Origin of the sequence: Streptomyces sp. AC1-42W, from assembly GCF_003248355.1 — a bacterium.
Lineage (GTDB): Bacteria > Actinomycetota > Actinomycetes > Streptomycetales > Streptomycetaceae > Streptomyces.
The window spans coordinates 3,598,725-3,829,410 of the sequence record NZ_QKWY01000001.1 but is presented as its reverse complement, the minus strand read 5'-3'; the positions used below and the strand labels follow the sequence as shown (position 1 = coordinate 3,829,410).

The following is a 230,686-nucleotide window of genomic DNA, read 5'->3' as shown; positions in this document are numbered from 1 at the left end:
ACCCTGCCGAGATCAGCCGGGCCGAGGCGGACCCCAAGCACCGGATGGCGCTGGTGTTCCGCTGGTACCTGGGCAGTTCGAGCCGCTGGGCGATCGAGGGCGAGACGTCGCGGCGGGCGGACTACCAGATCTGGTGCGGGCCCGCGATGGGCTCGTTCAACCGGTGGGTGGCCGGTACTCCGCTCGCCGATCCCGCGCGCCGGGACGTCGTGACGATCGCCCTCAGCCTCCTGGAGGGCGCGGCCGTGCTGACTCGCGCCCATCAACTGCGCGCCCACGGCGTGCCGTTGCCGCCGGAGGCGTTCACCTATGTGCCCGGTGGGCCGGCGTGAGCGGCCCGGACGTCCGCCGGCGGACCTTCGAAGGAGAGACCGTGCCCGCCTCCTCCCCGCTCAACCGCCATCCCGTCGCCGTGGTCGGGGTGGGCGCGCTGGTGCCCGGCGCGTCGGACGCGGCCGGATACTGGCGGATCGTGTCCGGCGGCCGGGACCTGATCACCGAGGTGCCCGCATCCCGCTGGCGGGTGGAGGACCACTACGACCCGGACCCGGCGGCCCCCGACAGGACGTATGCCCGCCGGGGCGCCTTCCTGCCGGAGGTCGACTTCGATCCGATGGCGTACGGGGTGCCGCCCACCGCCCTGTCCTCGACGGACAGCGCGCAACTGCTCGCCCTGATGGTCGCCGACCAGGTGCTGGCGGACGCGGGGGGCCGGGCGCGCACGGCTGCCGACCGTACGGGGGTGGTGCTCGGGGCGGCGGCCCTGGAGCTGCTTCCGCACATGTACGGGCGCACGCACCGCCCCGTGTGGCTCGCCGCGCTCCGCGAGAGCGGGCTGACGGAGGAGGCGGCGCAGGCGGTGTGCGACCGGATCTCGGACCGTTTCGAGCCCTGGCGGGAGTCGTCGTTCCCCGGTCTGCTGGGCAATGTGGTCGCGGGCCGGATCGCCAACCGGTTCGATCTGCACGGCATCAACCACACCACCGACGCGGCGTGTGCCAGTTCGCTGGCCGCCCTGTCCACGGCGGCCGGGGAGCTGGCGCTCGGCCGGGCGGACCTGGTGATCAGCGGGGGCGTGGACACGGGCAACGACATCGGCATGTTCCTCTGCTTCTCCAAGACGCCCGCGCTGTCCCCGAGCGGGGACTGCCGGCCGTTCTCCGCCGACGCGGACGGCACGATGCTGGGCGAGGCCGTCGTCATGTACGCGTTGAAGCGGCTGGCCGACGCGGAGCGGGACGGCGACCGCGTCCACGCGGTGATCCGGGGCATCGGCAGCTCGTCGGACGGCCGCGGCGGCGCGATCTACGCCCCGATGCCGGCGGGTCAGGCGCGGGCGCTGCGCCGCGCGTACGAGGACGCGGGGTACGGGCCGGAGACCGTGGAGCTGGTCGAGGCGCACGGCACCGGGACGAAGGCCGGCGACACGGCCGAACTGGCGTCCCTGAGCGAGGTGTTCGGGGCTTCGGGCCGGGGCGACGGGCAGTGGTGCGCGGTCGGTTCGGTCAAGTCGCAGATCGGTCACACCAAGTGCGCCGCCGGTGCGGCGGGGCTCCTGAAGGCGGTCATGGCGCTGCGCCACCAGGTGCTGCCGCCGACCGTGAAGGTGGTGCGCCCCAACCCGGCGGCCGCGCTGCCGGACGGCCCGTTCTATGTGAACACCGAGACGCGCCCCTGGGTGCGGCCGCCCGGCCATCCGCGCCGGGCTTCGGTGTCGAGCTTCGGGTTCGGCGGCAGCAACTTCCACGTCACGCTGGAGGAGTACGTGCCCTCCGGCGCCGGCGGCCGGCCGGCCCCGCGCCATCGCGCGGTCCCGAGCGAACTCGTCCTGTTCGGTGGCGAGTCCCCCGCCTCCCTCGTGCCGCCGCCGGCGGACGGGAGCCGTTCGCTCGCCGCCCTGGCCCGCGAGAGTCAGCTGTCCTTCTCCCCCACCGACCCGGTGCGCCTGGCGATCGTCGCCACCGGCGTGCAGGATCTGCGGGAGAAGTTCGACCGGGCGCTGGCCATGATCGAGCGGCGTCCGGACGCCGCGTTCACCGCCCCGTCCGGGGTGCGGTACGCCTGCGGGGAGCCGGAGACCGGCCGCGTCGCCTTCCTGTTTCCCGGCCAGGGCGCGCAGTACGTCGGCATGGGCGCCGGTGCCGCGATGCTGTCGCCCGCCGCGCAGGCCGTGTGGGACCGGCTGGGCGGCGCCTCCTCCGAGGGCCGGGCACTGCACCGGGTGGTGTTCCCGCCGCCGGCCTTCACGGATGGGGAACGCGCGGCCCGGCGGGCGCTGCTGGACGCCACCGAGTGGGCGCAGCCCGCGCTCGCGGTGCAGTCGCTGGCCCTGCTGGCGGTGGTGCGGGAGCTGGGGCTGCGCCCGGACTGCGTGGCCGGGCACAGTTTCGGTGAGCTGGTGGCGCTGCACTGCGCGGGTGCGCTGGACGCCGGGGCGCTGGTGGATCTGGCGCGGCGGCGCGGCGAGCTGATGCGGGACGTGCCGGGTGCGCCGGGCGCGATGCTGGCGGTGGCGGCGGACCGGGACCGAGTGGCGGCGGTGCTGGCCGCCGGGGCGTACGGGGACGTCTGGCCCGCCAACCACAACGCGCCCCGGCAGGTGGTGCTTTCCGGTACGGCGGAGGCGGTGGCGCGAGCGGAGCGGGCGTTCGCGGACGAAGGGGTGGACACCAGGCGGCTGGCCGCGTCGACCGCCTTCCACAGCCCCCTCGTCGCCCCGGCCACCGAGCCGTTCGCGGCCCATCTGCGCACGGTGGCGCTGTCGGCGCCCGGCATCGACGTGTACGGCAACGCCGACGCGGCCCCGTACCCCTCGGACGTCGAGGAGGTACGCGGCCGGATCGCCGGCCATCTCGCCTCGCCGGTCCTCTTCCAGGAGCAGATCGAGGCCATGTACGCGGCCGGGGTGCGGACGTTCATCGAGATCGGCGCGGGCAACACGCTGACGGCGCTGACCGGCCGCATTCTCGGCGGCCGCCCGCACACAGCGGTGTCCCTGGACGGGCCCCGTACCGGGGTGGACGGCCTGCACGCGGCGCTCGGCGAACTCGCCGTACACGGTGTCCCCCTGGACCTCGGCGCTCTCTGGGCGCCCTACGAGTCGCCCGAAACCCCAGCGAAGGAGCGCGAGCCCCGAATGACGGTGAAGATCAGCGGAGGCAACGACCGCGGACATCTGCCCCCGCCCCGCACCGAGGCCGCCGCCCCGCCCGGTGAACCGGTACTCCGGCCGTCGCCCCCGTACGTACCCGAGCCCGAACCCAAGGCGGACCCGATGTCCTCGTATGCGCTGCCCCCGCAAGCCGTTCGTCCCGCAGGCGCTCCCCCGCCCGGCGGTGATCTTTACGCGGCCGTTGATCAGGTGCACCGGCAGACGGCGGAGACCCACGCGGCCTGCCAGCAGATGCTGGTGGACAGCCATCTGGCGTTCCTCCGGATGACCGAGACCAGCATGGCCGCGCTGCTCGGCGGGGAGGCGGTCGCCGCCCCGGCCGCCCCGGCGCCGCTGCCGGTCCCCCGCCCCGCGCCGCCGGTGCACGCGGCGGAGGTGAGCGCGGTGGAGGTGGACGTGCCCAGGCCCGCCCCGGCCCCGGAACCCGTGGCTGCGCCTGTGACACCGGCGCCCGTCGCGACCGCCGTGCCCGCGCCGGCTGCCCCGCCCGCAGCCGATGCGGCGCCCGTGTCCCTGTCGGCGGCGGAGCTGAAGGCACTGCTCCTGTCGGTGGTGGCCCGGCTGACCGGCTATCCGGCCGAAATGATCGACATGGACATGGAGTTGGAGGCCGATCTGGGGGTCGACTCGATCAAGCGGGTCGAGATCCTGTCAGCCGTACGGCGTGAGGTGGGCGACGTGGCGACGGGCGACGTCGGACGTCTGGGGCGGCTGCGCACGCTGCGCGAGATCGTCGACACGATGGCGGCCGGCGCCGGGCCGGCGGAGGCGCCGGGGCCGTCCGCCGGGGACTCGGGCGTGCCGGAGGGTGCCGGGTTTCCCGGACCGGACGCGAGCCCTCGCGAGGAGGACGTGACGCTGACGCGGCTGGTGCCCGTTGCGGTGGAGTCGCCGGCGTCCGGGCCGGCCACGGCAGGACTCCTGGACGGGCCCGTCGTGGTGACCGGCGACGGGCCGCGCGGGGCCGGGTTGTCCGCCCGGGTGGCCCGCAGGCTCGCGGAGCACGGCGTGGACGCCACCGCGTCGGCCGATGTGCCGTCCGGGGCGCGGGCCGTCGTCCATCTCGGCGCCCTCACCGCCGGCGACGGGCCGGACGGGGCGCGGGAGGTCCTGTTGTCGGCGCTGCGCGCGGCGCGCACGGTGGCGGCGCGGGCGTCCGAGGGCGAGGCCCTGTTCGTGGCCGTGCAGGACACCGGGGGCGACTTCGGCCTCGGGGGCCGGGCGCCGGACCGTGCCTGGCTGGGTGGGGTCGCCGGGCTGGTGCGTACGGCGGCCAAGGAGTGGCCGGACGGCTCGTGCCGGGTCATCGACTGCGAATGGGGCGGCCGGGACGACGCGGCGGTCGCCGACGCGGTCGTACGTGAACTCCTCGAAGGCGGGGCCGACCGCGAGGCCGGTCTGCGGGCCGATGGTTCGCGCGTCGTCCCGCGTCTGGAGCCCCGCCCCCTGGCGGCCTCCGGCGACGGCAGGATCACCTCCGCTTCGGTGATCGTGGCCACGGGCGGGGCGCGTGGGGTGACCGCCGCCGCGCTGCTGGACCTGGCAAGGGCCCACCGTCCCCGGATCGTGCTCGTGGGCAGGACCGATCCGGCCGTCGAGCCCGCGGGGCTCGGCGCGGCGCTCGACGAGCCGTCGCTCACCCGGCTGCTCGCCGAACGCGCCGGGGCGGCCGGTACGGACGCCTCGCCGGTGCGGATCGCGGCGCGGGCCCGGGAGATCCTGGCCGCCCGCGAGGTGCGGGCGACGCTGGCGGCCCTGGAGGCGGCCGGTTCCCCGGTCCGCTACGTCCGGGTGGACGCCCGCGACGGCGACGCCCTCGCCGACGCCCTGCGCGATGTGCGCGAGGCATGGGGTCCGGTGACCGGCATCGTGCACGGCGCCGGGGTCCTCGCGGACCGGCGGATCGCCGACAAGAGCGACGAGCAGGCCGCGTCGGTGCTGTCCACGAAGGTGGACGGGCTGCGGGCGCTGCTGGCGGCCACGGCGGACGACCCCCTGGACACGATCATCCTGTTCTCGTCGGTGGCCGCCGTGTTCGGCAATCCGGGCCAGTGCGACTACGCCATGGCCAACGAGGTGCTGCATCAGGTGGCGTCGGCCGAGCAGGCCCGCCGCCCCGACTGCCTCGTCCGGTGCGTGGCTTGGGGACCCTGGCAGGGCGGGATGGTCACGCCGTCCCTCGCCGCGCACTTCGACCGGGCCGGGGTCGCGCTGATCCCGCTCGCCCGGGGCGCCGCCGCCTTCACGGCCGAGCTGGCGGGCCCGGCCGGGGAGCCGCGGGTCATCGTGGTGGCCGGAGAGGACCCGGCGGCGATGGCGCCGGACGCCGGGCCGGTCAGGGCGCAGGTTCCGGTTCGCTCCGGCACGCTGCCGCAATTGGTGGACCACGCGCCCGCCGATGTGCCGGTGCTGCCGGTGGCCCTGGCCCTGAACTGGCTGGCCGGGGCGGGTGCGGCGTGGCTGCCGGCGGCCGGTCCGCTCGTCGTGCGGGAGCTGCGCGTGTACCGGACGTGTGCCCTGCCGGAGCTGGCGGGGGCGGGCCATCTGCTGACGGTGCTCGCCGGGCGGGGGGCGCCCGGCTCGCCCTCGGGCCTGGACGCCGAACTGCGGGGCGAGGACGGTACGGCGTACTACAGGGCGGTGCTGGAGGCCGGGGACGGCATGGCGGCTCCGGACGTCTGGGAGACGCCCGAGGCCCTGAAACCGCTCGGCACGGCCGACCCGTACGAGGGCACGGCGCTGTTCCACGGTCCTCGGTTCCAGGTCCTGCGCACGGTCAGCGGTGTCTCGGAGCACGGTGCCGAGGCGGTCGTCGCGGGGCTGCGCGCGCTGGACTGGCCCGGTGACCGGTGGGCGCTCGACGCGGCCGCCGCGGACGGTGCTCTTCAACTCGCCCTGCTCTGGGCGCAGGAGGTGCTGGGGGCACGGACGCTGCCGATGGCGGTCGCCGAGTGCCGGGTGCACCTGCGCGGCCTGGTGGACGGTGAGGTGCGGTGCGTGGTGCGCGGGCGGAAGGCACATGACACGGGGGCGCGCTGCGACGCGGCGCTGATCGATCCGGACGGGCGGGTGCTGCTGGAGCTGATCGGTGTGGAGCTGGTCCGCCGCCCGTCCTGACGCCACCACCCGCTTCTGATTCCGGCCGCCCCCGCTTCCCTCCGCCTGAGTGAGTGCCCGTATGGATTTCGAACCGATCGCCGTCGTCGGCCGGGGCTGTGTGCTGCCCGGTGCGCTGGACCCGGACACGTTCTGGGCGAACATCGCGGCAGGGCGTACCAGTCTGTCGCCCGCCCCGGCGGGGCGTTGGCGGGTGCCGCGCCGCTGGGTCATGGGCTCGGTGGACGACCGCGCCGACCGCACCTGGACCGACGTCGCCGGTTACGTAGAAGGGTTCGAGTCCGTCTTCGACCCGAGCGGTTTCGCGGTCGGCCCGGAGGAAATCGGCGGCCTGGACCCGCTGTTCCACTGGGTGCTGTACGGGGCGCGTCAGGCGCTCGCCGAGGCGGGCCGCTCCGGTCCGCTGCGGCGCGGGGGGCTGGTGCTGGGGAACCTGTCGTATCCGACGCAGACCGGGGCCGCCTTCGCCGAGTACGTATGGCTGTCGCGGCAGCGGCCGGGGCTCCGTGACGCGCTGCTGCGCGGCGGGCGCCGGACGCGCCCCGACGCCCGCAACCGCTTCTCCTCCGGGCTGCCGGCGGTGCTCGCGGCGCGGGCGCTGGGGCTCGGTGCGGGGGCCTGGTCGCTGGACGCGGCCTGTGCGTCCTCGCTGTACGCGGTGAAGCTGGCGTGCGACCGGCTGCACGACGGCACGGCGGATGTGATGGTGGCCGGTGCGGTCAGCCGGCCCGATCCCCTCTATCTGCACGTGGGGTTCTGCGCGTTGTCCGCGACCAGCCGTACGGGGTGCTCCCGCCCGCTGCGGCAGGACGCGGACGGGCTGGTGCACGGCGAGGGCGCCGGGTTCGTCGCGCTGATGCGGCTGGCGGACGCCAGGGCCGCCGGTGTCCCGGTTTTCGGTGTGATCCGGGGTGCGGGGCTCTCCAACGACGGGCGCGGCGCCGGGCTGGTCAGCCCGTCCGAGGAGGGCCAGGTGCGGGCCATGCGCCTGGCGTACGAAGGGGCGGGGGTCGCGCCCGAGTCGGTGGGGCTGGTCGAGTGCCATGCGACGGGGACACCGGTGGGTGACGCCGTGGAGGCGCGGGCCATGGCCGCGGTCTTCGGGGCCGGTGGCGATGTGCCGATCGGCTCGGTGAAGGCCAATGTGGGGCATCTGCTGGCCTCGGCGGGTATGACCGGGCTGCTCAAGGTGCTCGGCGCGCTCGGTGCCGGCGTGCGTCCGGCGACGCCGGGGGCGGGGCGGCCGCTGGAGCTGCTGTCGGGTACGCCGTTGCGGATGCTGACGGAGCCGGAGGAGTGGACGGGGGCGCGGCGGGCGGCGGTGAGCGCGTTCGGCTTCGGCGGGACCAATGCCCATCTGATCGTGGACCATCCCGACCTGCCGGTCCGGGCCGGTGCGCCCCGGCCGGCGGTGCCCAGGCCCGCACGCGCGCCGGAGGCCGGGGCGAAGGCCGCGCCGGAGGCCGGGGAGGCGGCCGGGGAGGCGGCCGGGGCGACGACCGCGCCGGGCCGGGCGCCGGTCGCGGTCGTCGCGGTCGGGGCGCGGGTGGGCGACGGGGCGTCCGCCGAGGACCTGCGGCGGGCGGTCCTGGACGGCGAACGGCGGGGCCCGGCCTCGGAGTTCACCGTGGAGCTGGCGGACCTGTGCTTTCCGCCGCTGGCCCTGGAGCGGACCGGGCGCCATCAGCTGCTGGTTCTGGAGGCCGCCCGCGAGGCCGTGCGGACGGTACGGCTCCCCCGTGAGCGGACCATGGTGGTCATCGGGATGGGCGTGGACCCCGAGGTGGCACGGTCGGCGGCACGTTGGCGGGTTCCGCACTGGCTGGAGGAGGCCGGGCCGAACGCGGCCGTGCCAGTGGACCGGGCGCGGGACGCGTTCGGCCCGCCGATGACGGCGGAGGGGGTGGTGGGGAGCATGCCCAACCTGGCCGCGAACCGCATCAGCACCCAACTCGACCTGGGCGGTGCGAGCTTCACGGTGTCGGCGGAGGAGGCGTCCGGGCCGGTCGGGCTGGAGCTGGCGGTGCGGGCACTGCGGGCGGGTGAGGCGGACGCCGCACTCGTGGGCGCCGCCGATGTGTCCTGCGAGGCGGTTCACCGGGCCGCGCTGCGGAAGCTGGAATGCGGGAGCGAGCCGGGGGACGCGGCCGTCGTCCTCGTCCTCAAGCTCCTGGACGCGGCGCGCGAGGACGGTGACGAGGTCGTCGCCGTCCTCGACGAGGAGGGCGACGGCGAGCCCGATCTGGTCGTCGGTGACGGCCCCGACGCGGTGTTCGACCCGTCCGCCGCCTTCGGGCGCGCCCACGCGGCATCCGGGCTGGTGTCGGTCGCCGTCGCCGCGCTCGCCCTCCAGCACCGTGCGGTGCCCCGCCCGGACGGCCCCGCCGACACCGAGGCCGTCCCCCGCACCGCGCGGGTCGTGGTGGAGCCGCTGGACGGCCCGCCCGTGCGGGTGCGGCTGCGCGCCGGGGACGCCCGGCCGTGGCTGCGCGGGCCCGCGCCCGCGCTGCGGGTGTTCTCGGGTGCGGATCGCCGGGAGGTGCTGGCCGCTCTGGACGCCGACGCACCCGGCGGTGACGGCCCGGCGAAGCTGGCGTTCGTGACGGACGGCGGCGGGGTCGGCCCGGAGTCGCGGGCGGCGGCCCGCCGCTGGCTGACCGGGAGCGGGCCGCGTCCGGCCGGGGTGCGGTTCCGGGACCGGCCGGTCGGCGGGGAGACCGCGTTCGTCTACACCAACGGCTCGGCCGCGTACGAGGGCATGGGCCGCGAGCTGATGTCGGCGCTGCCCTCGCTCGGCGAAACGGTCCGGAACACCCATCACGCCCTCGGTACGCGCCTGCGGACGCGGCCGCGCCACGGGGTCCTGGAGCAGATCTGGGGCGCGGCCGAACTGGCGGCCGCGCACACGGTGTTCAGCCGCGAGGTGCTCGGGCTGCGCCCGGATGCCGCGCTCGGGTACTCCTCCGGCGAGTCCACGGCGCTGGTCGCGCTGGGGGCCTGGCCGGACGCCGCCGGACTGTACGAGGCGACCCGTGACAGCGGCCTGTTCAGCACCGAACTCACCGGCGAGCTCCGCGCGGTCCGCCGCTACTGGCGACGGCACGGTATCGACGGGTCGCGATGGTCGAGCCACCTCGTCGGGGCGGACGCGGACACCGTCCGTGCGGCCCTCGCCGGGGAACCCGCCGTCCATCTGATGGCGGTGAACGCGCCGGGCGTGTGCGTCATCGGCGGCGAGTCGCGGGCGTGCGCCGCCGTCGTGGCCCGGCTGGGCGCGGAGTTCGCCGCCGAGCTGGACTACGACCTGGCGGCCCACGCACCGGAGCTGGCGGAGGTCCGCGAGGTGTGGCGCGCGGCCCATCTGCGGCCCACCGTGCCGGTGCCGGGCCTGCGGTTCTACAGCGGGGCGACCGGGCGGGCGTACCTGCCGACCGCCGAACGGGCGGCCGACGCGGTCACGGCCCAGGGCATGGGCATGATCGACTTCGCGGCGATGGTGGAGCAGGCGTGGGCGGACGGCGTTCGCGTCTTCGTCGAGCACGGGCCGCGCAGGCTGTGCACGGGGTGGATCAAGCGGGTCCTCGGCGACCGGGAGCATGTGGCCGTGGCCCTGGACTCCCCGCAGGACACCGGGCTGCGGCAGCTGTGCCTCGCGGTGGCCGAACTCGTCGTCGCGGGGGTGCCGGTGCGGGCGGAGGAGTTGCTGAGCCGGCTCGCGGCCGCCGCGACGGAGCCGCCGGTCGCGGCGCCTGTCGTCACCGTACGTCCGTTGCCGCCGCCGCGGTTGCCCGAGGCCGCGATGGTCCTGCCGCGGGCGCCCCGGCTGGCTCCGGTGCGCCCGGCGGGAGCGGCGTCACGTGGTGGCGCCTCTCGCGTACCGGAGGGACGGCGTCCGGTGGCCCTGCCCGAAGCGACGAGCGGGCTTGCGGTGGGCGAAGATGCTCGGGTCGCCGCCGCCCGGCTGGGGGCGCGGGCGGCGAGCCTGCACCAGGAGGTGATGGCCCGCCACACGGAGGCCCACCAGCGCTTCCTACGGCTGTCGGCGTCGACGGTCACGGCGCTGACGCGCACCGGTGAGCCCGCACCGGACCGGGCGCACGTGCCCGCGCCGGCACCCGTACCGCAGAGATCCCCGCAGCCCGTTCCCGTACCCCTGGGGCCCGTCAGGCCCGGTCCCACGTTCGACCGGGCGCAGCTCGAATACCTCGCCACGCAGAACGTCTCCGTCCTGTTCGGGCCGCTGTTCGCCGAGCAGGACCGGTACGCGGTGCAGACCCGGATGCCCGGTCCGCCGATGCTGTTCGCCGACCGGGTCACCGGGATCGACGCGGTGGCCGGGGCGCTGGCCATGCCGGGGCCGGTGCGTACGGACGGCACGATCTGGACGGAGACCGATGTCCGGCGGGACAGCTGGTATCTGGATGCCACCGGCCGGATGCCGTCCGGCATCCTGATCGAGGCCGGCCAGGCCGATTTGCTCCTGCTGAGCTGGCTGGGGGTCGATCTCCTCAACCGGGGCGAGCGCGCCTACCGGCTGATCGGCTGCGAGGTGACGTTCCACGGTGCCCCGCCGACGATCGGCGACACGCTGCGGTTCGAGATCCGTATCGACGGCCACGCCGAGGCGGACGGTGTGCGGCTCGCCTTCTTCCACCACGACTGCTACGTGAACGGCGAGTTGCGGCTCAGTGTGCGCGACGGCCGGGCCGGATTCTTCACGCCCGCCGAACTCGCCGGCAGCGGCGGTGTCCGGTGGAATCCGGCGGACCATCCGCCGCAGGACGACGGTCTGCCGCTCAATCCGCCGACCGTGCGCTGCACGCGGCGCCGATTCGGCCCGGAGGCGCTGCGGGCCCTGGCGGAGGGCAGGCCCGCGGACTGCTTCGGCCCCGGCTGGGAGGCGACGGCCGCGCACGTCCGTTCGCCGCGCCTCGACGGGGAGCGACTGCGGCTGCTGGACGAGGTGAGCGAGTTCGACCCGGCGGGCGGCCCGTGGGGCCGGGGCTATCTGCGTGCCGAGACCGCGCTGAGCCCGGACGACTGGTTCTTCGCCGGGCACTTCCACAACGACCCGTGTATGCCGGGCACCCTGATGCTCCAGGGCGGCTTCCAGGCGATGGCGTTCTATCTGACCGCGATGGGGTACACCGTGGCGCGGGACGGCTGGCGCTTCGAGCCCGTCACCGGGCGGCCGTACCGGGCGATGTGCCGGGGCCAGGCGACACCGGAGAGCCGGCGGGTCGTCTACGAGGTGTTCGTACGGGGTGTGTCGGCCGGACCCGAGCCCACCCTCTACGCCGATGTGCTGGGTTCCGTGGACGGGATGAAGGCGTTCCTCGGCCGGAACGTGGCCCTGCGGCTCGTGCCGGACTGGCCGCTGACGCAGTGGCGGCACACGGGTCCGCCCGCCGTACGGACCGCCCCCGGCACACCGGCGCTCCCCCGCCCCACCGACCCCTGTCACGGCCAGGAGCAGCGGGTGGCCGTGGCGGCGGACGGCTTCCGGTTCGGCCACGACTCGCTGCTGGCGTGCGCGTGGGGGCGGCCGAGCGAGGCGTTCGGCGCGATGTACGAGCCGTTCGACGGCACCCGAGGCGTGGCGCGGCTGCCCGGCCCTCCGTACCACTTCATGAGCCGGATCGTCTCGGTGGACGGGCCGCAGGGCGGGATGCGGGAGGGCAGCGGCGTCGTCGCGGAGTACGACGTTCCCGAGGACGCCTGGTACTTCGCGGAGAGCGGCGGCGGCGCCATGCCGTTCGCCGTGCTCATGGAGACCGCGATGCAGCCGTGCGGCTGGCTCGCCTCGTACGTCGGGAGCGCGCTGACCAGCGACGTGGACCTGCTGTTCCGCAATCTCGACGGGAAGGGCACGGTCACCGGCGAGGTGACCCCGGCCACGCGCACCGTGCGCACGTGCGCCGAGCTGACGCGGATCGCCCGCAGCGGCGACATGGTCATCGAGACGTTCCGGCTGTCGTGCACGGCGGACGGCGTGCGGGTGTTCGACCTGGAGGCGGTCTTCGGCTTCTTCCCCCGGTCGGCCTTCGACGACCAGCAGGGCGTCCCGGTCCCGGCGGACGGCCGCGCCCGGCTCGCCGAGCCCTGCGACCGCACCGTCGATCTGACGGCCCTGCCGGACCGCTTCCGCGCGGGGCGGCTGCGGCTGCCCGGGCCCATGCTGCTGATGCTGGACCGGGTCACCGGCTACTGGCCGGACGGCGGGAGCGCGGGGCTCGGCCGGCTGCGTTCGGAGAAGGACGTCCGCGCGGACGACTGGTTCTTCCGGGCGCACTTCTTCCAGGACCCGGTGCAGCCGGGTTCGCTGGGCGTCGAGGCGATGTGTCAACTCCTCCAGTTCCACTTGCTGGAGAGCGGTGCGGGGGCCGGCATGCCGAACGCGCGGTTCGAGCCGGTGCTGCCGGACCGGGAGACGTCGTGGACGTACCGGGGGCAGATCACCCCGGCCCACCGGCTGATCCGGGTGGACATGGACATCGTGGAGAGCGGCCGGGACGCACGCGGCCCGTACGCGGTGGCGGACGCGACCCTGTGGGGCGACGACACCTGCATCTACCGCGTGCGCGGACTGGGCATGCGGGTGGTGTCGGATTCCTTGACCTCAAGTCCGCTTGACTTCCTAGCGTCTTCCTGAGTCAGCCGCCCGACGACAGGGAGTACCCGCACATGATCCTCGTGACCGGAGCCACCGGAAACATCGGACGCCCGCTGCTGACGGAGTTGCGCTCCTGCGGCGCGGGCCCGCTGCGGGGGCTCACCCGTGACGTCTCACGAGCCCGTTTCCCCGAGGGGGTCGAGGCCGTGGAGGGCGACCTCACGGTGCCGGAGTCGCTGGAGGCCGCCCTGTCCGGGGTCCGCGCGCTCTTTCTGCCGTCGCGGGTGGGCCCGGACGCCGACGTCCTCGCGGCGGCGCGGCGGGCCGGGGTCGAGCATGTGGTGCTCGTGTCGTCCATCACCGTCCTGTCCCACCCGCATCTGGGCCCGGCCGCCGAGAACCAGGAGGTCGAACGCCTGCTCAAGGACAGCGGGATGGCGTGGACGATCCTGCGGCCGACCCAGTTCGCGTCGAACGCCCTGATGTGGGCCGCCGCGATCCGGGCCGGGGACACGGTCCGCGCCCCGTTCCCGGACACCGGGCTGCCCACCATCCACCCCGCCGACATCGCGTCGGTGGCCCGGGCCGCCCTGACCGAGCCGGGCCACCGGGGGCGAACCTATCCCCTGACCGGCCCGGAGCCGGTGTCCGCCCGGCAGCAGGCGGCGGCCGTCGCGGCGGCCCTCGGCCGCGAGGTGCCGTTCGCCGGAGCGAGCCGGCAGGAAGCCCGGGCACCGCTGGCCGCCGTGTTCGGTGAGGCGGCGGCGGACGCGGTGCTGGACGTCATGGGCGGCGACGTCAACGACGAACTGCTGGCGGTGCGCGACACGGTGGAGCGGGTCACGGGCGCGCCGGGCAGGCCGTTTCGGCAGTGGGCCGCGGAGAACGCGGCCGCGTTCCGCTGAGCGTTCCCGCACCGGCGCGGCCCCGTGGTGGGGCTCAGCTCCCCGCTTCGGCCAGGGTGTGCGCGACGAGGGCGTTGGCGTGGCCGTGGCCCAGGCCGTGTTCGGCCTTGAGCCAGGCGACGAGTTCCATGTGCTTGGTGAGGTCGGAGGAGCGGATGAGTTCCTTCCACTCCTCGACGGGGCGGCCGTACTTCTTCTCGATGGACGGGAAGTAGCTGGCGGGTCCCTTGGGCGGTGTGGTCATGCCGGTGCCTCTCTGTGGTGGGGGTGGTGGTTTCGGGGGCGGGCCGCTTACGCCGTACGGTCCCCGGCGAAGAAGCCGGCGAGGACCGGGGCGAGGGTCTCCGGCGCGATGGTGTGCTCCTCGCCCTCGAAGATCCGCAGGGTGAAGTTGTCGCCGGCCCCGGCGAGTTCGCGGGCGCCGGTCTCCATGTGCGGTGCGCCCGCGTCGCCGCTGCCGACGAGGACGGGGACGGTGACGGAGGCCCAGCGTTCGAGGGGCAGCGGGCGGCCGGACATCGTGTCGCCCATGATCCGGCCGTCGTACGGGAGGGTGCGGGCGACGGCCTCCAGGCTCGCCCAGAACGGGGTCTGCCGCATGCCCGCGACGGCCTCGTCCGGCATGTCGATCGCCGCCGTCATGAAGTACGCGACGGCGTCCCCGTACGCCTCGCGGGCGACGAGTTCCGTCAGGTGTGCCACGTAGTCGGCGGGCAGCGGCGGCCGGCTGTCGTCGGTGATGAACGGCGGCTCGTACAGGGCGAGCCGGCCGACGGCGCTGCCCCGCGCCGTCGCCTCCAGGGCGAGTGCGGCGCCCGACGACATACCAAAGAGCATCGCGCTTCCGCCGCAGGGCCCCTCGATGAGCGCGTCGATGTCCTCGACCTCGCGCCGCACCTCGTACCCGGGGGCGTCCCCGCTGTCGCCCCGGCCCCGCCGGTCGTAGGTGACGACCGTGAAGTGCTCGGCGAGCAGCCCGGCCAGGTCGTCGGAGGCGCTCCGGGTCATGAGCGCGCCGCCGACCAGCAGCACGGCCGGGCCCGAGCCCCGCCGTTCGAACACGATGGCCGTGCCGTCGGCCGAGATGATCCTGTCCACTGTCGTGGTCATGCGTAAACCCCCATGAATGTGCCGTCGCACGGCACTCCGGTCACGGCCGGAGCGGCCGCGATCTGGAACTGGACGGTACAGTACTCACACGAGTACTGATCAGTCCAGTACTCTTTTTGGCGGTAGGCAGCAGCGGTGGACGAGGGAGAGAGGGCCCTGAGGATGGACGAACGGTCGGCGCGCAAGCACCAGGCGATCCTGGAGGCGGGGACCACCGTGTTCCTGAACAAGGGGTACGCGGGGACGAGCATGGACGACATCGCGAAGCTGGCCGCGGTGTCCAAGCAGACCGTCTACAAGCACTTCTCGGACAAGGAGAAGCTGTTCGCGGAGATCGTGCTCGCCACCACCGACCGCATCGACGCCATGGTCGACCTGGTCGCGGACATCCCCGCCGACGCCGGAGCGCTCACCGAGAACCTGACGCGGCTGGCCCGCCAGTTCCTCACGGCCCTCACCCGGCCCCAGGTCATCCAGCTGCGGCGGCTCGTCATCGCCAACGCCGACGCTTTTCCGGAGCTGGGCGCCGCCTGGTACGAGCAGGGCTTCGAACGGGTCCTGGCCACCCTGGCGGACACCTTCCGGCGCCTCACCGAGCAGGGGCTCCTCAAGACGCCGGACCCGCTCCTGGCCGCCCACCACTTCTCCGGTCTGCTGCTGTGGATTCCGGTGAACCGGGCGATGTTCCACGGCGGCCCGCAGCATTCCGCCGCAGACCTGGACCGGCTCGCGGAGGGCGGCATCCGCGCCTTCCTGGCCGCCTACGCCTGAGCCGCCGCACGCGCGCGGGGGCGTGTACGGCGGCTCGGGGCGTGTGCGGCGGCCGGGGGCGTCTTCGTGCCTTCGTCGCGTTACGACTCCTCGCGGAGCTGGGCCGCCACGGCGGCCAGCGGGCCGGTCTCCTCGGTGTGGCCCAGCGGGGTGAGCCGGGCGATCGCCGTGTCGAGGCGGGCGAGCGCCGGGGCGGTGCGCTCCAGGTAGACGCCCTCCACGACCGCCGCGAGGCGGACGCACTCGGCCCACTGCGCGGCGTGGAACCGGTCCGGGCCCGGTTCGCCCAGCTGACCCACGGCCTTCTCCAGCGCGGCGAGGGATTCCTCGTACTGCCCGGCGTAGGCGTGGACGCGCCCGTGCTCGTAGGCGAGGGCGGTGTCCAGGGAACGGCCGCGCGGCTCGAACGCGGCGGCGCGCGCGGCGTCGGCTATCCGGCCCGCTTCGGCGAGGTGGGCGAGGGCGTCGGCCAGGCCGTCCGGCCCCTGCTGTTCGGCCTGGAGGCGGGCGAGTTCGCGCAGGGCGTTGCTGAGCTGTTCGTAGCGCGGGGCGCGGCCGTGCGCGGCGAGTGCCTGGGCGAGGGCTTCGCGGGCCGGGCCGAAGTCGCCCGCCTCGCCGAGGAGCACCGCCGTCTCGGCGGCGATCATGGCGTGGCTCCCCGGATCGTCGTCCCAGCCGGCCGATTCGGCGGCGAGGGCGACGAACTCCGCCGTGGCGGCCTTGAGATCGTCGCCGGCGTGCAGTGCCCGCGCGCGGATCAGGCGGAGTTGGGCCGTGAGGCGGTCGTCCAGCCCGCCGTCGGCGACGTCCGGCTCGGCCAGGACGGAGTCGAGCAGGGCGATGGTGTCCTCCACCCGCCCCAGGTCGAGGCTCAGCTCGGCGGCGTTGCTGTAGGTGCAGTACGCGCGCGCCCGCTGGTCGCGGCGCAGGTCCAGCTCGGCGGAGCGCGTCAGCTGCCGCAGCGCCTCCTCGGGACGGCCCAGGTACATGCACGTTTCGGCCAGGTCGCCGTGGAGACCGGCGGTCTCGGCGACGGTGACCGGCCACTCGGCTGCCAGCCGTACGGCTTCGGCCAGATCCGTGTACGCCTCCTCCGCGTCCCGCAGGCCGATCCGGAGCCGGCCGCGCAGCCCGAGCGTACGGGGCAGGTGCCACGCGGGACCGTGCTCCCGCAGCAGGTCGACGAGGGCGTCCAGTTCCGTGACGGCGGCGGGCAGGTCGCCGGAGATGGCGCGGGTGCCGGCCCGCAGGAGTGCCGCGCCGGAGGTCTGCGAGGCGAGGCCGTGCCGGGCGGCGAAGGCGTGCAGCAGCTCCACCTCGGCGTATGCCGCCGCCGCGTGTTCCTCGCTCTGCACGGCCTGGAAGCGCAGGCCGAGGGCGGTCGCCCGCAGCCGCAGCAGGCGCCCCTCCTGGTACGGCGCGAGGCCGGGCGTCTCCTCGTGCAGCCGGACCGTGCGGGCGTGGACGGCGGTCAGCGCCGCCGCCTGCTTCTCGGGCCCGTCCCCGTCCGCCGCCTCCGCCTCGGCGAGTGCGCCGCAGGCGGCGGCGACGGCCGCCTCGCCCGGCAGCGCGGCGTCCTCGTAGAGTCCGGCGGCCTCTTCGTAGAGGTCAGCCGCCTCGGCGGGCTGGTTGCCGTCTCCGGCGCGGGCGGCCTCGTCGGCCAGCAGGTCCGCGCGGAGCCGTACGAGCGGGCCGACGACCGGGTCGTCGGGGTGGGTGTAGCCGGGGGCGGTGATCAGTGTGCGCAGCCGGGCCCAGCAGAGCTGGGCCTCGGGGTGCCCCCGCTGTTCCAGTTCCCTGGCCCGGGCGACGAGTTCGGGCACCGATTCGGGGAGGGCGGGGGTCTGGGGGGCGGCGGGTGCGGCGACCGGGTCGGCCGGGGACAGGTCGTCGAGGGTGCGGACGCGCAGGGTCAGTTCGAGCCGGTCGAGGAGCGGTGCGCGGTCGAGGCGGGTCCTGCGCCGGTCGGCGTGGGCCGTGGTGCCGTTGCGGGCGTCGAAGCGGGCGGCGAGGTCGTCGGCGCGGCCGCGTACCTCGGTGCGCAGTGCGGCGACGGTCCAGGTGCGGCCGGCGTATCCGGCGACGGGCAGTTCGGCGTGGCCGAGTCGCTCGACGCGCTGGAGAAGGACCTCCACGCCGGTGAGGAAGTCGTACTGGTCCTCGGGTGAGTCCACGTCCTCGAACAGGACCCGGTTCTCGGCGAGCAGTTCCAGGCCGCGGGCCTCGTTGCCGGTGAGCGCGCAGAACTCCAGGTGGCGGCCGACCTCGCCGGCCATGGAGGGGTTGCGGCGGGAGCCGCGGTAGCCGGCGAGGTGCACGGCGCGGGCGCGCTCGGTGTCGCCGGTGCGCAGCAGGGGCAGCAGTGCGTGCGAGAAGGAGCGGGCGGGCTCCTCCTGGCAGCTCTCCTTGCCGTCGAGGACGGGTTCCCAGGTGCGCAGGGCGCGGGCGTCGTCGCCGGTGGCGAGGTGGTGGAGGGCGCGTTCGCAGATCTCGCAGGCTTCGCAGTCGCTGAGCGGGGTGCGGCTGCGGGCCGCCCACAGCTCGTAGGCGGTGGTGGCGTCGTCCGTGCCGGCGTGGGCGGCGAGGAGGTGGACCTGTCCGTAGTAGGGCTGGAGGCCGAGGCCGGCCTTCTCGTACCGGTCGCGCATCTCGGTGAGCCACTGGCGCAGGGCGCTCAGCGGGATCTCGGGCAGGGCGCGCAGGGCGTTCGCCACCCATTTGAACCGCCAGAACAGCAGATGGCGCAGTTGCTCGGTGAAGATGTCGGGCTGCTCGTCGAAGAGGTTGAGCAGGCGGGCGAAGACGACGGGCGCCTTACGGGGTTCGGCGCCGTAGGTGTACGCCTCCTGGAGGGCGAGGAGGGCGCGGACGAGGGCCAGTGGGTCGTCGAGCTGTTCGGCTGCGTCGGTGAGTTCCTCGGCGGCGATGGTACGGGCGCGGCCGTAGGGGCGCTGCTGGTTCTCCTGGAGCCCGGCGTACAGCTCGTCGGTGTTCTGGGGTGCGGTGGGCATCGTCAGCTGTCCTTGCGGAGGGCGTGGGCGAGGAGGTCGAGGAAGGAGCGGTTGATCAGGCTCGATTCGGCGGGCCTGAGCGGGCGCCGGGACAGCAGGGCGGCCTGCCCGTACAGGGCTTCGGCGCTGGTGCGGGCCAGTTCGGGTTCGTCGATGGCGACGGCCGTGCGGACCAGCGGGTTGAGCTGGTTGAGGATCAGCTGCGCGCGCGGGGCCTCCTGGCGCAGGGCGCCGAGGATGTCGCCCCATACGCCGCCCTGCTGTTCGCGGGCGAGCTGGGAGCGGGTGCGTTCGTGCCGGGCGTCGCGGCTGTCGATGAGGAGGGCCGGGGCGGAGGCGGGCTGGAAGGTGCGCAGGGCGACGTCGCAGTCGAAGACGGCCAGCGCGTCGCGGGCCATCGCCAGGTAGGGGGCCGCGGCGAGTTCGGTCTCGCGCTCGACGGGGTCGAGGTGGGCGGTGAGGGTCGCCGGGTCGAGGTCGGCGACGCTGACCTCGGGCCGGATCTCGGGGAGCCGGTGGACCAGTTCCCGGTCGTAGGTGTAGCCGCCGTTGACGACGCCGAGTCCGGCGGCCGAGGCGATCGCGGCGACCTGCCGGAACTCCTCCACGCTGTTCGTCACGAGCACCGTGCGGTGGGTGCGGGCGAACTCGTCCAGGCTGGTGCTGCCGTCCGTCGTCTCGAAGGGCAGCCAGGGCAGCAGCATCCGCAGGATCTCGTCGTCGTGCACGGCGAGCGACTTGACGGCGAGGTGGTGGGCGCGCAGGAAGCGGGCGAGGAGTTCCGGGTCGCTGGCGGCGACGCGGGAGATCCAGGCGCGCAGCCGTTCGGCGAGCGCGTCGCGTACGGCGGCGAGGGTGTCGTCCTCGTACAGGGATTCGCGGGAGGCCGTGGGGCGCAGGCTCTCGGCGTCCACGACGCAGCGGACGAAGAACGCCCACTCGGGCAGGATCTCCTCCGCCTGTTCGGAGAGCAGCATGCCCTTGATGTGGACGCGGTGGCCGTGGCGGCGGCCGGTGGGCACGGCCTCGGGGAGGACGCAGGCGATGCCCTTGAGCCCGACGGCGGGCAGGTCCAGGTCGATGGTGTCCAGCGGCTCGAACCCGAAGACCTCCGTGCCGTACGCGGCGAGGGCGCGGGAGCGGGCGCCCGGTGTCGGGTGGTTGCGGGCCCAGGGGGCGGGTTCCGGGTTGACGCGGGCGCCGGGGCCGCCGGTTCCGTCGTCGAAGGTGACGGGGTGGCGCAGCAGGGAGCCGTACTGCCGGGCCAGGGCGTGGACCTGGGTGGGGCGGGTCCACTCCCCCGCGTCGGCGCGCGGGGTGAGGGTGACGGTGGTGCCGGGGCGCGGGTGGGCGGTGGCGGGCAGGGTGCGGACGGTGTAGCTGCCGTCGCCGCGTCCGCGCCATTCGACGGCGGGTGCGTCGGGGGTGCGGGCGGAGCGGCTCACGACGTGGATCTCGTCCGCGACGAGGAAGCAGGAGAGCAGGCCGATGCCGAACTGGCCGATGAAGTCGCCGCGCTGTTCGGCGATGCGCTCGGCGCGTTTGCTGCTGCGGCCGATGGTGGCGAGGAAGGCGTGGACGTCGTTCTCGGTGAGTCCGACGCCGTCGTCCTCGATGCGTACGACGGTTTTGTCGGCGTACAGGCGGATGCCGTACGCGTCGGCGGCGGCCGGTTCGAGGGTGTGCCGGGCGGTGAGCGCGTCCACGGCGTTCTGCAGGAGTTCGCGCAGGTAGACGCGGGGGCTGGAGTAGAGGTGGTGCGAGAGGAGGTCGACGAGGCCCCGGAGATCCACCTGGAAGGTGCGGTCGTCGCCGGGCTGGGTGGAAGCGGTGTCGGGCGGAGTCATCGGCAGTCCGGGGGTGAGGCGGGCGGATGGGGTGGCGGCGGGTGCGTTCAGACGCGGCGCTGGTGGCGGGCGAACTGCTTCTCGGGTTCGCCGAAGTAGGCCCAGGGCCAGCGGGTGAAGGCGCCGTCGAGCGCGTGGAAGACGCGCTTCGCCGTCTGCCGCTCGTCGGCCAGCGACAGGGCCATCGCGAAGATGTTGAAGTCGTGCTGCCAGCCGGGGCTCCGCCGGTGGGCGGGGTGCAGGATGCTGTGTTCGGCGGCGCGGCGCAGCTCGTACTGGATCTCGGGGGTGCGCAGGCAGTCCGACTCGTCCGACTCCACCCAGTCCTCGATGTGCGCCATGGCGATGACGCAGCCGAGCCGGTCCCCTTCGGGGGCGCGGGAGAACGCGTCGCGGGCGAACCGCATGGCCTGGCCGGGTTCGCCGCTCCAGCGGGGCTGCAGCTGGGACAGCCACTCCAGGTGGGTCTCCAGGTCCAGCGGGGCGCGGCGCAGGGCGGCGTCGCGCCGGACCTCCGTGATGTCGGCTCCGAGGGACATGCCGCGGCCGGACATGAGGAGCTGGCGCCAGGGTGTGACCCACTCCGGGCGCAGCTCGGCCGCCTCCAGCAGGTGTTCCTCGGCGATGCGGAGCCGTTCGAAGAAGGTCTGCCACTGTTCCCGTGTCACGTTCGCGGCCCGTGCTCCGGTGCGCGCGTCCCAGCCCCATCTGATGTGGCGTGCCCCGGAGATGAGGAGGGCGGTCGCCCGGTGTTCCTTGTCCTCCTCGACGGCCCGGCCGATCCATTCCTCCACGCCGTCGAGCTCCGCGAACTCGCCCAGGACCCGGTGGTCGGTGCCGATGTCGAAGGGGGCCAGTGCCGTGCGGACGGCCTCCCAGTCCCCGGCGTCGGCGGCTTCCACCAGCGCGAGCACCCGGGTGTCGCCGAGGGCGCGCAGGGTGTACATGCCGTTCTTCGGTTTGCGCGGGGCCGGAAGCACGTGCGGGTCGGGCGCCGGTCTCGCCTCGTCCCTGCCGAAAAGCTTGCCGAACATACAGCGCCCTCCCCTGGTCCCGCCTGATCGTTCGGTGCAGCATAAGCGCCGGGGCGGGCCGCGGCTCCACAGGGTCTTCACGGGTGCTCCACGCCTCCGGTACGGGGTGCGTGCGGCGGTGCGGTCAGGCCCGCGCCTCCGTCAGGGCCCTCTCGAACTCCTCGTACGCGGCGGCGTCGAAGAGCACGAACCGCACTTCTTCGACCGGGGCGGCGGCCTCGGCCAGCACGGTGCGCACGGCGATGCGGGCTCCGTCGTCCATGGGCCAGCCGTAGACGCCGGTGGAGATCGCGGGGAAGGCCACGGTACGCGCGCCCAGCTCGGCGGCCACGCGCAGGGATGTCCGGTAGCAGGACTCCAGCAGGGCCGACCGGTCCTCGGCCGCGCTCCACACCGGCCCGACCGTGTGCACGACCCAGTGGGCGTCGAGCCGGCCGGCCGTGGTGGCGACGGCGCGGCCGGTGGCCAGCCCGCCGCCGTAGTGCGAGGCGCGCAGCTTCCGGCACGCGGCGAGGATTTCGGGGCCGCCCCGGCGATGGATCGCGCCGTCCACTCCGCCCCCGCCGAGCAGGGAGGAGTTGGCTGCGTTGACGACGGCGTCGACGGACTGCCGGGTGATGTCTCCCCGCACCAGGGTGACTTCGACGGCGGAAGGTGTGCTCATGCGGCCATCATGCCGGGGCCGGCCGGGCGGCCGGTCGGGGCTCCGGGGAATCCCGTTGCGGTGTGATCATCACACCGTTTACCGTCTCGGTCATCGGCGTGTAGCTCAGTCAGGAGAGCACCGGGCTCTGGACCCGGAGGGCGCAGGGGCGGAACCTGCCACGTCGGCTTATGAACGACAACGCTGAGCAGCAGCCTCTCGCAGCGGCCACGTCCTACCCGGAGAGCCGGCTGGCGGCGGCCTTCGTGACCGCGCTCACCCATCAGGACGCCGAGACCCGGCACCGCGCCGAGATCCGCGGCCGGCAGTGGCAGGACGTCCTGGCCGCCATGACGTCCGGCCGGGTGACGGTCGGTTCGCGCACCCCCGTGGCCGGATTCCCGTCCTGGGTGACTCCGGAGGTGCTGCGGGGCGGTTTCCCGACCGGCGCCGCGAGCGCGGGCGGCCCGCTCCAGGAGCACGAGACCGCGGCCGCGCGGGACTTCGGCGTGCCCGCCGAGCGGCGCGCGCTCTTCGCCCACTGCCTCACCGAACCGGGGCTCGCCCGGCTGTGGGACCTGCTGGACAGCGGCGCCTACGAGGTCGGCGTGCCCGAGGAGGCCGCGCTGCTCACCGTCGCCTGGCTGGTGCGCCACGGGGAGTCCGGCGCGGCCTTCGCTCTCGTACGGGAGCTGGAGCCGTTCGCCGACCGGCTCCGCTTCCTACCCCGCCCGGCCGGCCGCCCCGGCCCGGACGCGGGCGCCTGCGTCCACCGGCGCACCGTCGCGGACACCGCGGGCACGCTGGGGCGGCGGCGGCCCAACACGGCCGTCGAGACGCAGCGCGAGGCGCTCGCCGTGTGGCAGCCGTTCGGCGACGAACTGCTCGTCCACTGGCTGGCCACGGCGCGCGACGGCCGGGTTCTCGCGCTCGTCCCGGACGCCGGCTGGCAGGCCCGGAGCGAGGAACTCCTCGGCCGGTACCGGGAGCTGGCGGCGCGGCACACCCTGTGCGGCAAGCACCGCGACCCCAAGGAGAACCTGGGCATCCTGTGCGGGGCACTGGAGGAGGTCGTCGCGCGGCGGCCGCTCACGGCGCGCCGGCTGGGTCTGCTGCGGCACGCCGTGCGGTCCATGGTGCGGCGCCGGGGCCTGCCCGGCTCCGACGCGCACCTCGCCCTGCGCCGCCGCCAGGCCACGCAGGCGGCGCTCCCGTCCCACCACGCGCTGGCCCAGCTGATGCTGCGCCGGCTCGCCGCGCTTCCCCCGGAGACGGGCATCACCGATGTCGCCCCGTACCTGTGCCCGGTGACGGTGCGGGAGGGCGAGGACACCGGTCTGCCCGCCGGGGCCGTGATCCCGGCGGCCATCGGCCGGGCGGTCGAGGCCGCGCTGAGCGCGCCGCTCGCCACGCTCGTCGAGCGCGGGGTGGTCCCGTCCGCCGAGGTCATGGCGGAGCTGGTCCCCCAGCTCGTCGCCGCCGCGACCGCGCACGCGTACGACGACGAGACGCTGCGCGCCCTGATGGCGGCGAACTACCGGGCGTTCCGCAGGCGCCGCTCCCTGCTGCTGCTCGACCTGGCGCAGCAGGTGCGGGTCGAGGAACTGCCCTGGGTGCGGGCGGTTTCGGGCCGGCGGTCCGCCGTACCGGGCGCTTCGGACGACGACGGCGCGCTGTCCGTGCTGCGGCAGCTGGGCGAGCTGGCCGTGCAGGCGTTCCCCGGAACGCTGCTGCCCAATCCGCTGGTGCGGGAGTTCGGTGTGCTGGGCCGTCAGTGCGACCTCGGCGCCCCGTTCGTGGAGGAGCTGGCCGCCGACATCTTCATGGGGACGTTCGGCCCGAAGTTCCTGAAGGCGGCGCGGATCGCCGGTGATCTCCTCGGCGGCACGCTGTACGAGCGCTACTACGGCATCGACTACGACGCGATCCGCAACCTGGCGATCGTCGAGGCGAGCGAGGCCTTGGCCCGCGCGGGCGGCGCCCGGACCAGTCCCGGGTTCGCCCGGCTGTGCGCGGAGCGGGCCGGAGCGGCGACACGGCAGTGGTCCACGGCGGCGAACGGCGTGGTCATCGAGCAGGCGCAGATCCTCACCACGCACAACCTGGCCACGCTGGTGGGCCGGGTGGGCATCGCCCCTCAGCCCGGCTGGGCGGATCTGGCGCACCGCTCCTTCGTCACGGTGTGCCGGCTGGTCACCCGCGTCCAGGGCGACCCGTGGCCGCTCCGCACGATCAAGGACGCCGCGTACGCGTGGCGGCAGATGGTCTTCCACCTGTCCCTGTGCCCGGAGGCGGAGCGGCGGCGGCTCGTCGCCGGCCTGGCGCGGGAGGCGGCCCGCCACCCCGCCCATGCGGCCACCCGGCTGGCCCCGGCCCTGGCGGGCCTGTCCCTGGTCGCGGAGGGCGGCGCCTTCGGGGCGGACGGCACGGCGGACGGCGGACGGGCGCGGCGCTTCACGGGGTGGACGACGGAGCGTCACTGGATGCGGTGAGGCGGGGAGCCTGGGGCGTGTTCCGAAAGTCCCGCAACTCCTCCAGCCGTTCGAGGTCGTCGTGCGCCGACTTCCGCTCCTGCGGGGTGAGCCGGATGCCCGCCGCCCTGGCTAGTGCGGAGGCCGCCGTCGCGTCGTCGCCGAGGCGCCCGGCGATGTCCGCGCGCAGGACGAGGAGGCGCAGCAACCGCACCGGGGTGGGCTCGTCGCCCTGAAGATTCAGTACGCGGTCGATGACGCGCGCCGCGCTCGCCGGGTCGTCCTTGGAGTCGGCGAGCAGGGACGCGTGGTGCAGGGCCCGCTCGAAGGTCCCCTCGGGAGCGGGCCGGTGGTGATGGTCCGGGCTGATCGGCTGCCCGACACGCAGGCAGTTTCCGCCGGGATCGGTCACCAGGAACTGGCGCACGCCGTACGAGGTGTCCTTCAACGGCCCGATCCGCGGCAGCCCGCGCGTGGGAACCCTCCCGTACGCGGCCTTGAGCCCGGCCCGGAAGGCGTGGTGCAGGGCGTCGACGTCGTCGGTCCGGATGTAGCACGTGCTGTAGGAGGCGGCGGGCTCGTACCCCTTCATCCCGAAGAAGTGCAGCTGTATCCCCCCGCGTTCCACGACGGCGTACGGGTTGGGGCTGCGCTGCTGGAAGGTCACCGCGAATCCGAGAGCGGCGTAGAAGTCGATGACGGGCTGAATGGCCCGGCAGGGCAGCATCGGAATGGTCGTCTCAGTCACACCCAACAGTCTAGTCAAACTTGACTACTGCGTGTCGGACTTCCGGACTCCTCTCCGCCGGGCCGCCGTTCACCAGTTGCGGGGCTCGATCATCTCCTCGACGTCCACGTCCGCGAAGCCGTAGGCCGTGGCGAGGAACCAGAAGTCCTCGGCTATCTCCTCGCGCGCGACCGTCTCTATCTCGCTGCCCGCCGCTTCGAGCTTCTCCTCCAGCGCGTTGAACTCCTCCGTCGCCGCGTGGGACAGCACGTACAGGGCGGCCAGGTCCGAGGGCTTTTCGGCCTCGATCCGCTCGCACAGCCGGTGCAGGATCGCCCGGCCCTCGTCCAGGAGGTGATCGGGAAAGTACGCGTCCTCGTACAACGGCTGCAGGAACGCGTGCTCCGTGACCTGCTGGTTCGTGATCGGCATGGCGCCCCACCCTCGTGATCGACGTGATCTCCGTATCGTGCACGACGGCACTGACAACGGGCCGCCGGCGAAGGCGGGGCGCCCGCTGCGGGGGCGGCTGTTGCGGCCGGTCCCGCAGCGGGTTCGGGGGTCAGCCCCGGCCGAGGAGCTGGTTCATGCGGTCGATCTCGGCGCTCTGCGAGGTGATGATCCGGTCGGCCATCTTCTTCGCCCGGGCGTGGGCCCCGCCGGACCGTTCGGCCTTGGCCATCTCCACGGCACCCTCGTGGTGCTCGATCATCATGTCGAGGAAGGCCGTGTCGAAGGCCCGGCCCTTCGCCTTCTTCAGCTCGGCCATGTCCTCGCCGGTCATCATGCCGCTCATGTCACCCATGTCGTGGCCGGAATGGTCCATGGAACCCGCGGCCGGGACGTCCTCGCCCCAGGAGGTGAGCCACCCGGAGAGCGTTTCGATCTCCGGGTCCTGGGCCTTCTTGATCTCCTCCGCGAGCTTCTTGACCGCCGCCGACCGCGCGCGGCTCGGCGCGAGGTCGGCCATCTCCACGGCCTGGCGGTGGTGCGGGATCATCCCCTTGGCGAAGGCGGTGTCGGCGGCGTTGTGCTGCCCTGCGGAAGCCGGCGCCGAGGCGGAAGCGGAGGCGGAAGCGGAGGCGTGGCTGCCGTGGGCGGGGGCGCTGTCGCCGTCGCTGCCGCAGGCGGCCAGCATCAGGGAGGCGGTGCCGGCCGCCACGAGGGCGACGGCGGTACGGCGGAGCGTCGAGCGGTTGACGGTCATCGTGGTGCAACTCCTTCGCGCGCGGCACCCCGTGGGTGCACGCGGTGGCGTGTACGGAAGTACGGAAGAGGGCATGGCACGGCACCGGCGCCCGGAGTCCGGGCGGGCGGGTGCCGTGCGGGCCGCGCTCTAGATCCGCAGGAGTTGCAGTTCGGACAGGTCGGGCGGCGCCCGTGCGTCCCGTGCCGACTCCGGCACGCTCTCGGGCCGTACGGCGACGGCCGGGCCGGCGCTGAACGCGGCGCTCAGCGCGGGCGGGGTGTACGGGGAACCGATCCCGGTCGCCGCGCACATCTGGTCGGCGTGGCCGACATGGCCCGTCCCGCCGGCGGAGTGCGCGCACTGCCCGGCGCCGGTGGAGCCGGTCTCCGCGTGGGGCATCGCCATGGTGCGGGCGTGGTCGGCGCGGACCGCCGGGAAGGGGCTGGCGGGCAGGGCGTGCATGCCCAGGATGCCGGCCAGTACCGCGAGGACCAGCAGCGCGTACAGCCGCCCGGTGGGCCGGTTGCGGGTACGGCTGCGCGTGGTCACCGCCTCATCGTACGAGGCCGTACCCGCCGCGCCCGCCAGGGGGCGCCGCCGGCCGGCGCGTCCCACCGGGGGCGACCCGATGGTGTGTCAGTCCCGCGTGCCACACTTCCGCCCATGTCACTCGCCTCGCTCACGCTCGACCACTGGCGGACCTTCGACCGGGCCGCCGCCCGACGCACGGCCCGGGAGGCCGCCGACCGGGTGGGCGGCCGCGTGACGCTCGTCGAGGCGACCGAGCATCTGGGCGGGCCCCTGCACCGGGTCCGCATCGAGCGGGACGGCCAGGAGTTCGCCCTGATCCCCGGCGGCCTGGTGCGGCTCGGCTTCGATCCGGACGCCTGGCAGCCGACGCCGGAACAGAGCGCCGACTACGCGCAGAGCGTGGAGCAGGGCTTCGGATACGGGCCCGATCCGCGCGCCCATCTCGCGCAGACGCTCAGCGCTCCCCGGAGCGTCCGGCTGGAGACCGTCCTCATGGCCGTGGACGACGAGGAGCTGACCGCGGCCCCCGCCGAGATGCCGGCCGCTCTCGCGGCGCGCGGCCTGCGCATGCCGCATCCCGACGAGTGGGAGCACGCCTGCGGGGCCGGGGCGGCGACCCTGTTCCGGTGGGGCGACGACTACCCCCCGGGCTGCCTCCCGTACGGCGATCCGCTCGGCCCCCTGAAGGAGCCGAACGCCTTCGGCCTGCGCATCGCGTACGACACCTACCGCGCCGAGCTGTCCAGCGACACCACCGCGATACACGGCGGCGACGGAGGGGAATCGGTGTGCGGCGGCTACGGCCTGCTGCTGGCCTGGCTTCCGCTGGCCACCGCCAACCGCAACCCGTCCATGGCGGAGTTCGTGTACGGCCCGGACGGCGAGGACATGTACGAGGACTTCACCACCCGCCCGGTCCTGCCGCTCTGACCCGCGTCCGCACGGGCGCGCCTCACTGGACCGGGCTCGTGTGCGGGTGCGGCAAGGAGCCGGGGCCGTCCGGCCGCCGGGGGTCCGGTGCGGCGGGGCGGCGGCGGTAGTCCCCCGGCGGCAGCCCGGTGACACGTTTGAAGGCGACGCTGAGGGCGCTCTCCGAGCCGTAGCCGACGTCACGGGCGATGGCGGCGAGCGTGGCGTCGGTGTCCCGGAGCCGACGGGCGGTCAGTTCGATGCGCCACTGCGTCAGGTACTCCAACGGCCCCCGGCCGACGGCGTTCTTGAAGCGGGCGGCGAGCGTGGAGCGGGAGACGGCGCAGACCCCGGCCAGTTCGGCGACGGTCCAGGGGTGGGCCGGGTCCCGGTGCAGGGCGGTCAGGGCGGCGGCGGTCACGGGGTCGGCCAGGCCGGCCATCCAGCCGGAGACGGTGTGCGGGGCGCGGGCGAGGTGCAGGCGGAGGGTGTGGACGAGCATGACGACGGCGAGGTGTTCCGCCACGAGGGCGGAGGCCATCGGCCGCTCCGCCAGTTCCTGTTCGATGGCGGCGAGCACCTGGGCCACCGTCCTGGCGTGCGGGGCGCCGGCGGGGATGTGGATGACCGGGGGCAGCCGGTCCAGGAGCAGTTCCCGGGCGCGGGGCCCGAAGGAGAACCGGCCGCCGACGAGGAGGGTGTCCTCGCCCCGGCCCGCCCGCGCGGTGCCGTTCCCGGCGGCCGTGAAGCGGGGCGCGGCGGGGACGGGGGCGATGTCCGGGCCGCTGCTGAGCGTGGAGGGGTAGGGGCCGGTGAGGAGGTAGCAGTCGCCCTCGGCGAGGTCGAGCGGTTCGCCGGCGCCCTCGACGTCCAGCCGGCAGGAGCCGCGCCGTACCGCGTTGAACTCGGCGCCGGACGGCGCGTCGAACCGTACGGCCCAGTCCCCGCCGGCGGTGAGGCTCGCGGACAGGTGGGCTCGTACCTCCAGCAGGGCCAGGACGTCATGCAGCGGGTCCACGCTCGCCTCCCGTGGGACGTTCGCTGAAGGACGCTGGATTGCAGACCATAGCCCGTCCAGTATGGGCCGCCTGGCGTGGCCGTACGGCCCGTTCCCCGCACCGGGCTCTCTCCACCCGGTGCGGGGCCGTGCCTCGGTGGCCGTCCGGCCGGGTCAGGCGGAGCCCTCGGGGGTGGCGATGACGGCGAACGCGCCGCCCTGCGGATCGGCGAGGACCGCCATGCGGCCGGCGACCATGTCGAAGGCGGGTGCCAGGACCGTGGCTCCGGCGTGGACCGCCGCCGCCTGGACGTCGTCCACGCTGTCCACGTTGAAGTACACCTGCCAGTGCGGCGGCACGCCCTCCGGCATGCTGTTCAGGTCCATGATGCCGCCCACCGGGCGTCCGGCGACCTGGAACTCGATGTAGCCCTCGGCCCCCTCCATCTCGGAGCGTGCCGTGGTCACCGGCAGGATGGACGAGTAGAAGGCCGACGCCGCCGCCGGGTCGGGGGTGACGAGTTCGCTCCAGATCAGCGCGCCGGGCTCGTTGACGACGGCCGCGCCGTCGAAGGTGCCGGGCTGCCACAGGCCGAAGACGGCGCCCGCCGGGTCGGTGACGACCGCCATGCGGCCGAGGTCCATGACGTCCATCGGGCCCACGACGACCGTGCCGCCGGAGTTCGTGACGGCTGCGACGGTGGCGTCGATGTCGTCCGTCGACAGATACGTCGTCCACGCGGTCGGCGGCATCGGGTCGGGCACCGTGCCGTCCGGGTTCATCGCCTTCATGATTCCGGCGACCGGCTTCCCTTCGAGGGTGCAGAGGGAGTAGCCGCCCTGCTCCGGCGGGCCCACCTCGCCCTGCCAGCCGAAGAGGTCGCGGTAGAAGTCGATGGCCGCCTGCTGGTCGGGGACCATGAGGTCGATCCAACAGGGGGTGCCGGGTTTGTAGGGGGTGTTCATCTCGGGCACGGATGCCTCCGGGGATGGGTCTCGGGATGGTCTCGGGGTGGACTGAGCGTCCCTACCCGATTCGAACGCACGAAATCGACCCGTACAGGTGAACTACCCCTGGTCGCCGGCCCGTCAGGGCTTCGGCGCGGGAGGCAGTTCGGTGTGCCTGACCGTGTAGCCGCCCTTGGTCACCGGGGCGTACGCGGCGGGAGCCATGCAGGTGCCGACCTGGGCCTCCACGGGATCGGCGTCGCCCTGCGGCAGGAGGTTCACGCCGTTCCAGGAGAAGCCCACGCGGTCCCGCGAGCGCCCCTTGTCCTTGCCGCCGTCGTAGACACTGAATCCGACCCGCTTGCCGATGTCCTCCACCGGACCGCCCTCGCTCGCCCCGGTGATGACCGCCGTCAGCGTCGCGGTGTGGGGGCCGGTGACCAGACAGTCCACGCGGCCTTCCGACGTGTAGGTCTCGTCCCGGTCGGCGGAGTAGTGGGAGATCCGGACCGTGCCCCTGGCATCGGTGGGAAGCCCCCCGGGCAGCCCCGGCAGCGGCCGGCTGTACGGGTCCGCCCGGGCGTCGAAGCTGAACGAGCGGATGTCGTCGTCCGGATAGTAGGGGAGGACGAACTCCGCGCTCCCGCTGACGCTCGCGTACGGGGCCTTGGGCGCGGGTCGATCGGCGGAGGCGGCGGAGCCGGCACTCAGGGGTACGGCGACGACGAGTGTGGCGAGCACGGCCGGGAAGGCCATGGCCCTGGGGCGGAGGATCGCGGTCATCGGGCTCTCCAGATGAGTCGGGGCCCCGTTGGCGGGGTTGCTCCCATCCTTGCGTCCGGCCCCGTCCGGGCCATCCACCGCGATCCGTAACTCCCGACGGGCACACCTCAGCCGCTCGGGCTAGCGGCATCAGCCTCGGGGCGCACACACACGCCCCCGCCGGGTTCGTCAGGAATCGAGAAGCGCGCGGCGGAGGGCCGTACCTAGCCTGCCGGTCATGGACACCTCGCGCACACATCCCTGGTTGCGCCGCGTGCGCGACCGTATCGACCGGGAGTACGGCAAGCCGCTGGACGTGGAGGCGCTCGCCCGCGCCGCGCACATCCCCGCCGGGCACCTCAGCCGGCAGTTCCGTACGGCCTACGGCATGTCCCCGTACGCCTATCTCACCGCGCGCCGCATCGACCGGGCGACGCTCCTGCTGCGCGGCGACCTCGACCTCGAAGCGGTCTGCCGGGCGGTGGGCTGTGCGACCCCGGGGGTGTTCGTCACCCGTTTCACCGAGCTGACCGGCCTGACCCCGGAGTCCTTCCGGAGCAGCCTCGCGGGCGACCTTGCCGGTTCGGTGGACGGGCCCGGCGCAGCCGCCGCGGCCGGTATCGAGGCGATGCCGGTGTGTCTGGCGCAGCGGGTGGCGCGAGCGGTCAGGAATCAAGAAGCCCAGGCGCGGCAGCGGCCCCTAACGTAGTGACCAGGGAGCCCCACTCCCCCGAATCCTCGCTCGACCAGCCGTTTTCCACGAGAGGAACACTCACCATGTCGTCCACGGACTCCACCGAGAACTACAGCGGATTCACGGCCGAGGAGCGGGCCGCGATGAAGGAGCACGCCCGCGAGGAGAAGAAGGCGGCCTCCCGGCGCGGCGCGTCCCGCGCGGAGAAGGAGGCGGCCGCCGAGCAGGACGTCCTCGCGAAGATCGCCGAGATGCGGGACGCCGACCGGGTGCTCGCCGAGCGCGTCCACGCCATCGTCAGGGCAACCGCGCCGGACCTGGCGCCCAAGCTCTGGTACGGCATGCCGGCGTACGCCAGGGACGGCAAGGTCGTCTGCCACTTCCAGTGCGCGGAGAAGTTCAAGAACCGTTACGCCACCCTCGGGTTCAGCGACCAGGCCGCTCTGGACGACGGCGCGATGTGGCCGACCACGTACGCCCTCACGACGCTCGACGAGGAGATCGAGGCCCGTATCACCGACCTCGTCAAGAGGGCGGCGGGCTGACCCGCGCCCGCGGCCGTGATGGGAGACTGGCCCCATGGACATGGGCCGTGAGTCCCGGTGGGAGAAGGACGCGATGACGGTGGAGATCGTCTTCGCGCTCGTCACCGGCGCCGTGCCGGCCGCGGCCGTCTTCGCGCTGGTCTTCGGGTTCGTCGTCGTTCTCGGGGTGACCGGCCCGCTCCGGCACGACATCCTGACCGGCGGGGCGGTGGCCGGGGCGGGCGCCGGGGTGTGGCGCGTCGTGCGGGTGCTGCGGCGGTTCGACGGCCGGCGGCGGCAGGGGCACTGAGCGCCCGGCGGAGCGGGTCGGGTCGGGCCCGGCCGCCGTGCCGGGCTCAGTTGCCGGGCGGCAGCAGGCTCCGGGTCAGCGAGAACGCCGAAGTCGCCATGCCCAGCAGCGCGTTGACGCGGCCGAGGATGCGGTTGGCCCGGTCGGCGTCCTGTGCGCCGGCCGCGTCCGTCAGGTCCTCGGCGTACTCACGGGCCCTGACCGCTTCCTCCGGCGGGGCGCCCTCGGCGTCCGCTTTCAGGGCGGTGGCCAGCTGGTGGTAGGTGATGCCGGACAGATCGGCGGTGCTGTCCCGCCCGCTGCTCTGGGCCACCCCGTGCGGGCTGTTGATGTTGACCGCGGCGAAGCCGCCCTCCGAAGCCGTGATGTGCATCGAGTCGCCACTGCTCCCTGTCCACATGAAGTTCTTCCGGTACTCGCGCCAGCCCTTGCGGGTGAGGGCGTAGGAACCGAACCGCCACCCGTCGATCCGTACGAGTTTGTGTTTGACCGGCTCCGCCAGGACGAGCATGGCGTCGGCGCGGTTCCATTGCCGCTCGTCGAAGTAGGGGCCCATGCGGACGCGGGTGCCGAGGCTCGGGGACCTTCGGCAGATCTCCTGGAACGCCTGCTTCTGGTAGAGATTCAGCTGCGCCGGACTGATGGAGGGCGCGGGCAGCTTCCACCGGTGGAGCGTGGTCCGGAGCTTCGCGTATCCCGCGTACACCAGGGCGACGCACAGGACCAGGACGAGAACCTCCACGCGGACTCCCGTTTCCCTCTGTCGTCAAGGGCCTTGATTTTACTCGGAGTTGGGGTTCGGCGGATAGAGGGCGACGCGGTGCCGGGCGGTCGTGTCCCCGCCGGTCCGCTGCCAGGGTCCGACGGCGGGGTCGGCCCCTCGGTATGACGTCGGAGTTGGCTCCCCGGTATGACGCCGGGCGGATGGTCGCGCGCCTACGGTTCGGGCACCGCGCCGACGCCGAGAAGGGACTCGCCATGACGACCGCCGCCTCCACCGCACCGCACCGCCGCCCGCTGCCGCAGCGGGCGGCCCGGCTCCTGGCCCACGCACTGCTGGCCCTGCCCGTCACCCTTCTCGCGCTCGGGCTCGCGGTGACCGGCGGCGCGGCCCTCGCCGGGCGGGCGCAGCGGCGGCTCGCCGCGCTCGGCGGGTCGGACGCGGCGGTGCGGGGCGCGGGCGCCGCGGTTGCCCCGGACCGCTTCCGGACCGTGGTCGGTCGGGCCTTCCGCGGCCTGCCGGCGAATCTCCTCGCGTTCGCGGTGACCGGTCCCTGCGTGGTCCTGCTCGTCGCGCGGGGCGTGTTCTACCCCCTGGCGACGGCGGGCGAGGACGTGTCCCACGCCTGGGGCGGGCCCACGGCGGCGGGCGCGTGGGCGGCCCACTTCGCGATCGCGCTGGCCATGGTCACGGTGGTCGCGGCGGTGCTCGTCGCGGTCCGGCGCCCGCACCGCTGGTAGCGCGCCCGGTGCGCCGTACACCGGCGGCCAGGACGGCGCCGGGTGGGCACCGATGAGTTTCGGGGGCCGCGCCGGTCAGCACTGGTACGCACCTGAACAGGAACGGAGCAGTGCGCTGGCAACCCCCATGGTGGACTTCATCATCTCGCTCGACGGCTACGCCTCCGCGGAGGGCTGGCCCGGTTTCTGGGGGATGGAGGGGCCCGAATACCTGGCGTGGCTCGACACCGAGGGCGAGAAGCGGCATGTCAGCCTGATGAGAACTCGGAGCGGCCCCTGCGTACGCTCGGCAGCCTCACTCTGGTCCGGTCCCTGCTGGCGGCCGGGCTCGTGGACCGCTTCCGGGTCGTCCTCTTCCCGGTGATCACCGGCGCCACCGGGCGGCAGCGGATCTTCGACGCGTATCCCGATGTCCGCCTCGACCTGGTGGAGAGCCGCCTCTTCGACCGCCGGCTCCAACTGCTGGAGTACACGCCGACCGTCCTGGACGGCCCACCCGGTCAGCCGTCCTGAGTCCGCGGTTTCGGTGTCACCCGGCGCACAGCCGCAACATACACACCGAAAGCACGGTGCCGCACCCTGTGCGAGTTGCCGCATGCGGACCGTTACCTGCACCATGGGGGTATCGTCCGGGTCGGCTCGTACGGCCTCACGCCAGGGACGGGATGGGTGCGGCATATGGCCAGGTACTTCGAGAACGGCGCCGGGGAACTCGTATCCGCCGCATTGTCCGGCTTCGCCCGCGCACACGCGGAGTTGGTGCGGTACGACACCGAGGACGGTTTCGTCACCGCCCGGCACACCGCCCCCGAGCGGCGGGTGGGTCTGCTGTCGGGGGGTGGTTCGGGGCACGAGCCGTTGCATGCCGGGTATGTGGGTGCCGGCATGCTGGACGCCGCCTGTCCCGGCCGGGTGTTCGCCTCTCCGCACAACCGGCAGATCTTCCGGGCCTCGCGCGCCGTGGCCCGGCCGGCGGGTGTGCTGCACATCGTGAAGAACTACACGGGCGACCGGATCAACTTCGGTATCGCCGCGGAGCGCCTCGCGGACGCGGGGATCGCCTGCGCGCGGGTCCTCGTGGACGACGACCTCGCCACCGACTCCGAGGACATCGCGGCCGGGCGGCGCGGCACGGGTGCCACGGTGCTCCTCGAAAAGATCCTGGGCGCCGCCGCGGACACCGGCGTGGGGCTGGACGCACTCGTCGAACTGGGTACGGGCCTGGTGGCCCGCAGCCGTACGCTCGCCGTCGCGTCCGCCGCCCATCACGCGCCCGCCACCGGCGAGCCGGCGTTCGTCCTGCCGGCCGGTGAGCTGGAGTACGGCGTCGGCATCCACGGCGAACGCGCCGCCCGCACCCGCGCGCAGGGTGCGGTGGGCGAGCTGGTGGAGGAGATGACCGGGTCGCTGCTGGACGCGCTGCGGCCGGGGCCCGAGGAGCCCGTCATCGCACTGGTCAACGGGCTCGGTTCGGTCACCTCGCTGGAGTTGTACGGCGTGTTCGGCGAGCTGGGCCGGGTGCTGGACGCCCGGGGGGTGCGGATGGCCCGCCAGTTGGTGGGCGACTACGTCACGGCGCTGGACATGCGGGGTTTCTCCCTCACGCTCATGGTGGCCGACCGGGCCACGCTCGATTTCTACGATGCGCCCGTGCACACCCCGGCACTGCGGTGGTGACGGAGCTACGAGGAGGGCCCATGACGAGCAACGCTCTCGACGGCGCGCGCACCCGCGAGTGGGCGGAGCGCTTCGCCGAGTCGGTCCATGCCACGGAGGCCGAGCTGACCGCGCTCGACCAGCGGGCGGGCGACGGTGACTTCGGCGCCAACCTCACCGCCGGCGTACGGGCCGCCGCCCTGCTGCTCGACGGGGTCGGGGCGACGGCCGGTCCGGCGGACTGTCTCGGCGCCATGGCCACCGCCTTCCTGGACGAGGTCGGCGGGACCAGCGGCCCCCTGTTCGGACTGCTGTTCCAGGCTCTGGGGCGGGCTGCCGGGCCGGGGCCGGAGCTGACGACGGGCGCGCTCGCCGACGGTGCCGCCGAGGGCCTGGCGGCGATCCGCCGGGTCGGGGACGCGGCCCCCGGCGACAAGACGCTGGTCGACGCGCTGGCACCGGCGGCCGGAGCGCTGCGGGCAGCCGGTGGAACGCCACCCGCCGAAGCCCTGGCCGCAGCCGCGGCGGAGGCGTGGCAGGGGGTGCGCGAGACCGCGTCCCAGGCGGCGCGCATGGGGCGGGCCAGCTACCTGGGTGAGCGCGCCACCGGTGTCCCGGACCCCGGAGCCGTGGGCATAGCCCTGTTCTTCGCCTCCGCCGGCGGCACGGTCGACTCGCTGGCCCCCCACCTCGACGGCTACTGAGCATGCGTCCGGAGTGCCCGTTACGCGCCCAGGCGACTGCGGGCCCAGCCGACCAGTTCCGGGTCGGCGAGGCTGCTGACCCAGAGGTCGGCCAGCTCGTCGTCCGGGTCCGGCGGCCGTGTCCCGAGCCCGATGACCCGCAGACCCGCCCGGCGGGCCGACTCCATTCCGGTCAGCGAGTCCTCCACGGCCAGCGCCTTCTCGGGCGGTACGCCGCAGAGGCGGGCGGCCGCCCGGTAGACGTCCGGCTCCGGTTTCGGCCGCACCCCGTCGCCCGCGACGACGACATGGGCGAAGCAGCCGAGGAGTCCGGCCCGGTCGAGGCACGATTCCACTGTGTTCCGGGGGCAGTTGCTGGCCACCGCGAGCGGGCGGTGACGGGCGGCCTGCCGGACCAGCGCGGCGGCCCCCGGCATGGTGACCGGGTCCTCCGCCACCAGCGCCGTGAAGGTGGTCAGCAGGGTGTCGGCGAGTTCCTCGGCGAGCTCCGGTTTATCGGTCTCCCGCGCCATCAGGACGCCGCAGTCGGTGTAGTGCACGCCTTTGGCACGCTCGGCGAACCCGGCGGGCGGGGTGAGTCCATAGATCCGGAACGTGATGTTCCGGGCCTCCTGCCAGTGCCTTTCCGTATCCATCAGGGTGCCGTCGCAGTCGAAGACGATGGCGGACGGGGACCAGGAGAGGATGCGATGAACTGTCATGTAACCACCGTTCTCTGATACTGCGCCGACCGTTTCGGTACGCGGGCGCAGGGGTGTGCCGAAGGGCACACATAAGGAAGGGGGAATGGACGCGGCCACTGCTCCGCAGCCGCTGCGGCGAGGTCGATACCGCCGTGTGTCCCGAGGCGGGCCCGGACCCTCAGATCCGGTCCACCCGAAACATCATGGTCGTTACGTTAATTAGGCGACATCAATTTCCGCAATCACCAATTCGAGTGCATCGGAAAACCGCCATGGACGCCGCGCACGCCCCGTCCCCTCCCGGCCGAAGGTCGCGGCCGCACGCCGGCCGGTCACCTATCACCCCTGGTGGGGAGCCTTGTGCGGGATCAATCCCGACCGGTCCGGGGGTGGGTCCGACGCACTTCCCGAAACGATTCTTCCGACGCGGCACCGGGAGAGGCGAAACCATCCACACACCTGGCCGGACGACGAATAATAAGATCTTCGCGCGATGCGACTGCGCCCCTCGGGGGAGAGCGGAACATATTTTCGCGTCGCGGCTCCAGCACATATGAGCGAAGGTGGAACAAGTGCAGGACAGAGCGCGCGCAACCCGCAAAGTGCTTCTGGAATCGGCGGCTCATCTATTCGTCGAACGGGGATATGCGGGAACGAGTGTCAATGACATAAGCGACCACTCGGGAAAGACGAGCGGGGCGATCTATTTCCACTACTCCAGCAAGGAGAAGCTGGCGCTGGCCGTCGTCCGGGCGCAGTTCGCGACCTGGCCGCAGCTCGCCGCCGCGTACGCCGCACCCGGTGTGCCCCCGCTGGAGAAACTGGTCGTCCTGAGCTTCCGCGTGGCCCAGTCGCTCAGCGAGGACGTCCTGGCCCGCGCCGGCGCGCGGCTGTGGGCGGAGCGCCGCGCCATCGAGGCACCCGTGCCGACGCCCTTCGGCTCCTGGGCGCTGGCCTGCGCCCGGCTCCTCGCCCAGGCCCGTGCACGGGGCGAACTCGCGGCCGGGGTCCAGCCGTCCGCGGCGGCCGTGGCGCTCGTCTGCGGGTTCTACGGGCACTGCACCCTGACCGACGAGATGCCGGGCCGGTGGGGCTGGACGGAGCGGCTGGAGCAGTGGTGGCGCATGGTCCTCGCCTCGCTTCAGGCGGAACCCGATCCGGGGCTGCTCGCCCGCGCCCGCGCCCGGATTCCGGTACGGCCCGGCGCGCCGTGCGCCGACGCGCTGATGCGCCGCAGCGGCTGAGCGACCGTCGGCGACGCGCGTCAGGCGGTCGTACGAGCTGTACCGGCGGTCGGCCGGTGCGCGCGGTGAGGCGCCGGCCCTGCGCCGGATCGCGGACGCGCACGTCGTGCTCGGGAACCATGAGCCGGCCGTGTCGTGTCGTACCACCGCAAGGTCGTCGCGACGCTGCGCGAGCAGCGCCACGGGGTGTTCCTGGCTACGAGCCTCACCAACCCGGGCGCCACCCTGCGCCAACTCGGTGCACGGTACGCCGCGTTGGCGGCGCAGACAGAGGCGCCGGCCATCCGCCGGGAGATGGGCGGTACGGCCGACTACCTGGCGTTCGTGGCCCGCACCCATCTCCACCGCGGCGACCGCGGGGCCGCCCGCACCGCCTGGGAACAGTGCCTGGAACTGGGACTCCGGCACAACATGGCCCAGCACATCGGAACAAGCCGCCAGGGCCTCAGTCGAGGCCCCGGTGGGTGGCCCACAGGGTGCTTGCGCGGGTTGCGGCCTCGGATATCAGGGTGGCCAGTTCCGGGCGGTCGGGTACCGGGAACGACACGTAGGCGCCGCGGCCGCCCTCCACCGGCCGGCCGTACGCCTTCGCGGCCAGGTGGCCGTCCTTCAGCAGCCGGATGTTGAGGGTGGTGAGCTGGAACTCCGTGCCGCGACGGGTGTCGGTCCAGCGCAGTTCGGGCGGGATGGTGACGTTGACCGCCAGCGCGCTCACGTCCAGGTCGCTGTTCATCCCCGCATGATTTCACGCCGGTTCGCGCCGGGGCGCGCGGCGCATTGGGTGGGGCTGCTGTGCTCCCGTGGGGGCTCGCGCGCTCTACCGGGGCCGCTGGGGCGCGGAAATGATGAGCACACCGCAGGTCAACCAGCTGATCCGTCCGTCCGCCCTTCCGGGCCGGCGGACGGACGGCGGAAGGAGCCCATGGTGTTGCTGCTCATCTCTCCGGACAGCGTCGAGGAAGCCGTCGACTGCGCGAAGGCCGCGGAACATCTGGACATCGTCGATGTGAAGAAGCCCGACGAGGGGTCGCTCGGCGCCAACTTCCCGTGGGTGATCCGGGAGATCCGGGACACGGTCCCGGCCGGTACACCGGTCTCGGCGACCGTCGGGGACGTCCCGTACAAGCCGGGCACGGTGGCCCAGGCGGCGCTCGGCGCCGTCGTCTCCGGCGCCACGTACATCAAGGTGGGTCTCTACGGGTGTACGACGCCGGATCAGGGTATCGACGTCATGCGGGCGGTCGTGCGCGCGGTGAAGGACTACCGTCCGGAGGCGCTGGTCGTCGCCTCCGGGTATGCCGACGCCCACCGCGTCGGCTGCGTCAATCCGCTCGCCCTCCCGGACATCGCGGCCCGCTCCGGGGCCGACGCGGCCATGCTCGACACCGCGATCAAGGACGGGACGCGGCTGTTCGACCATGTGCCGCCGGACATGTGCGCCGAGTTCGTCGGGCTCGCCCACGCCGCCGGGCTGCTCGCGGCCCTCGCGGGCAGCGTCAAGCAGGCCGACCTCGCGACGCTGACCCGGATCGGGACGGACATCGTGGGGGTGCGCGGGGCGGTCTGCGAGGGCGGCGACCGCAATGCAGGAAGGATTCAGCCGCATCTGGTGGCCGCGTTCCGGGCGGAGATGGACCGGCACGCCCGCGAGCACGCGGCCGGCGTCACCGTCGCGGGCTGACCGCCCGGTGGACATTGACGCGACCGACGCGTTGTGCGAGGAGCGCGCGCCCGCCCGCCGGGGCGCGCGGTTCGCGGTCGTCGACCCGGCCACCGGGGAGACCTTCGGCGAAGCCCCCGACCAGCACCCGGACGAGCTGGACGCGGTGATCGGCCGGGCCCACCGGGCCTGGCCCGGCTGGCGGGCCGACCCCGCCGCCCGCAGCCGGGCTCTGCTGGCCGCCGCCGACGCCGTGGAGGCCGCCGCCGACGGCCTCGCCCGGCTGCTCACCCGCGAGCAGGGCAAACCGCTGGCCGAGTCGTACGCGGAGACCGCCCGCACGGCGGCCCGGCTGCGGTACTTCGCGGAGCTGGCCCCCAGGACGCGGCGGATCGACGACGGCCGGCCGGTGCGCAGCGAGGTCCGCTGGCGCTCCCTGGGGCCGGTCGCCGCGATCGTGCCGTGGAACTTCCCGCTGCAACTTGCGGCGGCGAAGTTCGCGCCCGCGCTCGCGGCGGGCAACACGATGGTCCTCAAGCCGTCCCCGTACACCCCGCTGGCCACCCGGCTGCTGGGGTCCGTGCTGGCCGGGGTGCTGCCCGAGGGGGTGCTGACGGTCGTCACCGGGCGCGAGCCGCTCGGGGCGCGCCTGGCCGCCCATCCGGGCATCCGGCACGTCACGTTCACCGGTTCGGTGGCCACCGGGCGGGCGGTCGCCGGGGCGGCGGCGGGCTCACTGGCCCGGGTGACCCTGGAGCTGGGCGGCAACGACGCGGCCGTGCTGCTCGACGACGTCGATGTGGAGGGCATCGCGGACCGGCTGTTCTGGGCGGCGTTCCGCAACTGCGGGCAGGTGTGCATGGCGGTGAAGCGGGTGTACGCGCCCGCGCGGCTGCACGCGGAGGTGGTGGAGGCGCTCGCGGCGCGGGCGAAGGCCGTCGCGGTCGGCAGCGGCCTGGACCCGGACACCCGGCTGGGTCCGGTCAACAACGCCCCGCAGCTGGACCGCGTCGCGGAGCTGACCGCACGGGCCCTCGCGGACGGTGCGCGCGCCGCGGCCGGCGGGCACCGGCTGGACGGGCCGGGGTACTTCTTCGCGCCGACCGTCCTGACCGATGTGCCGCCCGGCAGTGCGGTGGTGACGGAGGAACAGTTCGGGCCCGTCCTGCCGGTATTGCCGTACGGGCACCTCGACGAGGCGGTCGCCGCGGCCAACGGCACCGGCTTCGGGCTGGGCGGCTCCGTCTGGGGCACCGATCTCGACCGGGCCGGGGAGGTCGCCGGCCGGCTGGAGTGCGGGACGGCGTGGATCAACCACCACGCCGAGCTGTCCCTCGCCCAGCCGTTCGCCGGGATCAAGGACAGCGGCGTAGGGGTGGCGGGCGGGCCGTGGGGGCTGTACGGCAATCTGCGCCCGTTCGTCGTCCACCGCCCGGAGGCCGACGCATGACGCCGACGCGGTTCCGCGCCGCGGTGCTGCGCTCGTACGAGGAGCCGTTCGCGGTCGAGGACGTCGTGCTGGACGGCGCGCTCGCCCCCGGTGAGCTGCTGGTCGAGATCGCCGGGTGCGGGATGTGCCGGACCGATCTCGCGGTCCGGCGGTCGGCGGGCCGCAGCCCGTTGCCGGCGGTCCTGGGCCACGAGGGGTCCGGGGTCGTCGTGCGGACGGGCGGCGGCGCGGAGTCGCGGATCGGCGTCGGCGACCATGTCGTGCTCGGCTTCGACTCGTGCGGGCACTGCCGCGGTTGCCTGGGCGCCGCCCCCGCCTACTGCGACTCCTTCGCCTCCCTCAACCTCTTCGGCGGGCGGGCGCAGGAGCCGTCCCGGCTGACCGGCGCGGACGGGAAGGCGCTGGCTCCCCGCTGGTTCGGCCAGTCCTCGTTCGGCGCGTACGCGCTGGTGTCCGCCCGCAACGCCGTCCGCGTCGACCCGGCGCTGCCGGTCGAGCTGCTGGGGCCGCTCGGCTGCGGGTTCCTCACCGGGGCCGGGGCCGTCCTGAACACCTTCCGCGCCGGGCCCGGCGACACGCTGGTGGTGCTGGGCGCGGGGGCGGTGGGACTGGCCGCGGTCATGGCGGCCGGGGCCGTCGGGGTGCCGTCCGTCGCGGTGGACCGGCATCGCGAACGGCTGGCGCTCGCCGAGCGCTTCGGCGCGCTCCCGCTGTCGGCCGGTACGGCCGGTCTCGCGGAGCGCATCCGCCGGCTGACCGACGGCGGCGCGCGGTACGCGCTCGACACGACGGCGTCGCCGCGGCTCGTCAACGAGGCCCTGCGGGCGCTGCGGCCCACCGGCACGCTGGGCCTGGTGGCGCGGCTGCACAGCCCGCTGGCGCTGGAGCCGGGCACGCTGGACCGGGGCCGCGCCGTCCGGCACATCTGTGAGGGGGACGCGGTGCCGGCGCTGCTGATCCCCGTACTGACCGGGCTGTGGCGGGCCGGCCGGTTCCCCTTCGACCAGCTGATCCGTACCTATCCCCTGTCCGACATCAACGAGGCCGAACGCGACTGCGAGGCGGGCCGGGTCGTCAAACCCGTCCTGCTCCCGGAAGGAAGGACCCCATGAACGAGGCACTCGGCACGATAGCGGCGAGCCCGGACTCGGCGGGCGTGGACGGGGGCGTGGGTCTGACCGCGCTGCTGGTGGCCGCCGCCCGGTCGATCGAGACGCACCGCCGGGACAGCCTGGCCCGCGATGTGTACGCCGAGCACTTCGTGCGGGCGGCCCCGGCGTGCGCGGGCTGGCCGGTGCGCATCGAGCAGGTCCCGGACGGGGACGCCGACCCGTTGTGGGGGCGGTTCGCCCGGTACTTCGGACTGCGTACGCGGGTGCTGGACGACTTCGTCGTACGGTCGGTGCTCGCGGGCGCCCGGCAGGTGGTGCTGCTCGGCGCCGGCCTCGACACGCGGGCGTTCCGGCTGGACTGGCCGCCGGACTGCGTGTTCTACGAGATCGACCGGGCGGGTGTGCTGGCCTTCAAGCACCGGGTGCTGGCGGACGCGGCGGCCGTCCCGAGGGCGAAGCGGGTGCCGGTCGCCGTCGATCTGCGGGACGACTGGGCGACCGCGCTGACCGGTGCCGGGTTCGACGCCGGCGCGCCGAGCGTCTGGCTGGTGGAGGGCCTGCTGTTCTATCTGCCGGGCGCCGCCGAGACGTATCTGATGGACACGGTGGATCTGCTGGCCACCGGGGGCAGCGCGCTGGTCTTCGAGGCGAAGCTGGAGGCGGACCTCATGGTGTACCGGGACAGCGCGACCTACACGGCGACGCGCGAGCAGGTCGGCATCGATTTGCTCGACCTCTTCGACAAGGGCCCCCGGCCCGATTCGGCGGGCCGTCTCGCGGCCAGGGGCTGGTCCGCCGCCACGCACACCCCGTTCGAGTTCACCCGCCGCCACGGGCGCGGCCCGCTGCCGGAGCCGAACGACGCGCTGGAGGGGAACCGGTGGGTGTTCGCCCACCGCAGCCGGTGACGGCGGCCGGCTCTACGGCAACGCGCGGGTGAGCCAGGCGACTTCGCCGTTCTCCTCGGTGGAGAAGTGGTCGTGGACGAAGCCGAGCTTGTCCAGGACGCGCAGCGAGGGCGTGTTCCAGGTGGCGACGGTCGACCAGAGCCGCCGGCGCCCGGTCGCGGCGGCGGCGCCGACCACGGCGCGGGCGGCCTCGGTGGCGTAACCCCGGTGGTGCGCGCGGCGCAGCAGTTCGTAGGCGATCTCCGGCTCCTCCTGGGTGGAGCGGCCGATGATCAGTCCGCAGTAGCCGATGAAGTCGCCCTCCTCCTTGCGCTGAATGGGGAGGAGGGCGATACGTGTGTGCTCGGTGGTGGCGAGCAGTCCGGCGATCGCCTTCCGGCAGCGCTCGACGGTGTACGTCTCCTTGCCGCGTCCGGTCAGGAGTTCGCTGAACTCGGCGGCGTCCGCTTCGTCCCAGGGGCGCAGGATCAGCCGTTCGGTCTCCAGGTGGTACGGCATGGTCTCGTAGGTGGCCATGCCCCTACTCTGCCCCGCCGGGGCCGTCAGGGCAGGATCGAGTCGACGTATCCGCCGTCCACGCGGAGGGCGCCACCCGCGGTGGCGGAGGCGTACGGCGAGGCGAGGTAGACGACCATATGGGCGATCTCCTCGGGCTCGATGAGGCGTTGCGGCAGGGGGCGTGGCGGCGGGGGTCAGTTGAAGGTGTCGGGGTCCGGTCCGGTGCGCAGGCCCCGGTCGAGGGCGGCGAGGGCGGTCAGGTCGGATTCGGTGAGCTCGAAGCCGAAGACATCGAGGATCTTCTCCAGGGCCTTGCAGGTCTCCACGTACACGTACAGGTCGCGGGCCGGGGTGGGCCAGTGGATGAGGTAGAGGTCGCTTCTCCGCTCGCGCCGCGTCGCCGGGACGGACCGGCCCGAACGGCCGGCCGGCCCCATAGAAGATACTTGCAGACGCGCATTAACGCCAATCGGACACTACCCGCGCCCGCCAATCGATGACGGGCGCGGCTCCCCCGGCCGCCGCCGCTAGCGGGCGTCCTCGAAACGGGCGAGGTGCTCGTCCGTGAGGCGGACGTCGCGGGCCGTCAGGGCCTCCTCGGCATGGGCCACCCGGCTCACTCCGACGATGGGGGCGATGCCCTGACGGTGCAACCAGGCCAGGACGACCTGGTTCTTCGTCGCGGAGACCTCCGCGGCCACCTCGTCCAGGACCGCGAGCATCCGGGTGGTGCCGGGGTGGTCGTACGTGTCGGGGAACTGCTTGTCCGGACGGGTGTAGGCGCCCCACAGCAGCGAGCTGTACGCCCACACGTCCAGCCCCTCGGAGCGGGCCAGGTCCAGGTCCTCGGGCGTGAGCATGCGGTGGGCGCTCTCGGCGAGCGGTGTGGACGGGCGGGGCTGTACGAGGGAGTGGCGCAGCTGCACCGCGGTCCAGGGCTCCACCCCCTGCCGCCGGGCCAGCGACCGGCCGCGCTCGACGCGCCAGGCGGTGTGGTTCGCCGCGCCGACCCGCAGGGCCGTCCCCTTGGCGACCAGCTCGCCGAAGGCGCCCACCGTCTCCTCCAGCGGCACCGTGCGGTCCTCGGCGTGTGCCCAGAGCAGGTCCACATGGTCGGTGCCGAGGCGTTCCAAGCTCTCCGCCATGCCCGCGTGGACGGCACCGGCCGACAGCCCTTCGGCGCTCTCCGGCCAGGCGTGCGGGACCAGCGGGTTCTGCCGGACCTTCGTCGCGATGCGCACGGACTCGCGGGCGCCGGGCCGGGCCCGGAGCCAGTCGCCTATGACCCGCTCGCTGGCCCCGCCGACACCGCTGGGGTCGGCCCAGAAGGAGTAGCAGTTCGCGGTGTCGAGCCATTCGCCGCCGCCCTCCACGAAGGCGTCGAGGATGGCGAAGGAGGTGGCTGCGTCCACCTGGGTACCGAAAGCCATGGTGCCGAGGACGATCTGCGGGTTCGTGTTGTTCGCGCTGTTCATGTCCCTCATGCTCGGTGCTGAAGTGCGCTCGAAGTCAAGTCCCCTTTCTCGCACGCTCTCTACCCCGAGGAGTTGTGGTGGCGGATCTCGCCGACGCGGTCGAATCGATGGAACAACTCGCCGTGGGCTGGCGGTCCCTGGTGCTCGACCGGGACGCCGGAGCGGACGTACGCGATCTGCCCGGAATCGCCGTGCGCTGGGCCGACTGCGCGTTCCCGTTCTGGAACTGCCTCACGCTCACCGAGACCGGCACCGGAGCCGCCCTCGCCGGAGAGCGCCTGCGCCAGGCGGCGGACATCATGCGGGCGAAGACCCGGCCCGGCTTCCTCTGGGTCTTCGACGACCTCCTGGACGAGGACGCCCGCGCCACACTGGACGCGGCGGCCGAACGGGCCGGCCTGGTCCACGCCTTCCCCGGCACCGGCATGGCCGGCGATCTGCTCCCGCTGCCCGAACCGTCGCACCCCGAGCTGGAGTTCGTCCGCGTCGCCGACGACGCACAGCTCCTCGCCTACGCGGACCTCAACTCCCGCGCGTACGGCTTCCCGCTGGAGGCCGGCCGCGACGGCCTCGCCGGCTCCGCGCTGTGGAAGAGCGGGGTCCACGCCTATCTGGGGCTGCGCCAGGGCGAGCCGGTGACCTGCGCCGCCACCGTGGAGGCGGCGGGCCGGCTCTTCGTCGTGCTCGTCGCCACCGATCCGCGCTGGGAGCGCCGGGGATACGGCGAGGCGGTGACGCGCAAGGCGCTGTACGAGGGCGGCCGCGCCACCGGCCTGACCCGCGCGACGCTGCACGCGACGGCGGCGGGCGCGCCCGTCTATCCCCGGATCGGCTTCGTGCCGAACACCGCGATGCGCTTCTACGGGCTGCCCGCCTGACAGTGAGGATTAGCCATGGCATCGCCCGGGGGTCTGACTCTCCGCCTGACTGACGCTTCGGTTGTCCTTCTGGGGAATCGTCGGCCTGCCGGGCGATGCCGTCTGGCGCGTGGCCGGTCGGGCTTCCGTGACTTCATAGGAGCCCGGCCAAAGGTCCCATCACTGTCTTGTCCGTCTGCCCGACCGGCTCGCGCCCTCCCACCGTTGAGCGTTGGAAGGGCAGCACACACCAGCATGGCAGACGAGATAGCGGTGGTCGGCGGGATCGACACCCACACCGACCTCCACCAGGCAGCGGTCATCGACAGCATTGGCCGGCACCTGGCCACCAAGCGGTTCGAGACCACGCCGGAGGGATACCGGCGGCTGCTGGACTGGCTCCGGTCCCACGGTGAGGTCCTCGCCGTCGGGGTCGAGGGGACCGGTGCCTACGGCGCCGAGATCGCACGCTTCCTCACCGCGAACGGGGTCGCAGTGGTCGAGGTGGACCGGCCGGACCGCAAGGCGAGGCGCGACAACGGCAAATCCGACCCGATCGACGCCTACGGGGCCGCGACCGCGGTCCTCTCCGGCCGGGCCGGAGGAACACCCAAGGCGCGCAACGGGATCGTGGAGGCGATCCGCGCCCTGCGGGTCGTCCGCAAGAGCGCCGTCAAGGCCCGCACCCAGACCATCAACCAGATCCGCACCCTCATCGTCACCGCTCCCTCCGTGGTGCGGGACAAGCTGCGGGGACTGTCCACGCGGGAGCTGATCGACACCCTGGCCCGCTCCCGTCCGGCCGGTGAACTCGACGATCCAGCCTGCGCGGTGAAGACCGTCCTGCGGCGGCTCGCCCGCCGCTACCAGGCGCTGGACGAGGAGATCAAGGACGCGGACAAGGAGATCGGACCGCTGGTCACCAAGGCGGCCCCGAGGCTCATCGCCCTGCCGGGCCTCGGCCCCGAAACCGCCGGCCAGCTGCTGACGAGCGCGGGCGACAACCCCGACCGGCTCCGCTCCGAAGCAGCCTTCGCCCACCTCTGCGGGGCCGCACCGGTCCCGGCCTCCTCCGGCCGCACCAACCGCCACCGCCTCAATCGCGGCGGCGACCGCCAGGCCAACAACGCCCTCCACACCATCGTCCTGGTCCGCATGAAGTACGACCAGCGCACACGGGACCACGTCGCCCGACGCACCGCCGAAGGCATGGTCAAGAAGGACGTCATCCGGTGCCTGAAACGGTTCGTCGCCCGCGAGATCTACCGCCACCTACCCCATGTGATCCACACCACCAAACCGCTCCCACAGACCGCTTGACGATCTACAGGAGCTTCACCGGTGCGCCCCTGACCCTTTGTCACGGAACCGTGGCATTCGGCGTCGCAACCCGCGGCCCGCACGGCCTGTCCAACCGGGTGGGACGACGGGCCGAACCACCCGTCGCCGGTGGGCGCGGCATCCGGCCGCGCCACATACCTCACCGGGGGGAAATACCTTGAACACCACTGCGCACACCCTGCGTTCGTCGCTCGCGGTCATGGGGGCCGGGCTGCTGCCGGCCGTCACCGGAGCCGCCCTGGCCCCGGTCGCCCTGGCCGACACGGGCGCGCCGACGCTGGAGGTGGACACCGCGGCGCCCGCGGAGATCGGCGGCGGCGGGCTGCCGGTCGCCTTCACCACCACGGCGTCCAACACCGGCACGACCGACACCTCCTCGGCACGGCTGATCTACCGCATCGACGGGGGCGACGGCCTGACCGACAACTCCCTGAGCCTGGAGTACCGGCTCGACGGCAAGGACTGGAAGCCGATCCCGCTGAGCATCGTCGAGGGCACGGTGTACGGCGGTGAGCTGCCCGAGCCGTTCCCGCTCGCCGCGGGCGCGTCGCGCACGGTGCCTCCGGCGCCGCCGGCGACAGCGATGTGGACGAGGTCGCGGTCGAGGGGCTGATGTCCCGGCTGTCCGGTGTGCCCGCGACCGCGACCGCCGGCGGGGCGGCCATCACCTTCCGGGCCACCGTCGACAACCCGACGCCCTCGGCGTACGAGAACGTCACCGATGTGCTGTTCACCAACCGTCACACCACCGTGCAGGTCCTTCGTTCCGGGACGTGGACGACGCTCGAACCGATCACCTCGCCCGCCGAACCGGATGTCTACGGCTTCGACGTCATCGGCAAGGATGTCTCCATCCCCGCGCACGGCAGCGCGTCCGCCGAAGTGCGGGTGACCTATCTCAAGGACGCGCCGGCCGGGAAGACCGAACTCTCCCCGTGCGCGATCGTCAACGAGGGCGACATCCCCTTCCGGGGCATCACCTCGTGCGGCGACCCGGCTTCGGTCCTGGTGAAGGCGGCGGCCACCGCCTTCCCCACCGGCAGCCCCACCCCCACGGCCACCGCCACCGTGTCGCCCTCCCCCACCCCGGCGGCCGGCCCCTCGGGCGGCGCGACGTCGTCCGGGATGACCGCGCAGCTGGCGCGGACCGGCAGCGGCGGTGTCTCCGCGACCGCGATCACGGCGGCGGGCCTGGTCGCGGTGGGCGCGGGCGCCCTCGGCTTCACCGCCGTACGCCGGCGGCGCGGCGACCGCGTCTGACCCGCCGGCGCGGACCGGGCCGGCCCTCGTGGCGGACGGCACCGCGTGGGACCGCCCCCGGCGGCTGCCGGGGGCGGTCCCTGTGAGCGGCGCGGATCAGCGGACTTCGAGGGTCCGCTGCTCCTTCAGCGACGCGCAGTTGGAGTTCTCCACGGAGGCGTACACATTGCCGATGTGGCCGCCCCAGCTGACGCAGTGGCCCTTGCCGTAGGCGTAGACCGGGCCGGCGTAGGAGGTGTAGGTCCCGTCGTCCGACGTGGACTCACCGGTGTCGGGGACGTAGAGGTAGGCACCCATGCTCTTCGCGGTGCCCGGAGTGGATCGGATGGTGACGACGCAGTTCTTTCCGTTCGAGGCGTTGTAGGTCAGGTACACCGTGCCGAGGTTGCCCACGGAGGTCGTGTTCACGGTCTTGTAGGCCGTGCCGCAGACCCCTTGCGGGGTGACGTTCGGCGCGGCGGAGGCCGTCGTGCCGAAGGCGGCGGTGGCGGCCACCAGGAGCGTGGTCAGCGCTCCGGCGGTGGCGGCAGTACGGATCTTTCGCATATTTCCCCCTTGCGGTTCGGGGAGCCTTTTGCTCCCACTTGATAGGACCCCCGGAGGGCGCGGATGGTTGTAGCCCGAACGTGTGAAATCGGTGGATGTGTGATCGATCAGGACAGGCCCGACTCCCCCGGCGCCGGGAGGAAGCCGGTGACCTGGAAGTACGTCAGATAGCGCGCCAGGACGTCGTCGGTGAGGGGCGGTCGGCTCACCCCGACCGCGGCCGCTGCGCGTTCCGTGCGGCCGGAGTCGAAGCGGCGGTGGTCCGCATCGTCCTCGCCGGCCCGCCCGTCGTCGCCCAGGAAGAGCTGCGCGGCGTTGTCCGGGTGCTCGGCGACGCAGGCCCGCCATTCCTCGGGGCTCACCGGCCGCAGCGCGTACCCGAGGCGGCCCGCCACCTCGAACACGCGGTCGAGGGACGGCGCCTCCGGGTGGGTGTAGTGGTACGCCTGTTCGGCGACCCGGTCGGCGGTGGCGAGCGCGGCGATGGCGGCGGCGACATAGTCCACCGGGACCCAGTCGGTCGTCCCGTGCGCCAGGTCCGGCACGGCCCCGGCCTGGAGGCAGCCCTTGATGAGCTGCCAGAGCAGGTCGCGGTCCTGGCAGGCACCGGTCGCGGTGTCGCCGCTGATGCGGCCGGGGCGGTGGACGGTCACCGGCAGGCCGCGTTCGCGGGCGAGGCCGACGAGCTGTTCGGCGACCCACTTCGTCCGGGAGTAGCCGTCGGGCAGCTCCTCCGCCGGGCCGGTCGGGGACGACTCGGTGAGCGGCTCGGGGTCCGTGCCGCGCGACGGGGCGTACACGCCGGTGGTGGAGACGTAGTGCAGGCCGGGCGAGCCGGAGTCCGCGAGGAGGCGCAGCAGCTCCTCGGTGCCGGCCACGTTGGGCGCGCGCAGATCGCCGTACGGGGCGGCGAAGTTGACCCGTGCGCCGTTGTGCAGGACGGGTCCCAGGCGGCGGGCGAGTGCGGTGCGCTCGTCCGCCGCGAGGCCGAGGCCGGGGGCGGCGAGGTCGCCGGGGACGGGGTGGATCAGGTCCGCGTACCGGGGGCGCCAGAGGCCGTAGTGCTCCAGGTTCGCCCGGATGCGCTGGGCCGCGCTGTCGGGGCTCGCGGCACGGACCAGGCAGTCGACCGGTCCGTCCGCCGCCTCGATGAGGTCCCGCAGCAGGAAGGCGCCCAGGAAGCCGGAGGCGCCGGTGAGCAGCGGCCGGGCGGAGGGGCGCGCGGGGCGGCGCACCGGGTCGGCTCCGGGGTCCGTGAGCCGGCGCGCGGCGGTGATGTCGGGGGCGAGCCGGACCTCGGCGGCGAGGTCCGGGGCCGCCGCCTCCGCGGGCTCTTCCTCCCCCGGCGCGCTGCCGAGCAGACGGTCCACGCCTTCGACGGTGGGGGTGGCGAACAAGGCGCGCAGCGACGGACGCCGGCCGCAGCGTTCCCCGATGCGGCGGGCCAGGGTCACGGCCAGCAGGGAGTGACCGCCCAGGGCGAAGAAGTCGTCGGTGACGCCGACCTCGGGAACGCCGAGGGTCTGGGCGAACACCTCGCACAGGGCGCGCTCGCGGGCGGTGCGCGGGGCGCGTCCGGCCGCGGTGGCCCGGTGGTCGGGTGCGGGCAGGGCGCGCCGGTCGGTCTTGCCGTTGGGCGTCACGGGCAGGGCGTCCAGCCGGACGTGGGCGGCGGGGATCATGTGCTCGGGCAGGGTACCGGCGAGGTGGGCGCGCAGTTCGGCCCAGCCGGGGGCGGCGCCTTCGGCCGGGACGGTGTAGGCGACCAGGCGCCGGTCGCCGGGGCGGTCCTCGCGGACGGTGACGCAGGCGGCGGCGACGGCGGGGTGTGCGGTGAGGACAACCTCGATCTCGCCGAGTTCGATGCGGAAGCCGCGCAGCTTGACCTGGTCGTCCACGCGGGAGACGTAGAGGAGGCGCCCGTCCGGCGTGCGGCGGACCAGGTCCCCGGTGCGGTACATGCGCCCGCCCGCGCGGTCGAACGGGTCGGCGACGAAGCGGGACGCGGTGAGCCCGGCCCGGCCGAGGTAGCCGCGGGCGACGCCTTCGCCGGAGACGTACAGCTCGCCAGTGACGCCCGGCGGCACGGGTTCGAGCCACCGGTCGAGGATGTGGACGCGGGTGCCGGCCACGGGGGCGCCGATCGGGACGGTGCGGTCGGGGGCGAGCGGGCCCCGGGCGTGCTGGGGGGCGCTCATGGTGGCGCAGACGGTGGTCTCGGTCGGGCCGTAGGCGTTGACGAGGTCGCGGCCCTCGGCCCAGGTGTGCACGAGGGCGGGCGGGCACGCCTCGCCGGCGAGGACCATGGTGAGGCCGGGGGGCAGGGAGTCCGGGGGCATCACGGCGAGGGCGGCGGGCGGGATGGTGAGGTGGGTGACGCCCCGTTCGCGGACGAGTCCGGCCAGGGCGGGGCCGGGCAGCAGGGCGTCGCGGGTGTCGATCTCCAGGCAGGCGCCGGTGAGCAGCCCCATGCACAGCTCCCAGAACGCGGCGTCGAAGCTGACGGACGCCATGTGCAGCACCCGGCTGCCCGGTCCGGCGTGCAGCCGTTCGGCCTGCGTCCCGGCCATGGCGCGAACGCCCCGGTGGGTGACGACGACGCCCTTGGGCCGGCCGGTGGAGCCGGAGGTGTAGATGACGTACGCGGGGTGGGCCGGGTCGAGGCGGGGGCGGGCGGGCGCGGTTGCCGGGGCGGCCGGGCCGAGGTCGTCGGTGTACAGGTGGGGCACCGTGTGCGGCGGGAGGCCGCGGTGGAGTTCGGGGGTGGTGAGCAGGAGCCGGGGGCGGGCGTCGTCGAGCATGTAGGACAGGCGCTGGGCGGGGTAGTCCGGGTCCAGCGGCAGATAGGCGGCGCCGGCCTTGAGGACGGCGAGCAGGGCGACGACGAGCTGGTGGGTGCGGGGCAGGGCGACGGCCACCCGGTCCTCGGGGCCCACGCCCCGGTCGGTGAGGTGGCGGGCGAGGGCGTCGGCGCGGGCGTCGAGTTCGGCGTAGGTGAGGGTGGTTCGGGCGTCGCGGACGGCCGGGGCGTCCGGGGTGCGCCGGGCCCACTCCTCGAAGAGGGCGGGGACGGTGGAGGGGGGCAGGCCGTCGGCGGGGCCGGTGCCGAGGGCGGTGAGCCGGGTGTGTTCGGCGGGGCTGAGCAGTTCGTAGGTGTGCAGGGGGCGGTCCGGGTCGGCGGTGACGGCGTCGAGGAGCAGGACGAGGCGGTCGGCGAGGTGCCGGACGGTGTCCTCGTCGAAGAGTTCGGTGGCGTAGTCGACGGTGGCCCGCATGCCGTCGAGGGCGCCGCTCCCGTCGTGGCGCTCGGTGAAGGCGAAGGACAGGTCGAACTTGCTGACCTCGGCCTCGGCGGGCACTCCGGTGACGGTGAGGCCGGGCAGGTCGAGGGCGGCGGGGCCCTGGTTCTGCAGGACGAGCATGGTCTGGAAGAGCGGGTGGTGGCTCTGGGCGCGGGCGGGGTTGAGGAGTTCGACCAGCCGCTCGAAGGGCACGTCCTGGTGGGCGTAGGCGGCGAGGTCGAATTCCCTTACGCGGCCGAGGAGTTCGCGGAAGGTGGGGTCGCCGGAGAGGTCGGTGCGCAGGACGAGGGTGTTGACGAAGAAGCCGACGAGTCCGGTCGCCGCCTCGTCGGTGCGTCCGGCGACGGCCGTGCCCAGCGGGATGTCGTCGCCGGCGCCGTGCCGGGAGAGGACGGTCGCCAGGGCGGCCTGGAGGACCATGAAGGCGCTGGAGCCGCAGGCGCGGGCCAGTTCCGTGATCCGGCGGGTGGTGGCGCGGTCGACGGTGAAGCCGAGGGTGGCGCCGGTGTGCCGTGAGGTGGCGGGGCGCGGCCGGTCCCGGGGGAGTTCGACCGCCTCGGGGAGCCCGGCCAGCGCGTGCTTCCAGTGGCTGAGCTGGCGGCACACGAGGCTGTCGGGGTCCTGTTCGTCGCCGAGGAGGTCGCGCTGCCACAGGGTGTGGTCGGCGTAGTCGACGGGCAGCGGCGCCCAGGACGGCTCCTCGCCGCGGACGCGGGCCCGGTAGGCGAGGCCCAGGTCGTGCGCGAGGGGGGCCAGGGATGTGCCGTCGGCGGCGATGTGGTGGACGACGAGCACCAGGACGTGGGCGTCGGGGGCCAGTCGGAGCAGGGTGGCCCGCAGCGGCAGGCTGTGCTCGATGTCGATGGCCTCGGCGGTGGCGGCGGCGACGCGGTCGCGCAGCTTCGCCTCCTCGACGCTCTCCATGGCGAAGGGGATGAGGACGTCGTCGGGTTCGGTGATGTGCTGGCGGGGCCCGTTCTCGCCCTCGGGGAAGACGGTGCGCAGGGCGGTGTGCCGGGCGATGAGGTCGGCGACGGCGGTGCACAGGGCGTCGGCGTCGAGCGGTCCGTCGATGCGCGCGGCGAGCGGGATGTTGTAGGTGGCGGACGGCCCGTCGAGGCGGTGCAGGAACCAGAGCCGCTGCTGGGCGTAGGACAGGGGCAGTTCGGCGGGGCGCGGCTGCGGTACGAGCGGGGGGCGGGTGCCGCCCTCGGCGCCCTCCAGGGCGGTGGCGAGCGCGGCGACGGTGGGGTGTTCGAAGAGGGTGCGGATGTCGGTCTCGGTGTGCAGGGCGGTGCGGATGCGGCCGACGAGGCGGGTGGCGAGCAGGGAGTGGCCGCCCAGGGCGAAGAAGCTGTCGTCGGTGCCGACCCGGTCCAGGCCGAGGACGTCGGCGAAGAGTCCGGCGAGGATCTCCTCCATGGCGCTGCGCGGGGCGCGGCCCGCCGCCGTGCGCGGGACGGTGGGGGCGGGCAGGGCGGCCCGGTCGATCTTGCCGTTGGGGGTGAGCGGGAGGACGTCCAGCGGCTGGATCACGGCGGGCACCATGTAGGCGGGCAGGTGCCGGCCTACGTGTGCGGCGAGCAGGCCGGGGTCCGGGGACTCGCCGGGCGCGAGGACGACGTAGGCGGTGAGGGTGCGGTCGCCGGGCAGGTCCTCGCGGACGAGGACGCAGGCGGCGCGCACCGCGGGGTGGTCGCGCAGAACCGTTTCGATCTCGGCGGGTTCGATGCGGTGGCCGCGCAGTTTGATCTGCTGGTCGGCGCGTGCGACGTAGCGCAGGGTGCCGTCGGCGTCCTGGCGGACCAGGTCGCCGGTGCGGTACATGCGGGCCCCGCCGCCCGCGAAGGGGTCGGCGGTGAAGCGGGTGGCGGTGAGGGCGGCGCGGCCGAGGTAGCCGCGGGCGACGCCGGCGCCGGCGAGGTACAGCTCGCCCTCGGCGCCGGGCGGTACGGGGCTCAGGGCCGCGTCCAGGACGTAGGCGCGCATGCCGTCCAGCGGGTGCCCGATGGGCGGGGCGCCGTCCGGGGCGTGACCGGGGCGGATGTGGTGGCCGGTGGCGAAGGTGGTGGTCTCGGTGGGTCCGTAGACGTGCAGGACGGTGGTGCCGGGGTGGTCGGCGGCGACGCGCTGCATGACGCCGGGGGCGGCGGCCTCGCCGCCGGCGGCGATGAGCCGGAGCTGCCCGAGGGCGCCGGGGTCGGTCTCGGCCAGGACGTTGAACAGGGCCGTGGTGAGGAACACCGAGGTGACGCCGTGCCGGGTGGCCATGTTCCGCAGGACGTCGGGCTGGAGCGGCCCCTCGGGGGCGACGACAACCCGGCCGCCGCGCAGCAGCGGGGTCCAGATCTCGAAGGTGGAGGCGTCGAAGACGTACGCGGAGTGCAGCAGGACGGCGTCGGCGGCGCCGTCGTCCCAGCCCCGGTGTGCGGCGAGGGCGGCGATGTCGGCGTGGCTGACGCCGACGCCCTTGGGCAGTCCGGTGGAGCCGGAGGTGAACATGACGTACGCGAGCCGGGTGCCGCCGGGTGCGGCGGGCAGCGGGCCCGGTGCGGCGGGTCCTCCGCTCTGGACGCGGCCGGCCCGGTCCACGGTGAGGACGGCCGTTTCGGGGCCGAGTCCGCGGACCCAGGGCAGGTCGGCGGTGGTGTCGTCGACGACCAGGACGCGCAGCGGGACGACCTCGGTGACCCGGTGGAGCCGTTCGGTGGGCCAGCGCGGGTCCAGGGGTACGTAGGCGCCGCCGGCGCGCAGGGCGGCGAGGGAGGCCGTGACGGTGGCGGCGGAGCGGGCGAGGAGGATGCCCACGCCGTCCTCGGCGCCGGTGCCGAGGCCGGTGAGGGCGGCCGCGAGGCGGTCGGCGAGATCGGTGAGCTGCCGGTACGTCAGCTGTTCGCCGGCCCCGGTGACGGCGACGGCGTCCGGGTGGCGGGCGGCCCGCTCGGCGACGACTTCGGGGATGCTCAGGTCCGCCGTGCCGGCGGGGAGGGCGGCGCCGGTGCCGTGTGCCACGAGCCGGTCGCGTTCGCCGTCGAGGAGGAAGGGCGCGGTGTCGGCGCGCCGGTCGAGGCCCTGGGCGAAGGCCGTCAGGAGCTGCCGTGTCCGGGAGACGGTTTCGGCGACGGTCTGGCGGTCGAGGACGGCGGCCCGGTAGCCGAAGGTGATGCGCAGGGTGTCGCCGGGGGCGACGGTGAGGGTGAGCGGGTAGTGGGCGGCGTCGGTGCCGCTGAATCCGGTGACGGCGAGGCCGGGCAGGCCCTGCTGGGCGGTGCGCAGGGCTTCGGCGTCCATCGGGTAGTTCTCGAACACGACGAGGGTGTCGAAGAGTTCGTCGAGGCCGGTGACGCCCCGGATGTCGCTGAGGCCGACGTGCTGGCTGCCGAGGAGCCGGCCCTGTTCGCTCTGGAGCCGGGTCAGGAGAGCGGCCAGGGTCTCGCCGGGGGCGGTGCGCAGCCGTACGGGCACGGTGTTGATGAACAGGCCGACCATGGATTCGACGCCGGGGATCTCCGGCGGGCGTCCGGAGACGGTGGTGCCGAAGACGACGTCGTCGCGACCGGTGAGGTGGCCGAGCAGCAGGCCCCAGGCGCCCTGGACCAGGGTGTTCAGGGTGAGGCCGTGGGCGCGGGCCGTCTCGCGCAGCCGGCCGGTCGTGTCGGCGTCCAGGTCGAGGACGAGCGTCTCGGGCAGTTCGGCTCCGCCGTCCGGTCCTTCGCGTTCCGCGAGGAGGGTCGGGGTCTCGATGCCGGCGAGGGCGGTGGACCAGGCGTCGAGGGCGGCGGCACGGTCCTGCTGGGAGAGCCAGACGAGGTAGGCGCGGTACGGGGTGACGCGGGGCAGGGCGGTGTCGTCGCCGCCGGTGGCGTACAGCTCGAACAGTTCTCGTACGAGCAGGGGCAGCGACCAGCCGTCGAACAGGATGTGATGGCTGGTCATGACCAGGCGGTGCCGGTCCGGCCCGGTGCGGACGAGGGTGAACCGGAGCAGGGGCGGGGTTGCCAGGTCGAAGCGGCGGGTGCGGTCGGCGGCGAGGAAGGCGGTGAGCCGGTCGGGTACCTCGTCGGCGCCGGTCAGGTCCAGTTCCTCCAGGGGTACGGGGACCTCGGCGGCGACCGCCTGCACGGGTTCGTCCAGGTCCTCGTGGAGGAAGCCGACGCGCAGGTTGGCGTGGCGGCGCAGCAGGCCGGCGACGGCGGCGCGCAGGGTGGGGACGTCGACGGGGCCTTCGAGGTCGAAGACGAACTGCGCGGTGTAGACGTCCACGGCGTGCGAGTCGTAGAGGGCGTGGAAGTACATCCCGGCCTGCAGCGGCGTCAGCGGGAGTACGTCCTCCAGTTGGAACCCGTTCACTTGCGTCCACCCCACTTGTTCTGCAGTCGGTCGATCTGGGCCTGGTTGAGCGAGACCAGGGGAAGGTCGGACGGCGTGTAGCCGCCTGCTCCGGGCTGTTCGGCGTGTTCGGCGATGGCGCGCAGGGCGCGGGCGAACGCCTCGGCGAGCGCGCCCACGTCCTCCTCCTTCAGCAGGTCGCTGGGCCAGGTCCAGCGGGCGACGAGGCGCGGGCCGTCCGGCAGGTCCTCGGTGTGCGCGTTGATGTCGAGGACGTGGTGCACGGGCATGCCGGGGTCCTGGCTGCGGGGGCCGCCGGCGTCGAGCAGGACCTGCCAGTCGGCGTCGGCCGCCCGGCCGGGGGCGGCGTACCGGCCCAGGTAGTTGAAGCCGATCTGGGGTGCGGGGGCGTCCAGCCGGGGGCCGGTGGCGGGGTTGAGGTGGCGCAGCATGCCGTGTCCGACGCCGTGGTCGGGGACGGTACGCAGCTGTTCCTTGACGCGCTTCACTGCGCGTTCAACGAGCGTGGCGTCGAAGCGTGCCGGGTCACGGGCGTCGAGGGGGCCGGGATCGACCCGTACGGGGTAAAGGCTGGTGAACCAGCCGACGGTGCGGGAGAGGTCGATGTGGTCGGCGAGCTGTTCGCGGCCGTGGCTCTCCAGGTCGAGCAGGACGGCGGTGTCCGGGCGCCGGCCCGCCGGGTGCCCTCCCGCCGGCCGCCGGGCGTTGACGGCGAGGGCGAGGGCGGTGAGCAGGATGTCGTCGACTCCGGCGTGGAAGGCGCCGGGGACGGTGGTGAGCAGGGGCTTGGCCCAGGTGGCGGGCAGATGGGTGGTGAGGGTGCGGGTGCCGTCCGCGGTGTCGAGGTGGGGGTCGAGCGGCCGGTAGCCGAGCTGCGGGTCCGGGGTGCGCAGCGTCTCCTCCCAGAGCGGCAGTTCGCTCATGCGTTCGGGGGTCTGTGCCTGTTCGGTGAGGAGCTGGGACCAGCGGCGGTACGAGGTGGTGGCGGCGGGCAGCGCGGGTGCGGTGTCCGGGGTGGTGACGGCCCGCCAGGCGTGGGCGAGGTCTTCGGCGAGGATGCGCCAGGAGACCGCGTCGACGGACAGGTGGTGCACGACCAGGAGCAGCCGGCCGCGTTCCCGGGGGCCCGCGTCGCCCCAGACGGCCTCGAAGACGGCTCCGGCGGCGGGCCGCAGGCGCCGGCGGGCGCGTTCACCGGCCTCGGTGAGGGCGGTGCGGGCGGCTTCGGCGTCGAGCCCGGCGATGTCCACGCGGGTGAAACGGCGGCGCGCGGTGACGGCTCCGGCCGGCAGGGTCTCCGGTACGGGATCGCCGGCGGCGGTACGGGTGACGCGCAGGCGGAGCATGTCGTGGTGGTCGGCGACGAGCTGGAGTGCGGCGACGAGGCCGTCCTCGTCGGCTCCGGCCGGGGTGCTCAGCACTCCGGACTGGTTGTAGCCGTCGCCTGCGCCGGGGCGGGAGAGGAACCAGGCGGCGATGGGGGTGGGTGCCATCGCGCCGGTGCCGTGGCCGGCCGGTTCGGCGGTGGCGTCGTCGAGCGGGGCGGCGACGGCCGCGATGGCCTCGGGGGTGCGGTGGACGAAGACGTCGCGGGGGGTGACGGCGAGCCCGGCCTCGCGGACGCGGCTGACGAGCTGGATGGACAGGATGCTGTCGCCGCCGAGCGCGAAGAAGTCGTCGTCGGTGCGGACGGCCGGGGCGCGCAGCACCGAGGCGAAGGCGTCGCACAGGACGCGTTCCCGCGCGGTGCGCGGTTCCTGGGCCGGGCGGCCGGCGGCGGGGCGTGCCGGTTCGGGGAGGGCGGCGCGGTCCGTCTTGCCGTTCGGCAGGAGGGGCAGCGCGTCCAGGGCGACGAACGCGCCGGGCACCATGTACGGCGGCAGGGCGGCGGTGAGCCGGGTGCGCAGTTCGGTGTCGGTGGGGCGGCCGGTGCCCGTGGTGTAGGCGACCAGGCGTCGTTCGCCGGGCCGGTCCTCGCGGATCAGGACGCAGGCGGCGGTGACGCCGGGCAGGGCGGTGAGGGCGGCCTCGATCTCGCCGAGTTCGACGCGGAACCCGTTGAGCTTGACCTGGTCGTCGGCGCGCGAGACGTAGTGGAGCAGCCCCTCGGCGTCGCGTCTGACGAGGTCGCCGGTGCGGTACATGCGGCTGCCGGCCGGGCCGGAGGGGTCGGCGACGAAGCGGGTGGCGGTCAGTCCGGGTCGGTGGAGGTAGCCGCGGGCCAGGCCGTCGCCGGAGACGTACAGTTCGCCGGTCACGCCGGGCGGTACGGGCCGCAGGGCGGCGTCCAGGACGTGGGCGCGGGTGTTGTCGACGGGCCGGCCCAGCGGTACGCCGCCCTCCCCCGCCGCTTCCCCGGCGGGTACGGGGCCGAGGGCGTGGGCGGTGGCGTCGATCGTCGTCTCGGTCGGGCCGTAGAGGTTGTGGACGCCGGCCGCCCAGGCGCGGGCGGCCCGCTGCGCCAGGGCGCGGGTGAGGGGCTCGCCGCCGCAGGCGACGGCCCGCAGCGCGGGGGGTGCCTGCTCGGGTCCGGTCTCGGTGAGCAGGAGCGCGAGGTGGGAGGGCACGAACTGGGCGATCGTCACGCCCTCCTCGCGCATCCGGGCCAGCAGCCCGGCCGGGTCGTGGTTGAGGGCGGGTTCGACGGGGCAGGTGGCGCCGCCGTGCAGCAGGGGCAGCCAGGTCTCCCAGACCGAGGCGTCGAAGCTGGGCGAGGTGCGGGCGAGGACCCGGTCGTCGTCGGTGAGGCCGAAGTGGTCCGCCATCCAGGCCATGTGGTTGGTGAGGGCGCGGTGGGTGACGACGACGCCCTTGGGCCGGCCGGTGGAGCCGGAGGTGTAGATGACGTAGGCGGCGTCGTCGGGGCCGGGCGCGGCGGTGGCGGGCGGTGCGCCGCGTCCGGGCGTCCGGGGGTCCGGGTCGCCGAGCGCGAGGCGGGGCACGGAGGTGAAGCGGGCGGCGCGCGCCGGGTCGTGGACGAGGAACAGGGCGGGGCGGGCGTCGTCGAGCATGTGGGCGACGCGGGCCTCGGGGTAGTCCAGGTCGACGGGCAGGCAGGCGGCCCCGGCCTTGGCCACGGCGAGCATGGCGACGACCTGTTCGGTGGTGCCGGGAGCGGCGAGGGCGACGAGGTCGCCGCGTCCGATGCCCCGGTCGTGCAGCCGGTGGGCCAGGTCGTCGGAGCGGGCGTCGAGTTCGGCGAAGGTGAGCCGCAGCTGTCCGGCCTGTACGGCGGTCCGGTCGGGGGTCCGGGCGGCCCGGGCGCGGAACGCCTCGGGTGCCGTCGGCGCGGGCACCGGCCGGACGGCGCCGCGCGCGGACCGGTCCAGGGCGGCGCGCTCGGCGTCGTCCAGGAGCGGGGCGGTGCGCACGGGTGCGTCGGGGGCGGCGGCGAGCGAGGCGAGCAGCCGGGTGAGCCGGGCGGCCAGGGCGTGGGCGGTGGCGGGGTCGAAGAGGTCGGTGGCGAACTCCAGGACGCCGTCCAGGCCCTGGGGCAGTCCGGTGTCGTCGCGGGTCTCGGTGAAGGTGAAGGTGAGGTCGAACTTGCTGATGCCGGTGTGCACGGGCTGTTCGGTGACGGTGAGGCCGTCCAGGCCGAGTGTGCCGCCGGCCTGGTTCTGGAGGACGATCATGGTCTGGAAGAGCGGGTGGTGGTCCTGGGCCCTGGCCGGGCTGAGGGCGTCCACCAGTCGTTCGAACGGCAGGTCCTGGTGGGCGTAGGCGGCCAGGTCGAAGGCCCGCACCCGGTCGAGGACCTGGGCGAAGGTGGGGTCGCCGGTGAGGTCGGTGCGCAGGACGAGGGTGTTGACGAAGAAGCCCACCAGATCGTCGAGGGCTTCGTCGGTGCGGCCGGCGACGGCGGTGCCCAGGGGGATGTCGTCGCCGGCGCCGTGCCGGTGCAGCAGGACCGCGAGGGCGGCCTGCAGGACCATGAACAGGCTGCAGCCCCGGTCGCGGGCCAGTTCCGCGAGCCGGCGGTGGGTGTCCGCGTCCACGGGGAAGGCGAAGGCGTCGCCCCGGTAGGTCAGGGTCGCGGGGCGGGGCCGGTCGGTGGGCAGGGCGAGCAGTCCGGGCGCGCCGACCAGGGCGGTGCGCCAGAAGTCCAGCTGGCGGGCGGCGCGGCTGCCGGGGTCGTGCTCGTCGCCGAGGAGGGCGCGCTGCCACAGGGTGTAGTCGGCGTACTGGACGCGCGGTGCGGGCAGGCCGGGTGCCTCGCCCCGGCTGCGGCGGCGGTAGGCGTCGCCGAGGTCGCGGGCGAGCGGGGCGAGGGACCAGCCGTCGCCGGCGATGTGGTGGACGAGGAGCACCAGGACGTGGGACTCGGCCCCGAGCCGGAGCAGCCTGGCCCGTACGGGGAGGTCGGTGGTGACGTCGAAGGTGTGCGCGACCTCGGCGGCCAGTGCCTCGTCCAGCCGGTCGGGGGCGGTGTCACGGGGGGTCGGGTCGAGGTCGGCGCGGTCGGCGCCGAGGATGTGCTGGCGCGGTACGCCGCCGGTCTCGGGGAAGACGGTGCGCAGGCTCTCGTGGCGTTCCACGACGTCGGCGAGGGCCTGTCCGAGGGCCGGGGTGTCGAGCGGGCCGTCCAGGCGGACGACGAGCGGCACGTTGTAGGTGGCGCTGGGCCCCTCGAACCGGTTGAGGAACCACAGGCGCTGCTGGGCGAAGGACAGCGGCAGCGGGTCGGGCCGCTGTGCGGTGCGCTCCAGTGGCAGGGCGGCGGCTTCGGCGCCGTCCAGCGCGGCGGCCAGCGCGGCGGGCGTGGGGTGTTCGAAGACCGCCTTGACCTGGACCTCGACGGCGAGCGCGGTGCGAATGCGGGCGACCAGGCGGGTGGCGAGCAGGGAGTGGCCGCCGAGGGCGAAGAAGTCGTCGTCGGCGCCCGCGGCCGGCAGGCCGAGCACATCGGCGACGAGCCCGCACAGGATCTCCTCGCGCGCGGTGCGGGCGGCACGTCCGCGCGGTGCGGGCCGCTGCTCGGGGGCGGGCAGGGCGCGGCGGTCCACCTTGCCGTTGACGGTCAGCGGCAGCGCGTCGATCAGGACGAACGCGGACGGGACCATGTAGGCGGGCAGGGAGCGGGCGACGGCCTCGGCGAGGTCGGCGGGGTCCGGGCGGGCGGCCCCGGCGGGCACCACGTAGGCGACGAGCCGCGGGTCGCCGGGTATGTCCTCGCGTACGGCGGTGAAGGAGTCGGCGACGCCTTCGCAGCAGGCGAGGACGGACTCGATCTCGCCGGGCTCGATGCGGTAGCCGCGCAGTTTGACCTGGCTGTCGGCGCGGGAGACGTAGGCGATGTGCCCGCCGGCGGTCCACTTCACCAGGTCGCCGGTGCGGTACATGCGTCCGCCGTCCGGGTCGAACGGGTCGGCGACGAACCGGGTGGCGGTCAGGGCGGGCAGTCCGGTGTAGCCGCGGGCGACGCCGCGCCCCGCGAGGTACAGCTCGCCGGTGACGCCTGCGGGGACCTGGCCCAGCGAGGCGTCGAGCACGTACAGCCGCATGCCGTCCAGGGGGCGGCCGATGGGCGGCGGCCCGGCGGGCAGGTCGGCGGCGACGTCGTAACGGGTGGCGAAGGTGGTGGTCTCGGTGGGCCCGTAGACGTGCAGGACGCGTGCGCCGGGCGCGGCGCCCGCGACGCGCTGCATGGCGTCCGGCGAGGCGAGTTCACCGCCGGCGCAGACGAGGCGCAGGCCGGTGAAGGCGCCGGGGTCGGTGTCGGCGATGACGTTGAGCAGGGCGGTCGTCAGGAACACGGCGGTGACGCCGTGTTCGCGGACCGCGTCGCGCAGGGTGCGGGCCTCCAGGACGCCTTCCGGTGCGACGACGACCGTCCCGCCGCGCAGGAGCGGCGTCCAGATCTCGTACGTGGAGGCGTCGAAGACGTACGCGGAGTGCATCAGGACGGCGTCGGCCGCGCCGTCGTCCCAGGCGGAGTCGGCGGTGAGGGCGACCACGTCGGCGTGGCTGACACCGACGCCCTTGGGCAGGCCGGTGGAGCCGGAGGTGAACATGACGTACGCGAGGGATTCGGGCCCCGGTACGGCGGCGGGTGTGCCCGGTGCCGGGGGCGCGCCGCGCAGGAGGCGCCCGGTGCGGTCCACGACCAGGACCGGGATGCGCCGGGCGGTTTCGGTCACCCAGGCGGAGGCGGCGGCCGGCTCGTCCACGACGAGGACCCGTACGTCCGCGACGGCGGCGACCTGTTCGAGCCGTTCCCCGGGCCAGCGGGCGTCCATCGGGACGTAGGCGGCGCCGGCCCGGACCGCGGCGAGGGAGGCCGACACGATGGCCGGTGACCGGGAGAGCAGGACGCCGACGCCGGTCTCGGGGGCCGCTCCGGCCCCGGCCAGGGCGGCGGCGAGCGTGGCGGACAGCTCGTCGAGGGCCGCGTAGCCGAGGGTGATCCCGTCGCCGGAGACGGCCGCGGCGTCGGGGGTGCGGCGGGCCCGGGCGGCGAAGAGGGCGGGCAGGGTGGTGTCCGGGGTGGGGGCGGGCAGGGCGCGGCCGGTGCCCCGGCCCGTGGTGCGGGAGCGCTCGTCGGGGGTGAGCAGGTCGTAGTCCGCGAGTGGCCGGGCGGGGTCGGCGGCGATCTGTTCGAGGAGCCCGAGCAGCCGGTGCGCGAGGGCTTCGGCGGTGGCGCGGTCGAAGAGGGCGGTGGCGTATTCGATTCCGGCGGTGAGGCCGCCCCGGCCGCGCTCCTCGCCGAACGCGAAGGTGAGGTCGAACTTGCTGAGGCCGTTGTGGACGAGCCGGTCCTCGACGGTGAGCCCCGGCAGTTCGGGGCGGACGGCCTCCTGGTTCTGGAGGACGAGCATGGTCTGGAAGAGGGGGTGGTGGTTGCGGGCCCTGACCGGGTTGACGCTCTCCACCAGCCGCTCGAACGGCACGTCCTGGTGTGCATAGGCCGCGAGGTCGAACTCCCGTACGCGGGCGAGGAGTTGGGTGAAGGTGGGGGCGCCGGACAGGTCGGTGCGCAGGACCAGGGTGTTGACGAAGAACCCGACCAGGTCCTCCAGGGCCTCGTCGGTGCGGCCGGCGACGGGGGTGCCGAGCGGGATGTCGTCGCCCGCGCCGTGCCGGTGCAGCAGGGTGGCGACGGCCGCCTGGAGCACCATGAACAGGGTGGTGCCGGTCTCCCCGGCCACGCGCAGGAGCGCGGTGTGCAGGGCGGGCGGTACGTCGAAGGCGTGGACGGCGCCGGAGGGGTCGGTGGTGACGGGGCGCGGGCGGTCGAGCGGCAGGTCGATGAGGCCGGGGAGTCCGGCGAGCGCGGTGTGCCAGTGGTCGAGCTGCTCGCGCAGCAGGCTGCCGGGGGTGTCCGCGTCGCCCAGGACGGTGTGCTGCCACAGGGTGTAGTCCGCGTACTGGAGCCCGGCGCCGGTCTCCGGCTCCCGCCCGGCGAGCCGGGCCCGGTAGGCGTCGGCGAGGTGGCGGGCGAGCGGGGCGAGGGACCAGCCGTCGCCGGCGATGTGGTGCAGGACGAGGGCGAGGACGTGGTGGCCGGGCGCGGTGCGCAGCAGCCGGACGCGCAGCGGCGGGTCGCGGAGCACGTCGAACGGTTCGCTCACGGCGTCCAGGAGGGCCGCTTCGAGGTGTGCGGGTGCGGTGCTCTCGACGGGCAGCCGGGGGACGACGGCGTCGGTGGGCAGCACGCGTTGCTCGGGCACGCCGTCGCGTTCGGGGAAGACGGTGCGCAGGGCCTCGTGCCGCTCGACGACGTCGCGGAGGGCGGCGCGCAGCGCGTCGGTGTCCAGGGGGCCTTCGATGTCGAGGACGAGCGGGATGTTGTAGTCGGAGCCGGGGCCTTCGAGCCGGTTGAGGAACCAGAGCCGCTGCTGGGCGTGGGACAGCGGCAGCGGGTCGGGCCGTTCGGCGGCGGGCAGCACGGGCGGCCGGGGCCGTTCCCGGCTGTCGAGGGCGTTCAGGAGCCCGGCGACGGTGGGGTGTTCGAACAGGGTGCGTACGGCGATGTCGGCGCCGAGGACCGTGCGGACGCGGCTGACGACGCGCATGGCGAGGAGCGAGTGGCCGCCGAGGTCGAAGAAGCTGTCGTGCGGGCCGACGGCCGGGCGGCCCAGGACCTCGGCGAAGATCCCGGCGAGCAGGTCCTCGCGCGGGGTGCGCGGCCCGGCGGCCGCGGTGGTGGCGGGCTCGTCGTCGGGGCGCGGCAGGGCGCGCCGGTCGGTCTTGCCGTTGGGCAGGAGCGGCAGTTCGTCCAGGACGACGACGGCGGCGGGCACCATGTAGTGCGGCAGCGCGTCGGCGAGCGCGGTGCGCAGGGCGGCGGTGTGCGGGGCGGGGCCGGTGGTGGCGGCGTAGGCGACGAGGCGGCGTTCGCCGGGGGTGTCCTCCCGGATCACGGCGCAGGCGGCGGTGACGCCGGGCCGGGCGAGGAGGGCGGCCTCGATCTCGCCGGGTTCGATGCGGAAGCCGCGCAGTTTGACCTGGTCGTCGGCGCGGGCGACGTAGTCGAGCAGCCCGTTGGCGGTCCACCGGACGAGGTCGCCCGTGCGGTACATGCGGGCGCCGGTTCCGGTGTGGTCGAAGGGGTCGGCGACGAACCGCGCGGCGGTGGTGCCGGGCCGGTTCAGGTAGCCGCGGGCGAGGTTGGGGCCGGCGAGGTACAGCTCTCCGGTGACGCCGGGCGGGACGGGCCGCAGCCGGTGGTCCAGGACGTGGGCGCGCATGGTGTCCACGGGCCGGCCGATGGGCACCGTCTCGTACGGGGTGTCCGGTGCGGCGGGGACGCGGTGGGCGGTGGCGTCGATGGTGGTCTCGGTGGGGCCGTAGAGGTTGTGGACCTCCGTGTGCCACCGGGTGGCGGTGGACTCGGCGAGGGCGCGCGGCAGGGGTTCCCCGCCGCAGAGGACGGCGCGCAGGGCGGGCGGGGGCGCGGTGCGGCCGGTCTCGGACAGGACGAGCGCCAAGTGCGAGGGGACGAACTGGGCGACGGTGACGCCGAAGCGGTCCATCCAGGAGAGCAGGGCGGCCGGTTCCGTGTTGGCGCCGGAGGGCAGTACGCACACTTCGGCGCCGTGCATCAGGGGCAGCCACACCTCCCACACGGAGGCGTCGAAGCTGGTGGAGGTGCGGGCCAGCACCCGGTCGTGCGGAGTGAGTGTCAGATGCCGTGCCATCCAGGCCATGTGGTTGGCCAGGGCGGTGTGGGTGACGACGACGCCCTTGGGGCGGCCGGTGGACCCGGAGGTGAAGACGACGTAGGCCGGGTCCGCCGGACGCGGCGTGGCCGGGAGCGGCTCCGCCGGGGGTACGGGGGGTGCGGGCGGGGTGTCGAGGGCGAGCCACGGTATGCCGTCGAGGGGCAGCCCGGCGTGCGCCTGTCCGGTGGTGAGGACGAGGACGGGGCGGGCGTCGTCCAGCATGTGCCGGATGCGGGCCTGCGGGTACTCCGGATCGACCGGTACGTAGGCGGCGCCGGAGCGCAGCACGGCGAGCAGGGCGACGACGGTGTGCGCGGAGGGCGGTGCGGCGACGGCGACCAGGGTTTCCCGGCCCGCGCCGCGTGCGCGCAGCGCGTGGGCGAGGGCGTCGGCCCGTGCGTCGAGTTGGGCGTAGGTGAGGTGGGTGTGCGCGTCGCGTACGGCGATGGCGTCGGGGGTGCGCAGGGCGTGTTCCCGGACCGCCTCGGGGGCGGTGGTGGCCGGCAGCGGCCGGTCGGTGCCGCGTCCCCGGGCCAGCAGGCCGTCCCGTTCGGCGGGGCTGAGCGGGTCCAGGTCGCCGATGGGGCGGTCCGGGTCGGTCACGGCCTGGGTGAGGACGCGGGCGAAGCGGTCGCACAGGGCGCGGGCGGTTGCGGCGTCGAAGAGGTCGGTGGCGTATTCGAGGTAGCCGCCGATGCCACCGGCCCCGGCGTTGTCGGGGTGCTCGCCGGCCCCGCTGTGCCCGGTGTGCTCCGTGAGGGAGAAGGTCAGGTCGAACTTGCTGCCGCCGTGGTGGCGGGACCGGTCGCGGACGGTGATGCCGGGCAGGGCCGGTTCGGCCCGCTCCTGGTTCTGGAGGACCAGCATGGTCTGGAAGAGGGGGTGGTGGCCGCCGGAGCGTTCCGGGTTGAGGGCTTCCACGACGCGTTCGAAGGGCAGGTCGCTGTTGCCGAGGGCCGCGATGTCGAACCGTTTGACCCGGTCGAGGAGTTCGCCGAACGTCGGGTCGCCGGACAGGTCGGTGCGCAGGACGACGGTGTTGACGAAGAAGCCGACGAGGTCGTCCAGGGCTTCGTCGGTGCGTCCGGCGACGGCGGTGCCCAGCGGGATGTCGGTGCCGGCGCCGTGGGCGCCGAGGGTCACGGCGAGGGCCGCCTGGAGCACCATGAACGGGGTGCAGCCCGCGGTGCGGGCGAGCCGGACGAGCGCGGTGTGCGCCGGGGCGGGCAGGGCGAAGGGGACGGAGGCGCCCCGGTGGCTGGGGGTCGCCGGGCGGGGCCGGTCCAGGGGCAGTTCGAGCAGGGCGGGGGCGCCGTGCAGCGCCTCGCGCCAGAAGGCGGTCTGCCGGGCGGCCGGGCTGTCCGGGTCGCCGTCGTCGCCGAGGAGGCGGTGCTGCCAGAGGGTGTAGTCGGCGTACTGGACGCGCAGCGGCGCCCAGTCGGGGGTGCCGGTGCCGTCGGTCCTGGCCAGGTAGGCGGCGGCGAGGTCGCGGGTGAGCGGGGCGAGGGACCAGCCGTCGGCGACGATGTGGTGCAGGACGAGCACCAGGACGTGCCGGCCGGGCGCCGGGCGCAGCAGATGGGCGCGGACGGCGGCGTCCTTGCCGAGGTCGAAGGGGGCGGTGCTCAGCCGGCGTACCGTCTGGGCCTCCCAGGCGTCGGTGTCCCCGTCCGCCGGGGGGTGTTCGACGGGGAGGGGGACGAGCGACGCGGCGTCCTGCGGGGCGGTGACGCGCTGGTGCGGGACACCCTCGTGTTCGCCGAACAGGGTGCGCAGGCTCTCGTGCCGGGCGACGACGTCGGCCAGGGCGCCGCGCAGTGCGCCGGTGTCCAGGGGGCCTTCGAGTTCGAGGACGAGCGGCACGTTGTAGGTGTCGCCGGGCTCCTCGGACCGGTTGAGGAACCACAGGCGCCGCTGGGCGTGGGACAGCGGCAGTACGTCGGGCCGGGGCTGGGGTACGAGGGCGGGCCGGGCGGCCCCGGCGGTGTCGAGCACGGCGGCCAGCGAGGCGACCGTGGGGTGCTCGAAGAGCGTGGGGAGGGCGAGTTCGGCGCCGAGGGCCGTGCGTACCCGGCCGGTGAGGCGGGTGGCGAGCAGCGAGTGGCCGCCGAGGGCGAAGAAGTCGTCGTCGATGCCGACCGCGCCCACGCCCAGGACGTCGGCGAACAGTCCGGCCAGCACCTCTTCGTACGCGGTGCGCGGGGCGCGGCCGGTGCCGGTGGCGGTCCGGGGCGCGGGCAGGGCGCGGCGGTCGACCTTGCCGTTGGGGTTGAGGGGCAGGGCGTCGAGCACGACGAAGGCGGACGGCACCATGTAGGCGGGCAGGGTGCGTCCGACGCGGCGGGCGAGGGCGGCGACGTCCGGGCGGGAGCCGGGCGCGGGCACGACGTAGCCGACGAGTCTGCGGTCGCCGGGGGTGTCCTCGCGGACGACGACGCAGGCGCCGCGTACGTCCGGGTCGGTGAGCAGGGCGTGTTCGGTCTCGGCGGGTTCGATGCGGAAGCCGCGCAGTTTGACCTGGCCGTCGGCCCGGCCGACGTACTCGACGGTGCCTTCGGCGGTCCAGCGGACCAGGTCCCCGGTGCGGTACATGCGGGCGCCGGGCGCTCCGTGGGGGTCGGCGACGAAGCGGGTGGCGGTGAGCGCGGCGCGGCCCTGGTAGCCGCGGGCGACGCCGTGGCCGCTCACGTACAGCTCCCCGACCACGCCGGGCGGGACGAGTCCGAGGGTGTCGTCGAGGACGTGGAGGCTCATCCCGTCCAGGGGGCGGCCGATGGGCGGCACCCCGGTGCTGTCGGCGGTGACGGGGTGACGGGAGGCGAAGGTGGTGGTCTCGGTGGGGCCGTACACGTGCAGGACGAGCGTGCCGGGGGACCCGGCGGCGACCCGTTGCATGAGTCCGGGGGCGGCGGCCTCGCCGCCGGCGGCGACCACGCGCAGCCCCGCGAACACCTCCGGGTCGGCCTCGGCCATCACGTTGAACAGGGCCGTCGTCAGGAACAGCGCGGTGACCCCGTGCCGTCGCACCGCCTCGCGGACGGTGTGCGCTTCCAGGACGCCGCCGGGGGCGACGACGATCCGGCCGCCGTTGAGGAGGGGCACCCAGATCTCGAAGGTGGAGGCGTCGAAGACGTAGGCGGAGTGCATGAGGACGGCGTCGCCGACGCCGTCGCGCCAGGCGCTGTCGGCGGCGAGGGCCAATACGTCGGCGTGGGTGACGCCGACGCCCTTGGGCAGCCCGGTGGAGCCGGAGGTGAACATGACGTACGCGAGCCGGTCGGGTCTGCGGGTCGCGGGGAGCGGTCCGGGCCGTTCGGGGGCGCCGTGCAGCACCCGGCCCCGGGAGTCCAGGACGAGGAGCGGCAGTCCTGCGGCGGCCTCGCGGACCCAGGGTGCGCGGGCGGTCGTCTCGTCGGTGACCAGCGCGCGGACGCGGGCGGTGGCGGTGACGCGGTCGAGCCGTTCGGCGGGCCAGGCGGCGTCCATCGGGACGTAGGCGGCGCCCGCCGCGACGGCGGCGAGGGAGGCGACGGGGACGGCGGCCGTGCGGCCGAGGAGGACGCCGACGCCGTCCTCGGCGCCGATGCCCAGGCCCGTGAGCGCGCTCGCGAGGTCGTCGGCCGCGCGCTCCAGCCGCCGGTACGTGAGGGTGTGCTCGCCGTCCACGACGGCCGGGGCGTCCGGGGTGCGGCGGGCCTGCGCGCGGAACGCCTCGGGCAGGGTCCGGGCGACGGCCGGAGCGGGCAGTGCGGTGCCGCGGCCCTGGGCCCGCAGGGCGGGGGCGGCGGCCTCGTCCACGAGGGGCAGGTCGCGCAGGAGCAGGCCGGGGTCGGCGGTGGCCAGTGCGGTCACGAAGGAGACGACGGCCTGTTCGTGCAGCCGTACGTCCTCGGGGTCGTAGAGGTCGGGCCGGGCGTCGAAGCCGATGAGCGGGCCCTTGCCCTCGCCGCGTTCGGAGACGAAGAGCGACACGTCGTCCACGGGGCCGATGGACAGGACCCGGGAGGGGGCGTGGATGCCGGCGAAGTCGCGGTCGTAGTCGTAGCCCATGATGTTGACGACGATGCCGGTGAGGCGGGCCGCGTCGTCGCCGCCGAGTTCGCGGGCGAGCTGTTCGCGGGAGAAGCGGCGGTGGCGCAGGGCGGCGCGCATCTCGTCCGCGACGGCGCGGACGAGGGCGCCGACGGTGGTGTCGGGGGTGGGCGTCAGGCGCAGCGGCAGGATGTTGGAGGTCATGCCGACGATGTGGCGCAGTCCGCCGTGCCGGCCGTTGGAGGCGAGGCCCACGGTGACGTCGGACGTTCCGGTGGCGCGGGCGGTGTAGGCGGCGACCGCGGCGACCAGGACGGCGCTCCAGGTGGTGCGGTGGGCGGCGGCGAGGGCGCGCAGGTCGTCGAAGACGCCGACGGGCAGCGATTCGCCGGTGTGCAGCCGTACGCCGGGGGTGCCGGTGGCGGCAGGTCTTCCGGGGGCGGCCGGTGTCGGGGAGCCGGGGGTGGCCGGGGCGGGCAGGTCGGTGCGGCGGCGGATGAGGGTGCGGCCGCTGTGCGCGGTGTCCCCGGTGTCCGGGGCGAGGTCCGTGAACCTGCCGGTCCAGTGGGCGCGGTCGGCCTCGTAGCGGCCGGACGCGCGGTAGGCGGTCTCGTCGTCGACGAGGGCGCGCAGCGGGGCGGGTTCGGGCAGGACGGCCGCGGTGAGGTCCTCGCCCCGGACCGCGCGCGCGTAGAGGTCGGCGACGATATGAGTGAAGACGGCGCCGCCGAGGCCGTCGACGGCTATGTGGTGGAAGCGGACGTACCAGTAGTGGAGCCGGCTGCCCGCGCGGAGCAGGGCGAAGTGGTGGCGGGGGCGGTCGAGCACGTCCGGGGTGGCCATGTCCCGGGCCAGATAGCGTTCGACCTCGGCCTGCGGGTCGGCGGCGCCGGACAGGTCCTCGGTGTGCAGCCGGGTGGTGCCGGGCCGGCGGACGACGCGCTGGCGGAGGGTGTCGCCCTGTGTGACGAACTCGAGGTTGAGGCTGTCGCACAGCTCGCAGGCCCGGTCGACCGCGGCGGCGAACAGCTCCGTGTCGAGGTCGCCCCGGATCTCGAAGCATTCACCGACGTTGTATTTCGGGCTGTCGGGGTCGAGGAGTTGCCCGTACCAGACGCCCTGTTGGGCGGCGGTCGTGCCGAAGAACTCTTCGGGAACGGATTCCGAGGGGAGAGAGCCGTTTTCGCGCATGCCGGGACACACCTTCGGGGAGGGCTTTCGGGGGGACGAAGAGGGCAGGACGAAGCCGGCCATGCCGGTGCGGCGTCCGAGGCCGACAACGGGCGGGTAAAGGCGAAGCGGGAGCGCGCTGGGCCGTTCTTCGCGTATTGAGGACGCACTCCTGGCAGTCCATCAATGAGGTGAGAAAGCCGCGTGAAAGCGGCATGAACTCTTTTCGTCGAGGCGCGATCGTTCACCGCTGCGGACTGATCACTTCTGCCCGAAAGAGAGCAATGTCGATCGGTCCGGTTGGAAGTGCGGCAGCCGGCCCGGACCGGACCGGGCGGCCGTCACGGCGCGGCGGTCCGGGCGCGGCCCTATCCGGCGTCGGCCTCCATCGCCCGGACCAGGCCGGCGGGTCGCATGTCCGTCCACGCGGCCTCGATGGCGTCGAGACACTCCTGACGCGAGCCCTCCGGGCCGCCGACGCTCCAGCCGCCCGGCACCTCGATGTGCGCGGGCCACAGCGAGTACTGCCCCTCGTCGTTGACCAGCGTCACGAACCGACCCGACTCGTCATCGAAAGGATTGGTCACGACCGTCCCCCCCAGTTGTTTTTCCCACACGTCACCACGTGTTCCACAGATATATGCAGGCTTGCCTCGCGGGATTCACCACACCTCGCCACCGGTCCCCCACCCCCGCCGCACGGCTTCGGCCGCGCGGGACGGAGATACGTTACGCCTCGGTATACCGAGGCGACGCCGACGGCGGGCCGGTCTTCCGGCTTCGCCCGTTCACGACAATCACCATAGATGACCGCCGACAGCGGAAGAGACGAATTCAGCCCATTACTTATGGCGGTGTACGCCCACGACGTGCGCGAAGACCGGCCAGGGACATATGCCAACCCCGGCACTGCGGAAATATTCAGCCATTCGGTGTCCCGATTGTGCATGTTTCGATAATTACGACCCGCGCAAATCCGGATATCCGCCGGCGTACGCCCTCTCCCCCTCGGTTTCGCGCCGATCACGCCGCGCTCCCGTGCGCCGGGTACGCGCCCCATACCCAAGTAATGGCCTCTGCTGTTACTCAGCGTCAGGACGGATTCCGGTGCGGGGCCACCACCCGGCGGCGACGGCCTCCCGCCCGTGCGGTACCAATGCGGTGTGACCGACGAAATGCCGCCCACCACCGTTCGCGTGTTCATCGCCCTCGCCCCGCCCGACCCGGCGAAGGACGAACTCGTCCGCGAACTGCGCCCCGTCTACGCCACGCACCCGCAGGTGCGGTGGAACCGCGTCGAGGACTGGCACATCACCCTGGCGTTCCTCGGCGAACTCCCGGTGGCCACCGCCGCGCTGCTGCGCCGGCCCCTCGCGGAGCTGGCCGCGACCCACCCGGCGCCCCGGCTGGCGCTGCACGGCGGCGGCACCTTCGACGAGCGCGTCGCCTGGAGCGGGATCGCCGGGGACCTGGACGGGCTGCACGGCCTCGCCGCGGGCGTCCGCGGCGTCGTGGAGCGCTGCGGCATCATCCTGGAGAGCCGGCCGCTGCGCCCGCATCTGACCCTGGCCCGGGTCCGCCGGGGCGACCACACCTCGGCCGGCGAGATCGCCGCGCGGCTCACGGAGTTCCGGGGCCGGATGTGGACCGCCGAGCGCCTGCATCTGGTGGGCGGCAACCCGGGGCGCGGCGCCGGGCAGATCCGCTACCGCGACATCGCGGCATGGCCGCTCGGCACGGCGGCCGGTGCGGACACGCCCACTCCCCCGCCCGGCACCACCGTTCCGGAGGACGGCGTTACGCCAGCCTGACCGGAGTGGGGCGTGGCTCCGTGTGTTGGTGAGGTTCGGGGGTACCCCTGTGGAACGGTGAGCTGACTTCGGCTCGCAGCACACAGGCGTACACCGCACCGGCGGAGAGGGTTTCACTGATGGGACACGGCGGAAATGTGATCGCGGAACTCACCACCGACCACCGCGAGGTCGACGAACTGTTCGCGCGGATCGAGGCGCAGCCGGTCGGCGACGAGCAGCGCAGGAAGCTCGCCGACGAGCTGACGATCGAGCTGGTCCGCCACTCCGTGGCGGAGGAGATGCACCTCTACCCCGTGGTCCGCCGGTTCGTGGACGACGGCGACGACATGGCGGACAAGGAGCTGGAGGACCACGCCGCGGTGGAGCGGCACCTCAAGGAGCTGGAGGGGCTGTCCGCGGACGACCCGCGGTTCGACCATCTGGTGGCGAAGCTCAAGCTGGAGGTCGGCGAGCACGTCCGGGACGAGGAGAACCGGCTGTTCCCGCTGCTCGCGGCGGCCTGCTCCCCCGAAGCGCTGGACGAGCTGGGCGAGAGGGTCCGTACGGCGAAGAAGACCGCCCCGACCCGCCCGCACCCCTCCGCCCCCGACAGCCCCACGGGCCTCAAGATCCTCGGCCCCGGCGCCGGGCTCGTCGACCGGGCCCGTGACCTGCTGAGCGGCCGCGGCAGGGGCTGACACCGTCTCGGCGGCCCGGCGCCGCGCTCAGCGGGCGCGGGCCGGCCCCGGGCGCAGCCGGTCGAGCAGGTCCGCCTGGTGCAGGCGCGCTATCGGCCCCAGCAGGTCCGGGTGGCGCATCAGCGCGGTGGCCGCGAGGTCGTGCGCGCTCGGGTCGGTCAGCCGGCGGAACTCCGCGGGGCCCGCGGTCGTGTGCGCGCACCGGTCGAGGGCCTTCACCGCGTCCCTCGCCGCGTCGGGCGCGGTGAGCAGATGGGCGGCCCAGCTGGCGACGACCTCGTCCACCCAGCTGCGCCAGGCCGGGTCCTGCGGTCCGGCCGGCAGGTGGCCGCCGCCGGTGACCTCGTCCAGGCGGGCCGATCCGCCGGGGCCGGTCAGGGTCACGAGGGCGGCGTCGAGGTCCGTGGGGTAGCGCAGCCAGGTGGCGACGGTGACCGCCTGGCGGGCCTGCGCCTCGGCCAGGGCCGCGGTGAGCGGGCCGCCGCCGGCGGGGAACGCGCGCGTCAGCCACTGGGTGGTGGCGGCGATGAGCGGGGCGAGGTCTGCGGGCATCGGGGCGTCCCCTCGGGTGCTGGGTCGGCGTGCAGCGTACTGCGCCGTCGCGGCCGCCCCGTATGACGCAGGGCACGATGCGGCAGTGGTGATCGGCGCCGGGATCGCCGGGCTGAGCACGGCCTGGGAGCTGGCGCGGGCCGGGCGGGACGTGGTGGTGCTGGAGGCCGACCGTATCGCCGCCGGGGTCACCGGCTACACCACGGCGAAGGTGTCCGCGCTCCACTCACTGGTGTACGACCGGCTGCGGCGCACCAGGGGCGCGGAGGCGACCCGGTTGTTCGCGGCGTCGCAGCGGGACGCGGTGGAGCGGGTGGCCGCGATCGTCGGCGAGCTGGGGATCGCGTGCGACCTGGAACGGGTGAGCGCGTACAGCTACGCGGCATCGGCCGCCTCGCTCCCGGCCGTCGAGGCGGAGGCGCGCGCCGCCGCCGAAGCCGGGCTCGACGCCTCGTACGTGTCCGGGACGGAGCTGCCGTTCCCGGTCGCCGGGGCGGTCCGGGCGGACGGCCAGGCCCAGTTCCACCCGCGCAGGTATCTGCTGGCCCTGGCCGCGGACCTGATCGCGCGCGGCGGCCGGATCTTCGAGCGCAGCCGGGTCACCGGGCTGACGGAGGGCACACCGTGCCGGGTGACCGTCGAGTCGGGGCGGGCGGTGACGGCCCGGAACGTGGTGGTGGCCACGCACTACCCGGTCTTCGACCGCGCGATGCTGTTCGCCCGGCTGTCGCCCCGGCGGGAGCTGGTGGTGGCCGCGCCCATCGCTGCCGGTGAGGCGCCCGGGGGCATGTACATCACGGAGGACGAGGGCAAGCGGTCGGTGCGCTCGACACCGCTGGACGAGGGCCGGCGGCTGCTGATCGTGACCGGGGAGAGTTTCACGCCGGGCACCGGGGACCCCGCGCGGGGGTTCCGGCGGCTGGACGGCTGGATGCGGGAGCGGTTCCCGGTGGGGCCGACCGCGTACCGGTGGGCGGCGCAGGACAACGATCCCAGCGACACGGTCCCGCTGATCGGGCCCTTCCACATCGGGGCCCGGCACACGTTCGTGGCGACCGGTTTCGGCGGCTGGGGCATGACCGGCGGGGTGGTCGCGGGGCGGCTGCTGTCCGCGCTGATCACACAGGCGCCGGCCCCGCCGTGGGCGGAGCTGTACGACCCGCGGCGGCTGGGCAGCGCGGTGCGCGAGGCGCCGTCGCTGCTGGGCGCGCAGGCGGAGGTGGCCCGGCATTTCGTCGGGGACCGGCTGCGTGTCGGCCATGTGGACTCGGTGGCCGAGATTCCGCCGGGGTCGGGGGCGGTGGTGCGGGTGAAGGGCCGCCGCCGCGCCGTGTACCGGGAGCCGGACGGCACGGTGCGCGCGGTGTCCGCGCGGTGCACGCATCTGGGGTGCCTGGTGGCGTTCAACGCGGCGGAGACGGCGTGGGAGTGCCCGTGTCACGGGTCGAGGTTCGCGGTGGACGGCACGGTCCTCCAGGGACCGGCGGTCCGGCCGCTGGAGGCGCTGGAGAGCGGCGAGGAGGAGTGACCGGGTTCGCGGGTCGCCCGGCGCTGATGGCCGGGGCTAGCGCCGGGCCAGGTAGAGGTTGAGCGCCTTGTGCAGGACCTTGTTGAGCGGGTAGTCCCACTCGCCGACGTACTCGGCGGCCTGCCCGCCGGTGCCGGCCTTGAAGCGGAGCAGGCCGAGCAGGTGGTTGCTCTCGTCGAGGGTGTCGGTGGTGCCCCGGAAGTCGTAGACGTGCGCGCCCATGGCGTGGGCGTCGCGGATCATCTGCCACTGGATGGCGTTGTTGGGCTGGACCTCGCGCCTGCGGCCGGTGGAGGCCCCGTACGAGTACCAGACGTGGCCGCCGACGGTGAGCATGGTGGCGGCGGCCAGCACATCGCCGTCGTGTGCGGCGAGGTAGAGGCGCATCCGGTCGGGGTGTTCGGCGGTGAGCGCCTTCCACATGCGCTGAAAGTACGGCAGGGGGCGGGGGATGAAGCGGTCGCGTTCGGCGGTCTCGGTGTAGAGGGCGTAGAAGGTGTCCAGGTCGGCGTAGTCGCCCCGGACGACCTTGACGCCGGCCTTGTCCGCCTTCTTGATGTTGCGGCGCCACAGCTGGTTGAAGCCGCTTCGGACGTCGTCGAGCGAGCGGCCCGCGAGGGGGAGCTGGAAGACGTATCGCGGCTGTCCCGCCGCGAAGCCGTCCTCGCTGTCGCCGCCGGCGCGCTGCCAGCCCGTGCCGCGCAGCCGGTCGGTCAGCGCGGCGGCGCGGGGGTCCTGTTCGGTGGGCGGTACGTCGCCGAGGCGGTGGGTGCCGGGGTCGGCGATGGCGTCCTTGACGGTGGCCGCGTCCCAGCGGCGGGCGACGACGGGCGGGCCCATCCGCACTGTGAAGGCGCCCCGCTTCTTGAGGTGGCCGAGGAGCGGGGTGAGCCACCGGCCGAGGTCGTCGTCGTACCAGTCGATGACCGGGCCCTCGGGGAGGTAGGCGAGGTAGCGCTTGAGCTTCGGCAGCGGCCGGTACAGGACGAGGGCCGTGCCGACGAGGCGCCCGCCGGCGTCGGACCAGCCGAGGCTCTCCGCCCGCCAGTCGGGCTTCACCTCGCCCCAGGAGGGGACCTGGGTGTGGCTCGCCGAGGGCAGGCTCTCGACGAACGCCAGGTGCTGTTCCCGGCCGATCGTGCTCAGGCGGAGGTCCATCGGGTCGCTCCTCGTCCATGGGACATGGTCCTTCGGCAGCGTACTGGCGCGCGCCGCCGCCCACGACGCGAGCGGCCGGCGGCCGGCGGGGACGCCCGCCGGGTCAGCGCCGGGGCAGCAGCCGGGCCGGGATCAGTCCGAGCGCGGCGAGCAGCGCCACCGCGGGCAGTGCCCGGTCCAGGGCGTGGTCCGGGACGGAGAGGGCGGGATGTGCCGGGGCGCCGTGGGCCGTCGGGGTGAGCGGCATGAGTCCGGCGGCCACCGCGATACCGAGGGTCGGGCCCACGTTCATGGCGGTCTGCTTGAGGCCGCCGACCACTCCCGCGCAGCCGGGCGGCGCGTCCCCGACGACGGTCCCGGTGGCGGTGACCATGACGGCGGTGAAGCCGGCGCCGAGCACCGCGAACACGAGGCCCGTCTCCTGCCAGGAGGTCGCCGGGGCCGGCCGGGAGAGAGCCAGCACGGCGAGTACGACGCACAGCTGGCCGGTGAGCGCGGTGCGGCGCGCCCCGAACCTGCGGAGCGCGGCCGAGGCGGCGGGCGCTCCGGCGATCATGAGCAGGGTCATCGGCAGGCAGCGCAGTGCGGCGGCCAGCGGGTCGAGGCCGAGCCCCTGCTGAAGGTGGAAGGTGACCGCGAACAGCGCGCCGAACAGCCCGCCGGAGGTGGTGAGCAGCAGCGCCATGGAGGCCGTCACGGGTACCGAGCGGGCCACGGCCGGCGGCACGACCGGATGGGCGCTGCGCCGTTCGTGGCGGAGGAGCGCCGCCCCGAGCAGTACGCCCAGGAGCAGCCCGAGTCCGGTGCGGGCGCCGGTCCAGCCGTGGTCGGGGACGCCGGCCAGGGTGTGGACGAGGACGGCGAGCGCGCCGGCCAGCAGTGCGCCGGCGGTGAGGTCGAACCGGCGGGCGGCGGCGCGCGGTACGTCCGGGGTCCGTACGGCGAGCGTGAGGGCGGCGATGGCGAGGGCGGCCGGGACGTTGATGAGGAACACGGCCCGCCAGCCCCAGTGGGTGACGAGGAGTCCGCCGAGCACCGGTCCGGCGGCCGCGGCCACGCCGATGGCGCCGGTCCGCAGGGCGATCGCGCCGCCCAGCCGGTCGGCCGGGTGGCCGAGCCGGAGGAGGGCGAGGGTGGCCGGCTGGAGGAGAGCGCCGAACACGCCCTGGGCGGCGCGCAGGGCGATCACCAGGTGGATGTCCCGGGCGAGCGCGATCCCGGCCGAGGCGGCGCCGAAGCCGAGTACGCCGAGGAACAGCAGCCGCCGGTGTCCGTACCGGTCCCCGAGGCGTCCGGCTATGACGAGTAGGGCGGCGACGGCGAGCAGGTAGGCGGTGCTGGTCCACTGGACCTGGGAGACGGTCGCCCCGAGGTCGGCGCGCAGGTCGGGCTGGGCGATGAGCAGCACCGTGCCGTCCAGGGCGACGATCATGGCTCCCGCCACCGAGGCCAGGAGCGCGGCCCGGGGCCGTAGCGCGGTGGTCGTCACGTCCGCACCCGGCCCAGATGGGCGTCGAGCACCGCCGACACGAGCGGGTCGGGCCCGTCGCCGGCGTCGGGGAGCGCTGTTTCGAGGGCGAGTCGGAGGCCGCCGCCGGCCCGGAGGACGGCGAGGCCGTGCAGGTTGGTCCAGAGGGCGGCCGCGGTCACGGCGGACGGCGGTGCCGGGTCGTCCGAGGGTCCGGTGTCGGCGTGGGCGGCGCGGTGGGCGCGGTCGAGGGTGACGAGTTCGACGAGTTCGGCGAAGAGCGGGAGGGAGGAGTCGCGCAGGCGCGGCGGGGCGGGTGTGCCGGCTTCGGGCGGTGTGGCACCGGCGTGCGCCTCGCTGTCCAGGAGGTCGTGACGGAACATCAGCTCGAACATGCCTCGGTTGTCCCGCGCGTACTCCAGATACGCCTCGGACAGGGCCCGCAGCCGGCCGCGCGGGGTGCGCGGGTCGTTCGTCGCCGCCGCGAGCCGGGCGGCGAGGTCGGCGAAGCCGCGCCGGGCGATGGCGGAGAGCAGGGAGTGGTGGGTGGGGAAGTGGCGGCGCGGGGCGCCGTGGGAGACGCCCGCGCGACGGGCGATCTCGCGGAGGCCGACGGCGGCGGAGCCCTCGGCGGTGACGAGTTCGACGCCGGCGTCGATCAGCCGCTCCCGCAGGGATGACGAGTGGTCCATAGACACTGTCTACCAAAAATGGGTAGACAATGTCTACAAACGGGTCGGGAACGGCGGCGCCGCGTCGCGCCCCGGGCGCGGCCACCCGAATGGCGGGTGCGCGGGTGCCGGAGGAGAGTGGAGGAGGGCGCGGATCGCGGCGGAAGCGGATTCCGTCCGGCGTCCCCCACTCCCCCGACAAGCTTCCGTGTGAGGAACTCATGGCGACCAACGAAAGCGGCACCCGGCTGGAAGGCGGCACGGCGGGCGGTACGCGAGGAACGACGACCATCGCGAACAGCGTGGTGTCGACGATCGCCGGCATCGCGGTACGGGAGACCGACGGGGTGTACTCCGTCGGCAAGGGCCCGACGCGTGCGCTCGGAGCCGTCAAGGACAAGGTGTCCCGGTCCAGCGACCCCGGACGGGGCGTCAAGGTGGAGGTCGGCGAGAAGCAGACCGCCGTCGACGTCGACATCGTCGTCGAGTACGGCGCCCCCGTCGTGGAGACCGCGCACCGCATCCGTACGCAGGTCACCGACGCGGTCGAGACGATGACCGGTCTCGAAGTCGTCGAGATCAACATCAACGTCACGGACGTCCATGTGCCGGGTTCGGACGAGGACGAGGACGAGGACGAGTCGTCCTCCCGCACCTCGCGCGTCCAGTAGGGCTCCTGAGCGGCGGTCAGTCCTCGGCGAGGATGCCTTCGCGGAGCTTGCCGAGTATGCGGGCGATCAGCCGTGACACATGCATCTGGGACAGACCGAGGCGTTCGCCTATCCGGGACTGCGTCATCTCCTGGCCGAAGCGCATCCGGACGATGGCGCGTTCCCGTTCGTCGAGCGTTTCCAGCAGGGGCGCCAGGGCGTGCAGGTTCTCGACCAGTTCGATGCCGGGATCGCACTCCCCGGTGATGTCGGCGTGGGTGCGGGTCACCCCGCCGGCGCTGTCGCCCTCGCCGCCGTCGAGCGGTACGTCCAGCGAGTGCGCGGTATAGCCGTTGGAGGCGACCAGGCCCTCGATGACGTCCTCCTCTCCCCGATGCCGAGGCGTTCGGCCAGTTCGGCGACGGTGGCCTCGCGGCCGAGCGCGGAGGCGAGTTCCTCCTTGGCCTTGGCGAGGGTGACCCGCAGCTCCTGGAGTCGCCGGGGGACGTGCACGGACCAGGTGGTGTCCCTGAAGAATCGTTTGATCTCACCGACGATGTACGGGATGGCGAAGGAGGTGAACTCGACCTCGCGGCTGAGTTCGAAGCGGTCGATGGCCTTGATCAGCCCGATGGTGCCGACCTGGATGATGTCTTCCATCTGGCCGTTGCCCCGGTTGCGGTACCGGGCGGCGGCGAAGTGCACCAGGGTCAGATTCATCTCGATGAGCGTGTTGCGCGCGTACTGGTACTCCGCCGTGCCCTCTTCGAGGGTCTGCAACCGGTCGAAGAACAGTTTGCTGAGTGCGCGGGCGTCCCTGGGCGCCACCTTCGACGGGTCGGCGATCTCCGGGAGTTCCGCCGGTGCGACCTGCACAGACTCGGTTATCGGCATCGCGATCGTTCCCCTTCCGTCCGACAGCTGCTGCTTGCGCATGCGCGAAGCTGCGACTACCCGGAGCCATGCGTTCCACACCCATGGAAACGGCGCGGATTCTCCAGGAGTACCGGGGGCGGGCCGGGGCATCCGAGGTTTCGGAGGTTGATATTCATGGTTCCGGTCATTCTGGTTCTTCTGCTCGCACTCATTCTCTTCGGGGCCGGTTTCGCCCTGAAGGCTCTGTGGTGGATAGCCGTCGCCGTATTGGTGGTGTGGCTGCTCGGCTTCGTCGTCCGGCCGGTCGGCGGCGGTGGAAAGCGTAGCCGTTGGTACCGCTGGTAGTTCGTTCCCTGCGGAATGGGGGGCCGGCCGGGAATTCCCGGCCGGCCCCCCATTCGTACACTGCACACCGACGACGGGAACCGAGGGCGGTCACACGATGAGCACACCTTCCGAAGCGGAGCCGAGCGCTGTCATCGGCGAGCGGCGGCAGTTGATGAACCTCGCCTACCGGATGCTGGGTTCGGTCGCCGAGGCGGAGGACGCCGTACAGGAGACGTACGCCCGCTGGTACGCGATGCCCCCGGCGCGGCAGGCGGAGATCGACTCCCCCGGTGCGTGGCTGACGACGGTGGCGAGCCGGGTCTGCCTCGATGTGCTGGGCTCGGCCCGGGTCAGGCGGGAGCGGTACGTCGGCGAGTGGATTCCGGAGCCGCTGCCGGACCGCTCGGAGTGGCCCGGCGGCCGCACGGGCGGCGGCCGGGACGAACCGGCGGACCCGGCCGACCGGGTGACCCTGGACGAGTCCGTGAACATGGCGTTCCTGGTCGTGCTGGAGTCCATGACCCCGGCGGAGCGGGTGACGTTCGTCCTGCACGACGTCTTCCGGTATCCGTTCGCCGAGGTGGCCGCGATCGTCGGCCGCAGCGCCCCGGCCTGCCGGCAGCTCGCCGCGTCGGCCCGGCGGCGGCTGCGCGACGCCCGCGCGGACACCGGCCCGGCGGCCGGACAGGCGGCGCTCGTGCGGGAGTTCAAGGAGGCGTGGCAGGCCAAGGACATCGGGGCGCTGGTCGGCCTCCTCGACCCGGACGCGATGATGGTCACCGACGGCGGCGGGCTGGCCGGGGCGGCCCTGCGGCCGGTGGAGGGCGGCGTGCGGCTCGCGGAGTACCTGTGCCACTTCGCGGACAGGCTGCCGGATCCGGTGCTGCTGGAGCGCACGGTGAACGGCCGGCCCGGACTGGTCGCCCAGCACGCCGGGGTCACGGTCACCGTGGCCGCGTTCGGTCTCGCCGGGGGCCGCGTCGACCGCATCTGGGCGGTGCGCAATCCGGAGAAGCTGCGGCCCTGGACCTCGGGCGGCGGGCCCGGTGCGGCCCCTCAGTCGTGGGGCGGGTAGGTCAGCCGGCCGTCGTGGACCCGGGCGTTCTCGTTGAGGGCGGCGGGCCGTGTCGAGGTGCGTGACAGGATGTCCACGACCTCCGCGCCCGCGACGATCAGCGCGTCGGTGATCAGCCGGCGGTGGCAGCGCCACGGCACGGCCTCGCTGCACATGATGGCGGGGCGCTCGTCCTCGGCGAGGGCCAGCAATTCGTCCAGACCCTCCCGGAATTCGTCGGTCGCCATGTAGTCGGCGTAGTCACGGAAGGCCTTGACCCGCCAGGCGCCGTTGACGGTCGGTACGCCTTTCGGGGTGTGGCGGCGCCCGCCGAGCTTCCGCAGCCACCGGTATCCGATGCCGGGCGGCAGGGAGTCGATGACGGCCTGCTGGTTCCACTGCGGAAGCCGTCTGGACGACGGGTACGAACGCACGTCGGCCAGACAGGTGACGTCGTTCTCGCGCAGCAGCTCCACGAATTCCCCGAATTCCCGTGTCGAGTGGCCGATCGTGCAGATCCGGTTCACCGCACCACCTCGCCCCTTTCGGCGGGCCGCCCCGTCAGGCATTCTTCAGCGCGCTGCCCTTGTGCATGGCGAGGTGGCCGGTTTTGTCACTCTTGATCTCGTACTGCGGCTCTTCCTTGCTGCAATGCCGGGTGCGGCCCTTGAATTCGACGTCCCGGGTGTGCTTCTCGGTGATGACGCCTTCGACGTGACCGGCTTCGGAGTTCCATCGCACATGGTCCCCTACGGCGAAATCGCTCATGGTCCGGATTCCCTTCGTTCTCCGTGGCAGGCGGGGCCGTTTCCAGGGCCATGGTCGCATCCGTGCCGGGTACGCTCATGTCGAGCAGCACGCCACCGGGACACGGGAAGCGGGTTCGGGTTCGTCATGTGCACCGCCGAGGATTACCCCGTACAGGCCGCCGCCCGGTCCCGTTCGCTGGCCGCTCTCGACGAGCGGCTGGTGAACTGCCGTGCGTGTCCCCGCCTGGTGGAGTGGCGGGAGGAGGCCGCCCGCGTCAAGCGCCCCGCGTTCCGCGACTGGGAGTACTGGGCGCGCCCCGTCCCCGGCTTCGGCCCCGCCGACGCCTCCCTGGCGATCACGGGCCTGGCGCCCGCCGCGCACGGCGGGAACCGGACGGGCCGGATGTTCACCGGCGACCGGGCCGGCGACCTGCTGTACGCCACGCTGTACGAGCTGGGGCTCGCCTCCCGGTCCACGGTGACGGACGCGGGCGACGGGCTGGAGCTGTACGGGGTCAGGGTGACGTCGCCCGTGCACTGCGCCCCGCCCGCCAACCGGCCGACGCCGGGCGAGCGGGACACCTGCCGGCCCTGGCTGGCCCGCGAACTCCAGTTGCTGCGGCCCACCGTGCGGGCGGTCGTCGCGTTCGGCGGCTTCGGCTGGCAGGCGACGCTGGCGGCCCTGGAGCGGGCCGGGCGGCGGGTGCCCCGGCCCCGGCCGGTGTTCGGGCACGGCGCCCGCGCGGTGCTGGCCCCGGCGGACGGGGCGGACGACCCGCTGACCCTGTTCGGCTGCTACCACGTCAGCCAACGCAATGTCTTCACCGGCCGGCTCACCCCGGCGATGCTCCGCGAGGTGCTGGCCGAGGCCGCGGAGACGGCCGGCCTGCCCGTCGTACGCTCCGACCGGGGGTGACCCGCGCATCCGGACAGCGGGCGGTGCGATGCGTTGCGGTGCGGACGGGCGGTCGGTGGGGCGGCCCCTGAGCCGGGGCGGGAACCCGCAGCGGCCTGCGCGCGTCATCCGGATCATGCCGAACATCGACGTCATGGCCCCGGACACGGCCGGCCCGCTCTGGGACGAGATCCGCAGGAAGTATTCGGGCGCCCGCAGCGACCGCTACGACGAGGCCGCGCTGGACTGCGCCGGCCGGCTCACCGGCGAGCCCGGCGACGTACCGGCCGCGGTGTGGGCGCTCGGGCTGGTCCTGATGGCGCCCTATGTGGCGTCCAGGCCGGGCGCGGGCGTCATATCGCGGGTGACGTCGGCGCTCCGGTCCGCCGACGGGACGCTGCGCGCACGGCCCTGCCCGCACGCCTCCCACCCGTTCGATGAGCACGGCGCGGAGGACGACAAGCGCCTCGCCGCCCGGGTGGCCCCGCTCGGGGACCCGGCGCTGCGGTGGCCGGAGGGCCGGCCCCGCGAAGAGTGGAGCTGCCCGCGGAACGCGGCCGGGTTCGCCCGGATCGCCCTGGACATCATCGAGCCGGACACGGTCGCGGACGTCCCGCCGCGTCTCCCGCTGGAGGCCGTGCACACCGCGGCGGACCTGTCGGCGCTGCTGCACGGCTACCCCAAGCCGTGGACCGATGTGAACGACGAGATCGCCTGGCAGGCGTCGGGCCTGGCCACCGCCGCCCCCGAGGACCGTGCCGGGCATCTGCTGATCGTCAGGGCGGTGACCTGGTACGCCGTTTCCGGCACGATCCGCAGGCAGTCGGTGCTCGACGACCTGGTGGCGGCGCTGGAGGGCGCCCTGCCGTTCTTCGCCGGCGCCTCCTGCGCGCACGACCGCCACGCGGAGCTGCCGCGCAGCGGCCCGGCGGCGGCGGAACTCGGGGTGATGCTGAGCAGCAGGGCCGGGCGCCGCCTGTACGAGCGGAGGCATGCGGCGGGACGTGCCGCCGCGCTGGAGACCGTGGTGTGCCCGGTGTTCCTGACCGAGGTCGCCGGGGAGTCGCTGCGGCTGCTGCGCGAGCGGGGCGGGAAGCTGTTCGGCCACCGGGACACATCGCACCTCGACCCGGTGTACCTGCGCCCGGACGGGCGGCTCGACATCGCGGTGATCGTGGACCGGATCGCCCCGCGCGCCGCCAACGAGAAGTACGCGAACGACCTGGGTCTGTGGGCGGCCCGCCGATACGCGCTCGCGGAGGGGCGCGAGCGGGTGGCGCTGCTGCTGACGGCCTGTCAGTCGATGTTCAACGCCTACCCGTACCCGCCGCCTCCGGTGGCCCGTGAGGTGATGGCCGTGCTGCGCGCCGTGACCGCCGCGCCCCGGCCCGCGGAATGCGCGCACGCCGGAGCGCATCCGGAGCTGTTCCGGGCGGAGTTCCTGGCGGGCCTGCCGCACTTCTACGCGCCGGAGAAGTTTCCGGCGGAGGGCGAGCCCGTCGATCCGGAGGTCTGGATGTGCCCGGGGTTCGCCGGGGCGGTGGCCGCGGAGTGCCTCGACGACCTGGAGGACCTGGACGAGGAAGAGGACGCGGGCGACGGCGGCGACGCCGGCGGCGGCATGGCCGGGACGGCTGACGGAGCCCGGGGACTCCGAGCCAATACAAGATCATCAGGTTGAGCGCACCCAAAACCGAGCAGGCGTCCGTCATGGGCCCACTGACTCGCACCTCCGCCGCCCCCGGACCGTTCGAGCGCGCGCCGCGTCCGCGCGGACGCGGGGCGGCCGGAAGACGGCGTGCGCGCCGCCTGCTCGTGCCCCTCGCGATGATGTCGCTCGCACTCGTCGCGGCGGGCTGTGACGACGGTTCCGGGACGGGCGGCCCTGCCGCCGCCCCGACCGCCACCCACGCCGGGGACACCGACCCCTCGCAGGACCCGTCGCAGCCGCCGGCCACCGCGTCCTCCCCCGCCGACGCGTCGTCCCCGGCGCCCGCGCCCGCGTCGCCCTCCCGCGCGGCGACCGGGACGCCGGACCCGGACACGGGGGCCGACGCCGCAGGTCCCGGCCGGTGCACGGCACAGGGCCTGGGCATGGGCGTGCGGCCGGCGGACGGGGCGCCGGGCAGGTGTACTACCGGCTCACCTTCGTCAACAAGTCGGCGCGCTCCTGCGCCCTCAACGGCTTCCCCGGGGTGTCCCTGATCCAGCGCGACGGCGGCGTCATCGGCGTACCGGCCCAGCGGGACGGTGCCACGAAGGGGCCGACCGTGCTCGCCCCCGGGAAGACGGCGCACGTCTTCCTGCACACGCTGAACCGGGGCATCGCGGACGGCGGCTGCTGGAAGCGGGCCGACTATCTGCGGGTCTACCCTCCGGGCTCCAAGGAGGCGCTCACCCTGCGCGATCCGCAGATCCGTATCTGCGGCGACCGCTTCACCACCACCTCCGTCGAGGGCTGACCGGAAGACCGAAACCGTGCCATGACCGGGCCGGGCCGGGGCGGGGAAACTCGCATGCCCCTCCCCCACCGGTTCTGCGATCATGCCCGGATGTCCCACCCTCTCGACGCAATGGTCGTCCGGCACACCCATCGACTGCCCGCTCCCACCGGTCCCGCAGGCCAAGGGGAGGTGGCGGCACGGCAGTTCGACACCGCCCTGATGTCCGTGGGCTTCAAGCTCTCGGGCGGCGCCCTGGAACATCTGTCGGCGCTGTCCGCGAGGACGGTGGCCGAGACCGCCCGGCACACCCTGGACGTCGTCCGCGAGATGGTGGGCGATCACGTCCGGCACAACTCGTACTTCATCGACTTCCCCGCGAACGTCCCGAACACCTTCGACTTCTGGTGGCAGTGCATAGCCGACGCGCTGCTCGACGAGACCACCCGGCCCGGCACGCTCAAGCAGTTGAGCGAGGGCGCCGTCAACCTGCTGACGCTGCCGACGTACGGCCGCTACCAGCACACCTACGACGACATGCTCGCCGCCCACGACGAGCTGACCGGGGCCGCGGGCGACCGACTGACGGTCCTGCGCCTGGGCGGCTCGCCGGACGAGGAGGCGGCCTCGCTCTACCTCGCCCTGGCCGGCAGCGCCACCCCGCTGAGCGAGGAACACCTGAACGACCTCGGGGTGCTCGCCGCGCACTGCGTGGACGGGCCGCAGCCGGAGACCATGCCCGTGCGGGAGAACCGGGCCGTCGTCAACCGGGCGCGGCTCACCGCCGGCCGGGAGCCGCTGCTGGACACCGTCACCGATGTGCTCAGGCTGGCCTGCGCGCTGAGCGACGGCGATGTGACCCTGACGACACCGACCCGGTTCCGCTCCTTCTCGCGGCCGGTGCGCCGGGCGCTGCTGGCCGGGCTGGACGCGGTCGTGGCGGCGTCCCCCGCGAAGCTCGCCGATGTGGCGGCGCACCGCGAGGAGTTCAAGCGCCTCGGTGAGCGTCTGCATCCGCACGAGTACCCGGACCGGCCGTACGCCGCCGAGGTGTTCGCCGTGGCACGCGGTGAGAAGGAGGCCCGGACCTTCGGCAGCCGGGTCGAGGAGTTGCTGGCCGCCGGTGACGTCACGGGCGCGGCGCGGCTGCTGACGTCCGCTCCGGGCATGCTGATGCGCGCCCTGGACCGGCTGCTGAGAACCTGCCGCACCGACGAGGAGCACGACGCGGTGGTGGCCGCGGCGGTGCGGGTGGCCCCGCGGGTCTCGGGGCGGGTGCTGCTGTCCGTCCGCGAACACCTGCAGAACCGGGGGCCCGTGCGGGACGAGGGCCGGTTCTTCGTCAACCGGCGCGCCCGCGCCTGGGTCACCGGCGACTCCCGTGCGCCGCTGCCCGAGGCGGTGCGGGACCGGCTGGTCGCGGCGCTGGACGCCGAGGTGGCCCGGCGGCTGCCGGAGACCGGGCGGCTGCTGGTCGATCCGGACATCTTCGACGTGGCGCTGCCGCTCAGCGGCAAGGCGACGTCCGGCGGGTTCGGCGTGCTGCCCCGGGGCTCGCTCACGCCCGTGGACGGTGAACTGCTGCGGTTCTTCGTGTACTGGAAGCAGGCCCGGCAGGACACCGACTTCGACCTGTCCGCGCTGATGCTCGACTCCCGCTACGACACGCTGTGCTGGCTGTCGTACACCGCGCTCTCCGAGATCGGCGGCGAGCACTCCGGCGATGTCACGGAGGCGCCCGAGGGGGCATCGGAGTTCATCAACCTGCGGCTCGACACCGTGCGCGGCGACTTCATCGTGCCGCAGGTCAACATCTACTCCGGGGAGAACTTCGAGAGCGTCGAGGAGTCGTTCTTCGGGTTCATGACGCGCGACGCCGAGCAGGCGGGCCGCCCCTTCGAACCGCGTACGGTGCGGATGAAGTCGGAGCTGCGCGGGCCGGGCGCGGTGGCGCTGCCGCTGGCGTTCCTGCGCGGGCCCGACGGGCGCTGGCGGGCCAGGTGGCTGCACCTGTACCTGGCGGGCGAGCCGCACTCCAACCGGGTGGAGGGCAACCGGGTGACCGTGGCGTCGCTGCTGCGCGGGATCGTGGAGCGGGAGTACCTGACGGTGGGCCACGTCGTGGCCCTGCTGGAGGGGCGCGGGACGGAGGTCACGCTGTGGGACGGCGGGGCGGTCCCGGACGGGCCGGTCACGTACATCGGTCTGGAACGCCCCGACGGACTGCACCCGGACTCGGTGGTCGTCACCCCGGAAAATCTGCGCGACCTGATCCCCGCCTGACTGCTAACGTGGCCCGTGGCGAGGCCATGGAGGGACTTCCTTCTCCATTCCTTTCATGAATTAGTCCTTCCGCTTTCCTCGCCGCCGACGTGACGCCGGGATGCCCCGAGGGCATCCCGGCGTTCTTTTTCGTGCGGCCGGGTCCGGCTCAGGCGGGCAGCGCGTCCACGGTGGGGGCGATGGGCGCGAAGAGGTCGCCGAGGGCGGTGAGCGCGGCGGTCTTGAGTGCGGCGGCCGGCAGCACCGTGCCGTCCGGGGCGGCCAGGCTGCGGGTGGCGGTGGCCTCGGCGACGACGGCGGGCCGGTAGCCCAGGTTGAAGGCGCCCTGCGCGGTGTGGGTGACGCACATGTGGGCCATGAATCCGGCGAGCACCAGTTCCTTGCCGCTGCCCGGCTCCGCGCCCAGGGCGGTCAGCTCCTTCTCCAGCTCCGTGCGGTGGAAGGAGTTCGGGAAGTGCTTGACGACCACCGGCTCGCCCTCCCGCGGGGCGACTTCGTCGCAGAGGGCGCCGATGTGCTCGCGGATGTCGTACGGGGAGCCGTCGCCCCCGTCGTGGATGACGTGGACGACGGAGGTGCCCGCCGCCCTGGCCCGCTCCAGCAGCCGGGCGCAGGCGGCGACGGCCTCCTCGGCGCCCTCCAGGGCCATGACGCCGGTGCGGTAGGTGTTCTGGACGTCGATGAGGATCAGGACGGACTCGCTCAGCCGGGGCAGCCGGGTGTCCAGGCCGGAGACCTCGCGGAGCGTCGCGGAGGGCTGGGTCGTGGTCATGGTGGGTGTGCCTCTCTTGTACGGGGGCATGGCGGAGCCGTCCGCCGTGCCGAGGAAGGTGAACTCGCCGATTGGGGCGGGTGGTTGAGGAGCTTTCGGGTCTCAGGCCGCCGTGGTGCGGAAGCGGCGGCGGTAGGCGGCGGGGGTGGTGGCGATCTGCCGCCGGAACACGCGGTGCAGGGTCTCCGCCGACCCGAGCCCGGCGGCGGCCGCCACCCGGTCGAGCGGGTCGTCGGTCGTCTCCAGGAGCCTGCGGGCGGCCTCGACGCGGGCGGATTCCACATAGGCGGCCGGCGAGAGTCCGGTCTCCTGTTTGAAGACGCGGGCGAAGTGCCGTTCGCTCAGGCACATCCGCGCGGCGAGCACCGGCGCGGACAGGTCCCGGTCGAGATGGTCGGCGATCCACAGCCGCAGCTCGTCGATGTCGCGCCGCGAGGCGGCCGGCCGGCTCAGCGGTACGGAGAACTGGCTCTGCCCGCCCTGCCGTTTGAGGTACATCACCAGCTGCCGGGCGACGGCGAGGGCGGCGTCCTCGCCGTGGTCCTCGGCCACCAGGGCGAGCGAGAGGTCCAGGCAGGCGCTGATGCCGGCCCCGGTCCACACCCTGCCCCGGTCGGCGCGGACGAAGATCGGGTCCGCGTCCACCGTGACCTCCGGGTGCGCGGCGGCGAGCCGGGCGGCCGTGGACCAGTGGGTGGTGGCCGTCAGCCCGTCCAGGAGCCCGGCCGCGGCCAGCAGATGCGCGCCGACGCAGACGGACGCCACCCGCCGGGCGTGCGGGGCGGTCTCCCGCACCCAGGCCACGATGTCCCCGTCGATCCGGGGGACGGGCCCGTCGTCGGTCATGTCCACCGCGCCGGGCACCAGCAGGGTGTCCACGTCCCGGCCCACCTCGGCGAAGGTCAGGTCGGTCAGGAGCCGTACGCCCGCCGAGGTCCGCACCTCGCCCGCCTCGGGGCCGGCGAGCCGGACCCGGTAGCCGGCCCGGCCGCCGGAGACCCGGTTGGCGAGGGAGAAGACCTCGGCGGGGCCGGACACGTCGAGGAGATCGACGCCGGGGAAGACCGCGATGACGACGCGGTGTGCGCTGGACATGGGTCCATCGTCGTCAACCGGGACGGTGGCCGCAATGACGGTTCCCTGTCACATTCGGACACCGCACCGGCCCCCGTTCGGGATGCGGAGGCGCGGGCGCGCTGCTTCGCTGGAGGGGTGGGCTCTCCTACGAGACCGGGAGTGATCATGAGCGTTGCGGACGAGACGGGCGGCCGGGCGGAGCGCATCCGGGCCAAGGCGCGGGAGATGCGGGAGGCCGCCGATCGCGCCCCCGACGCGCGGGAGCGGCAGCGGCTGATGGACAAGGCGCGCCGGCTCCAGGAGCGGAGCGACCAGGTGACCACCAAGGGCGATCACGGGACGAACGCGCTCTGAGCCGCCCCGGAGCCGGCGGCGGGTCCGCTACTGGGTGAAGCGGGGCAGCCACTTCACCTGGTAGTCGGGGTGGCCGGCGTTCTCGGCGGCCAGCTGGCGGACCGCGAAGCCGAGCCCGAAGGCCCGGCCGGACGCGAAGTCGCGCTCCGGCCGGTCCACGTCGAGCGCGGCGACTTCCGCGTACTCGTCGAGGAGCACCCGCTGGGTCTCGATGCGCTGGATCGTGCGGGCCGGGTCCTGCCGGCCGATGTGCCGGTCGTACTCGTGGCCGTGCGCGCGCAGGGTGAAGGCGATCGCGCCGCTGCGGTCGTGGATCTCGCCGGGGATGTCGGCCGGGCAGCGCCAGCGCTCGCCGCCGGCCGCCCGCGCGAGATCCTCCTCCTCGTCCAGGCGTGCTCGTACGAAGGCGACGAGGTCGGAATTGTCTGTCATCTGGTCCTGGCATCCTTCCGCTCGGCCCCGACCACTCAGGGGGCCGAGCCGGACACTATCCCGACGCGGTCAGTGGCCGCCGTCGACGGGTTCCAGGACGAGGACCGGGATCTCCCGGTCGGTCTTCCGCTGGTAGTCGGCGTAGTCGGGGAACGCCTCGACGGCCCGCTCCCACCACTGGGCCTTCTCCTCGCCGGTCACCTCACGAGCCGTCATGTCCCGGCGCACCGGCCCGTCCTGGAGCTCGGCGCGCGGGTCGGCCCGGAGGTTGTGGTACCAGACGGGGTGCGTGGGGGCGCCGCCCTGGGAGGCGACCACGGCGTACAGGCCGTCGTGCTCGACGCGCATGAGGGGGGTCTTGCGGATCTTCCCGCTCTTGGCGCCGATGGTCGTCAGGACGATGACCGGCATGCCGCGCATCGTCGTGCCCTCCGTACCGCCCGAGCTCTCGTACTGCTCGACCTGGTCGCGAACCCACTGTGCGGGACTCGGCTCGTACTCGCCCTGGAGAGGCATGCGTTCATTCCCATCGTCGCTTGTCGTCGGGCCGCGGCGTCCGGCACGCCGTGACATCTCATCATCGCCTCAACGGCTGCCGCCCGCGGGATAATCCGCCCGGTCGCGTGTCGCCGCGCCGCCCGGCCGGGTCAGTCACCGGTGGCTCCGTCCAGCCGCTCGCGGACCAGGTCGGCGTGGCCGAGGTGGCGCGCGTACTCGGCGATCATGCCCGGTGAACGGCCTTTCGTACGAGCGGTTTACGGCCGCAGGCTGTAGCCGGTGTCGTCCGTGGTGGAGCGGGTCGCGGACGTGGTGACGCCGCCGATGACCCCGAGGACCAGGTAGAGGACCAGCATGGCCTTGCCCGCGCCGCTCACGACCAGTGGCCGGGTGGCGGAGCGCGGCCGGCCCTGCGGCACGGCGAGGGCGTCCTCGCCGAAGAGTCCCTTGGGGTAGGCCGGGGTGAGCAGCGAGAAGTAGGCGGAGACCCGCATCTCGTAGCGCAGGGTCGCCGCGGTGGCCTCGAACAGGGGGCGGGGCATGCGGCCGAGGATCAGGGTGATCAGCCACCACAGGACCGCCAGGGCCGACCAGCCGGACGTGAGCAGGCCCTGCACGATCGCGGCGGGGATGACCAGGGCCGCCCGGAAGAAGACGGCGAGCCGGTTCAGCCGGGTCGGCCGGACGTCGATGCGGACGGGGTGGTCCGCGGGCTGGGCCAGGGTGAAGGGCGGGTAGCTGTCGATGAGCAGCATGGCGCTCGCGCCCACTCTGGTCCGGTACGCCAGGACCTGGGCGAGGAAGCGGTGGACGGGGCCGGGCAGCCGGGCGAGGGCGAGGGCGGCGAACCAGCCGAAGATCAGGGTGAAGAAGGCCGCGATCTCCAGGACGACCAGCACGACGGCGTGCGGGATCAGCAGGAGCAGCCGGAACAGGACGGTGAGGCGCCGCTGGCGGGCCGGTTCGACGAGGTCCAGCACGGGCAGGAACTCGTCCGCGTCCCCCGCGCGTGGCACCGGGCTCCACTGGGCGTCCGACATGTCGCTCCTCTTCCGGCGGGTGTGGTCCCCACCGTCGGGCCCGCGGGCGCGGCCCGCAATCGGCCGCGGGCCGATCGGGTCGCCGGCCGGGCGGGGGCGGACCCGCCGTGCGGGGCGGCGGCACGGGCACCAGACTGGTCGCGACGGGGCTCGACCCGGTGATGCGGAGGTCCGATGACGGACGACCATGCCCATGCTCCTCTCAGCTGTCTGGTGACCGGGGCCACCGGCTACATCGGCGGCCGGCTGGTCCCGGAGCTGCTGGCCGCCGGGCACCGGGTGCGGTGTCTGGCCCGGACCCCGGAGAAGCTGCGCGACCAGCCGTGGGCCGGGGAGGTGGAGACCGTCCGGGGCGATGTCACGGACGCGGCGTCCCTCGACCCGGCGATGGACGGCATCGACGTGGCGTACTACCTGGTGCACGCGCTGACGTCGGGCGCCGACTTCGAGGAGACCGACCGGCGGGCCGCCGCGGCGTTCGCGGAGCGGGCCCGGGCCGCGGGGGTCGGCCGGATCGTCTATCTGGGCGGGCTCACCCCCGAGGGCGTCCCGGAGCGCGAGCTGTCGCCGCATCTGCGCTCGCGCGCCGAGGTCGGCCGCATCCTGCTGGACTCCGGTGTGCCGACCGCCGCGCTGCGGGCCGCGGTCATCATCGGCTCGGGTTCCGCCTCCTTCGAGATGCTGCGCTATCTCACGGAGCGGCTGCCGGTCATGGTGACGCCGAGCTGGGTGTCGACGCGCATCCAGCCCATCGCCGTGCGCGATGTGCTGCGCTATCTGGTGGGCAGCGCCCGTATGCCCGCGGAGGTGAACCGCGCGTTCGACATCGGCGGCCCCGATGTGCTCACGTACCGCGACATGATGCAGCGGTACGCGGAGGTCGCGGAGTTGCCGCACCGGCTGATCCTGCCCGTGCCGATGCTGACGCCGGGACTCTCCAGCCACTGGATCGGGCTGATCACGCCCGTCCCTGCGCCGATCGCGCGGCCGCTCGCCGAGTCGCTGCGCTACGAGGTGGTGTGCCGGGAGCACGACATCGCGGGCTACGTCCCGGACGGGGCGGGGCAGCCGTTCTCGCTGAACACCGCGCTGCGGCTGGCGCTCCAGCGCATCCGGGAGGCCCGGGTGACCACCCGCTGGTCCTCCGCCGCGGTGCCCGGTGTGCCGAGCGATCCGCTGCCCACCGACCCCGACTGGGCGGGCGGCAGCCTGTACACGGATGTACGCGAACGTGCCGTGGACGCCTCGCCGGAGGCGCTGTGGCGGGTGATCGAGGGCATCGGCGGGGAGAACGGCTGGTACTCCTTCCCGCCGGCGTGGGCGGTGCGCGGCTGGCTCGACCGGCTGGTGGGCGGTGTCGGCCTGCGGCGCGGCCGGCGCGACACCGAGCGGCTGCGGGTGGGCGACTCGCTGGACTTCTGGCGGGTCGAGGAGATCGAACCGGGGCGGCTGCTGCGGCTGCGCGCGGAGATGCGGCTGCCGGGACTCGCCTGGCTGGAGATGTACGTGGAGCGGGACGGGCGGGGCCGGGTGCGCTACCGGCAGCGGGCCCTGTTCCATCCGCACGGGCTGCTGGGCCACGCCTACTGGTGGAGCGTCTCGCCGTTCCACGCCGTGGTGTTCGGCGGGATGGCGCGCAACATCGCCCGGGCGGCCGAGACCGGTACGTCACCCGGACGGGCGGTACCCGCGGTGTCGCCCTGAGCGTCGCGTCCGAAGGCGGCCGGGTGACGGCAGCATGGCTGTCCCCGGCCCCTTGGGAGTTGCGCCATGACCGTCGCGGTCGTCCTGTTCACCGCCGATCTCCGTCTGCACGACCATCCGCCGCTGCGCGCCGCGCTCGCGTCCGCCGACGAGGTCGTGCCGCTGTTCGTGCGGGACGACGCGATCGAGGCGGCCGGGTTCGGTGTGCCCAACCGGCGCGCCTTCCTCGCCGACTGTCTGCGCGACCTGGACGCCGGGCTGCGCGACCGGGGCGGCCGGCTCGTCGTGCGGTCCGGGGACGTGGCCGCCGAGGTGTGCGCGATCGCCGCCGAGACCGGTGCGGACGAGGTGCATGTCGCGGCGGACATCAGTGGCTACGCCCGTCGCCGCGAGGAACGGCTGCGCGCGGCGCTGGAGTCCGCCGGGCGCCGGCTGCGCGTGCACGACGGGGTGGTCACCGCGGTCGCGCCGGGCGCGGTGACGCCCGCCGCCTCGGACCATTTCGCCGTGTTCACGCCGTACTTCAGGCGCTGGTCCGGGGAGCGGCTGCGCGAGGTGTTCGGCGCGCCGAGGGCGGTCCGGGTGCCGAGCGGGCCCCGGTCGGAGGAGATCCCGGCGCGCGCCGCCGTGGACGGGGTGTCGGAAGGGCTGGCGGAGGGCGGTGAGCGGGCGGCGCGCAAGGCGTTCGCCGCGTGGCGGCGCGGTGGCCTGGAGGCGTACGCGGAGCGGAGCGACGATCTCGCGGCCGATGCCACCTCGCGCCTCTCGCCGCATCTGCACTTCGGCACCCTCTCCCCCGTCGAACTGGTGCACAGGGCGCGGGAGACGGGCGGCGCCGGGGCCGAGGCGTTCGTGCGGCAGCTGTGCTGGCGCGAGTTCCACCACCAGGTCCTCGCCGCCCGCCCGGCCGCGTCGCGCGAGGACTACCGGACCAAGCACGACCGGTGGCGCTCCGAGCCGGAGGCGGCCGCGGAGATCGAGGCGTGGCGGCGGGGGCGCACCGGCTATCCGGTGGTCGACGCCGCGATGCGCCAGCTGCGCCACGAGGGCTGGATGCACAACCGGGGCCGGCTGCTCACCGCCTCCTTCCTGACCAAGACGCTGTACGTGGACTGGCGCGTCGGCGCCCGGCACTTCTTGGACCTCCTGGTGGACGGCGACATCGCCGACAACCAGCTGAACTGGCAGTGGATGGCCGGGACCGGGACGGACAGCCGGCCCAACCGGGTGCTGAATCCGGTGGCGCAGGGCCGGCGGCTCGACCCGGACGGGGCGTACGTACGGCGCTGGGTGCCGGAGCTGGCCGCGGTGGCCGGGTCCGCGGTGCACGAGCCGTGGAAGCTGGCCGGGGAGGAGCGGGAGCGGCTGGAGTATCCGGAGCCGGTGGTGGAGCTGGCCGAGGGGCTGGACCGGTTCCGGCGTGCGCGTGGACTGGAGTGAGGGCGGTGGGCCGGGGCGCGGGGCCGCGTACCGCGCTGGTGCTGCTGTCGGCGGCGTCCGGGGCGGCGGACGCGTTCGTGTTCCTCTGCGTGGGTCAGGTCTTCGCCGGGGTGATGACCGGGAACCTGGTGCTGCTGGGGGCGGCGGCCGCCGGGGCCGGGGAGCACGGGGTGGCGCTGCGGGTGGTCACCGCGCTGGTCTCGTACGGGTGCGGGGTGGCGGGGGCGGCGCTGGCGGGCGAGCGGGTGTGGCGGCGGGTGCCGCTGATGCTGCTGGCGGAAGTGGTGCTGCTGGCGGCGGGGGCCTGGCTGTGGGCGGCCGGGGTGGTGGCGTCGGAGACGGAGCGGCTGGGGCTGCTGGTGCTGCTGGGGCTGGCGATGGGTATCCAGGGGCGGGCGCGGGCGACGCCCACGAACTACTTCACGGGCACGCTGACGTCGCTGGTGGGCCGGCTGGCGGGTGAGCGGGCGTGGCGCGGTGAGGACGGCTGGACCGCGGGGCGGCTGGCGGCGGCGGTGGCGGGGGCCGCGGTCGCGGCGCTGGCGGTGCGGTTCTGGCCGGCGTCCGGCGGGGTGACGGCCGCGGTGCTCGCGGGGGCGGCGCTCCTGGTGGAGGCCCTGGCGGCGGGAAAGGGGAAGCCCCGGCCGGATCGGGGGAATCCAGCCGGGGCGGCTTGAAGGCGGACGTTCGGAACATCGCCCGCATATAGGTGAACGATAAACCACTGCCTGGTGTTCCCGGCAGCCTCCCCCCTCGACTGTGATCCAGTGCACGGGCGCGCGCCGCGCGGAAGCCGGCCGCGCGCCCCCGCCCGAAAGCCGGTCGCACACCGCTCGACTTGCACCAACCGCCGTAAACAGCAAGGGTGTTCGAGAAAAGGTGGGCCATGGTCAGCCGCTGGCATATGCCGGATGCAAGAAGCCATCGAGTGTTGCCAAACCGCTTACGAGCCCCTTCCGGCTGTGCGAAAGTCGTATCCGGTCCACCCTTCGTCACTGGTTGTACCGCCCTGTATCGGAGTCCTCCATGCCGTCCCCCCGCTCTGCGGACCGCCCCGCACCACACCCGCCCGAGCGCGATGCCGTCGATGCCCTCATCGACCGGACGCGCCGGTTGCGCGGCGACGTGGACGCGGTACGGCGCGACGCCGCGCGCGTGGACGAGGCCGAGGACGACGCCCGGATGCGCTGGCAGCGGGCCCTGTGCGATCTGGCCGTGCACCACCTGGACGATCTCGGCGCCCACCTCGGCCAGCTCCGGGAGGGCCCGCCCGGGGAAGCCTCCGCGCCGCCCCCGCCCGAGGACGGCCCGGGGGCGGACCCGAAGGAACCCGCCGGCTCCCTGATCGGCCGGGTGGGCAGCGCCGAGTGGAATCTGCTCACGGACGAGGTCAGCTGGTCCGACGAGCTGTTCCGGATCTTCGGGCGGGCCCCGGAGGCGGGCGGGCTGACACTCGACGCGCTGCCCTCCCGGCTGCTCCCCGAGGACCAGCCCCTGCTCACCGCGCTCGTCACGGACTGCCTGGTGGACGGCAAGCCGATAGACGGCGAGTTCCGCATCAGGCACACCGACGGCCGGGTGCGCACCCTGCACATGCTGGGCGAACCCGTGCTCGACACGGACGGCCGCACCGCTTCCATGTGGGCCGTCCTGCGCGACGTCAGCGCCCTGCGCCGCAGCCAGCGCGCGGTGCGCCGCAGCCATGAGTCGCTGCGCCGCGAGGAGCACATCGCCGGCACCGAACGCCGGATCGCGGTGGAGCTGAAGGAAGCCGTGCTCCCGCCCTGGCAGACCTCCCTCCGGCTCCCCGACCGCGGTCCGGGCGCGCTGGACATCGCCGCCCACTATCTGCCGGCGGAGACGAACGCCCCGGTCGGCGGCGGCTGGTACGACGCCATGGAACTGCCGGACGGCAGGACCCTGCTCACCGTCGGCGATCTGACCGGCCACGGCATCCAGGCCACCTCCGCCATGGCCGTGGTCATGGGAGCGGTGCGCGGCATGGCGGTCGCCGGTGTCGCCCCCGGCCCCCTGCTCGGCCATCTCAATCAGTTACTGGAAACCTCCATTCAGCCGGCCCTGGGCAGCGCCGTGTGCTGCCGGTTCGACCCGGCGACCCGCACCCTGGACTGGGCGCAGGCCGGACACCCCGCACCGCTGCTCTTCCGCGCCGGCACCGCACGCCCGCTGCCCCCGCCGGACGGGGTGCTGCTCGGAGCCGCCTCCGGCGTCGTGTACGAGCAGGACGAAGCGCGCCTGCTCCCCGGGGACGTGCTGCTGCTGCACACCGAGGGACTGGCCCGTGACACCGCCGGACACGGCGGTACGCACACGGGTACGGGTACGGGTACGGAAAGGCTGCTCGGACTGGCCGCACGCTTCGCCGGGGCCCGTTCGGCACAGGAGTGCGTACGGGCCGTCGCCGAGGAGTTCGGCGGGATGGGACGACCGGACGACGCGTGCGTACTGATCGCCCGCGTCGGGGCATAGAAGTCGGGGCGTAGGAGAGCGAACTCCTCAGATCTCCGTGCTCCTCGGCTTCTTGGCGCGCTGCTGCTGGGGCAGTGAGATCTCGATCTCCTCGCGGAGGTCCTCGATCTTCGCGTAGCCCGCGTACTGGCCGGTGAGCCGGTACATCTCGCGCAGCCGGTCCCAGGTCCGGTGGGAGGAGGTCTCCCCCATCGAGACCAGGGCGAGCCGGGCGTAGGTGTCGGCCTGTTCCGGGTCGTCGGCGATGAAGCAGGCCGAGGCGAGCGAGATGTAGTCGAAGATCCTGGACCGCTGGCGCCCTCCGGCGCGCAGTTCCAGGGCCCGCTTGGCGTGCCGCTGGGCGATGACCGCCGCCGAGGGGTCGTGATCGGCGAGCGTCCGGAACGCCAGGGCCTGCATGCCGTGCATGTCGGCCTCGTCGAACATCTGCATCCAGCTGGGCGGGGGCACGTCGCTCCGGTCCGAGACGAAGAGCTCCTCCGCCCGGCCCAGGGTGCGCCGCATGGCCTGGCCCCGGCCCATGGACGCCTGCGCCCACGCCTCGATGGTGCAGAGCATCGCCTGGGTGCGGGGCAGAACGTCCTCGCCCGAGCCGGACTTGGCGAGTTTCATCAGGTCCAGCGCGTCGTCGGGACGGCCCAGGTGGACCATCTGGCGGGCCGCGCGGGACAGGGCCTCGCCCGCCCGCGGACGGTCGCCGCCCTCGCGGGCCGCGTGCGCGGCGATGACGAAGTACTTCTGCGCCGTGGGTTCGAGGCCGACGTCGTGGGACATCCACCCCGCCAGGACGGCGAGGTTGGCCGCGACGCCCCAGAGGCGCTGCTGGAGGTGGGCGGGGTGGCGGTAGGCGAGCATGCCGCCCACCTCGTTGAGCTGGCCCACCACGGCCTTGCGCTGGAGGCCGCCGCCGTGGGACGCGTCCCAGGCGCGGAACACCTCCACGGAGCGCTCCAGCGCCTCGATCTCCTCGGAGCCGATGGGTGCGGCCTCGTACCGGTCGAAACCGGCGGGGTCCGCGTGCACCGGATCGCCTGCGCGCGGGGCGTCGGCGGCCAGTACGGGGTCGGTGTGCAGCCAGTCGTGCATGGGGCCGGCGATGGTGGAGCCGGCGGCGAGCGCGGCGCCCGCGCTCACCAAGCCGCGTCGGTTGAGCATGAGGTCCATTCCCGTGAATTCGGTGAGGACCGCTGCCGTCCGTTCGGGCGCCCACGGGAGTCGGTCGGGATTGTCCTGCGTCCCGGCCTCTCGCCGCTTCCCCACACGCCCGCGCCGGCCGAACCCGAGGTCCTCGATGGTCACGACACGGCCGAGCCGCTCGGTGAACAGAGCAGCCAGCACTCTGGGCACGGGATCACGGGGGGACTCCCCCAGTTCGATCCAGCGCCTCACGCGCGAGGTGTCGGTGGCCAGTTGCGGATGGCCCAGGGCCGCCGCCTTCCGGTTCACCATTCTCGCGAGTTCGCCCTTGGACCAGCCGGCCAGGCCGAACAGGTCCGACAGACGGGTGTTGGGTTCTCCGGTCACGTCAAGCCCCCAGGTTCTCGGCTGTGTTGACACTAACCCCGGGTCAGATGCCTTTCGCCTATTCGCCAGGCTTCGCCAGGGCTCGCTATGTCGATACACACCCATGCGCTGTTGTAAGGTAGGAAAGCGCAACCCCGCCCGGCAGCCCTCGGTACTCCCCAGGGTGCCGAAGGGCCGCCGGTCGGGGTGGCGCACGCATCTTGTCGGCGCGCGAAGGGATCTGTCTCGCCCATGTACACAGCATCGTCCTCCGTGTCCGCCCCGCCCCGGCCGCTGCGTCCGCTCCAGGCGGGCGGCGGGCCGTACCTCGACCCGCGCGCCGCCGTCCCGGCCGCCGGTATCGGCCGGCCCCGGCGTCCGGGGGGGCCGGGCGTCCCCTCGCTCGGCGGCCGGCTGGACCTCTCGGGCCCGCAGGGCGCCCAGCTGCGCATGGTGATCGCGTCCGTGCACCGGATCTGCCCGGAGTTCAACCCGGTACAGGTGCTGCGGCGCAGCGGGCGTTCGGTGCTGCTCGTCGGTTCCACCGGACGGGCGACGGCGGTCGCGAAGTGTTTACTGGACCACTCCCCCGCGTGGTCGGAACGGTTCAAGCACGAGATAGCGGTATACCGGGCGTTCGTCCGGCACCGTCCGCCGGTCCGGGCGCCCCGGCTCATCGCCGCCGATCCGGAGAACTGCACGCTGGTCATCGAGCGGATGCCCGGCCGGGTGGCCGCGCTGACGAGGCATCCGTCCGAGACCCCGCCGCGCGCGGATCTGCGGGCCGTGCTCGGCGCGATCGGCCGGGTGAACGCCTGGCGCCCGCCGGCCGGACTGTTCGACGCGCCGCTGGACTACGCCGCGCGGATCACCCGGTACCACGAGCTGGGGCTCTTCACCGACCGGGACCTGGGCGACCTGCAGAAGCTGCTGCACGGGCTCGCCCACTCCGGCGGACGGCACGCCATGGGCCAGTTCTGCCACGGGGACGCGCTGCTGTCCAACATCCTCCTGTCGCCCACCGGTCCGGTGCTGGTGGACTGGGAGCACGCGGGCTGGTACCTGCCGGGCTACGACCTGGCGACGCTGTGGACGGTGCTGGGCGACGCCCCGGTGGCGCGGCGCGAGATCAGCAAGCTGGCGCAGGTGGCCGGTCCGGCGGCGCGGGACGCGTTCCTGGTGAACCTGATGCTCGTTCTGACCCGGGAGATCCGCAGGTACGAGACGGCCGTGCAGCGGGCGATGCGGGACGCCGGTCCCGCCAGGTCCGGCCAGGACCGTCCGGGCTCGCTCGCCCCCGGCGAGGAGCAGCGGCTGCTGCTGCGCCGGCTGCACGACGACTGCGCGATGGCCCGCAACGCCGTGCGGGCGGCCGTCGGAACCCGCTGACCATTTCCCCCCGCGGGGCGCGCCGCGGGCCCGGTGCCGACACACCGGTCCCGCGGCGCGCTGTTGTGTGTGCACGTCTGTGTGCGTGCCCGTGTGCACGTCGTCTGTGTGCATGTCCGTGTGCACGTCGCGGCGTCTCGGCGTGGGAAAACCGGGCCCTTGTCCCTCGAACGGGCGTACTCCGGTGTGATTAATCGCGGATGTGCGTGCCCCGAACGGAGCAAGGGTAGTGCTCGCGCCGACAGGACCGACGCGCGTGGCCCGCCACGCGCTGGCATTTCGGAAAGGCCGGACACACTCATGGCTCAGCCGTTCACCCTGCCGGACTTCTATGTTCCGTATCCGGCGCGCCTCAATCCCCATGTGGAGGAGGCCAGAGCGCACACGAAGGCGTGGGCGCGGTCCATGGGGATGCTGGAGGGGTCGGGGATCTGGGAGGAGAAGGACCTCGACGCGCACGACTACGCGCTGCTGTGCGCGTACACGCATCCCGACTGCTCGGCGGACGCGCTGTCGCTGGTCACCGACTGGTACGTGTGGGTCTTCTTCTTCGACGACCACTTCCTGGAGCTGTTCAAGCGGACCCCGGACCGGGAGGGCGGCAAGCGGTATCTGGACCGGCTGCCGGCGTTCATGCCGATGGAGCGCGGGGCGCCGATGCCGGAGCCGGAGAACCCGGTGGAGGCGGGGCTCGCCGATCTGTGGACGCGGACGGTGCCGGCGATGTCGGACGCCTGGCGGGAACGGTTCGCCGAGTCGACGCGCAACCTCCTCAACGAGTCGCTGTGGGAACTCGCGAACATCAACGAGGGCCGCATCGCCAACCCCGTCGAGTACATCGAGATGCGCCGCAAGGTGGGCGGGGCGCCCTGGTCGGCGGGGCTGGTGGAGTACGCGGCGGGGGCCGAGGTTCCGGAGGCGGTGGCCGGTGAACGCGCGCTGCGTGTCCTGCGCGACGCGTTCTCGGACGGTGTCCATCTGCGCAACGACCTTTTCTCGTATCAGCGCGAGGTGGAGGACGAGGGCGAGAACAGCAACGGGGTGCTGGTCCTGGAACGCTTCCTCGGCTGCTCGACGCAGGAGGCGGCCGAGGCGGTGAACGATCTGCTGACGTCCAGGCTCCAGCAGTTCGAGAACACCGCGCTCACCGAACTGGGCCCGCTCTGCGCGGCCAAGGGGCTGGACGCCGCACAGACCGCCGCGGTGCTGGCCTACGTCAAGGGCCTCCAGGACTGGCAGTCGGGCGGCCACGAGTGGCACATGCGCTCCAGCCGCTACATGAACGGCGGCGGTGCGGCCGAGGCCGCGCCCGGCTTCGGGATGTCCGCCGCGTCGATCCGGTTCACCCGGCGCTCGGAGTCGGCCCGGCGGCGCAGCCACAGCCATGTGCTCTTCCAGCACGTGGGCCCCTCCCTGCTGCCGGACTTCGACATGCCCTTCCGGACGACGCTCAGCCCGCACCTGGACGGGGCGCGCGAGCGGATGGTGGTCTGGGCGGACCGGATGGGCATCCTCGGGCCGCAGCCGGGGGTGCCGGGTTCGCACATCTGGGACGAGGAGCGGCTGCGGGCGATCGACCTGCCGCTGTGCGCGGCCGGTATCCACCCGGACGCCACGCCGGAGGGCCTGGACCTGTCCTCGGGGTGGCTGGCCTGGGGGACGTACGGGGACGACTGGTTCCCCGTGGTGCACGGCCGGACGCGCGATCTGGCGGGGGCCCGGCTGGCCAACGAGCGCCTGTCGCTGTTCATGCCGCTGGACGGCGGCCCGACGCCGGAGCCGGTCAACGCGCTGGAGCGGGGCCTCGGGGATCTGTGGGAGCGCACGGCGGGGCCGATGGACGAGGCCGGCCGGCACATGTTCCGCAAGTCGATCGAGGACATGACGGAGAGCTGGCTGTGGGAGCTGGCGAACCAGGCTCAGCACCGGATTCCCGATCCGGTGGACTACGTCGAGATGCGCCGCATGACGTTCGGCTCGGACCTGACGATGAGCCTGTGCCGGCTGGGGCACGGCCGGAAGGTGCCGCCGGAGATCTACGAGAGCGGCCCGCTGCGCTCGCTGGAGAACGCGGCCGCCGACTACGCGGCGCTGCTCAACGACCTGTTCTCGTACCAGAAAGAGATCGAGTACGAGGGCGAGGTGCACAACGGCGTCCTGGTGGTGCAGAACTTCTTCGGGGTGGACTACCCGACCGGGATGGCGATCCTGTACGACCTGATGAAGTCGCGGCTGCGGCAGTTCATCCATGTCGCCGAGAACGAACTGCCGGTGCTGTACGACGACTTCGGCCTCGACGCCGAGGCGCGGGAGACGCTGGCCGGCTATGTGCAGGAGCTGAAGCACTGGCTCGCGGGCATCCTGATCTGGCACCGGGGCTGCCGGCGCTATCGCGAGGAGGATCTGCGGCGCGGCACCGCGGCCCCGTGGCATCTGAACGGCCCGCAGGGGATGGGGACTTCGGCGGCGCGACTGGCGTCGCTGTTCGGCCCCCTGTCGGCGGCCGGCGTGTAGCGGTACGGGTGGGGCCCGCCGTGTTCGGTACACGGCGGGCCCGTCCCGGCCGGGCGGTGCGGGCTCAGCCCTGCTGGAAGAGTTCGGCGGGGAGCGGCTTCAGAAGGGTGTAGAGGTCGTCGGTGATGGGCCGGTCCCAGCTGGCGATGGTGACGAGCACCCCGTCGCTGCGGTCGAACTGCACACAGGAGATCCGGCTCTCGGAGAGCTTCACCCGGCGCACGATCAGCAGGTTGTCGCCCTGCATCACGGGCATGTCCTCGGTGCCGGTGACCTCGACCGGCTCGTCGTTCTCCAGGGCGAGCAGCAGCTGGGCCACCTCGAAGGGCACCTGTCCCTCCTCGGTCTCGCGCGCGGGCGAGCCCTCCGGGAGGTTGCCGATGATCATCGCGGGGCCGCGCCCGCCGAACAGGTCGTACCGCAGGAACACACCCTGGCAGCTGCCGTCGGGCGCGGGCAACAGACCGGCGCCGAGGTTTCCGGGCCAGTCACCGGGGTCCATGGCCAGGACGTCGAAGTCGGGGCCCGCGGGTGTGGCGGCGCTACGGCGGCGGAGGAAGGACATGCACACATGTTACGTGTCCCAGCTCACCTCGCCGAGCCGGACCCGGACCGGCATATGCCCAGGCCCGGCGGCACACCCGCGCACACCCGCGCACCCATGCCCGCGGGCACACCCTCAGCGGGTCCGGGACTCCGCCGCGAGGCGTTCCAGCACGGCGACGGCGTCGTCGGTGCGCCCGTACGGCACGAAGAGGTGGTCGTGGTGGTATCCCGCCACCACGTTGCAGCTGATCCCGGCGTCGGTGAGGGCGAGCGACACCGCGGCGGTCAGGCCCACCGCCTCCAGCGCCGAGTGCACCCGCAGGGTGATCCAGCCGGCCGCGTAGGTGTACGGCAGCCCGGCCGCCGCCGCCTCCGTCTCGGGGAGCACCAGGGTGAGCCCCTCGGTCTCCCGGACCGTGACGACGGGGTCGACGCCGTCGGGCAGGACGCCGTCCGGCACGGTGGCGTACACATAGCGGCCCGGCCGGCGCTCGGGGCGCAGCTCGCTCAGCAGGACTCGAAGATCGCTCTCGGGGGTCACACCGCCACGCTACCGGGCGTGGCACGGGCGCGGGCGTGAGCCATTCGGGCACGTCCCGCGTCCAACCGGTCACCGTGCGTGGCACGGGGCCGGGATCGCCCATAGCTTCGGCTCATGAGGAAACGACACATCACCCGCCTCGTGAGCATCGCGGCCGCATCGGCCGCCGGCCTGGCCGTCGCGGCCCCCTCCGCGCCGGCCGCCGGCGCGGGCGCCGCACTCGTGGTGTCGCCGGGGCAGTCCATCCAGGCGGCGGTGGACGCCGCGCGGCCCGGCGACACCGTCGTCGTCCGGCCCGGCACCTACCGCGAGAGCGTGCGGATCACCACGCCGGGGATCACCCTGCGCGGCTCCGGCGACGGCACCGTCGTCATGCCCGCCGAAGGCCGGGCCGCGTCCGGCGACGACTGCGCGGGGGCCGGCAACGGCATCTGCGTGCTGGGGACGCGGGACGCCACCGTGGACGGGGTGACCATCAGGTCCCTGCGCGTCACCGGGTTCGACCGCAGCGGCGTCTGGGCGTCCTGGACCGACCGGCTGACCGTGCGGTCGGTGACCGCCGACGCGAACGGCGTCTGGGGCATCGCCCAGCAGCGGTCCACCCGCTCCGACATCCGCGACAGCACCGCCCGCTCCAACGGCGACGCGGGCGTCTTCGTCGCCAACAGCGTGGACGAGGAGGGCGGCGCCACCGACACCGGCGGCACCCGGGTCCGGGGCAACACGCTGACCGACAACCGGATCGGGTTCACCGCGCGGCGGGTGCGCAACCTGTCGGTGCGGGACAACACCGTCACCGCCAACTGCAGCGGGATGTTCGTCGTGGGCGACGAGGGCACCCCGCAGGCCGGTGACATGGCGGTGCGCGCCAACCGGATCACCGGCAACAACAAGTTCTGCGCCGCCACCGACCGGCTGCCCGCGATCCAGGGTTCCGGGATCGTGCTGACCGGCGCCGCGGCCACCGAGGTGCGGTCCAACGTGATCCGCGACAACGTGGGCGACACCCCGCTGTCGGGCGGTGTCGTGCTGTTCAAGAGCTTCGTGGGCGCGAAGAACAACGACAACACCGTGAGCGGCAACGTGGTCCTCGGCAACCGGCCGGCGGATCTGGCCGACCGGGACACCGGCACGGGCAACCGGTTCACCGGCAATGTCTGCACGACCTCCGCACCGGCCGGGATGTGCTGACCGGTGACCCCCCGTACGAGGAGAAGCGAGACGGCATGACCACCGTGAGCACGACCCCCGGCACCACTCCCGTCCAGCCCCTTCCCACCCCGCAGCCGGCGATGCGGCTGCGCGAGATCGTGTTCGGCGCGGCCCGCTCCGCCGCCCTGCGCGCCTGCGCCCGGCTGGGCGTCGCCGACGCGCTGGGCGAGACGCCCCAGACCCCGGAGCGGCTGGCGGCGGCGGTGGGCACCGAGGCCGGCCCGCTGCGGCGGCTGCTGCGGGCCCTGGCCTGCTACGGCGTCTTCACGGAGCACGCCGACGGCACCTTCGCGCACACCGACATGTCCCGGCTGCTGCGCGAGGACGACCCGCACAGTCTGCGGGCCATCACGCTGTGGTGCACGGAGCCCTGGACGTGGCAGGTGTGGCCGCGTCTGGAGGACGCGGTGCGCTCCGGCTCCAATGTGTTCGAGGATGTCTTCGGCAAGGAGTTCTTCGACTACCTGCACCAGGACGCCCACGAGTCGGCGCAGGTGTTCAACGAGGCGATGACCACCTCCAGTGTGCAGTCGGCGCTGGACGTGGCCGCGCTGCTCGACCTCACCGGGGTCTCGGCGGTGGCGGACATCGGCGGCGGCCAGGGGCATGTGCTGGCCGGTCTGCTGGAGAAGTACCCGTCGCTCAGCGGCACCCTGATGGATCTGCCGGGCGTGGTCGCGCGGGCCGACGGGCGGCTGCGGGAGGGCGGGGCGCTCGCCGGGCGGGCGTCGATCGTGGCCGGGGACTGCCGCGAGGGCATTCCGGTGGCCGCCGACCTCTACATCATCAAGAACATCCTGGAGTGGGACGACGACAGCACCCGCCGGGCGCTGCGCGCCGTCGTCCGGGCGGCCCGGCCCGGTGCCCGGGTCGTCGTGATCGAGAACCTGGTGGACGACACCCCGTCGATGCGGTTCACCAGCGCGATGGACCTGCTGCTGCTCCTGAACGTGGGCGGCGCCAAGCACACCCGGCAGAGTCTGGTGGACCGGCTGTCCGACGCGGGCCTGCGCATCGACGCGGTCCGGCCGGTCAACGCGTATCTGCACGCGTTCGAGTGCGTGGTCCCGGACTGATCCGCGGGCGTACGCGTGACCGCCCCGGTCCGGCAGCTGCTGCCGGACCGGGGCGGTGTCCGTGGCTCACGCGGTGGCGCCGCGCTCCCAGCGGTAGAACTCCTGGGCCATGGCGTCCTTGGGCCCGCGCCAGGTCTCGGGGTCGTAGGGGCTGACGAAGGCGGTGAGCCGTTCGCTGATGGCCTTGAACTCCGGGTGCCCGGTCACCTTGGCGATCTCCGGGCCCGGTGGTTTCTCGGACTCGATCATGTGCAGGTAGACGTCGCCGAACTGGAACAGCTTGCGGCGGGTGACACCCACCAGGTGCGGCAGTTCGCTGTTGTCGGACGCGGCGAACAGCTCCGCGATGTCCGGGGCCGATCCCGGCGCCATCCGGGCGACGATCAGGGCGTGGTGCATGGGCGGGTGCCTTTCTGCTGCCCGGACCGGCCACCCGGCCGGGTGGCCGGTCCGGTGGCCGGTCCGCGGGGGCGGGTCAGTTGGCCGGGACGGCGGCGGAGCGGCGCTCGCGGTCGCGCTGCTCGATCTTCTGCCGGATCAGCTCCATCTGGATCTTGGAGTTCCGGTTGATGTTGTCGGTCATCCAGTCGTCGTCGACCGGTGCGTCGGGGCGCATCGCGAAGTCCTGCTGCCAGTGCATGCGGGTGCCGCCGGGCACCTCGGCGTACTGCCAGCGGATGTCCATGTGCTGGAACGGTCCGGGCTCGACGCGGCGGGCCCGGACGGTGCGGCCCGGACGGTCGGTGGTGCGCTCGGAGACCCAGCTCCACACCTTGCCGTTGTCGTCGGGGTGCATGGTCAGGCGGAAGGCGGTGCGCTCGCCGTCCCGTTCCAGGACCTCCACGGACTCGTACTCGCTGAACAGCTGCGGCCAGTTCTCCAGGTCGTTCGTCATCTCCCAGACGAGGTCCAGGGGGGCGGCGATGACGATCCCGTTCTCGGTGTGTCCGGACACGTCAGGCTCCTGTCATGAGGCTGTTGTTGACGAGGTCGAGGAATTCGCGGGGCGTCCTGCACCGGTCCGCGTCGGCCGGCAGCGGCCGGCCGTGCCGGTTCTCCAGTACGCCGACGATGCCGAGGAGGCCCAGCGAGTCCAGGCCGAACTCGTCGAAGGCGGTGTCGGAGCGGTTCTCCATCTCGCGGGGGTCGACGGAGAGTCCGGCACCCTTCTTCATCAGGGTGGCGAGCTCTTCGTACGTCAGTCGTTCGGTCATGAGGGAGTTCTCCTTCTCATGGGATGGGTTCACGAGGGGCGCCGCAGTACCAGGGCCGCGTTCGAGCCCATGAGGCCGCGGCTGAGGACGAGCGCGGTGCGCAGCTCGGCGGGGCGGGCCCGGCCGGTGACGACGTCGAGGTCGTGGCAGACCTCGAAGACGTTGGGCGTGGGCGGCACGAGGCCGTCCTCCATGGCCAGGACGGCGGCGGCCGCGTCCAGGACGGGCCCCCCGCAGTAGGCGCGGCCGATGCCCGTCTTGGGGGCGGTGACGGGGACGCGCCTGCTGTGCGGGCCCAGCGCGTCGGCCAGGGCCAGCGCCTCGGCCCGGTCGGCGGCCGGCGAGCCCAGCGCGTCCGCGAAGACGACGTCGACCTCGTCGGGTGCGCAGCCGGCCTCCCGCAGCGCGCCCTCGATGGCGTGGGCGAGGCCCTCGCGGGACTCCTCCCAGTGCGCGGCGGTGGTGAAGGTCGCGGTGTGGCCCGCGATCTCCGCCCGGACCCGGGCGCCGCGGTCACGGGCCGCCGACTCCTCCTCGACCACGAGCATCGCGCCGCCCTCGGCGGGCACGAATCCGCAGGCGTCCGAGGTGAACGGGCGGTAGGCCCGCGTCGGGTCGTCGGCCGCGCTCAGGTCGCGGTAGCCGAGCTGGCAGACCACGGAGTAGGGGGCGAGCGGGGCCTCCGCCGCGCCGACCACGACCGCGTCGGTGCCGCGCCGCACGGAGCGGTCGGCGTGCGCCAGCGCGTCCAGGCCGCCCGCCTCGTCGGCGGCCACCACCGCGCACGGTCCCTTGAAACCGCCCCGGATGGAGATCTGGCCGGTGCTCGCCGCGTAGAACCAGGCGATCGACTGGTAGGGGCCGACGTAGGTGGAGCCCTGGCCCCACAGCCGCTGGAGTTCGCGCTGGCCGAACTCGCCGCCGCCGGAGCCGGCCGCGGTGACCACGCCCACGCCGAACGGCCGGTCCTCGTAGTCGGCGCGGCCGAGCCGGGCGTCGTCCAGGGCCATGTCGGCGGCGGCCATGGCGAAGTGCGTGAACCGGTCGGTCTGGACGAGGTAGCGCTCCTCGATGAGCGCGACCGGGTCGAAGCCGCGGACCTCGCCCGCGATGCGCAGCGGCAGGTTCTCGCACCCTTCGCGGGTGACCCGGTCCAGGACGCTCATGCCTTCCTGGGTGCGCTTCCAGAAGGCTTCGGTGCTCGTGCCGTTGGGGGCGACGACGCCGATGCCGGTGACAACGGTACGCCGGGCCTTTCGGGTGCTCATCATGTCCTCCCTCGGGTCAGGGCCACCGCGGACTGGAAGCCGCCGAAGCCACTGCCGACCGACAGGACGCTGCGCAGCTTCAGCGGGCGGGCGGTGCGCGGCACGTAGTCGAGGTCGCACTCCGGGTCCGGGTTCCGGTAGTTCGCCGTGGGCGGCACCGTCTGGTTGACCAGGGCCAGGACGCAGGCGGCGATCTCTATCGCCCCGATCGCGCCGAGGGAGTGGCCCACCATCGACTTGATGGAGCTCATCGGCACCTTGCGGGCGTGGGCGCCGAGCGCGCGTTTGACGGCGGCGGTCTCGTGCCGGTCGTTCTGCTTGGTGCCCGAGCCGTGCGCGTTGACGTAGTCGACGTCCTGGGGGGCGATCCGGGCGTGGCCGAGCGCGCTCTCGATGGCCGCGGCCATCTCCAGGCCCTCGGGGGTGAGCCCGGTCATGTGGTAGGCGTTGCCGAAGGTCGCGTAGCCGGCTATCTCGCAGTACACGGTCGCGCCGCGGGCCCTGGCGTGCTCCAGCTCCTCCAGGACGAGTACGGCGCCGCCCTCGCCCATGACGAAGCCGTCGCGGCGGGCGTCGAAGGGCCGGGAGGCGTGCTCCGGGTCGTCGTTGTTGGGGGAGGTCGCCTTGATGGCGTCGAAGCAGGCCACGGTGATCGGGGTGATCGGCGAGTCCGACGCCCCGGCGACGCAGACGTCGACGCGTCCCTCCTCGATGGAGTGGAAGGCGTAGCCGATGGCGTCCAGGCCGGAGGTGCAGCCGGTCGAGACGGTCTGCACGGGGCCGTGCGCGCCGACCTGTTCGGCGACGGCCGAGGCCAGGGTGCTGGGCGAGAAGGCGCGCTCCAGGTGGCGGTCGGCCCGGCGGTGGTCCACGTCCCAGCGGGTGCCGTGCTCGCTGACGGCGACGTAGTCGTGTTCGAGGCGGGTGGTGCCGCCGACGGCGGTGCCGAGGGAGACGCCCATCCGCCACGGGTCGGTGTGCTCCGGGTCCAGTCCGGCGTCGGCGAGCGCCTCGCGGGCGGCGACCATCGCGAACTGCACATAGCGGTCCGCGCGGGCGGTGTCCTCGTCGTCCAGGCCGTGGGCCGCCGGGTCGAAGTCGCACTCGGCGGCGATCCGGGAGCGGAAGCCCGCCGGGTCGAAGAGGGTGATGCCGCGGGTCGCGGTGCGGCCGTTGGAGAGCAGGTCCCAGAAGGCCGGTGCGCCGATGCCGCCCGGTGCGACGACACCGACCCCGGTGACCGCCACGCGCCGGGTCATGAGGCGGCCTCGGTTCGTTCTGGCGGGGCACCCCGCTCGGCGGTCTCGGTCACCTCGGTGTCGACGTGGCCGAGTTCGGGGCGGGGTGCGAGCGGGCCGAGGTGGAAGACCATGCGGGCCTCGGTGTCGCCGACGTTGCGGAAGCGGTGGCGCACGTGCGGGGGGATGAGCAGGCCCTGGTCGGGGCGCATGGCGTGCGTCTCCCCGTCCAGGTCGACCTCCAGGAGCCCCTGCACGACGTACACGAACTCCTCCGAGTACGGGTGGTAGTGCTCGCCGATGCGGTCGCCGGGCTCGACGATGGCCAGCCCCATGAAGCCGCTGGTGGCGCCCACCGCGGTCGGGGTGAGCAGGGCGCGCAGGTCGCCTCCGCGCCTGCGGTTGGGCTGGGTCTCACTGAGGTCCACGATGCGTGGCCGGTGGGTGGTCATGTCTGCTGTTCCTCCTGGGCGCAGGGCGCGTTGTGTGACGGGTCGGGCGAGAACCCCCCGGATGCCGGAGCGCGGTTCAGGAATCCGCGGCCCTCCGGTCGGTGATCAGCCGCATCTCGGACCGGGCGAGGAGGCGGGCGGCGTCCTGGTCGTTGGCCGGGACGGTGCTCGCCGGGCCGTCCAGGAGCCGGGCCAGCCGGGCCGCCTTGCCGGGGCCGTGGATGCCGAGGGCCTGGGCGGGCTGTGCGTCGAGCGGGCCGCTCACCTCCAGGAGGCGGACGACGACGTCGTCGCGCTGGAAGATCGTGCTGCTGTCGATGACGCTGCCGGTGTCGTCGGCGGCCTCCTCGTCGTTGCCGGCCAGCAGCCGGGCCAGGGCCATGCCGCAGCCCTCCTTGGCCCGGTAGAAGACGGCGTGGCGGCGCAGGGTGCCGGGGTCGTGCCGGCCGGCCGAGACGTGGTGCACGGTGGGCAGGGCCGCGCGGGTGAAGAACATCCGGGCGGAGTCGGGGTCGGCGAGGTCCCGGTCCTGTTCGAGGTAGGGGTTGATGGCCTCCTCGACGGCGCGGATCTCGGGCTGGCGGGAGACGTGGCGCAGCGCGGCCATGAGGTCGCCCTCGACCTCGACGGCGCGGACGACCCGGTTGCCGTGCATGAACAGCGAGGTGCGGCGCAGCCGGGTGTGGTCGTCCACGCGGGAACGCGGCGACTCGTACTCGGCAAGGTGCTTGGCGACGATGTCCTCGGTGCCCGGCTTCACGGTGAAGGTGAGCGCGTGGCGTACGACGCCGTCGCCGAGGCGCGGGGAGGTCTGGAGGCTGCCCCTGACCGGGTCGGGGACGGTCTCGAAGCCCTTGCCGGTCTCGCGCAGGACGCTGAAGCGCAGCGAGCGGGTGTCGCGTACGCAGCTGTGCAGGGGCTGTACGGTCGCGACGTGCTCCTCGCTGTTGACCCAGGCGAGGAAGGGCGGGGCGCTCTCCCATTCGCTGGTGATCAGCCACTGCGAGGGGTTCTCGATGGACTGGCACAGCTGGTCGCTGATGTGGCCGGGGACGGAGGCGACCTGGTTGCGCATGTGCTCGTACGCCTCCAGGAACTGCTTCTGGGCGCCGTCGTGCAGGTCGAGCAGCAGCACGACGCGCAGCCTCGATCCGTCGAAGGCGGATTGTGAGATCCGTTCCGAGAGGGTGGTGGTCATCCGGGGACTCCTTGGACGCGGGGACGGGGACGCTCGCTGGGTCGTCTCCGTGACCGATCGTGAAACGCTGGTCCGCCCGACGCGAGATTTATGAACCGTTCAGGTGAGCAGGCGTCCCAAGGGCTCCGAGCGGGCCGCGGGCCGGGCATGGACAACGCATCTGAACGGCGTCGGAGCTGGAGCAACTGATGAACGAGAACGTCGATCTCCATGTACCGGTCCTCATCGTGGGCGGCTCGCTGGTGGGGCTGTCCGCTTCCCTCTTCCTCGGCCGGCTCGGCGTCGAGCACCTGCTGGTCGAGAAGCACGCGGCCACCTCGACGCATCCGCGTGGCCGGGGCAACAACGTGCGGACGATGGAGGTGTTCCGCCGGGCGGGGGTGGAGCGGGGCATCCGGGAGGCGGCCTCGGTGCTGGCGGACAACCACGGCATCCTGCAGGCGGGTTCGCTGACCGGGGACGACCAGGAGTGGCTGCTGCGCGAGATCGATCCGGGCGGGGCGCTCGCCCGGTTCAGCCCGACGGGCTGGTGCCTGTGCAGCCAGAACGACCTGGAACCGGTGCTGCTGGAGCGGGCGCGGGAGCAGGGCGGCGATCTGCGGTTCTCGACGGAGCTGCTGTCCTTCGACCCGGACGCCTCGGGTGTCTCCGCGGTGCTGAAGAACCGGGAGACCGGCGAGCACACGACCGTGCGGGCGGACTATCTGATCGCGGCGGACGGGCCGCGCAGCCCGGTCCGCGAGCAGCTGGGGATCGGCCGTTCGGGGGCGGGCGACCTGTTCCACAACGTGAGCGTCACCTTCCGGTCGCGCGGGCTGGCGGAGGTGCTGGGCGAGCGGCGTTTCATCGTGTGCTATCTGACGAACCCGGAGGCGGAGGGCGCTCTGCTGCCGGTGGACAACGAGCGGGAGTGGGTGTTCCACGCGCCGTGGCAGCCGGACCGGGGTGAGACGCTGGAGGACTTCACGGACGAGCGGTGCGCGCGCCACATCCGTACCGCGGTGGGCGCGCCGGACATCGATGTGGAGATCACCGGGAAGGCGCCGTGGCACGCGGCCGAGCGGGTGGCCGAGCGGTATGGGCGGGGGCGGGTGTTCCTGGCCGGTGACTCGGCGCACGAGATGTCGCCGACCGGGGCGTTCGGCTCGAACACCGGCATCCAGGACGCGCACAACCTGGCGTGGAAGCTGGCCGCCGTGCTGCGGGGCGAGGCGGGCCGGGGGCTGCTGGAGACGTACGGGCAGGAGCGGCTCCCGGTGGCGCGGGCGACCGGTGAGCGGGCGTCGGCGCGGTCCGGGGAGCACAGCCACCCCGGTTACGCGCCGCCGCCGTCGGTGGGCGGGGGCAAGCGGGGCGGGATGCTGAACGTGGCGCTGGGCTACCGGTATGTGGCGGGCGCGGTGCTGGGGGTGCCGGCGGACGCGGCGGTGGTGCCGGACGGGATGCGGCTGACGGGTGAACCGGGCAGCCGGGCGCCGCACATGTGGCTGCGCCGGGGCGGGGAGCGGATCTCCACGCTGGATCTGTACGAGCGCTCGTTCGTGCTGCTCGCGGACGGCTCCGACACGGTGTGGCGACGGGCGGCGTCGGAGGTCGCGGACCGGCTGGGCGTGCGGCTGGAGGCGTACGGCATCGGCGCGGGCGCGGAGCTGGAACCGGAGGACGGGGCGGACTGGGCCGGGGCGCACGGGACCGGGCGGGACGGCGCGGTCCTGGTGCGTCCCGACGGGTTCGTCGCCTGGCGTGCCCCGGCGGCCGCCGAGGACGCCGCGGCGACGCTGCACGAGGTGCTGGTGACGCTGCTGCGCCGGGACTGAGCGGCTGCCGGACCGGCCTCCGGGAGGCCGGTCCGCCCGTCAGCCGATGCCGAACGACCGGAGGGCCGCGAGGAATTCCTCCGGTCGTTCGGTGTGTACGAGATGTCCGGCGTCGAGGGTGACGAGCCGGGCACCGGGGATGCGGCGGGCGAGCGCGGCCATGCCCTCCTGCCGGATCTGGCTGCGGGGTCCGCCGCCGATGACGAGGGTGGGGGCGGTGATGGCGCCGAGGAGATCCAGCGAGGCCGGGTCCGGGGCGTTGAGTTGGGCGTCGACGGCCGGGACGAGGGACCAGTCGAAGTCCGTCTCGCCGCCGGGGTGCGCGGGGACGGGGCGCGGCGGGTCGAGCGGGACGGGCAGCGGCGCCTCCTCCAGGACCAGGCGGCCGATGAGGCCGGGGTGGCGGCCGGCGAGCAGGTAGGAGGCGGCGCCGCCCATGGAGTGCCCGACGACGGTGGCGCCGGCGAGGTTGCGGGCCTCCAGGAAGCCGTGCAGGTCGTCGCGGAACAGTTCGAGGCTGTAGCGGCCGGGCCAGTCGCTGAGGCCGTGGCCGCGGAAGTCGAAGGCGTACACGCGGTGGGTGGCGGCGAGCCGGGCGGCGATCCCGGCCCAGTCGCGGCTGTCGCCGCAGCGGCCGTGGGCGAGGACGACGGGCGGTGCGGCGGGGTCGCCCCAGACGCGGTACGCGAGCCGGGTGCCGCCGGCCAGGACGCTGTGCACCTCGGGGTCCAGGAACGCCTCGACGGTGCGGGCGAAGGCTCCGGCGTCGTCGATCCACGGGAAGTGGGCGGCGCCGCGCTGCACGGCGAACTCCGCGTGCGGGAAGAGCGCGGCCAGTCCGGCGGCCCGGCCGGGCGGGGTGACGGTGTCGTACTCTCCGGCCAGGACGAGGACGGGGGCCCGGAGGGTGCGCAGGGCGGGGACGGTGGCGGCCGGGTCGAAGGCGCCCGGGGCGGCGTAGCGGGCGGCGGCCTCGGCGTTGATCTGCGCGTCGGAGGCGGCCGCGTGCGCGCGTTCGGCGGTGCCCCAGCGGGCGTACAGGAACGGCCGGGTCCTGGCGCGCAGTTCGTCGCTCGGCCGGCCGGCCCAGATCTCCTCCAGGGCGGCGAGCGCGTCCTCGTACCAGGGTTCCGGGCCGCGCAGGGCGGCCGTCTCGCGGGCCTCGCGGCCGGCGGCGGGCAGGCCGGCGGCGCGGGTGGTGGGGGCGACCAGGACGAGGTTGCGCAGCCGGTGCGGGTGGCGGGCGGCGTAGAGCGCGGCGAGGTCGCCGGCCGCGGAGTGGGCGAGCAGGTCGACGCGGTCGAGGCCGAGGTGGGTGCGCAGGGCCTCGATGTCGTCGGTCTGCCGGTCGCAGCGGTAGGTGGCGGGGTCCTCGGGGGCGGCGGAGTCGCCGGTGCCGCGCGGATCGAGGAGGATCAGCCGCCGGCGGGCGGCGAGGCCGCCGAGGGTGCCGAGGTAGGCGCTCGCCCGCATGGCTCCGCCCGGCAGGCAGATCAGCGGGGCTCCCTCCCCCGCGATGCGGTAGGCCAGCTCGGTTCCGTCGTACGTGTGGAAGGTCGGCATGCCTCCATCCAAACAGGGCCGTCCGGGTGACGCGGGCGAGTTGGGCAGCCTGGTGGCGGCCGGGCCCCGGAGATGCGTCGCGCCCCTTGCCAGGGGGTGCGTGATCCTGCATTACTGCTCCCGGAGGAGACGACCGAATGATCGGTCGTCCGCACGGCGTACGGAACGGGGTGGCCCGCATGACGGCTCTGCCGGACGCGGCGGAACGGATGAGCCGCGACGGGCTCGAAGCCCTTCAGCTGGAGCGGCTGCGGGCCACGCTGCGCCACGCGTACGAGAACGTCGCGCACTACCGGACGGCGTTCGACCGGGCGGGGCTGCGGCCGGAGGACTGCCGTTCGCTGGCGGATCTGGCCCGGTTCCCGTTCACCACCAAGGCGGACCTGCGGGACAACTACCCGTTCGGGATGTTCGCGGTACCGGAGGCGGAGGTCCGTCGCGTCCATGCCTCCAGCGGCACGACGGGACGCCCGACCGTGGTCGGCTACACGCAGGGGGACCTGGACGTCTGGGCGGACGTGGTGGCGCGCTCCATCCGGGCGGCGGGCGGGCGGCCGGGTCACAAGGTGCATGTGGCGTACGGCTACGGCCTCTTCACCGGCGGTCTGGGCGCGCACTACGGGGCGGAGCGGCTGGGGTGCACGGTGATTCCGGCATCGGGCGGCATGACGGCCCGCCAGGTCCGGCTGATCCAGGACTTCCGGCCCGAGATCATCATGGTGACGCCCTCGTACATGCTGACCATCCTCGACGAGTTCGAGCGGCAGGGCGTCGATCCCCGGTCGACCTCGCTGCGGACGGGGATCTTCGGGGCGGAGCCGTGGACGCGGGAGATGCGGCGCGAGATCGAGGAGCGGTTCGCGATCGACGCGGTGGACATCTACGGCCTGTCGGAGGTGATGGGGCCGGGCGTGGCGCAGGAGTGCGTGGAGACGAAGGACGGTCCGCACATCTGGGAGGACCACTTCTATCCGGAGGTGGTCGACCCGGTCTCCGGGGAGGTGCTGCCCGAGGGGCAGAAGGGCGAGCTGGTGTTCACCTCGCTCACCAAGGAGGCCATGCCGGTGATCCGGTACCGGACGCGGGACCTGACCCGGCTACTGCCCGGCACGGCCCGGGTCTTCCGGCGCATGGAGCGGGTCACCGGGCGCAGCGACGATCTGGTGATCCTGCGCGGGGTGAACCTCTTTCCCACGCAGATCGAGGAGATCGTGCTGCGGACGCCGGGGGTGTCGCCGCACTTCCAGCTCCGGCTCACCCGTGAGGGCAGGCTCGATGTGCTGACGGTGCGGGCGGAGGCCCGGCCGGGGGCGACGCCGGAGCAGCGGGCGGCGGCGGCAGCGTCGGTGGCGGCGGCCGTCAAGGACGGCATCGGTGTCTCGGTGGGCGTGGAGATCCTCGATCCGGAGACGCTGGAGCGGTCGGTGGGCAAATTCCGGCGGATCGTGGACGAGCGCGGCGAGTAGGCCAACTGGCCTGCTGTCCGGCGGGGTTGCTGTGGCAGGATGGCCGGAGTGAGCCATTGTCCGCCGGGGGACTCGTGTTCTCCGGCCCGAGGGTTGGGAAGCGCCTCATGACGGCAGGTCAGATCGACACCAGCAGGCCGCATCCGGCCCGTGTCTACGACTACCTCCTGGGCGGCAAGGATCACTACCCCGTCGACCAGGCACTCGGCGAGCAGATGCCGGAGCCGGCGAAGGTGGGCGTCGCGCAGAACCGTTCCTTCATGCACCGGGCGGCCGCCTGGGCGGCGCGGGAGGGCATCGACCAGTTCCTGGACATCGGAACCGGCATCCCGACCCGGCCGAACCTCCACCAGATCGTCCAGGAGATCACCCCGGCGGCCCGGATCGTGTACACGGACAACGATCCGATCGTTCTGCGGCACGCGGAGGCGCTGCTCGTCAGCACCCCGGAGGGCGTCACCGACTATCTGAAAGCCGATGTGCGCGCTCCGGAGAAGATCCTCGACCACGCCCGTACGGTGCTGGACTTCGAGCGGCCCGTGGCGCTCTCGATGATCGCCCTGATGCACTTCCTGGCCGACTCGGACGATCCGTACGGCATCACCCGCACGCTGGTCGACGCGCTACCGGCCGGCAGCTGCCTGGCGCTCTCCCACTTCACCGTGGACTTCCTCGCCGCCCACCAGGAGGCGCTGGCCCGCTACCGGTCGAGCGGCATCACGCTGCAGCCGCGCAGCGGTGCGGAGGTGGCCCGCTTCTTCGACGGGCTCGACCTGGTCGCACCCGGTCTGGTGGCCGCCCCGCACTGGCACGGCACGCCCGCCCCGGAGCACGGGGAGATCCCCGACACCATCTACGCGGGCGTCGGCCGCGTGCGGGGGCGGGCGTGAGCGCGCCGGCCGCCGTCAGGCCAGGCGGTCGCGCAGTTCGCGCTTGAGGATCTTGCCGCTGGCGTTACGCGGGAGGCCGTCCGCGAACACGATCCGCTTCGGGGCCTTGAAGTGGGCGAGACGTTCGCGGGCGTGGCCGATCAGTTCCTCCTCGGTGGCCTCGCCCTTGAGGACGACGACGGCGGTGACGGCCTCGATCCAGCGCTCGTCGGGCAGCCCGACGACGGCCGTCTCGGCGACGGCGGGGTGGGTGTAGAGGGCGTCCTCGACCTGCCGGGACGCGACGAGCACCCCGCCGGAGTTGATGACGTCCTTCACCCGGTCCACGACCGTGAAGTAGCCCTCGGCGTCACGGACGGCGAGGTCGCCGGAGTGGAACCAGCCGTCGCGGAACGCCTCGGCGCTCTCCTCGGGCTTGTCCCAGTAGCCGGAGCACAGCTGGGGCGAGCGGTAGACCACCTCGCCGGCGGTGCCGTCGGGCACCTCGGCGCCGTTCTCGTCCACGATCCTGGCCTCGACGAAGAGGACGGGCCTGCCGCAGGAGTCCATCCGGCCCTCGTGCTCGTCGGGCCCCAGCACGGTGGCCAGCGGGCCGATCTCGCTCTGCCCGAAGCAGTTGTAGAAGGCCAGCCGGGGCAGCCGGCCGCGCAGGCGCTCCAGCACCGGGACGGGCATGATCGACGCCCCGTAGTACGCCTTGCGCAGCCCGCCCAGGTCGCGGGAGGCGAACTCGGGGTGGTTGGCGAGGCCGATCCACACGGTGGGCGGGGCGAAGAGGCTGTCGGCCCGCCCGGACTCGACCAGCTCGAAGATCCGGGCCGGGTCGGGGGCGTCCAGGACGGTGTTCTCGGCGCCCACCGCGAGATAGGGCAGCAGGAAGACGTGCATCTGCGCCGAGTGGTACAGCGGCAGCGCGTGGACGGGCCGGTCGCCTGCGCGCAGGTCGAGGGCGGTGACGGCGCTGACGTACTCGTGGACGAGGGCGCCGTTGGTCATCATCGCGCCCTTGGGGAGCGCGGTCGTCCCGGAGGTGTAGAGCAGCTGGACCAGGCCGTCGGCGCCCGGCTCGTGCGCGGGGGCGAAGGGGCGCGGGGTGGCGAGGCCGGTCAGCAGCGAGTCCCCGGCGTCGCGCAGCGCCCGTACGGCGAAGCCCTCCGGGAGCCGGTCCGCCAGGGCCGGGTCGGTCAGGACCAGGGAGCTGCCGGACTGGTTCAGGATGTACGCCAGGTCGTCGCCGGTGAGGTTCTGGTTGACCGGGACGTGGACCAGGCCGGCGCGGGCGCAGGCGAGGAACGCGATCAGATACGCGTCCGAGTTGTGGGCGTAGGCGGCGACCCGGTCCCCCGGACGCAGTCCGTGGTCCTCGGTGAGGACGGCGGCCGCGGTGGTGACGGCCGCGTCGAGCTCGCGGTAGGTCCAGGCCCGGTCGGCGTACCGCAGGGCGGTCCGTTCGGGGGTGCGCCGTGCGCTGCGGGTCACGACGCCGTCGACTGTGCTGCTGCGTACACCGGTCATGGCGTGATCCTGGGTGGCCGGGGCGCGGTGGTCAAGGGTCTCCCCCGCCGGGCCGGGCGGCACGCCGTACCCGTCCCCTCCCGCAGTACGTATGACGATGCGTCAGATTTATTGCGGCGCCGCCCTCTTCGGCGCGGCGGGTGGTGACAGTACCCTCTGCTTCGGCAGGAAGTTTCACGCTCGGAAGAGATTTCGAAAGTAACTTTCAGGCAGTGGGAAGGGATCGCGGATGACGCGGGACACGGCAGGCGGGGGCATCAGCAGAAGGCGGCTCGGAGGTGGGATGCTGGCCCTGGGCGGGGCACTCGCCCTGGCGCCCATCCCCTTCGCGGGCACGGCGTCCGCCACGGAGTCGGAGGCGACGTCGCCGGAGACGAACACGGGCCGGGGTGCCCGGCCGACGCTGCGGTACGGGTCGGCGGCCCGTGCCGGACTGCTGTCCGAGCCGCTCGACCGGCTGGTGACGGAGGCGGAGCGCTATCTGGACGCCTCGCCCCGCCACCCCTGGTACGCGGGCGCCGTGCTGCTCGCGGGCCGGGGCGGGACGGTGGCGCTGCACCGGCCGATCGGCAAGGCGGTGCGCTACTCGGCGTACGACGAGAAGACCGACACCGGCGTGGAGTTCCCCCCGGACCGGCAGATCCCGATGGCCGGGGACACGGTCTTCGACCTGGCGTCGGTCTCGAAGCTGTTCACCTCGATCCTGGCCGTGCAGCAGATCGAGCGCGGCGCGCTGGAGCTGGAGGCCCCGGTCGCCTCCTATCTGCCGGACTTCGCCCGCGGCGGCAAGCAGGACATCACCATCCGCCAGCTCCTCACCCACACCTCGGGGTTCCGGGCCTGGATTCCGCTCTACCTCGCGCCGACGCGGGAAGGGAAGCTGGAGCTGCTGTGGAACGAGGAGCCGGCCAGTGCGCCCGGTACGGCCTACCTCTACTCCGACCTGAACCTGATCTCGCTCCAGCTGGTCCTGGAGAAGCTGACCGGGCTGTCCCTGGACGTACTGCTGCGCGAGCGGATCACCGCCCCGCTCGGCATGCGGCGCACCCGGTACAACCCGCCCCCCTCCTGGAAGCCGAAGATCGCCGCCACCGAGGACGCCCGGCAGCCCTGGTCCGGCCTGGAACGGGGCCTGGTCTGGGGCGAGGTGCACGACGAGAACGCGTACAGCCTGGACGGGGTCGCCGGGCACGCCGGGGTGTTCTCCTGCGCCTGGGACCTCGCGATCCTGGCGCGCACCCTGCTCAACGGCGGGGTGTACGGCCGGGCCCGCATCCTCGCGGAGGACTCCGTCGATCTGCTCTTCACCGACTTCAACACGGCGTTCCCCGGTGACGAGCACGGCCTGGGCTTCGAGCTCTACCAGCACTGGTACATGGGCGCCATGGCCACGCCGCGTACGGCGGGGCATACGGGCTTCACCGGGACGAGCCTGGTCCTGGACCCGACGACGGACTCGTTCCTGATCGTCCTCGGCAACTCCGTGCACCCGGTGCGCGGCTGGCGCTCCGGCAGCGCGCCGCGCGTGGCCACCGCCAACCAGATGGCGCGGGCCGTCGCCGTCCGGCCGGCCCGCGGCCGTACGGCGTGGTTCTCCGGGATGGAGAGCGCCACCACGGCGACCCTGGCGCTGCCGCCGCTGGCCCTCGCCTCCTCGCGGGCCCGGCTGACCTGCGCGCTGTGGTGGGACACCGAACCGGCGTCGGACTTCCTGCTCCTGGAGTCCTCGACGGACGCCGGGGCCACCTGGCGGCCGGTCCCGTTCACCACCACCGCCACCGGCCGGGACCGGGGCGCCCGGCCCGAGGAGCATCCGGACGGCTCGCTCTCCGGCTGGTCGGGCCGCGTCTGGCACCGCCTGGACGCCGCTCTCGGCGGTCTGCGGGGTGCCGGGGTCCGGCTCAGATGGCGCTGCACCACGGATCAGCTGTACGTGGGCAGGGGCGTGTACGTGGACGCCATCAGGGTCGAGGACGGCGGCCGTACGGTCTTCGACGAGAGCAGGGCGCCGGACGCCCGGCGCATCGAGGCGGACGGCTGGGTGGCGTCGGCCGACTGACCGGCCCTCCGGGGACGCGGGGCGGGCGGGCCCGGCCGCCTGCCCCGTACCGGTGTCAGAGCGGTGGCCCGACCGGCTGCTGCCGGAGCGCGGCGACGTCCCGGTAGAGGTCGGCGGCCTCGCGGGCGCGGCCCAGCTGTTCGAGGCAGTGCGCCTCGTCGTCGCGGCCGGCCAGGGTGTCGGGGTGGGCGGCGCCCAGCAGCCGGGTCCGGGCGTCGGCGACCTGCCGGTAGACGGTGAGCGCCTGCGCCCAGCGGCCCAGCCAGCCGAGGGCGACGGCGACCTCGCGGCGGCTGACCAGGGTGTCCGGGTGGTCGGGGCCCAGTACGTGTTCCCGGGCGGCGCAGACCGCGCGCGCCTCCGCCAGGGCCTCGTCCCAGCGGGCCAGCCGGCCCAGGTTGACGCCCAGTCCGTGGCGGGCGCGCAGGGTCTCGGGGTCGTGGGGGCCGTTGACCCGCAGGCGGTCGGCGACGAGCGTGCGGTACAGCTCCAGGGCGTCCACGCTGCGGCCGAGCCGGCCCAGGCTGATGCCGACCTCGTAGCGGGTGGCGAGGGTGTCGGGGTGGTCGGCGCCCAGCAGCCGGGTCCGCGCCTCGGCGACCTGCCGGTAGGTGGTCAGAGCCTCCGTCCAGCGGCCGAGCCGGCCCAGCGCGTACCCGACCTCGTACAGCGTGACCAGCGTGTCGGGGTGGTCGGGGCCCAGCACGCGGGCGCGGGCCCCGGCCACGTCGTGGGCCATGCGGTAGGAGTCCTCCAGACGTCCCAGCCTGCTGAGGCTGAAGGCCAGGTTGTGGCGGCAGCGCAGCGTGTCGGGGTGGTCCGGGCCCGAGGCGCGCTCCCGCGACGCGAGCACGGCGCTGTGCAGTTCGTGGGCCTCGGCGTGCCGCCCGAGGCGGCCCAGCGCGTACGCCATCTGCTGCCGGGCGATGAGGGTCTCGCCGTGGTCGGGGCCGAGGAGGCGGGCCCGGTCCTCGGCGAGCCGGCCGAACTCGCGCAGCGCGTTCTCGGCGCGCTCCTTGCGCCCCGATGCGGAGCCGGGCGCGGGCGAGCCGGCGAGGGTGCCGGGCGGGGCGGGGTGCGGGGCGGCGCCGGTGGTCCAGGTGAGGGTGAGGCCGGCCGTGCGGTCGGGCGGGGCCAGGGGCGGGTGTCCGGTGACGGTGGCCTTGTGGCCGCCGGTCATCGTCGCCGCCCAGGCGGGCAGTCCGGGCGTGGTGCGGCTGCCCTGGGTGACGGGGGCGGGCGGGGCGAGCGGCAGCCGGCCGGCGGGTTCCGCGAAGGGCTGTTCGCCGGTGCGGCCGACGGCGATGCGGCGGCGCAGGTCGTGGGCGTCGGCCGGGCGCTCCTCGGGGGTCTTGGCGAGCAGGTCCAGGACGACGCGGTCGAAGAACCCGGGCAGTTCGGCGCGGTGGGAGCGCGGCGGCTCGGGCGTGGTGTCGCGGTGGCCGACGAGGATGCCCCAGGAGTCCTCCATGTCGAAGGGCGGGGCGCCGGTCGCGATCTCGTACAGCACGCAGCCCAGCGAGTACAGGTCGCTGCGGTGGTCCACCTGGCCGCCGCTGATCTGCTCCGGGGACATGTAGTGCGGGGTGCCCATCGCGACGCCGACCCCGGTGAGCCGGGAGGTGACCGGAATGCCGTGGCCGGGCCGGGCTATGCCGAAGTCGCAGATCTTCACCGTGCCGTCGGACAGCCGCATGATGTTGGCGGGCTTGAGGTCGCGGTGGACGATGCCCTGCTGGTGGGTGTAGCCGAGGGCGTCGGCGACCTGTTCGGCGATGTCCACGATGTCGTCCACGGGCAGCGGGTTCTGCTCGTTGTCCTCCAGGAGCTGGCTGAGGTTGCGGCCGTCCAGCAGCTCCATCACGAGGTAGAGCACGCCCTCGTACTCGCCGAAGTCGTGCACGACGGTGACGCCCCGGTGCTGGAGCGCGGCGGCGACCCGCGCCTCGCGGCGGAAGCGCTCGCGGACGACGCGGGTGTGGTCCTTGTCGTGCCGGCCGCTCATCGGCTTGAGGCATTTGACGGCGACCTGGCGGCCCAGCGCTTCGTCGCGGGCACGCCACACCTCGCCCATGCCGCCCCGCCCGATCAGGTCGAGCAGCCGGTACCGGCTCTGGATCAGCCTGGTCTCCGCCATCCCTGTTGCCGCCCCCGTCGTTCCGCCCGCTGTCGCCGCGCCCTCCCCGGCGCGTCCAGTATGGCTGCCTGCCTCTTCAGTGTGTACGGGGTGGGGCGGCTGCCGGGTCCGAGGCGCGCCATCGCGCCCATGATGTGACCGGGCGGCAGCCGCCACCGCAGCCGGGCGGGGACGGCGCGCAGCAGGGCGCCGGTGGTGCGCAGCCTGCGGTCCACGGCGGCGGGCGGCGGCGCGGCCCTGCCGTACAGCTCGTGGGCGAACGGCGGCAGGGACTGGTAGGCGAGGTCCGCCGCGTGCCGCCAGAGCAGGGCGCGGGCCGGGACGAGGAGGGGGTGGACGGGCGGCCGGTGCAGGAAGCGGGCGACGTCCAGCGCCTCCGGGGTCCGGGCGAGGGCGGGCCGTACGCGGGCGAAGTAGCCGGCGAGTTCGGCGGTCGTCGCGGGGACGTCGTCGGGGTCGAGGCCGACCAGGCGGGCGCTGTGCCGGTGTTCACCGATGTACCGGTCGGCCTGCCGGGCGGTGAGCGGGTAGCCGGAGCGGAGCAGGACCTGAAGGTAGGAGTCGGCCTCGGCGCAGTGCACCCACAGCAGCAGTTCGGGCTCGTCGACGCCGCAGGTGCGGCCGGTCGCCGGGTCGGTGACCGTGAGGTGGCGGTGGATCTTCCGGACCCGCGCGCCCGCCTTCTCGGCGGCTTCGGTGGTGCCGTACGTGAGGGTGCCGACGAAGCCCGCGGTGCGCATGAGCCGGCCCCAGGCGTCGTCCCGGAAGTCGGAGTTCTGGGTGACGCCGCGCACCGCGAGCGGGTGGAGGGCCTGGAGGTGGAGGGCGCGTACCCCGGCGATCCACATCATCGGGTCGGCGTGCAGTTGCCAGGTGACCGACGCGGGTCCGAAGAGTCCGGGGTCGGCTTCCGTCATGTGGGTGTCCCTCCCGCTCGGTGGCGGCCCGGAGCCGGGCCGCCGGACGCCCCCAGTGTGGCCGGGGGCGCGCGGACGGTCGAGGAGGGCGGCGGACCGGCGGGCGAGGAGGCTGGCGGACCGGCGGGCGAGGAGGGCGGCGGAGCGACGGGCGAGGAGGGCGGCGGAGCGACGGGCGCATTGCCATACTGCTCCGATGACCAACGCACCTTCCTCCGTCCTGGATTCGCTGTCCGGACTCGCCTTCGGTGACGCCTTCGGCGACCGCTGGTTCGGCATCCTGCGGCGCGAGGGTCCCGAGCCCCTGGAGTCGCGGACGCCGCCCCCGGAGCCGGTGTGGCGGTGGAGCGACGACACCGCCCAGGCGCTGGTCCTGGTCCGCGAACTCGCCGAGGGGGACGGCATCGTGGACCAGGACCGGTTCGCCCGGCGCCTGGCCGAGGAGTACGCGGCCGACACGCACCGCGGGTACGGGGCCTCGATGCACGACGTGCTGCGCCGGATCGGCGCGGGCGAGCCCTGGCGGGAACTGGTGGCCGCACAGTTCCAGGGCATGGGCTCATGGGGGAACGGGGCGGCGATGCGCGTCGCCCCGCTCGGCGCCTGGCACGCCGCCGACCTGGACACCGTCGTCGAGCAGGCCGCCCGGCAGAGCGCCGTCTCGCACCACCACCCGGAGGCGGCCGCCGGGGCGGTGGCGGTCGCCGTCGCGGCGGCGCTGGCCACGCGCGGCCGGGGCGGCCCGGCGCCCGAGCGCGGCGCGTTCCTCCGGGAGGTGGCCGCGCACCTGCCGGACAGCGAGGTGCGCTCGGGCGTCCGGATCGCGGCCCGGATGCCCGCCCGCACCTCGGTCCGCCACGCCGCGGAGGTCCTGGGCTCCGGCTACCGGATGTCCGGGCCCGACACCGTCCCCTTCGCGCTGTGGTGTGCGGCGGGCCATCCGGACGATCTGGAGGAGGGCCTGTGGGTCACCGTCGGCGGCCGCGGGGACATTGACACGACCTGCGCCATCGCGGGCGGGGTGATCGCCGCGCGTACGGGCGTGGCCGCTCTTCCGCCCGCCTGGCGGGCGGCGCGGGAGCCGCTGCCCCTGGACCGCGTACCGCGGCTCAGCGCTTGACGGCGCGCAGCACCACGAACTTCGGGTCGCCCGCGACCGTCTGACAGTTGCCGAAGACGCGGCGCAGGGTGGTGTGGTGGCCCAGGTGCCGGTTGGCGACGACCCACAGCTCGCCGCCCCGGCGCAGGGCGCGCCGCGCGCCGTGGAACATGCTCCGGGCGGTGGCGTCGGTGGTGGCCTGGTGCGAGTGGAACGGCGGGTTGTTGAGGACCAGGTCGGCGCTGCCGGGCTCGGCGCCGGCCAGGCCGTCCCCGACGACGAAGCTCGCCCGTGCGCCGGGTCCGGTGTTGGCGCGGAAGGTCTCCTCGGCGGAGGCGACGGCCTGGTGGGACTCGTCGATGAAGGTGAGGGTGGCGTCCGGGTTGGCGAGGGCGGCGGCGAGGCCGAGGACGCCGTTGCCGCAGCCGAGGTCCACGACCCGGTCCGGCCCGGTGCGGTCCGGCAGGTGCTTGAGGAAGAAGCGGGTGCCGATGTCGAGCCGGTCGGCGCAGAAGATCCCGGCGTGGTTGGTGACGGTGTGCCCGGCGGCCGCTCCGGCGTCCGGGGGCAGTGCGTAGCGCAGGGGCCAGGGGCTGGGGGTGCGCGGCAGGGCCGGGTCCGGGGTGCAGTGGATGAGCCGGGCCTTGCGCACGGCGAGGGAGGTGCGGGTGGGGCCGATGATGCGCTCGAACAGGGCGAGGGTCGAGGTGTGGATCTCCTTGACCATGCCGGTGCCGATGACGAGGGTGCCGGCGTGCACGGCGGGCGCGAGCCGGTGGAGCTGGTCCTCCAGGAAGGCGAGGCTCTTGGGTACGCGGACGAGCAGGACGTCGATGCGGTCCGGCGGGGTGTCGCGCGGGGAGAGCAGGCGCACGGCGTCCGCGGGCAGGCCGTTGCGCGCGAGGTTCGCGGCGGTCGCCCGCTGCCCGAGGCAGGAGTCGCTGATCTGCACCGGGTGGTGGCCGGCGAGCGCGGTGCTCAGAGCGCCCCAGCGGTCCCCGACCACGACGACGCGGCCCTCGACGGCGACCGGGGCGGCGCCCTCGGTGCCCTCCAGGTGCTGGAGCAGATAGGCGTCGGCCGCGTCCCAGGCACGGAGCGGGTCGCGGGGGTCCTCGGGGAAGCGGGCGAGGTCGTAACCGCCCGCTGACGTCGTCAAACGGTTCATTGTGCGTTCAGGCTAACCGAGCCGGGTCCGGCGCCCGTACTGCCGTACGGCGCGACGGCCGCTGCCGTCGCGCCGGGTGCGTGCGCCTGGTGCGCCGTGCGTGCCGTCTACGGCAGTCGCTTGTCGATGGCCGCCCGGCCCTCCCTGGCCAGGGTGCGTTCCGCCCATTCGAGGTTGGCCGGGGTCAGGTCCTTCCCCGACGCGAGCACCAGGTCCTCCGCGGACGGGTCGTCGGTGGCGCCGGTGTGCAAGAGGTCGTCCGGAGTCACGCCTCGGACGTCGGATACGGAATCGGACTCGTCGCTCATGCCGCCTCCCTTTCCTTCCCGTCATTCTCGCCCGCCGCCGACGCCGCCGCATCCGAGGCCGGGCGCGGCCCGCGAGGCGGGCGCCGCGCCCTCACTTGACCTGCACATGATAGATACGCGGCGTTCACACATCGTGACGGTCCGCATGGGACGCTCCCGCGTACACATAGCGGACACCACTCACCGCGGAACCGTTTCCCCACCCCCGACGGCGCCGCGGTGCGTGCATTCCCGGAGAGGACACCCCACATGTCCCGTCGCCACCTTCCCGCGCGCGGCGCCCTGCCCGTCGCGCTCGCCGCCCTCGCGGCGCTCACCGGCACGGCGGCCGCCGCGCCCGCACCGCTGCCCTCCCCCACCGCCGCGACCTCCACCACCGCGGCCGGCTCCTCGCTCTCCGCGCTCGACGACACCTACTACGAGGACGCGTCCGGCAGGACCGGCACCGCGCTCAAGAACGCCCTGCACACGATCATCAGCGACCAGAGCAGGCTCAGCTACAGCCAGGTCTGGAACGCCCTGAAGGACACCGACCAGGACCCGGCCGACTCCACCCACGTCATCCTGCTGTACACCGGGCGCTCGGAGCCCAAGAGCGACAACGGCGGCAACGTCGGCCAGTGGAACCGGGAGCACGTCTGGGCCAAGTCCCACGGCGACTTCGGCACGGCCACCGGCCCCGGCACCGACATCCACCATCTGCGCCCGGCCGACGTCCAGGTCAACTCCGTACGGGGCAACAAGGACTTCGACAACGGCGGCAGCCAGGTGAGCAACGCGCCGGGCAACTACACCGACAGCAACTCCTTCGAACCGCGCGACGCCGTCAAGGGCGACGTGGCCCGCATGATCCTCTACATGGCGGTGCGCTACGAGGGCGACGACGCCTTCCCCGACCTGGAGCCCAACGACAAGGTGTCGAACGGGTCCGCCCCGTACATGGGCCGGCTCTCCGTACTCAAGCAGTGGAACGAGCAGGACCCGCCGGACTCCTTCGAGAAGCGGCGCAACGACGTCATATACGAGCGGTACCAGCACAACCGGAACCCGTTCGTGGACCACCCGGAGTGGGTGGAGGCCATCTGGTGACGGCCTCCCGCTGAGCGGCGCACGGGCCGCCGGCCGTCAGCCCCGTTCCGCCTGGGCGACCCGGGGGAACGACTTGACGCCGGCGGCCTTCGCGCTGTTGGCGTGCTGGCTGACCGTCTCGCCGGGCGCCACGTCGGAGAAGCCGAGCACCACGGAGTCCAGCACCTTGTCCGAGGAGTCGACGAACTCGACGCGCACCGCGAAGAACGCCGCGTCGTCGCCCCGGTTCGTCACGCGGACCAGGGCGCTGCGGAACTTCTCGCCGGACCGGACCGCGATGCCACTGACGGAGACGTCGTCGATCGCGTCGCCCTTGCCCTTCACGCCCTTGAGGGTCGCCGCGGCCTTCTGCCGGTTGCGCTCCGCGTCGGCGGAGACCGAGGCGGCGAACTCGTCCGGGGTGCGCCCGCGGGGGCTGGCGCTCGGGCTCGCCTCCGGCTCGGCGGACAAGGTGCGGGTGGACCGGGCGGTGCCCGGCGACGAGGTGTCGGAGTCACCGCAGGCGGCGGCGCCCGCGACGAGCAGCGCGGTGAGTACGGCGGGGGTCAGGCCGCGGGCCACCCGGCCCGGAAGGGGGCGCCGCACGGGGCCGGTCCGGTTCACAAACGCTCCGTCCACTGAAGCGGGCGCGGGAGACAGGGCTCCTCGCACCCGGAATGACCAACTCGCCCATATTAGGATCAAACGGTATGAATTGACTCGTTGACTCGTAGAAATCACCCGCTCCGTAACGCGGTGCGCCAATCCCCAGGGAGGGAACTGATGGACACGGACGTCCTGACCGCCGGCCTGCTGCAGGAGCTGCGCGCGACCAGGCCCTATCCGGCCCTGTCCCTGACCATGCCGACCCACCGGCGTGCCCCGGACAACGCCCAGGACCCCGTACGGCTGCGCAATCTGCTGTCCGAGGCCCACAACCGGCTGGAGGCCGACCCGGCCGTCTCCCGCGAGACCTGCGCGGCGATCAAGCGGCAACTGGAGCGCGCAGTCTCGGAACTCGACCAGCGCCGGGCGCTGGACGCGCTGGTGCTGCTGGCGACCGCCGACGAGTACCGGATCTGGCGACTGCCGCGTACCGCACCCGAACGGGTGGTGCTCAGCGACAGCTACCTCACCCACAACCTGGTCGCCGCGAAGGCCCAGGCCCGGCCCTTCTGGGCGCTGACCGTGGCCGCCGACCACGCCGCCCTCTTCAGCGGCACCACCGAGTCCGCGCAGGAGGCCCGGATCGGCGGATTCCCGCTGACCGCCCCGCGCGAGGAGTTCAACCCGCAGCGCATGGAGCGCACCGGCGACACGCCGAGCAACTTCGCCAACGAGGACACCAAGCTCTTCCTGCGCACGGTGGACGAGAAGCTGCGCGCCGTGCTGGCCACCGACCCGCGTCCGCTGTACCTGGTCGGCATCGCCCCCGCGCTCGCCCTGTTCGACGAGGCCGGGCAGTGCGCGAAGGACGCGGTGGGCCGGGTCACCAAGGGCGCGCCGGCCGACAACGCGCCCCGTGAACTGCTCACCGAGCTGCGCCCCGCCCTGGACGCCCGGCGCGCCCGCTTCGCGGCGGAGATCGACGCCAGGCTCGACGCGGCGCGCGGCCGCAAGGCGTTCGCCGGGGGCCTGGACGAGGTGTGGGCCGCGGTGCGCGAGGGGCGCGCCGGGCTGGTGGCGGTGGAGGAGCACTACCAGCAGACGGTGCGGATGGACGAGGAACATCTCCGGCCGGTCACCGACGAGGTGGTGGACCCGGCCGACGTGACCATCCGCGAGGACATCGTGGACGAGTTGGTGGAGGCGGCGCTGGACAGCGGGGCCGAGGTGTACTTCGTCGCCGACGGCTCCCTCGAGGCGCACGGCCGGATCGCGGCGGAACTGCGCTTCTAGACCGGCCCGGCGCGCACGGCCGGCCCGGCGCGACGGGTGAGGGCCCGGACGGAACTCTCCGTCCGGGCCCTCGCCGTATGCCGCGCGCTCAGCCCTCCCAGGACCAGTCGGCCACCTCGGGCAGGTCGGTGCCGTGTTCGCGAATCCAGGCGTGGTGGCGGGTGCGGGTGTCCGCCATCTCCTGACGCACCGCCACCGCGCGGACGCCGAGGCCGGGGACCCGGTCGATCACGTCCATGACCAGCCGGTAGCGGTCGAGGTCGTTGCGGACGACCATGTCGAAGGGCGTGGTCGTGGTGCCCTCCTCCTTGTAGCCGCGCACATGCAGATCGCCGTGCCCGGCGCGGCAGTAGGCCAGCCGGTGGATCAGCCAGGGGTAGCCGTGGTACGCGAAGACGACCGGCCTGCCCCGGGTGAACAGCGCGTCGTACTCGGAGTCCGGCATGCCGTGCGGATGCTCGGAGTGCGGCATGAGCCGGGCCATGTCGACCACGTTGACCACCCGTACGGCCAGCTCCGGCAGATGGCGCCGCAGCAGCTGGGCGGCCGCCAGGGTCTCCAGCGTGGGTACGTCGCCGGCGCAGGCGAGGACGACGTCGGGCTCGCGGCCGCCGTCCTCGGTGCCCGCCCACTCCCAGACGCCGGCGCCGCGCGCGCAGTGCACCCGTGCCTGGTCCAGGGTCAGCCAGTCGAAACTCGGCTGCTTCCCGGCGACGATGACGTTGACGTAGTCCCGGCTGCGCAGCGCGTGGTCGGCCACGGAGAGCAGGGTGTTGGCGTCGGGCGGCAGGTAGACCCGGACGACCTCGGGGCTCTTGTTGAGGACGTGGTCGACGAACCCCGGGTCCTGGTGCGAGAAGCCGTTGTGGTCCTGGCGCCAGACGTGCGAGGTGAGCAGGTAGTTGAGCGAGGCGATGGGACGGCGCCAGGCGAGCCGGCGCGAGGTGCGCAGCCATTTGATGTGCTGGTTGACCATCGAGTCCACGATGTGCGCGAACGCCTCGTAGCAGGAGAACAGCCCGTGCCGGCCGGTCAGCAGATAGCCCTCCAGCCAGCCCTGGCACAGATGCTCGGACAGCACCTCCATCACCCGGCCGTCGCGGGAGAGGTGCTCGTCGGTCGGGAGGGTGCGGGCCTGCCACGCCTTGCCGCTGGCCTCGTAGACCGCGTCGAGCCGGTTGGAGGCGGTCTCGTCGGGGCCGACGAGCCGGAAGTCCCTGCGGTCGGCGGTGGCCGCCATGACCGCTTCCAGGAGGCCGCCCAGGACGCGGGTGGGCTCGCGCAGCGTACGGCCGGGCCGGTCCACCGGGACGGCGAACCCGTCCAGGTCCGGGATGGGCAGGTCGCGCAGGAACAGGCCGCCGTTGGCGTACGGGGAGGCGCCCAGGCGCAGGTCGCCCTCGGGGACGCAGGCCAGCACCTGTTCGGTGGGGCGGCCGTCGGCGTCGAAGAGTTCGGCGGGCCGGTAGGAGCGGAGCCATGCCTCCAGCCGGCGCAGGTGGTCGGGGTTCTCGCGGACGCCGGGCAGCGGGACCTGGTGGGCGCGCCAGGTGCCTTCGACGGGCACGCCGTCCACCTCGGCGGGCCCGGTCCAGCCCTTCGGGGTGCGCAGGACGATCATCGGCCAGCGCGGCCGCCCGGTGTCGCCGCCGGTCCGGGCGGCGGCCTGGATCTCCGCGACGCGGTCGGCCGCGCGGTCCATCGCGAGGGCCATGGCCCGGTGCACGGCGCGCGGTTCGTCGCCCTCGACGTAGAGGGGGTCGTGGCCGTAGCCGCGCAGCAGGGCGTCGAGTTCGGTGTGCGGGAGGCGGGCGAGCACGGTCGGGTTGGCGATCTTGTAGCCGTTGAGGTGGAGGACCGGCAGGACGGCTCCGTCGTGGACGGGGTCGAGGAACTTGTTGGCGTGCCAGGACCCGGCGAGCGGTCCGGTCTCCGCCTCGCCGTCGCCGATGACGCAGGTGACCAGCAGCTCCGGGTGGTCGAGCGCGGCTCCGTAGGCGTGGCCGAGGGAGTAGCCGAGCTCGCCGCCCTCGTGGATGGAGCCGGGGGTCTCGGGGGCGACGTGGCTGGGGACGCCGCCGGGGAAGGAGAACTGCTTGAACAGCCGGCCCATGCCCTCGGCGTCCCGGCCGATGTCGGGGTAGATCTCCGAGTAGCTGCCTTCCAGCCAGGAGCCGGCGAGGACGGCGGGCCCGCCGTGGCCGGGGCCCCAGACGCACAGGGCGCGGGTGCCGCGGGCGCGGACGAGGCGGTTGAGGTGGGTGTAGACGAGGTTGAGCCCCGGTGAGGTGCCCCAGTGTCCGAGCAGCCGGGGTTTGATGTGCTCGGGGGCGAGCGGCCGGGTCAGCAGGGGGTTGTCCATCAGGTAGATCTGGCCGGCGGCCAGGTAGTTGGCGGCCCGCCAGTGCGCGTCGAGCGCGTCGATCTCCTCGTCGCCGGGGCCGGTCGCCTGCGGGGGCTGCGGGGGCTGCGGTGGGGCGTCGCTCATGGTCGTGCCTCTCTGCGGGCGGTCACCGGGGCTCGGAGCCGTACCAGACGGTGGTGGCGTTGCAGAACTCGCGGATGCCGTGCCCGGCGAGTTCGCGCCCGTAGCCGGAGCGCTTCACGCCGCCGAAGGGCAGCGCGGGGTGGGAGGCGGTCATACCGTTGAAGAAGACACCGCCGGCCCGGAGGTCGCGGACGCAGCGTTCGGCCTCGCCGGCGTCGCGGGTCCATACGTTGGAGCTGAGCCCGAAGGGGGTGTCGTCGGCCACTTCCAGGGCCTGGTCGAGACTGTCCACGCGGTAGAGGGAGGCGACCGGGCCGAAGGTCTCCTCGCGGTGGACGCGCATCTCGGGGGTGATACCGGCGAGGACGGTGGGCGCGTAGAACCAGCCGTTCTCCAGTCCGCCGGCCAGGCCTTCGGGGCGGCCGCCGCCGCACAGGGCCTCGGCGCCCCGGCGCAGGGCGTCGTCCACCAGTTCCTCGATGTCGGCGCGGCCCTGTTCACTGGCGAGCGGTCCGACGTCGGTGGATTCCTCCAGCGGGTCGCCCACGGTCAGTTCGCGCATGCCGGCGGTGAAGCGTTCGGCGAACTCCTCGTACACCTCGGTGTGCACGATGAACCGTTTGGCGGCGATGCAGGACTGGCCGTTGTTCTGGGCGCGGGCGGTGACGGCGGTACGGGCGGCCTTGGCGATGTCCGCCGAGGGCAGGACGAGGTAGGGGTCGCTGCCGCCGAGTTCGAGGACGGTGTGCTTGATCTCGTCGCCGGCGATCGCCGCGACGGAGCGTCCGGCCGGTTCGCTGCCGGTCAGTGTCGCGGCGGCGACGCGGGGGTCGCGCAGGATGCCCTCGACGGCCTTGGAGCCCACCAGCAGGGTCTGGAAGCAGCCGGCCGGGAAGCCGGCGCGGCGGAAGAGGTCGCCGAGGTAGAGCGCGGTCTGCGGCACGTTGGAGGCGTGCTTCAGCAGGCCGGTGTTGCCCGCCATGAGGGCGGGGGCGGCGAAGCGCACGACCTGCCAGAGCGGGAAGTTCCACGGCATGACGGCCAGGACCGGGCCCAGCGGGCGGTAGCGGACGTACGCGCGTACCGCGCCGGAGTCCTCGACGTCGGCGGGCGAGGGGTGCTCGTCGGCGAGCAGTTCCTCGGCGCGGGCGGCGTACCAGCGCATCGCCTTGGCGCACTTGGCGGCCTCGGCGCGGGCGGCGGTGACGGGTTTGCCCATCTCCAGGGTCATGGTGCGGGCGATGTCCCGCCGGTCCTCGTCCAGCAGGTCGGCGGCCCGGCCGAGCAGCCGGGCCCGTTCGCCGAATGAGGTGGTGCGGTAGTCGCGGAAGGCGGCGTCGGCCGCGGCGATCCGCTTCTCGATCTCGTCGTCCTCCAGTGCGTCGAACGTCCTGAGCGTCTCGCCGTTCGCGGGGTTGACCGTCGCGATGGGCATGCCTGTGGCCTCCTTGCCTCGGTACCTCGACCGTGCCGCGCGCCGGGGCCCGCCGCAACGCGGGCCGGGCACGGCGGGCCCCCGCCACCGCGTACCCGGCCGGCGCGGATCATGCGTGCTCGGGGACACACGATCCGCGCCGGCCGGGGGTCGGGGTGGCGGGGTGGGACGGGGCGGGACCGCCGGGGCCCGTCCGCCTCAGACGAGGGCGGGGGTGGGGGCGGCGTCGGGGACGCTCTCCTCGACGGCGGCCGGGACCGGCTCGGGGATCTCGGCGGCCACGACGGGCGGGCGGCGGAACTCGCGGACGCCGGGCAGCGGCGGCAGCGGCACCAGTCCGATGTGCTGGGGCTCCTGGGCGTACCGGGTGAACCAGACGACCTTGCCGTCGGCGGTGCGGCAGGTGCCCCAGCTGTCGCTGAGGGCCATGACGCGGCTCAGGCCGCCGCCGCCCTCGCGGAGCAGCCGGGGCATCCCGGAGCCGTTGTCTGCGACGGAGACCGTGAGGTGCCGTCCGGACCAGCGGAGTTCGACGACGCAGCGGTTGTCGTCACCGACGTGCCGGTGGACATTGGTCAGCAGCTCCTCCACGGCACGGCACACGGGCCGTACGTGGAGTTCGAGACTCCAGTGGCGCAGATGGGCGGCGACTATGCGTCGCAGCCGGCCGACACGTTCTGCGGAAACCTGGAGTTCGACCAGATAGTGCCGGTCGAGTGGAACGGTCATCGTCGAGGCTCCTCACATCGAGGCCCACGTGCTTCGCCCCGTTGAACCAACGACCCCCGAATACGAAGAGTGAGCGGATGTCTCTTCTGGGTCACTCCACAGGGTGACCCCGCTGGGCCGGTCGCGCAACATGTCGGCCCGCGCACCCGGTGTGACCGGCGCTTTCGCGCGGTCGGGTGACCGGCGCGCCGGGTGGTCAGGGCAGCCGGGTGAGCACCCGGTCGGGGGTGAGGGGCGGGGTGCGCAGCCGGACGCCGGTGGCGTGCCGGAAGGCGTTGCCGATCGCGGCGGCGGCGCCGACGATGCCGATCTCCCCGATGCCCTTGCTGCCCATGGGGTTGAGGTGGGGGTCGTCCTCCTCGATCCAGTGCGCGTCGATCGCGGCCACGTCGGCGCAGACGGGCACGTGGTACGAGGCGAGGTCGCATTCGGTGAAGTCGCCGAAGACGGGGTCCATGGTGGAGCCCTCGGTGAGGGCCATGCCGATGCCCATGGTCATGCCGCCGATGAACTGGGAGCGTGCGGTACGGGGGTTGAGGATGCGGCCGGCCGCGAAGACGCCGAGCATGCGGCGCACCCGCACCTCGCCGGTGCGGGTGTGCACGGCGACCTCCGCGAAGTGGGCGCCGAAGGCGTGGCGGGCGTACGGGGATTCCGCGGCGGTCTCCTCGGTGGTGTCCGCGGTGACGGTCAGGCCCTCGGCGGGCAGGGGTCCGGTGTGCGCGGCGAGCCGTTCCGCCAGCCGGGTGGCGGCCTTGTGGACGGCCCAGCCCCAGGAGGCGGTGCCCGAGGAGCCGCCGGCCGGCGGTGCGTCGGGCAGGCCGCTGTCGCCGATGTCGATGGCCACGTCGTCCAGCGGTACGCCGAGGGCCTGGGCGGCGATCTGGGCGAGGACGGTGCGGGCGCCGGTGCCGATGTCCGTCGCGTTGACGGCGATCCGGTGGCCGCCGTCCGGGTCGGCATGGGCGGAGGCGTGGCAGGCACCGGCGTAGACGGGGTACGTGGCCGAGGCGACCCCGGTGCCGAGGAGCAGGGGGCCCTCGCGGCGGCTGCCGGGGGCGGGGTCGCGGTCCTGCCAGCCGAAGCGCGCGGCGCCCTCGCGCAGACAGGCGGCCAGGCCGCGGCTGCTGAAGGGTTTGCCGGAGTCCGGTTCCTCGGCGGGATCGTTGCGCAGCCTCAGTTCGACGGGGTCGAGGGAGAGTTCGGCGGCGAGTTCGTCCATGGCGGACTCCAGCGCGTACATGCCGGACGCCTCGCCGGGGGCGCGCATCCAGGAGGGGCTGGGCACGTCCAGGGCGGTGACCCGGTGGGTGGTCCGGCTGTGAGGGGAGCCGTACATGACGCGGGCGGGCACGGCGGCCTGCTCCACGAACTCCTTGACCCGGGAGGTGTGGGTGACGATCTCCTGGGCGACGGCGGTCAGTGTGCCGTCCCGCTCGGCGCCGAGCCGGACGCGCTGCACGGTGGGCGCGCGGTGGCCGACGAGGGCGGGCATCTGGCGCCGGGGCAGGGCGAGTTCGACGGGGCAGCCGGTGTGCAGCGCGGCCATCGCGGCGAGCACGGCCTGGGGGCGCGGGGTGCCCTTGGAGCCGAAGCCGCCGCCGACGTGCTCGGAGACGGCGGTGACCTGGTCGGCGGTGAGCCCGAAGGCGGCGGCGAGGCTGTCGCGCACCTTGGTGGCGCCCTGGCTGGAGTCCCACACGGTGAGGTGTCCCTCGGGCGACCAGTGGGCGGTCGAGGCGTGCGGCTCCATCGGGTGGTTGTGCAGCGCCTCCAGCGTGTACGTCACGTCGACGCGTACGGGCGCGTCCGCGAAGGCGCGGTCGAAGTCGCCGCGTTCGCGGACGGCCGGGTAGCCGCCGTTGGCGTTCTCGGGGGTGTAGAGGCCGGGGTGGTCCGCGGTGAGGAGCACGTCGTGCGGGGAGGTCTCGTACGCGATGTGCAGGGCGTCGGCGCCCGCGCGGGCGGCGGCGAGGCTGTCGGCGACGACGAGCGCGACGGGCCAGCCCCGGTGGGGCACCCGGTCGTTCTGGAGGACGGCCAGGATGGGGTCGTCCGGCTCCTCCAGGCGCGGCGCGTTGTCGTGGGTGAGCACGCAGTGGACGCCGGGCTGGGCCAGGGCGTCGACGGTGCGTACGGCGGTGACCCGGCCGGCCGGGACGGAGGCGGGCACGGGCCAGGCGTAGAGGCAGCCGGGCAGACCGCGTTCGGCGGCGTAGCGGGCGGTGCCGGTCACCTTGGCGCCGCCCTCGCGGCGGACGGCGGGCGCGCCCAGGGGCTGGGGGGCGTGGCTCATGGCGGGGTCCTCGGTGATCAGGTGCGGGCGGCGAGTTCGGCGAGGGCGTCCACGGCCAGGTGCCGGGCCAGGCGGACCTTGAAGGCGTTGTCGCGCAGGGGGCGGGCGGCGGCGAGTTCGGCGTCGGCGGCCCGGAGGAAGGTGGCGTCGTCGGCGGGTGCGCCGTGCAGGATCTCCTCGGCGGCGCGGGCCCGCCAGGGCCGGTGGGCGAGTCCGCCGAATGCCAGGGCGGCGTGGTCGACGCGCCCGTCGCGGACGCGCAGGACGGCGGCGACGGAGGCGAGCGCGAAGGCGTAGGAGGCGCGGTCGCGGGCCTTGCGGTAGAGGCTGACCGTGCCGTCGGGCAGTGGGGGCAGCAGTACCTCGGTGACGAGTTCGCCGGGCCGGACGACGGTGTCGGCGTCGGGGTTGTCGCCGGGCAGCCGGTGGAACGCGGTCACCGGCACGGTGCGTTCGCCCTCCGGTCCTTCGAGGACGGCGTCGGCGTCGAGCGCGGCCAGGGCGACGGCCATGTCGGAGGGGTGGGTGGCGACGCATTCCTCGGAGTGGCCGAGGACGGCGAGGTCGCGGTGGGTGCCCTCCCGGGCGGGGCAGCCGCTGCCGGGAGCGCGTTTGTTGCAGGGCTTGGAGGTGTCCTGGAAGTAGGGGCGGCGGGTGCGCTGGAGGAGGTTGCCGCCGGTGGTCGCGATGTTGCGGAGCTGCCCGGAGGCGCCGGCGAGCAGGGCCTGCGAGAGGGCGGGGTAGCGGGTGCGTACGGCGGGGTGGGCGGCCAGGTCGCTGTTGCGGACGGTGGCGCCGATGCGCAGCCCGCCCTCGGGGGTGTCCGTGACCCGGTCGAGCGGCAGCCGGCTGACGTCGACGAGCAGGCCGGGCGTCTCCACGCCGAGCTTCATCAGGTCCACCAGGTTGGTGCCGCCGCCGAGGAACTTCGCTCCGGGGTGGGCGGCGCAGGCGCGGACGGCGTCGGCGACGGTGTCGGCGCGCAGATGGGCGAAGGGTTTCACGGCGCCACGTCCTGGACCGCCTCGGTGATCCGGGGGTAGGCGCCGCACCGGCAGAGGTTGCCGCTCATCCGCTCGCGGATCTCCTCGGGGGTCAGGCGCGCGGGCGCGTTCACCGGCGCGTCGTGCGGGGTGGCGTGGGAGGGGTGGCCGGCGGCGGCCTCGGCGAGGACGCCGGCGGCGGAGCAGAGCTGGCCGGGGGTGCAGTAGCCGCACTGGAACGCGTCGCGCTCCAGGAACGCCTCCTGGAGGGGGTGCAGCCGCTCGCCGGCGAGTCCCTCGACCGTGGTGACGCGGGCGCCGTCGTGGGCGACGGCCAGGAGCAGGCAGCTGTTGGCGCGGCGGCCGTCGACGAGGACGGTGCAGGCGCCGCACTGGCCGTGGTCGCAGCCCTTCTTCGCCCCGGTCAGGTCCAGGTGGTGGCGCAGGGCGTCCAGGAGGGTGGTGCGGTGGTCGAGGGTGAGGGTGTGCGCGGTGCCGTTGACGTTCAGGGTCAGGGTGGCGGAGGGCAGGTCGCCGGGGGGCCCGGATTCACCGGCGGCGCCCTCCCACACACTGGTCGGGTCCACGGCGACACCTTTCCACGGGGAACTTTGTCCGATTTCTACCAGACATGCACTGCGGCCAGGTGTCCCGTCGCCGTCCCACGCGTGCGTTCGGCCTACTTGTTGTCCAGCCGCAGGCGCACTTCCTCCTCCTGGTCCCCCGACACCGTGCCGACGACCCGGACGGCGAAGGCGTCGGCCAGGCCCGCGCGGAGCCGGTCCACCGCCCCGTAGCCGCCCTGCACGTCGAGCGTGACGGGGCCGCCGAGGCGCACGGAACCGGAGATCACCCGCGCCTCGGAGACGTCGACGGTCGCGGTCCACACGGTGGGCCGCCTGCCCGCGGTCTCGTGGGGCACGTCCGCCGACGAGCGGTCGGTGGTGAAGGCGGCCCGCAGCGCGTCGAAGACCGTGCGCGCGTCGTCCTCGGGGCACTCGCCGAGAACGACCGACACCTCCTGGTCGTGGTGGTCCTCCGTGGCCTGCCGCTTGTCCTGTGCGCTGTTCACCGCGGTTCCTTCCGAAGGGGGCAATGCCGTCATCTCCAGGCTGACCCCGTCGGCGGTCGGCTGCGACAGGAGCGGCCCGGACCCACCCCCGGGTGCCCGGCCCGAGCCGGCTCACACCGGTCGAAACATTTTCGGCACCCATATCCACTTAAAACATGAATTCGAACGTCGTCCCGAGTGGTGGCCTCCGAGCGGGGTATCCGGCAATCATGGATGTTTCGGATGGAGCCCTGAATTCCCTGGCGGTCACCCTCGCGGACGGACGCGGTGCGACGGGCGTCGTGCTGGGTGTGATCGGCGTGCTCCTGGTGCTCTTGCTGATCGGCGCCTTCATTCTGGGCAAGCGACGGCACGACCAGGAACTGCCCCCGCCCCGGCCGGACGAGCAGCCCGTCGGCCCCGCCCACCGCAGCCACGAGGAGCAGCCGGACGTCCACGGCGACGACCGCTTCCCGGCCGACGGCCGGGGCCTGTCCCCGTACGAGCTGGGTGAGCGCGGCAACGAGCCGATCCGCCACGAGGACGACGACAAGCGGGACTGACCCGCGCCGCGCCGGGGCGGGCGGGGCGGGTGGTGCGTGTGTTGCGGGAGCGGCCGCCCCCGGTGAGGCTGGTTGACGGCCCCCGAGGGCCGCCGGCACCTCTGCCGCACCCCCGATGAAGGCAGTAAGCACCATGACCCCAAGCACCTCCGGCACGGCGCCCGCCCGCGCGGCCCTGACCGGGTCCGCGGCTCCGTGCTGGGTCAATCTGATGACCCGCGACCTGGAGTCCGCCCAGGCGTTCTACGGCCCGGTGATGGGCTGGTCGTTCCGCACGGGCCGGCTCGGCCAGGACTTCGCGGTGGCCCGCCTGGGCGATGTGCCGGTCGCCGGCATCGGCGCGGTGGCCACCGCGTTCCGCGTCGCGGTCGCCTGGACCCCGTACTTCGCCGTCCGGGACGCCGATGTGGCCGCCGCCCGCATCCGGGAACGCAGCGGCACGGTGGCGGTGGGGCCGCTGACGCTGGGCAAGGGGCGCGGTGCGCTGGCCGCCGACCGGGACGGGGCGGGCTTCGGCATCTGGGAGCGGACCGAACCGGCGACGTCTCCCCCGGCCCCGGCGGGCCACGCCCACGCCTGGCTGCGGCTGCGCACCCGGAGCGCCTTCGACGCCGCGATCTTCTACGGCGAGGTGCTGGACTGGGCGAGCGGGCTGCCGGGCGCCTGCGAGGTGGCGTACGCCAAGGACGAGGTCGTCGTGTGCTGCGGGGGGCGTCAACTGGCCCGGATCAGCTCCGGCGCGGTCGAGGCCGCCCCCGATCCGCTGGTCCGGCCGCACTGGCAGGTCAACTTCCCGGTGGACGACGTGGCGCTCGCCGTGGAGCGGGCGCGCGCGCACGGGGGCTCGCTCGTGGAGGAGTTGACGCATCAGGAGGGCCGGGAGGCGACGCTCCTGGACCCGGACGGCGGTCTGTTCACCGTGACCGACCTGCATCGCGCGCCCTGAGCGGCGCGCCGGGTGCCCGTCAGGGCACGGGCAGGCACAGTTCGGGCCGGTCCCACATCACCGCGGGGGGCGCGGCCCGTACGGTTCCGGTCCGCCGCGCGCCCATGTTCAGGTAGAAGCCCTCGGCCGGCGGATGCGAGACGACGCGCACACCGGGCAGTCCGCGGGCTCCGGCCTCGCGGCGCAGATGTCCGACGAGCAGCCTGCCGGTGCCGGTGCCCTGGGCCTCGTCGGCGACGAAGAGCAGGTCCAGCTCGGGCGGCTCCAGGATCAGCGAGTAGAACCCGAGCACCTGGTCCGTCGCCTCCCGCACGGCCGCGAACACCTGATGGGCCTCGATGTAGTCCGGCCCGACCCGGTATCCGGCGACCATCGGCGCGTAGTGGCCCTCGTAGGCGCGCGAGGAGCGGACCAGCCGGGTGAGGCGCTTGGCGTCGCGCGCGGTCGCCCGCCGGACGCGGACCGGACCGCCGGACGCCCGGCGGCCCGCCGGCGTAACGCTTGATCTCATGGAGCGAGTATTACGTACGCCGCGCGGTGCCCCGACCGCCGGCGTGGCTCTCGCCGCCATCAGTGGGTGTGCGCGGCTTCCGACGTCCCGGTCTCCGGCTTCCCGGTCTCCGGCTTCGGGTCCTGCGGCTTCGCGGCTTCCGGCTGCGGCGCCTGCCGGCCGGTGGTGACGGTGAACGCGGCGGTGTGCACCTTGCCGCCGTGGCGGAAGTCCAGGAACAGCCGGTACGTGCCCGCGCTCGGGGCCGTCGCGGCGAACGAGACCGAGGGGCCGGGGCCGCCCTCCTCGGGGTGGACGTGCAGGTAGGCGAGGTCGCCCGCGCGCAGGGCGACGAGGTGCCCGTAGGCGCCCAGGTAGGGCTGGAGGTCGGTGACGGGCTTGCCGTCGCGGCTGACGGTCAGGGTGAGCTCGCGCTCGCGGCCCGGCACGGGGGTGCCGTCCAGGGTGACGCGGTAGCCGTCCGTCGTGGTGGTGGTGCTCGCGGCCGGCAGCGCCTTGGGCCGGTAGTGCCCGGCGACGGCCAGGTCGGCGCCCAGGGTGAGGTTGCGGGCGCCCTCCGCCTCGGGCGTGAAGTCGGCGAACACCCGGTAGTCACCGGCCTCCGGGAGTGCGGCGGTGACCGACCAGACGCCGTCCGCGCCGCGCTCCGGGTGCAGGTGCCGGTAGGTCGTCAGGTCGTGCGAGGCGAGGATGAGGTGGAGTTCCTTGCCGTGTTCGCGCTGGTAGGCGGTGAGGGGGCGGCCGGTGGCGTCGTCCAGGACGGCGAACCGGAGCGCGGTACGGTCGCCGGCCTCGACGGCCGGGGTGCGCAGGTCGAGGGTGTAGCCGCCGTCCGACACCTGGAGCCCGCCGGGGGCCGCGGCGGCCGCGTTCGCGCCGTGCCCCGCGTGCTCCGCGCCGCCGCCGTGGCTCTTGCCGTGGCCGGCGGCGGGCTGGGCGGCCGCGGTCCCGACCGGGCCGATGCCGCCGCCCACCCCGTAGGCGATGCCGAAGGTCGCGGCGAGCGCGGCGGCGAATGCGGTGGTCTTCAGTCCGTTGTTCATGACGCTCTCCTCGGGAACGCGGCTTCTCGGTACACCCACAACATACCCCCTGGGGGTATGTTGTCAACAGTCCGGGGCGCAGCGGGAGCGAGAAGCGCGGGTGCCGTTACGCGCCGGCGTAGACGACCAGTTCGCCGCGCAGCCGCCGCAGCACGGGACCGGGGACGCGCAGGCAGTCGCGCACATAGCCGTCCAGGCCGCCCCAGCGCTCGTCCATGGCGTCCAGCGCCGTATCGAGGTAGCGCGGGCGCACCTCGGTGATCGCGGCGGCGATCTCCGGGTCGCCGCCGGCGTCCAGGAAGCCCTGCGCATACGGGCGGCCGGCGGCTCGCAGGACCGGGTTCACCGCGAGGAACTCCCGGCGTACGACGTCCCGCGACGCCCCGAGGAGCAGGAGCAGCAGGGCGGCCGCCCAGCCGGCCCGGTCCTTGCCGGTCGCGCAGTGGAAGAGCACCGGCCGCGCGGCGGGATCGGCGAGCGTGTCCAGGAGGGCCCGGTAGGCGGCGGCGGCTCCGGCCGAGAGGACCAGTTGGCGGTACGACCGCGCGACCGCTTCCTCCGCCTTGCCGTCGCCCAGCAGGCGTTCCGCCTCGACGGGGTCGGCGAGCAGGGCCCGGAAGCGGGCGGGGGTGACGCCGGGGTTGTCCCCCAGGACGTCGGCGACGAAGAGGCGGGAGCCGGGCGGCAGGGCGTCCGGGGCGGCGGAGCGTTCGTCGGCGGTCCGCAGATCGACGACCGTGCGGATGCCGAGCGCGGCCACGGCCGCCGCGTCCACCGGGTCGAGGCCGCCGAGCCGGCCGGAGCGCAGCACCACGCCCCGGCGGACCTGCCGGCCGGGGCCCAGGGGAATGCCTCCCAGATCGCGCAGATTGAGGGCGGAAACGGTCGGGACGGCCCTGACGGTGTGCACGATGGATTTCCTCATTTCCCGGCACGCGTCCGAATTGATTTCGGCCTGGCCGGATCAAAGTCGCATGATGTCGTCACATCGACAAAGTAAAACGCCGGTGATCACCGATCGGGCACGCCGGTGCGGAATCGCGGAGCGGCCGCGGACTCACCCCGCGAGCAGCCGTGCCTTCTGGGCCTCGAATTCCGCGTCGGTGAGAATGCCCTGCTGCTTGAGGGCGGCGAGCCTTTCCAGCTGCCCGATCAGGTCGTCGCCGGGCGCGGCGGCCGGCGGTGCGGCGGCCGGGGGCGCGGGCTGCGGGACCTCGCGCTGCGCCTCCTGCTCGGCGAACCGGTTCTGCTGGTGCTGCTGGACGCGGCCGGAGACGGCGGACGCGGTGCCGGCGATGACGGCGGTGCGCGCGGCGGCCCCGATGAGGCCGGGTCCGCGGCGGTTCATTCCGGGGCCTCGGAAGATCGGCATGGTGTGTTCCCCTTCCGGTGCGGGCGTCAGCCGTGGTGGCCGGCGGCGGAGGCGGCCGCCTCGGCGACCGCCGCGGGAATCCGTTCGTGGGCGACGACCTGGCCGCCCGAGGCGCGGACGGCCTCGGTGAGCGGGACCGCCCAGAGGTCCTCCCACACGATGAGCGCGGCGGAGCTGCCCGGCGGCACGCGCTCGCCCAGCATCCGGATGTCCTCACTGCTCAGCATGCCGCTGACCTCGCCCTCCACCGGCTCGAAGGAGACCAGGTCGTCGGGGTCGAGATCATCCAGTTCGACGGCCTCGATCGTGCCGTCGTCGGCCCGCTGCACGAAGGTCAGATCCAGGATGCGGACCGCCTTCGAGGCGACCGCGTCGGCCAGTGCCGGCGCGATGGCACCCGTGAACCGGCTGCCGGGAAAGGCGACGACGAGGTACTCCACTGGTCCCACGGTCACGGGCGCGTCCTCTCCGGATGAATGGATTGGCAGCAGCATAACTTTGGGTATTCCGTAGCGCACTGTGGCGAATCGGTACAGAGCGTCGGGCGTTGCTACGCGACAGTACGTAAAGGATCAAGCGCGCTGGGGGAGGGCAAGGTCACAGGCCGACGCGCTGCTGCTCCGCCGGGAGCTGCCCTAGCATCTGGGCCATGACGGTCCAGCCTGCTGACGGGCTTTCGCTGGCCGCCGGATTCCCTGACCCCGCCCATGAGCAGTGGCAGAGCCTCGTCGAGGGTGTGCTGCGCAAATCGGGCAAGGACGTGTCGGGACCGGCCGCCGAGGAAGCGCTGTCCACCACGGTGGAGGACGGGCTCATCACCCGCCCCCTCTACACCTCGCGCGACGACGCGCCCGATGCCGGTCTTCCGGGGTTCGCCCCCTTCACCCGCGGCGGCACGCCCGAGGGGTGTACGGCGACCGGCTGGGGCGTACGGCAGCGGCACGCGTGCACCGACCCCGTCCGGCTCAACGAGGCCGTGCTCACGGACCTGGAGAACGGCGTCACCTCGCTGTGGCTGGCCGTCGGGGGCGCCGGCGGCGTACCGGTGTCCGGTCTGGAGCGGGCGCTCGACGGCGTCCTGCTCGACCTGGCCCCCGTCGTCCTGGACGCCGGCGCCGAACTGGACGCGGCGGCGGCCGAGTTGCTGCGGCTGCACACACTGCGCGGCACCCCGGCCGGACAGGTGCGGGGCAGCCTGGGCGCCGACCCGTTCGGGCTGGCCGCCCGCGAGGGCACCGCGGCGGACCCGGCGGACGCCGTGCGCTGGGCGCTGCGGTGCGCCGGGGAGTACCCCGCGCTGCGGGCCGTCGTCGTGGACGCGATGCCGTACCACGAGGCGGGCGGCTCGGCGGCCCAGGAGCTGGGCGCGTCGCTGGCCACCGGCGTCGCGTACCTGCGGGCGCTGACGGAGGCCGGGCTCGGTGTCGAGGCGGCGTGCGCGCAGCTGGAGTTCCGGTACGCGGCGACCGCCGACCAGTTCCTGACGATCGCGAAGACGCGGGCGGCGCGCCGGCTGTGGGCCCGCGTCGCCGAGGTGTGCGGGGCGCCCGGCGCGGGTGCGCAGCGCCAGCACGCCGTGACGTCGCCGGTGATGATGACGCGGCGCGATCCGTGGGTGAACATGCTGCGGACCACGCTGGCGAGCCTGGGTGCGGGCGTCGGCGGCGCCGACGCGGTCACGGTGCTGCCGTTCGATCACGCGCTGGGCCTGCCCGACGCGTTCGCCCGGCGCATCGCCCGCAACACCTCCACGATCCTGCTGGAGGAATCGCATCTGGCGCGGGTCGTCGACCCGGCGGGCGGCTCCTGGTACGTGGAGCGGCTCACCGACGAACTCGCGGCGTCGGCCTGGGCGTTCTTCCAGGAGATCGAGCGGGCCGGCGGTCAGGCGGCGGCGCTCGGCTCGGGAATGATCGCGGAGCGGATCGCGGCGACCTGGGCGGAGCGCAGGAAGGACCTGGCGCGGCGCAGCGAACCGGTCACCGGGGTGAGCGAGTTCCCGCTGCTGACGGAGCGCACGGTGGAGCGCGAGCCCCACCCGCGGACACCGGCCCGGCGCGGTCTGCCGGTCGTGCGACGCGACGAGGAGTTCGAGGCGCTGCGGGTCCGGTCGGACGCGCATCTGGCGGCGACCGGCGCCCGGCCCCGGGTGTTCATCGCCGCGCTCGGCCCGGCGGCGGCCCACACCGCGCGGGCCTCCTTCGCCGCGAACCTGTTCCGGGCGGGCGGCATCGAACCGGTGCACGAGCCGGTGCGGGTGGACGCGTCGTCGGTGGCCGCGGCGTTCGCCGCCTCGGGGACGGACGTGGCGTGCCTGTGCTCCGGTGACGCGCTCTACGCCGAACAGGCGGAGCCGGTGGCGGCGGCGCTGGTCGCGGCGGGCGCGCGGCGCGTGTATCTGGCGGGGCGGCCCGGCGCGTACGACGGTGTCGACGAGTACGTCTTCGCCGGCTGCGACGCGGTGGCCGTGCTCTCTTCCCTTCTCGACCGGATGGGTGTGGCGTAATGCGTATCCCCGACTTCTCCGACATCGGGCTCGGGCCGGACGGCTCTCCCGAGGTCACCGAGGACCAGTGGCGCGCCGCGGTCAAGGAGTCCTCCGGCGGCTCGGCGGCGGACCTGGTGTGGGAGACCCCCGAAGGCATCGCGGTCAAGCCGCTGTACACCGGCCGGGACCTGGAGGGGCTCGACTTCCTGGGCACGTATCCGGGCATCGCCCCGTATCTGCGGGGCCCGTACCCGACGATGTACGTCAATCAGCCCTGGACGATCCGGCAGTACGCGGGTTTCTCCACCGCCGAGGAGTCCAACGCCTTCTACCGGCGCAATCTGGCGGCCGGGCAGAAGGGCCTGTCGGTCGCGTTCGACCTGCCGACGCACCGCGGTTACGACAGCGACCACCCCCGGGTGACGGGCGACGTCGGCATGGCGGGTGTGGCGATCGACTCGATCTACGACATGCGCCGGCTGTTCGACGGCATTCCGCTGGACCGGATGTCGGTGTCGATGACGATGAACGGCGCCGTGCTGCCGGTCCTCGCGCTGTACATCGTGGCCGCCGAGGAACAGGGCGTACCGCCGGAAAAGCTGGCCGGGACCATTCAGAACGACATTCTGAAGGAGTTCATGGTCCGCAACACCTACATCTATCCGCCGAAGCCGTCGATGCGGATCATCTCCGACATCTTCTCGTACACCTCGCGGAAGATGCCGCGCTACAACTCGATCTCCATCTCCGGCTACCACATCCAGGAGGCCGGGGCGACGGCCGATCTGGAGCTGGCGTACACCCTGGCGGACGGGGTGGAGTACCTGCGCGCCGGACGGGCCGCGGGGCTCGACGTGGACGCGTTCGCGCCCCGGCTGTCATTCTTCTGGGCGATCGGCATGAACTTCTTCATGGAGATCGCGAAGCTGCGCGCCGCCCGGCTCCTCTGGGCCAAGCTCGTGCAGCAGTTCGAGCCGAAGAACGCGAAGTCGCTGTCGCTGCGCACCCACTCGCAGACCTCCGGCTGGTCGCTGACCGCGCAGGACGTGTTCAACAACGTCACCCGCACCTGTGTGGAGGCGATGGCCGCCACCCAGGGCCACACCCAGTCGCTGCACACCAACGCCCTGGACGAGGCGCTGGCCCTGCCCACCGACTTCTCGGCGCGCATCGCCCGCAACACCCAGCTGCTGCTCCAGCAGGAGTCCGGCACCGGCCGGGTCATCGACCCGTGGGGCGGCAGCGCGTACGTGGAGAAGCTGACGTACGACCTCGCGCGGCGGGCCTGGCAGCACATCGAGGAGGTCGAGGCGGCCGGCGGCATGGCCAAGGCCATCGACGCGGGCATCCCGAAGCTGCGCATCGAGGAGGCCGCCGCCCGCACCCAGGCGCGCATCGACTCCGGCCGGCAGCCGGTGATCGGCGTCAACAAGTACCGGGTCGAGACCGATGAGCGGATCGATGTGCTCAAGGTGGACAACTCCTCGGTGCGCGCCCAGCAGATCGAGAAGCTGCGGCGGCTGCGCGAGGAGCGCGACGAGACGGCCTGCCGGGACGCGCTGCGCGCGCTGACCGAGGCGGCCGGGCGGGAGCCGGGCCCCGGACTGGACGGCAATCTGCTGGCGCTGGCGGTGGACGCGGCCCGTGCGATGGCCACCGTGGGCGAGATCTCGGACGCCCTGGAGAAGGTGTACGGCCGGCACGCGGGCCAGATCCGTACGATCTCCGGTGTGTACCGCAACGAGGCAGGGGAGTCGCCGTCCGTGGACCGCACCCGCGCGCTGGTCGACGCGTTCGAGGAGGCGGAGGGGCGCCGTCCGCGCATCCTGGTCGCCAAGATGGGCCAGGACGGGCACGACCGGGGGCAGAAGGTGATCGCGACCGCCTTCGCCGACCTGGGCTTCGACGTGGACGTCGGCCCGCTGTTCCAGACGCCGGGCGAGGTCGCCCGGCAGGCGGTCGAGGCGGACGTGCACATCGTGGGCGTCTCGTCGCTGGCCGCCGGTCACCTCACGCTCGTCCCGGCGCTCCGCGAGGAGCTGGCCGCCGAGGGGCGCGAGGACATCATGATCGTGGTCGGCGGGGTCATTCCGCCGCAGGACGTCGACGCGCTCCTGGAGGCGGGCGCCGCGGCCGTTTTCCCGCCCGGCACAGTGATCCCGGAGGCGGCCCACGACTTGGTGACGCGGCTCGGTTCCGCTCTCGGCCACGAGCTGTGAGCCGCTGAGCGATGGCCCCGGGGATCGATCTCGACAGTTATGTGAAGGGCGTCCTCGACGGGAGGCGCGCGCACATCGCGCGCGCCATCACCCTCGTCGAGTCCACCCGGCCCGACCACCGGGCCCTGGCGCAGGAGCTGCTGCGCCGGCTGCTGCCGCACTCGGGCCGGGCCCGGCGCGTCGGCGTCAGCGGGGTGCCCGGTGTCGGCAAGTCGACGTTCATCGACGCGCTCGGCACCATGCTCACCGGGCTCGGGCACCGGGTGGCGGTGCTGGCGGTCGATCCGTCGTCCAGCCGGACCGGCGGTTCCATCCTGGGCGACAAGACCCGGATGGAGCGGCTGGCGGTGGACCCGGCGGCGTTCGTGCGCCCCTCCCCCACCGCGGGCACGCTGGGCGGGGTGGCGAAGGCGACCCGCGAGTCCATCGTGGTGATGGAGGCGGCGGGCTACGACGTGGTGCTGGTGGAGACGGTCGGGGTCGGCCAGTCGGAGACGGCGGTCGCCAACATGGTCGACACGTTTCTGCTGCTGACCCTGGCCCGGACCGGCGACCAGCTGCAGGGCATCAAGAAGGGCGTCCTGGAACTGGCGGACGCCATCGCCGTCAACAAGGCGGACGGCCCGCACGAACGCGACGCGCGGGCCGCCGCCCGCGAACTGGCGGGCGCGCTGCGGCTGATGCACGCGCCGGACGCGGCGTGGACCCCGCCGGTGCTGACGTGCAGCGCGCGCGAGTCGACCGGTCTGGACGCGTTGTGGGAACGCCTGGAGCAGCACCGGACGCTGCTGGAGTCCACGGGCCGGCTCGCCGCCAAGCGCAGCGAGCAGCAGGTGGACTGGACCTGGACGATGGTGCGCGAGGAGCTGCTGGAGAGCCTGCGCGGCCATGCCGGGGTGCGGGCGCTGGCGCCGGAGCTGGAGCGGCGGGTGCGGGAGGGGACGCTCCCGGCGACGCTGGCCGCCGAGAAGATCCTCGCCGCGTTCCGGGGGGCCGGCCCGGCGGGCTGAGCCGCCGGGCGGGCCGCCGCCCGCTCACATCCGGGTGTGCAGGGCGGCGGTGTGCTTGCGGACCTGTTCCGGGGTGAGATAGCTGTCGGTGTACTCGAAGTCCCGCAGGGTCGCCGGTTTGCGCGTCTGGAAGCCGGTGCGGACGAAGTCGTCGCCGGCGGCGGCGTTGATCAGCCAGTTCGCCATGACGCGGGCCTTGGCGACGTTGGTGCGCAGCGCCGTCCAGTGGTAGCCGCGGGCGACGGCCTGGGCGCCGATGCCGTGCATCTCGATGCCCAGGGGCCTGGAGACGGCGTCCTTGCCGCCGAGGTCCACGACGAGCCCGAGGTCGTGGTGGACGTAGGGCTCCATGGGCCGGCCGCGCAGCTTCGCGAGCAGGTTGTCGGCGAGCTTGCGGCCCTGGCGCATCGCGTGCTGGGCGGTGGGCGGGCAGACCGCGCCGTCGCCCTTGGCCAGGTCGGGCACGGCGGCGACGTCGCCGAGCGCGAAGATGCCGTCGTGGCCGGGCAGCGTCATCTCGGCGGTCACGGCGAGCCGGCCCTTCACGGTCTCCGCGTCGAAGGTGCCGACCAGCGGGCTGGCGGCGACCCCCGCGGTCCAGATCAGGGTCCGGCAGGGCAGCACCCGGCCGTCGGTGAACGTCACGGTCTCGGCCCCGGCCTCGGCGATCGACACGCCGAGCGACACCTCGATGCCCCGGTCGCGCAGCACCTTCAGGGCGCTGGCGCCGAGCTTGTCGCCCAGCTCCGGCATGAGCCTGGGCGCGATGTCGATGAGGTGCCACTTGACGAGCTTCGGGTCGAGGCGGGGGTAGTGCCGCAGCGCGTTGCTGGTGAGGCGCTGAAGGCAGGCCGCGGTCTCGGTGCCGGCGTAGCCGCCGCCGACCACGACGAACTGGAGCCGGGAGGCGCGCTCCCGCTCGTCGTGGCTGGCGTCGGCGAGGTCGAGCTGGGCGATGACGTGGTCGCGTACGTAGGCGGCCCCGGCCAGGGTCTTCATGCCTCGCGCGTGGTCGAGGAGGCCGGGGATGTCGAAGGTCCGGGTGACGCTGCCGGGGCTGAGGACGAGGTGGTCGTAGCGCTCGTCGACGATCTCGTCGGTGATCTTGCGGACCACGCAGACCTTCGCCCGCGGGTCCACGCCGATGGCCCCGCCGGGGATGATCCGGGTGCGGTGGCGGCTGCTGCGGCGCAGCGACACGGCGACGGACTGCGGGGTCAGCACCCCGGACGCCACCTGGGGCAGCAGCGGCAGGTAGAGCTGGTACGAGAAGGGGGCGACGAGCGCGATGTCCGCTTCACCGGGCCGCAGCCGCCGCTCCAGACGGCGTACGCACTCGACGCCGGCGAACCCGGCTCCGACTACGAGAATCCTGGGTCGTGCCACAGTGATCGTCCCTTCTGGGGGTCTGCACGGTCGTCCGTTCGCCTGCCCCGTCACACGCGCCCGTCACCTCTCATCTTCACGACCGGGGAGCGAGTGCGCCTGCTGGGAAGGCAGAACGGACGACTGGGGCGGGTCAGCGGGCCAGCTGGACCAGGACCCCGCAGACGCCCGCCGCGGCCCCCGCGCAGACCACGGCGGCGGCGACGCAGCGGGCGCGGAGCCTGCGGTAGCGCGCGGTGTACTCGCGGCGCAGGTGCAGGGCGCGGGCGGAGATCCGGGCCAGCACGGCCCGGGACTCGGCGGTGCGTTCGGCGGTGTAGACGCGTTCCACGTCCGCGCGCTGGGCGGTCGTCAGCCAGGGCAGCTGGTCGGTGAAGTGCCGGGCGAGCCGGTGGGCCCGCTCGACCTCGGCGTTCCACAGCAGATAGCCCTCCAGCTGGGCCAGTCCCCGCGCGCTCTCTGCCTCCGGCCCGGACCCCGTCCCTTTCTTGTGGGCGCTCACGCCTGCTTGTCCCCCGGCGCCACCGTCACGGAGGTGTGGGCGCGGTTCTCGGCCTCCTCCAGCTCGCGCACGACCGGGTGGTGCAGGTCGAACGCCGGGGACTCGGAGCGGATGCGGGGCAGGGTGACGAAGTTGTGCCGGGGCGGCGGGCAGGAGGTCGCCCACTCCAGCGAACGGCCGTAGCCCCACGGGTCGTCGACCCCGACCGGCTTGCCGTACTTGGCGGTCTTCCAGACGTTGTACAGGAAGGGCAGCATCGACAGGCCCAGCAGGAACGAGGAGATCGTCGAGATGGTGTTCAGCGCGGTGAAGCCGTCGGACGCGAGGTAGTCCGCGTACCGGCGCGGCATGCCCTCCGCGCCCAGCCAGTGCTGGACCAGGAACGTGCCGTGGAAGCCGGTGAACAGCGTCCAGAAGGTGATCTTGCCGAGCCGTTCGTCCAGCATCTTGCCGGTGAACTTCGGCCACCAGAAGTGGAAGCCGGAGAACATCGCGAACACCACGGTGCCGAAGACCACGTAGTGGAAGTGGGCGACGACGAAGTACGAGTCGGAGACGTGGAAGTCCATCGGGGGCGAGGCGAGGAGCACCCCGGTGAGACCGCCGAAGAGGAACGTCACCAGGAAGCCGATCGACCACAGCATCGGTGTCTCGAAGGACAGCGAGCCGTGCCACATGGTGCCGATCCAGTTGAAGAACTTCACCCCGGTGGGCACCGCGATCAGGAACGACATGAAGGAGAAGAACGGCAGGAGCACACCGCCGGTGACGAACATGTGGTGTGCCCACACCGTGATCGAGAGCCCGGCGATGGAGATCGTCGCACCGACCAGCCCGATGTAGCCGAACATCGGCTTGCGGCTGAACGCCGGGATGACCTCGGAGACGATGCCGAAGAACGGCAGGGCGATGATGTACACCTCCGGATGGCCGAAGAACCAGAAGAGGTGCTGCCACAGCAGGGCGCCGCCGTTGGCCGCGTCGAAGACGTGCGCACCGAACTTGCGGTCCGCCTCCAGCGCGAGGAGGGCCGCGGCGAGCACCGGAAAGGCCATCAGGACCAGTACGGCGGTCAGCAGGACGTTCCAGACGAAGATCGGCATGCGGAACATCGTCATACCGGGTGCGCGCATGCAGATGATCGTGGTGATGAAGTTGACCGAGCCGAGGATCGTGCCGAAGCCGGAGAGGGCCAGGCCCATGATCCACAGGTCTCCGCCGATGCCGGGCGAGCGGACGATGTCGGTCAGCGGCGAGTAGGCGAACCAGCCGAAGTCGGCGGCGCCGTTCGGGGTGAGGAAGCCGGCCACCGCGATGAGCGAGCCGAAGAGGTACAGCCAGTACGCGAACATGTTCAGCCGCGGGAACGCCACGTCGGGCGCGCCGATCTGCAGCGGCATGATCCAGTTCGTGAACCCGGCGAACAGCGGCGTCGCGAACATCAGCAGCATGATCGTGCCGTGCATCGTGAACGCCTGGTTGAACTGCTCGTTCGACATGATCTGCATGCCGGGCCTGGCGAGTTCGGCGCGCATGAAGAGGGCGAGCAGCCCGCCGCCGAGGAAGAAGGCGAACGAGGTGAGCAGGTAGAGGGAGCCGATCGTCTTGTGGTCGGTGGTGGTCAGCCATTTGATGACGACGTTGCCGGGTTCCCGGCCGTGCACCGGCAGTTCGTTGGAGTACGACTCCTCGTCCTCGGCCGTACGTGGTGTGCCCGTCGTCGTCACGGGGCCGCTCCTTCGCTTGTGCGTCCGTGTTTCCGGATGCAGCAAACCAGCGAAGCGGGCCCGTCGTGCGCCCCGGCACCCGCCCGGACCCGACATTTCACCCGTCAGGGGGGGTTACGAACGCGGGGACGCCCCGGCGCGGCGGGAGCCGGGCCGGGGCGTCGGGTGCGCGATCGGGTCAGGCGAGGCTCGCGATCGCCTGGTTGAACGTCGCGGAGGGGCGCATGACGGCCGCGGCCTTGGCCGGGTCGGGCTGGTAGTAGCCGCCGATGTCGGCCGGCTTGCCCTGGACGGCGATCAGCTCGTCGACGATCGTGCGCTCCTGCTCGGCCAGCGTCTTGGCGAGCGGGGCGAACGCGTCGGCCAGTTCGGCGTCGCCGGTCTGCCGCGCCAGCTCCTGGGCCCAGTACAGGGACAGGTAGAAGTGGCTGCCGCGGTTGTCGATGCCGCCGAGGCGGCGGCTGGGCGACTTGTCCTCGTTGAGGAACGTGGCCGTGGCCCGGTCCAGCGTCTCGGCGAGGACCTGGGCGCGGGCGTTGCCCGTGCTCTGCGCCAGGTGCTCGAAGCTGGCCGCGAGGGCGAAGAACTCGCCCAGGCTGTCCCAGCGCAGGTAGTCCTCCTTGACCAGCTGCTGGACGTGCTTGGGCGCGGAGCCGCCGGCGCCCGTCTCGAAGAGGCCGCCGCCGTTCATCAGCGGGACGACCGAGAGCATCTTCGCGCTGGTGCCGAGCTCCAGGATCGGGAAGAGGTCGGTGAGGTAGTCGCGGAGCACGTTGCCGGTGACCGAGATGGTGTCCTCGCCGCGGCGGATGCGCTCCAGCGAGAAGGCGGTGGCCTTCTCCGGGGACATGATCTCGATCTGCAGACCGTCGGTGTCGTGGTCGGCGAGGTACGTCTTGACCTTGGCGATGAGCTGCGCGTCGTGGGCGCGGTCCTCGTCGAGCCAGAAGACGGCCGGGGCGCCGGTGGCGCGGGCGCGGGTGACTGCGAGCTTGACCCAGTCCTGGATCGGGAGGTCCTTGGCCTGGCACATGCGGAAGATGTCGCCGGCGCCGACGGCCTGCTCCAGCACGGCGTTGCCGGCGGCGTCGACGACGCGGACGGTGCCCGTGGTGGGGATCTCGAACGTCTTGTCGTGGCTGCCGTACTCCTCGGCCTTCTGCGCCATGAGGCCGACGTTGGGCACCGAGCCCATGGTGGCCGGGTCGAAGGCGCCGTTGGCGCGGCAGTCGTCGATGACGACCTGGTAGACACCGGCGTAGCTGCTGTCCGGGAGGACGGCGATGGTGTCGGCCTCCTGGCCGTCCGGGCCCCACATGTGGCCGGAGGTGCGGATCATGGCCGGCATGGAGGCGTCCACGATGACGTCGCTCGGGACGTGCAGGTTGGTGATGCCCTTGTCCGAGTCGACCATGGCGAGGGCGGGGCCCGCGGCCAGCTCGGCGTCGAAGGACTCCTTGATCTTCGCGCCCTCGGGCAGGGACTCCAGGCCCTTGAGGATGCCGCCCAGACCGTCGTTCGGGGTCAGGCCGGCGGCGGCGAGCACGTCACCGTACTCGGCGAAGGTCTTCGGGAAGAAGGCGCGCACGACGTGGCCGAAGATGATCGGGTCGGAGACCTTCATCATCGTGGCCTTGAGGTGCACGGAGAAGAGCACGCCCTCGGCCTTGGCGCGGGCGATCTGGGCGGTGATGAACTCGCGCAGGGCGGCGACGCGCATGACGGAGGCGTCGACGACCTCGCCGGCGAGGACCGGTACGGACTCGCGCAGCACGGTGGTGGTGCCGTCGTCGCCGACCAGCTCGATGCGCAGGCTGCCGGGCTCGGCGATGACCGCGGACTTCTCGGTGGACCGGAAGTCGTCGACGCCCATGGTGGCGACGTTGGTCTTGGAGTCGGCGGTCCAGGCGCCCATGCGGTGCGGGTGGGTCTTGGCGTAGTTCTTGACCGAAGCGGGGGCGCGGCGGTCGGAGTTGCCCTCGCGCAGGACCGGGTTGACGGCGCTGCCCTTGACCTTGTCGTAACGGGCGCGGACGTCCTTGTCCTCGTCGCTCTTCGGGTCGTCCGGGTAGTCCGGCAGGTCGTAGCCCTGGGCCTGGAGCTCGGCGATGGCGGCCTTGAGCTGCGGGATCGAGGCCGAGATGTTCGGAAGCTTGATGATGTTGGCGCCCGGCGTGGTGGCCAGCTCACCGAGCTCGGCGAGCGCGTCGTCGATGCGCTGGTCCTCCCGGAGGCGGTCCGGGAAGCCCGCGATGATCCGGCCCGCGAGCGAGATGTCCCGGCTCTCGACGTTGATCCCGGCCTTGGAGGCGTACGCCTGGATCACGGGCAGGAACGAATAGGTCGCCAGGGCCGGGGCCTCGTCGGTGTGTGTATAGATGATGGTCGAGTCAGTCACCCTGTGCTCCGCTCCACGTCTGCAACATTGCTTGACATCAAGATATCTCGTGAGGGGCGCCGACTCGACAGGACCCTGCCCACACCGGCCGGAACCTTGCCCAGGGGCGGCCGCCGGGCGGGATCTGTTCGCCGGCGGGGGGCGGTCCGGGCGGGGTGCCGTCGCCGAAGGGGCGGCCGCCGAGCTGTTCCCGGTGGTGCGGGGTCAGCCAGCCGGACAGGTCGGGGCCGGCGGGCACGATGCCGGTGGGGTTGATGCCGGTGTGCACCCGGTAGTAGTGCTGCTTGATGTGGTGGAAGTCGACCGTGTCCCCGAATCCGGGTGTCTGGTAGAGGTCCCTGACGTACGCCCAGAGCACCGGGTCCTCGGAGAGTTTGCGGCGGTTGCACTTGAAGTGGCCGTGGTAGACGGGGTCGAAGCGCACCAGGGTGGTGAAGAGGCGGATGTCGGCCTCGGTGATCGTGTCCCCGACGAGGTACCGCCGGTCCGCCAGCCGCCGCGAGGTCTCCTCCAGGCGGCGGAAGAGCGCTTCGTACGCCTCCTCGTAGGTGTCCTGACCGTCCGCGAAACCGGCCCGGTACACCCCGTTGTTCACGTCCCGGTAGATGCCCTCCATGACCTCGTCGATCTCCGCGCGCAGCGGCTCGGGGTAGAGGTCGGGCGCCCCGGGCCGGTGCAGGGCGGTCCACTCGGTGGCGAGGTCCAGGGTGATCTGCTGGTAGTCGTTGGTGACGAGCCTGCCGGTGGGCACGTCCACGATCGCCGGGACGCTGACCCCGCCCGGATAGCCGCGCTCGCGCGCGTCGTACGCCTCGCTGAGGTAGCGGATGCCGAGGACCGGGTCGCGGCCGTCCGGGTCCAGTGTGAAGCGCCAGCTGCGGTCGTCCTGGAGCGGGTCGGCGACGGCGAGCGAGAGCGCGTCCTCCAGGCCGAGCAGCCTGCGGGAGACCAGGGCCCGGCTGGCCCACGGGCAGGCGCGACTGACGACGAGCCGGTAGCGGCCGGCTTCGACGGGCCAGCCGTCGCGCCCGTCGGCGGTGACGCGGTCCGCGAAGTGGCTGCGGGAGCGCTTGAAGGGCTTGTGCCCGTACGAGCTGTTGCCGTCGGTTCCGGCGGAGTCGTTCATCGCGTTCTCCTTTACGAGGCGGCTGCGGAAGGTGCGGAGGGCCCGGTACGCTGTCTGCCCCGGCGGCCGCCGCCCACGTCGGCGAGTGCGACGAGCAGGGCGGCGACGACGAAGGCGACGGAGACGACGAGCCCGTGGTCGTAGGCGTCGGACCAGCCGTCCCCGCCGACCTGGGCGAAGAACACCGCGCCCACGGCCGCGATGCCGATCGCCGAGCCGACGCGCTGGCCGGTCTGGAGGGTGCCGCCGGCGCTGCCCGCGGTGGCCACCGGCACCTCGGAGAGGGTGAGCGTCTGGTTGGGGGCGATGACCAGGCCGCTGCCGAGTCCCGCGAACAGCAGCGGGGCCGCCATCGCCCAGCCGACGCCCCGGCCGGGCACCAGGTGGACGGCGAGCGCGGTGGCGCCGAGTCCCACGGCCACGGCGACCAGGCCGATGACGACGAGGGGGCGGCCGAAGCGGCCGACGAGCCGGCCGCCGGGGCTCGCGGCGACGGCGGAGCCCAGCGCGAACGGGGTGATGGCGAGGCCGGCCTGGAGCGCGGTGTAGTGCAGGCCGCTCTGGAGGTAGAGCGTGGTGATGAAGAAGATCGAGGTGAACCCGGCGAAGTACAGCAGGATGAGCAGGCAGCCCAGCCAGTAGGAGCGGACCCGGAAGAGGCCGAGGTCGACGACCGGCTGGGTGCCCCGGCGGCCGCAGCGGGACTCCCAGCCGACGAAGGCGGCGAGCAGCGCCGCCGCCAGGAGCAGCAGCAGCCATTTGCCGTCGCCCGGCCACTGGCGGGACTGGACGAAGGGCAGCAGCAGGGCCAGCACGCCGGTGCCGAGCAGCAGGACGCCCACCGGGTCGAGGTGGCGCAGCCGCACCGGTCCGGCGTGCGGGGTGTCGGGCAGCAGCCGGCGGGCCAGCAGGAGGCAGACGAGGCCGAGCGGCAGGTTGACGTAGAACACCCACCGCCAGCCCTCGTCGGCCCCCGCCGCCTGGATCAGCAGGCCGCCGAGGAGCGGTCCGACCGCCGTGGAGATGCCGACGACGGTGCCGAACATGCCGAAGGCGCGACCGCGTTCGCGGCCCTGGAACATCTGCTGGATGAGGGCGGAGATCTGCGGCGAGACCATGCCGCCGGCCAGTCCCTGGACCAGCCGGGCGATGACCAGCCAGAGACTGGACTGGGCGGCGCCGCAGGCCGCGGACGACAGGGTGAACAGGGCGAGCCCCGCCATGAACACGACGCGCCGGCCGCGTGCGTCGCCGAGCCGTCCGGCCGGGATCAGGAACAGGCCGAAGGCCAGCGCGTAACCGGACAGGACCCATTGCAGGTCGGACTCCGAGGTGTGCAGCCCCTCCTTGATGGAGGGCAGCGCGACATTCACGATCGAGACGTCCAGCAGGGTCATGAACCCCGCGACCAGGCAGACGGCGAGCGCCCGCCACCGTCGCGGGTCGGGCGTGCCGTGGCCGGGGTCCCCGCCCCGCCCCGCGGAGCGCCGGTCCGACGCGCTGTCTGCCATGGTTGGCACCCTAGGACGCGCACCGTGATTCCTCATCCCGGCTGGTCCACCCGGCCGTGCGGGCGGGGCGCGGGCACGGGCCGGTTAGGGTACGGCGCATGCAGTCCTACACGATCGGGCAGGCGGCCCGTCTGCTGGGCGTCAGCCCGGACACCGCCCGGCGCTGGGCCGACGCGGGGCGCGTGGCGACCCATCGCGACGAGGGCGGCCGCCGTCTCATCGACGGCCGCGACCTGGCGGCGTTCTCCGTGGAGGTCGCGCAGCACGGCGCGGGCGACGAGGAGGTGTCGTACACCTCGGCGCGCAACGCGTTCGCGGGGATCGTGACGGCGGTGAAGCTCGGGGACGTGGCCGCGCAGGTGGAGATCCAGGCCGGGCCGCACCGGCTGGTGTCGCTGCTGACGCGCGAGGCCGTCGAGGAGCTGGGGCTCGAGGTCGGGGTGCAGGCGACCGCGCGGGTGAAGTCGACCAGCGTGCACATCGACCGGGCCTGACCGGAGGCGCGTTCCGGGACGGGTGCGCCGGTCAGGCGGCGCCCTTCTTCGCGGCGGCGAGGATCTTCACGACCGTGTGGAAGAAGCGGGTCGTCGCGTCGTGGCCGAGGACGCTCTCCTGGAAGCCCTTGGCGCCGGGTGCCCGGCCGTTGATCAGGTGCCAGACGACGAACGCCTCGTACGCGGTGGTGCCGATGATCTCCATGTCCTTCTTCGGGGAGAGCAGTGGCAGCTCCAGGTCCGGGTCGACGGGCTCGGTGGTGAACACGACGCAGCGGCGGATGTCGTCGGTGGCCTCGACGTCCTGGAACGGGTCGCGCGCGATCAGCGCCTCCAGTTCCGGCACCGTGCGCAGGCAGACGGCGACGTCGTAGCCGAGGGCGCGGGCGAGGTGGTCGCCGATGCGGGCGGCGAGCGCGGGCCGGTCCGTCTCGCCGGACTCGAAGAAGACGTTGCCGCTCTGGATGTAGCTGCGCACCGAGGCGAGGCCCAGTTCGGTGAAGAGTTCGCGCAGCCGTTCCATCTTGACGGAGCGGCCCGGCACGTTCAGTCCCCGGAGGAGCGCGATGTACAGCAAGTCCGATCACCTGTTCGCCTGCGGGAGGGGGCGTACGGGCGGGCGCCGCGCACACTCAAAGGTATGACAGCCACGGGGAACACCCGCCGCAGTGCCGGTCTGCTGCTGTTCCGTACGGGTGCGGGCCGCGGGCTCGAAGTGCTGATCGGTCATATGGGCGGGCCGTTCTGGGCGCACCGCGAGGAGGCGGCGTGGTCGGTGCCCAAGGGCGAGTACCCGCCGGAGGAGGAGCCCGCGGCGGCGGCGCGGCGGGAGTTCGGGGAGGAGTTCGGGCGTCCGCCGCCGGAGGGTGGCTGGGTGGCGCTGGGCGAGGCGCGCCAGGCCGGCGGGAAGACGGTGACCGTGTGGGCGCTGGAGGCCGACGTCGATCCGGCGGACGCGGTGCCGGGGACCTTCACGATGGAGTGGCCGCGCGGCTCAGGGTCGCCGCGGGAGTTTCCGGAGATGGACCGGTTCGCCTGGTGCACGCCGGAGGAGGCGGCGGAGCTGCTGGTGAAGGGGCAGCGGGTGTTCGTGGACCGGCTGCGCGCGCATCTGGCGGGTAGGGGCGCAGGGGGCTGACGGGGGCGCGGGCCGTCGCGCCGTGCGGCGGCCCGCGCCCCCGTGCCGGTCAGCTCTGCGGGAGGATGACGGCCCGGCCGTTGATCTTGCCGACGTGCAGCCGCTCGTAGGCGAGCGGTGCCTCCTCCAGCGGGTACGTCTCGACGTGGACGTCCACCGCGCCGGCGTGGGCGAGGGCGAGCACCTCGGCCAGTTCGGAGCGGGAGCCCCAGTACGGGGCGGTGACCGTGGTGTTGAACGGCAGGACGCCGAAGCCGACGGGGAGGCCGCCCCCTCCGATGCCGACGATGGTGACGTCCGAGTCGATGGCGGCCGCGGCTCCGGCGGTGGCGACGGTCGGGGGCGCGCCGACGAAGTCCAGCACGACTTCGGCGCCGACGCCGCCGGTCAGTTCCCGGATGCGGGCCGCCGCGTGCTCGTCGGACAGGACGGTCTCGTGGGCGCCGACCGTGCGGGCGAGGGCGAGCTTCTCCTCGGTGACGTCGAGTGCGACGACCCGTGCGGACGTCAGGGCGCGCAGCAGCTGGATGGCGACGTGTCCCAGTCCCCCGGTGCCGATGACGACGGCGGTCGCGCCGGGTACCAGCTTCGGCAGGGAGCGCTTGATGGCGTGGTACGGGGTGAGGCCGGCGTCGGTGAGCGGCACGGTGCGCACCGGGTCCAGGTCGCCGATGGGCACGAGGTGGCGCGGGTCGTCCACGATCATGTATTCGGCCATGGCGCCGGGCGCGCCCAGGCCGGGCGGGTTGATGCCCAGCTCCGCCGCGCGCAGGCAGTAGTTCTCCTTGCCCTCGGCGCACTTGACGCAGGTGCCGCAGCCCCAGGGGCCGTAGACGGCGACGGACTGGCCGGTCTCCAGGCCGCTGACGCCGTCGCCGAGCGCGGCCACGGTGCCGACGCCCTCGTGGCCGAGGGTGAGCGGCAGCGGGTACGGGAACTGTTCGGCGGGCCAGCTCATCACGGCGATGTCGGAGTGGCAGACGCCGGCCGCGGTGACCTGGAGCAGCACCTGTCCGGGGCCCGGTTCCGGGTCCGGGACGGTGACGACCTCGGGTGCGGCGCCTATCTCCCGGTACTGAACTGCCTTCATGGGGTCCTCCTCGACCTCGGTGACTTCTGCGCTGACCCCCGAATCCCCCGTGCCTCCCCCGGTGTCCCTCGGTGTCCCCCGGTGTCCCCGGTTCCTCCGGCTTCCGGCCGCCCCGGTCAGGAGGCGGAGTAGCCGCCGTCCACCAGGTGGTAGCTGCCGTGGATGAACGAGGCGCGGTCGGAGAGCAGGAACGCGGTCAGCTCCGCCACCTCCTCCGCCCTGCCGAGGCGGCCCGCCGGGTGCAGCGAGATCAGGTGCTCGCGCGCCGGGGCGTCCGTGTCGCGCAGCAGCGGGGTGTCGATGAAGCCGGGGCCCACCGCGTTGATCCGCACGTTGTGGGCGGCGTACTCCAGGGCGGCGGTCTTGGTGAGGCCGACGACGCCGTGCTTGGCGGCGACGTAGGCCGGCGAGCCGGCGAAGCCGTTGGTGCCCAGGATCGAGGACATGTTGACGATCGCGCCGCCGCCCGCCTCGACGGAGGCGGGGTCGGTGACGTCCAGGGCGACGGCGGCGGCCTCGCGGGCGCTCGCCTCGTCGTAGTCGGCGACGACGACCGCGGCGCCCGCGCCGGCGAGCCGGTGGGCGACGGCCAGGCCGATGCCGGAGGCGCCTCCGGTGACGAGGGCGGTGCGGCCGGCGAACTCCTGGTCGGTGGGGGTGGGGGTGCTCATGGGGTGCCGTTTCCTTCCGTGGTGCGGGTGGTGCTGTGCGGCGCCGGGGCCGGGGGCCGGGTGACCAGCTCGCCGGTCAGGGCGTCGAAGGCGCGCTCGACGAGCCGGGGCAGCTCGTCGGGGCGGTCGCCGCGGACCCAGGCGGCCTGGGCGGCGAGCAGGGCGCCGGCTCCGGCGGCCACCGTGACGGCGGGCCGCAGGTCGACGAGCGGGTCGGTGCCCAGCCGGTCCGCGACGACGGCGACCGAGTCCGCCTGGGCGTCCACCCGGATGTGGTGGAACGCGGCGTACAGGGTCGGCTCCCGTTCGGCGAGGACCAGCAGTTCGTAGATCCGCGGCCGCCGGTGCCAGGCCGGGGCGTCGGGGTCGGCGAGCCAGTCCAGGACCGCCCGGCGGTACGCGGTGAGCGGGGGCTCGCCGGCCGGGCGGGCGCGCAGCGCCGCGTTGATCCGGTCGCCGTCGCCCCGGACCGAGTCCAGGACGGCGGCCTCCTTGTTCGCGAAGTACCGGCTGAAGGTGCGGCGGTCGACGTCGGCGCGTTCGGCGATCTCCTCGACCGTGACCTCCCGGAGTCCGCGGTCGAGAACGAGCTCGAACGCGGCTCGGGCCAGCGCGTCCCGGGTCCGGCGGGCCTTGCGGCCCCGCCGCTCCGGAAGCTTCTGTTCCGCTTGCATGTCTGTCACCGTACACCCGAAAATGTCCCGACGCGACATAAGCCTCGCCGGGACATGAAGTGTCCGCTGTTCGCCCCCGCCGTCCGTCGCTACCGCGCGCTGAACACCTCGGCGGCGCGCATCGCCTCGTGTCCGCCGGACGGGGCGGGCACATGCGGGGCGGCGGGGGCGGAGGTGTGGCGCAGGGCCAGTACGGCGACGTCGTCGCGCCGCACCCCGCTGGAGAACTTCTCCAGGTCCCGGTCGAGCGCGTCGAGCAGTTCGCGCGGGCCCCGGCGCGCCCAGCGGCTCAGCCGGGCGTCCAGCGGGTAGAAGTTCCCGTTCGGATCGCGGGCCTCGGTGACGCCGTCGGTGAACATCAGGAGCGTGGCACCGGGCGGGAAGTCGATCCGCTCCGCGGTACGGCCCTCGCTGCTGAGTTCCGCCATACCCAACGGTACCGAGGTCCGGCGGATCGGCACCGGGACGGCCACCCCGTCGTGCAGCAGCCGGGGCGGCAGATGGCCGCAGTTGACCGCTTCCACCCGGCCGTCGCCGTCGAAGCCGAGCACCAGCGCGGTGACGAAGCGCTCCGTCTCGCCGGTCTCGGCGGCGAAGGCGTTCTGCCGGGCGACGGCGTCCTCCAGTCGGTCCACGAGGCCGGCGAGGGACGGTTCGCGGATGGCCGCCTCGCGGAACGCCCCGAGGACGGCGAAGCCCACCCCGATCGCGGGCAGGCCCTTGCCCTGGACGTCACCGATGATCACGCGGGTGCCGTAGGGCGACTGGACGACCTCGTAGATGTCCCCGCCGACCAGGTGGTCCTCCTCGATCGCCGTGTAGGTGCCGTGAGCGGTGATCTGGTCGGTGGGGATGGGCAGCGGGCGCAGGATCTGGCGCTGGAGCGCGACGGCGGCGGACCGCAGCCGGGCGATCTCCGTGGCGTGCCGGATGCGCAGGGCGCAGGCGCCGACGCTGAGGAGGCAGGCGAACACGGTGAAGACGAGACTGCTGACGACGTCCCAGGTGGTCCCGCCGGTCACCGCGCGGCTGACGAGGGCCACCCCGGTGACCCAGGCACCGGCGGCCACGGTCTGGCCGACCGTCCCGAAGACCGAGACGAGGGCGGGCGCGACGACGAGCAGGGGCACCAGGCGCAGGTCGTTGCCGGCCAGGACGTCGAGGCCGATGATCACGGCGGTGAGCAGGGCCAGCCCGCCGGACAGTGCCCTGTTCCCGATCCGCGGGGCGCGCGCTGCGGCCTCCGCGGTCTCGGTGCCGGTGGCCGCCGTCCGGGGCGCCGGCCGGCTCAGGAGTCCGTAGGTCACGGTCCTCTCCTTCCGGGATCTGCCGGCCGGATGCCGACGCTCTCCTCTCATTCGAACCGGAAGCGCCCCGGAGCACACGAGTCCTACGGCCCCGAGGGCCCCGCCGAAGGTCCCGTCATACGGCCGGCCCGCCGGGGACCAGGGCGCCGAGGAAGGCGGTGCGGCGGCGCAGCGCGAACCCGAGCGACTCGTAGAGCCGGACGGCGCCGGTGTTGTCGGCGGCCGCGTGCAGGAACGGGATGTCTCCGCGCCGGCGGACCTCGTGGGCCACGGCGCGCACGAGCCCGCCGCCGATGCCCCGGCCGCGCACCGACTCGTCGGTGCAGACGGCGCTGATCTCGCTCCAGCCCGGCGGGCGCATCCGCTCACCGGCCATGGCGACGAGCGCCCCGTCCCGGCGGACGCCGAGGTAGGTGCCGAGTTCGACGGTCCGGGGCTCGAAGGGGCCCGGCCGGGTGCGGGCGACCAGGTCGAGCATCTCGGGCACATCGGCGGGGCCCAGCCGGACGGCGTCCGGGAACGGCTCGGCGGCCACGCCCTCGTCCACGAGCTGGACGCCCTCGGCGTGGAAGACGATCTCCCAGTCCGGCGGCGGGAGCTCCCGGAACGCGGTGACGCAGACCATCGCGCCGGGCCCGGCGAGCGCCGCCGCGTCGGCCCAGTCGGCCGGCCCCGGGTCCTGGGGCATGGCGACCCAGGGGGTGACCTCGGGCGGATAGCGCAGGACGCGGCCCCGGCGCTCGGCGAAGTGCGCGTGCGGCCCGCGCAGCGCGGTGCCCACCGGATCGTCCAGCGGATGGCCGGCGGCCCCGGCCGCGGTGGCCGGAGGGGCGGCCCCCTCCTCCTCCGGCCCGCCGTCGCGGGTGATCACGTACGCGTTCGGCATGTGCTCCTGCTCCCTGTTCCGTACCGGGCGCCCGGCTGCCCGGCGCCACTGCTGCGGCAAGGACGGGGGGCGCGGGGCTATTCCCGTACCGTCGATTTCGACTCAACTACAGCCGTATATGAGCCGGGCGCCCCTGCGGTGCGCCGTCCTGTGGCACGCTGGTCGCGGCCGTCCCACCGGGCTCCCCCGTACCGGTGGGGCGGTCTTCGGCCGTACGCGGGCCCGTCAGCCGGCGTCGTGCCCGGGGGCCCGGCCCGCGTAGTACGTGGCGATCATGTCCTCCTCGCCGTGCCCGTCCGCCTCCGCGCGTTCGAAGCGGGCGGCCGACGCGGCGGCCAGGTCCAGCCGGACACCGGCGCCGGCGGCCGCGTCCAGGATGAGCCGGGTGTCCTTGAGGGCCGTGGACAGGGCGAAGCTCGGGGTGAGGTCCCCGGCCAGGACGGCGGCGGACTTGGCCCGCAGATAGCCCGTGTCGAGCGGCCCGCCCGCCAGCACGTCCAGGAAGGCGCCGGGGTCCACGCCCAGCCCCTCGGCGAGGTTCAGGCACTCGGCGACGCCGCCCACCATGTTGATCACCCAGGCGTTGATCACGAGCTTCAGCCGGGAGGCGTCCCCCGGCTCCTCGCCGGCCCGGACCGTGCGCCGCCCGATGGCGTCCAGCACGGGCCCGGCGGCCTCGACGGCGGCGGCGGGTCCGGAGACGAGGACGGTGAGCGTGCCCTCCTCGGCGGGCTGCCGGGTGCCGACGACCGGGGCGTCGACGTGGACCAGCCCGAGGTCGGCGGCGCGCCGGGCCAGTTCGACGGCCCCGTCCGGGCCGACCGTGGACGTCTGCAGCAGCACCTGGCCCCGGTGCAGCCCCTCGGAGGCGGCGGTGAGCGCCGCGGCCACGGCGGTCGCGTCGGTGAGCGCCGTGAGCACGACATGGGCGCCGCGCACGGCCTCGGCCGCCGTACCGGTGACGGTGGCGCCGTCCTCGGCGAGGGGGGCGGCCTTGGCCCGCGTACGGTTCCAGGCCCGGACCTCCAGACCGGCGCGCAGCAGGCTGCGGGCCATGGCCGCGCCCATGATCCCGGCGCCGAGTACGGCGACGACGGGCCGCTGCGGGGATGCGGGGACTGCTGAGGTCATGGGGTTCCCTTCATCGGCCGCGCGCCGGGCCCGGTGCGCGGCGGCTTCGGCTCTCAGGGTTGCCGCAGCGCGCCCTCCAGCACGGCGGCGTGTACGGCGCGGGCGAGTCGCGCGCCCCAGCGGGAGCGCGGCCCGGCGAAGGGTTCGGCGGCGCCGTCCGGTCCGGGTGCGGGGGCGGCGACGCAGACGGCGTCGGTGGGGGTGCCCGAGCAGTCGAGTCCGGCGTCGAGGAGGGCCTGCACCTTGGCCTCGGTCGCGGTGGCGACGGCGTTGACCAGGGCGGCGTCGGTGAGGGCGACGGGCAGTGTCACCACGATGTTGACGGTGCCGGGGCGCGGCGGTTCGCCGGTGGTCTCGTCGGGGGCGGCGGCCCAGCCGCGTACGCCCAGACCGCAGGTGGCGGTGGCGTGGACGCCGCCGTCGTCGGCGGCGGTGTACGCGGTGACGTCGGCGGCGGTCATCAGTCCTGCGCCGGGGCCGGTGAGCCGGGCTGCGGCGGCGATCTCGGCGAGATGGCGGTCCGGGTCCATGCGGGGGTAACCGCCGGGGACCTGCGCGTTGAGAATCCAGTCGCGCGGGCCGATGCCGCCGCCCAGCACCGCGCTGCCGCACACCCGCCAGCCGGGTCCGAGCCGCCACACCAGGTGGTGCAGTTCCCGGCCGTCCTCCCGGCGGGCGAGGAGTTCGCCGCGCTGCTGGGGGAGGCGGACGCGTACGGAACGGATGGGGTACCCCCGGTGGCGCGGCTGGACGGCGGTCGGCACGGACCCGCCGATCATATGTGCCGTGACCGGGGTGCACGGGAGCCGCCCCGCGCCCCGCGCCCGGTGCGCGCGAACCGGCCCGTTCACCCGATTGGCGTAACCGGGGGAAGTGCTCGCGACCCGCGTGGCACGGGGGCTGCGCGGGGGTGGGGCGGAAACCGCGCCCCGGCCCCGGTGGCCGGGCGGTTGCAGCGTCCATCCGGGTGAGGCGCGATGGAATCCGGACGCGCCTTCTCTGCTGGACCCACCCACAGGACGCGCCCGGGCGAGGAGGAATCGGACATGGGAGCCGCTGACGGTTTCACGGATTCCGGAGAGCTCGACGGCCTGACGGTGTACGACACCGAGGGCGAGAAGATCGGCAACGTGGGCCGGGTGTATGTCGACGACAACACCGGCCGCCCGGACTGGATCACGGTGAAGACCGGCCTGTTCGGCATGAAGGAGAGTTTCGTGCCTCTCGCCGGAGCCCGTCGAGTGGGCTCCGACCTGCACATCTCGCACGGCAAGGACCAGGTCAAGGAAGCTCCCCGGGTGGACGCGGACGCGCATCTGTCCGTGTCCGAGGAGGAGGAGCTGTACCGGCACTACGGCCTGACCCGGAACACCCGGGGCAATCTCGGCGACGGCTCCGCGACCAACGCCCCGACCACCGCGGGCACCGGCACCATGGGCGCGGCGGGCACCGGGGCCGGGGCCGGGGCGGGCGCCGGGGCCGGGGCCGGGGCGGGCGCCGGGGCCGGGGCCATGGGTGCGGCCGGCACCGGCAGGCACCGCGACACCGACACCGCCGGCACGGGCGCGGGCCGTCCGCTGGCCGGGGCCGGGGCGGGCGCCATGCGGTCCGGCGCCGAAACGGGCGGCAAGGAGGAGATGATCCGCTCCGAGGAGCAGCTGCACATCGGCACCGAGGAGTACGAGAGCGGCAGGGCCCGGCTCCACAAGTACGTCGTCACCGAGAACGTCACGCGCACCGTGCCGGTCTCGCACGAGGAGGTACGCGTGATCCGCGAACCGGTGCGGCCGGACGACCGGACGGCCGTGCGCGGGGACCTCACCGAGCAGGACATGGAGGTCACCCTGCACGCCGAGCGCGCCACGATGCGCAAGGAGACGGTCCCGGTCGAGCGCGTGCGGATGGAAACCCAGAAGGTGACGGAGCAGAAGGAGGTCTCCGCCGAACTGCGCAAGGAGCAGATCGACTACGCGGACGGCACCACCAAGGGCGGCAAGGACATGGGCGGCCCGGACATGGGTGGGAAGAACATGGGCGGAAAGGACACGGGCGGCGAGTTCGGCCGTGGACGCCGGCGCTGACCGGCGCCGGCCCGGCCGACGCGGCGCACGACGATCGAGGGCGGACCCGCGGGACGGGTCCGCCCTCCCGTGCGCCGGGGCCGGTGCGGGTGGTCAGGGCAGGAAGCGCACCGAGGGCCGGCCGCCCGGCCCGTCCGGGGTGACCACGGACCGCACCCGGTAGACGTCCCGGATCAGCTCCTCGGTGATCACCTGCGCGGGGCTGCCCGCCGCGACCGCGCGTCCCCGGTCCAGGACCACGATCCGGTCGCAGAACATGGCGGCCAGATTGAGGTCGTGCAGGGCGATGACGGCGGTCAGCGGCAGCGAGGTGACCAGCGAGAGCAGTTCCAGCTGGTGCTGGATGTCCAGATGGTTGGTGGGTTCGTCCAGCAGGAGTTCGCGGGGGCGCTGGGCCAGCGCGCGGGCGATCTGGACGCGCTGGCGCTCCCCGCCGGAGAGGGTGTGCCAGGACTGGTCGCGCCGGTCGGTGAGGCCGGTGCGTTCCAGCGCCTCGTCCACCGCGGCCGCGTCCTCGCCGGTGGGGGCGGACCAGGCGCGGCGGTGCGGGATGCGGCCCAGGCGTACGACGTCCAGGACGCTGAGCTCCTCCTGCGTGACGGCGTGCTGGTCGACGACGGCGACCCGCCGGGCCACGGCGCGCCGGCCGGTCGCGGCCAGGGGGGCGCCGTCCAGGGTGACGACGCCCGTGTGCGGGGCGAGGACTCCGGCCAGGATGCGCAGCAGCGTGGACTTGCCGGAGCCGTTGGGGCCGATCAGGCCCACGGTGGTGCCGGGTCCGGGGGCGAGGGTGACGCCGTCCAGCAGGAGCCGGCCCGCCGCCTCGCGGCCGACCCGGTCCGCCCGCAGCCCGCCGGCCGCCGCCCCGCTCATGCCGCCCGCCTGGTGCGGTGGAGGACGAGGACGAAGGCGGGCACCCCGATCAGGGCGGTGACGACGCCCACCGGAACCTCCTGCGGGTCGAGGACGGTCCGGGCGAGGGTGTCGGCCCAGACCAGGAAGACGGCCCCGGCGAGCGCGGTGACCGGCAGCAGTCTGCGGTGGCCGGAGCCGGTGAGCGCACGGGCCGCGTGCGGCAGGACCAGGCCGACGAAGCCGATGGCGCCGGCCGCGCTGACGAGGGCGGCGGTGAGCAGGGCGGTGGCGCAGAGCAGGACGGTCCGGGTGCGGGCGACGTTCACCCCGAGGGCGGCGGCCGCGTCCTGGCCGAAGGCGAACGCGTCCAGTGTCCGGGCGTGGCCGAGGCAGACCGCCAGGCTCACCGCGAGGACGGCGGCACAGATCCGTACGTCGCTCCAGCCGGCCCCGCCGAGCGAGCCGAGGAGCCAGAAGAGCACTCCCCTCGTCTGTTCGGCGTCGGCGGCGGTCATCACGACGAAGGAGGTGAGCGCCGAGAACAGCTGCATGGCGGCGACCCCGGAGAGCACGACGCGGTCGGTGGAGCCGCCGAGGGTGTGGCTGAGCAGCATCACCAGGGCGAAGGAGCAGAGCGCCCCGATGAACGCCCCGGCCGGCAGCGACACCGCTCCCCCGCCGACGCCGAGCACGACGACCAGGACCGCTCCGGTGGACGCCCCGGAGGAGACGCCGAGGACGAACGGGTCGGCCAGCGGGTTGCGCAGCAGGGACTGCATGACGGTCCCGCACACGGCGAGCCCGGCGCCGCAGACGGCGGCGAGCAGGGTGCGGGGCATGCGCAGGTTCCAGATGATGCCGTCGCGGATCGGGCTGAGCCGGGGCTCGCCGATGCCGAGGTGGGCGGCGACGGCGGACCAGACGTCGGGGACGGAGATCCGGGCCGGGCCGATGGTGACGGCGACCGCGACGGACAGGGCGAGCAGCACGGCGCCGGCGGTCCACAGCAGTCCGTCGCGCAGGACGCGCTGCCGGGGGCGGCCGGGGGCGGCGGGTGTCCGCTCCGTGGGGCCGGGCGGGGCGGCGGGGCGGCGGGTGTCCGTCACTTGGCGAGCCCGAACCCGCGCAGTCCGGCGGCCACCCGTTCCACGCCCTCGACGGTGCGGATGGTCGGGTTCATCGCCTGGCCGCTGAGCAGGACGTAGCGCTTGTGGCGTACGGCGGCCATGTTCCGGGTGACGGGGTTGGACTCCAGGAAGGCGATCTTCCCGGCGGCGCTCTCGGCGGTCTGGGACTTGCGGGTGAGGTCGCCGATGACCAGGACGTCCGGGTCGCGGTCGGCGACGGTCTCCCAGTTGATCTGCGGCCACTCGTCGTGGGTGTCGTCGAAGACGTTCTTCAGGCCGAGTTCGCGGGTGATGATGCCGGGCGCCCCGCAGCAGCCCGCCAGGTACGGGGACTCGGAGTTGGCGAACCAGTACAGGACGGTGGTGCCGGAGGCGTCGAGGCCGTCGGCCGCCTCGCGGACGCGGCTGCGGAGCCGGGCCACCAGTTTCTCGCCGCGCTCGGGCACGCCGAACACCCGGGCGAGGTCGCGCACTTCGGCGTAGACGCTGTCCATGGTGAGGGCGCCGGTGCGGACGCCGTCGCCGTCCTTGGTGTTGTCCTTGGCGGTGCAGTCGGCCGGGGCCACATAGGTGGGGACGCCCAGTTTCTCGAACTGTTCGCGGGGCGCGACGCCGCCCTTGGCGAGGGTCGACTCGAAGTCGGCGGCGACGAAGTCCGGCTCCTGGTCGAGGACCTTCTCGGAGGAGGGCCGGTTGTCGGCGATCCGGGGCACGCCCGCGTTGGCCTTCTCCAGGCCCTTCATCACCGGGTCGGTCCAGGTGGCGGTGGCGGCGAGGCGGTCCGCGAGGCCGAGCGAGAGCAGGATCTCCGTCGTGCCCTGGTCGACGGAGACGGCGCGCCGGGGCGGGGCGTCCACGGTGACGGTGCGTCCGCAGTTCTTCAGCGTGACCGGGTAGCCGTCCGCCTTCGCCCCGGCGTCGGCCCTGCCGGGCGGTGATCCGCCGCAGGCCGTCAAAAGGAGCAGCGCGGCGGTGAGCAGGGCGGCGGAACGGGCGGGGCCGGCTATGGGCGGCACGGAGTACCTCGGCGTCTCTGGGCCCAGGCGCGGGGCCCCCTGTACGGAACCCGCCGCCCGGTCCGGACGGCGGTCGCCAGCAGGTCTTCGGACTCGGGTTCACGCGGACGGGACGCCTTCCCGGCAGACGCTGTCTGCCAGTGGCCGTGGTCCCGCCCGTCCCCCTCACCGCTGCGCGTCAGTTCCGGATTCGCACCGGATTCCCTGACTCCTTGGTGGAGTTCGACTGGCTCCGGCACGCTACCACGAGGGTCCGCGCAGCTCAGCGCCGCCTGCGGGCCCCGCAGGCGGCCGGGCGGCCGGGCATCCGGCTCAGGGGCGGCGGAGCGCGACCACCGCGTTGTGGCCGCCGAAGCCGAAGGAGTGGCTGATGGCCCGGCGGACGGGCCGGACCAGCGGTTCCTTGGTGACGCAGTCGATGTCGAACCCGGGCTCGGGGGCGTCCAGGTTGGCGACGGGCGGGACGACTCCGCGCTGGAGCGTGAGGACGGTCAGCCCCGCCTCGATGGCCCCGGCGGCGCCCATGCAGTGGCCGAGGACGCCCTTGGGGGCGGTGACGGGCGGCCGGTGCGGGTACATCCGGCCGATGAGCGCGGCCTCGGCGGCGTCGTTGCGCACGGTCGCCGTGCCGTGCGCGTTGACGTGCTCGACGTCGCCGGCCCGCCAGCCCGCGTCGCGCAGCGCCGCCTCCACGGCGGCCCGGGCGATCCGGCCGTCGGGGTGCGGGCTGGTGGGGTGGTGGGCGTCCGTGGTGGCCCCGGTGCCGGCGAGCAGGGCGCGCGGCTCGGCGCCCCTGGCCTCGGCGTCGGCCGCGCGTTCCAGCACCATGACGGCGGCGCCCTCGCCCATCACGAGCCCGGCCCGGTCGGCGGCGAAGGGGCGGCAGAGCCGGGACAGGTCGCCGCCGTCCGGGTGGGCGGCGGCGCCGGAGCGGGCGAACCCGGTCATGGCGATGGGGAAGACGGTCGACTCGGTGGCCCCGGCGATCGCCACGTCGCACTGCCCGCCGGCGAGCATGTCGCGGGCGACGGACAGCGCGGTGACACCGGACGAGCAGGCCGTGCAGGGGGCCATGCTGGGTCCGGTGGCCCGCATCTCGATCGCGATCTCGGCGGCCGGCATGTTGGGGATGGTCAGCAGCACCCCGGCGGGCGAGGTCGCCTCCGGGCCCCGCCGCTCCAGGACCAGCGCCTGGTCGGTGAGGTGGGCGGAGCCGCCGCTGCTGGTGCCGACGACGACGGCGACCCGGCTGCCGTCCCAGCCGGCCGGGTCGAGCCCGGCGTCGGCGACGGCCTCGCGGGCGGCCAGGACCGCGAACTTGACGTACCGGCCCATCCGGAAGGCGGTGCGGCGGCCGATCTCGGCGTCCAGGTCGATGCCGTCGACCACGCAGGCGAAGTCGATCGCGCAGCCGGCCAGGGCGGGGACGGTGCGGACCGGGCTGACCGCGGCGCACACACCGTTCCAGGTGGACTCGGTGTCGTTGCCGACCGGGGTGATCATGCCCAGCCCGGTGACGGCGATGGCGGGCGTCCTCATCGGGTGCTGCCCACCGGGCTGCCGCCGCCGGCCGCCGCGCGCAGGTGGTCGGAGAGCTGGGCGAGCGTGGTGCTCCGGTGCAGGGTACCGGTGTCCAGTTCGACGCCGGTGGCCTCCCGGAGCACGACGGCGAACTCGGCGACCGCGAGGGAGTCCATGTCCAGGCTGTCCATCGTGGAATCCGGGAGGATCTCGGCCACGGGCATCTTGAAGGTACGGCTGAGTACATCGGTGATCCGGGGGTGAATCGTGCTCATGGTCTTCCTTTCCTCATGTCCATCCGGTGGGGGGTGTCCGGCGCCGGCGCGCACTGTCCCGACGCCGGAACAACTGAGCAGCGACCATCCGGTTACGCCTTGCGGCGAACCGATTCGGCACCGCTCGTCCGCGCCGGGCCGCATCCGCGTGCGAGCAGGGCGACGGTGGTCCAGTACGCGAGGAGCACCGCCCCGGTCCCGGCGGCCCGCACGGCGTCGGCCGCGCGGCGCGCCCACGCGCTCCTCACCGGCGCTCCTCCCTCCGGTGCCAGTGGGCCCCGGGGTCGTCGTAGGCGTCGGCGTACCGGGCGTCCGTGATCGGCCAGTCGGCGAGCACCTCGTCCGGGAAGGCGAAGGAGTCGGCGAGTTCCGGCAGGTGGGGGGCGACCGCGCCGATGGCCTCCTCGATGCGGTCGGTCAGTTCCTCGACCTGACCGGCGCTCAGGTGGCCGGCCGCGAGCAGGTTGCCGCTCTCGCGGGCGACCCGGCCCAGGGCGAACAGCCGGGCCAGCTCGCCCAGCCGGTCGCGGCCGGGGCCGGGGGGCATCGCCGCGACGGCGTCCACGTACGCCTCGGCGGCCAGCCGGCAGGCGTGGGCCTCGACGCCGCGCAGCGCCGGGCCGGCCGCCGCGTTCCAGCGCTCCAGCGGGTCGCCGAGCGCCACCGGCGCCGCCCGGGCCCCGGCGCGCGCGAACCAGATGTCCTGGGCGCGGCCCAGGAGCCGGGCCAGGAACCGCGGGTCGGCCAGGTCCCCGGTGAGCGGGGGGTCCGGCTCCCGGCCGGGCCCGGCCGCCGCGGCGGCGGCGAGCAGTGCGGCGGCGGCCCTGGCGTGCACGGCGAGGTTGTCGCCCTCGGCGGTGATGGCGCCCTCGACGCCGGTCACCAGCGCGGCCATGCCGTTGGTCTCCAGCAGCCCCTGGGCGCCGCACCGTTCGCGTGACTCCACGATGACCGCGCGGGCCTGCCAGGTGATCCACCCCTTGGCGACGTCGACCAGTAGTTCGGCCGCCTCGCGTTCGGGCTCGGGCCCCGCCGCGGCCGCCTCCCAGCGGTCCAGGACGCGGCGGTGCAGCAGGCTCATGGCGAAGACGGTGGCCATGGCCTCGGCGAGCGGCCCGTGGTGGGTGCGGTGGGCCATCACGGGCAGCCGCCGCCCGCCCCGGCCCGCCGAGACCTGGCGGTGCCCGCCGTACCGCACGGCGACGGCCAGCGTGGCGCGGGCGGAGCCGACCGCGCTGGCGCTCATGCAGATCCTGCCGGGGACCACCCGTGCGATCGAGGCGAGGAAGCGGCGCCTGCGGCCCTCGACGGCGCTGCGGAACACGCCGTCGTCGCCGATCCGCCCCTGCGGGCCGGACAGCAGGGCGTCGCGTGTCACGAAGACGCGGTCGAAGGAGGTGAGGCAGTGGTCGACGGGGCTGCCCATGCGGGCCGGGAGGCGGCGCACGCGTACGCCGGGCAGGGGTCCGACGGCGCCGGTGAGCGGCACCAGGAACAGGAACACGCCGTGGTCGGTGCCGTCCGCGACGAGCCGCGCGGCGACGAGCCCCGACTTGGGGCCGCCGGTCCGGCCGGTGTTGGGCATGAACTTCTGCGCGCCGCAGTGCGGGGTGTGCAGGACGAACCCGTCGCGTACGGGGTCGTGGGTGGCGGTCGTCTCGACGGCGGCGGCGTCGTTCCCGTGGGCCACCTCCGTACACAGGAAGGTGCCGGTACGGCGCAGGTCGAGGAAGTCCGAGAGGTCGCGGGAGCCGTCCGCGTCGTGGTCGAGGAGGCTGCCGAGGAAGAGGTTGTAGTGGATTCCGGCGATGGTGGCGAGGGCCGGGTCGACGGGCGCCAGCCACTCGTGCAGGGCGGCCAGCGCCCGGAAGTCGGCGGCCGGGCGGGCGGCGCTGTCCAGCGCGTCGTTGAGGGTGCGCAGCCGTGCGTACGCGCGGACGAGCCGTTCCTCCGGGGTGCCGCCGGCCTCGGGGCCGGGGGGCAGGCGGAACGGCTCGGTGGCGACGAGCCGGCGCCAGAATCCGTGCTCGCGGCGGGCGTCGGCGCCCAGGAGTGCGGCGGTGAGCGGGCGGTCGAGGGGCTCGGCGCCGGTCTTCGTGGCGCCGGGGCTGTCGAGCGTGGTGGTCATACAAGGCTGAACGACCGTCGCACGATCAGGACACCGGAACCCGCGCAGTTGTTCACCTGACGGAGTGTCCGGCGTGTTCGAATGCGAGGACGACGTTGTGTCCGCCGAAGCCGAACGAGTTGCTGAGGGCCCGCTCGACCGGGTGGTGGCGCGGCCCTCCGGTGACGCAGTCGATGTCCCATTCGGTGGGCGGGGCCTCCAGGTTGGCGACCGGCGGGATCACCCCGTGTTCCAGGGTCAGCACGGTGGCGGCGGCCTCGATGGCGCCCCCGGCGGCGAGTGTGTGCCCGAGGACTCCCTTGGGGGCGGTGACCGGGGGGCGGTGCGGGAAGAGGCCGGCGATCAGCGTGGCCTCCATGGCGTCGTTGAGCGGGGTGGAGGTGCCGTGGGCGTTGATGTGGTCCACCTGGTGCGCGGCCCAGCCCGCCTCGCCGAGCGCGGCCTCGACGGCGCGCCGGGCGCCGCGGCCTGCGGGGTCAGGGGCGGTGGGGTGGTGGGCGTCCGTGGTGGACCCGGTTCCGGCGAGCACGGCCCGGGGGCGGGCGGATCGGGCGGCGGCGTGGCCGGCCCGCTCCAGGACCAGGACGGCGGCGCCCTCGCCGAGGACGAAGCCGTCGCGGTCGGGGGCGAAGGGGCGGGAGGCGGCGGCCGGGTCGCCGGTCCGGGTCGAGAGCGCGCCGAGCTGGGCGAAGGCGGCGGCCACCAGGGGCGTCAGCACGGATTCCGCGCCGCCCGCGACGACGATGTCGCACCGGCCTGCGGCCAGCAGGTCGTGCGCGGTGGCGAGCGCGGTGGCACCCGAGGCGCAGGCGGTGGCCGGGGCGAGGCCGGGGCCGCGGGCCCCCAGGTCGATGGCGATCTCACCGGCCGCCGCGTTGGGCATCATCATCGGCGCGAGCAGCGGCGAGACGGCCTGCGGTCCGCTCGTGTCGAGCCGGAGGACGCTGTCCACGAGGACGGGGACCCCGCCCACGCCGACGCCGAGCACGACGCCCACCCGGTCCCCGTCCCAGTCGCGCGGGCGCAGTCCGGCGTCGGCGACGGCCCGGCGGGCGGCGACGAGGGCCATCTTGGTGAACCGGGCCATCCGCCAGCCGGTCCGCCCGCCCAGCGCCTCGTCCAGGTCGGTGCGGTCGGCCGGGCAGACGAAGTCGGCGGGCAGGCCGGCCAGTTCCGGGCGGTGCCGGGCGGCCGAGCGGCCCGCGCAGAGCCCGGCCCAGAAGGTGTCCTCGTCGTCGCCGACGGGGGTGACCAGGCCCAGGCCCGTCACCACGGTCGTCGTCCTCGCGTCCCGTGTCACGGCACGGCCCTCCCCTGTGTCGTCCGGTTCCCCGGAATCCGGTCCTCGCAAGGGGAACGCGTTCGGGGGCGCCCAGGGTGCGGGCGGAGGGTGCCGAATGTGCCGTCGGTCAGGGGCGGTCGAGCGCGGCGCGCAGTTCGGCGGTGTCGGGCGGGTTGGCGCCGGCCCGCGCGACGGTGACCGCCGCGGACGCCGCCGCGTGGCGCAGGACGTCGCGCACGGTGTCCGGGTCCGTCGCGCGCAGCCGTTCCCTGCGGTCGCCGCCGAGCAGGCCGTGGGCGGCGAGGGCGTGCAGGGTGCCGGACATGAAGGCGTCGCCGGCGCCCACGGTGTCGACGACCTCGGCGGGGAGCGCGCCGATGTCCACCCGTGCGCCGGGCAGCAGCGCCGTGGCCCCGTCGCGGCCCCGGGTGACCAGGACGAGGGCGGGTCCGGTGGCGAGCCACCGCCCGGCCGCGGCCACCGCGTCCCGGCCGGGGTACAGCCACTCCAGGTCCTCGTCGCTGGCCTTGACCACGTCGCTGAGCCCGGCGCACCGCTCGACCCGGCGCACCGCGGTGTCGTGGTCGCCCATCAGGGCGGGCCGCACATTGGGGTCGTAGCTCACGGTGGCGGTCGTCCGCAGCGACTCGACGGCGGCGTGCACGGTGGCCGCGCCGGGTTCGGTCACGGCCGCGATCGACCCGGTGTGGACGTGGCGGGGGCGCCGGTCGAGGGCGACCGGGCCCAGGGTCCAGGCGACCTCGAAGGCGTACGAGGCGCGGCCCTCGCCGTCCAGGGTGACGACGGCCGCCGGGGTGGGGCCGGTGGCGTCGTCGGTGCGCACCGCGACCCCTCCCCCGGCGAGGTGGGCGCGGATCAGCCGCCCGTTGTCGTCCGGGCCCAGCTGGGTGAGCAGGGTGGTGTCGTGGCCGAGCCGGGCCAGGCCGTGGGCCACGTTGGCCGGGCTGCCGCCGGGGTGGACCCGGTCGGGGGCGCCCGGCAGCCGGACGATGTCGGCGACGCATTCGCCGATGACCAGGAAGTCGGGGCGGTCGTGCATGGGGGCGGGTTCTCCCGGTGTGCGGGGGCGGCTGACGGGGTGTCCGGCCGCCGGGGCACGCCGGACACCCGTGCACCCTCGCACGCGACCGCCCTCCGGCGCACGAACCGGGGGCGTCCGGCAGGCGGGACTTCCGCAGCGTGTCCTAGGACTCCAGCGCGTCCGCGACCAGGTTCAGGAACCGGGCGTGGGCGCGGGCGCTGCACACCGGTTCCGGATTCCACGGGACCACGCGGGCGGTGTCGGTCAGGGCCGCCCAGCCGGCGTTGCCGCGCAGTTCGGTGAGCGGGGTGGCGTTGGACCGGATGTCGGCGAGGACGATGCCGGGGCGCAGGGCGGCGGCTTCGGACCAGCCGGTCGTGGACCAGTTGGCGCCGGGGCCCTCGGCGGGCTCCAGGAGGTTGACGCCCAGGTCGGCCAGGACGCTCAGCTCGGGCCACATGCGGGGGCGGGCGAGGTGGGCCCCGTCCGGGCCGGCCGGTGACAGGGCGAGGACGCCGGGCCGGGCGGGGCCCGCGGTGAGCGTGCGCAGCCGGCCCCCGGCGGCGTCCCGTTCGCGCGTGGCGGCAGCGGGTTCGCCGGCGCCGAGCGAGCGGGCCAGTTCCGCGAACCGGTCGCCGATCCCGGCGAGGGTGCGCTCGCGGCCCACGTCGATGACGACGACCGGGACCCGGTCCTCCAGGTGCTTGGCGGTCTCCGGGTCGAGGCCGTAGACCTGGCCGCCGCCGTAGCTGACGGCGACGACGAGGTCCGGCGCGCCGCGCAGCAGGGCGTCCGTGTCCAGGGCGGCGCCGGCTCCGGCGTACGCGATGCCGTCCAGGGGCAGCGAGCCGGTCTTGGCGGGGTCGGGGGCGGCCGGGTCGTCGTGGCCGGAGCCGAAGAGCCCGGCCGGGCGTATGCCGTGGTCCCAGAGGGTCGCCCCGGCCTGGACGTAGGCGAGCACCCGCTGCGGGCGCTCCCCGGTTGCCGACAACTGCCCCCGGTCGTCGGTGAATTGCCACACGGTCCGCTCGTTCACGTCACATGCCTCCCCAACGGTGGCCCGCCGCCCGTGCGGTGGCGGTCGGGGAGTACCTGCCCAGCGGGGGCGGGCGGCATCCTCCGGGACGGCGACGGTCCGGAGATCCGGCCGGGAAAGGCCCCTACAGGTCCGGCTCGGTGCCGCGGCCGAGGTAGGTGACGGGGCCGGGGTCGGGGACGTCGATCTCGGTGAAGCCGAGGCGGTCGTAGAAGATCCGGGCCGGGGTGTTGGAGGTGAGCATGGAGAGGTGGACGCCCCGGACCCCCTTGGCGTGCAGGGCCGCGAGGAAGGTGCGCATCAGTGCCTTCCCGTAGCCCTTGCGCTGCCAGTCGGGCAGCAGGTCGATGTGCAGATGGGCGGGGTGTCCGGCGAGTTCCGGGAGCACCATGCGCTCGGGGGTGTGCAGGAGGGCGGCCATCGCCTCGCCGGGACTGCCCGGCGGGCCCTCGGGGCGCGGGTGGCGGTCGGCGACGAGGGGCAGCCAGCGCTCGCGGAACTCCTTCGCGAAGCGGGCGGTGTCGGCGGTGCCGAGGATGTAGCCGACCGCGCGGCCGGTGCCGTCGTCCAGGACGAAGACCAGATCGGGTTCCAGCTGGGCGTAGGGCGTGGCGAAGATCGACGGAACCAGGTCGTGGTCCGGGTAGATGTGCCGGGCGTCGCCGCCGCCGTCGGCGGTCCGGATGCAGATGTCGGAGAGGGCCGCGCTGCCGCCGGGGCGGTAGGCCCGTGGGCCGGGAAGAGGGTTCACGGGCTCATCCTGCCGACTGGGAGAGCGCTCCCACAAGGAATTTGCGGAGGTTACGGGTTGACGGCCGTGAGGAGCACGACGGCGTCCTCCAGGGCGAGCAGTCCGTGCCGCTCCTGCGGGATCGGGTGGAGCTGTCCGGGGGTCAGTTCGACGTCGCCGGAGTCCGCGGTGAGCCGGACGGAGCCGCGCAGGACCTGGAGCGAGGCGGCGGGCGGGGCGTTGTGCTCGTCCAGCGCGGCGCCCGAGGTCAGGGCGATGACGGTCTGCCGCAGCGGGTCCTGATGGAGCAGGAGGTGGGCACTGCGGCCGTGCGGCGAGTTGCGGGCGGCGGCCAGGTGCTCGGCGGCGAGTGCGTTGAGATTGTTCGGAGCGTCCATGGACCCCACTCTGCCGCAGCGCCCGCCGGGCCGCGAACCTGCCGCGCGGATTCCGGCCGCGCGCCGGTCGCGAGCGGCCATCCGGTGACGAAGAGTCGAACACACGTCGGGTTCGCCGGGGGTTTCCCTAGGATGGGAGCGTCCCGCGCCGCCGGTGTCCGCACGCCGCAGCGCCCGTACCTGCCGAGGAATCGACGTAACGGTGTACCAGCCCCACGTGTTCACGCTGACCGAGGACGGCTACCGGGGGCCCGCTCCCTCCTGGCGCCCCGGAGCCCCCTCCGTCTGGCTGGTGGACACCGGGCTGAACGCGGAGGCCGTCCGGCGGCTGGCACCCGGCATCCTCGACGCCTCCGAGCGCGCCCGGGTGGAGCGGCTGGCGTTCCCGGCCGACCGGGAGTGCTACACCGCCGCCCATGTGGCCCTGCGGCTGCTGCTCGGCGTCCACCAGGGCGTCGCGCCGGACGCGGTACGGCTGGTCCGGGAGCGCTGCCCGTCCTGCGACGGCCCGCACGGCCGGCCCGCGACCGGCGGCGGGGTGCACTTCTCGCTCTCGCACACCCGGGGCGTCGCGCTGCTGGCCTTCGCGGACCGGCCGGTCGGCGTGGACGTCGAACGCGTCCCGGAGCCGCGGGTCGTGACGGAGATCGCGGGACAGCTGCACCCGGCCGAGGCGGCCGAACTGGCCGCGCTGCCGCAACGGGAGCGGCCCGCCGCCTTCGCCCGCGTATGGACCCGCAAGGAGGCGTATCTCAAGGGGGAGGGCGTCGGCCTCGCGGGCGGTCTGCACCGCGACCACATCGGCACCGGGCCGCACCCGCTGGACCCGCCGGGCTGGGCGGTCACCGATGTCGCCGTCCCGGCCGGGTACGCGGCGGCGGTGGCCGCCGGGACGGCGGGGCGCCCGCCCGAGTAGGGCCGCGACCGGCGAAAATGGCAGTTCGCACCGACCGACCGATACGGAGGAGTGGCAGATGCCGCACGCACGAGCCGGACAGCAGGCGCGCCCCGAGGATCTGACCGACGTGGCACGGCTGGTGACGGCGTACTACGCGCTGCACCCCGATCCGGCCGAGCCCGGCCAGCGGGTGGCGTTCGGTACCTCCGGGCACCGCGGCTCGTCGACGGCCACCGCGTTCAACGAGGACCACATCGCGGCGACGAGCCAGGCCATCAGCGAGTACCGGGCCCGGCAGGGCACGGACGGGCCGCTGTTCCTGGGGGCGGACACGCACGCCCTGTCGGAGCCGGCCCGGGTGACCGCGCTGGAGGTGTTCGCCGCCAACGACGTACGGGTGCTGATCGATTCCGGGGACGGCTACACCCCGACGCCCGCCGTGTCGCACGCCATCCTCACGTACAACCGGGGCCGTACGTCGGGGCTCGCGGACGGGGTGGTGGTCACCCCGTCCCACAATCCGCCGGGCGACGGCGGGTTCAAGTACAACCCGCCGAGCGGCGGACCGGCCGGCTCGGACGCGACCGGCTGGATCCAGGACCGGGCCAACGAGATCATCGCGGGCGGCCTCAAGGAGGTCCGCCGGGTGACGTACGCACGCGCGCTCGCCGCCCCCACCACCGGCCGGTACGACTTCCTGGGCACCTATGTGGCGGACCTGCCGTCCGTGCTCGACCTGGACGCGGTGCGCGGGGCGGGGGTGCGCATCGGCGCCGACCCGCTGGGCGGCGCCTCGGTGGCGTACTGGGGGCGGATCGCCGAGGAGCACCGGCTCGATCTGACCGTGGTCAACCCGCTGGCCGACCCCACCTGGCGGTTCATGTCGCTGGACTGGGACGGCAAGATCCGGATGGACTGCTCGTCGCCGCACGCGATGGCCTCGCTGATCGGGCAGCGCGACCGCTACCAGATCGCCACCGGCAACGACGCGGACGCCGACCGGCACGGCATCGTCACCCCGGACGCCGGGCTGATGAACCCGAACCACTATCTGGCCGTGGCCATCGACTACCTGTACGCGCACCGGGAGGACTGGCCGTCCGGGGCCGGGGTCGGCAAGACGCTGGTGTCGTCCGGGATGATCGACCGGGTCGCCGCGGACCTCGGCCGGCGGCTGGTCGAAGTGCCGGTCGGCTTCAAGTGGTTCGTGGACGGGCTGGCCGACGGGTCGCTGGGGTTCGGCGGGGAGGAGTCGGCCGGGGCGTCGTTCCTGCGCCGGGACGGCTCGGTGTGGACGACCGACAAGGACGGCATCCTGCTCGCCCTGCTCGCCTCGGAGATCCTGGCCGTCACCGGCGAGTCCCCGTCCCGGCGCTACGCCGCGCTGACGGCCCGCTTCGGCGAGCCCGCGTACGCGCGGATCGACGCCCCGGCCGACCGGGAGCAGAAGGCAGTGCTGGCGCGTCTGTCGCCCGAGCAGGTCACCGCGGACACCCTGGCCGGTGAGCCGGTGACCGGCGTCCTGACCTCGGCGCCCGGCAACGGGGCGGCGATCGGCGGCATCAAGGTGACCACCGAGAACGCCTGGTTCGCCGCCCGCCCCTCGGGCACCGAGGACGTGTACAAGATCTACGCGGAGTCCTTCCGGGGCGCCGAGCACCTGGGCCGGGTCCAGGAGGAGGCCAGGGCCGTGGTCTCGGCGGCGCTCGGCGCCTGATCCGGCGGGACCGTTCCTCCCGGCCCGGCACCGGGGGGAACGGTCATCCGCTCAGGGCGTCCGCACGGTGGGCCTCGGCGCGGGCGGCATGCCGCTCCCGATGAAGAAGCCGGGGTGCGGCGGCTGGTTGTAGGCGGTGTTCTGCCAGGCCGGCGCGGTGCGGTAGGTGGTGTCGTGGAGCAGGGTGGTGATCCTGGTACCGGTCTCGTACGGCGTGGAGTAGATGCGCAGCGCGGTGTTGTTCACGGTGGGCCAGACCACTTCCTCGCGCCGGTCGCCGGAGAGGGCCGGGGTGGCCTTGGTGCCGTTGTCGGAGTGCACGGAGGCCGCGGTCAGCAGCCGGGTGTCGCCCGAGGTGCCGTACTTGTCGATGTGGGTGCCGTCCAGCAGCTCGCGCGTGGTGTCCCCGTCCCACCAGGCGAGGAAGTTGGTGCTGGACGGTTTGCGGCTCGCCACCACGGTGCCGTGCGGGTCGCGTATCCCGGAGGCCGCCGACGACCAGGACTCGGCGCCCGCGCTGCCCGCCCAGATGTCGCCGCTGACACCGCGTCCGTTGTCGCCGCCGGCCGGGGTGGACCAGATGATCTGCCCGGTCCGCGCGTCGGCCATCCAGGACGAGGGCTTCGAGCCGTCCTCGTCCACCTTGAACTCTTCCAGGCCCGGCCGCGCCGGGTCCAGGTCGCCGACGTGCATGGCGTCGCCGTGGCCGTTGCGCGTGGTCCACAGGGAGCGGCCGTCGTCGTCCACCGCCATCGCCCCGTAGACGATCTCGTCCCGGCCGTCGCCGTCCACATCGGCCACCGACAGCTGGTGGTTGCCCTGGCCGTCGTAGCCGCGGCCGGTGTTGGTGGAGCTGTTGGTGTCGAAGGTCCAGCGCCGGGTGAAGGCCCCGCCGCGCCAGTCCCAGGCGGCGATCACGGTGCGCGTGTAGTAGCCGCGGGCCATGATCAGTGAGGGCCTGCCGCCGTCGAGGTAGGCGGTGCCGGCCAGGAAGCGGTCGACGCGGTTGCCGTAGCCGTCGCCCCAGGAGGAGACGCTGCCGCGCGCCGGGACGTAGTCGACGGTGCCCATGGCGGCGCCGGTCAGCCCGTTGAACATGGTGAGGTATTCGGGGCCCGACAGCACGTAGCCGGCGGAGTTGCGGTGGTCGGCCGACGCGCTGCCGAGCACCGTGCCCCGGCCGTCGACGGTGCCGTCGGCGGTCTTCATCGCCACTTCGGCCCGGCCGTCGCCGTCGTAGTCGTACACCTGGAACTGGGTGTAGTGCGCGCCGGAGCGGATGTTGCGGCCCAGGTCGACGCGCCAGAGGCGGGTGCCGTCGAGCCTGACGCCGTCTACGACGGTGTTGCCCGTGTAGCCGGACCGGGAGTTGTCCTTGGCGTTGGTGGGCTGCCACTTCAGTACGAAGTCGAGCGCGCCGTCCCCGTCGAGGTCGCCGGCGGAGACGTCGTTGGCCTCGTAGGTGTACGGGACGCCGTCCGGGGTCGTGCCGCCCGGCGGCGGGCTGATGGGCACGTCCTTGTAGCCGGCCCGGAACTGGATGGCGTGCGCGGAGTCGCCCTGCTCGACGCCGTTGACGACGGCGCGCACGGTGTAGTCGGCGTAGCTGGGCGCTCCGGCGTGGAAGTAGTTGGTCGAGCCGGTGACGGGCGAGGAGTTGACCTTCGTACCGGCGCGGTAGACGTTGAACGCGACCGTGTCGGGGTCGGTGGCGAGCCAGCGCCGGCTGACGAGGTTTCCGCTACCGGTGTGGACGCTGACGACGCCCCGGTCCAGCGCCTCCACCTGCCGCGCGGTGGCGGCGTGCGAGGTCTGGCCGGTGACGACCAGCGCGGTGGTGGCGAGGAGTCCGGCGGTGACGGCGCCGAGCAGGGTGCGGGTCCGGGTGGTACGGGGTCTGCCGGTGGTACGGGGGTGTCCGAGAACCACGGTGCGTGCCTTCCGGAGTGGGGGTGGGTGGGGTACTCCTCAGTGGCCGCCGGTTCCGGAAAGGTTGCCGCCTCGCCGGGAACCCGTACGCCCCGCCCGGTCAGGCGGGAGCCACCCGGGTCGTGTACGCCGCCGGCTCACCCGTTCGCCGCGGCGCGGTGGCCGGTGGGGGCGGGGGCGCGCAGGCTGTCCGGAGAGCTGCCGATCGGCAGGGCGGCGGAGCCCGTTGGGGGTGCGACGTGTCGGACACCGGTGCCACGGCCCCTGGCGCGGACCCGGGCGGGGAGATGGCCCAGGCGCTCCTGGAGACGCTGTTCCGCCAGTCCGCGGTGGGGCTGCATGTGCTGGACACCGAGTTGCGGGTGGTCCGCGTCAACGCCCTCAGCGAGAAGGTGGACCCGGACCGCATCCTGGGCCTCCACTTCACCGAGGCGTACCGGCTGGACGATCCCGGGCAGGCGGAGCGGCTGCTGCGCGAGGTGCTGCGGACCGGCGAGCCGGTGCTCAACCGCGCCGCGCGCGGCCGGCTCGCCCTGGCCCCCAGCCCCTCCCGCGGCCTGGATGTGACGCTGCACCGGCTGGACGGCGCCCACGGCCGCCCGCTCGGGGTGCTGGCGGCCGTGGTGGACGTCGACGAAACGGAGAAGGCGCACGTACGGGCCGATGTGCTGTCGGCGGTGCGCAGGGGGGCGGGCCACTCGCTGGATGTGGCGGCCACCTGCGAGGGGCTGGTGGCGGCGCTGGTGCCCGCGTTCGCCGATCTTGCCGTGGTCGAGGTGGTGGACGAGGTGCTGCGGGGCGCCGATCCGCCGCTCAGCCCGCTGCGCCGGGACGTGCCGCTGCGCCGGGCCGCGGTGCGGGGGACGGGGACGGCGCCGGACAACCTGGTCGGCGAGTTGCGCAGGCTGCCCGAGTCGACCCCGTTCGCGCTCGCCGTCACCGATCTGCGGCCCCGGCTGGTCGAGCTGGGGCCGGACACGCCGTGGCTGGACGCCGACCCGCCGACGCGCGGGATGATCGAGGCGATCGGCGCCCATTCCCTGATCGTGGTTCCGCTGAAACTGCACGGCTCCGTCCTCGGCCTGGTGAGCCTGTACCGGCACGGGGGCGACCACTACGACGAACGCGACCTCACCCTCGCGGTGACCGCCGCCGCCCACACGGCGCTGAGCATCGAGAACGCGCTGCGCTACGCCCGCGAGCATGTGATCGCCTCGACCGTGCAGCGGCGGCTCCTCCCCCAGCACGACGGCGCCCATGTGGCGATCGAGACCGCGCACGTGCTGCTGCCGGGGCGCAACAGCGGCTGCTGGTTCGACACCATCGGGCTCTCCGGCGCCCGGACCGCGCTCATCATCGGCAATGTGGCCGGGCACGGGCTCCAGACGGCCATCACCATGGGCCAGTTGCGCACCGTGATCCAGGCGCTGGCGGGCCTCGACCTGGAGCCCGACGAGGTACTCGCCCGGCTGAACGACACGGCGGACCGGCTGGTGGACGAGCGCAGATCGCTGCCGCCGGGCGACGCGCTGCACCGCCAGCCGCTGACCGCGACCTGCCTGTACGCGGTGTACGACCCGTTCACGCAGGTGTGCACGGTGGCGCGTGCGGGGCATCCGGCACCGGTCGCCGTGGGCCCCGACGGCACCCCGCTGACCCTGGACGTCCCGGAGGGTCCGGCGCTCTTCTCGGACGACAGCGCGCCCTTCGCGACCGGTTCGGTGCGGCTGCCCGAGGGCAGTGTGCTGGCGTTCCTGACCGACGCGCTGCTGCCCGAGGCGGAGTCGGTGGAGCGGGTGCGGGAGGCGCTGGCCTTTCCGGAGCGCCGGCTGCGGGAACTGTGCGACGCGATCGTCTACAACCTGCCGGCCGAGGCCGATCCGGACGGGGCCGCGCTGCTGCTCGCCCGGACGGGCGTGGTGCCGGCGGACCGGGTGGCGACCTGGGAGCTGGCCCACGACCGGACGACGCCCTCGGTGGCCCGCACCCTGGTCCGGGACCGGCTGGAGGGCTGGGACCTGGACGAGGACACCATCGAGGCGACGGAGCTGATCGTCAGCGAGCTGATCACCAACGCCGTCCGCTACGGCACCCCGCCGGTGCGGCTGCGGGTGCTGCTGGACCGCACGCTGACCTGCGAGGTGCACGACACCAGTCCGGTGGCCCCGCATCTGCGCCACGCCCGTACGGTCGACGAGGGCGGGCGCGGTCTGTTCATCGTCTCGCAGCTCGCCAACCACTGGGGCACCCGCTACAGCACCGACGGCAAGGCGCTGTGGACGGAGCAGGAGATCCCGGACCAGGACTCCTGACGTACCGGCCCTGTCAGGACCCGGCCGCCCGGGGTTCCTCCGGTTCGGGCCGCCGCCCCGACCAGCCGAGCAGGACCACCGAGCAGACGGCGGCGAACGCGCACCACGTCGAGATGAACTCGTACCGCCACAGCGCCGCGCAGAGCGCCGCCCCGCCCGCGACGAGCACGCCGAGCAGGGCCAGCCGGCGGTCGCCGGACAGCAGCAGCGCGCCGATGGTGGCCAGCAGATAGCCGGCCACCAGCAGCCGGGGGTACGGCAGGTCCACCGCGTAGCCGAGGGTGTGCCCGCGCACCTCGGCGGTCACCGGCCGGGTCGCCAGGCAGTACGCGAGGACGGCGGCGGTCGCCGCCCCGGCGGCCAGGGGCACGGCGAGCCGGCGCCGCGCCCGGCGCGGGGCGGCGCACAGCACGCCGAGCGGCACCCACAGGGGCAGCAGCGGCAGGGCGACGACGGCCCAGGCGAGGGTGGCCGGTCCGCTCCCGTCGTCCGTCCGCCAGACGGCTGCCTCGATCAGCTGGTGCGCGCCCAGGAGCAGCGGCAGCGCCGCCAGCGGCAGATCGCGCGGCCTGCGGGTACGGGCCACGCAGGCGGCGCCGAGCGCGGCCACCGCGCCGCCCGCGACGAGGTCGGCGGTCGCGCTCCAGCACATGCGGCCACGCTACGGGCCGCCGGGGCGGCCGGAGAAGAGGGACACACACATATTGACCGGTGCATGACGTTGCCGCGCCTGCTTCAGGCCGTCGCGTCCGACCAGGCGTACGGCGGCGGCACCGGCTCGTCCGGCCGGCCCGCGCCGGACTCGCCGATGGCACGGTCGGCCACGCTCATCAGCTGCCCGGCCACGTCGTGCATGGCACGGCTCGCCGCCACCTCGTCGCCGATCGTGGGCACGTCCGGGTCCTGGGGACTGCACCGGGCGATGCCCTGGCCGGTGAGTTTCGCGGTGCCCGTGTCCAGCACCGCCTCCGCGCGGGTCGTTCCGCCGTCCTGCGACAGCTCGACCCGCACCGTCCATTCCAGCGTGCGGTTCATCGCATACCTCCCGCGGCCCGCGCCGGCCGGCGGGCGCGGGCCGCCGCACGGGTCCACCTCCAGCATCCCCCCGACCGGCCGCCGCCGCCCGTCCACCCGCCCCGGCCTGCGCCCGGACCCGCGCCGAAATAGGATGCGGACAGGGCGTCGGCCATCGTGGCCGCGGCCGCCCCGGCACCCCGGCCGAACCGCTCCGGGGTGCGGCCCGCCCTCTCCTGCCCGCCACCCCACTGCCCCCGCGGAGCGGCCCATGAACCGGCGTCGTCCCCGGTCGGCCAGCTCCGACGAACTGCTCACGACCCTTCACGACCTCACGTCACGGGCCCGCCGCGAGGTGGAACTGCACCAGGCGAGGGTGGAGCTGGCCGAGGCGCTGCAGCGGGAGATGCTCCCCTCCGACCTGCCCTCGCTGCCCGGCCTGCGCAGCGCAGCCCGCTACTCCCCGGCGCGCGGCGGGCTGGACATCGGCGGCGACTGGTACGACGGGTTCGTGCTCCCCGACGGCTCGCTGGCGTTCGCCATCGGGGACGTCCAGGGCCATGACGTGGAGGCCGCGGCCTTCATGGGCCAGATCCGCATCGCGATGCGCGCCCTCGCGGTGGCGGACGCCGATCCGGGCGAGGTCATGCGCCGCACCAACGACGTCCTGCTGGGCGCGGACTCCAGTCTCCTGGCGACCTGCACCTTCGTCAGCATCGCCCCCGTGACCCGGCTGCTGCGCAGCGCGCGGGCCGGCCATGTGGCCGCCGTCTGGGCCACAGCGGACGGCCGGGCGGGCACCACGGACGACGAGGGCGGGCTGCCCCTGGGGGTGCTGCCCGGCGAGGAGTACCCGGTCACCACCCGGCAGCTCGCCGACGAGGGCGTCTTCGTGCTGATGACGGACGGGGTGGTCGAGGGCCCCTCGTACTCGCTGGACGACGGTCTCGCCGAGGTGGTGCGGCTCGCCCGGTCCCGGACGGGCGAGGACGCGGAGGCGCTGGCCGACGCGATCCTGGGCGCCGCCGAGCACACCGGGCACGAGGACGACGCGGCGGTGCTGGTCCTGCGCCACGAGCGCCTCGCGTCCGGCGGATGAGGCGGGCTCCGGCCGCCCGTGCGTGTCACGCCGCCGTGAGCCCGTGGGCCGGTGTCTGATGAGAGGCGTGATCCGCAGTGAGAAGACCCGCAGATACCTGGTCGCGGTGCTGCGTGTGGCGGCCGTCGCCGTCGTCTACTACGGGTCGGCGCGGCTGGGGCTGCTGCGGCAGGTGACCGTGCAGGGGGCCGTGGTGACCCCGCTGTGGCCGCCGACCGGGGTCGCGCTGGGCGCCCTGCTGTGCCTGGGGGTGCGGGTCTGGCCCGGCATCGCGATCGGCTCGCTGGTGGTCGTCACCGCGCTGAGCGGGACGGTGCGCCCGGCCACCGCGGTCACCGTGGCGGCCAGCACCCTGGCGCCCCTGTGCGCGTATCTGATGCTGCGCCGGGCCGGTTTCCGCGTGGAGCTGGACCGGCTGCGCGACGGGATCGTGCTGGTGTTCCTCGGCGGGATGCTCCCGATGGTGATCAGCGCGACGGCGGGGGCCGGGATGCTCGTCGCGGACGGGAAGCTGGCGTCCGCCGACTTCTGGTCGGTCTGGGCGGCCTGGTGGGCGGGCGACGCGATGGGGGTGCTCATGGTGACGCCGGTGCTGCTGGTGCTGCGGCGGGTCCGGCCGCCCCGGCTCAGCGACCGCTGGGTGGAGGCCGGGGCGCTCTCGGTCGTCGCGGTCGCGGTCGCGGTGGTGGCCACCCGGAGCACGCTGTCGATGGTCTATCTGGTGTTCCCGATCCTCATCTGGGCCGCCCTGCGCTTCCAGCTCGCCGGGACCGCGCCCTGCGCCCTGCTGGTGTCGGTGCTCGCTGTGCTGGCGGGCACCGCCGGGAACGGCCCCTTCCAGGAGCACACCATGGTGGAGGTGATGATCAGCCTCACCGTGCTGAACGGGGCCGTGTCCCTCACCGCGCTGCTGCTCGCCGCCGTCGTCACCGAACAGGACAACGTCCGGCGCCGCATCGAGAGCGCCTGCGAGGAACTGGCCGAGGTGGTGGACCAGCTCGCACCCGGCCGGTCCGCCACCGCCTGGCCCTCCCGCGCCCAGGACGAGCGCCGCGCCCGCTGAACGCGCGGCTCAGCGCGGGAAGCAGCGGTCCAGGAACCGGTTGCGGAAGACGCCGTCCGGGTCCTGGCGGGCCATCAGCGCCTCGAAGTCCGCGTAGCGCGGGTACAGCGTGCGCAGCACCTCGGGGGCGGTGGTGAACACCTTGCCCCAGTGCGGCCGGGCACCGAACGGGGCCGGCGCCTCCTCGATCCGAGCGACGACCGGTGCGACGGCGGCCGCGTCCGGCGCCCAGGTGAAGTGGAACGCCACCGAGTCCCTGCCGTACGCGGGGCTCAGCCACAGCTCGTCGGCGGCGACCGTGCGGATCTCGGACACCTGGAGCACCGGGGCGATCCGCTCGCGCATCCGGGCCGGCGCCTCGTACGCGGCGACGGCGTCCCGGCGGGCCACGAAGTACTCCGACTGGAGTTCGTCGCCGTTGCTGGGGGTGAACTCCATCCGGAAGTGCGGAAGTCGCCGGAACCACGGACCGGGCACACCCTGCTGGCGGGTGCAGTTCCCGGCGGGCATGCCGGGGACCGGGTGCCGGGGGCCGTCCGCGAGGCGGGCGCCCAGCCACCCGGCGGGCACCGGGTCGGGGCCGCCGTCGTCCGCCCGCCGCTTCAGCCACACCTGGCCGACCGGTCCGGGGCGCCAGTCGGTGAAGACGCTGACGCTGTACGCGGCGGACATCACCTCGTCGAAGCGCGCGGTCAGGGTGGCCTCGGGCAGGTCCGCGTACACCCACTGGCGTACGTCGAAGGCGGGCACCAGGTCCAGGTCCAGCGAGGTCACCACACCGAGTGCGCCCAGGGACACCACCGCGCCGGGGAAGTCGGCGTCGTGGCGCCCCAGGGTGCGCGTCCCGCCGTCGGCCGTCACCAGGGTGAGGCCGCGCACGGCGGCCGCCAGGGAGCGGTTGCCCACACCGGAACCGTGTGTGCCGGTGGCGACGGCTCCGGCCACGGAGATGTGCGGCAGCGAGCCCAGGTTGGCCAGGGCGAGACCGCGCTCGTGCAGTTCGGCGGCGAACTCGCCGTAGGCGAGCCCCGCGGTGAGGGAGACCGTGCGGCCGGGGACATCGATGTCGGCGGTGCGCGGCAGGCCCGCGAGCGAGATGTGGTCGCCGGTGGTGTCGGCGACGGTGTTGAAGGAGTGCCGGGTGCCCAGGGGGCGTACCGCGTCGGGGGCGGCCACCGTCTCGCGCAGTTCGCGCACCGAGCGCGGTACGCACAGCCGCCTCGCGCCGAAGGTGATGTTGCCGGCCCAGTTCTTCGCCGCGGGGGTCACCGTGCCTACCTCTTCCGTTCGTGGTGCCGGGTACGTCTCCCCCGGCACCGCATTCTCCCAGACGGTTTTCGGGCACCCGGAGGCGAGCGGGCCGAATACCGCCCCCACCACCGTGCGGGCACGTACCGTAGTGGGGGAAACCGAGATACATGTCCGCACACCCGCCGACAACGCTGTGGCCCACATACCAACACGTGCGCACAGAACCTGAGATCCGGTACGGATCGGGACGAGTCCCGGATCGCCGCGCCTGTCTGAACTTCACCGGAACTCCAGCGAAATGCCATGTGTGTGGATATCGTGCACCGAGCGAAGGCGCGTCCGCCATCCACGGGATCGGCGGAGACGCCACTGTATGGCGATGCGACTATGACTGGGGGGTTCATGGGGCATGTCGAGCTACCCGAATCCGATATACCGAGGCCCGTGGGACTGGCGGGGGCGCCACGTCCGAGGACTTCGTCCGGCCTGCCGTCCGGCCGGGGCTCGCGCCACCCGCGGGTTTCGGCCGTGCCGCGGGGACGCGCCGCCCGGTCGGTGGGCGCCGGCCGGTTACCGCCCCTGGTGGTATGCGTCGAGGCGGTCGGCCTGGGGTTACCGGCCTGGCTCGTGCTCCGCGCCGGCGGACAGCCCGGCGCCCTCGCCGGGGCGCTCGCGGCCACCGCGGTGTGGTGCGGGGTGCGGGCCGCGCGGGGCAGATACGCGTTACGCGTACCGGGGCGGCCATCGGGGGCACTGACCACGCCCGGCGACTGGCTGCTGCTCATCGGTGTGCTGGCGGTGCTGTGGACCGCGATCGACCGGTCCATCGACCCGGCGGCGGCCGTGGTGGCGCTCGTACCCGGCCTGCTGACGGCCGCGGGCACCTCGGGGGCGCGCGGCATCCACTGGTCCGGGCGGCGCCGCACGGTGCGCCGGGTGCTGGTGGTCGGCGAGGCGGAGGGCGTGGACCGGGCGGTGGGGCTGCTGACCTCGCGGGCGGGCCACGGCCATCTCGTGGTGGCGGCCCTGCCCGTCGGCACAACCCCGCTGACCTGCGAGGTACCGGTGCCGGGACGGCTGGCTCCGGAGCCCGCGGGGGACGACGCCTCCACGGTACTGGGCGCGGCCTTCTCCCATGAGGCGAACCTCGCCCTGGTGGTGCCGGGACCGCGGCTCACCGAGGACCGGTTGCGGCGCCTGTCCTGGGGGCTGCACGACGGCGGGCTCGAACTCTCCGTGCTCTCCCACCTCTCGGAGACCGCGGCGGACCGGGTGCGCCCCTCGTCGGTGGCCGGGCTGACCCTGCTGCACATCGTGCCGCCGCGGCGCCGGGGGCTCCAGCCGGTGCTCAAGGCCGCGGTGGACCGGGCGGGCGCCGTGTGCGGCCTGACCGCCCTGGCCCCGTTCCTGCTGCTGATCGCGGCGGCGGTGCGGCTCACCTCGAAGGGGCCGGTCTTCCACCGGCAGGTCCGCCAGGGGCAGCACAACCGGCCGTTCGTCATGTGGAAGTTCCGCACGATGGTGGCGGACGCCGAGCAGCGCAGGGCGCGGCTGACGGCGGCGAATGAGAACGACGGCCCGATGTTCAAGATGCGCCGCGACCCCCGGGTCACCCGCATCGGCCGGCTGCTGCGCCGCTCGTCCCTGGACGAACTGCCCCAGCTCATCAACGTGCTCAAGGGTGACATGTCCCTGGTAGGTCCGCGTCCGCCGCTGCCGGACGAGGTGTCCCGCTACGACGAGCGCGAGTTGCGCCGGCTCGCGGTGAAACCCGGTCTGACGGGCCTGTGGCAGGTCAGCGGCCGCTCGGACCTGTCCTGGCAGGAGACCGTTTCGCTGGACCTCTGGTACGTCGACAACTGGTCGGTGGCCACGGATATGGGGCTCATGGCCCGTACGCTGCGCGCCGTCACCGACGGCCGCGGGGCGTACTGAGAGCGGGGGCCGGTATGGAGGCCGGAGTGACGGGAGCCGGGGCCGGGGTGGCCCGCCCGCCGCGGGCGGGTGCGGGCCACCGGGTCGGGCGGGTGCGGCTAGGGCGTGTCCGGCTGCCGCAGCCACCAGGAGTAGGTGTCCGCCACGCCCTCCCGCAGCGAAACGCGCGGGGCGAAGCCGAGGGCGTTCAGCCGGGAGACGTCCAGGAGTTTGCGCGGGGTGCCGTCGGGTTTGCCGGTGTCCCACGCGATCTCACCCTGATACCTCGTCACCTCCGCGACGGTCTCGGCGAGTTCACGGATGGTGAGGTCCTCGCCGCAGCCGATGTTGACGGGCGTGTCGTCGTCGTAGCGCTCCAGCAGGAGCACACAGGCGGCGGCGAGGTCGTCCACGTGCAGGAACTCGCGCCGGGGGGTGCCGGAGCCCCAGAGGGTGACGGTGGGGGCGTCGGACTCACGGGCCTCGTGGAAGCGGCGGATCAGGGCGGGCAGCACATGCGAGGTCTCCAGGTCGAAGCTGTCGCCGGGGCCGTAGAGATTGGTCGGCATGGCGCTGATGTAGGAGGCGCCGTACTGGCGCCGGTAGGACTGCGTCTGCACGATGCCGGCGATCTTCGCCAGCGCGTACGCCTCGTTGGTGGGCTCCAGGGGCCCGGTGAGCAGGGCGCTCTCGGGGATCGGCTGCGGGGCCAGCTTCGGGTAGATGCAGGACGAGCCGAGGAAGAGGAGCCGCTCGGTGCCGGCCGCGTGCGCCCCGGCGATCACGCTCAGCTGGATGTGCAGGTTGTCCTCGATGAACTGCACGGGATACGTGCTGTTCGCCATGATCCCGCCGACCCGCGCGGCGGCCAGCACCACGGCGTCCGGGCGTATGTCGCGCAGAAAGGCGGCGGTCGCCCCGTCGTCCCTCAGATCGAGGAGGTCACGGCCGCGCGTGATCACCTCATGGCCGTCGGCGGTGAGGCGGCGGGCCACCGCCGAACCCACCAGACCCCGGTGGCCGGCGACGAACACACGGGAACCGGGGCGTAACAGGGACGGGACGCGTTCCCGGTGAGGGCCGGGGAAATCAGTTGTCATGCTGACGGATTGTGCCAGCGACCGGTGGGAGCGGTGACGTTTTGCCCGAACCGCCGCCCGGCCCTCGGGATTCCATAACCAACTGCCCCACGGGCACACACAGAAGGGGGAAACATGACGAAGACCGCGCTCATCACCGGAGTGACCGGACAGGACGGTTCGTACCTGTCCGAGCTCCTGCTCCGGAAGGGCTACACGGTCCATGGCCTGATCCGCCGCTCGTCGAGCTTCAACACCGAGCGGATCGACCACATCTACCAGGGCCCGGAGCAGGAGAGCCGGTCCTTCGTGTTACACCACGCCGATCTCGCCGACGGGGTGGCGCTGGTGAACCTGCTGCGGGACATCCGTCCCGACGAGGTGTACAACCTGGGCGCGCAGTCGCATGTGCGGGTCTCCTTCGACGCGCCGCTGTACACCGGCGACGTCACCGGGCTCGGCACGATCCGGCTCCTGGAGGCGGTCCGGGCCAGCGGCATCGACACCCGTGTCTACCAGGCGTCGTCCTCCGAGATGTTCGGCGCCAACCCGCCCCCGCAGAACGAGCTGACCCCGTTCCACCCGCGCAGCCCGTACAGCGTCGCCAAGGTGTATTCGTACTGGGCGACGGTCAACTACCGCGAGGCGTACGGCATGTTCGCGGTGAACGGCATTCTGTTCAACCACGAGTCGCCGCGGCGCGGGGAGACCTTCGTGACCCGGAAGATCACCCGTGCGGTGGCCCGGATCAAGGCCGGGCTGCAGACCCGGCTGCACCTGGGCAACCTGGACGCGATACGCGACTGGGGGTACGCCCCCGAGTACGTGGACGCGATGTGGCGGATGCTCCAGTGCGACACCCCGGACGACTACGTGGTGGCCACCGGTGAGGGCGTCAGCGTGCGGCAGTTCCTGGAGTACGCCTTCCAGCACGCCGGCCTCGACTGGCGCGAGTACGTCCGCTACGACGCCAAGTACGAACGGCCCAGCGAGGTGGACGCGCTGATCGGGGACGCCTCCAAGGCCGGTGAGCTGCTCGGCTGGAAACCGGCCGTGCGGTCCCGGGAGCTGGCCCGGATCATGGTCGACGCCGATGTGCGCCGGCTCGCCGACGAACTCGCCGGGACCGCCGTACGGGTGGACCGGTAGGGCGGGGCAGACAGGTTCCGCGTTCTCGACCGTCCCCACCGGCAGCCGGCCGGGCGGGACAGCAACCGCGGCCCACCGGCCGCAGCCCGTTCTCACCTTCGGAGCTGAATGATGAAACCAACCACGGGGCGCCGGCCCGGCCGGACGCGGGCCACGGCCGCGGCGCTCTGCCTGCTCGCCGGTGCGCTGAGCGCCGCCGCGGCGAGCGGTACCCCCGCGGCCGCCCTCACCCCGCCCGTCTCGATCACCGCGGACGACCTGTCGACCTGGCAGACCAACGGCATCGTCTGGTCGATGGCCGCGTCCGACGACGGGGTGGTCTACGCGGGCGGCACCTTCTCCACCCTGCGGCCGCCGGGGGCGGCGGCGGGCACCTCGGAGCAGCCCGCCGTGAACTTCGCGGCGTTCGACGCCGCGACGGGCGAGCCCGCCGACTGCTCCCTGTCCTTCACCCTCTCCTCGGGCACCGCGACGGTGCGGGCGCTGGCCCTGTCCCCGGACGGCTCGACGCTGTACGCGGGCGGCCGGTTCGGACGGGTGAACGGTGAGGGCGTCAGCAACATCGCGGCCATCGACACCGCCACCTGCACCCCGCGCCAGGACTTCAAGGTCGCCGTGTCCGCCACCGTGCGGGCGCTCGCGGTCACCGGTGACACGGTGTACTTCGGGGGCGACTTCAACAGTGTGGAGGGGCAGAACCGCAACTACTTCGCCGCCGTCACCACCGGCGCCCAGCTGAAGCCGTGGACGGCGAACGCGGACGAGGTGGGCCGGGCGCTCGAGGTCACACCGGACGGGCAGCACGTGGTGCTCGGCGGGGACTTCTTCCGGGTGAACAGCACCAACAGCCACGCGCTCGCGGTGGTGGACTCGACCACCGGGGCGATCGACCGGAGCTACCCGGGATTCATCCCGAACACCTCCACGGTGCAGGACCTCACCAGCGACGCCACGCAGTTCTACACCGCCAACGAGGGCACCGGGGGCGGGGTGTTCGACGGCCGCATCGCCCTGGACCTCACCACGTTCGACCAGGTGTGGCGCGACACCTGCCTGGGTGCAACCCAGGCGATCCTGGTCCACAACGGGGTGCTCTACAGCGGCAGCCACGCGCACGACTGCGCATCGATGGGCGAGTTCCCCGACCAGCCGCGCAAACATCTGCTGGCCCAGTCGGTGGACGACCCGAAGCTGCTGCCGTGGTTCCCGGACACCAACGACGGGATCGGTGAGCCGGTCGGCCCGCGCGTGATGGCGCAGACGGACAAGGGCGGCCACCACTACCTGTGGGTGGGCGGCGAGTTCACCACGGTCAACAGCAAGCCGCAGCAGGGGCTCACCCGCTTCGCGGACGGCCCGGACACCGGGGCGCCCTGGGTGCCCAACGTGAGTGTGTCCACGGTCGAGCCGGACCGGGTGGACGTCAACTGGCAGACCAGCTTCGACACCGACGACGGGACGCTCACGTACCGCGTCTACAAGGACGGGGCGAGCACCCCGGTATACACCACGACGGGCTACTCGGTCTTCTGGGACCGGCCGCAGCTGCGGTGGACGGACACCGACGTGGCGCCGGGCGAGACGCACACGTACCGGATCAGCGCGAGCGACGGCACCAACACCAGCGCCAAGTCGCCCGCCGTGACAGCCGTCGTCGCCTCGGAGGCCGAGGCGTACCCGCAGCGGGTCGTGGCGGACGGCGCCTCGCTCTACTGGCGCTACGACGAGGGCGTCTCGACGTTCGCCGCCGACACCACGGACTCGCTGGACAACGGCTTCCTGCGCAACTCGCCCGCGTACCGGCAGACATCGGCCGCCGTTTCCGGATCCTCCACGGCGATCGGGTTCAACGGCAGCAACGAGTACGCGTACAGCAACCGGAGCAGATCGGGCGTCTCGGCGTTCTCCGTGGAGACCTGGATCAAGACCACGACCACGCGCGGCGGGAAGATCATCGGCTTCGGCAGCAACACCATGGAGCTGAGCGGCAAGTACGACAAGCACGTGTACATGCTCAACAGCGGCCGGCTGACCTTCGGCACCAGCAACCACGGCGGCCAGACCATCAGCACCCCCGGGGCCTACAACGACGGTGCCTGGCACCACGTCGTGGCCACCCAGGGGTCGAACGGCATGGCCCTGTACGTGGACGGACAGCTCCGCGCCTGGAACCCCTGGTACACCAAGAGCGCGAACTACACCGGCTACTGGCGGGTCGGCGGGGACAACCTGGCCACCTGGCCCAACCGGCCCTCCAGCAACTACTTCGCCGGGCAGATCGACGAGACCGCGGTGTATCCCGCCGTGCTCAGCTCCTCGCAGGTCGCCGCCCATTACGCGCTGAGGACGGGTGGATGAGGTATCCGTTCCTGACCGGTTCCGCCGTCGCCCTGGCGGCGGCGGTGCTGGCCGCCTGCGGTTCGTCCTCCGGTGACGGGGACGACGGCGGGAGCGGCGGCGGACGGGCGGCGGGAACACCCCCCGCCTCCTCCGGGCCGGTGGCCGGGACGGACGCGGCGCCCTCCGGGCCCGCGTCCGCCGGACCCCGGCCCGCCCGGAGCAGCGAGCCACCCACCGTCCCCACCGACCGGCTGACGCCGGCCACCGGCACGTTCACCGAGAAGCAGAAGGAGTACCTCATCGACCGGGTGCCCGTGGGCATCGACCCGGCGGCGGTGCTGGAGACCGGGCAGGAGACCTGCGACCGGCTGAGCTATCTGGTCAAGGTGGACCCGGACACGGCGGTGGGTGCCGTCGTGACGGGCGAGGTGGCCGACGCGGCACCCGCCGTCGCCCATCTGTGCCCCCGGCACCAGGAGGTGGTGGACCGGGCCGCGCTCGGCTACGCCGACGGGGTACACCGGGGCGCGGCGCTGCGGCCCGGCCGCTACCGGAACGTCTCCCCCACCGGCGCCTGCTCCTGGGAGGTGACGGGGCGCGGCGGCAAGGTGCTGGACTCGGGCTCCTCCGGCGACGGGAAGCGCAGCACGCTCACGATCACCGAGGCGGCACTCGCCTTCACTTCCACAGGCTGCTACGCCTGGCTTCCCGAAGGGGACAACGGATGAACAAGCTGCCGATAGCCGTGGCGATCCCCACGAAGAACGAGGGGCTCAACATCGCGGAGGCCGTACGGTCGGTCATCGATCATTTCGAGGCGGTGGTCGTCGTGGACTCGCACAGCTCCGACGACACGGCGAAGATCGCGGCGGAGTGCGGTGCGGAGGTCGTCCTGTACACCTGGGACGGCGGGCACCCCCGGAAGAAGCAGTGGTGCCTGGACCATGTCCGTACGGATCTGGACTGGATTCTGCTGCTCGACGGGGACGAGCGGCTGAGCCCCGGACTGCTGGCCGAGCTGCGGCGGGTCTTCGCCGATCCGCAGGCACCGAGGCCGGCGGCGTACGACATCCCGCTGGGCTACTGGTTCTCGGGGAAGCGGCTGCGGCACGGCTACACCATCCGCAAGCGGTCGCTGACCGACCGGACCCGCTGCCACTACCCGGAGGTGGGCGATCTGGACGCGCCGGGGATCGGCGAGGTGGAGGGGCACTACCAGCCGGTCGCGCAGAGCACGGCGGCGCTGGTCCATCCGATCGAGCACCAGGACCTGGACCCCGTCTCGGCGTGGTTCGAGCGGCACAACCGGTACTCGGACTGGGAGGCGTGGCTGAACCACCACCCGGAGGTCAAGGAGCAGGTGCGGCGCGCGAAGTCGCGGCAGGGGCAGGTGTTCCACCGGGCGCCGTTCAAACCGCTGGTGTCGTTCGCCTACATGTACGTCTACCGGCGGGGGTTCCTGGACGGGCGCGCCGGGTTCGACTTCGCCCTGGCGATGAGCTTCTACCGCTGGCAAATCGCCCTCAAGTCGCGGGAGAAGCCGTCCGGTTGACGTGCGGGCTCCTCCGGCGGACCACGTCCTCGTAGGTCCGCCGGAGGGTGCGGGTGACGACGTCGATGGTGAAGTGCTCGCCGACCAGTTCGTGGGCGGCCCTGCCCGCGGCCGCGTTGGCCTCCGGCTCCAGCAGTTCCAGGATCGCCCGCGCGACCTTGTCCGCGTTGGCGGCGTCCTGGCCGACGCGGCTGTCGATCACCCGGCCGGCCCCGGCGCGCGCCACATCCGGGCCGAGGCCGCAGGTGCGGGTGATGACGACCGGGGTGCCCACGGACATCGCTTCGAGCACGGAGACGCCCAGGGGTTCCTCGATCGACGGCAGCACGTACACATCGGCCTCCCGGCCGGCGGCCAGCACCTCGTCGTGGCCGAGGGGGCCGACATGGTCCAGCGCGTCCATGACGCCGAGCCTGCGGGCCAGGTCGAGGGTGCCGGGCAGGGCCCCGGTGTCGGGTCCGGCGAGGACGAAGCGGGCGTCCGGGTGGGCGGCGAGGACGGCGGGCATGGCGGACACGAAGTCCTCCGGGCGCTTGCGGGCCTGGATGCGGGCGAGGAACAGCACGGTCGGCGGGCGGCCGGCGGGGCGGGCGGGCTTGAACTCCTGCGGCCGCACCCCGTTGACCAGGCGCACGGTCCGGGTGAGGGCGACCGGGGCGGCGACGGCGTTGACGTCGAGCCGCTCGGCCTCGGTGAGGTGGAGCACGGCGTCGGCGCCGCGCAGCACCTTGCGCACCCCGAGCAGGTCGGTGAGCTGGGCGACCCGTTTCTCGGTGGGGTCGACCATGCCGTGGGTCTGGACGACCAGCGGGGTGCCGGAGGCGAGGGCGAGCAGGGCGGCGGGCAGGGTGACCAGGTCGCGCATCAGATGGACGTGGACGAGGTCGGCGCCGCGCATCATGCGGCGCGCGGCGCGCAGCAGGGCGCCGGAGGTGATGCCGCTGACCTCGAACACCGGCAGCAGATGGCGGGCCCGGAAGAGGTGGACGGGGACGCCCTCCACCCGGTCGGGCAGCGGGCCGTCGAAGCCGTCGCCGAGCGCCATGATCCTGGCGTCGTCCCCTGCGGCGCGCTGCACCTTGGAGAGGTTCAGGGCCACCCGTGTCGGACCGCCGAAGGCGTGGTCCGGTGTGTGCAGCGTGACGATGTGCAGGATCTTCACCAGGGTCCCCCTCATTCTCGTTCCCGGCCCTCACAGACTAGTCGTCGTATCTCCTCACGTGTGGTGATTCGTTAATGTGTGCCTACACAACGGCGTTTCGGAGACGGGGGGTTGATGGTGTCCTTGCACCAGGAGGTGTCCCCGGCGCCGGTGCGGGCGAGCGGGCGGCCGGCCGCGCCGCTGTCCTGGGCGATGCTGTCGCGGGCGCTGGCCGTGCCGCTCATTCTCGGCCTGGTGTGCTTCCTGCCGGCGCTGATCGCCGCCCAGCCCGGCACCGGCGTCCGGGACACCGCGTACTGGTTGCAGCTCGTGCTCACCTGTTACTCGGGGGCCCGGCTGGCCACGATGATCCTCTCCACGCGCCGGCGGCTGCTCCAGGGCGTGTTCTGGATGTTCGTGTACATCGCGATGGGGGTGGCGGCGTTCGCCCAGGCGGTCATCGGCCAGACTCCGACGCCGGTGGTGGGACCGCGCGGTGACCTGGTGACGGCGGTGGCGCTGGTGCTGGTGGGGTGTGCCGCCTTCGACCTGGGGGCGCTGCTGGCGTCGCGGCGCCCACTGCGCCGGCGCCGCTGGGCGCGCGGTGACGGCCGGGGGGCGACGGCGCATCCGGTGCGGCTGCGGCTGCTGGTGCTGCTGGCGTTCGCGGCGAGCGGGTACTACGTGCTGAAGCTGGGCGGGCCCGCGGTGTTCTTCTCCAGCCGGCAGGAGATCAGCGCGTCGGTGGCGGCGAGCGGCGTCGCGTCGGGCGAGTCCAATGTGGGCTCGGCGTTCCTGAAGGGTTTCGGCACGGTGCCCGCGCTGCTGGCGCTGCTGTTCCACACGCGGAAGCTGGTGACCTCGCGCCGGGCCCGCCGCTCGCCGTCCACGGTGCTGGTCTGGTGTGCGCTGGCGGTGGTCAACGTCATCGTCAACAACCCGATCTCGAATGCGCGTTACTGGTTCCTGACGGTGCTGGTCTCGCTGCTGTTCACGGCGTTCCCGCGCAGTGCCGCGATGTACCGCTCGGTGCTGGCGCTGGGGGTGATCGGGGCGCTGGTGCTGTTCCCGTACGCGGACCGGTTCCGCTACGACGACGACGGGTACCGGCCGGTGGAGTCGTCGTCGGTGTTCGAGCCGCTGGCCACCAAGGACTACGACCAGACGGTGATGTTCGCCAATACCGTGACCTGGGTGGATGCCCGCGGCGGGCACACCTACGGGCGGCAGCTGGCGGGGTCCGCCTTCTTCTTCGTGCCCCGCGCGGTGTGGAGCGGGAAGCCGGAGGACACCGGGGTGCGGGTCGGGCAGTGGATGGGGATGAACATGACCAACCTCTCCGCGCCGCTGTGGACGGAGCTGTGGGTCGACTTCGGGGCGGTGGGCGTGCTCGGGGGCCTGGCGCTGACCGGGTACGGGGCGGCGCGCACCGACCGGCGTTACGCGCGGGCGGTCTCGCGGGACGGGCCGGGGCCGGGCAGTGTGCTGGCGATCGCTGCGCCGCTGATCGCCGGCTACACCTTCATCCTGCTGCGCGGCCCGTTGCTCCAGGCGGCCGGGAAGCTGGCGATCGCGGCCCTGTGCCTGGCGATGGTGACCAGTTTCAGGTCCGGGCGGCGTCCGCACTGACCCGTACCGGGCCCCGGGTGCCGGCGCGGCGCAGCCGGGCCACCCGGACCCAGGTGGCGACCGCCTTGCAGACGGAGCCCAGGCACAGGCCCCAGGCCGCTCCCGGCACGCCGCCGATGACGTAGCCACCGGTGAGGAAGGCGACGGCGGCGAGCGAGAAGACCACCTGGATGGCGAGCGTGGTGCGCGGGTCCAGGAGGCGCAGGGCCAGCAGTCCGCAGGTGCCGGCGGCCATCGCCGCGTACTGGCTGCCGGTGGCGGGGAGCAGTGAGGCCGCCGTGGGCCAGGTGGCGCCGAGGAGGTGGCGGCCCGCGGAGTCGGGGAGCAGGGCGAGGAGGGTGGCCCAGGAGGCGGCGGTCAGGGCCAGGACGGCGGCGAGCGCGGCGGTGGCGCGCACCCGGAGCCGGTCGGTGGCGAGGCGGCTCAGGAGCGGGGGGCCGAAGCCGGTGGCGGAGGTGAACAGCACGTTGAGGGGGCCGAAGAGGGTGGTGGCGCCGCGCAGGGCGCCGACGACGAGCGGGTTGCCGACGGCGCCGAGGCCGAGCACGGAGAGCTGTGAGGTGGCGTTGCCGACGCCGAACTCGACGACGAACCGCCGGCCGAGGTGCCCCTTGGCGAGGAACGGCCGCAGGGCGAGCGGGGCGCCGGCCGTTCTGCGGTGCAGGGCGGCGGCGGACAGCAGCAGCGCGGGCAGCGCGGAGAGCCCCCAGACGGCGATCAGCCGGGCGGCCGGTGCCCCGTGGGGTTGCAGGGCGAGGGCGCCGATGACGCAGACCAGCCGCAGCGCGTCGGAGGCCAGGGCCAGGTGCTGGGCGTGCAGGGTGGCGAAGGCGTAGCGGGCGATGTCCTGGCCGAGCACGACGGGCAGCACCAGCCCCAGCGTCATCAGGGCGTCCGCCGTGGAGCCCGGCAGCAGCGCGCAGACGGCGGCGAGGGGTGCGCCGGCGGCGGCGGCGGCGAGCAGGGTGAAGCAGCAGGCGGACCGGCAGGCGCCGCGGGTGTCCTCGCCGCCGCCCCGGCGCAGGACGAGCGGCTGGCCGGTGTAGGCGCCGCAGACGCCGAGCAGCACGGTGAAGACGAGGTAGACGGCGGAGAAGCGGGCGAAGTCCTCGACGGTGGAGAGCCGGGCGGCGGCCACCAGCACCAGGATGTTGGTGAGGGCCGCCACCCCCTGGTCCGCGACCGCGCAGACGATCGCGGTGCGCGCCCTCATCTGTGTCCGGCCGCGCTGTTGCGGTCGCCGTGTCCGGGGCCGCCGTCCACGGTGCGCAGTCCGAGGGTCTCGGCCGGGTCGCCGGTGCGCCCCGCCATGTCGGGGTCGCCGTACCGGCCGCGTGCGGCGGGGTTCTGGGCGGCGGGCCGGCCGCGCCGTTCGCCGGTCTCCGGGGCCTTGGCGCGGGTCCGCCGCTCCAGTCTGCCGTGTCCGGGGTGGAGGACCGCGCCGAGGACGGAGCCGCCGGCCGCGCCGATGATCTCGCGGATGCGTTCCAGGTCGCTGCGGTGCACCTCGCGGGGGCGGCAGACGATGACGACGCCCTCGACGCGGTCCACGAGGGCGACGGCGTCGGCGTAGGAGAGGACCGGCGGGGCGAGCACGATGACGACCGCGCCGGGCCGGCCGCCCTCGGCGAGCAGCCGGCTGACGGGGGCGGAGGTCAGGGCGCGCGGCACGTTGTCGGCGGGGCGGCCGGCGACCAGGGTGAAGGCTCCCGATCCGGGGACGTCCACGTTGGCGCGGCTGTCGGAGGGCCAGGTGCGGTCCTCGTTGCCGGCGGGCCGGCGGGGGCCCCGGCCGGGGTGGACCGCGCCCAGGTCCTCGGCCAGGGACGGGGTGCGCAGGTCGGCCTCGACCAGCAGCACGTCCCGGCCCATCTCGGCGAAGGCGGCGGCGAGGTTGGCGGCGGCGGCGCGGGCCATGTCGTTGTCGCCGCGTGGCGCGGTGACCAGGAGGCGGCGGCGTTCGGCGAAGGAGGGGTCGTAAGCGAGCCGGAAGGCGATCGCCCGGTACTCCTCGGCGAGCCGGCTGCCGGGGTGGCCGATGGCGAGCAGGGCGCGGGCGGCGCCGCGTTCCCTGGGCAGGCTGCCGAGCAGCGGGGCGCCGAGGGAGCGGACGAGTTCCCTGGTGGAGCGGACGGCCGGGTCGAAGACGAGGCGCACCCACGACATGAGCAGGCCGAGGGCGAGTCCGACGACGCCGCCGAGTCCGAGGAGCAGCGGCAGCCCGGCCCCGGCGGGTTGTGTGGGGGCGACAGGCTTCTTGTTGAGGTAGCCGGGTGTGGTGTCGAGGGCGCGCAGTTCGGAGATCTTCTGGTCGAGTCCGGAGATGGCGACGATGAGCTTGGCCCGTGCGCCGGTGATGCCTCCTCCGGTCCCGGTCTCCTGCTCGGCGAGCCGGTCACGTTGTTCGGTGAGCGGCTTCAGCTGGGTGCGGTAGCCGTCGATCATGTTGTCGATGCTGTCCTCGGTGCGCTCACGGCGTATCTCCAGGTATGCCTTGGCGAGGGCCTGAGCCCTGGCCCTCGCCTGCTCGGGGGTGCGGCCGGTGTAGGCGAACTTGAGGACGAGGGTGTTGGGCGGGTTGGTGACCTGGAGGCCGGAGAGCAGGGTGCCGACCTCGACGGTGTCGCCGTGCTTGGCGAGGCTGCCGGCCGCGATGGTCCCGACGGCGTCGCTGCCCGCGATCTGGCGTTCGGAGCCGATGTTGATGCCCTTGTCGGCGGAGGCGCCGGCGGCGAACGGGTCGGAGGTGGCGGAGCGTACGGAGACCTCGCCGGTGGCGGCGTAGGTGTCCTCGCCGCTCAGGGCGAGCCAGCCGCTGCCGACGAGGCCGAGGACCACTCCGGTGACGAGGAGGGCCCGGTAGCGCAGGAGCTGGCGGAACTGGTCCCGCAGCAGGGCGGGCTCGTCGTGCTCGTCCAGCGCGCGGATCGGTTCGGTCATCGCTGCGGTCCCTCCCGGTCGTCCTGCAGGGCCTCGGTGAGCAGGGCGTCGAAGCGGGCGAGTGCGGCGTCCCGCCCCAGATGGTGTGCCACGTAGCGCGGCCCGGCGGCGCCGAGCGCGTCGGCCTCGGCGGGTGACTCGACGAGTCTGCGGACGGCGCCGAGCACGGCGGCCGGGTCCTCGGGCGCGACGAGGAGTCCGGCCCCGGAGCGCCGTACCTCCTGGGCGGTGCCGCCCTCGTCGGCGACGGAGGCGACGACGGGGCGGCCGGAGACGAAGTAGGAGGTGAGTTTGGAGGGGACGCTCATGTCGAGCACCGAGGCGCGCTGGGTGACGGCGAGGACGTCGGCGGCGGCGAGGATGTCGGTGAACTCCTCGGCGTCGGCGGGGGGCAGGAACTCCAGGTTGGGCAGTCCGGCGGCGCGGGCGCGCAGGGCGTCGCGCTGGTTGCCGTCGCCCATCAGCACGATGCGGATCTCGGGGGCGAGGCGGGCGGCGTCCACCAGGACCTCCAGGCCCTGCTTGAGCCCCATGTTCCCGGAGTGCAGGACGACGGGCGTGCCCTCGCGCCAGCCGAGCCTGGCCCGGGTCGCGGCGCGGTCGGCCGAAGGGGTGCGCACATGGCTCCAGTTGGGAACGGTGCGGATGCGGCCGGGGTCCACGCCGTAGGCGGCGACGCGGGCGACGAAGCTCTCGTGGATGACGCCGACGAGGGTGGCGGCGCGCAGGGCGAACCGTTCGGCGCGGGCGGCGAGGGCGGCCGCCCGGTCGCCGCCCCGGATGCCGCTCTGCGCGGCGGCGGCGCCCATCAGGTCCTGGACGACGGGTATGTACGGCACCCGGTGGCGGCGGGCGATGCGGGCGCCGACGACCCCGCCGGCGAGGCTGGGCAGCTGGGAGACCACCGCGTCGGGCCGTACGGCGGGGGGTGCGAGCAGGCCGTGTGCCAGGATGCTCGCCTCGAAGGCGGCTCTGCGTAACGCGCTCTGCCGGGGCGGTACGTAGTGTCGCCTGCGGTGGACGGTGACGCCCGCGCGGTGTTCCTCGACGCGCCACATGCCCCGGTAGGCGGGGTCGGTCCGCCAGGCCGGGTAGTGCGGCATGCCGGCCAGTACGTGGGTGTCGGCGCCGGACGCGGCCCAGTGCTCGGCGAGCTGGGCGGCGTACGGGCCGATGCCGGTCAGTTCCGGCGCGTAGTTCGTGGAGACCACCAGCAGGCTGCGGTGCTCGAACGGTCTGTGGTGCTCTTCGTCCGCCATCGGGCGCTCGATTCCTTCCCCCGGAGCCACCGGTGTTCCCGTCGGGGAACGGCCCCGAAAGCGAGCTTATCCGTTCATGAGATGAGCAAGTGGTCTTCAGAGTAAGGTCGTTGGACTATCGGACATCACGTTCACCGTGGGGGGAGAGAACGGATGGTGCACAGGGTCGGCTACGCGCCGGGGGTCTACGACCTGTTCCATGTGGGGCACCTCAACATTCTTCGGCATGCGCGCGGCCAGTGCGACTACCTGGTGGCGGGGGTCGTCTCCGACGAGATGGCCACCCTCGCCAAGGGGCACCGGCCGGTGATCCCGTTGCCGGAACGGCTGGAGATCGTGCGGAGCGTGCGGTACGTGGACGCCGCGTTCGTCGAGACCGTCCCAGAGAAGGTGGAGACCTGGCAGCAGGTCAGGTTCGACGTCATCTTCAAGGGGGACGACTGGCGGGACACGGACAAGGGCAGAAAGCTCGAACGCGACTTCGCCGAGGTGGGTGTGGAGGTGGTGTACTTCCCGTACACCGTGCACACCTCCAGCACCCAGTTGCGCCGCGCGCTGGACACCCTGATCAGTGCGCCCGGAGCGCTTTCAGTTCCCTGAACCACTTGCCCAGGAACGCGACGAGGAACAGCGCGTGCACGGCGGCGAGTACGGCGTAACCCATCCGGAACACCGTCTCGTCGCCCAGCAGCAGGAAGACCAGGCAGAACACCCCGTAGTCGGCGGGCAGCAGGGCCACGGCCCGCAGCCGGGACGGCGGCCCGGCGGGCTCGGGCGGCTCGGCCGTTTCGCGGGCCGCCGCCCTGCCGAGTTGCTCGCGCAGCAGCCCCGCGCAGAACGTCAGCACGGCGACGAACAGGAAGCCGAGCGGCAGCAGCAGCCAGCCGTCGCCGGGCAGCGCGAAGAAGCGGTGGAAGGCGATCAGCACGGCGGTGTGGACGAGGATCATCTTGGCGCAGTCCACGACATGGTCCAGCCACTCCCCGTCGGGCCCGCCCCGCCCGGTCAGCCGGGCGAGCTGCCCGTCGGCCGAGTCGAGCGCGAAGCCCGCGGCGAGCCCGAGGTAGACGAGCACCGCCGTCCAGGGGCCGGGACGCGCCAGGGCCACGCCCGCGACGGCGGAGAAGGTGAACGCCGCGCTGACCAGCGTGACCTGATTGGGCGTCATGCCCAGCCGGAAGGCCGCGGCCGCGAAGAGCCGGCCGGCCGGGCGGTTCACGTACCGCGAGTAGAGCGACACCCCCTTGGCCGTCTTCTGCGCCCCGCGCAGCCGGCCCAGCACCGTCGTCGTGCCTTCCATACGCCCCCCAGCGTGTCTCGGCGGGCTCCACCCACCGCTTTCCGGCGGCGCACCGCGCGCCGCCGGAGCCGCATCATGGCACGGGGCGGCGCCCCACCGCGGGTGGATCACCCCACCCGGTGTGCGGACGGGGCCGGTTGACCGGAATCCGGTGCCCACAGGCCGCCACGCGGCCGTCCGGGAGGGCGGTCAGACGGCGGCGGTGCGGCACTCCGGGTGACCCCAGCCGTGGTCGTTCTTGGCGATCATCTCCTGGGCGGCGTACGGCTTGCCGCAGTGGCAGCGGCCCGCGAACCTGGCCCGGATGGTGGCGCCGCCCGCCTTGCGGGCCGTGCCGCCGGTCCTCTTCGCCGCCGTGCCGGACCGCCGCCCCTCGGTGGCGCGGGAGGGCGCGGGGACGGGGGTGGGCGAGCCCTGCGAGGTGCCGGCGGCGCTCTGGCTGACGGCCACCTCGCTGGCGGCCTGGTCGGCGAGCGCGTTGAGCGGGTCGCCGTCCACCTGGTGGGCCGGTACGTAGACGAAGGTGACGGCCCGGCCGCCGAGGAGTTCGTCGATGCGGGTCACCAGGTCGCGGTTGGCGACGGGTTTGCCGGCGGAGGTCTTCCAGCCGTTGCGCTTCCAGCCGGGCAGCCATTTGGTGACCGCGTTCATCGCGTACTGCGAGTCCATCCGGACTTCGAGCACCACCTCGGGGCCGACCGATTCCAGCAGCTCGCGCAGGGCGGTCAGCTCGGCGACGTTGTTGGTGGCGGTGCCCAGCGGGCCCGCCTCCCACCGCCGGGGCCGGCCCTCGGCGTCGGCCACCACATAGGCCCAGGCCGCGGGTCCGGGATTGCCCTTGGACGCCCCGTCACACGCGGCGATCATGCGCTCGTTCATACCCTCGATCATGCCAGCGCGCCGGCCCGGTCCCGGCCACCCGGCCCCCACCTGCACACCTCACCCAGGGTGATGGTTCGTGGTGCGTGGGTGACGGCGCGCTGCTTCCCTGGAGTGACCCGCTCTCCCCCACCGTCCCCGAGGAGTGACGATGAGCGTTGTACGAGAGGTGTACGGGGCCGACCAGCTGCGCGAGACGGCCCGGCACCTGGCCGAGGCCGCCGAACGCACCCGTGACCCGGAGCAGCGCGTGCGCCTGCGGGAGAAGGCCCGCAGGCTGCGCGAGCGCAGCGAGCGGCCGGAGCTCCCGGGGAGCGGCGGCCTCCCCGTGTGACGACGGGGTGCCCGGACCGGTGGACCGTCGCTCTTCCATGAGTGGGTGACGGTCCACCGACGTGTGCGCGGACACCCGGTCGCCCCTGCCTACGATGGGCGGGCAAGCGGGTACGACGAGAGACGAGGGGCCCGTCATGAACGGTCGGCCGGTCACGGTGGTCACCGGAGGCAGCCGGGGCATCGGTGCGGCGGTCTGCGTACGGCTGGCCGCCGAGGGGCACGACATCGCCCTGGCCTACCACTCGGACGAGGTGGCGGCGCGGGCGGTGGCCGACGCGGTGCGCGCGACGGGCCGGCGCTGTGCGGCGGTACGGGCGGACACGGCCGACGAGAAGGACGTGGACCGCCTCTTCGACACGGCGGCGGCCGAGCTGGGCCCGGTCACCGGCCTGGTCAACAACGCCGGCACGAGCGGCCCGGTCGGCCCGCTGGCCGACGCCGACGCGGCGGGGATGCGGCGCGCCCTGGAGGTCAACGTCCTGGGCTATCTGCTCTGTGCCCGGCGGGCGGTGCGCGACATGACGCGGACCGGCGGCGGGGCGATCGTCAACGTGTCCTCGGCCGCCGCCACCCTGGGCAGCCCCGGCGAGTACGTGCACTACGCCGCCGCCAAGGGGGCCGTGGACACGATGACCGTGGGCCTGTCCAAGGAGGTCGGTCCGGCCGGTATCCGCGTCAACGCGGTGGCGCCCGGCGTCATCCGCACGGACTTCCACGCGGACCCCGGCCGTCCGGACCGGCTGGGCCCCGGCACCCCGCTGGGCCGCCCCGGCGAACCGGAGGAGATCGCGGGCGCCGTGGCCTGGCTGCTCTCGCCGGACGCCTCGTACGCGACGGGCACGGTGCTGCGGGTGTCCGGGGGCCGCTGACGGGCGGTGCGGGCGTCTTCCCACCGGCGGTGTGCCCGTTGCAGTAGAAGTGGGGGGTGCACCGGAACAGGACCGGAGCAGGAAGGGGTCTGCCATGGCAGCGGGACAGCCTCGCGACGCGGCGGCGGTGTTCGACGCACTGGGTACCGAGTACGAGGAGGCGTTCGCCGGTTCGGCCGCGCACCGCGCCTCGCTGGAACAGCTCCTGGAGGTCATGCCCCCGCACGGCCGGGTGCTGGACGTGGGCAGCGGCACCGGCCGGCCGACGGCCCAGACCCTGGTGGACGCGGGGCACGAGGTGCTGGGGGTGGACGTCTCCCCGGTGATGGTGGCCATCGCCTCGCGCCAGGTCCCGGCGGCCGAGTTCCGCTGCGCGGACATCCGCCGGATGGATCTGGAGGACGCCGGCTTCGACGCGGTGTGCATGTACTTCGCGCTGCTCCAGATGCCGCGCCCGGATCAGGCGGAGGTGCTGCGCCTGGCCGGGCGGGTGCTGCGGCCGGGCGGTCATCTGGCCGTGGCGACGGTGCCGCTGGACGTGGAGGGCGTGAGCGGTACGTTCATGGGCCATCCGGTCGAGGTGACCAGCTTCGGCGAGAACGCGTTCACGGCGCTGGTGGAGGAGGCCGGGTTCACCGTGCTCTCGCGGCAGAGCACCATGTTCGTGCCCGCCGTCCCGGCCGCCGTCCCCGAGCCGCAGATGTTCCTGCTCGCCCGCCGCGACTGAGCCCGGCCGACGGAGGGAGGGGGCGGCGTCGCGGGCCGGCCCGAGCCGCCGGTCCCGCGTCCCCGCGGACATGCCGTGCGGTGCCGACCGGCCCACAATGGGTTGGCCGACGCGCCGAGGGTACCCGGCCGGGTGAGGCGAGCGGTGCCCTGCCGCCCGCCCGCGGGGACGACGACGGAGGAACCCATGACCGACCGCAGACCGGAAGGCCCCGTCCACAAGGGCGCGGCCCCGAGTCCCCCGCCGATTCCGGCGGACCTGCCCGACCGGCAGGTCCAGGAGGGCGAGGACCCGATGGATGTGCCGACGCCGTCGCACACCGGGCGCGAGGGGGACGACTCCGCCGCCGATCCCGACCACCCGGTGCCGGACGAGCCGACGGGCTGAGCGGCCCGCTCCCGGACTGCGGGCACCGGCCCGCCGCTCGATCATGGGGCCATGGCCCTCATCCCCGCGGACGCCTCCGGGGCGCTTCCGTCGATCGCACCGATGCTGGCCGTGCCGGGCCCCCTGCCCGTGCCGGACACCGGGTGGGCCTTCGAGGCCAAGTGGGACGGCGCCCGCTGCGTCGTCTCGACGCCGGGCGACGGCACGCTGCGGCTGACCTCGCGGGCCCGCAACGACGTCACGCCGACCTATCCCGAGCTGCACGCCCTGGGCGAGGTGCTGCGGGGCCGCAGCGTGGTCCTGGACGGCGAGATCGTGGCCCTGGACACGGCGGGGCGGTCGGACTTCGGGCTGCTCCAGCGCCGGATGGGCGTGATGAACGCCCGCCGCGCGGCCCGGCTCGCGCTGGACCTGCCCGCCCATCTGGTGGTCTTCGACGTCATGTTCCTGGACGGCCGGACGCTGACCGCCCTGGGCTACGAGGAGCGCCGCGCGGTCCTGGCGGCGCTCCTCCCGGCCGGGCCGCACTGGTCGGTGCCGTCGTATGTGCGCGGGAGCGGCGCGAAGGCGTGGGAGACCGTGGTGCGCGGCGGGCTGGAGGGGGTGGTCGCCAAGCGGCTCACCTCCCCGTACCTGCCGGGCGTCCGGTCACCCGACTGGCGCAAGACGAAGCGGGTCGAGACCCTGGATGTGGTCATCGGCGGCTGGACCCAGCGCAACGGGGCGCCCGAAGGGGTGCCGGGGGCGGTGCTGGTCGGCGTGGACGACCCGGCGGGGCTGCGGTACGCGGGCTCGGTGGGGTCCGGGATGTCCGACCGGGAGCTGGGCGAGCTGAGGGAGTATCTGCGGGTGATCGCCCGCCCCTCGTCGCCGTTCAGCGGGCCGGTCGATGTGGCCGGGGCACACTGGGTGGAGCCGCGTCTGGTCGCGGAGGTCGCCGCCTCGCAGTGGACGGCGGCCGGACGGCTGCGGCATCCGGTGTGGCAGCGGCTGCGCCCGGACCTGACCCGGCTGGACTGACCGGTGGCCGTACGGTTCGCGGCCCCGCCTCCGTCAGCCGGGCAGGGTGAGTCCCCGCGAGACGCGTACGGCGGCCGAGAGGAGGCCGGCGCGGACCTGCGAGCTGCGGTACATCCGGTCGGACCGGAAGGAGATGCCGAGGGAGCCGATCTGTTCGCCGCGGTAGACCGGCACCGCCACGCAGGTGGTGCCGCGCACGTACTCCTCGCGGTCCATGACGACCGGCGCGGGCTCCCCGTCGAGCTGCCGGACGAGGTCTTCCTCGTGGGTGATGGTGCGCGGGGTGAGCCCGGTCAGTTCGTGCCGGGAGAGGTAGTCGGCGCGCGCCTCCTCGTCCAGTTCGCGCAGCACGCTCTTGCCGAGGGCGGTGGCGTGTCCGGCCTCGTCGAGCCCGACCCACAGGTCGACGCGCGGGGCGCGCACGCTGTCGACGATCTCCATGACCCGGATCTCGCCGTCCACGTAGAGCGTCAGATAGGCGGCGGCGTCCAGCTGGTCGCGCAGGGCCGCGAGGGCGGGCCGCACGCGCGCGATCCCCTGCCGTGCGCCGGCTCCGGCAGCCGGATCGGTGCCGGCGCACACCTCCGTGTCCGCGCCGGGGCCCGGGTCCGCGACCGTCTCGGCGAGGACGAAGGTGTGGTCGTCCCGTTCCGCCAGATACCCGTCGCCGACCAGCAGGGACAGCAGCTCGCGTGCCGCGTCCGGGGGGAGCCCCGCCTCGCGGGCCAGCTGCTGCGCGGTCGCCCCGTTCCCGTGCTGCCCGGCGGCCTCCAGCAGGCGGAGGGAGCACCGGACGGCGGCGACGGGCTCGGGGCCGGCGTGGTCGGCCATGCCCACCAGCATGGCCCGGCTGCCGGGGAGCGGCAAAACGTCCCGGGGAAGGGGTGCGGTGGAGGGAGGTTTCCGGGACGTGACGCAAGCCATCTTTTGTGCTCGCGATCTCCGGGGAAGTCTCCGGTACGGTGTCGAACACTCCGGACCCGGAGGGTCACGGAGCGCATCGCCACCGCCGTACGGCTTCCGAGGACACGTGTGCCCGTCGCCGTGCGGCCGTCCCTGACGCCCTCGTGACACGACTGGGGAGTTTGATGTTCGACAAGGTATTGGTCGCCAACCGCGGGGAGATCGCCATCCGCGCGTTCCGCGCGGCGTTCGAGCTCGGCATCTCCACGGTGGCCGTGTATCCGCACGAGGACCGCAACTCCCTGCACCGGGCGAAGGCGGACGAGGCGTACCGGATCGGTGAGCCGGGCCATCCGGTGCGGGCGTATCTGTCGGTGGACGAGGTGGTGAAGGCGGCCCGCAGGGCCGGGGCGGACGCGATCTACCCCGGTTACGGGTTCCTGTCGGAGAATCCGGACCTGGCGGCGGCGTGCGCGGCGGCGGGCATCACGTTCGTGGGGCCGCCGGCGTCGGTGCTGAACCTGACGGGCAACAAGTCGCGTGCGGTGGCGGCGGCCCGCGAGGCCGGTGTGCCGGTGCTGAAGTCGTCGGAGCCGTCCGAGGACGTGGACGCCCTGGTCGCGGCCTCGGAGGAGATCGGTTTCCCGGTCTTCGTGAAGGCGGTCGCCGGTGGCGGCGGGCGCGGGATGCGCCGGGTCGCCGAGCCCGCGGAGCTGCGGGACGCGATCGACGCGGCGATGCGCGAGGCGCGCTCCGCGTTCGGGGACGCGACGGTGTTCCTGGAGCAGGCGGTGATCAACCCCCGCCACATCGAGGTGCAGATCCTGGCCGACGCCGAGGGCAACGTGGTGCACCTCTACGAGCGGGACTGCTCGCTCCAGCGCCGCCACCAGAAGGTCGTGGAGATCGCCCCGGCCCCGAATCTGGACCCGGCGCTGCGGGACCGGATCTGTGCCGACGCGGTCTCCTTCGCCCGGCACATCGGCTATGTGAACGCGGGCACCGTCGAGTTCCTGGTGGACGAGCGCGGCAACCATGTCTTCATCGAGATGAACCCGCGCATCCAGGTCGAGCACACGGTGACGGAGCAGGTCACCGGGCGCGACCTGGTGATCGCCCAGCTGCGCATCGCGGCGGGTATGACGCTGCCCGAACTGCACCTGTCCCAGGAGGACATCACCCTCACCGGGACCGCGATGCAGTGCCGCATCACGACGGAGGACCCGGTCAACGGCTTCCGTCCGGACACCGGCACCATCTCCGCGTACCGCTCCCCCGGCGGTCCGGGTGTCCGGCTGGACGGCGGGACCGTCCACACGGGCGCGGAGGTGTCGGCGCACTTCGACTCGATGCTGGTCAAGCTCACCTGTCACGGGCACGACTTCGCCAACGCGGCCCGCCGGGCGCGCCGGGCGATCGCCGAGTTCCGCATCCGCGGGGTGGCGACCAACCTGCCGTTCCTGGGCGCGGTGCTGGACCATCCGGAGTTCCGGGCGGGGCGGGTCACGACCGGTTTCATCGACGCCCATCCGGAGCTGATCCGGACCCGTCCGTCGGCGGACCGGGGCAGCCGGATGCTCGGCTATCTGGCGGAGACGACGGTCAACCGCCCGTACGGGCCGCGTCCCCGGGTCATCGACCCGGCGGACAAGCTGCCCGCCCTGCCGCCGGGGACGCCGCCGCCCGGTTCCCGGCAGCGGCTGGCCGAGCTGGGTCCGGAGGCGTTCGCCGCCGAGCTGCGGGCGCGGTCGGCGGTGGCCGTCACCGACACCACGTTCCGCGACGCGCACCAGTCGCTGCTGGCCACCCGGGTCCGCACCCGTGATCTGCTGGCGGTCGCCCCGCATGTCGCGCACACCGTGCCGCAGTTGCTGAGCCTGGAGTGCTGGGGCGGCGCGACCTACGACGTGGCGCTGCGCTTCCTCGCGGAGGACCCGTGGGAGCGGCTGGTCAAGATCCGTGAGGCGGTGCCCAACATCTGTACGCAGATGCTGCTGCGCGGCCGCAACACGGTGGGCTACACGCCCTACCCGACCGAGGTGACCGAGGCGTTCGTGTCCGAGGCCGCGTCGGCGGGGATGGACATCTTCCGGATCTTCGACGCCCTCAACGACGTGTCGCAGATGCGTCCGGCGATCGACGCGGTGCGTGCCACCGGCACCTCGCTGGCGGAGGTGGCGCTGTGCTACACCGCCGACCTGTCCGATCCGGGCGAGAGTCTGTACACGCTGGACTACTACCTGCGGCTGGCGGAGCAGATCGTGGCGGCGGGCGCGCATGTGCTCGCCATCAAGGACATGGCCGGGCTGCTGCGTCCGCCGGCCGCGCGCACGCTGGTGACGGCGCTGCGGGAGCGGTTCGATCTGCCGGTGCATCTGCACACGCACGACACGGCGGGCGGGCAGCTGGCCACGCTGATGGCGGCGATCGACGCCGGGGTGGACGCGGTGGACGCGGCCGTCGCCTCGATGGCCGGCACCACCAGTCAGCCGCCGCTGTCCGCGCTGGTGGCGGCGACCGACCACACCGAGCGGGCGACGGGCCTGTCCCTCCAGGCGGTCGGCGACCTGGAGCCGTACTGGGAGGCGACCCGCAAGGTGTACGCCCCGTTCGAGTCGGGGCTCGCCTCGCCGACCGGCCGGATCTACCACCACGAGATCCCGGGCGGGCAGCTGTCCAACCTGCGGCAGCAGGCCATCGCGCTGGGGCTCGGGGACCGCTTCGAGCTGATCGAGGACTGCTACGCGGCGGCCGACCGCATGCTGGGCCGGCTGGTGAAGGTGACCCCGTCGTCGAAGGTGGTCGGGGACCTGGCGCTGCATCTGGTGGGCGCCGGTGTGGAGGCGGCGGACTTCGAGTCGGACCCGGGCAAGTTCGACGTGCCGGACTCGGTGATCGGGTTTCTGCGCGGTGAGCTGGGCGACCCGCCCGGCGGCTGGCCGGAGCCGTTCCGCACCCGCGCGCTCCGGGGCCGTCCCGAGAAGGCACAGACGCCTCAGCTGTCGCCGGAGGACCGCGAGGCGCTGCGCGAGTCGCCGCGCGCGACGCTGAACCGGCTGCTGTTCCCCGGCCCGACCAAGGAGTTCACCGCGCACCGGGAGGCGTACGGCGACACGTCGGTGCTGCCGACCTCGGACTTCCTGTACGGGCTCGAACCGGAGACCGAGCACCCGGTGACGCTGGAGCCGGGGGTGACGCTGCTGATCGAGCTGGAGGCCATCTCCGAGGCGGACGAGCGCGGCTTCCGCAGCGTACTGGCGACGCTCAACGGGCAGTTGCGGCCGGTGTCGGTGCGGGACCGGTCGGTGGCGACCGAGGTGAAGGCGGCGGAGAAGGCGGACCGCTCGAATCCGGGCCATGTCGCGGCGCCGTTCGCCGGGGTGGTGACGCTCCAGGTGGAGGAGGGTGTGTCGGTGTCGGCGGGTCAGACGGTGGCCACCATCGAGGCGATGAAGATGGAGGCGTCGATCACCGCCCAGTCGGCCGGGGTCGTGCGCCGGCTGGCCATCGGCCGGGTGCAGCAGGTCGAGGCGGGCGATCTGCTCATCGAGATCGGCTGATCGCGCGCGGCGAAGCCCGCCCCGGTGGAGGTGCCTCCACCGGGGCGGGCTTCGCCGTCCGGGCGCGCCGGGCGCCGGGTCAGGCGTCCATCGACGCGGCGAGGGACCGGGGGCGCAGGTCGGTCCAGTGGCTCTCCACGTACTCCAGGCACGCCTCGCGGCTGTTCTCGTCGAGGGCGACGCTCCACCCGGCCGGTACGTCGGCGAAGGACGGCCACAGGGAGTGCTGTCCCTCGTCGTTGACCAGGACGAGGAAGCGGCCTTCGGGGTCGTCGAACGGGTTGGTGCTCATACGGGGTGCCTCCGGGGTGAAGGTGGTGGGGTGCGGGCGGACGGGGTCAGGGCGTTTCGGCGACGGGGCGCGGGGCGTCGGCGAGGGTCGCGCCGCCGCGGGCGAGGACGGATTCGAGTATGTCGCCGACCCGGATCGCGGTGTTGGACAGCAGCGACGAGGTGATGCCGTGCGTGTGCTCCGTACCGCCCTGGAGGTAGATGCCGGTGCGCAGGGCGGCGTCCGTGGTGAGGCGGTAGTCGCGTTCGACGCGCACGCGGCCCTCCTCGTCGCGCAGGCAGAGGTCGGCGACCTCGCCGAGCAGGCCGAGCGGGTCGGCCGGGAGGTAGCCGGTGGCGAGGACGACGACGTCGGCGTCCAGGAGGGTCTCCTCGCCGGTGACGAGTGACGTCACGGTGGCGCGGACCTTGTCCGGGGTCTCCTTGACGTCGGTGAGCCGGGACACGTTGAGGAAGCGCAGCCGCTCGGTGCCGAGGACCTTCTCGCGGTACACCTGCCGGTACAGATCGTCGATCAGGTCGATGTCCACCACGGAGTAGTTGGTGTTGCCGTGGTAGTCCATCAGCCGGCGCTTGACGTCGTCGGGGGCGGCGAAGTACTCGTCCACCGCGTCCGGGTCGAAGATCTTGTTGGCGAAGGAGCTGTCGTCGGCCGGGCTGTAGCCGTAACGCGAGAACACCGCGCAGACCTCGGCGTCCGGGAAGGTGCGGTGCAGATACGCGACGTTCTCGGCGGCGCTCTGGCCGGCGCCCACGACGACGAAGCGGGAGGGCGAGGTGCCTTCCAGTTCACCGGCGCGGTTGAGGAGTTCGGAGGTGTGCCAGACGCGGTCGCCGCGCTCGACGCCCTCGGGCAGCCGGGGGCGCAGCCCGGTGCCGATGACGAGGTTGCGGGTGCGGTGGACGGTGAGGCCCTCCCCCGAACGCACCGTCACGTCCAGGTACTCGACGGCGCCGTCGTGCGAAACGGGGGCGACACCGACGACCTCGTGGTCGTAGGAGACCAGGTCGGCCACGCGGGAGGCGGCCCACTCGAAGTACTCGTGGAACTCGACCCGGAGCGGGAAGAGGTTCTTGTGGTTGATGAAGTCGATCAGGCGTCCCTTGCTCTGCAGGAAGCAGAGGAAGCTGAACTCGCTGGCGGGATTGCGGAGTGTCACCAGGTCCTTGAGGAAGGAGACCTGCATGGTGGCGTCGTCGATGAGCATGCCGCGGTGCCAGCCGAAGGCCGGTTGCTGCTCGAAGAACTGGGCCGTCACCGCTTCTCGCGTCCCGGAGCGCGCGTTGTGCTCGCTGATCGCGATCGCCATGGCCACATTGGACGGCCCGAAGCCTATTCCAATGAGGTCGTGGACCGGTGCTGCGTCGCCAGGACGAGCCTGTGACATGTCACTCCCATCGTGCGGGGAAGCCGCCAGTCGGATGTGGGGAAACGGGCGAGGAAAGGGCACGCCGAAGCAGCGGCCCCATGAACTTAGGTGAGCCTAAGCTAATCCGTCAGCGCTGTCGATAGGCGCTATTCGGACACACTTGCCGCGCGGACGGCCTCAACTGGTGCGTTCCGTGCGCTCGTTGCAAGATAAGGTAAGGCTTGCTTTACTTGTCCGGCTCTGTCTCTACGTCGAGGAGGAACCCCATGCGGGTCGTCATGTTCGGTTACCAGACCTGGGGGCATCGCACCCTGCAAGCCCTGCTGGACTCCGAGCACGACGTGGTGCTGGTCGTCACCCACCCCCGGAGCGAGCATGCCTACGAGAAGATCTGGAGCGACTCCGTCGCCGACCTCGCCGAGGAGCACGGCGTCCCGGTCCTCATCCGCAACCGCCCCGACGACGACGAGCTGTTCGAGGCGCTGAAGGCGGCCGACCCGGACGTCATCGTCGCCAACAACTGGCGTACGTGGATTCCGCCGCGCATCTTCGCGCTCCCCCGCCGGGGCACCCTGAACGTCCACGACTCGCTGCTGCCGAAGTACGCGGGCTTCTCGCCGCTGATCTGGGCCCTCATCAACGGTGAGAGCGAAGTCGGCGTCACCGCGCACATGATGAACGACGAGCTCGACGCCGGCGACATCGTCCGCCAGGAGTCCGTCCCGGTCGGCCCGCGGGACACCGCGACGGATCTCTTCCACAAGACCGTCGATCTGATCGCCCCCGTCACCACCAAGGCGCTCGCCCTGATCGCGGACGGGCAGACGGAGTTCACCCCGCAGGACCGCTCGCGGGCCACCTTCTTCCACAAGCGGGCCGAGGAGGACATCCGGATCGACTGGAACTGGCCCGCCGAGGACCTGGAGCGCCTGGTGCGCGCCCAGTCGGCCCCGTACCCGAGCGCCTTCACCTTCCACCGCGGCAAGCGGATCGAGGTGCTGGCGAGCGTGGTCTCCGAGGGCCGCTACGGCGGCACGCCCGGCCGGATCTTCTACCGCGAGGGCGACGGCGTCGTGATCGTCGCGGGCGCCGACGCCCGCACCGGCCGCAACCGGGGACTGGCCATCACCCGGGTCCGCGCCGAGGACGGCCGCGAGCTGCCCGCGACGGAGTACTTCACCTCCATGGGCGGCTATCTGACCAGCCGTCCCTGAATCCGGCGAAGGGGGCGGGGCGGCCTTGCGACGGCCGCCCCGCCCCCCTTTCGTACGCCCTAAGTGGTCGGCTCCGTAAGTCCTTCGGGGGTTGATCATGGTGCCGGGGCGGCGGAGGATTCTTCGTGTCGGCCGGCGGGGTGCTGGTCGAGTCTGGCCAGCAGATCGTCCAGGTCGGAGGTGGTGAACTTCCACTGGAACGGCTGTGCCGTGGCGTTGTAGCGGTCTTCGAATTCTCGGAGCCGGTCTGTGACCTGGGTGAGGTCGGTGAAGTCGTTGGGCGAGACGACCTTGCGCTGGACGACGGAGAAGTAGATTTCCACTTGGTTCAGCCAGGAGGCGTGCACCGGGGTGTGGACCAGGACCGCGTTCGGGAACGCGTCCGACAGTCGGTCGGCGGCCTTCTTGCCGCGGTGGGAGGAGCCGTTGTCGACGATCCAGAACACGCGTTTCGCGCTGGCGTAGGGCTCGCGGGTCATGACCTGGGTGACCAGGTTCATGAACGGGGTGATGCCGGTGGTCGGCTCGCAGCGGCCGGACACTTTCGCGGAGTGGACGTCGTAGGCGGCCAGGTAGGCCAGGGCGCCGCCGCGCCGGTAGGTGTGGTTCACGCGCATCGCGCGGGCCCGGCCGGGCGGCAGGGTCGGATGACAGCGGCAGCGGGCCTGGATGGAGGTCTTCTCGTCCGCGCTGATGACGTACTCGTCGTCGCCGAGCGGGACGCCCCGCCAGGTACGGGCATACAGGTCCAGTACACGCTCGGCCTTCGGGCGGAAGTCCGGGTCGGTGACGAAGATCCAGGATTGGTACTGCCACGGTTTGATCGCGTCGTCGCCCAGCCAGCGACGGACAGTGGAGGCGGAGATCGAGCTGGCGATGGACCGGGCGACGACTTCGCGGGCAAGCTCCGGGCACGACCAACGCGCCAGCGGCACCCCTGTCTCGGCGGGCAGCCGGCAGGCCAGAGCCTTGACCTGGGCGGCCTGGAGCGCGGTGAACGAGGGGGGCCTGCCCGACCGGTCGAGGTCGCCCAGCCCGGCGAGCCCGTGCTCGGCGAACCGGCCGCGCCAGCGGCGGACCGTGTCCAGATGCAGACCCGTCTCCCGGGCGATGCGCGCGTTGGCGCGTCCGCGCGCCGCGTGCAGCACCACCTGCGCGCGCATCCGCAGCCGGTACTCGGTCTTGTGGCCGTAGGCCATCAGCTTCAGTCGCTCGCGCTCGGCGGCGCGCAGGGTGATCGTGCGGGCGACGGCAACAGGCAATGCAGGCGGGCCAATCCGGAGAAGTGGATCACAACAGGCCGAAGCTTGCCGTATCCGGTCCGTGGCCCCTCGGGCAGGATGGGCGCCATGCCCACGCCCTCGGAACACACCCGCCTCTCGCTGGAAGCCCGCCTCGGCGAGCAGGCCCGCGCCGTCTGGCCCCAGATTGCGCAGTTGCATGTCCGACACCGCGGAGCGTTCGCCTACGTGGAGGCCGAACTGGCCGACGGCGAACGGGTCAAGCTGATGCGACTGCGCTACACCGGCACCGTCAGCAAGAGGTGGGGCTTCGCCCCCTACTACGCCAGTGGCGACCGCTACGAAGACTCCCTGCTGCCCACCGGCAGCCCCACCGGCACCCCCGCGGAGGCGCTCGACTGCGCCTGCGAGCTCCACATCGCTGCAGTCGACATCTGACCCACTACCAGGCACAACGCCGGATCCGAAGTCAACCCCCGAAGGACTTACGGAGCCGACCACTAAGCCCCCTTCGGGGGTGTACGGGGCAGCCGGGTCGCCGCCGCCGCGGCGAACAGGCAGAACCCGAGCACCCACCAGAACGTGTCGCCGAACGCCGCGGAGACGTCCGCGCCCCGCTCCGTGAGCCGGCTCTCCAGCACCACCGCCAGGGCCGCCGTGCCCACCGAACCGCCCACCGTGTTCAGCAGGTTGAGCGCACCGGCGGCCCGCGGCAGCTGCTCCGGCTCGATGCGGCTGTAGACGATGTTCATCACCGGCGCGCCGATCATCGACATCCCGAAGCCCCGCACCACCAGCGCGGCGACGATCACCGCGTCCGGCACCCCGTGGCCCAGCCAGGTGAACGGGGCCGTGCCGGCGAGGATCAGCACGATGCCCGCCACCACCAGGGTCCTCGGCGCCACCTTGACGATGGTCCGGTTGACGAGCACCGAACCGGCCGCCGCCCCCAGCCCCTGGGGAGCGAGCAGCAGCCCCGCCTCCCACGCCGACATGGACCGGCCCGACTGGAAGTACAGCGGCAGCAGGAACATCGTGCCGAACACCGACGCCCCCAGCACCACCAGCGCCAGCGCGGCGGCCCCGAACGGCGGCCGGGCGAACAGCCGGGGATCGACCAGCGGGGTGGCGCGCGTGCGCAGCCCGTGCGCGGTGAACGCGCCCAGCATCACCGCACCGGCCACCACCCCCGCCGTCGCCGGGACCGTGCGCCCGTGGGCGACCTCGGTCAGCCCGTACACCAGCGCCGCGAGCCCCGGGGACAGCAGCAGCGCGCCCCGCAGGTCGAATGCGGTGCGCCCGGGGGCCGGGGGCACCACCGGCACATGGCGGCGGGCCAGCAGCATCGCGGCCGCGCCGATCGGCAGGTTGATCAGGAACAGCCACGGCCACGGCGCCACGGCCAGCACGGAACCGCCGGCCAGCGGGCCGAAGACCGGTGACAGCAGCGGAACCACGGCGACGACGCTGATGACCTTCCCGGTGCGTCCCGGTCCCGCCACCCGCGCCAGCAGCGCCTGCCCGGTCGCCGGAAGCAGCCCGCCCCCCAGCCCCTGGACCACGCGGAACACGATGAGGCTGGTCACCGACCAGGCCGCCGCGCACAGCAGCGAGCCCAGCAGGAACACGCCGACCGCCGCGAGCCAGACCCGCCGGCCGCCGAACCGGCCGGCCAGCCAGCCGGACGCGGGGACGGCGGCGACGACGGCCAGCAGATAGGCCGTGGTGACCCACTGGATCTCGGCGACCGACGCGCCGAACTCCTCGGTGAGCCGGTCGAGTCCGACGCTGACGATGGTCGCGTCGAGCGAGGCCATGAACGTGCCGAGGACCAGGATGAACGCGACGCGCAGCAGATCCCGGTCCACGCGCCCGTCCGGTGGCGCGGTCGCCGCGGTCATCGGTCCTCCAGGAGGGCCCGCACGTCCGCGTCGAGGTGCTGCTCCAGGTTCCGCAGCAGCTCGACGAGCCGGTCCGCGAGACCGGTGACGTCCGTGCCGGCCCGGTGGGCGAGGACGCCCGTCCAGCCGTCGCCGTCCGGCATCACGGTCAGGGTCGCGGGGTGGTGGGTGGATTCCCGGAACCGGGTGGCGAGCACGGTCAGTCCGGGGGCGGGTTCGCGCAGCCGCTCCGGGTCGACCGGGTAGTTCTCGAACACCACCATGCTGTCGAACAGCCGGCGCCGGCCGGTGATCCGCTCCAGGTCGGCCAGGGCCACGTGGTGGTGCTCGACCAGCTCGCGCTGGCGGGCCTGCAGGCCGGTGAGCGCGGCGGCCAGCGTGCCGTCGAGCCGGGCCCGCACCGGCACGGTGTTGGCCAGCAGGCCGATGATCTCCTCCACGCCGTCCAGCTCCGGGGGCCGGCTGGAGACCATGGCGCCGAAGCAGACGTCCCGCAGTCCTGAGCGCCGGGCGAGCAGCACCGCCCAGGCGCCCTGGACCAGGGTGTTCGGGGTCAGGCCGCGTCCGGCGGCGAGCCGGGTCAGCCGGTCCACGAGCGCCGCGTCGAACGTGATGACCTCGGGCTCCTGCCAGGCCGGGCCGCTGTCGCCGCCGCCCAGGTAGTCGCCCTCGGGCAGCCCGTCGAGTTCGGCCGCCCAGGCGTCCAGGTCCGGTTCGTGCTCCGCGCACCAGTCGAGGTAGGCGGCGAACGGGACGGGGGCCGGCAGCTCGGGCGCGCGGTTCCCGGTGCGCGCGGTGTACAGGGCGAACAGCTCGCCGAGGACGCGCGGTGCGGACCAGCCGTCGGAGAGGGCGTGATGGCTGGTCAGGACGAGGTCGGCGCGCTCGGGGCCGCGCCGGATCACGGTGATCCGGTAGAGCGGGCCGCGGGCGAGGTCGAAGGGTTCGGCCAGGTCGGCGGCGAGCACCTCGTCGGCCGGGGCGTCGGTGACGCGGAACTCCGGCCGGGGCGCGGCCGGGACGACGGCGAACGAGGCGGGGAAGACCGCGCCCAGGTTCGGGTGCCGGGCCAGCAGGTCGTCGCCCGCGCCGCGCAGCGCGTCGGTGTCGAGCGGGCCGGCGAGCGAGAACACCGACTGCACGGTGTACGGGTCGGGGCGCTCGGTGCGCGAGTGCCGCAGCATCACCTCCTGGAGCGGTGCGAGCGGCTGCACGGCGGCGCCCGGACGGTCCCCGAGCGCGCCGGTTCCGGGCGCGTCGGCGAGCCGCAGCAGCGCGGCCTCCAGGTGCCCGGCCAGTTCCTCGATCTCCGTGCCGGTGAACAGCGCGGCCGGCCAGGTGATCCGCACACCGAGCGCGTCGTCGCGGACCAGGGCGTTGACCATCAGGCTGTACGGGAGGGGCATCGGGCCGGAGCCGTCCGAGCCGAGCGGGTCGGCGTCCGGGGCCGGCTGCCAGGGCGTCTCCGTGTCGGGGGCGCCGGGGTACTGGCCGAGGTAGTTCCAGGCGATCTCCGGCCGGACCGGGTCGAGGAGCCCGGCCGCGGTGAGGATGCCGTGGCCGAGGCCGTCGCCCTGGGCGCGCAGCCGCTCGCGGACGGCCGGTACGTCGTCGTCGGCGGCGAGCCGGACGGGGTGGATCGCGGTGAACCAGCCCACGGTCTGGGAGAGGTCCACCTCGCGGGGCCGGCCGTGGCTCTCCAGGGCGACCAGCAGTTCGGGGGTGCCGCGCCAGTCGCGTACCGCCCGTGCCAGGGCCGTGAGCAGCACGGCGTCCGGGGTGGTGCGGTGGGCGGCCGGGAGGGTGGTGACCAGGGCGCGGGTGGCGTCCGCGCCGAGCCGGATCTCGTGGTGCGCGGCGGTGTCCACGGTGTCGCGGGCGGGGTCGAGCGGCCGGGTGAGGGGCGCGGTGGCCGTCATCCGCCGCCAGTGCGGGAGTTCGTGGCGCCGGTCGGCGTCGCGCAGGGTGCGGGCCCAGCCGAGGAAGGACTGGCCGTGCCGGGTGAGTGCGCCCCCGTCGTGGGCGTGCCGGAGGTCGTCCAGGAGGATGCGCCAGGACACCCCGTCGGCCACCAGGTGGTGGGCGAGCAGGACGAGCCGGCCGGGCCGGTCGGGTCCGGCGTCCACGTGGATCGCGCGCAGCAGGGGGCCGGTGCGCGGGTCCATCGCGGCGCGTGCCGCCGCGATCGCGGCGTCGGCCGCGGCGCGCGGGTCGCCGTCCGCGGGGACGCGGGTCAGGACGTCGGCGCCGGTGACCTCGCCCACCGGCGGGATGTGCAGGACGTCGTGCGCGGCGCCGAGGCGGGCGCGCAGCACGTCGTGCCGGGCCAGCAGGGCGTCGAGCACGGTGCGCCAGTGGTTCTCGTCGCCGCCGGCCGGTACGCAGACCTCGACCCACTGGCAGAAGCCGTCGGCGGCCCGGCCCGCGCGGTGCAGCAGGTCGCGCATGACCGGGGTCAGCGGGGCGTCGCCCACGGCCGGGGCGGCCTCGCCGCCGAGGGCGCGGGCGCGGGCGGCGATTCCGGCGACGGTCTCGCCGTCGAACACGTCCTTCGGGCTCAGCCCGAGCCCCTGGCGGCGTACCCGCGAGACCAGTTGGAGGGAGACGATGCTGTCACCGCCGATGTCGAAGAAGTTGTCGTCGGGGCCGATGTCGTCGCGGCCCAGGACGTCCCGGAACACGGCGAGCAGCAGCTCCTCCGCCTCGGTGGCGGGTTCGCGCCGGGCGGCGGAGCCGGTGGCGGGGGCGGGCAGCGCGGCGGCGTCCAGCTTGCCGCTGGGGCTGAGCGGAAGGCGGTCCAGGGGGACGAGCGCGGTGGGCACCATGTGGTCGGGCAGCCGCTCGGCGAGGTGGGCGCGCAGCGCGGCGGGGTCGAAGCCGGCGTCGTCGGTCGGGATGACGTAGCCGACGAGCCGGCCCTCGCGCAGGACGACGGCGCAGGCGCGGACGGCCGGGTGGCCGGTGAGGACGGTCTCGATCTCGCCCAGTTCGACGCGGAAGCCGCGCACCTTGATCTGGTGGTCGGCGCGGCCGAGGAAGACCAGCTGGCCGTCGTGGCGCCGGCGCACCAGGTCGCCGGTGCGGTACATGCGGGTGCCGGGCGGGCCGTAGGGGTCGGCGACGAAGGTGCCGGCGGTGCGGCCGGGGCGGCCGAGGTAGCCGCGGGCCAGGCTGGGGCCGCCGAGGTACAGCTCCCCGGTGACGCCGACGCCGACCGGCTGGAGTCCGCCGTCGAGGACGTAGGCGCGGACGTTGGGGTCGGGGCGGCCGATGGGCAGCGGTCCGGCGTCGTCCGGATCGTAGTGCCAGGTGGTGGAGTTGATGGTGACCTCGGTGGGGCCGTAGGCGTTGAACAGCGCCCTTCGGCCCCGGCCCCAGCGGTGGGCGAGTTCCGGATCGAGGCGTTCGGCGCCGACGACGAAGAGCACGTCGGGGTCGACGGTGCGGTCGTCGGGCATGGCGGCCAGGAACGACGGCAGCAGGTTCACGCCGGTGACCCGGTGCTCCGCGATGTAGTCGAGGAGTTCGTCGCCGGGGACGCGGACCTCCTCGGGGGCGATGACGGAGGTCCCGCCGGACAGCAGCGGCACCATGGTCTGCCAGAACGCCACATCGAAGCCGGTCGAGGCGAAGTGCAGATAGCGGTCGTGCTCGGTGACGCCGACGACCTCCTCCTGGAGGGCGATGAGGTCGGGCACGCCCCGGTGGGTGACGCCGACGCCCTTGGGGCGGCCGGTGGTGCCGGAGGTGTAGATGACGTACGCGAGGGCGTCGTCGGTGAGCCGGGCGCGCGCCTCGGCCGGGTCAGTGTCGGGTACGGAGGCCAGGGTGGCCGGGTCGTCGAGGCGCAGGACGGGCAGGTCGCGGTCGACGGGCAGTTCGGCGCCGGTGGTCACCACGGCCGCCGGCGCGATGTCGTCGAACATGTACGCGAGCCGTTCGCGCGGGTAGGCCGCGTCCATCGGTACGTACACCGCACCGGCCTTGGCCACGCCGAACAGGGCGACGGTCATCTCGACGTCCCGGCCGATGAGGACCGCGACGGGGTCCTGGGGCCGGACGCCGCGGGCGATGAGCGCGTGGGCGAGCCGGTTGGCCTGCCGGTCGAGTTCGTCGTAGGTGAGGCTGCGGTCGCGGCAGACCAGTGCCTCGGCGCCGGGCTTGCGGCGGACCCAGTGGGCGAACTCCGCCAGCCAGTGGCCGCGTTCCCGGGCGGGGACGATCTCGGTGCCGGTGCGCAGGACGCGGGCCCGCTCGCCGGCGTCGAGGGTGGGCAGGACGAGCGCGGGCCGGTCCGGGTCGTCGGTGATCTCGCGCAGCAGGTTGAGCAGCCAGCGGCCGTAGTCGCGGACGGTGTCCCGGTCGAAGGCGCGGGGCTGGTAGCCGAGGCCGATGGTGATCTCGTCGCCGGGTATCACGATGACGGTGAGGGCGTAGTGGGTGGCGTCGGTGATGTCCACGCCGGTGAGGTCGAGGCCGGGGGCGAGCGGGGTGCGGGTGCGGCTGGAGAGCGGGAAGTTCTCCATGACGAGCATGGTGTCGAAGAGTTCGCCGATGCCGGCCGCCCGCTGGATGCCGGGCAGGCCCACGTGGTGGTGGTCGGCGAGGGCGACGCTCTCGGCGTGCACCCGGGCCATGAGGTCGGTGACGGTGCGCTGTGCGTCGTACCGGACGCGGACCGGGACGGTGGTGCCGAGCTGGCCGATCATCGACTCGACGCCGTCGACCTCGGCGGGCCGGCCGGAGACCGGGCAGCCGAACACGACGTCGCGGCGGCCGGTGAGCCGGCCGAGCAGCAGGCCCCAGGCGGTCTGCAGGACGGTGGTCAGGGTGATGCCCCGGTCGCGGGCGAAGGCGCGCAGCCGGTCGCTGAACTCGCGGTCCAGCTCGACGGTTTCGCGGCCGGGCCGTTCGGTGCCGGTGGAGGTGGCGGCGGGGGCCAGCCGGGTGGCGTCCTCGACGCCGGCGAGCGCCTCGCGCCAGGCGGTGAGCGAGGCGTCCCGGTCGCGGCCGGCCAGCCAGCGGAAGTACTCCTGGAGCGGCGGGGAGACGGGGGCGGCGGGGCCGCCCCCGAGTTCGGCGTAGATCGCGAGGAGGGTGCGGCCGACGATCGGCATGGACCAGCCGTCGAGCAGGGCGTGGTGGTTGGTGATGACGAGCTTGTGCTCGGCGGGTCCGACGCGGGAGAGCAGGAAGCGGATGAGCGGGGGCACGGCCGGGTCGAAGGGGCGTTCCAGGTCGGCGCGGGCGGCCTCGGCGAAGTCGTCGTCGCGCCGCCATTCCAGGGCGACGCCGGCGGGTATCACCTGGATCACGTCGTCGCCGGCGGTGGCGAGGTGGACGCGCAGGGCGGGGTGGCGGCGCAGCAGTTCGCGGGCGGCGCGTTCCATCCGGTCGGGGTCCAGTTCGCCGGACAGGGTGGTGACGGCCTGGACGACGTAGACGTCGGTGTCCGTCTCGTCCCGTACCAGGGTGTGGAAGGAGAGTCCGACCTGGAGCGGGGTGGCGGGCAGTACGTCGCTGACGCGGCCGGTGCGTTCCAGGGCGTCGATGGTGTCCTGGTCGAGGTCCACCAGCGGCAGGTCGCTGGGGGTGAGTCCGCCGTCGGTGTGCAGGGCGTGCGCGGCCAGGGCGTCCAGCGCGGCGGCCCAGGCGTCCTGGAGGGCGGTGACGGCGCCGGCGCCGAGGATCTCGCCGGCGGCGGTCCACTCGACGGCGAGGCGGGGTGCGTCGCCCTCGTGGACGAAGCAGTTGAGGGCGAGCACCTGTTCCAGGGCCTTGGCGTCCGGTTCGGTGACCGAGAAGGCGTCGTGCTCGGGCAGCCGCCAGCCCTCGGCGGCCTGCGGGGCGAACCGGCCCAGGTAGTTGAGCAGTACGTCCGGCGGCGGGACCGCCGCGAGGGCGGGGCTCGTCTCCGGGTCGAGGTGGCGCAGCACCCCGTAGCCGATGCCGCCGTCCGGGACGGCGCGGCGGGCCTCCTTGGCGGCGCGCAGGACGTCGCGGACGTCGTCGGAGGCGGGGACGCGCACGGGGAACTCGCTGGTGAACCAGCCGACCGTGCGGGCCAGGTCGAGGTGTTCGCGGCCGTGGCCCTCCAGCGAGACGGTGACGGCGTCGTCGCGCAGGCCCCAGCCGCGCAGGGCGAGGACGAGGGCGGCGAGCAGCACCTCGTCCACGCCGGCCCGGTAGGCGGCGGGCAGGGTGGTGAGGAGGGCCTCGGTGGTCTCGGGCGAGGCGGTGGTGACGGTGCGCCGGGCGGTGGCCGCGGTGTCGCGGGCGGGGTCGAGGGGGCGGGCGCCGAGCCGGGGCGAGGAGTCCAGCGCGGTGCGCCAGTGGGCGAGTTCGCCGCGCCGGGCGCCGCCCGCACCCTGTTCGGCGAGGACCCGGGCGTGCCGGCGCCAGGACGTGCCGGCGGGTTCGGGGGTGCCGCCGGCGCAGGCGGTGTGGAGGTCGGGGAGCAGGACGCGCCAGGAGACGCCGTCCATGGCGAGGTGGTGCACGACGACGACCAGCCGGTCCGGTTCGCCGTCCGGGGTGCGCAGCAGGGCGGCGCGCACCAGGTCGCCGGTGCGCGGGTCGAGTGCTCCGGCCAGCCGCCGGGCGAGGGCGTCCACCTCTTCGCCGCGGGTCTCCTCGACGGCGGCGCGGACCGTGCCGCGCGGCAGCACCTCCAGGCCGTCGGCGACGCGCAGCCGCAGGGCGTCGTGGTGGTCGAGGAGGGTCTGTACGCCCCGGTCCAGCTGCTGCGGGGTGAGGGCGTCCACGTACAGGGCGGTCCACTGGGCGTATCCGGCGACGGTGTCGACGTCCGGGTGCGGGTCGAGCAGGGCGCGCACGATGGGCGGGGCCGGTACGGGGCCGGCCGGCTCGTCGGCGGGGCCCGTGGTCTCTTCGAGGAGTTCGGCCGATGCGGCGAGCGCGGCGAAGGTGCGGCGGTCCAGCAGGTCCTTGGGGCGCAGGCCGAGGCCGCGGGCGCGGAGTCTGCTGCTGACGGTGATGGCGGTGATGCTGTCCCCGCCGAGGGCGAAGAAGTCGTCGTCCACGCTCACCCGTTCGACGTCGAGCGCTTCGGCGAGGACGGCGCACAGCAGCCGTTCGCGGTCGGTGCCCGGCTCCCGGCCGCCGCCGGGCAGGGCGGGGGCGGGCAGGGCGGCGCGGTCGAGCTTGCCGTTGGGGGTGACGGGCAGGGCGTTCAGGACGACGACGGCGGCGGGCACCATGGGGGCGGGCAGCCGCTCGGCGAGCAGGGTGCGGGCCTCGTCGCCGGTGAGGGAGGCGGACACGATGTAGCCGACGAGCCGGGAGGAGAGGACGCGGGCGGCGGCGGCGGTGACGCCGGGCAGGGCGGCGAGCGCTTCCTCGACCTCGCCGGTCTCCACCCGGTGGCCGCGGATCTTGACCTGTCCGTCGCCCCGGCCGCCGTACTCCAGGCCGCGGCCGGGCAGCCAGCGGGCCAGGTCTCCGGTGCGGTACATCCGGTCGCCGGGGGCGCCGAACGGGTCGGCGACGAAGCGTTCGGCGGTGGCGGCGGGGCGGCCGAGGTAGCCGCGGGCCAGGTGGGGGCCGGCCAGGTACAGTTCGCCGGCGGTGCCGGGCGGTACGGGCTGCAGGGCGTTGTCCAGGACGTAGACCCGGGTTCCGGCGAGGGGGTGCCCGATGACGGGGTCGCCGTCGTCGACGCGGGCGGTGGTGCTGTCCACGGTGGCTTCGGTCGGCCCGTACATGTTGCGTGCGGGGATGCCGGAGGCGGCGACGCGGCGCCACAGGGCGGGTGGGGTGGCCTCGCCGCCGAGGACGAGCAGGGCGGGCGGCAGGTCGAACAGGCCGGCGTCGATGAGCGGGGCCGCCATCGAGGGGGTGGTGTCCACGATGTCGATGCCGTCGCGGGCGTACGCGGCGAGCAGGGCGTCGGCGTCGCGGGTGGTGTCGGCGTCGTAGATGTGGAGTTCGTGCCCGCACAGCAGCCAGACGAGGTGTTCGAAGGCGGAGTCGAAGGCGAAGGAGTAGGTGTGCGCGGCGCGCAGCCGTCGCCCTGCGGCCCGTTCGGCCTCGGCGACGACGGTGGCCCGCTGGTGGTGCAGCAGTCCGGCGATGCCGCCCGCGCGGCCGAGTACGCCCTTGGGCCGGCCGGTGGAGCCGGAGGTGTGGATGACGTAGGCGAGGTCGTCGGGGTGGCGGGGGCGGGAGAGTTCGGCGGTGGCCAGCGGGGCGCCGGAGAGCGCGGCGGCCTCGTCGGCGAGGGTCTTCCAGGGCAGTCCGTCGACGGTGCCGTCGGTGAGGACGAGGGCGGGGCGGGTGTCGTCGATGAGTCCGCGCAGCCGCTCGGCCGGGTGTGCGGCGTCCAGCGGCAGGAAGGCGGCGCCCGCGTCGAGGACGGCGAGCAGGGCGACTACGGCGTCGGCGGAGCGCGGCAGGGCGAGGGCCACCACGTCCTCGGCGCCGATGCCCCGGGCGCGCAGGGCGCGGGCCACGCGGTGGACGCGGTCGGCGAGTTCGGCGGCGGTGAGCCGTTCGGCGCCGCAGACCAGGGCGGTGCGGCCGGGGCCGGCCGCGGCCATCGCGTCGAGCGCGGCGGGTATGCCGGCGGGGGTGCCGGGCAGGGCGGGCGGGCTCCACCGGTCGAGCAGTGCGGCGGTGTCGGCGGCGAGGGCGATCCGGGCGACGGGCAGGCCGGCGGTCAGTCCGGACAGCAGGGCGCGCAGGGCGCTCATCAGGGCGTCCACGGCGGCCTGGTCCTTGGCGCGGGCGTCGACCTCGAAGCCGAGCAGGAGGCCGCCGTCGCGGGTCGGCAGCACACTGAGGCCCATGTCCTCGGGCGGGCCGCCGGCGACGTTGCGCATCACGCCGGCCGCACCGGCGAAGTCAAGGGTCAGGTCGAATGCCTTGAGGTTGATGCCGCGTCCGTGCAGCAGCGCGCCCGCGCCGGGCACGCCGAGGTCGCGGGGCAGGTCCTCGCCCCGGTAGCGCTGGTGGTCGCGCATCTCGCGCATGGCGGCGGCGACCCGCCGGCTCAGCTCGCCGAGCCGGTCGCCGCCGCGCACGGTCACCCGCAGCGGCAGCACGTTGACCGCCATGGAGGGGGTGCGCAGGGCGGTGGAGCCGGTCCGGCACATCAGCGGGAGGGCGAAGACGACGTCGGTGCGGCCCAGCATGCGGTGCAGGAAGGCGGCGTAGCAGGCGATCAGCGCCTCGCCCCAGGCGACGCCCTCGGCGGCGGCGAAGGCGCGCAGGGCGGCGGTCTCCTCGGGGCCGATCTCGGCGCGCGCGGTGAGCGTACGGGCGGGGGCGCCGCCGGCGGGGCCGTCGTCGGCGGCGAGGTCGGGCAGCGGGGTGAAGCGTTCGACCCAGTAGGCGCGGTCCTCGGCGGCCCGGTCGCTCTCCCGGTAGGCGGTGTCCTCGGCGACGAGCGCCGCGAACGCGCCGAAGTTCGCGCGGGGCGGCTCGGTGGCGCGGACGAGGGCGGTGTAGTGGGCTGCGGTGCGCCGGGCGAGCATGGCGGCGGTGTAGCCGTCGAAGACGAGGTGGTGGCCGAGCTGGGTGTACCAGACCTCGCGGTCGGAGAGCCTGATGACGG

General features: G+C 73.9%; 181 protein-coding genes, 1 tRNA gene, 5 pseudogenes and 1 riboswitch (2 of these 188 only partly in view). Of the genes and pseudogenes, 78 read left to right on the top strand and 109 right to left on the bottom strand.

What is annotated here, in order from left to right; translation table 11 throughout:
* The 4 genes from DNK56_RS17440 to DNK56_RS17425 all read left to right on the top strand — a co-directional run.
* On the top strand, positions 1–332 hold the 3' portion of the coding sequence (locus DNK56_RS17440) for a PfaD family polyunsaturated fatty acid/polyketide biosynthesis protein (protein ID WP_111335068.1). Its footprint begins 1,252 nt before the window's first position; 332 of the gene's 1,584 nt are visible here — the last part of the coding sequence; the start codon falls outside the window, past its left edge; the stop codon is at positions 330–332.
* Between the two features lie 41 nt (positions 333–373).
* A complete protein-coding gene (locus DNK56_RS17435) occupies positions 374–6,289 on the top strand; it encodes a type I polyketide synthase (RefSeq protein WP_111335946.1) in 5,916 nt (1,971 codons plus the stop codon).
* Positions 6,290–6,350: 61 nt separating this feature from the next.
* Positions 6,351–12,941 carry a polyketide synthase gene (locus DNK56_RS17430; RefSeq protein WP_111335066.1) on the top strand — a complete coding sequence of 2,197 codons (6,591 nt, stop codon included), beginning with the start codon at positions 6,351–6,353 and terminating at the stop codon, positions 12,939–12,941.
* A gap of 32 nt (positions 12,942–12,973) precedes the next feature.
* The gene (locus DNK56_RS17425; protein WP_111335064.1) at positions 12,974–13,807 is read left to right on the top strand and encodes an SDR family oxidoreductase; all 834 of its coding nucleotides are present in this window, start codon (positions 12,974–12,976) and stop codon (positions 13,805–13,807) included.
* 34 nt (positions 13,808–13,841) lie between these two features.
* On the opposite strand, the gene DNK56_RS17420 is transcribed toward DNK56_RS17425, so the two are convergent.
* Together DNK56_RS17420 and DNK56_RS17415 are read right to left on the bottom strand one after the other, a co-directional pair.
* A complete protein-coding gene (locus DNK56_RS17420; RefSeq protein ID WP_111335062.1) occupies positions 13,842–14,051 on the bottom strand; it encodes a DUF4287 domain-containing protein in 210 nt (69 codons plus the stop codon).
* Positions 14,052–14,098: 47 nt separating this feature from the next.
* On the bottom strand, positions 14,099–14,905 hold the full coding sequence (locus DNK56_RS17415; protein ID WP_111335944.1) for an alpha/beta fold hydrolase: 807 nt from the start codon (positions 14,903–14,905) through the stop codon (positions 14,099–14,101).
* A 174-nt stretch (positions 14,906–15,079) separates the two neighbouring features.
* Here DNK56_RS17415 and DNK56_RS17410 point away from each other — a divergent pair, with 174 nt between their 5' ends.
* On the top strand, positions 15,080–15,688 hold the full coding sequence (locus DNK56_RS17410) for a TetR/AcrR family transcriptional regulator (protein WP_111335060.1): 609 nt from the start codon (positions 15,080–15,082) through the stop codon (positions 15,686–15,688).
* 80 nt (positions 15,689–15,768) lie between these two features.
* On the opposite strand, the gene DNK56_RS17405 is transcribed toward DNK56_RS17410, so the two are convergent.
* The 4 genes from DNK56_RS17405 to DNK56_RS17390 all read right to left on the bottom strand — a co-directional run bounded on the left by DNK56_RS17405 (position 15,769) and on the right by DNK56_RS17390 (position 22,244).
* Positions 15,769–18,699, bottom strand: coding sequence for a hypothetical protein (locus DNK56_RS17405; RefSeq protein ID WP_111335058.1), 2,931 nt, complete (start codon positions 18,697–18,699; stop codon positions 15,769–15,771).
* Between the two features lie 2 nt (positions 18,700–18,701).
* Entirely contained in the window at positions 18,702–20,546 is a 1,845-nt protein-coding gene (locus DNK56_RS17400; protein ID WP_111335056.1) for an HSP90 family protein, read from the bottom strand.
* A gap of 47 nt (positions 20,547–20,593) precedes the next feature.
* Positions 20,594–21,580, bottom strand: coding sequence for a hypothetical protein (locus tag DNK56_RS17395; RefSeq protein WP_111335054.1), 987 nt, complete (start codon positions 21,578–21,580; stop codon positions 20,594–20,596).
* Positions 21,581–21,704: 124 nt separating this feature from the next.
* A complete protein-coding gene (locus DNK56_RS17390) occupies positions 21,705–22,244 on the bottom strand; it encodes an O-acetyl-ADP-ribose deacetylase (protein ID WP_111335052.1) in 540 nt (179 codons plus the stop codon).
* Between the two features lie 94 nt (positions 22,245–22,338).
* Between DNK56_RS17390 and DNK56_RS17385 the strand changes: the two genes are divergently transcribed.
* Positions 22,339–22,411: transfer RNA gene (locus tag DNK56_RS17385), tRNA-Gln, on the top strand.
* A gap of 3 nt (positions 22,412–22,414) precedes the next feature.
* Positions 22,415–24,715, top strand: coding sequence for a hypothetical protein (locus DNK56_RS17380; RefSeq protein WP_111335050.1), 2,301 nt, complete (start codon positions 22,415–22,417; stop codon positions 24,713–24,715).
* Here the strand turns inward: DNK56_RS17380 and DNK56_RS17375 are convergent.
* From DNK56_RS17375 to DNK56_RS17360, 4 genes are all read right to left on the bottom strand, one after another.
* Positions 24,678–25,442 (bottom strand): bleomycin resistance protein, encoded by a 765-nt coding sequence (locus DNK56_RS17375; protein WP_111335941.1) that lies wholly within the window; start codon positions 25,440–25,442, stop codon positions 24,678–24,680. The genes DNK56_RS17380 and DNK56_RS17375 overlap by 38 nt on opposite strands.
* A gap of 69 nt (positions 25,443–25,511) precedes the next feature.
* Positions 25,512–25,853 (bottom strand): DUF5713 family protein, encoded by a 342-nt coding sequence (locus DNK56_RS17370; protein ID WP_111335048.1) that lies wholly within the window; start codon positions 25,851–25,853, stop codon positions 25,512–25,514.
* 130 nt (positions 25,854–25,983) lie between these two features.
* On the bottom strand, positions 25,984–26,628 hold the full coding sequence (locus tag DNK56_RS17365; protein WP_111335046.1) for a DUF305 domain-containing protein: 645 nt from the start codon (positions 26,626–26,628) through the stop codon (positions 25,984–25,986).
* A gap of 129 nt (positions 26,629–26,757) precedes the next feature.
* Positions 26,758–27,159, bottom strand: a complete 402-nt coding sequence (locus DNK56_RS17360) for a DUF6153 family protein (protein ID WP_111335939.1) — start codon at positions 27,157–27,159, stop codon at positions 26,758–26,760.
* 114 nt (positions 27,160–27,273) lie between these two features.
* Here DNK56_RS17360 and DNK56_RS17355 point away from each other — a divergent pair, with 114 nt between their 5' ends.
* Positions 27,274–28,071, top strand: coding sequence for a hypothetical protein (locus tag DNK56_RS17355; RefSeq protein WP_111335043.1), 798 nt, complete (start codon positions 27,274–27,276; stop codon positions 28,069–28,071).
* A gap of 22 nt (positions 28,072–28,093) precedes the next feature.
* Here the strand turns inward: DNK56_RS17355 and DNK56_RS17350 are convergent, their stop codons facing one another.
* The 3 genes from DNK56_RS17350 to DNK56_RS17340 form a co-directional block, all read right to left on the bottom strand.
* Positions 28,094–29,068, bottom strand: a complete 975-nt coding sequence (locus DNK56_RS17350) for an AraC family transcriptional regulator (RefSeq protein ID WP_111335041.1) — start codon at positions 29,066–29,068, stop codon at positions 28,094–28,096.
* 153 nt (positions 29,069–29,221) lie between these two features.
* Complete coding sequence (locus tag DNK56_RS17345; protein WP_111335936.1) at positions 29,222–30,013, bottom strand: VOC family protein; 792 nt, start codon at positions 30,011–30,013, stop codon at positions 29,222–29,224.
* A 123-nt stretch (positions 30,014–30,136) separates the two neighbouring features.
* Positions 30,137–30,778, bottom strand: coding sequence for a hypothetical protein (locus DNK56_RS17340; protein WP_111335039.1), 642 nt, complete (start codon positions 30,776–30,778; stop codon positions 30,137–30,139).
* A 217-nt stretch (positions 30,779–30,995) separates the two neighbouring features.
* Here DNK56_RS17340 and DNK56_RS17335 point away from each other — a divergent pair, with 217 nt between their 5' ends.
* From DNK56_RS17335 to DNK56_RS35010, 3 genes are all read left to right on the top strand, one after another.
* Positions 30,996–31,466, top strand: coding sequence for a helix-turn-helix transcriptional regulator (locus tag DNK56_RS17335; protein ID WP_111335037.1), 471 nt, complete (start codon positions 30,996–30,998; stop codon positions 31,464–31,466).
* 68 nt (positions 31,467–31,534) lie between these two features.
* On the top strand, positions 31,535–31,996 hold the full coding sequence (locus DNK56_RS17330) for an iron chaperone (protein ID WP_111335035.1): 462 nt from the start codon (positions 31,535–31,537) through the stop codon (positions 31,994–31,996).
* 34 nt (positions 31,997–32,030) lie between these two features.
* On the top strand, positions 32,031–32,285 hold the full coding sequence (locus DNK56_RS35010; protein WP_158558504.1) for a DUF6332 family protein: 255 nt from the start codon (positions 32,031–32,033) through the stop codon (positions 32,283–32,285).
* A 46-nt stretch (positions 32,286–32,331) separates the two neighbouring features.
* Here DNK56_RS35010 and DNK56_RS17325 read toward each other — a convergent pair whose 3' ends face one another.
* On the bottom strand, positions 32,332–33,027 hold the full coding sequence (locus tag DNK56_RS17325) for a hypothetical protein (RefSeq protein ID WP_111335033.1): 696 nt from the start codon (positions 33,025–33,027) through the stop codon (positions 32,332–32,334).
* Positions 33,028–33,209: 182 nt separating this feature from the next.
* Here DNK56_RS17325 and DNK56_RS17320 point away from each other — a divergent pair, with 182 nt between their 5' ends.
* The 4 genes and pseudogenes from DNK56_RS17320 (at position 33,210) to dhaL (ending at position 36,106) form a co-directional block, all read left to right on the top strand.
* The gene (locus DNK56_RS17320) at positions 33,210–33,746 is read left to right on the top strand and encodes a hypothetical protein (protein ID WP_241989911.1); all 537 of its coding nucleotides are present in this window, start codon (positions 33,210–33,212) and stop codon (positions 33,744–33,746) included.
* Between the two features lie 115 nt (positions 33,747–33,861).
* Positions 33,862–34,259: pseudogene (locus DNK56_RS17315) on the top strand (dihydrofolate reductase family protein).
* A gap of 165 nt (positions 34,260–34,424) precedes the next feature.
* Positions 34,425–35,423: a dihydroxyacetone kinase subunit DhaK gene (locus DNK56_RS17310; protein WP_111335031.1), complete on the top strand. Its 999-nt coding sequence runs from the start codon at positions 34,425–34,427 to the stop codon at positions 35,421–35,423.
* A 20-nt stretch (positions 35,424–35,443) separates the two neighbouring features.
* Positions 35,444–36,106, top strand: coding sequence for a dihydroxyacetone kinase subunit DhaL (gene dhaL / locus DNK56_RS17305; RefSeq protein ID WP_111335029.1), 663 nt, complete (start codon positions 35,444–35,446; stop codon positions 36,104–36,106).
* Between the two features lie 20 nt (positions 36,107–36,126).
* On the opposite strand, the gene DNK56_RS17300 is transcribed toward dhaL, so the two are convergent.
* Positions 36,127–36,807, bottom strand: a complete 681-nt coding sequence (locus tag DNK56_RS17300) for an HAD family hydrolase (RefSeq protein ID WP_111335027.1) — start codon at positions 36,805–36,807, stop codon at positions 36,127–36,129.
* Positions 36,808–37,361: 554 nt separating this feature from the next.
* Here DNK56_RS17300 and DNK56_RS17295 point away from each other — a divergent pair.
* Positions 37,362–38,033: a ScbR family autoregulator-binding transcription factor gene (locus tag DNK56_RS17295; RefSeq protein WP_241989910.1), complete on the top strand. Its 672-nt coding sequence runs from the start codon at positions 37,362–37,364 to the stop codon at positions 38,031–38,033.
* Between the two features lie 445 nt (positions 38,034–38,478).
* On the opposite strand, the gene DNK56_RS17290 is transcribed toward DNK56_RS17295, so the two are convergent.
* Positions 38,479–38,766, bottom strand: a complete 288-nt coding sequence (locus tag DNK56_RS17290; protein ID WP_111335023.1) for a hypothetical protein — start codon at positions 38,764–38,766, stop codon at positions 38,479–38,481.
* A gap of 192 nt (positions 38,767–38,958) precedes the next feature.
* Here DNK56_RS17290 and DNK56_RS17285 point away from each other — a divergent pair, with 192 nt between their 5' ends.
* Genes DNK56_RS17285 through DNK56_RS17270 form a run of 4 tightly spaced genes read left to right on the top strand, consistent with a single transcriptional unit; the run spans position 38,959 to position 43,163 of the window.
* Positions 38,959–39,714 carry a (5-formylfuran-3-yl)methyl phosphate synthase gene (locus DNK56_RS17285; protein ID WP_111335931.1) on the top strand — a complete coding sequence of 252 codons (756 nt, stop codon included), beginning with the start codon at positions 38,959–38,961 and terminating at the stop codon, positions 39,712–39,714.
* Positions 39,715–39,745: 31 nt separating this feature from the next.
* Positions 39,746–41,143, top strand: a complete 1,398-nt coding sequence (locus DNK56_RS17280; RefSeq protein ID WP_111335928.1) for an aldehyde dehydrogenase family protein — start codon at positions 39,746–39,748, stop codon at positions 41,141–41,143.
* Positions 41,140–42,255, top strand: coding sequence for an NAD(P)-dependent alcohol dehydrogenase (locus DNK56_RS17275; protein ID WP_111335021.1), 1,116 nt, complete (start codon positions 41,140–41,142; stop codon positions 42,253–42,255). The genes DNK56_RS17280 and DNK56_RS17275 overlap by 4 nt, the downstream gene beginning before the upstream one ends.
* On the top strand, positions 42,252–43,163 hold the full coding sequence (locus DNK56_RS17270) for a class I SAM-dependent methyltransferase (protein ID WP_111335019.1): 912 nt from the start codon (positions 42,252–42,254) through the stop codon (positions 43,161–43,163). Before DNK56_RS17275 ends, DNK56_RS17270 begins: the two co-directional genes overlap by 4 nt.
* 12 nt (positions 43,164–43,175) lie before the next feature.
* Here DNK56_RS17270 and DNK56_RS17265 read toward each other — a convergent pair whose 3' ends face one another.
* From DNK56_RS17265 to DNK56_RS17250, 4 genes and pseudogenes are all read right to left on the bottom strand, one after another.
* Positions 43,176–43,679, bottom strand: a complete 504-nt coding sequence (locus DNK56_RS17265) for a GNAT family N-acetyltransferase (RefSeq protein ID WP_111335017.1) — start codon at positions 43,677–43,679, stop codon at positions 43,176–43,178.
* Positions 43,680–43,705: 26 nt separating this feature from the next.
* Positions 43,706–43,846 (bottom strand): annotated as a pseudogene (locus DNK56_RS17260) (SDR family oxidoreductase); the annotation flags it as partial.
* Positions 43,847–43,855: 9 nt separating this feature from the next.
* Positions 43,856–43,957 (bottom strand): annotated as a pseudogene (locus DNK56_RS36765) (aldo/keto reductase); the annotation flags it as partial.
* A 231-nt stretch (positions 43,958–44,188) separates the two neighbouring features.
* A complete protein-coding gene (locus DNK56_RS17250; protein ID WP_111335015.1) occupies positions 44,189–45,136 on the bottom strand; it encodes an aldo/keto reductase in 948 nt (315 codons plus the stop codon).
* A 77-nt stretch (positions 45,137–45,213) separates the two neighbouring features.
* Between DNK56_RS17250 and DNK56_RS17245 the strand changes: the two genes are divergently transcribed.
* The 4 genes from DNK56_RS17245 (at position 45,214) to DNK56_RS36005 (ending at position 48,594) form a co-directional block, all read left to right on the top strand.
* Complete coding sequence (locus DNK56_RS17245; RefSeq protein WP_111335013.1) at positions 45,214–46,014, top strand: GNAT family N-acetyltransferase; 801 nt, start codon at positions 45,214–45,216, stop codon at positions 46,012–46,014.
* Between the two features lie 234 nt (positions 46,015–46,248).
* Positions 46,249–47,313, top strand: coding sequence for an IS110 family transposase (locus DNK56_RS17240; protein WP_111335011.1), 1,065 nt, complete (start codon positions 46,249–46,251; stop codon positions 47,311–47,313).
* 178 nt (positions 47,314–47,491) lie between these two features.
* Complete coding sequence (locus DNK56_RS36010) at positions 47,492–47,947, top strand: hypothetical protein (RefSeq protein WP_241989909.1); 456 nt, start codon at positions 47,492–47,494, stop codon at positions 47,945–47,947.
* Positions 47,920–48,594, top strand: a complete 675-nt coding sequence (locus tag DNK56_RS36005; RefSeq protein WP_241989908.1) for a hypothetical protein — start codon at positions 47,920–47,922, stop codon at positions 48,592–48,594. The genes DNK56_RS36010 and DNK56_RS36005 overlap by 28 nt, the downstream gene beginning before the upstream one ends.
* A gap of 96 nt (positions 48,595–48,690) precedes the next feature.
* Here the strand turns inward: DNK56_RS36005 and DNK56_RS17230 are convergent, their stop codons facing one another.
* From DNK56_RS17230 to DNK56_RS17215, 4 genes are all read right to left on the bottom strand, one after another.
* Entirely contained in the window at positions 48,691–49,140 is a 450-nt protein-coding gene (locus tag DNK56_RS17230) for a spore-associated protein (protein WP_111335009.1), read from the bottom strand.
* Positions 49,141–49,247: 107 nt separating this feature from the next.
* The gene (locus tag DNK56_RS17225; RefSeq protein ID WP_111335007.1) at positions 49,248–56,792 is read right to left on the bottom strand and encodes a non-ribosomal peptide synthetase; all 7,545 of its coding nucleotides are present in this window, start codon (positions 56,790–56,792) and stop codon (positions 49,248–49,250) included.
* On the bottom strand, positions 56,789–71,176 hold the full coding sequence (locus tag DNK56_RS17220) for a non-ribosomal peptide synthetase (protein ID WP_111335005.1): 14,388 nt from the start codon (positions 71,174–71,176) through the stop codon (positions 56,789–56,791). The genes DNK56_RS17225 and DNK56_RS17220 overlap by 4 nt, the downstream gene beginning before the upstream one ends.
* Positions 71,177–71,523: 347 nt before the next feature.
* Complete coding sequence (locus DNK56_RS17215) at positions 71,524–71,742, bottom strand: MbtH family protein (protein ID WP_111335003.1); 219 nt, start codon at positions 71,740–71,742, stop codon at positions 71,524–71,526.
* Between the two features lie 576 nt (positions 71,743–72,318).
* On the opposite strand from DNK56_RS17215, the gene thpR reads away from it, so the two are divergent.
* Both thpR and DNK56_RS17205 read left to right on the top strand, forming a co-directional pair.
* Entirely contained in the window at positions 72,319–72,966 is a 648-nt protein-coding gene (gene thpR / locus DNK56_RS17210) for an RNA 2',3'-cyclic phosphodiesterase (protein WP_199563734.1), read from the top strand.
* 119 nt (positions 72,967–73,085) lie between these two features.
* Positions 73,086–73,646, top strand: coding sequence for a hemerythrin domain-containing protein (locus DNK56_RS17205; RefSeq protein ID WP_111334999.1), 561 nt, complete (start codon positions 73,086–73,088; stop codon positions 73,644–73,646).
* Positions 73,647–73,673: 27 nt separating this feature from the next.
* Here the strand turns inward: DNK56_RS17205 and DNK56_RS17200 are convergent, their stop codons facing one another.
* Entirely contained in the window at positions 73,674–74,198 is a 525-nt protein-coding gene (locus tag DNK56_RS17200; RefSeq protein WP_111334997.1) for a hypothetical protein, read from the bottom strand.
* 85 nt (positions 74,199–74,283) lie between these two features.
* On the opposite strand from DNK56_RS17200, the gene DNK56_RS17195 reads away from it, so the two are divergent.
* Positions 74,284–75,726, top strand: a complete 1,443-nt coding sequence (locus tag DNK56_RS17195) for an FAD-dependent oxidoreductase (protein ID WP_241989907.1) — start codon at positions 74,284–74,286, stop codon at positions 75,724–75,726.
* A 36-nt stretch (positions 75,727–75,762) separates the two neighbouring features.
* Here the strand turns inward: DNK56_RS17195 and DNK56_RS17190 are convergent, their stop codons facing one another.
* The 3 genes from DNK56_RS17190 to DNK56_RS17180 form a co-directional block, all read right to left on the bottom strand.
* Positions 75,763–76,884: a lipid II:glycine glycyltransferase FemX gene (locus tag DNK56_RS17190; protein ID WP_111334993.1), complete on the bottom strand. Its 1,122-nt coding sequence runs from the start codon at positions 76,882–76,884 to the stop codon at positions 75,763–75,765.
* Between the two features lie 103 nt (positions 76,885–76,987).
* Positions 76,988–78,373 carry an MFS transporter gene (locus DNK56_RS17185; RefSeq protein WP_111334991.1) on the bottom strand — a complete coding sequence of 462 codons (1,386 nt, stop codon included), beginning with the start codon at positions 78,371–78,373 and terminating at the stop codon, positions 76,988–76,990.
* The gene (locus DNK56_RS17180) at positions 78,370–79,044 is read right to left on the bottom strand and encodes a TetR/AcrR family transcriptional regulator (protein ID WP_111334989.1); all 675 of its coding nucleotides are present in this window, start codon (positions 79,042–79,044) and stop codon (positions 78,370–78,372) included. Before DNK56_RS17180 ends, DNK56_RS17185 begins: the two co-directional genes overlap by 4 nt.
* A gap of 200 nt (positions 79,045–79,244) precedes the next feature.
* On the opposite strand from DNK56_RS17180, the gene DNK56_RS17175 reads away from it, so the two are divergent.
* The gene (locus DNK56_RS17175; protein WP_111334987.1) at positions 79,245–79,694 is read left to right on the top strand and encodes an Asp23/Gls24 family envelope stress response protein; all 450 of its coding nucleotides are present in this window, start codon (positions 79,245–79,247) and stop codon (positions 79,692–79,694) included.
* 16 nt (positions 79,695–79,710) lie between these two features.
* Here DNK56_RS17175 and DNK56_RS17170 read toward each other — a convergent pair.
* Positions 79,711–80,567: pseudogene (locus DNK56_RS17170) on the bottom strand (RNA polymerase sigma factor SigF).
* A gap of 156 nt (positions 80,568–80,723) precedes the next feature.
* Between DNK56_RS17170 and DNK56_RS17165 the strand changes: the two are divergent.
* Both DNK56_RS17165 and sigJ read left to right on the top strand, forming a co-directional pair.
* Positions 80,724–80,894, top strand: a complete 171-nt coding sequence (locus DNK56_RS17165; protein ID WP_111334985.1) for a hydrophobic protein — start codon at positions 80,724–80,726, stop codon at positions 80,892–80,894.
* Between the two features lie 97 nt (positions 80,895–80,991).
* Positions 80,992–81,951 carry an RNA polymerase sigma factor SigJ gene (gene sigJ, locus DNK56_RS17160; RefSeq protein ID WP_111334983.1) on the top strand — a complete coding sequence of 320 codons (960 nt, stop codon included), beginning with the start codon at positions 80,992–80,994 and terminating at the stop codon, positions 81,949–81,951.
* Here the strand turns inward: sigJ and DNK56_RS17155 are convergent.
* Both DNK56_RS17155 and DNK56_RS17150 read right to left on the bottom strand, forming a co-directional pair.
* Complete coding sequence (locus DNK56_RS17155; protein ID WP_199563735.1) at positions 81,933–82,499, bottom strand: DUF488 domain-containing protein; 567 nt, start codon at positions 82,497–82,499, stop codon at positions 81,933–81,935. The genes sigJ and DNK56_RS17155 overlap by 19 nt on opposite strands.
* Positions 82,492–82,698, bottom strand: coding sequence for a DUF2945 domain-containing protein (locus DNK56_RS17150; protein ID WP_111334979.1), 207 nt, complete (start codon positions 82,696–82,698; stop codon positions 82,492–82,494). Before DNK56_RS17150 ends, DNK56_RS17155 begins: the two co-directional genes overlap by 8 nt.
* Positions 82,699–82,824: 126 nt before the next feature.
* Between DNK56_RS17150 and DNK56_RS17145 the strand changes: the two genes are divergently transcribed.
* The 4 genes from DNK56_RS17145 (at position 82,825) to DNK56_RS17125 (ending at position 88,298) form a co-directional block, all read left to right on the top strand.
* On the top strand, positions 82,825–83,595 hold the full coding sequence (locus tag DNK56_RS17145; protein WP_111334977.1) for a uracil-DNA glycosylase: 771 nt from the start codon (positions 82,825–82,827) through the stop codon (positions 83,593–83,595).
* A 115-nt stretch (positions 83,596–83,710) separates the two neighbouring features.
* The gene (locus tag DNK56_RS17135; protein ID WP_199563736.1) at positions 83,711–85,255 is read left to right on the top strand and encodes a hypothetical protein; all 1,545 of its coding nucleotides are present in this window, start codon (positions 83,711–83,713) and stop codon (positions 85,253–85,255) included.
* A gap of 448 nt (positions 85,256–85,703) precedes the next feature.
* A complete protein-coding gene (locus tag DNK56_RS36000) occupies positions 85,704–86,036 on the top strand; it encodes a DUF4232 domain-containing protein (protein WP_241989906.1) in 333 nt (110 codons plus the stop codon).
* A 90-nt stretch (positions 86,037–86,126) separates the two neighbouring features.
* Complete coding sequence (locus tag DNK56_RS17125) at positions 86,127–88,298, top strand: hypothetical protein (protein ID WP_111335925.1); 2,172 nt, start codon at positions 86,127–86,129, stop codon at positions 88,296–88,298.
* A 148-nt stretch (positions 88,299–88,446) separates the two neighbouring features.
* Here the strand turns inward: DNK56_RS17125 and DNK56_RS17120 are convergent, their stop codons facing one another.
* Positions 88,447–89,070: a cysteine hydrolase family protein gene (locus DNK56_RS17120; RefSeq protein WP_111335922.1), complete on the bottom strand. Its 624-nt coding sequence runs from the start codon at positions 89,068–89,070 to the stop codon at positions 88,447–88,449.
* Positions 89,071–89,172: 102 nt separating this feature from the next.
* Complete coding sequence (locus DNK56_RS17115) at positions 89,173–90,165, bottom strand: GlxA family transcriptional regulator (protein ID WP_111334973.1); 993 nt, start codon at positions 90,163–90,165, stop codon at positions 89,173–89,175.
* 147 nt (positions 90,166–90,312) lie between these two features.
* On the opposite strand from DNK56_RS17115, the gene DNK56_RS17110 reads away from it, so the two are divergent.
* Complete coding sequence (locus DNK56_RS17110) at positions 90,313–90,501, top strand: DUF6381 family protein (protein WP_111335920.1); 189 nt, start codon at positions 90,313–90,315, stop codon at positions 90,499–90,501.
* A 27-nt stretch (positions 90,502–90,528) separates the two neighbouring features.
* On the opposite strand, the gene DNK56_RS17105 is transcribed toward DNK56_RS17110, so the two are convergent.
* The 4 genes and pseudogenes from DNK56_RS17105 to DNK56_RS17090 form a co-directional block, all read right to left on the bottom strand.
* Entirely contained in the window at positions 90,529–90,933 is a 405-nt protein-coding gene (locus DNK56_RS17105; RefSeq protein WP_111334971.1) for a DUF6221 family protein, read from the bottom strand.
* Positions 90,934–91,002: 69 nt separating this feature from the next.
* Entirely contained in the window at positions 91,003–91,449 is a 447-nt protein-coding gene (locus DNK56_RS17100) for a nitroreductase family deazaflavin-dependent oxidoreductase (protein WP_111334969.1), read from the bottom strand.
* A gap of 131 nt (positions 91,450–91,580) precedes the next feature.
* Positions 91,581–91,658, bottom strand: a pseudogene (locus DNK56_RS17095) (mycothiol transferase); the annotation flags it as partial.
* A gap of 30 nt (positions 91,659–91,688) precedes the next feature.
* Positions 91,689–92,471, bottom strand: a complete 783-nt coding sequence (locus tag DNK56_RS17090; protein ID WP_111334967.1) for a DUF4389 domain-containing protein — start codon at positions 92,469–92,471, stop codon at positions 91,689–91,691.
* A 174-nt stretch (positions 92,472–92,645) separates the two neighbouring features.
* Between DNK56_RS17090 and DNK56_RS17085 the strand changes: the two genes are divergently transcribed.
* The 4 genes from DNK56_RS17085 to DNK56_RS17070 all read left to right on the top strand — a co-directional run bounded on the left by DNK56_RS17085 (position 92,646) and on the right by DNK56_RS17070 (position 98,105).
* A complete protein-coding gene (locus DNK56_RS17085; protein ID WP_111334965.1) occupies positions 92,646–94,175 on the top strand; it encodes an SDR family oxidoreductase in 1,530 nt (509 codons plus the stop codon).
* A gap of 66 nt (positions 94,176–94,241) precedes the next feature.
* Positions 94,242–95,615, top strand: coding sequence for a cryptochrome/photolyase family protein (locus tag DNK56_RS17080; RefSeq protein ID WP_111334963.1), 1,374 nt, complete (start codon positions 94,242–94,244; stop codon positions 95,613–95,615).
* A 38-nt stretch (positions 95,616–95,653) separates the two neighbouring features.
* The gene (locus DNK56_RS17075; protein ID WP_111335918.1) at positions 95,654–96,292 is read left to right on the top strand and encodes a YoaK family protein; all 639 of its coding nucleotides are present in this window, start codon (positions 95,654–95,656) and stop codon (positions 96,290–96,292) included.
* 349 nt (positions 96,293–96,641) lie between these two features.
* Positions 96,642–98,105 (top strand): PP2C family protein-serine/threonine phosphatase, encoded by a 1,464-nt coding sequence (locus tag DNK56_RS17070; protein ID WP_111334961.1) that lies wholly within the window; start codon positions 96,642–96,644, stop codon positions 98,103–98,105.
* Positions 98,106–98,132: 27 nt separating this feature from the next.
* On the opposite strand, the gene DNK56_RS17065 is transcribed toward DNK56_RS17070, so the two are convergent.
* Positions 98,133–99,629 (bottom strand): DNA-binding protein NsdB, encoded by a 1,497-nt coding sequence (locus DNK56_RS17065; protein ID WP_111334960.1) that lies wholly within the window; start codon positions 99,627–99,629, stop codon positions 98,133–98,135.
* Between the two features lie 231 nt (positions 99,630–99,860).
* On the opposite strand from DNK56_RS17065, the gene DNK56_RS17060 reads away from it, so the two are divergent.
* On the top strand, positions 99,861–100,997 hold the full coding sequence (locus DNK56_RS17060) for an aminoglycoside phosphotransferase family protein (RefSeq protein WP_111334959.1): 1,137 nt from the start codon (positions 99,861–99,863) through the stop codon (positions 100,995–100,997).
* A 300-nt stretch (positions 100,998–101,297) separates the two neighbouring features.
* Positions 101,298–103,511 (top strand): terpene synthase family protein, encoded by a 2,214-nt coding sequence (locus DNK56_RS17055; RefSeq protein ID WP_111334958.1) that lies wholly within the window; start codon positions 101,298–101,300, stop codon positions 103,509–103,511.
* Between the two features lie 64 nt (positions 103,512–103,575).
* Here DNK56_RS17055 and DNK56_RS17050 read toward each other — a convergent pair whose 3' ends face one another.
* Complete coding sequence (locus DNK56_RS17050; protein WP_018550733.1) at positions 103,576–104,076, bottom strand: hypothetical protein; 501 nt, start codon at positions 104,074–104,076, stop codon at positions 103,576–103,578.
* A 114-nt stretch (positions 104,077–104,190) separates the two neighbouring features.
* Positions 104,191–104,598, bottom strand: coding sequence for an ACT domain-containing protein (locus DNK56_RS17045; protein WP_111334957.1), 408 nt, complete (start codon positions 104,596–104,598; stop codon positions 104,191–104,193).
* A gap of 114 nt (positions 104,599–104,712) precedes the next feature.
* Here DNK56_RS17045 and DNK56_RS17040 point away from each other — a divergent pair, with 114 nt between their 5' ends.
* Both DNK56_RS17040 and DNK56_RS17035 read left to right on the top strand, forming a co-directional pair.
* Positions 104,713–105,789 carry a right-handed parallel beta-helix repeat-containing protein gene (locus DNK56_RS17040; RefSeq protein ID WP_111334956.1) on the top strand — a complete coding sequence of 359 codons (1,077 nt, stop codon included), beginning with the start codon at positions 104,713–104,715 and terminating at the stop codon, positions 105,787–105,789.
* 35 nt (positions 105,790–105,824) lie between these two features.
* On the top strand, positions 105,825–106,886 hold the full coding sequence (locus DNK56_RS17035; RefSeq protein ID WP_111335915.1) for a methyltransferase: 1,062 nt from the start codon (positions 105,825–105,827) through the stop codon (positions 106,884–106,886).
* Between the two features lie 66 nt (positions 106,887–106,952).
* Here the strand turns inward: DNK56_RS17035 and DNK56_RS17030 are convergent, their stop codons facing one another.
* From DNK56_RS17030 to DNK56_RS17000, 7 genes are all read right to left on the bottom strand, one after another.
* On the bottom strand, positions 106,953–107,285 hold the full coding sequence (locus DNK56_RS17030; protein WP_111334955.1) for a TcmI family type II polyketide cyclase: 333 nt from the start codon (positions 107,283–107,285) through the stop codon (positions 106,953–106,955).
* Positions 107,286–107,361: 76 nt separating this feature from the next.
* Positions 107,362–107,841 carry an SRPBCC family protein gene (locus tag DNK56_RS17025; protein ID WP_111334954.1) on the bottom strand — a complete coding sequence of 160 codons (480 nt, stop codon included), beginning with the start codon at positions 107,839–107,841 and terminating at the stop codon, positions 107,362–107,364.
* A 1-nt stretch (position 107,842) separates the two neighbouring features.
* Positions 107,843–108,100: an acyl carrier protein gene (locus DNK56_RS17020; protein WP_111334953.1), complete on the bottom strand. Its 258-nt coding sequence runs from the start codon at positions 108,098–108,100 to the stop codon at positions 107,843–107,845.
* Positions 108,101–108,129: 29 nt separating this feature from the next.
* Positions 108,130–109,368, bottom strand: a complete 1,239-nt coding sequence (locus tag DNK56_RS17015; RefSeq protein WP_111334952.1) for a beta-ketoacyl synthase N-terminal-like domain-containing protein — start codon at positions 109,366–109,368, stop codon at positions 108,130–108,132.
* Positions 109,368–110,627 (bottom strand): beta-ketoacyl-[acyl-carrier-protein] synthase family protein, encoded by a 1,260-nt coding sequence (locus DNK56_RS17010; protein WP_111334951.1) that lies wholly within the window; start codon positions 110,625–110,627, stop codon positions 109,368–109,370. The genes DNK56_RS17015 and DNK56_RS17010 overlap by 1 nt, the downstream gene beginning before the upstream one ends.
* Positions 110,624–111,058 carry a cupin domain-containing protein gene (locus DNK56_RS17005; RefSeq protein ID WP_018550719.1) on the bottom strand — a complete coding sequence of 145 codons (435 nt, stop codon included), beginning with the start codon at positions 111,056–111,058 and terminating at the stop codon, positions 110,624–110,626. Before DNK56_RS17005 ends, DNK56_RS17010 begins: the two co-directional genes overlap by 4 nt.
* A 76-nt stretch (positions 111,059–111,134) precedes the next feature.
* Positions 111,135–112,256: a SchA/CurD-like domain-containing protein gene (locus DNK56_RS17000; protein ID WP_111334950.1), complete on the bottom strand. Its 1,122-nt coding sequence runs from the start codon at positions 112,254–112,256 to the stop codon at positions 111,135–111,137.
* A 188-nt stretch (positions 112,257–112,444) separates the two neighbouring features.
* On the opposite strand from DNK56_RS17000, the gene DNK56_RS16995 reads away from it, so the two are divergent.
* Entirely contained in the window at positions 112,445–114,073 is a 1,629-nt protein-coding gene (locus tag DNK56_RS16995; protein ID WP_111334949.1) for an FAD-dependent oxidoreductase, read from the top strand.
* 39 nt (positions 114,074–114,112) lie between these two features.
* Here DNK56_RS16995 and DNK56_RS16990 read toward each other — a convergent pair whose 3' ends face one another.
* A complete protein-coding gene (locus DNK56_RS16990) occupies positions 114,113–115,636 on the bottom strand; it encodes an alpha/beta fold hydrolase (protein ID WP_111334948.1) in 1,524 nt (507 codons plus the stop codon).
* Between the two features lie 179 nt (positions 115,637–115,815).
* Here DNK56_RS16990 and paaK point away from each other — a divergent pair, with 179 nt between their 5' ends.
* Together paaK and DNK56_RS16980 are read left to right on the top strand one after the other, a co-directional pair.
* Positions 115,816–117,102 (top strand): phenylacetate--CoA ligase PaaK, encoded by a 1,287-nt coding sequence (gene paaK / locus DNK56_RS16985; protein ID WP_111335912.1) that lies wholly within the window; start codon positions 115,816–115,818, stop codon positions 117,100–117,102.
* A gap of 107 nt (positions 117,103–117,209) precedes the next feature.
* Complete coding sequence (locus DNK56_RS16980; protein ID WP_111334947.1) at positions 117,210–117,992, top strand: SAM-dependent methyltransferase; 783 nt, start codon at positions 117,210–117,212, stop codon at positions 117,990–117,992.
* A gap of 15 nt (positions 117,993–118,007) precedes the next feature.
* Here DNK56_RS16980 and DNK56_RS16975 read toward each other — a convergent pair whose 3' ends face one another.
* Entirely contained in the window at positions 118,008–119,507 is a 1,500-nt protein-coding gene (locus DNK56_RS16975) for an acyl-CoA synthetase (protein ID WP_111334945.1), read from the bottom strand.
* Between the two features lie 229 nt (positions 119,508–119,736).
* Between DNK56_RS16975 and DNK56_RS16970 the strand changes: the two genes are divergently transcribed.
* Complete coding sequence (locus DNK56_RS16970; RefSeq protein WP_111334943.1) at positions 119,737–121,566, top strand: serine hydrolase domain-containing protein; 1,830 nt, start codon at positions 119,737–119,739, stop codon at positions 121,564–121,566.
* A gap of 55 nt (positions 121,567–121,621) precedes the next feature.
* Here DNK56_RS16970 and DNK56_RS16965 read toward each other — a convergent pair whose 3' ends face one another.
* Both DNK56_RS16965 and DNK56_RS16960 read right to left on the bottom strand, forming a co-directional pair.
* Positions 121,622–123,703 carry a serine/threonine-protein kinase gene (locus DNK56_RS16965; RefSeq protein WP_111334941.1) on the bottom strand — a complete coding sequence of 694 codons (2,082 nt, stop codon included), beginning with the start codon at positions 123,701–123,703 and terminating at the stop codon, positions 121,622–121,624.
* Positions 123,685–124,620, bottom strand: coding sequence for an oxygenase MpaB family protein (locus DNK56_RS16960; protein ID WP_111334939.1), 936 nt, complete (start codon positions 124,618–124,620; stop codon positions 123,685–123,687). Before DNK56_RS16960 ends, DNK56_RS16965 begins: the two co-directional genes overlap by 19 nt.
* Positions 124,621–124,816: 196 nt before the next feature.
* Between DNK56_RS16960 and DNK56_RS16950 the strand changes: the two genes are divergently transcribed.
* On the top strand, positions 124,817–125,740 hold the full coding sequence (locus DNK56_RS16950; RefSeq protein WP_111334935.1) for an ADP-ribosylglycohydrolase family protein: 924 nt from the start codon (positions 124,817–124,819) through the stop codon (positions 125,738–125,740).
* Here the strand turns inward: DNK56_RS16950 and DNK56_RS16945 are convergent.
* Positions 125,730–126,887 carry a methyltransferase gene (locus DNK56_RS16945; protein WP_111334933.1) on the bottom strand — a complete coding sequence of 386 codons (1,158 nt, stop codon included), beginning with the start codon at positions 126,885–126,887 and terminating at the stop codon, positions 125,730–125,732. The genes DNK56_RS16950 and DNK56_RS16945 overlap by 11 nt on opposite strands.
* A 107-nt stretch (positions 126,888–126,994) precedes the next feature.
* Positions 126,995–127,195, bottom strand: a complete 201-nt coding sequence (locus DNK56_RS16940; RefSeq protein ID WP_111334931.1) for a hypothetical protein — start codon at positions 127,193–127,195, stop codon at positions 126,995–126,997.
* 249 nt (positions 127,196–127,444) lie between these two features.
* Here DNK56_RS16940 and DNK56_RS16935 point away from each other — a divergent pair, with 249 nt between their 5' ends.
* Entirely contained in the window at positions 127,445–128,284 is an 840-nt protein-coding gene (locus DNK56_RS16935) for an endonuclease I family protein (RefSeq protein WP_111334929.1), read from the top strand.
* 36 nt (positions 128,285–128,320) lie between these two features.
* On the opposite strand, the gene DNK56_RS16930 is transcribed toward DNK56_RS16935, so the two are convergent.
* Positions 128,321–128,887 carry a hypothetical protein gene (locus DNK56_RS16930; protein WP_111334927.1) on the bottom strand — a complete coding sequence of 189 codons (567 nt, stop codon included), beginning with the start codon at positions 128,885–128,887 and terminating at the stop codon, positions 128,321–128,323.
* Positions 128,888–129,046: 159 nt separating this feature from the next.
* On the opposite strand from DNK56_RS16930, the gene DNK56_RS16925 reads away from it, so the two are divergent.
* The gene (locus DNK56_RS16925) at positions 129,047–130,162 is read left to right on the top strand and encodes a baeRF3 domain-containing protein (protein WP_111334924.1); all 1,116 of its coding nucleotides are present in this window, start codon (positions 129,047–129,049) and stop codon (positions 130,160–130,162) included.
* 88 nt (positions 130,163–130,250) lie between these two features.
* On the opposite strand, the gene DNK56_RS16920 is transcribed toward DNK56_RS16925, so the two are convergent.
* The 7 genes from DNK56_RS16920 to DNK56_RS16890 form a co-directional block, all read right to left on the bottom strand.
* Positions 130,251–132,650: a phosphoketolase family protein gene (locus tag DNK56_RS16920; RefSeq protein ID WP_111334922.1), complete on the bottom strand. Its 2,400-nt coding sequence runs from the start codon at positions 132,648–132,650 to the stop codon at positions 130,251–130,253.
* A gap of 22 nt (positions 132,651–132,672) precedes the next feature.
* On the bottom strand, positions 132,673–134,085 hold the full coding sequence (locus tag DNK56_RS16915) for an NADP-dependent succinic semialdehyde dehydrogenase (RefSeq protein WP_111334920.1): 1,413 nt from the start codon (positions 134,083–134,085) through the stop codon (positions 132,673–132,675).
* A gap of 198 nt (positions 134,086–134,283) precedes the next feature.
* Entirely contained in the window at positions 134,284–134,814 is a 531-nt protein-coding gene (locus DNK56_RS16910; protein ID WP_111334918.1) for an ATP-binding protein, read from the bottom strand.
* A 196-nt stretch (positions 134,815–135,010) separates the two neighbouring features.
* Complete coding sequence (locus tag DNK56_RS16905) at positions 135,011–137,110, bottom strand: xanthine dehydrogenase family protein molybdopterin-binding subunit (protein WP_111334916.1); 2,100 nt, start codon at positions 137,108–137,110, stop codon at positions 135,011–135,013.
* Between the two features lie 17 nt (positions 137,111–137,127).
* Entirely contained in the window at positions 137,128–138,114 is a 987-nt protein-coding gene (locus DNK56_RS16900; protein WP_111334914.1) for an FAD binding domain-containing protein, read from the bottom strand.
* Entirely contained in the window at positions 138,111–138,665 is a 555-nt protein-coding gene (locus DNK56_RS16895) for a 2Fe-2S iron-sulfur cluster-binding protein (RefSeq protein WP_241989970.1), read from the bottom strand. Before DNK56_RS16895 ends, DNK56_RS16900 begins: the two co-directional genes overlap by 4 nt.
* 107 nt (positions 138,666–138,772) lie before the next feature.
* Entirely contained in the window at positions 138,773–139,165 is a 393-nt protein-coding gene (locus DNK56_RS16890) for a hypothetical protein (RefSeq protein WP_111334910.1), read from the bottom strand.
* A gap of 209 nt (positions 139,166–139,374) precedes the next feature.
* Here DNK56_RS16890 and DNK56_RS16885 point away from each other — a divergent pair, with 209 nt between their 5' ends.
* Both DNK56_RS16885 and DNK56_RS16880 read left to right on the top strand, forming a co-directional pair.
* Positions 139,375–139,707 (top strand): DUF6479 family protein, encoded by a 333-nt coding sequence (locus DNK56_RS16885; protein WP_111334908.1) that lies wholly within the window; start codon positions 139,375–139,377, stop codon positions 139,705–139,707.
* Positions 139,708–139,840: 133 nt separating this feature from the next.
* A complete protein-coding gene (locus DNK56_RS16880; RefSeq protein ID WP_111334906.1) occupies positions 139,841–140,653 on the top strand; it encodes a VOC family protein in 813 nt (270 codons plus the stop codon).
* Between the two features lie 19 nt (positions 140,654–140,672).
* Here the strand turns inward: DNK56_RS16880 and DNK56_RS16875 are convergent, their stop codons facing one another.
* The 5 genes from DNK56_RS16875 to DNK56_RS16855 form a co-directional block, all read right to left on the bottom strand.
* Positions 140,673–141,164, bottom strand: a complete 492-nt coding sequence (locus tag DNK56_RS16875; protein ID WP_199563737.1) for a GNAT family N-acetyltransferase — start codon at positions 141,162–141,164, stop codon at positions 140,673–140,675.
* Positions 141,165–141,223: 59 nt separating this feature from the next.
* Positions 141,224–142,207 carry a hypothetical protein gene (locus DNK56_RS16870; protein WP_111334904.1) on the bottom strand — a complete coding sequence of 328 codons (984 nt, stop codon included), beginning with the start codon at positions 142,205–142,207 and terminating at the stop codon, positions 141,224–141,226.
* Positions 142,208–142,313: 106 nt separating this feature from the next.
* Positions 142,314–143,117 (bottom strand): tyrosine-protein phosphatase, encoded by an 804-nt coding sequence (locus tag DNK56_RS16865; protein WP_111334902.1) that lies wholly within the window; start codon positions 143,115–143,117, stop codon positions 142,314–142,316.
* A 147-nt stretch (positions 143,118–143,264) separates the two neighbouring features.
* The gene (locus DNK56_RS16860) at positions 143,265–143,555 is read right to left on the bottom strand and encodes an SHOCT domain-containing protein (protein WP_111334900.1); all 291 of its coding nucleotides are present in this window, start codon (positions 143,553–143,555) and stop codon (positions 143,265–143,267) included.
* A 50-nt stretch (positions 143,556–143,605) separates the two neighbouring features.
* Positions 143,606–144,034: a DUF6325 family protein gene (locus DNK56_RS16855; RefSeq protein WP_241989905.1), complete on the bottom strand. Its 429-nt coding sequence runs from the start codon at positions 144,032–144,034 to the stop codon at positions 143,606–143,608.
* 194 nt (positions 144,035–144,228) lie between these two features.
* Between DNK56_RS16855 and DNK56_RS16850 the strand changes: the two genes are divergently transcribed.
* From DNK56_RS16850 to meaB, 3 genes are read left to right on the top strand one after another with little or no spacing between them, the layout of a single operon-like run.
* Positions 144,229–146,085, top strand: coding sequence for a methylmalonyl-CoA mutase family protein (locus DNK56_RS16850; RefSeq protein WP_111334896.1), 1,857 nt, complete (start codon positions 144,229–144,231; stop codon positions 146,083–146,085).
* Positions 146,085–148,286: a methylmalonyl-CoA mutase gene (gene scpA / locus DNK56_RS16845; RefSeq protein WP_111334894.1), complete on the top strand. Its 2,202-nt coding sequence runs from the start codon at positions 146,085–146,087 to the stop codon at positions 148,284–148,286. The genes DNK56_RS16850 and scpA overlap by 1 nt, the downstream gene beginning before the upstream one ends.
* Before the next feature lie 11 nt (positions 148,287–148,297).
* Entirely contained in the window at positions 148,298–149,296 is a 999-nt protein-coding gene (gene meaB, locus DNK56_RS16840) for a methylmalonyl Co-A mutase-associated GTPase MeaB (protein ID WP_111334892.1), read from the top strand.
* Between the two features lie 24 nt (positions 149,297–149,320).
* Here the strand turns inward: meaB and DNK56_RS16835 are convergent, their stop codons facing one another.
* The 6 genes from DNK56_RS16835 to DNK56_RS16810 all read right to left on the bottom strand — a co-directional run bounded on the left by DNK56_RS16835 (position 149,321) and on the right by DNK56_RS16810 (position 157,946).
* Complete coding sequence (locus DNK56_RS16835; RefSeq protein WP_111334890.1) at positions 149,321–150,682, bottom strand: NAD(P)/FAD-dependent oxidoreductase; 1,362 nt, start codon at positions 150,680–150,682, stop codon at positions 149,321–149,323.
* Between the two features lie 133 nt (positions 150,683–150,815).
* Complete coding sequence (locus DNK56_RS16830) at positions 150,816–151,184, bottom strand: hypothetical protein (RefSeq protein ID WP_111334888.1); 369 nt, start codon at positions 151,182–151,184, stop codon at positions 150,816–150,818.
* Positions 151,181–152,911 (bottom strand): aa3-type cytochrome oxidase subunit I, encoded by a 1,731-nt coding sequence (gene ctaD, locus DNK56_RS16825; protein WP_111334886.1) that lies wholly within the window; start codon positions 152,909–152,911, stop codon positions 151,181–151,183. Before ctaD ends, DNK56_RS16830 begins: the two co-directional genes overlap by 4 nt.
* A 178-nt stretch (positions 152,912–153,089) precedes the next feature.
* A complete protein-coding gene (locus tag DNK56_RS16820; RefSeq protein ID WP_111334884.1) occupies positions 153,090–155,309 on the bottom strand; it encodes an NADP-dependent isocitrate dehydrogenase in 2,220 nt (739 codons plus the stop codon).
* 37 nt (positions 155,310–155,346) lie between these two features.
* A complete protein-coding gene (locus DNK56_RS16815; RefSeq protein ID WP_241989904.1) occupies positions 155,347–156,435 on the bottom strand; it encodes a glutathione S-transferase family protein in 1,089 nt (362 codons plus the stop codon).
* 11 nt (positions 156,436–156,446) lie between these two features.
* Positions 156,447–157,946 carry an MFS transporter gene (locus DNK56_RS16810; RefSeq protein WP_111334882.1) on the bottom strand — a complete coding sequence of 500 codons (1,500 nt, stop codon included), beginning with the start codon at positions 157,944–157,946 and terminating at the stop codon, positions 156,447–156,449.
* Between the two features lie 98 nt (positions 157,947–158,044).
* Here DNK56_RS16810 and DNK56_RS16805 point away from each other — a divergent pair, with 98 nt between their 5' ends.
* The gene (locus DNK56_RS16805; protein WP_111334880.1) at positions 158,045–158,440 is read left to right on the top strand and encodes a TOBE domain-containing protein; all 396 of its coding nucleotides are present in this window, start codon (positions 158,045–158,047) and stop codon (positions 158,438–158,440) included.
* A 31-nt stretch (positions 158,441–158,471) separates the two neighbouring features.
* Here the strand turns inward: DNK56_RS16805 and DNK56_RS16800 are convergent, their stop codons facing one another.
* Positions 158,472–159,017, bottom strand: coding sequence for a DUF1697 domain-containing protein (locus DNK56_RS16800; RefSeq protein WP_111334878.1), 546 nt, complete (start codon positions 159,015–159,017; stop codon positions 158,472–158,474).
* 63 nt (positions 159,018–159,080) lie between these two features.
* On the opposite strand from DNK56_RS16800, the gene DNK56_RS16795 reads away from it, so the two are divergent.
* Positions 159,081–159,578 carry an NUDIX domain-containing protein gene (locus tag DNK56_RS16795; RefSeq protein WP_111334876.1) on the top strand — a complete coding sequence of 166 codons (498 nt, stop codon included), beginning with the start codon at positions 159,081–159,083 and terminating at the stop codon, positions 159,576–159,578.
* A 49-nt stretch (positions 159,579–159,627) separates the two neighbouring features.
* Here DNK56_RS16795 and DNK56_RS16790 read toward each other — a convergent pair whose 3' ends face one another.
* From DNK56_RS16790 to DNK56_RS16760, 7 genes are all read right to left on the bottom strand, one after another.
* Positions 159,628–160,668, bottom strand: a complete 1,041-nt coding sequence (locus tag DNK56_RS16790) for an NAD(P)-dependent alcohol dehydrogenase (protein WP_111334874.1) — start codon at positions 160,666–160,668, stop codon at positions 159,628–159,630.
* A gap of 116 nt (positions 160,669–160,784) precedes the next feature.
* Positions 160,785–161,339 (bottom strand): SDR family NAD(P)-dependent oxidoreductase, encoded by a 555-nt coding sequence (locus DNK56_RS16785; protein WP_111334872.1) that lies wholly within the window; start codon positions 161,337–161,339, stop codon positions 160,785–160,787.
* Positions 161,336–162,013 carry a TetR family transcriptional regulator gene (locus DNK56_RS16780; RefSeq protein WP_111334870.1) on the bottom strand — a complete coding sequence of 226 codons (678 nt, stop codon included), beginning with the start codon at positions 162,011–162,013 and terminating at the stop codon, positions 161,336–161,338. Before DNK56_RS16780 ends, DNK56_RS16785 begins: the two co-directional genes overlap by 4 nt.
* A gap of 89 nt (positions 162,014–162,102) precedes the next feature.
* Positions 162,103–163,320 (bottom strand): PP2C family protein-serine/threonine phosphatase, encoded by a 1,218-nt coding sequence (locus tag DNK56_RS16775; RefSeq protein ID WP_111334868.1) that lies wholly within the window; start codon positions 163,318–163,320, stop codon positions 162,103–162,105.
* 115 nt (positions 163,321–163,435) lie between these two features.
* A complete protein-coding gene (locus DNK56_RS16770) occupies positions 163,436–164,206 on the bottom strand; it encodes a GNAT family N-acetyltransferase (protein WP_111334866.1) in 771 nt (256 codons plus the stop codon).
* A 225-nt stretch (positions 164,207–164,431) separates the two neighbouring features.
* Entirely contained in the window at positions 164,432–165,337 is a 906-nt protein-coding gene (locus DNK56_RS16765; RefSeq protein WP_111334864.1) for an NAD(P)-dependent oxidoreductase, read from the bottom strand.
* A 53-nt stretch (positions 165,338–165,390) separates the two neighbouring features.
* Positions 165,391–166,116, bottom strand: a complete 726-nt coding sequence (locus tag DNK56_RS16760) for an adenosylcobinamide amidohydrolase (protein WP_199563832.1) — start codon at positions 166,114–166,116, stop codon at positions 165,391–165,393.
* A 267-nt stretch (positions 166,117–166,383) separates the two neighbouring features.
* Between DNK56_RS16760 and DNK56_RS16755 the strand changes: the two genes are divergently transcribed.
* Positions 166,384–167,418, top strand: coding sequence for a PRC and DUF2382 domain-containing protein (locus DNK56_RS16755; RefSeq protein WP_111334862.1), 1,035 nt, complete (start codon positions 166,384–166,386; stop codon positions 167,416–167,418).
* A 93-nt stretch (positions 167,419–167,511) separates the two neighbouring features.
* Here DNK56_RS16755 and DNK56_RS16750 read toward each other — a convergent pair whose 3' ends face one another.
* The 12 genes from DNK56_RS16750 to DNK56_RS16700 form a co-directional block, all read right to left on the bottom strand.
* Positions 167,512–168,291 carry an ABC transporter ATP-binding protein gene (locus DNK56_RS16750; RefSeq protein ID WP_111334860.1) on the bottom strand — a complete coding sequence of 260 codons (780 nt, stop codon included), beginning with the start codon at positions 168,289–168,291 and terminating at the stop codon, positions 167,512–167,514.
* On the bottom strand, positions 168,288–169,379 hold the full coding sequence (locus DNK56_RS16745) for a FecCD family ABC transporter permease (protein ID WP_446750421.1): 1,092 nt from the start codon (positions 169,377–169,379) through the stop codon (positions 168,288–168,290). Before DNK56_RS16745 ends, DNK56_RS16750 begins: the two co-directional genes overlap by 4 nt.
* Complete coding sequence (locus DNK56_RS16740; RefSeq protein ID WP_111334857.1) at positions 169,376–170,416, bottom strand: ABC transporter substrate-binding protein; 1,041 nt, start codon at positions 170,414–170,416, stop codon at positions 169,376–169,378. The genes DNK56_RS16745 and DNK56_RS16740 overlap by 4 nt, the downstream gene beginning before the upstream one ends.
* A gap of 61 nt (positions 170,417–170,477) precedes the next feature.
* Positions 170,478–170,662: riboswitch (cobalamin riboswitch) on the bottom strand.
* A gap of 66 nt (positions 170,663–170,728) precedes the next feature.
* Entirely contained in the window at positions 170,729–171,955 is a 1,227-nt protein-coding gene (locus DNK56_RS16735; protein ID WP_111334855.1) for a beta-ketoacyl-[acyl-carrier-protein] synthase family protein, read from the bottom strand.
* On the bottom strand, positions 171,952–172,212 hold the full coding sequence (locus tag DNK56_RS16730) for an acyl carrier protein (RefSeq protein WP_111334853.1): 261 nt from the start codon (positions 172,210–172,212) through the stop codon (positions 171,952–171,954). Before DNK56_RS16730 ends, DNK56_RS16735 begins: the two co-directional genes overlap by 4 nt.
* Before the next feature lie 92 nt (positions 172,213–172,304).
* Positions 172,305–172,460 carry a hypothetical protein gene (locus DNK56_RS35005; RefSeq protein ID WP_158558505.1) on the bottom strand — a complete coding sequence of 52 codons (156 nt, stop codon included), beginning with the start codon at positions 172,458–172,460 and terminating at the stop codon, positions 172,305–172,307.
* A complete protein-coding gene (locus tag DNK56_RS16725) occupies positions 172,457–174,340 on the bottom strand; it encodes an acyl-CoA dehydrogenase family protein (protein WP_111334851.1) in 1,884 nt (627 codons plus the stop codon). The genes DNK56_RS35005 and DNK56_RS16725 overlap by 4 nt, the downstream gene beginning before the upstream one ends.
* Positions 174,341–174,392: 52 nt before the next feature.
* Complete coding sequence (locus DNK56_RS16720; RefSeq protein WP_111334849.1) at positions 174,393–175,640, bottom strand: beta-ketoacyl-[acyl-carrier-protein] synthase family protein; 1,248 nt, start codon at positions 175,638–175,640, stop codon at positions 174,393–174,395.
* Between the two features lie 109 nt (positions 175,641–175,749).
* Positions 175,750–176,682, bottom strand: a complete 933-nt coding sequence (locus tag DNK56_RS16715; protein WP_111334847.1) for a carbohydrate kinase family protein — start codon at positions 176,680–176,682, stop codon at positions 175,750–175,752.
* 145 nt (positions 176,683–176,827) lie between these two features.
* Complete coding sequence (locus tag DNK56_RS16710; protein ID WP_111334845.1) at positions 176,828–177,700, bottom strand: ABC transporter substrate-binding protein; 873 nt, start codon at positions 177,698–177,700, stop codon at positions 176,828–176,830.
* Positions 177,701–177,824: 124 nt separating this feature from the next.
* On the bottom strand, positions 177,825–178,451 hold the full coding sequence (locus tag DNK56_RS16705) for a GNAT family N-acetyltransferase (RefSeq protein ID WP_111334843.1): 627 nt from the start codon (positions 178,449–178,451) through the stop codon (positions 177,825–177,827).
* A 50-nt stretch (positions 178,452–178,501) separates the two neighbouring features.
* Positions 178,502–178,828, bottom strand: coding sequence for a cupin (locus tag DNK56_RS16700; protein ID WP_111334841.1), 327 nt, complete (start codon positions 178,826–178,828; stop codon positions 178,502–178,504).
* A 202-nt stretch (positions 178,829–179,030) separates the two neighbouring features.
* Here DNK56_RS16700 and DNK56_RS16695 point away from each other — a divergent pair, with 202 nt between their 5' ends.
* Positions 179,031–179,744 (top strand): 4'-phosphopantetheinyl transferase family protein, encoded by a 714-nt coding sequence (locus DNK56_RS16695; RefSeq protein WP_111334839.1) that lies wholly within the window; start codon positions 179,031–179,033, stop codon positions 179,742–179,744.
* Positions 179,745–179,802: 58 nt separating this feature from the next.
* Positions 179,803–181,443: a phosphoglucomutase (alpha-D-glucose-1,6-bisphosphate-dependent) gene (gene pgm, locus DNK56_RS16690; RefSeq protein WP_111334837.1), complete on the top strand. Its 1,641-nt coding sequence runs from the start codon at positions 179,803–179,805 to the stop codon at positions 181,441–181,443.
* 51 nt (positions 181,444–181,494) lie between these two features.
* On the opposite strand, the gene DNK56_RS16685 is transcribed toward pgm, so the two are convergent.
* Positions 181,495–183,372 (bottom strand): rhamnogalacturonan lyase, encoded by a 1,878-nt coding sequence (locus DNK56_RS16685; protein WP_111334835.1) that lies wholly within the window; start codon positions 183,370–183,372, stop codon positions 181,495–181,497.
* Between the two features lie 239 nt (positions 183,373–183,611).
* Between DNK56_RS16685 and DNK56_RS16680 the strand changes: the two genes are divergently transcribed.
* Complete coding sequence (locus DNK56_RS16680) at positions 183,612–185,684, top strand: SpoIIE family protein phosphatase (protein WP_111334833.1); 2,073 nt, start codon at positions 183,612–183,614, stop codon at positions 185,682–185,684.
* A 13-nt stretch (positions 185,685–185,697) separates the two neighbouring features.
* Here the strand turns inward: DNK56_RS16680 and DNK56_RS16675 are convergent, their stop codons facing one another.
* Both DNK56_RS16675 and DNK56_RS16670 read right to left on the bottom strand, forming a co-directional pair.
* Positions 185,698–186,336 (bottom strand): DUF6629 family protein, encoded by a 639-nt coding sequence (locus DNK56_RS16675; protein ID WP_111334831.1) that lies wholly within the window; start codon positions 186,334–186,336, stop codon positions 185,698–185,700.
* Positions 186,337–186,419: 83 nt separating this feature from the next.
* On the bottom strand, positions 186,420–186,719 hold the full coding sequence (locus DNK56_RS16670) for a DUF1876 domain-containing protein (RefSeq protein WP_111334829.1): 300 nt from the start codon (positions 186,717–186,719) through the stop codon (positions 186,420–186,422).
* A gap of 250 nt (positions 186,720–186,969) precedes the next feature.
* On the opposite strand from DNK56_RS16670, the gene DNK56_RS16665 reads away from it, so the two are divergent.
* Together DNK56_RS16665 and DNK56_RS16660 are read left to right on the top strand one after the other, a co-directional pair.
* Positions 186,970–187,797, top strand: coding sequence for a PP2C family protein-serine/threonine phosphatase (locus DNK56_RS16665; protein ID WP_111334827.1), 828 nt, complete (start codon positions 186,970–186,972; stop codon positions 187,795–187,797).
* Between the two features lie 67 nt (positions 187,798–187,864).
* Positions 187,865–188,860, top strand: coding sequence for an MASE1 domain-containing protein (locus tag DNK56_RS16660; RefSeq protein ID WP_111334825.1), 996 nt, complete (start codon positions 187,865–187,867; stop codon positions 188,858–188,860).
* A 9-nt stretch (positions 188,861–188,869) separates the two neighbouring features.
* On the opposite strand, the gene DNK56_RS16655 is transcribed toward DNK56_RS16660, so the two are convergent.
* Positions 188,870–190,129 carry a D-arabinono-1,4-lactone oxidase gene (locus DNK56_RS16655; RefSeq protein ID WP_111334823.1) on the bottom strand — a complete coding sequence of 420 codons (1,260 nt, stop codon included), beginning with the start codon at positions 190,127–190,129 and terminating at the stop codon, positions 188,870–188,872.
* Between the two features lie 426 nt (positions 190,130–190,555).
* Between DNK56_RS16655 and DNK56_RS16650 the strand changes: the two genes are divergently transcribed.
* Entirely contained in the window at positions 190,556–192,046 is a 1,491-nt protein-coding gene (locus tag DNK56_RS16650; protein WP_199563738.1) for a sugar transferase, read from the top strand.
* A gap of 98 nt (positions 192,047–192,144) precedes the next feature.
* Here DNK56_RS16650 and DNK56_RS16645 read toward each other — a convergent pair whose 3' ends face one another.
* A complete protein-coding gene (locus DNK56_RS16645) occupies positions 192,145–193,125 on the bottom strand; it encodes a GDP-L-fucose synthase family protein (protein WP_111334819.1) in 981 nt (326 codons plus the stop codon).
* Positions 193,126–193,239: 114 nt separating this feature from the next.
* On the opposite strand from DNK56_RS16645, the gene gmd reads away from it, so the two are divergent.
* The 4 genes from gmd (at position 193,240) to DNK56_RS16625 (ending at position 198,145) form a co-directional block, all read left to right on the top strand.
* Positions 193,240–194,253 (top strand): GDP-mannose 4,6-dehydratase, encoded by a 1,014-nt coding sequence (gene gmd / locus DNK56_RS16640; RefSeq protein WP_111334817.1) that lies wholly within the window; start codon positions 193,240–193,242, stop codon positions 194,251–194,253.
* Positions 194,254–194,364: 111 nt separating this feature from the next.
* Positions 194,365–196,611: a LamG domain-containing protein gene (locus DNK56_RS16635; protein ID WP_111334815.1), complete on the top strand. Its 2,247-nt coding sequence runs from the start codon at positions 194,365–194,367 to the stop codon at positions 196,609–196,611.
* Positions 196,608–197,321: a hypothetical protein gene (locus DNK56_RS16630; protein ID WP_111334813.1), complete on the top strand. Its 714-nt coding sequence runs from the start codon at positions 196,608–196,610 to the stop codon at positions 197,319–197,321. Before DNK56_RS16635 ends, DNK56_RS16630 begins: the two co-directional genes overlap by 4 nt.
* A complete protein-coding gene (locus DNK56_RS16625; RefSeq protein WP_111334811.1) occupies positions 197,318–198,145 on the top strand; it encodes a glycosyltransferase family 2 protein in 828 nt (275 codons plus the stop codon). Before DNK56_RS16630 ends, DNK56_RS16625 begins: the two co-directional genes overlap by 4 nt.
* Here DNK56_RS16625 and DNK56_RS16620 read toward each other — a convergent pair.
* On the bottom strand, positions 198,117–199,307 hold the full coding sequence (locus DNK56_RS16620) for a glycosyltransferase (protein WP_111334809.1): 1,191 nt from the start codon (positions 199,305–199,307) through the stop codon (positions 198,117–198,119). The two genes, DNK56_RS16625 and DNK56_RS16620, sit on opposite strands and share 29 nt — an antisense overlap.
* 114 nt (positions 199,308–199,421) lie before the next feature.
* Here DNK56_RS16620 and DNK56_RS16615 point away from each other — a divergent pair, with 114 nt between their 5' ends.
* On the top strand, positions 199,422–200,915 hold the full coding sequence (locus tag DNK56_RS16615) for a hypothetical protein (RefSeq protein ID WP_446750422.1): 1,494 nt from the start codon (positions 199,422–199,424) through the stop codon (positions 200,913–200,915).
* On the opposite strand, the gene DNK56_RS16610 is transcribed toward DNK56_RS16615, so the two are convergent.
* From DNK56_RS16610 to DNK56_RS16600, 3 genes are read right to left on the bottom strand one after another with little or no spacing between them, the layout of a single operon-like run.
* Positions 200,890–202,128: a hypothetical protein gene (locus DNK56_RS16610; RefSeq protein ID WP_111334807.1), complete on the bottom strand. Its 1,239-nt coding sequence runs from the start codon at positions 202,126–202,128 to the stop codon at positions 200,890–200,892. The genes DNK56_RS16615 and DNK56_RS16610 overlap by 26 nt on opposite strands.
* Positions 202,125–203,855: a lipopolysaccharide biosynthesis protein gene (locus DNK56_RS16605; RefSeq protein ID WP_111334805.1), complete on the bottom strand. Its 1,731-nt coding sequence runs from the start codon at positions 203,853–203,855 to the stop codon at positions 202,125–202,127. Before DNK56_RS16605 ends, DNK56_RS16610 begins: the two co-directional genes overlap by 4 nt.
* A complete protein-coding gene (locus DNK56_RS16600; RefSeq protein WP_111334803.1) occupies positions 203,852–205,114 on the bottom strand; it encodes a glycosyltransferase in 1,263 nt (420 codons plus the stop codon). The genes DNK56_RS16605 and DNK56_RS16600 overlap by 4 nt, the downstream gene beginning before the upstream one ends.
* 153 nt (positions 205,115–205,267) lie before the next feature.
* Here DNK56_RS16600 and DNK56_RS16595 point away from each other — a divergent pair, with 153 nt between their 5' ends.
* Positions 205,268–205,714, top strand: a complete 447-nt coding sequence (locus DNK56_RS16595; RefSeq protein WP_111334801.1) for an adenylyltransferase/cytidyltransferase family protein — start codon at positions 205,268–205,270, stop codon at positions 205,712–205,714.
* Here the strand turns inward: DNK56_RS16595 and DNK56_RS16590 are convergent.
* Positions 205,683–206,414 (bottom strand): CDP-alcohol phosphatidyltransferase family protein, encoded by a 732-nt coding sequence (locus DNK56_RS16590; protein ID WP_111334799.1) that lies wholly within the window; start codon positions 206,412–206,414, stop codon positions 205,683–205,685. The genes DNK56_RS16595 and DNK56_RS16590 overlap by 32 nt on opposite strands.
* 189 nt (positions 206,415–206,603) lie before the next feature.
* On the bottom strand, positions 206,604–207,293 hold the full coding sequence (locus DNK56_RS16585) for a ribonuclease H family protein (RefSeq protein WP_111334796.1): 690 nt from the start codon (positions 207,291–207,293) through the stop codon (positions 206,604–206,606).
* A gap of 151 nt (positions 207,294–207,444) precedes the next feature.
* Here DNK56_RS16585 and DNK56_RS16580 point away from each other — a divergent pair, with 151 nt between their 5' ends.
* The 5 genes from DNK56_RS16580 to ligD all read left to right on the top strand — a co-directional run bounded on the left by DNK56_RS16580 (position 207,445) and on the right by ligD (position 210,632).
* A complete protein-coding gene (locus tag DNK56_RS16580) occupies positions 207,445–207,627 on the top strand; it encodes a DUF6381 family protein (protein ID WP_111334794.1) in 183 nt (60 codons plus the stop codon).
* A gap of 136 nt (positions 207,628–207,763) precedes the next feature.
* Positions 207,764–208,498, top strand: coding sequence for an SDR family NAD(P)-dependent oxidoreductase (locus DNK56_RS16575; protein WP_111334792.1), 735 nt, complete (start codon positions 207,764–207,766; stop codon positions 208,496–208,498).
* Positions 208,499–208,592: 94 nt separating this feature from the next.
* Positions 208,593–209,225 carry a class I SAM-dependent methyltransferase gene (locus DNK56_RS16570; protein ID WP_199563739.1) on the top strand — a complete coding sequence of 211 codons (633 nt, stop codon included), beginning with the start codon at positions 208,593–208,595 and terminating at the stop codon, positions 209,223–209,225.
* A 186-nt stretch (positions 209,226–209,411) separates the two neighbouring features.
* Entirely contained in the window at positions 209,412–209,612 is a 201-nt protein-coding gene (locus DNK56_RS16565) for a hypothetical protein (RefSeq protein ID WP_111334790.1), read from the top strand.
* Positions 209,613–209,663: 51 nt separating this feature from the next.
* Positions 209,664–210,632 carry a non-homologous end-joining DNA ligase gene (ligD, locus tag DNK56_RS16560; protein ID WP_111334788.1) on the top strand — a complete coding sequence of 323 codons (969 nt, stop codon included), beginning with the start codon at positions 209,664–209,666 and terminating at the stop codon, positions 210,630–210,632.
* 33 nt (positions 210,633–210,665) lie between these two features.
* Here the strand turns inward: ligD and DNK56_RS16555 are convergent, their stop codons facing one another.
* Positions 210,666–211,463: an IclR family transcriptional regulator gene (locus DNK56_RS16555; protein WP_199563740.1), complete on the bottom strand. Its 798-nt coding sequence runs from the start codon at positions 211,461–211,463 to the stop codon at positions 210,666–210,668.
* Between the two features lie 257 nt (positions 211,464–211,720).
* On the opposite strand from DNK56_RS16555, the gene DNK56_RS16550 reads away from it, so the two are divergent.
* Positions 211,721–215,095 carry a pyruvate carboxylase gene (locus DNK56_RS16550; protein WP_111334786.1) on the top strand — a complete coding sequence of 1,125 codons (3,375 nt, stop codon included), beginning with the start codon at positions 211,721–211,723 and terminating at the stop codon, positions 215,093–215,095.
* A gap of 79 nt (positions 215,096–215,174) precedes the next feature.
* On the opposite strand, the gene DNK56_RS16545 is transcribed toward DNK56_RS16550, so the two are convergent.
* A complete protein-coding gene (locus tag DNK56_RS16545; RefSeq protein ID WP_111334784.1) occupies positions 215,175–215,387 on the bottom strand; it encodes an MbtH family protein in 213 nt (70 codons plus the stop codon).
* Positions 215,388–215,433: 46 nt separating this feature from the next.
* Positions 215,434–216,774 (bottom strand): lysine N(6)-hydroxylase/L-ornithine N(5)-oxygenase family protein, encoded by a 1,341-nt coding sequence (locus tag DNK56_RS16540; protein WP_111334782.1) that lies wholly within the window; start codon positions 216,772–216,774, stop codon positions 215,434–215,436.
* Between the two features lie 248 nt (positions 216,775–217,022).
* On the opposite strand from DNK56_RS16540, the gene DNK56_RS16535 reads away from it, so the two are divergent.
* Positions 217,023–217,970 (top strand): methionyl-tRNA formyltransferase, encoded by a 948-nt coding sequence (locus DNK56_RS16535; protein ID WP_111334780.1) that lies wholly within the window; start codon positions 217,023–217,025, stop codon positions 217,968–217,970.
* Positions 217,971–218,065: 95 nt separating this feature from the next.
* Here DNK56_RS16535 and DNK56_RS16530 read toward each other — a convergent pair whose 3' ends face one another.
* Positions 218,066–219,232, bottom strand: a complete 1,167-nt coding sequence (locus tag DNK56_RS16530) for an IS630 family transposase (RefSeq protein WP_241989748.1) — start codon at positions 219,230–219,232, stop codon at positions 218,066–218,068.
* A gap of 87 nt (positions 219,233–219,319) precedes the next feature.
* Here DNK56_RS16530 and DNK56_RS16525 point away from each other — a divergent pair, with 87 nt between their 5' ends.
* Positions 219,320–219,649, top strand: coding sequence for a hypothetical protein (locus tag DNK56_RS16525; protein ID WP_111330414.1), 330 nt, complete (start codon positions 219,320–219,322; stop codon positions 219,647–219,649).
* A gap of 62 nt (positions 219,650–219,711) precedes the next feature.
* Here DNK56_RS16525 and DNK56_RS16520 read toward each other — a convergent pair whose 3' ends face one another.
* Both DNK56_RS16520 and DNK56_RS16515 read right to left on the bottom strand, forming a co-directional pair.
* Positions 219,712–221,112 carry an MDR family MFS transporter gene (locus tag DNK56_RS16520; RefSeq protein WP_111334778.1) on the bottom strand — a complete coding sequence of 467 codons (1,401 nt, stop codon included), beginning with the start codon at positions 221,110–221,112 and terminating at the stop codon, positions 219,712–219,714.
* Positions 221,109–230,686, bottom strand: partial view of a non-ribosomal peptide synthetase gene (locus tag DNK56_RS16515; RefSeq protein ID WP_111334776.1) — the 3' portion only. 394 nt of this gene lie beyond the right edge of the window; only the last 9,578 of its 9,972 coding nucleotides appear in the window; its start codon lies off the right edge, out of view — the gene reads right to left on this strand; the stop codon is at positions 221,109–221,111. Before DNK56_RS16515 ends, DNK56_RS16520 begins: the two co-directional genes overlap by 4 nt.

Bases quoted from the DNA above. Each gene is read 5' to 3' on its own strand.
- DNK56_RS16520 (WP_111334778.1), bottom strand. From the start codon at position 221,112: ATGACCGCGGCGACCGCGCCACCGGACGGGCGCGTGGACCGGGATCTG.
- DNK56_RS16975 (WP_111334945.1), bottom strand. From the start codon at position 119,507: ATGACCGGTGTACGCAGCAGCACAGTCGACGGCGTCGTGACCCGCAGC.
- DNK56_RS17250 (WP_111335015.1), bottom strand. From the start codon at position 45,136: ATGAACAGCGCGAACAACACGAACCCGCAGATCGTCCTCGGCACCATG.
- scpA (WP_111334894.1), top strand. From the start codon at position 146,085: ATGCGTATCCCCGACTTCTCCGACATCGGGCTCGGGCCGGACGGCTCT.
- DNK56_RS16605 (WP_111334805.1), bottom strand. From the start codon at position 203,855: ATGACCGAACCGATCCGCGCGCTGGACGAGCACGACGAGCCCGCCCTG.
- DNK56_RS17145 (WP_111334977.1), top strand. From the start codon at position 82,825: ATGTGCACCGCCGAGGATTACCCCGTACAGGCCGCCGCCCGGTCCCGT.
- DNK56_RS16615 (WP_446750422.1), top strand. From the start codon at position 199,422: ATGGTGTCCTTGCACCAGGAGGTGTCCCCGGCGCCGGTGCGGGCGAGC.
- dhaL (WP_111335029.1), top strand. From the start codon at position 35,444: ATGACGAGCAACGCTCTCGACGGCGCGCGCACCCGCGAGTGGGCGGAG.
- DNK56_RS16535 (WP_111334780.1), top strand. From the start codon at position 217,023: ATGCGGGTCGTCATGTTCGGTTACCAGACCTGGGGGCATCGCACCCTG.
- DNK56_RS16795 (WP_111334876.1), top strand. From the start codon at position 159,081: ATGACAGCCACGGGGAACACCCGCCGCAGTGCCGGTCTGCTGCTGTTC.
- ligD (WP_111334788.1), top strand. From the start codon at position 209,664: ATGGCCCTCATCCCCGCGGACGCCTCCGGGGCGCTTCCGTCGATCGCA.
- DNK56_RS17010 (WP_111334951.1), bottom strand. From the start codon at position 110,627: ATGACCCGGCGCGTGGCGGTCACCGGGGTCGGTGTCGTCGCACCGGGC.
- DNK56_RS17425 (WP_111335064.1), top strand. From the start codon at position 12,974: ATGATCCTCGTGACCGGAGCCACCGGAAACATCGGACGCCCGCTGCTG.
- sigJ (WP_111334983.1), top strand. From the start codon at position 80,992: ATGAGCACACCTTCCGAAGCGGAGCCGAGCGCTGTCATCGGCGAGCGG.
- DNK56_RS17275 (WP_111335021.1), top strand. From the start codon at position 41,140: ATGACGCCGACGCGGTTCCGCGCCGCGGTGCTGCGCTCGTACGAGGAG.
- DNK56_RS16915 (WP_111334920.1), bottom strand. From the start codon at position 134,085: ATGCCCATCGCGACGGTCAACCCCGCGAACGGCGAGACGCTCAGGACG.
- DNK56_RS16810 (WP_111334882.1), bottom strand. From the start codon at position 157,946: ATGGCAGACAGCGCGTCGGACCGGCGCTCCGCGGGGCGGGGCGGGGAC.
- DNK56_RS16580 (WP_111334794.1), top strand. From the start codon at position 207,445: ATGAGCGTTGTACGAGAGGTGTACGGGGCCGACCAGCTGCGCGAGACG.
- DNK56_RS16980 (WP_111334947.1), top strand. From the start codon at position 117,210: ATGACGGCAGGTCAGATCGACACCAGCAGGCCGCATCCGGCCCGTGTC.
- DNK56_RS16945 (WP_111334933.1), bottom strand. From the start codon at position 126,887: ATGAACCGTTTGACGACGTCAGCGGGCGGTTACGACCTCGCCCGCTTC.
- DNK56_RS17265 (WP_111335017.1), bottom strand. From the start codon at position 43,679: ATGGCCACCTACGAGACCATGCCGTACCACCTGGAGACCGAACGGCTG.
- DNK56_RS17370 (WP_111335048.1), bottom strand. From the start codon at position 25,853: ATGCCGATCACGAACCAGCAGGTCACGGAGCACGCGTTCCTGCAGCCG.
- DNK56_RS17355 (WP_111335043.1), top strand. From the start codon at position 27,274: ATGTCACTCGCCTCGCTCACGCTCGACCACTGGCGGACCTTCGACCGG.
- DNK56_RS17430 (WP_111335066.1), top strand. From the start codon at position 6,351: ATGGATTTCGAACCGATCGCCGTCGTCGGCCGGGGCTGTGTGCTGCCC.
- DNK56_RS17180 (WP_111334989.1), bottom strand. From the start codon at position 79,044: ATGGACCACTCGTCATCCCTGCGGGAGCGGCTGATCGACGCCGGCGTC.
- DNK56_RS17165 (WP_111334985.1), top strand. From the start codon at position 80,724: ATGGTTCCGGTCATTCTGGTTCTTCTGCTCGCACTCATTCTCTTCGGG.
- DNK56_RS16910 (WP_111334918.1), bottom strand. From the start codon at position 134,814: ATGACCGTTCCACTCGACCGGCACTATCTGGTCGAACTCCAGGTTTCC.
- DNK56_RS16595 (WP_111334801.1), top strand. From the start codon at position 205,268: ATGGTGCACAGGGTCGGCTACGCGCCGGGGGTCTACGACCTGTTCCAT.
- DNK56_RS17150 (WP_111334979.1), bottom strand. From the start codon at position 82,698: ATGAGCGATTTCGCCGTAGGGGACCATGTGCGATGGAACTCCGAAGCC.
- DNK56_RS16610 (WP_111334807.1), bottom strand. From the start codon at position 202,128: ATGAGGGCGCGCACCGCGATCGTCTGCGCGGTCGCGGACCAGGGGGTG.
- DNK56_RS16545 (WP_111334784.1), bottom strand. From the start codon at position 215,387: ATGAGCACCAACCCGTTCGACGACCCCGAAGGCCGCTTCCTCGTCCTG.
- gmd (WP_111334817.1), top strand. From the start codon at position 193,240: ATGACGAAGACCGCGCTCATCACCGGAGTGACCGGACAGGACGGTTCG.
- DNK56_RS16870 (WP_111334904.1), bottom strand. From the start codon at position 142,207: ATGAACAACGGACTGAAGACCACCGCATTCGCCGCCGCGCTCGCCGCG.
- DNK56_RS17060 (WP_111334959.1), top strand. From the start codon at position 99,861: ATGTACACAGCATCGTCCTCCGTGTCCGCCCCGCCCCGGCCGCTGCGT.
- DNK56_RS17035 (WP_111335915.1), top strand. From the start codon at position 105,825: ATGACCACCGTGAGCACGACCCCCGGCACCACTCCCGTCCAGCCCCTT.
- DNK56_RS16550 (WP_111334786.1), top strand. From the start codon at position 211,721: ATGTTCGACAAGGTATTGGTCGCCAACCGCGGGGAGATCGCCATCCGC.
- DNK56_RS17050 (WP_018550733.1), bottom strand. From the start codon at position 104,076: ATGTCCTTCCTCCGCCGCCGTAGCGCCGCCACACCCGCGGGCCCCGAC.
- DNK56_RS16995 (WP_111334949.1), top strand. From the start codon at position 112,445: ATGAACGAGAACGTCGATCTCCATGTACCGGTCCTCATCGTGGGCGGC.
- DNK56_RS16630 (WP_111334813.1), top strand. From the start codon at position 196,608: ATGAGGTATCCGTTCCTGACCGGTTCCGCCGTCGCCCTGGCGGCGGCG.
- DNK56_RS17055 (WP_111334958.1), top strand. From the start codon at position 101,298: ATGGCTCAGCCGTTCACCCTGCCGGACTTCTATGTTCCGTATCCGGCG.
- DNK56_RS16700 (WP_111334841.1), bottom strand. From the start codon at position 178,828: ATGGACGCTCCGAACAATCTCAACGCACTCGCCGCCGAGCACCTGGCC.
- DNK56_RS16750 (WP_111334860.1), bottom strand. From the start codon at position 168,291: ATGAGCGGGGCGGCGGCCGGCGGGCTGCGGGCGGACCGGGTCGGCCGC.
- DNK56_RS16765 (WP_111334864.1), bottom strand. From the start codon at position 165,337: ATGACCTCAGCAGTCCCCGCATCCCCGCAGCGGCCCGTCGTCGCCGTA.
- DNK56_RS17205 (WP_111334999.1), top strand. From the start codon at position 73,086: ATGGGACACGGCGGAAATGTGATCGCGGAACTCACCACCGACCACCGC.
- DNK56_RS17290 (WP_111335023.1), bottom strand. From the start codon at position 38,766: ATGAACAGCGACCTGGACGTGAGCGCGCTGGCGGTCAACGTCACCATC.
- DNK56_RS17105 (WP_111334971.1), bottom strand. From the start codon at position 90,933: ATGACAGACAATTCCGACCTCGTCGCCTTCGTACGAGCACGCCTGGAC.
- DNK56_RS16770 (WP_111334866.1), bottom strand. From the start codon at position 164,206: ATGCCGAACGCGTACGTGATCACCCGCGACGGCGGGCCGGAGGAGGAG.
- DNK56_RS17175 (WP_111334987.1), top strand. From the start codon at position 79,245: ATGGCGACCAACGAAAGCGGCACCCGGCTGGAAGGCGGCACGGCGGGC.
- DNK56_RS17390 (WP_111335052.1), bottom strand. From the start codon at position 22,244: ATGAGCACACCTTCCGCCGTCGAAGTCACCCTGGTGCGGGGAGACATC.
- DNK56_RS16665 (WP_111334827.1), top strand. From the start codon at position 186,970: ATGAACCGGCGTCGTCCCCGGTCGGCCAGCTCCGACGAACTGCTCACG.
- DNK56_RS17040 (WP_111334956.1), top strand. From the start codon at position 104,713: ATGAGGAAACGACACATCACCCGCCTCGTGAGCATCGCGGCCGCATCG.
- DNK56_RS17015 (WP_111334952.1), bottom strand. From the start codon at position 109,368: ATGAGCACCCGAAAGGCCCGGCGTACCGTTGTCACCGGCATCGGCGTC.
- DNK56_RS16935 (WP_111334929.1), top strand. From the start codon at position 127,445: ATGTCCCGTCGCCACCTTCCCGCGCGCGGCGCCCTGCCCGTCGCGCTC.
- DNK56_RS17230 (WP_111335009.1), bottom strand. From the start codon at position 49,140: ATGCGAAAGATCCGTACTGCCGCCACCGCCGGAGCGCTGACCACGCTC.
- DNK56_RS16570 (WP_199563739.1), top strand. From the start codon at position 208,593: ATGGCAGCGGGACAGCCTCGCGACGCGGCGGCGGTGTTCGACGCACTG.
- DNK56_RS17155 (WP_199563735.1), bottom strand. From the start codon at position 82,499: ATGCCTGACGGGGCGGCCCGCCGAAAGGGGCGAGGTGGTGCGGTGAAC.
- DNK56_RS16780 (WP_111334870.1), bottom strand. From the start codon at position 162,013: ATGCAAGCGGAACAGAAGCTTCCGGAGCGGCGGGGCCGCAAGGCCCGC.
- DNK56_RS16960 (WP_111334939.1), bottom strand. From the start codon at position 124,620: ATGACGGAAGCCGACCCCGGACTCTTCGGACCCGCGTCGGTCACCTGG.
- DNK56_RS16725 (WP_111334851.1), bottom strand. From the start codon at position 174,340: ATGACCACCACGCTCGACAGCCCCGGCGCCACGAAGACCGGCGCCGAG.
- DNK56_RS17080 (WP_111334963.1), top strand. From the start codon at position 94,242: ATGACCGTCGCGGTCGTCCTGTTCACCGCCGATCTCCGTCTGCACGAC.
- DNK56_RS16875 (WP_199563737.1), bottom strand. From the start codon at position 141,164: ATGAGATCAAGCGTTACGCCGGCGGGCCGCCGGGCGTCCGGCGGTCCG.
- DNK56_RS16715 (WP_111334847.1), bottom strand. From the start codon at position 176,682: ATGCACGACCGCCCCGACTTCCTGGTCATCGGCGAATGCGTCGCCGAC.
- DNK56_RS17410 (WP_111335060.1), top strand. From the start codon at position 15,080: ATGGACGAACGGTCGGCGCGCAAGCACCAGGCGATCCTGGAGGCGGGG.
- DNK56_RS17345 (WP_111335936.1), bottom strand. From the start codon at position 30,013: ATGAACACCCCCTACAAACCCGGCACCCCCTGTTGGATCGACCTCATG.
- DNK56_RS16555 (WP_199563740.1), bottom strand. From the start codon at position 211,463: ATGGCCGACCACGCCGGCCCCGAGCCCGTCGCCGCCGTCCGGTGCTCC.
- DNK56_RS17420 (WP_111335062.1), bottom strand. From the start codon at position 14,051: ATGACCACACCGCCCAAGGGACCCGCCAGCTACTTCCCGTCCATCGAG.
- DNK56_RS17330 (WP_111335035.1), top strand. From the start codon at position 31,535: ATGTCGTCCACGGACTCCACCGAGAACTACAGCGGATTCACGGCCGAG.
- DNK56_RS17270 (WP_111335019.1), top strand. From the start codon at position 42,252: ATGAACGAGGCACTCGGCACGATAGCGGCGAGCCCGGACTCGGCGGGC.
- pgm (WP_111334837.1), top strand. From the start codon at position 179,803: ATGCCGCACGCACGAGCCGGACAGCAGGCGCGCCCCGAGGATCTGACC.
- DNK56_RS17090 (WP_111334967.1), bottom strand. From the start codon at position 92,471: ATGTCGGACGCCCAGTGGAGCCCGGTGCCACGCGCGGGGGACGCGGAC.
- DNK56_RS16885 (WP_111334908.1), top strand. From the start codon at position 139,375: ATGGATGTTTCGGATGGAGCCCTGAATTCCCTGGCGGTCACCCTCGCG.
- DNK56_RS16940 (WP_111334931.1), bottom strand. From the start codon at position 127,195: ATGAGCGACGAGTCCGATTCCGTATCCGACGTCCGAGGCGTGACTCCG.
- DNK56_RS17395 (WP_111335054.1), bottom strand. From the start codon at position 21,580: ATGTTCGGCAAGCTTTTCGGCAGGGACGAGGCGAGACCGGCGCCCGAC.
- DNK56_RS16920 (WP_111334922.1), bottom strand. From the start codon at position 132,650: ATGAGCGACGCCCCACCGCAGCCCCCGCAGCCCCCGCAGGCGACCGGC.
- DNK56_RS16585 (WP_111334796.1), bottom strand. From the start codon at position 207,293: ATGAACGAGCGCATGATCGCCGCGTGTGACGGGGCGTCCAAGGGCAAT.
- DNK56_RS17400 (WP_111335056.1), bottom strand. From the start codon at position 20,546: ATGACTCCGCCCGACACCGCTTCCACCCAGCCCGGCGACGACCGCACC.
- DNK56_RS16675 (WP_111334831.1), bottom strand. From the start codon at position 186,336: ATGTGCTGGAGCGCGACCGCCGACCTCGTCGCGGGCGGCGCGGTGGCC.
- DNK56_RS16730 (WP_111334853.1), bottom strand. From the start codon at position 172,212: ATGAGCACGATTCACCCCCGGATCACCGATGTACTCAGCCGTACCTTC.
- DNK56_RS17030 (WP_111334955.1), bottom strand. From the start codon at position 107,285: ATGCACCACGCCCTGATCGTCGCCCGGATGGCGCCGGGATCGGCCCCG.
- DNK56_RS16755 (WP_111334862.1), top strand. From the start codon at position 166,384: ATGGGAGCCGCTGACGGTTTCACGGATTCCGGAGAGCTCGACGGCCTG.
- DNK56_RS16575 (WP_111334792.1), top strand. From the start codon at position 207,764: ATGAACGGTCGGCCGGTCACGGTGGTCACCGGAGGCAGCCGGGGCATC.
- DNK56_RS17190 (WP_111334993.1), bottom strand. From the start codon at position 76,884: ATGGACCTCCGCCTGAGCACGATCGGCCGGGAACAGCACCTGGCGTTC.
- DNK56_RS16805 (WP_111334880.1), top strand. From the start codon at position 158,045: ATGCAGTCCTACACGATCGGGCAGGCGGCCCGTCTGCTGGGCGTCAGC.
- DNK56_RS16925 (WP_111334924.1), top strand. From the start codon at position 129,047: ATGGACACGGACGTCCTGACCGCCGGCCTGCTGCAGGAGCTGCGCGCG.
- DNK56_RS16950 (WP_111334935.1), top strand. From the start codon at position 124,817: ATGACCAACGCACCTTCCTCCGTCCTGGATTCGCTGTCCGGACTCGCC.
- DNK56_RS17405 (WP_111335058.1), bottom strand. From the start codon at position 18,699: ATGCCCACCGCACCCCAGAACACCGACGAGCTGTACGCCGGGCTCCAG.
- DNK56_RS16540 (WP_111334782.1), bottom strand. From the start codon at position 216,774: ATGTCACAGGCTCGTCCTGGCGACGCAGCACCGGTCCACGACCTCATT.
- DNK56_RS17340 (WP_111335039.1), bottom strand. From the start codon at position 30,778: ATGACCGCGATCCTCCGCCCCAGGGCCATGGCCTTCCCGGCCGTGCTC.
- DNK56_RS17000 (WP_111334950.1), bottom strand. From the start codon at position 112,256: ATGACCACCACCCTCTCGGAACGGATCTCACAATCCGCCTTCGACGGA.
- DNK56_RS17335 (WP_111335037.1), top strand. From the start codon at position 30,996: ATGGACACCTCGCGCACACATCCCTGGTTGCGCCGCGTGCGCGACCGT.
- DNK56_RS16670 (WP_111334829.1), bottom strand. From the start codon at position 186,719: ATGAACCGCACGCTGGAATGGACGGTGCGGGTCGAGCTGTCGCAGGAC.
- DNK56_RS16600 (WP_111334803.1), bottom strand. From the start codon at position 205,114: ATGGCGGACGAAGAGCACCACAGACCGTTCGAGCACCGCAGCCTGCTG.
- DNK56_RS17120 (WP_111335922.1), bottom strand. From the start codon at position 89,070: ATGACCACGACCCAGCCCTCCGCGACGCTCCGCGAGGTCTCCGGCCTG.
- DNK56_RS16625 (WP_111334811.1), top strand. From the start codon at position 197,318: ATGAACAAGCTGCCGATAGCCGTGGCGATCCCCACGAAGAACGAGGGG.
- DNK56_RS17110 (WP_111335920.1), top strand. From the start codon at position 90,313: ATGAGCGTTGCGGACGAGACGGGCGGCCGGGCGGAGCGCATCCGGGCC.
- DNK56_RS16735 (WP_111334855.1), bottom strand. From the start codon at position 171,955: ATGAGGACGCCCGCCATCGCCGTCACCGGGCTGGGCATGATCACCCCG.
- DNK56_RS17070 (WP_111334961.1), top strand. From the start codon at position 96,642: ATGCCGTCCCCCCGCTCTGCGGACCGCCCCGCACCACACCCGCCCGAG.
- DNK56_RS16635 (WP_111334815.1), top strand. From the start codon at position 194,365: ATGAAACCAACCACGGGGCGCCGGCCCGGCCGGACGCGGGCCACGGCC.
- DNK56_RS17300 (WP_111335027.1), bottom strand. From the start codon at position 36,807: ATGACAGTTCATCGCATCCTCTCCTGGTCCCCGTCCGCCATCGTCTTC.
- DNK56_RS17320 (WP_241989911.1), top strand. From the start codon at position 33,210: ATGGTCGCGCGCCTACGGTTCGGGCACCGCGCCGACGCCGAGAAGGGA.
- DNK56_RS17135 (WP_199563736.1), top strand. From the start codon at position 83,711: ATGCCGAACATCGACGTCATGGCCCCGGACACGGCCGGCCCGCTCTGG.
- DNK56_RS16860 (WP_111334900.1), bottom strand. From the start codon at position 143,555: ATGAACCGCCGCGGACCCGGCCTCATCGGGGCCGCCGCGCGCACCGCC.
- DNK56_RS16970 (WP_111334943.1), top strand. From the start codon at position 119,737: ATGACGCGGGACACGGCAGGCGGGGGCATCAGCAGAAGGCGGCTCGGA.
- DNK56_RS16590 (WP_111334799.1), bottom strand. From the start codon at position 206,414: ATGGAAGGCACGACGACGGTGCTGGGCCGGCTGCGCGGGGCGCAGAAG.
- DNK56_RS17310 (WP_111335031.1), top strand. From the start codon at position 34,425: ATGGCCAGGTACTTCGAGAACGGCGCCGGGGAACTCGTATCCGCCGCA.
- DNK56_RS16815 (WP_241989904.1), bottom strand. From the start codon at position 156,435: ATGAACGACTCCGCCGGAACCGACGGCAACAGCTCGTACGGGCACAAG.
- DNK56_RS16525 (WP_111330414.1), top strand. From the start codon at position 219,320: ATGCCCACGCCCTCGGAACACACCCGCCTCTCGCTGGAAGCCCGCCTC.
- DNK56_RS17020 (WP_111334953.1), bottom strand. From the start codon at position 108,100: ATGACCGAACGACTGACGTACGAAGAGCTCGCCACCCTGATGAAGAAG.
- DNK56_RS17125 (WP_111335925.1), top strand. From the start codon at position 86,127: ATGTCCCACCCTCTCGACGCAATGGTCGTCCGGCACACCCATCGACTG.
- DNK56_RS17365 (WP_111335046.1), bottom strand. From the start codon at position 26,628: ATGACCGTCAACCGCTCGACGCTCCGCCGTACCGCCGTCGCCCTCGTG.
- DNK56_RS17380 (WP_111335050.1), top strand. From the start codon at position 22,415: ATGAACGACAACGCTGAGCAGCAGCCTCTCGCAGCGGCCACGTCCTAC.
- DNK56_RS16850 (WP_111334896.1), top strand. From the start codon at position 144,229: ATGACGGTCCAGCCTGCTGACGGGCTTTCGCTGGCCGCCGGATTCCCT.
- DNK56_RS17200 (WP_111334997.1), bottom strand. From the start codon at position 74,198: ATGCCCGCAGACCTCGCCCCGCTCATCGCCGCCACCACCCAGTGGCTG.
- DNK56_RS16905 (WP_111334916.1), bottom strand. From the start codon at position 137,110: ATGAGCCACGCCCCCCAGCCCCTGGGCGCGCCCGCCGTCCGCCGCGAG.
- paaK (WP_111335912.1), top strand. From the start codon at position 115,816: ATGACGGCTCTGCCGGACGCGGCGGAACGGATGAGCCGCGACGGGCTC.
- DNK56_RS16760 (WP_199563832.1), bottom strand. From the start codon at position 166,116: ATGATCGGCGGGTCCGTGCCGACCGCCGTCCAGCCGCGCCACCGGGGG.
- DNK56_RS17115 (WP_111334973.1), bottom strand. From the start codon at position 90,165: ATGTCCAGCGCACACCGCGTCGTCATCGCGGTCTTCCCCGGCGTCGAT.
- DNK56_RS35010 (WP_158558504.1), top strand. From the start codon at position 32,031: ATGGACATGGGCCGTGAGTCCCGGTGGGAGAAGGACGCGATGACGGTG.
- DNK56_RS16645 (WP_111334819.1), bottom strand. From the start codon at position 193,125: ATGACAACTGATTTCCCCGGCCCTCACCGGGAACGCGTCCCGTCCCTG.
- DNK56_RS16790 (WP_111334874.1), bottom strand. From the start codon at position 160,668: ATGAAGGCAGTTCAGTACCGGGAGATAGGCGCCGCACCCGAGGTCGTC.
- meaB (WP_111334892.1), top strand. From the start codon at position 148,298: ATGGCCCCGGGGATCGATCTCGACAGTTATGTGAAGGGCGTCCTCGAC.
- DNK56_RS16785 (WP_111334872.1), bottom strand. From the start codon at position 161,339: ATGAGCACCCCCACCCCCACCGACCAGGAGTTCGCCGGCCGCACCGCC.
- DNK56_RS16880 (WP_111334906.1), top strand. From the start codon at position 139,841: ATGACCCCAAGCACCTCCGGCACGGCGCCCGCCCGCGCGGCCCTGACC.
- DNK56_RS17220 (WP_111335005.1), bottom strand. From the start codon at position 71,176: ATGCGCGAAAACGGCTCTCTCCCCTCGGAATCCGTTCCCGAAGAGTTC.
- DNK56_RS17085 (WP_111334965.1), top strand. From the start codon at position 92,646: ATGACGGACGACCATGCCCATGCTCCTCTCAGCTGTCTGGTGACCGGG.
- DNK56_RS16990 (WP_111334948.1), bottom strand. From the start codon at position 115,636: ATGCCGACCTTCCACACGTACGACGGAACCGAGCTGGCCTACCGCATC.
- DNK56_RS17100 (WP_111334969.1), bottom strand. From the start codon at position 91,449: ATGCCTCTCCAGGGCGAGTACGAGCCGAGTCCCGCACAGTGGGTTCGC.
- DNK56_RS17005 (WP_018550719.1), bottom strand. From the start codon at position 111,058: ATGACCACCCACCGGCCACGCATCGTGGACCTCAGTGAGACCCAGCCC.
- DNK56_RS16565 (WP_111334790.1), top strand. From the start codon at position 209,412: ATGACCGACCGCAGACCGGAAGGCCCCGTCCACAAGGGCGCGGCCCCG.
- DNK56_RS16965 (WP_111334941.1), bottom strand. From the start codon at position 123,703: ATGGCGGAGACCAGGCTGATCCAGAGCCGGTACCGGCTGCTCGACCTG.
- DNK56_RS17240 (WP_111335011.1), top strand. From the start codon at position 46,249: ATGGCAGACGAGATAGCGGTGGTCGGCGGGATCGACACCCACACCGAC.